The sequence below is a fragment of the uncultured Williamsia sp. genome, assembly GCF_947494875.1.
GTDB lineage: Bacteria > Actinomycetota > Actinomycetes > Mycobacteriales > Mycobacteriaceae > Williamsia_A.
The window spans coordinates 340,172-570,857 of the sequence record NZ_CANLWM010000002.1 but is presented as its reverse complement, the minus strand read 5'-3'; the positions used below and the strand labels follow the sequence as shown (position 1 = coordinate 570,857).

At 71.1% G+C, this 230,686-nt stretch carries 162 protein-coding genes (2 of these 162 cut by a window edge); 102 read left to right on the top strand and 60 right to left on the bottom strand.

The window, feature by feature from the left end:
* The 4 genes in view from Q1A98_RS07830 to Q1A98_RS07815 are tightly spaced (at most 55 nt apart) and all read left to right on the top strand, a layout consistent with a single transcriptional unit that may run on beyond the window.
* A protein-coding gene (locus Q1A98_RS07830) for a hypothetical protein (RefSeq protein ID WP_299571661.1) crosses the window boundary here: on the top strand, nucleotides 1-175 show its final stretch. It extends 446 nt beyond the left edge of the window; the window shows 175 of its 621 coding nt (coding positions 447-621); its start codon lies off the left edge, out of view; it ends in the stop codon at nucleotides 173-175.
* Complete coding sequence (locus tag Q1A98_RS07825) at nucleotides 172-810, top strand: hypothetical protein (RefSeq protein WP_299571659.1); 639 nt, start codon at nucleotides 172-174, stop codon at nucleotides 808-810. Before Q1A98_RS07830 ends, Q1A98_RS07825 begins: the two co-directional genes overlap by 4 nt.
* Nucleotides 807-1,466 carry a hypothetical protein gene (locus Q1A98_RS07820; protein ID WP_299571658.1) on the top strand — a complete coding sequence of 220 codons (660 nt, stop codon included), beginning with the start codon at nucleotides 807-809 and terminating at the stop codon, nucleotides 1,464-1,466. The genes Q1A98_RS07825 and Q1A98_RS07820 overlap by 4 nt, the downstream gene beginning before the upstream one ends.
* Before the next feature lie 55 nt (nucleotides 1,467-1,521).
* Nucleotides 1,522-2,751, top strand: a complete 1,230-nt coding sequence (locus Q1A98_RS07815; RefSeq protein WP_299571657.1) for an NAD(P)/FAD-dependent oxidoreductase — start codon at nucleotides 1,522-1,524, stop codon at nucleotides 2,749-2,751.
* Between the two features lie 10 nt (nucleotides 2,752-2,761).
* Here the strand turns inward: Q1A98_RS07815 and Q1A98_RS07810 are convergent, their stop codons facing one another.
* The 3 genes from Q1A98_RS07810 to mftR form a co-directional block, all read right to left on the bottom strand.
* The gene (locus Q1A98_RS07810; protein WP_299571656.1) at nucleotides 2,762-4,030 is read right to left on the bottom strand and encodes an HNH endonuclease; all 1,269 of its coding nucleotides are present in this window, start codon (nucleotides 4,028-4,030) and stop codon (nucleotides 2,762-2,764) included.
* A 132-nt stretch (nucleotides 4,031-4,162) separates the two neighbouring features.
* Entirely contained in the window at nucleotides 4,163-5,218 is a 1,056-nt protein-coding gene (locus Q1A98_RS07805) for a ferredoxin--NADP reductase (RefSeq protein ID WP_299571655.1), read from the bottom strand.
* Nucleotides 5,219-5,309: 91 nt separating this feature from the next.
* Nucleotides 5,310-5,882, bottom strand: a complete 573-nt coding sequence (gene mftR / locus Q1A98_RS07800) for a mycofactocin system transcriptional regulator (protein ID WP_299571652.1) — start codon at nucleotides 5,880-5,882, stop codon at nucleotides 5,310-5,312.
* A gap of 125 nt (nucleotides 5,883-6,007) precedes the next feature.
* Here mftR and mftA point away from each other — a divergent pair, with 125 nt between their 5' ends.
* Genes mftA through Q1A98_RS07775 form a run of 5 tightly spaced genes read left to right on the top strand, consistent with a single transcriptional unit; the run spans nucleotide 6,008 to nucleotide 9,658 of the window.
* Nucleotides 6,008-6,115 carry a mycofactocin precursor MftA gene (gene mftA, locus Q1A98_RS07795; protein ID WP_299571649.1) on the top strand — a complete coding sequence of 36 codons (108 nt, stop codon included), beginning with the start codon at nucleotides 6,008-6,010 and terminating at the stop codon, nucleotides 6,113-6,115.
* A complete protein-coding gene (mftB, locus tag Q1A98_RS07790) occupies nucleotides 6,100-6,405 on the top strand; it encodes a mycofactocin biosynthesis chaperone MftB (protein ID WP_299571647.1) in 306 nt (101 codons plus the stop codon). The genes mftA and mftB overlap by 16 nt, the downstream gene beginning before the upstream one ends.
* Nucleotides 6,402-7,610, top strand: coding sequence for a mycofactocin radical SAM maturase (gene mftC / locus Q1A98_RS07785; protein WP_299571644.1), 1,209 nt, complete (start codon nucleotides 6,402-6,404; stop codon nucleotides 7,608-7,610). Before mftB ends, mftC begins: the two co-directional genes overlap by 4 nt.
* Nucleotides 7,611-7,640: 30 nt before the next feature.
* A complete protein-coding gene (mftD, locus tag Q1A98_RS07780; RefSeq protein WP_299571643.1) occupies nucleotides 7,641-8,837 on the top strand; it encodes a pre-mycofactocin synthase MftD in 1,197 nt (398 codons plus the stop codon).
* Between the two features lie 5 nt (nucleotides 8,838-8,842).
* Entirely contained in the window at nucleotides 8,843-9,658 is an 816-nt protein-coding gene (locus Q1A98_RS07775; RefSeq protein WP_299571641.1) for a mycofactocin-coupled SDR family oxidoreductase, read from the top strand.
* 28 nt (nucleotides 9,659-9,686) lie between these two features.
* On the opposite strand, the gene Q1A98_RS07770 is transcribed toward Q1A98_RS07775, so the two are convergent.
* Entirely contained in the window at nucleotides 9,687-10,814 is a 1,128-nt protein-coding gene (locus Q1A98_RS07770; RefSeq protein ID WP_299571640.1) for a CaiB/BaiF CoA-transferase family protein, read from the bottom strand.
* Between the two features lie 200 nt (nucleotides 10,815-11,014).
* On the opposite strand from Q1A98_RS07770, the gene mftE reads away from it, so the two are divergent.
* From mftE to Q1A98_RS07750, 4 genes are read left to right on the top strand one after another with little or no spacing between them, the layout of a single operon-like run.
* Complete coding sequence (gene mftE, locus Q1A98_RS07765; protein WP_299571638.1) at nucleotides 11,015-11,731, top strand: mycofactocin biosynthesis peptidyl-dipeptidase MftE; 717 nt, start codon at nucleotides 11,015-11,017, stop codon at nucleotides 11,729-11,731.
* Complete coding sequence (gene mftF / locus Q1A98_RS07760; protein WP_299571636.1) at nucleotides 11,728-13,203, top strand: mycofactocin biosynthesis glycosyltransferase MftF; 1,476 nt, start codon at nucleotides 11,728-11,730, stop codon at nucleotides 13,201-13,203. Before mftE ends, mftF begins: the two co-directional genes overlap by 4 nt.
* Entirely contained in the window at nucleotides 13,101-14,525 is a 1,425-nt protein-coding gene (mftG, locus tag Q1A98_RS07755) for a mycofactocin system GMC family oxidoreductase MftG (protein ID WP_299571634.1), read from the top strand. The genes mftF and mftG overlap by 103 nt, the downstream gene beginning before the upstream one ends.
* 5 nt (nucleotides 14,526-14,530) lie before the next feature.
* Complete coding sequence (locus Q1A98_RS07750; protein ID WP_299571632.1) at nucleotides 14,531-14,956, top strand: PPOX class F420-dependent oxidoreductase; 426 nt, start codon at nucleotides 14,531-14,533, stop codon at nucleotides 14,954-14,956.
* On the opposite strand, the gene Q1A98_RS07745 is transcribed toward Q1A98_RS07750, so the two are convergent.
* Nucleotides 14,936-16,366, bottom strand: coding sequence for a wax ester/triacylglycerol synthase domain-containing protein (locus Q1A98_RS07745; protein ID WP_299571629.1), 1,431 nt, complete (start codon nucleotides 16,364-16,366; stop codon nucleotides 14,936-14,938). The genes Q1A98_RS07750 and Q1A98_RS07745 overlap by 21 nt on opposite strands.
* A 225-nt stretch (nucleotides 16,367-16,591) precedes the next feature.
* On the opposite strand from Q1A98_RS07745, the gene Q1A98_RS07740 reads away from it, so the two are divergent.
* Nucleotides 16,592-17,554: a PLP-dependent cysteine synthase family protein gene (locus Q1A98_RS07740; protein WP_299571627.1), complete on the top strand. Its 963-nt coding sequence runs from the start codon at nucleotides 16,592-16,594 to the stop codon at nucleotides 17,552-17,554.
* 1 nt (nucleotide 17,555) lies between these two features.
* Here the strand turns inward: Q1A98_RS07740 and Q1A98_RS07735 are convergent, their stop codons facing one another.
* The 3 genes from Q1A98_RS07735 to Q1A98_RS07725 all read right to left on the bottom strand — a co-directional run bounded on the left by Q1A98_RS07735 (nucleotide 17,556) and on the right by Q1A98_RS07725 (nucleotide 20,676).
* A complete protein-coding gene (locus tag Q1A98_RS07735; RefSeq protein WP_299571868.1) occupies nucleotides 17,556-18,377 on the bottom strand; it encodes an ABC transporter permease in 822 nt (273 codons plus the stop codon).
* Nucleotides 18,378-18,805: 428 nt separating this feature from the next.
* Complete coding sequence (locus Q1A98_RS07730; RefSeq protein ID WP_299571624.1) at nucleotides 18,806-19,636, bottom strand: ABC transporter permease; 831 nt, start codon at nucleotides 19,634-19,636, stop codon at nucleotides 18,806-18,808.
* Nucleotides 19,637-19,659: 23 nt separating this feature from the next.
* On the bottom strand, nucleotides 19,660-20,676 hold the full coding sequence (locus Q1A98_RS07725) for an ATP-binding cassette domain-containing protein (RefSeq protein ID WP_366943381.1): 1,017 nt from the start codon (nucleotides 20,674-20,676) through the stop codon (nucleotides 19,660-19,662).
* A gap of 289 nt (nucleotides 20,677-20,965) precedes the next feature.
* On the opposite strand from Q1A98_RS07725, the gene Q1A98_RS07720 reads away from it, so the two are divergent.
* The 4 genes from Q1A98_RS07720 to Q1A98_RS07705 all read left to right on the top strand — a co-directional run bounded on the left by Q1A98_RS07720 (nucleotide 20,966) and on the right by Q1A98_RS07705 (nucleotide 56,555).
* The gene (locus Q1A98_RS07720; protein ID WP_299571621.1) at nucleotides 20,966-21,307 is read left to right on the top strand and encodes a hypothetical protein; all 342 of its coding nucleotides are present in this window, start codon (nucleotides 20,966-20,968) and stop codon (nucleotides 21,305-21,307) included.
* Nucleotides 21,308-21,323: 16 nt separating this feature from the next.
* The gene (locus tag Q1A98_RS07715) at nucleotides 21,324-21,545 is read left to right on the top strand and encodes an MbtH family protein (protein WP_299571619.1); all 222 of its coding nucleotides are present in this window, start codon (nucleotides 21,324-21,326) and stop codon (nucleotides 21,543-21,545) included.
* Between the two features lie 229 nt (nucleotides 21,546-21,774).
* Nucleotides 21,775-22,206, top strand: coding sequence for a hypothetical protein (locus tag Q1A98_RS07710; RefSeq protein WP_299571617.1), 432 nt, complete (start codon nucleotides 21,775-21,777; stop codon nucleotides 22,204-22,206).
* 305 nt (nucleotides 22,207-22,511) lie between these two features.
* Nucleotides 22,512-56,555: a non-ribosomal peptide synthase/polyketide synthase gene (locus Q1A98_RS07705; protein WP_299571615.1), complete on the top strand. Its 34,044-nt coding sequence runs from the start codon at nucleotides 22,512-22,514 to the stop codon at nucleotides 56,553-56,555.
* Between the two features lie 313 nt (nucleotides 56,556-56,868).
* On the opposite strand, the gene Q1A98_RS07700 is transcribed toward Q1A98_RS07705, so the two are convergent.
* The 6 genes from Q1A98_RS07700 to Q1A98_RS07675 all read right to left on the bottom strand — a co-directional run bounded on the left by Q1A98_RS07700 (nucleotide 56,869) and on the right by Q1A98_RS07675 (nucleotide 62,786).
* Complete coding sequence (locus tag Q1A98_RS07700; protein WP_299571613.1) at nucleotides 56,869-57,381, bottom strand: alpha/beta fold hydrolase; 513 nt, start codon at nucleotides 57,379-57,381, stop codon at nucleotides 56,869-56,871.
* 210 nt (nucleotides 57,382-57,591) lie between these two features.
* Nucleotides 57,592-59,028 (bottom strand): DUF4153 domain-containing protein, encoded by a 1,437-nt coding sequence (locus Q1A98_RS07695; protein WP_299571610.1) that lies wholly within the window; start codon nucleotides 59,026-59,028, stop codon nucleotides 57,592-57,594.
* 164 nt (nucleotides 59,029-59,192) lie between these two features.
* A complete protein-coding gene (locus tag Q1A98_RS07690) occupies nucleotides 59,193-60,209 on the bottom strand; it encodes a HAMP domain-containing sensor histidine kinase (RefSeq protein ID WP_299571607.1) in 1,017 nt (338 codons plus the stop codon).
* Nucleotides 60,206-60,922 (bottom strand): response regulator transcription factor, encoded by a 717-nt coding sequence (locus Q1A98_RS07685; protein ID WP_299571604.1) that lies wholly within the window; start codon nucleotides 60,920-60,922, stop codon nucleotides 60,206-60,208. Before Q1A98_RS07685 ends, Q1A98_RS07690 begins: the two co-directional genes overlap by 4 nt.
* Nucleotides 60,923-60,997: 75 nt before the next feature.
* Nucleotides 60,998-62,200 (bottom strand): mannosyltransferase family protein, encoded by a 1,203-nt coding sequence (locus Q1A98_RS07680; protein ID WP_299571602.1) that lies wholly within the window; start codon nucleotides 62,198-62,200, stop codon nucleotides 60,998-61,000.
* 76 nt (nucleotides 62,201-62,276) lie between these two features.
* Nucleotides 62,277-62,786 carry a hotdog fold domain-containing protein gene (locus Q1A98_RS07675; RefSeq protein ID WP_299571599.1) on the bottom strand — a complete coding sequence of 170 codons (510 nt, stop codon included), beginning with the start codon at nucleotides 62,784-62,786 and terminating at the stop codon, nucleotides 62,277-62,279.
* Between the two features lie 526 nt (nucleotides 62,787-63,312).
* Between Q1A98_RS07675 and rpsJ the strand changes: the two genes are divergently transcribed.
* From rpsJ to Q1A98_RS07605, 14 genes are all read left to right on the top strand, one after another.
* Nucleotides 63,313-63,618, top strand: coding sequence for a 30S ribosomal protein S10 (rpsJ, locus tag Q1A98_RS07670; protein WP_003938093.1), 306 nt, complete (start codon nucleotides 63,313-63,315; stop codon nucleotides 63,616-63,618).
* A 93-nt stretch (nucleotides 63,619-63,711) separates the two neighbouring features.
* Complete coding sequence (gene rplC, locus Q1A98_RS07665) at nucleotides 63,712-64,368, top strand: 50S ribosomal protein L3 (protein WP_253647470.1); 657 nt, start codon at nucleotides 63,712-63,714, stop codon at nucleotides 64,366-64,368.
* Nucleotides 64,365-65,045 carry a 50S ribosomal protein L4 gene (gene rplD / locus Q1A98_RS07660; protein ID WP_299571596.1) on the top strand — a complete coding sequence of 227 codons (681 nt, stop codon included), beginning with the start codon at nucleotides 64,365-64,367 and terminating at the stop codon, nucleotides 65,043-65,045. Before rplC ends, rplD begins: the two co-directional genes overlap by 4 nt.
* 1 nt (nucleotide 65,046) lies before the next feature.
* A complete protein-coding gene (rplW, locus tag Q1A98_RS07655) occupies nucleotides 65,047-65,355 on the top strand; it encodes a 50S ribosomal protein L23 (RefSeq protein WP_253654958.1) in 309 nt (102 codons plus the stop codon).
* A 39-nt stretch (nucleotides 65,356-65,394) separates the two neighbouring features.
* The gene (rplB, locus tag Q1A98_RS07650) at nucleotides 65,395-66,228 is read left to right on the top strand and encodes a 50S ribosomal protein L2 (RefSeq protein ID WP_299571593.1); all 834 of its coding nucleotides are present in this window, start codon (nucleotides 65,395-65,397) and stop codon (nucleotides 66,226-66,228) included.
* Between the two features lie 17 nt (nucleotides 66,229-66,245).
* A complete protein-coding gene (rpsS, locus tag Q1A98_RS07645) occupies nucleotides 66,246-66,527 on the top strand; it encodes a 30S ribosomal protein S19 (protein WP_026917259.1) in 282 nt (93 codons plus the stop codon).
* The gene (gene rplV, locus Q1A98_RS07640; RefSeq protein WP_299571590.1) at nucleotides 66,524-66,946 is read left to right on the top strand and encodes a 50S ribosomal protein L22; all 423 of its coding nucleotides are present in this window, start codon (nucleotides 66,524-66,526) and stop codon (nucleotides 66,944-66,946) included. Before rpsS ends, rplV begins: the two co-directional genes overlap by 4 nt.
* 3 nt (nucleotides 66,947-66,949) lie before the next feature.
* Entirely contained in the window at nucleotides 66,950-67,768 is an 819-nt protein-coding gene (gene rpsC, locus Q1A98_RS07635) for a 30S ribosomal protein S3 (RefSeq protein ID WP_253654955.1), read from the top strand.
* A 3-nt stretch (nucleotides 67,769-67,771) separates the two neighbouring features.
* Entirely contained in the window at nucleotides 67,772-68,188 is a 417-nt protein-coding gene (gene rplP, locus Q1A98_RS07630; protein ID WP_253654954.1) for a 50S ribosomal protein L16, read from the top strand.
* Nucleotides 68,188-68,430, top strand: a complete 243-nt coding sequence (gene rpmC / locus Q1A98_RS07625) for a 50S ribosomal protein L29 (protein WP_299571588.1) — start codon at nucleotides 68,188-68,190, stop codon at nucleotides 68,428-68,430. The genes rplP and rpmC overlap by 1 nt, the downstream gene beginning before the upstream one ends.
* Nucleotides 68,427-68,717 carry a 30S ribosomal protein S17 gene (gene rpsQ, locus Q1A98_RS07620; protein ID WP_299571586.1) on the top strand — a complete coding sequence of 97 codons (291 nt, stop codon included), beginning with the start codon at nucleotides 68,427-68,429 and terminating at the stop codon, nucleotides 68,715-68,717. Before rpmC ends, rpsQ begins: the two co-directional genes overlap by 4 nt.
* A 386-nt stretch (nucleotides 68,718-69,103) precedes the next feature.
* Nucleotides 69,104-77,164, top strand: a complete 8,061-nt coding sequence (locus Q1A98_RS07615; protein WP_299571584.1) for a non-ribosomal peptide synthetase — start codon at nucleotides 69,104-69,106, stop codon at nucleotides 77,162-77,164.
* Entirely contained in the window at nucleotides 77,161-114,375 is a 37,215-nt protein-coding gene (locus Q1A98_RS07610) for a non-ribosomal peptide synthase/polyketide synthase (RefSeq protein WP_299571582.1), read from the top strand. The genes Q1A98_RS07615 and Q1A98_RS07610 overlap by 4 nt, the downstream gene beginning before the upstream one ends.
* 412 nt (nucleotides 114,376-114,787) lie before the next feature.
* Nucleotides 114,788-116,116 (top strand): condensation domain-containing protein, encoded by a 1,329-nt coding sequence (locus Q1A98_RS07605; protein WP_299571580.1) that lies wholly within the window; start codon nucleotides 114,788-114,790, stop codon nucleotides 116,114-116,116.
* On the opposite strand, the gene Q1A98_RS07600 is transcribed toward Q1A98_RS07605, so the two are convergent.
* From Q1A98_RS07600 to Q1A98_RS07565, 8 genes are all read right to left on the bottom strand, one after another.
* Nucleotides 116,106-117,380: a competence/damage-inducible protein A gene (locus Q1A98_RS07600; protein WP_299571578.1), complete on the bottom strand. Its 1,275-nt coding sequence runs from the start codon at nucleotides 117,378-117,380 to the stop codon at nucleotides 116,106-116,108. The two genes, Q1A98_RS07605 and Q1A98_RS07600, sit on opposite strands and share 11 nt — an antisense overlap.
* Before the next feature lie 24 nt (nucleotides 117,381-117,404).
* Complete coding sequence (locus tag Q1A98_RS07595) at nucleotides 117,405-118,859, bottom strand: ankyrin repeat domain-containing protein (RefSeq protein WP_299571575.1); 1,455 nt, start codon at nucleotides 118,857-118,859, stop codon at nucleotides 117,405-117,407.
* Nucleotides 118,860-119,039: 180 nt separating this feature from the next.
* Nucleotides 119,040-120,533, bottom strand: a complete 1,494-nt coding sequence (locus tag Q1A98_RS07590; RefSeq protein WP_299571573.1) for a sugar transferase — start codon at nucleotides 120,531-120,533, stop codon at nucleotides 119,040-119,042.
* 80 nt (nucleotides 120,534-120,613) lie between these two features.
* Nucleotides 120,614-121,375: a GAF domain-containing protein gene (locus Q1A98_RS07585; protein ID WP_299571570.1), complete on the bottom strand. Its 762-nt coding sequence runs from the start codon at nucleotides 121,373-121,375 to the stop codon at nucleotides 120,614-120,616.
* A 44-nt stretch (nucleotides 121,376-121,419) separates the two neighbouring features.
* Entirely contained in the window at nucleotides 121,420-122,694 is a 1,275-nt protein-coding gene (locus Q1A98_RS07580; RefSeq protein ID WP_299571568.1) for a lipase family protein, read from the bottom strand.
* Nucleotides 122,695-122,719: 25 nt separating this feature from the next.
* On the bottom strand, nucleotides 122,720-124,009 hold the full coding sequence (locus Q1A98_RS07575; protein ID WP_299571565.1) for a hypothetical protein: 1,290 nt from the start codon (nucleotides 124,007-124,009) through the stop codon (nucleotides 122,720-122,722).
* On the bottom strand, nucleotides 123,996-125,138 hold the full coding sequence (locus Q1A98_RS07570; protein ID WP_299571563.1) for a glycosyltransferase: 1,143 nt from the start codon (nucleotides 125,136-125,138) through the stop codon (nucleotides 123,996-123,998). Before Q1A98_RS07570 ends, Q1A98_RS07575 begins: the two co-directional genes overlap by 14 nt.
* A complete protein-coding gene (locus Q1A98_RS07565) occupies nucleotides 125,135-126,334 on the bottom strand; it encodes a hypothetical protein (protein WP_299571561.1) in 1,200 nt (399 codons plus the stop codon). Before Q1A98_RS07565 ends, Q1A98_RS07570 begins: the two co-directional genes overlap by 4 nt.
* 165 nt (nucleotides 126,335-126,499) lie before the next feature.
* On the opposite strand from Q1A98_RS07565, the gene Q1A98_RS07560 reads away from it, so the two are divergent.
* On the top strand, nucleotides 126,500-127,069 hold the full coding sequence (locus Q1A98_RS07560; protein ID WP_299571559.1) for a dihydrofolate reductase family protein: 570 nt from the start codon (nucleotides 126,500-126,502) through the stop codon (nucleotides 127,067-127,069).
* A 61-nt stretch (nucleotides 127,070-127,130) separates the two neighbouring features.
* On the opposite strand, the gene Q1A98_RS07555 is transcribed toward Q1A98_RS07560, so the two are convergent.
* From Q1A98_RS07555 to Q1A98_RS07515, 9 genes are all read right to left on the bottom strand, one after another.
* Entirely contained in the window at nucleotides 127,131-128,243 is a 1,113-nt protein-coding gene (locus Q1A98_RS07555; protein ID WP_299571556.1) for a beta-xylosidase, read from the bottom strand.
* Between the two features lie 48 nt (nucleotides 128,244-128,291).
* Entirely contained in the window at nucleotides 128,292-129,389 is a 1,098-nt protein-coding gene (locus Q1A98_RS07550; RefSeq protein ID WP_299571553.1) for a glycosyltransferase family 4 protein, read from the bottom strand.
* Nucleotides 129,386-130,936 carry an oligosaccharide flippase family protein gene (locus Q1A98_RS07545; protein WP_299571551.1) on the bottom strand — a complete coding sequence of 517 codons (1,551 nt, stop codon included), beginning with the start codon at nucleotides 130,934-130,936 and terminating at the stop codon, nucleotides 129,386-129,388. The genes Q1A98_RS07550 and Q1A98_RS07545 overlap by 4 nt, the downstream gene beginning before the upstream one ends.
* 16 nt (nucleotides 130,937-130,952) lie before the next feature.
* Nucleotides 130,953-131,909 (bottom strand): glycosyltransferase family 1 protein, encoded by a 957-nt coding sequence (locus Q1A98_RS07540; protein ID WP_299571548.1) that lies wholly within the window; start codon nucleotides 131,907-131,909, stop codon nucleotides 130,953-130,955.
* 5 nt (nucleotides 131,910-131,914) lie between these two features.
* Complete coding sequence (locus tag Q1A98_RS07535; RefSeq protein WP_299571545.1) at nucleotides 131,915-133,312, bottom strand: O-antigen ligase family protein; 1,398 nt, start codon at nucleotides 133,310-133,312, stop codon at nucleotides 131,915-131,917.
* Nucleotides 133,313-133,404: 92 nt separating this feature from the next.
* Nucleotides 133,405-134,187 carry a heme ABC transporter ATP-binding protein gene (locus tag Q1A98_RS07530; RefSeq protein WP_299571542.1) on the bottom strand — a complete coding sequence of 261 codons (783 nt, stop codon included), beginning with the start codon at nucleotides 134,185-134,187 and terminating at the stop codon, nucleotides 133,405-133,407.
* Nucleotides 134,184-135,269 (bottom strand): iron ABC transporter permease, encoded by a 1,086-nt coding sequence (locus Q1A98_RS07525; protein ID WP_299571539.1) that lies wholly within the window; start codon nucleotides 135,267-135,269, stop codon nucleotides 134,184-134,186. The genes Q1A98_RS07530 and Q1A98_RS07525 overlap by 4 nt, the downstream gene beginning before the upstream one ends.
* Nucleotides 135,266-136,363, bottom strand: coding sequence for an ABC transporter substrate-binding protein (locus tag Q1A98_RS07520; protein WP_299571536.1), 1,098 nt, complete (start codon nucleotides 136,361-136,363; stop codon nucleotides 135,266-135,268). Before Q1A98_RS07520 ends, Q1A98_RS07525 begins: the two co-directional genes overlap by 4 nt.
* Entirely contained in the window at nucleotides 136,303-136,827 is a 525-nt protein-coding gene (locus Q1A98_RS07515; RefSeq protein ID WP_299571533.1) for a DUF4878 domain-containing protein, read from the bottom strand. Before Q1A98_RS07515 ends, Q1A98_RS07520 begins: the two co-directional genes overlap by 61 nt.
* A gap of 194 nt (nucleotides 136,828-137,021) precedes the next feature.
* Between Q1A98_RS07515 and Q1A98_RS07510 the strand changes: the two genes are divergently transcribed.
* A complete protein-coding gene (locus Q1A98_RS07510; protein ID WP_299571532.1) occupies nucleotides 137,022-137,336 on the top strand; it encodes a hypothetical protein in 315 nt (104 codons plus the stop codon).
* A 48-nt stretch (nucleotides 137,337-137,384) separates the two neighbouring features.
* On the opposite strand, the gene Q1A98_RS07505 is transcribed toward Q1A98_RS07510, so the two are convergent.
* Nucleotides 137,385-138,722: an AIM24 family protein gene (locus Q1A98_RS07505; protein WP_299571530.1), complete on the bottom strand. Its 1,338-nt coding sequence runs from the start codon at nucleotides 138,720-138,722 to the stop codon at nucleotides 137,385-137,387.
* Between the two features lie 38 nt (nucleotides 138,723-138,760).
* Nucleotides 138,761-139,030, bottom strand: a complete 270-nt coding sequence (locus Q1A98_RS07500; RefSeq protein ID WP_299571528.1) for an excalibur calcium-binding domain-containing protein — start codon at nucleotides 139,028-139,030, stop codon at nucleotides 138,761-138,763.
* 379 nt (nucleotides 139,031-139,409) lie between these two features.
* Between Q1A98_RS07500 and rplN the strand changes: the two genes are divergently transcribed.
* Genes rplN through Q1A98_RS07480 form a run of 4 tightly spaced genes read left to right on the top strand, consistent with a single transcriptional unit; the run spans nucleotide 139,410 to nucleotide 140,864 of the window.
* Nucleotides 139,410-139,778 (top strand): 50S ribosomal protein L14, encoded by a 369-nt coding sequence (gene rplN, locus Q1A98_RS07495; protein WP_253654927.1) that lies wholly within the window; start codon nucleotides 139,410-139,412, stop codon nucleotides 139,776-139,778.
* A 1-nt stretch (nucleotide 139,779) separates the two neighbouring features.
* On the top strand, nucleotides 139,780-140,097 hold the full coding sequence (gene rplX, locus Q1A98_RS07490) for a 50S ribosomal protein L24 (protein WP_299571527.1): 318 nt from the start codon (nucleotides 139,780-139,782) through the stop codon (nucleotides 140,095-140,097).
* Nucleotide 140,098: 1 nt separating this feature from the next.
* On the top strand, nucleotides 140,099-140,677 hold the full coding sequence (gene rplE, locus Q1A98_RS07485) for a 50S ribosomal protein L5 (protein ID WP_299571525.1): 579 nt from the start codon (nucleotides 140,099-140,101) through the stop codon (nucleotides 140,675-140,677).
* Nucleotide 140,678: 1 nt separating this feature from the next.
* On the top strand, nucleotides 140,679-140,864 hold the full coding sequence (locus tag Q1A98_RS07480; RefSeq protein WP_299571523.1) for a type Z 30S ribosomal protein S14: 186 nt from the start codon (nucleotides 140,679-140,681) through the stop codon (nucleotides 140,862-140,864).
* Between the two features lie 70 nt (nucleotides 140,865-140,934).
* Here Q1A98_RS07480 and Q1A98_RS07475 read toward each other — a convergent pair whose 3' ends face one another.
* The 6 genes from Q1A98_RS07475 to Q1A98_RS07450 all read right to left on the bottom strand — a co-directional run bounded on the left by Q1A98_RS07475 (nucleotide 140,935) and on the right by Q1A98_RS07450 (nucleotide 148,095).
* A complete protein-coding gene (locus Q1A98_RS07475) occupies nucleotides 140,935-141,306 on the bottom strand; it encodes a nitroreductase family deazaflavin-dependent oxidoreductase (RefSeq protein ID WP_299571521.1) in 372 nt (123 codons plus the stop codon).
* Nucleotides 141,307-141,349: 43 nt separating this feature from the next.
* On the bottom strand, nucleotides 141,350-141,955 hold the full coding sequence (locus Q1A98_RS07470) for a DUF4262 domain-containing protein (protein ID WP_299571518.1): 606 nt from the start codon (nucleotides 141,953-141,955) through the stop codon (nucleotides 141,350-141,352).
* Nucleotides 141,956-142,036: 81 nt separating this feature from the next.
* Nucleotides 142,037-145,195 (bottom strand): DUF87 domain-containing protein, encoded by a 3,159-nt coding sequence (locus Q1A98_RS07465; RefSeq protein ID WP_299571516.1) that lies wholly within the window; start codon nucleotides 145,193-145,195, stop codon nucleotides 142,037-142,039.
* On the bottom strand, nucleotides 145,192-145,842 hold the full coding sequence (locus tag Q1A98_RS07460; protein WP_299571513.1) for a MarR family transcriptional regulator: 651 nt from the start codon (nucleotides 145,840-145,842) through the stop codon (nucleotides 145,192-145,194). Before Q1A98_RS07460 ends, Q1A98_RS07465 begins: the two co-directional genes overlap by 4 nt.
* Nucleotides 145,843-145,849: 7 nt before the next feature.
* Entirely contained in the window at nucleotides 145,850-146,875 is a 1,026-nt protein-coding gene (locus tag Q1A98_RS07455) for a DUF559 domain-containing protein (RefSeq protein WP_299571511.1), read from the bottom strand.
* Between the two features lie 44 nt (nucleotides 146,876-146,919).
* Nucleotides 146,920-148,095: a lipase family protein gene (locus Q1A98_RS07450; protein WP_299571865.1), complete on the bottom strand. Its 1,176-nt coding sequence runs from the start codon at nucleotides 148,093-148,095 to the stop codon at nucleotides 146,920-146,922.
* Between the two features lie 103 nt (nucleotides 148,096-148,198).
* Here Q1A98_RS07450 and Q1A98_RS07445 point away from each other — a divergent pair, with 103 nt between their 5' ends.
* The 15 genes from Q1A98_RS07445 to Q1A98_RS07375 all read left to right on the top strand — a co-directional run bounded on the left by Q1A98_RS07445 (nucleotide 148,199) and on the right by Q1A98_RS07375 (nucleotide 159,142).
* A complete protein-coding gene (locus Q1A98_RS07445; RefSeq protein ID WP_299571508.1) occupies nucleotides 148,199-148,873 on the top strand; it encodes an EthD domain-containing protein in 675 nt (224 codons plus the stop codon).
* Between the two features lie 9 nt (nucleotides 148,874-148,882).
* Complete coding sequence (locus Q1A98_RS07440) at nucleotides 148,883-149,014, top strand: hypothetical protein (RefSeq protein WP_299571506.1); 132 nt, start codon at nucleotides 148,883-148,885, stop codon at nucleotides 149,012-149,014.
* Nucleotides 149,015-149,358: 344 nt separating this feature from the next.
* Nucleotides 149,359-149,757 (top strand): 30S ribosomal protein S8, encoded by a 399-nt coding sequence (gene rpsH / locus Q1A98_RS07435; protein WP_299571504.1) that lies wholly within the window; start codon nucleotides 149,359-149,361, stop codon nucleotides 149,755-149,757.
* A 13-nt stretch (nucleotides 149,758-149,770) separates the two neighbouring features.
* Nucleotides 149,771-150,307 (top strand): 50S ribosomal protein L6, encoded by a 537-nt coding sequence (gene rplF / locus Q1A98_RS07430; RefSeq protein WP_299571500.1) that lies wholly within the window; start codon nucleotides 149,771-149,773, stop codon nucleotides 150,305-150,307.
* A gap of 1 nt (nucleotide 150,308) precedes the next feature.
* A complete protein-coding gene (gene rplR / locus Q1A98_RS07425) occupies nucleotides 150,309-150,710 on the top strand; it encodes a 50S ribosomal protein L18 (RefSeq protein ID WP_299571497.1) in 402 nt (133 codons plus the stop codon).
* Between the two features lie 49 nt (nucleotides 150,711-150,759).
* Nucleotides 150,760-151,422: a 30S ribosomal protein S5 gene (rpsE, locus tag Q1A98_RS07420; RefSeq protein WP_299571495.1), complete on the top strand. Its 663-nt coding sequence runs from the start codon at nucleotides 150,760-150,762 to the stop codon at nucleotides 151,420-151,422.
* Nucleotide 151,423: 1 nt separating this feature from the next.
* Nucleotides 151,424-151,612: a 50S ribosomal protein L30 gene (gene rpmD, locus Q1A98_RS07415; RefSeq protein WP_299571492.1), complete on the top strand. Its 189-nt coding sequence runs from the start codon at nucleotides 151,424-151,426 to the stop codon at nucleotides 151,610-151,612.
* Nucleotides 151,609-152,049 carry a 50S ribosomal protein L15 gene (rplO, locus tag Q1A98_RS07410; protein ID WP_299571490.1) on the top strand — a complete coding sequence of 147 codons (441 nt, stop codon included), beginning with the start codon at nucleotides 151,609-151,611 and terminating at the stop codon, nucleotides 152,047-152,049. Before rpmD ends, rplO begins: the two co-directional genes overlap by 4 nt.
* A 142-nt stretch (nucleotides 152,050-152,191) precedes the next feature.
* A complete protein-coding gene (secY, locus tag Q1A98_RS07405) occupies nucleotides 152,192-153,517 on the top strand; it encodes a preprotein translocase subunit SecY (RefSeq protein WP_299571488.1) in 1,326 nt (441 codons plus the stop codon).
* On the top strand, nucleotides 153,514-154,059 hold the full coding sequence (locus tag Q1A98_RS07400; protein ID WP_299571486.1) for an adenylate kinase: 546 nt from the start codon (nucleotides 153,514-153,516) through the stop codon (nucleotides 154,057-154,059). The genes secY and Q1A98_RS07400 overlap by 4 nt, the downstream gene beginning before the upstream one ends.
* Before the next feature lie 4 nt (nucleotides 154,060-154,063).
* Nucleotides 154,064-154,858 (top strand): type I methionyl aminopeptidase, encoded by a 795-nt coding sequence (gene map, locus Q1A98_RS07395; RefSeq protein WP_299571483.1) that lies wholly within the window; start codon nucleotides 154,064-154,066, stop codon nucleotides 154,856-154,858.
* Between the two features lie 78 nt (nucleotides 154,859-154,936).
* Nucleotides 154,937-155,869 carry a carbohydrate ABC transporter permease gene (locus Q1A98_RS07390; protein WP_299571481.1) on the top strand — a complete coding sequence of 311 codons (933 nt, stop codon included), beginning with the start codon at nucleotides 154,937-154,939 and terminating at the stop codon, nucleotides 155,867-155,869.
* Between the two features lie 38 nt (nucleotides 155,870-155,907).
* The gene (locus tag Q1A98_RS07385) at nucleotides 155,908-156,693 is read left to right on the top strand and encodes a carbohydrate ABC transporter permease (protein WP_299571863.1); all 786 of its coding nucleotides are present in this window, start codon (nucleotides 155,908-155,910) and stop codon (nucleotides 156,691-156,693) included.
* A 49-nt stretch (nucleotides 156,694-156,742) separates the two neighbouring features.
* Nucleotides 156,743-158,056, top strand: coding sequence for an ABC transporter substrate-binding protein (locus Q1A98_RS07380; protein WP_299571479.1), 1,314 nt, complete (start codon nucleotides 156,743-156,745; stop codon nucleotides 158,054-158,056).
* A gap of 3 nt (nucleotides 158,057-158,059) precedes the next feature.
* Complete coding sequence (locus Q1A98_RS07375) at nucleotides 158,060-159,142, top strand: ATP-binding cassette domain-containing protein (RefSeq protein ID WP_299571476.1); 1,083 nt, start codon at nucleotides 158,060-158,062, stop codon at nucleotides 159,140-159,142.
* Nucleotides 159,143-159,146: 4 nt separating this feature from the next.
* Here the strand turns inward: Q1A98_RS07375 and Q1A98_RS07370 are convergent, their stop codons facing one another.
* Together Q1A98_RS07370 and dtd are read right to left on the bottom strand one after the other, a co-directional pair.
* On the bottom strand, nucleotides 159,147-159,671 hold the full coding sequence (locus Q1A98_RS07370; RefSeq protein ID WP_299571474.1) for a dihydrofolate reductase family protein: 525 nt from the start codon (nucleotides 159,669-159,671) through the stop codon (nucleotides 159,147-159,149).
* Between the two features lie 10 nt (nucleotides 159,672-159,681).
* Nucleotides 159,682-160,119, bottom strand: coding sequence for a D-aminoacyl-tRNA deacylase (dtd, locus tag Q1A98_RS07365; protein WP_299571472.1), 438 nt, complete (start codon nucleotides 160,117-160,119; stop codon nucleotides 159,682-159,684).
* A gap of 162 nt (nucleotides 160,120-160,281) precedes the next feature.
* Between dtd and Q1A98_RS07360 the strand changes: the two genes are divergently transcribed.
* From Q1A98_RS07360 to truA, 10 genes are all read left to right on the top strand, one after another.
* Nucleotides 160,282-160,722 carry a hypothetical protein gene (locus Q1A98_RS07360; protein ID WP_299571470.1) on the top strand — a complete coding sequence of 147 codons (441 nt, stop codon included), beginning with the start codon at nucleotides 160,282-160,284 and terminating at the stop codon, nucleotides 160,720-160,722.
* A gap of 52 nt (nucleotides 160,723-160,774) precedes the next feature.
* Complete coding sequence (locus Q1A98_RS07355) at nucleotides 160,775-161,605, top strand: LLM class F420-dependent oxidoreductase (protein ID WP_299571468.1); 831 nt, start codon at nucleotides 160,775-160,777, stop codon at nucleotides 161,603-161,605.
* Between the two features lie 211 nt (nucleotides 161,606-161,816).
* Nucleotides 161,817-162,038: a translation initiation factor IF-1 gene (infA, locus tag Q1A98_RS07350; RefSeq protein WP_007616247.1), complete on the top strand. Its 222-nt coding sequence runs from the start codon at nucleotides 161,817-161,819 to the stop codon at nucleotides 162,036-162,038.
* 32 nt (nucleotides 162,039-162,070) lie between these two features.
* Complete coding sequence (gene rpmJ, locus Q1A98_RS07345; protein ID WP_013127970.1) at nucleotides 162,071-162,184, top strand: 50S ribosomal protein L36; 114 nt, start codon at nucleotides 162,071-162,073, stop codon at nucleotides 162,182-162,184.
* A gap of 182 nt (nucleotides 162,185-162,366) precedes the next feature.
* Nucleotides 162,367-162,735 (top strand): 30S ribosomal protein S13, encoded by a 369-nt coding sequence (rpsM, locus tag Q1A98_RS07340; RefSeq protein WP_299571466.1) that lies wholly within the window; start codon nucleotides 162,367-162,369, stop codon nucleotides 162,733-162,735.
* A 3-nt stretch (nucleotides 162,736-162,738) separates the two neighbouring features.
* Nucleotides 162,739-163,149, top strand: coding sequence for a 30S ribosomal protein S11 (rpsK, locus tag Q1A98_RS07335; RefSeq protein ID WP_253647524.1), 411 nt, complete (start codon nucleotides 162,739-162,741; stop codon nucleotides 163,147-163,149).
* Between the two features lie 23 nt (nucleotides 163,150-163,172).
* Complete coding sequence (gene rpsD / locus Q1A98_RS07330) at nucleotides 163,173-163,778, top strand: 30S ribosomal protein S4 (protein WP_299571464.1); 606 nt, start codon at nucleotides 163,173-163,175, stop codon at nucleotides 163,776-163,778.
* Nucleotides 163,779-163,895: 117 nt separating this feature from the next.
* A complete protein-coding gene (locus Q1A98_RS07325) occupies nucleotides 163,896-164,951 on the top strand; it encodes a DNA-directed RNA polymerase subunit alpha (protein WP_253654900.1) in 1,056 nt (351 codons plus the stop codon).
* A gap of 60 nt (nucleotides 164,952-165,011) precedes the next feature.
* Nucleotides 165,012-165,653, top strand: coding sequence for a 50S ribosomal protein L17 (gene rplQ / locus Q1A98_RS07320; RefSeq protein WP_299571462.1), 642 nt, complete (start codon nucleotides 165,012-165,014; stop codon nucleotides 165,651-165,653).
* A 13-nt stretch (nucleotides 165,654-165,666) separates the two neighbouring features.
* Nucleotides 165,667-166,551: a tRNA pseudouridine(38-40) synthase TruA gene (truA, locus tag Q1A98_RS07315; RefSeq protein WP_299571461.1), complete on the top strand. Its 885-nt coding sequence runs from the start codon at nucleotides 165,667-165,669 to the stop codon at nucleotides 166,549-166,551.
* A 5-nt stretch (nucleotides 166,552-166,556) separates the two neighbouring features.
* Here truA and Q1A98_RS07310 read toward each other — a convergent pair whose 3' ends face one another.
* Together Q1A98_RS07310 and Q1A98_RS07305 are read right to left on the bottom strand one after the other, a co-directional pair.
* On the bottom strand, nucleotides 166,557-167,120 hold the full coding sequence (locus Q1A98_RS07310; protein WP_299571460.1) for a hypothetical protein: 564 nt from the start codon (nucleotides 167,118-167,120) through the stop codon (nucleotides 166,557-166,559).
* A gap of 32 nt (nucleotides 167,121-167,152) precedes the next feature.
* Entirely contained in the window at nucleotides 167,153-168,181 is a 1,029-nt protein-coding gene (locus Q1A98_RS07305; protein WP_299571861.1) for an alpha/beta hydrolase, read from the bottom strand.
* 240 nt (nucleotides 168,182-168,421) lie between these two features.
* On the opposite strand from Q1A98_RS07305, the gene Q1A98_RS07300 reads away from it, so the two are divergent.
* The gene (locus Q1A98_RS07300; protein ID WP_299571458.1) at nucleotides 168,422-169,078 is read left to right on the top strand and encodes a DedA family protein; all 657 of its coding nucleotides are present in this window, start codon (nucleotides 168,422-168,424) and stop codon (nucleotides 169,076-169,078) included.
* 7 nt (nucleotides 169,079-169,085) lie between these two features.
* On the opposite strand, the gene Q1A98_RS07295 is transcribed toward Q1A98_RS07300, so the two are convergent.
* On the bottom strand, nucleotides 169,086-170,738 hold the full coding sequence (locus Q1A98_RS07295) for a MinD/ParA family protein (protein ID WP_299571456.1): 1,653 nt from the start codon (nucleotides 170,736-170,738) through the stop codon (nucleotides 169,086-169,088).
* 172 nt (nucleotides 170,739-170,910) lie between these two features.
* Here Q1A98_RS07295 and Q1A98_RS07290 point away from each other — a divergent pair, with 172 nt between their 5' ends.
* The 4 genes from Q1A98_RS07290 (at nucleotide 170,911) to ahcY (ending at nucleotide 175,912) form a co-directional block, all read left to right on the top strand.
* Entirely contained in the window at nucleotides 170,911-171,822 is a 912-nt protein-coding gene (locus Q1A98_RS07290) for a cation diffusion facilitator family transporter (protein ID WP_299571453.1), read from the top strand.
* Nucleotides 171,823-171,953: 131 nt separating this feature from the next.
* Nucleotides 171,954-173,492: an amino acid permease gene (locus Q1A98_RS07285; protein WP_299571451.1), complete on the top strand. Its 1,539-nt coding sequence runs from the start codon at nucleotides 171,954-171,956 to the stop codon at nucleotides 173,490-173,492.
* Between the two features lie 86 nt (nucleotides 173,493-173,578).
* Complete coding sequence (locus tag Q1A98_RS07280) at nucleotides 173,579-174,226, top strand: TetR family transcriptional regulator (protein ID WP_299571448.1); 648 nt, start codon at nucleotides 173,579-173,581, stop codon at nucleotides 174,224-174,226.
* Between the two features lie 216 nt (nucleotides 174,227-174,442).
* A complete protein-coding gene (ahcY, locus tag Q1A98_RS07275; RefSeq protein WP_299571446.1) occupies nucleotides 174,443-175,912 on the top strand; it encodes an adenosylhomocysteinase in 1,470 nt (489 codons plus the stop codon).
* Between the two features lie 111 nt (nucleotides 175,913-176,023).
* Here the strand turns inward: ahcY and Q1A98_RS07270 are convergent, their stop codons facing one another.
* A complete protein-coding gene (locus Q1A98_RS07270) occupies nucleotides 176,024-176,392 on the bottom strand; it encodes a MerR family transcriptional regulator (protein WP_299571444.1) in 369 nt (122 codons plus the stop codon).
* 74 nt (nucleotides 176,393-176,466) lie between these two features.
* On the opposite strand from Q1A98_RS07270, the gene Q1A98_RS07265 reads away from it, so the two are divergent.
* A complete protein-coding gene (locus Q1A98_RS07265; RefSeq protein WP_299571442.1) occupies nucleotides 176,467-177,219 on the top strand; it encodes an SDR family oxidoreductase in 753 nt (250 codons plus the stop codon).
* On the opposite strand, the gene Q1A98_RS07260 is transcribed toward Q1A98_RS07265, so the two are convergent.
* Entirely contained in the window at nucleotides 177,184-177,813 is a 630-nt protein-coding gene (locus tag Q1A98_RS07260; protein WP_299571440.1) for a dTMP kinase, read from the bottom strand. The two genes, Q1A98_RS07265 and Q1A98_RS07260, sit on opposite strands and share 36 nt — an antisense overlap.
* Nucleotides 177,814-177,880: 67 nt before the next feature.
* Between Q1A98_RS07260 and mtrA the strand changes: the two genes are divergently transcribed.
* The 7 genes from mtrA to Q1A98_RS07225 all read left to right on the top strand — a co-directional run bounded on the left by mtrA (nucleotide 177,881) and on the right by Q1A98_RS07225 (nucleotide 187,663).
* Complete coding sequence (gene mtrA, locus Q1A98_RS07255) at nucleotides 177,881-178,567, top strand: MtrAB system response regulator MtrA (RefSeq protein WP_253654892.1); 687 nt, start codon at nucleotides 177,881-177,883, stop codon at nucleotides 178,565-178,567.
* Nucleotides 178,564-180,192 carry an MtrAB system histidine kinase MtrB gene (gene mtrB, locus Q1A98_RS07250; RefSeq protein ID WP_299571438.1) on the top strand — a complete coding sequence of 543 codons (1,629 nt, stop codon included), beginning with the start codon at nucleotides 178,564-178,566 and terminating at the stop codon, nucleotides 180,190-180,192. The genes mtrA and mtrB overlap by 4 nt, the downstream gene beginning before the upstream one ends.
* Entirely contained in the window at nucleotides 180,185-181,927 is a 1,743-nt protein-coding gene (locus Q1A98_RS07245; protein WP_299571435.1) for an LpqB family beta-propeller domain-containing protein, read from the top strand. Before mtrB ends, Q1A98_RS07245 begins: the two co-directional genes overlap by 8 nt.
* Before the next feature lie 305 nt (nucleotides 181,928-182,232).
* A complete protein-coding gene (locus Q1A98_RS07240; RefSeq protein WP_299571432.1) occupies nucleotides 182,233-182,925 on the top strand; it encodes a ComF family protein in 693 nt (230 codons plus the stop codon).
* 359 nt (nucleotides 182,926-183,284) lie between these two features.
* Nucleotides 183,285-183,998 (top strand): ribosome-associated translation inhibitor RaiA, encoded by a 714-nt coding sequence (gene raiA, locus Q1A98_RS07235; protein ID WP_299571430.1) that lies wholly within the window; start codon nucleotides 183,285-183,287, stop codon nucleotides 183,996-183,998.
* A 161-nt stretch (nucleotides 183,999-184,159) separates the two neighbouring features.
* Complete coding sequence (gene secA, locus Q1A98_RS07230; protein WP_299571427.1) at nucleotides 184,160-186,988, top strand: preprotein translocase subunit SecA; 2,829 nt, start codon at nucleotides 184,160-184,162, stop codon at nucleotides 186,986-186,988.
* Between the two features lie 141 nt (nucleotides 186,989-187,129).
* On the top strand, nucleotides 187,130-187,663 hold the full coding sequence (locus Q1A98_RS07225; protein WP_299571424.1) for an Rv3235 family protein: 534 nt from the start codon (nucleotides 187,130-187,132) through the stop codon (nucleotides 187,661-187,663).
* Between the two features lie 6 nt (nucleotides 187,664-187,669).
* On the opposite strand, the gene Q1A98_RS07220 is transcribed toward Q1A98_RS07225, so the two are convergent.
* Nucleotides 187,670-188,278 (bottom strand): DUF4232 domain-containing protein, encoded by a 609-nt coding sequence (locus Q1A98_RS07220; RefSeq protein ID WP_299571422.1) that lies wholly within the window; start codon nucleotides 188,276-188,278, stop codon nucleotides 187,670-187,672.
* A 59-nt stretch (nucleotides 188,279-188,337) separates the two neighbouring features.
* Here Q1A98_RS07220 and Q1A98_RS07215 point away from each other — a divergent pair, with 59 nt between their 5' ends.
* From Q1A98_RS07215 to Q1A98_RS07200, 4 genes are all read left to right on the top strand, one after another.
* Entirely contained in the window at nucleotides 188,338-189,792 is a 1,455-nt protein-coding gene (locus tag Q1A98_RS07215) for a wax ester/triacylglycerol synthase family O-acyltransferase (RefSeq protein ID WP_299571419.1), read from the top strand.
* Between the two features lie 19 nt (nucleotides 189,793-189,811).
* Nucleotides 189,812-190,333, top strand: coding sequence for a hypothetical protein (locus Q1A98_RS07210; protein ID WP_299571415.1), 522 nt, complete (start codon nucleotides 189,812-189,814; stop codon nucleotides 190,331-190,333).
* 191 nt (nucleotides 190,334-190,524) lie between these two features.
* A complete protein-coding gene (locus Q1A98_RS07205; protein WP_299571412.1) occupies nucleotides 190,525-191,829 on the top strand; it encodes a fatty acid desaturase in 1,305 nt (434 codons plus the stop codon).
* Between the two features lie 41 nt (nucleotides 191,830-191,870).
* Nucleotides 191,871-193,103, top strand: a complete 1,233-nt coding sequence (locus tag Q1A98_RS07200) for a fatty acid desaturase (RefSeq protein ID WP_299571410.1) — start codon at nucleotides 191,871-191,873, stop codon at nucleotides 193,101-193,103.
* Between the two features lie 10 nt (nucleotides 193,104-193,113).
* Here Q1A98_RS07200 and rsgA read toward each other — a convergent pair whose 3' ends face one another.
* From rsgA to Q1A98_RS07185, 3 genes are all read right to left on the bottom strand, one after another.
* Nucleotides 193,114-194,163, bottom strand: a complete 1,050-nt coding sequence (rsgA, locus tag Q1A98_RS07195) for a ribosome small subunit-dependent GTPase A (RefSeq protein ID WP_299571408.1) — start codon at nucleotides 194,161-194,163, stop codon at nucleotides 193,114-193,116.
* Nucleotides 194,156-195,415 carry a 3-phosphoshikimate 1-carboxyvinyltransferase gene (aroA, locus tag Q1A98_RS07190; RefSeq protein WP_299571405.1) on the bottom strand — a complete coding sequence of 420 codons (1,260 nt, stop codon included), beginning with the start codon at nucleotides 195,413-195,415 and terminating at the stop codon, nucleotides 194,156-194,158. Before aroA ends, rsgA begins: the two co-directional genes overlap by 8 nt.
* A 62-nt stretch (nucleotides 195,416-195,477) precedes the next feature.
* On the bottom strand, nucleotides 195,478-196,044 hold the full coding sequence (locus Q1A98_RS07185; RefSeq protein WP_299571403.1) for a hypothetical protein: 567 nt from the start codon (nucleotides 196,042-196,044) through the stop codon (nucleotides 195,478-195,480).
* Between the two features lie 70 nt (nucleotides 196,045-196,114).
* Between Q1A98_RS07185 and Q1A98_RS07180 the strand changes: the two genes are divergently transcribed.
* The gene (locus tag Q1A98_RS07180; protein ID WP_299571400.1) at nucleotides 196,115-196,939 is read left to right on the top strand and encodes an SOS response-associated peptidase; all 825 of its coding nucleotides are present in this window, start codon (nucleotides 196,115-196,117) and stop codon (nucleotides 196,937-196,939) included.
* A 211-nt stretch (nucleotides 196,940-197,150) separates the two neighbouring features.
* Here the strand turns inward: Q1A98_RS07180 and Q1A98_RS07175 are convergent, their stop codons facing one another.
* Nucleotides 197,151-197,570, bottom strand: a complete 420-nt coding sequence (locus Q1A98_RS07175) for an aminoacyl-tRNA deacylase (RefSeq protein WP_299571397.1) — start codon at nucleotides 197,568-197,570, stop codon at nucleotides 197,151-197,153.
* A 330-nt stretch (nucleotides 197,571-197,900) separates the two neighbouring features.
* On the opposite strand from Q1A98_RS07175, the gene Q1A98_RS07170 reads away from it, so the two are divergent.
* From Q1A98_RS07170 to Q1A98_RS07155, 4 genes are all read left to right on the top strand, one after another.
* A complete protein-coding gene (locus Q1A98_RS07170) occupies nucleotides 197,901-198,626 on the top strand; it encodes a sigma-70 family RNA polymerase sigma factor (protein ID WP_299571859.1) in 726 nt (241 codons plus the stop codon).
* Nucleotides 198,623-198,949 (top strand): mycothiol system anti-sigma-R factor, encoded by a 327-nt coding sequence (gene rsrA, locus Q1A98_RS07165; RefSeq protein ID WP_299571395.1) that lies wholly within the window; start codon nucleotides 198,623-198,625, stop codon nucleotides 198,947-198,949. The genes Q1A98_RS07170 and rsrA overlap by 4 nt, the downstream gene beginning before the upstream one ends.
* Before the next feature lie 279 nt (nucleotides 198,950-199,228).
* Complete coding sequence (locus Q1A98_RS07160) at nucleotides 199,229-199,444, top strand: biotin/lipoyl-binding carrier protein (RefSeq protein ID WP_299571393.1); 216 nt, start codon at nucleotides 199,229-199,231, stop codon at nucleotides 199,442-199,444.
* Between the two features lie 19 nt (nucleotides 199,445-199,463).
* Nucleotides 199,464-200,954, top strand: coding sequence for a sensor histidine kinase (locus Q1A98_RS07155; protein ID WP_299571391.1), 1,491 nt, complete (start codon nucleotides 199,464-199,466; stop codon nucleotides 200,952-200,954).
* A 72-nt stretch (nucleotides 200,955-201,026) separates the two neighbouring features.
* On the opposite strand, the gene Q1A98_RS07150 is transcribed toward Q1A98_RS07155, so the two are convergent.
* The 3 genes from Q1A98_RS07150 to Q1A98_RS07140 all read right to left on the bottom strand — a co-directional run bounded on the left by Q1A98_RS07150 (nucleotide 201,027) and on the right by Q1A98_RS07140 (nucleotide 203,510).
* A complete protein-coding gene (locus Q1A98_RS07150; RefSeq protein ID WP_299571388.1) occupies nucleotides 201,027-201,281 on the bottom strand; it encodes a WhiB family transcriptional regulator in 255 nt (84 codons plus the stop codon).
* Nucleotides 201,282-201,534: 253 nt separating this feature from the next.
* The gene (locus tag Q1A98_RS07145; protein ID WP_299571385.1) at nucleotides 201,535-202,503 is read right to left on the bottom strand and encodes a diacylglycerol kinase family protein; all 969 of its coding nucleotides are present in this window, start codon (nucleotides 202,501-202,503) and stop codon (nucleotides 201,535-201,537) included.
* Between the two features lie 11 nt (nucleotides 202,504-202,514).
* Nucleotides 202,515-203,510 carry an alpha/beta fold hydrolase gene (locus Q1A98_RS07140; protein WP_299571382.1) on the bottom strand — a complete coding sequence of 332 codons (996 nt, stop codon included), beginning with the start codon at nucleotides 203,508-203,510 and terminating at the stop codon, nucleotides 202,515-202,517.
* Between the two features lie 87 nt (nucleotides 203,511-203,597).
* Between Q1A98_RS07140 and Q1A98_RS07135 the strand changes: the two genes are divergently transcribed.
* The gene (locus tag Q1A98_RS07135) at nucleotides 203,598-204,047 is read left to right on the top strand and encodes a hypothetical protein (RefSeq protein WP_299571380.1); all 450 of its coding nucleotides are present in this window, start codon (nucleotides 203,598-203,600) and stop codon (nucleotides 204,045-204,047) included.
* An 84-nt stretch (nucleotides 204,048-204,131) separates the two neighbouring features.
* On the opposite strand, the gene Q1A98_RS07130 is transcribed toward Q1A98_RS07135, so the two are convergent.
* A complete protein-coding gene (locus Q1A98_RS07130; protein ID WP_299571378.1) occupies nucleotides 204,132-204,812 on the bottom strand; it encodes an acid phosphatase in 681 nt (226 codons plus the stop codon).
* A gap of 130 nt (nucleotides 204,813-204,942) precedes the next feature.
* Here Q1A98_RS07130 and Q1A98_RS07125 point away from each other — a divergent pair, with 130 nt between their 5' ends.
* Complete coding sequence (locus Q1A98_RS07125) at nucleotides 204,943-205,731, top strand: ParA family protein (protein ID WP_299571375.1); 789 nt, start codon at nucleotides 204,943-204,945, stop codon at nucleotides 205,729-205,731.
* Between the two features lie 37 nt (nucleotides 205,732-205,768).
* Here the strand turns inward: Q1A98_RS07125 and Q1A98_RS07120 are convergent, their stop codons facing one another.
* Nucleotides 205,769-207,085, bottom strand: a complete 1,317-nt coding sequence (locus Q1A98_RS07120) for a PQQ-binding-like beta-propeller repeat protein (protein ID WP_299571373.1) — start codon at nucleotides 207,083-207,085, stop codon at nucleotides 205,769-205,771.
* A gap of 33 nt (nucleotides 207,086-207,118) precedes the next feature.
* Complete coding sequence (locus Q1A98_RS07115; protein ID WP_299571371.1) at nucleotides 207,119-208,963, bottom strand: DEAD/DEAH box helicase; 1,845 nt, start codon at nucleotides 208,961-208,963, stop codon at nucleotides 207,119-207,121.
* A 161-nt stretch (nucleotides 208,964-209,124) separates the two neighbouring features.
* On the opposite strand from Q1A98_RS07115, the gene Q1A98_RS07110 reads away from it, so the two are divergent.
* Both Q1A98_RS07110 and Q1A98_RS07105 read left to right on the top strand, forming a co-directional pair.
* Entirely contained in the window at nucleotides 209,125-209,880 is a 756-nt protein-coding gene (locus Q1A98_RS07110) for a ferritin-like fold-containing protein (protein WP_299571370.1), read from the top strand.
* Between the two features lie 124 nt (nucleotides 209,881-210,004).
* Nucleotides 210,005-210,238, top strand: a complete 234-nt coding sequence (locus Q1A98_RS07105; protein ID WP_299571369.1) for a DUF3107 domain-containing protein — start codon at nucleotides 210,005-210,007, stop codon at nucleotides 210,236-210,238.
* 27 nt (nucleotides 210,239-210,265) lie between these two features.
* On the opposite strand, the gene Q1A98_RS07100 is transcribed toward Q1A98_RS07105, so the two are convergent.
* A complete protein-coding gene (locus tag Q1A98_RS07100) occupies nucleotides 210,266-210,859 on the bottom strand; it encodes a TetR/AcrR family transcriptional regulator (RefSeq protein WP_299571856.1) in 594 nt (197 codons plus the stop codon).
* Between the two features lie 113 nt (nucleotides 210,860-210,972).
* Between Q1A98_RS07100 and Q1A98_RS07095 the strand changes: the two genes are divergently transcribed.
* The 6 genes from Q1A98_RS07095 (at nucleotide 210,973) to Q1A98_RS07070 (ending at nucleotide 217,433) form a co-directional block, all read left to right on the top strand.
* Complete coding sequence (locus tag Q1A98_RS07095) at nucleotides 210,973-211,959, top strand: alpha/beta fold hydrolase (RefSeq protein ID WP_299571366.1); 987 nt, start codon at nucleotides 210,973-210,975, stop codon at nucleotides 211,957-211,959.
* Between the two features lie 64 nt (nucleotides 211,960-212,023).
* Nucleotides 212,024-213,223: a DUF3152 domain-containing protein gene (locus Q1A98_RS07090; protein ID WP_299571364.1), complete on the top strand. Its 1,200-nt coding sequence runs from the start codon at nucleotides 212,024-212,026 to the stop codon at nucleotides 213,221-213,223.
* A gap of 33 nt (nucleotides 213,224-213,256) precedes the next feature.
* On the top strand, nucleotides 213,257-214,426 hold the full coding sequence (moeB, locus tag Q1A98_RS07085; protein ID WP_299571362.1) for a molybdopterin-synthase adenylyltransferase MoeB: 1,170 nt from the start codon (nucleotides 213,257-213,259) through the stop codon (nucleotides 214,424-214,426).
* Nucleotides 214,423-215,910: an MFS transporter gene (locus Q1A98_RS07080; RefSeq protein ID WP_299571360.1), complete on the top strand. Its 1,488-nt coding sequence runs from the start codon at nucleotides 214,423-214,425 to the stop codon at nucleotides 215,908-215,910. Before moeB ends, Q1A98_RS07080 begins: the two co-directional genes overlap by 4 nt.
* An 11-nt stretch (nucleotides 215,911-215,921) precedes the next feature.
* On the top strand, nucleotides 215,922-216,776 hold the full coding sequence (locus Q1A98_RS07075) for a TIGR02569 family protein (protein ID WP_299571358.1): 855 nt from the start codon (nucleotides 215,922-215,924) through the stop codon (nucleotides 216,774-216,776).
* Between the two features lie 3 nt (nucleotides 216,777-216,779).
* Nucleotides 216,780-217,433, top strand: a complete 654-nt coding sequence (locus Q1A98_RS07070; protein ID WP_299571356.1) for a pyridoxamine 5'-phosphate oxidase family protein — start codon at nucleotides 216,780-216,782, stop codon at nucleotides 217,431-217,433.
* Here the strand turns inward: Q1A98_RS07070 and Q1A98_RS07065 are convergent, their stop codons facing one another.
* Entirely contained in the window at nucleotides 217,434-218,273 is an 840-nt protein-coding gene (locus tag Q1A98_RS07065) for a glycine-rich protein (protein WP_299571353.1), read from the bottom strand. It abuts the gene before it with no gap.
* Between the two features lie 256 nt (nucleotides 218,274-218,529).
* Here Q1A98_RS07065 and Q1A98_RS07060 point away from each other — a divergent pair, with 256 nt between their 5' ends.
* The 5 genes from Q1A98_RS07060 to Q1A98_RS07040 all read left to right on the top strand — a co-directional run bounded on the left by Q1A98_RS07060 (nucleotide 218,530) and on the right by Q1A98_RS07040 (nucleotide 224,805).
* A complete protein-coding gene (locus Q1A98_RS07060; RefSeq protein ID WP_299571350.1) occupies nucleotides 218,530-219,945 on the top strand; it encodes a nitrate/nitrite transporter in 1,416 nt (471 codons plus the stop codon).
* Nucleotides 219,942-222,455 carry a nitrite reductase large subunit NirB gene (gene nirB, locus Q1A98_RS07055; protein ID WP_299571347.1) on the top strand — a complete coding sequence of 838 codons (2,514 nt, stop codon included), beginning with the start codon at nucleotides 219,942-219,944 and terminating at the stop codon, nucleotides 222,453-222,455. The genes Q1A98_RS07060 and nirB overlap by 4 nt, the downstream gene beginning before the upstream one ends.
* 120 nt (nucleotides 222,456-222,575) lie before the next feature.
* The gene (nirD, locus tag Q1A98_RS07050; protein ID WP_299571344.1) at nucleotides 222,576-222,947 is read left to right on the top strand and encodes a nitrite reductase small subunit NirD; all 372 of its coding nucleotides are present in this window, start codon (nucleotides 222,576-222,578) and stop codon (nucleotides 222,945-222,947) included.
* A complete protein-coding gene (locus Q1A98_RS07045; RefSeq protein WP_299571341.1) occupies nucleotides 222,941-224,116 on the top strand; it encodes a uroporphyrinogen-III synthase in 1,176 nt (391 codons plus the stop codon). The genes nirD and Q1A98_RS07045 overlap by 7 nt, the downstream gene beginning before the upstream one ends.
* Nucleotides 224,113-224,805: a sirohydrochlorin chelatase gene (locus Q1A98_RS07040; protein ID WP_299571339.1), complete on the top strand. Its 693-nt coding sequence runs from the start codon at nucleotides 224,113-224,115 to the stop codon at nucleotides 224,803-224,805. Before Q1A98_RS07045 ends, Q1A98_RS07040 begins: the two co-directional genes overlap by 4 nt.
* 153 nt (nucleotides 224,806-224,958) lie before the next feature.
* On the opposite strand, the gene Q1A98_RS07035 is transcribed toward Q1A98_RS07040, so the two are convergent.
* The gene (locus Q1A98_RS07035) at nucleotides 224,959-225,747 is read right to left on the bottom strand and encodes an alpha/beta hydrolase (protein ID WP_299571336.1); all 789 of its coding nucleotides are present in this window, start codon (nucleotides 225,745-225,747) and stop codon (nucleotides 224,959-224,961) included.
* A gap of 131 nt (nucleotides 225,748-225,878) precedes the next feature.
* Between Q1A98_RS07035 and Q1A98_RS07030 the strand changes: the two genes are divergently transcribed.
* Together Q1A98_RS07030 and Q1A98_RS07025 are read left to right on the top strand one after the other, a co-directional pair.
* On the top strand, nucleotides 225,879-229,247 hold the full coding sequence (locus tag Q1A98_RS07030; RefSeq protein WP_299571334.1) for an ATP-dependent DNA helicase: 3,369 nt from the start codon (nucleotides 225,879-225,881) through the stop codon (nucleotides 229,245-229,247).
* A protein-coding gene (locus Q1A98_RS07025) for an ATP-dependent helicase (protein WP_299571332.1) crosses the window boundary here: on the top strand, nucleotides 229,240-230,686 show its 5' end (the start). The gene runs 1,943 nt beyond the window's last position; the window shows 1,447 of its 3,390 coding nt (coding positions 1-1,447); its start codon is at nucleotides 229,240-229,242; the stop codon falls past the right edge of the window. Before Q1A98_RS07030 ends, Q1A98_RS07025 begins: the two co-directional genes overlap by 8 nt.

The window sequence follows — 230,686 nt, the reverse complement described above, 5'->3', positions numbered from 1 at the left end:
CGCCGTGTGCCGCCCGATCCAGACCGCTGTCGCGGACGCGACCGCGGACTCCGTCGGCGTGGTCGCCCTGATCGAGGTCACCGTCGACGGTGCGACGTCCACGCGCGCCGTGACGGCGGACCTGCGCCGCGTCGCGGGACGCTGGGCGGTCGCGACGCTGCAGGTGGTTCGGTGAGCGACGACGCGGCCACGGATCCGGGTGCCCGTGCCGACGGCGGGGAGGACAAGGAATCGCACCGGCTCGCAACGGCACGTGCCCGGGTGACAGCCGCAGAGGCTGCGGTGGACGCGGCGCGGGAACGACTGGCCAGCAACCGATCCCGTCCGAGGGGTGCCGGGCGGGTCGTCGTGGGCTCAGCGGCGCTCGGCGTGATCGGTGCGATCGGTGCCGCGGTGGCGGCTGTGGTCCTGCACGGGCAGAGCGGTGCCGGACCGGCGGACGAGGTGGTGCGGTCGGCATCGAACGCCGTCGCCACCATCCTCACCGCCGACCCCGCCCGCCCTCAGGCGTACCTCGATGCGGCGCGCGCGGTCAGCGGCGGCGACTACCGCCGGCGCATCGATGCCGCCGGTCCCGCGATCGAATCGGCGGTGGCGTCGCTCGGTGGAACGGGGACCGGTCAGGTCGCGGCGGCCGGTGTCGTCGGGGGTTCGGTGCCGACAGGCGGGCCGGTCGACGTGCTCGTCGTCGCGGAGACGACGGCGCCGCAGCTGGTCGGTGGAAGCGTGGGGGATCGACGGATCGTGCTGAGCGTGACCATGATCCGCGAGGGCGACGTCTGGGTCGTCGGACAGGTGGCCCTGCGATGACGGCGATCCGGTCGGTCGTCGCGGTCGCGGCGCTCGCGGGCCTGGCCGCGGTGGTCTGGGTCCTCGGAGCACCGGGATGGATCATCCCCCCGGCCGTCGCGCTCGTCGGCCTGGTGGTCGGGCTCGGTCTCGTCGCGACGCGATCGTCGGGTCCGGCTCGTCGGGTGGACGCCGCGCTGACCGGTGTGGCGGTGGTGGCGCTGGCCGGCGCGATCGCCGTCGCGGTGCTCGTTCCGCGTCCAGTCGGCAGGGACGACGACGGCGCACTGCGCGAGCGGACGGCCGCGGTGGTCACCGACTACCTGACCGTCGCCCCCGGCGCCGGCGCTGCGGAAGCGGTGGCGGCACGGCTGCGTGCGCTGACCCCCATGCTCACCGACACCGCACTGGCCGACCTCCGCAGTCAGGGCCCGGACGCGGCTCTGCCCGGTGCGGTGGCGACCTCCGCGACGCAGCAGGCCGCGGTCCAGGCGGTCGGTGTCGCCGCCGTGGACGGCGACACCGCGCGGGTGCTCGTCTACGGCGCACTGCGGGTGTCGATCCCGGGTGTGGCCCCGGACGGCTCCGTGGCCTCGATCGCCCGGTGGGCGGTCATGCGTAGAGTCGACGGCACGTGGCGACTCGCCGATCTCCACCCCGTGGGTGCGGGCGGATGACGCGGTCAGCGCCTCGACGAAGCGGTTGTGCCGAGACGAGAAGGAACGTGGGCCGATGGGCGCTGGTGTGGTGATCGTGGGTGCAGGTCTCGGCGGTGTGCGACTCGCCGAGAACCTGCGGCAGGCCGGGTACTCCGACCCCGTCACGCTCGTGGGGAAGGAACCCCATCTGCCCTACGATCGCCCGCCACTGTCGAAGGCGGTGCTGCGCGGCGAGCGCGGGCCGGTGGAGCTGAAGCCGCGGGAGTGGTACGACGACAACCACATCGCACTCCTCCTCGACACCGAGGTGACCGCCGTCGACCTCGACGGCCACACCGCCTCCGTCGGGTCGGGTGAGACGCTCGCGTTCGAGTCACTCGTCCTGGCCACCGGCCTCGACCCCCGTTTCCTCCCCGACGACGTCCTGGACGGCCAGGACGCCGACTCCGTCGCGGAGCTCTCCGGGGTCCACGTCGTCCGTACCGCCGACGACGTGTCGGCGTTGCGGGAGGAGCTCCGCGACGGTGTCCGGATCGTCGTGGTCGGTGCCGGGTTCATCGGGTGTGAGACGGCGGCGAGCCTGTCGTCCGTCGGTGCCCAGGTGACGATCGTGGAGCCGGCCCCGTCGGTGCTGCACGCTGCGCTCGGCCCGGAGATCGGTGCCCGCGTGGAGAAGATGCACACCGACCGCGGCGTCACGGTGCGGACCGGTGTCGGGGTCAGCGGCCTGACCGTCGACGACGGCGCGGTCCGCGGTGTCGTCCTCGACGACGACTCGACCCTCGACGCCGACCTCGTCGTACTCGGTATCGGGTCCATCCCGATCACGGGGCTCGCGGAGTCGGTGGGACTCACGCTGGCGGACCGGTCGGTCGGCGGCGGGATCTCCTGCGACAGCTCCGGTCGCACCTCCGCGGCGGACGTCTTCGCGCTGGGCGACGTGGCCAACTGGGCAGACGAGTCGGGTGAGTTCGGGCGTCGCGTGGAGCACTGGAACCACACCGTCGAGCAGGCGAAGATCCTCGCCGACGTCATCGTCGGCACCGACAAGGCGGCGAGTGCTCCCGCGGTGCACTACTTCTGGACCGACCAGTTCGACGTGAAGATCCAGTGCCTGGGCACGCCGACCGCCGACGACGACATCCACGTCGTCGACGAGGACGGCGAGAAGTTCCTCGCCTACTTCAGCCGCGACGGGAAGCTGACCGGCGTCGTCGGCGCCGGGCGGGCCGGCGCGGTGATGAAGATGCGCAAGACCGTTGCCGACGCCCCGCCGATCTCAGAACTCCTGCAACAGAGCTGATCGGGTCCCCTCACGCCGCGGTATTCCGTGGCGCGGGTGCGCGGGAGCGGTGTTCGTGTCCGGTGGGTGTTCGGATGAGGGCTTCGTGGGTGCCGTCGTGGTCGAGCGCGGTCGTGAACTGCCAGCCGGGGCTCTCTTTCTGCCGGTTGTGGGTGCGGCATTCGCCGAGCCCGTTGAGGGCGTCGGTGGGACCGCCGTCGTGGTGGGGGTGGGCGTGGTCGATCTCGGCGATCGGGGTGTCGCAGTAGGGGAAGCGACACGAGATGTCGCGGCGGGTGATGAAGCGACGCAGGCCGGACGGGAAGATCCTGGCCTTCGACTCCATCGCGACGAGCGCACCGGAGTCGGGTGCCGCGAACAGACGCCGTAGCGTGACCAGTGCGTCGGCGTCGAGGGCATTGGCGATCAGGTCCCGTGCCGTGTCGGCCGGGATCAGCCCGTAGCCCGGGACCTCCGCCGCGGCACTGGCATCTCCGACGAGAACATCGGCAGATACGACCACATCCACCGCGACCGGAAGGTCCTCGGCACGGGCCTTGCCCGTGAGTCGCTCGACGACGGTGTCGGCCATGATCTGGGCGTGGGTACGGTCACCGTCCCCGACGAGCCCGTCCGCGTGCTGCTTGATCGCGGCGAAGGCGGCGATGCCGGCTTTCATGGGCAGCAGCGCGGAGAGTTGCACCATGGCATCGGGTTTCGGCCGCATCGACACCCGACGATCCCTCGGCGCCGCGGCATTGCGATCCACCACCGCCTGCGGGTCACGCTGGTAGGCGATCTGCTTCGCCAGCGCCTCCAGCGCCCGGTCACCGACCCCGTCGAGCGTCGCGGCATCGGCACAGAGCGCGTGGTCGATGATCCGACGGTCCTCGACCTGCAGATAGCCGGTTTCCCGGACCAGGATCGTCGCCCGCCACTCCGACAACGAGCCGTCGCGGAGGCGGGCGAACGTGTTCGGCATCTCGCCCATCGCGCGGGCGAACCCGAGATACCGACCGCCGGCATTGCCTGACACCCGCCGCGCCAACGCGACCTCCGCCGACAAGCCTCGGCACCGTCGCTCGATCGGGATGCCCCGCTCGGCCTCCGCCGCCGACCGTAGCTGCAGCAGCCGCAAGGTCTGCTCGGCCTGAACAGCGGCACATGAAGACTTCACCGACTCCGCGAGCGAGATCAGGTCGATCGCCTCGGTCTCATCACCGGCAGCGGGAAGATCAGCGAGCACGGCCATCACGTCGCGGAGCGCGTCTCGCGCGTCGGTGATGCCCGTGCCCGTCATGCGTACATGTGTACACGAGGGGTCCGACAGAACGGGAGGCGGCAAAACGACCTGTGCACAACGTGTTTCGCCGTTGGTCCCAACCGCCCAACAGACGGTCCCGACCGCCCAACAGACGGGGGTCGGGTCGGTCTAGAACTCGATGGTCAGCTCGTCCGAGGTGGGGCGGGCCTGACAGCCGAGGATGTAGCCGTCGTCGATGTCCTCCTGGTCGAGGGCGCCGACGTTGTCCATCTGAACGGTGCCGTCGACGACGGTGCATGCGCAGGAGCCGCATTCGCCCTCGCGGCACGAGTAGGGCACGTCCAGTCCTGCGGCGAGCATGATGTCGACGAGGGTCTTCGAGCGTGGCCAGGTGAGTTCGTGGACGGTGCCGTCGAGTTCGACGGAGACGGTCGCCGCGTCGGCCGATTCCTCCTCCGAGGGGGCTTCGAGGTCGGGGTCGTCGAACGGGTCACCCGACAGGGACGTGAACACCTCGGCGTGGACGTGATCGTGGGGGAATCCGGCGTCGGCCAGCGCAGTGTGGACGGCGTCCATGAACGGCGCGGGGCCACACATGAACGCGCTGTGGGCGGAGAACGGCGCGACCAGGGCGCGCAACGCCGACGCCGTCGGCAGCCCCTGCACGCTCTCGAGCCAGTGGACGACGGTGAGCCGGTCGGGGTTCTCTGCGGCGAGCACCCGCAGTTCGTCGCGGAAGATGACGTCGTTCTCGGACCGGTTCGCGTACAGCAGGACGATCGGTGCGGTGCCCTTCTCCAGTGCAGCCTTGAGGATCGACATGACCGGCGTGATGCCGCTCCCGGCCGCGAGGAGCAGCAGCGGGGAGTCGAGGTCGTGGGGTGTGAACACGCCGGACGGGGGCAGCACCTCGATCTCGGTGCCGGCGGACACGTTGTCGCAGAGCCAGTTCGAGCCGTAGCCCGCCGCGGTGCGCTTGACCGTGACCTTGGGTCGCGAGTCGGTGAACGGTGAGGACGACAGCGAGTAGCAGCGCGCGACCGAGCCGGTCCGGTCGCTGGGGATCCGAACCGTCAGGAACTGTCCCGGCCGGTAGGCGGTGAACTTCTCGGAGCTCTCGCCGGGGACGTCGAAGACGATCGACCGGGCGTCGGCGGTCTCCTCGATCACCTCGGCGACGGTGAGCACAGCACTGCGCACGCTGTGCGGCGTCAGGGACGTCATGGATCATCCTCCGAAAACGAGAACACGTTCTAGTTCTGCACCACGCTACCGCGCGGTGGCCGGGCACCGCCAGATCGGCCCGGCGGGGGCTCTACAGGCCCCGATCGAGGATACGGCTGCCCGCGGTGAGGAGGGCTTCGAGGTCGGCGTCCTCGTCGTCCAACCACTGGCCGTACGCGGCAAGCGCCACGCCGAGCAGCAGCCAGGCGACCGTCTGAGGGTGGTGGTCCCCGGGTCGCTCGCCGGTCATGGTCGCGACGTGATCGGCCACCACCTCGCGCCAGCCGGCATACATGAGCATCGAGTGCGCCTGCAGGGCGGGCACGGTCAGCAGCAACGTCATCCGCCGCCGGTGCGCGACGATCTCCGAGGGGTCCAGGCGGTTGAACGCGACGAGCGACGACCGAAGCGCCTCGGCCAGCCCCATGCTCGGCGGGAGTCCGGCGAGATGCGCCCGCATACCGGCGAGGTGGGTGTCGAAATCACCCCACGCGATCGCGTTCTTCGAGGGGTAGTAGCGGAACAGCGTGCGGCGCGCGATGCCGGCGGCCGCGGCGACATCGTCGACGCTGGTCTCCTCGAACCCCCGCTCGGTGAACAGATCGATCGCGATGGTGCTGATCTGCGCCCGCGTGGTGGTCGGGCGTCGGCCGAGGGTGGACATCGGTCCTGGTCACCGCCTCTCTCCGACACACAGATGGAACAGGTTCTCGGTGACCCTGGATTTCTGACACCGAGTGCCACTATAGTCCGCTGTGACCCAGTTCACGTCGTCTCACGGAGGTTCCCATGTCCGACGCTCACAGCACTGCCGGCACCGATGTCACCGAGACCGAGCTCGTTGCGGAGAGTCTCGTCGAGGAGGTCTCGATCGACGGCATGTGCGGCGTGTACTGATCGTGTTCGACGCGAGCGGTGCGTGGGAGCTCGACCCGCGGGTTGCGGTGCGGCCGGAGCCGTTCGGGGCGTTGCTGTACCACTTCGGCACCCGCAAGCTCTCGTTCCTGAAGAACACGACGGTGGTCGAGGTGGTGCGGTCGCTGGCCGATCACCCGTCCGCCGACGCCGCGATCGCCGCGGTCGTGGCTGACCCCGCGGCGCGCGCGCCCTATGTGCAGGCCCTGTCGACCCTGGCGGGCTCGGCGATGATCCGACCCGCCGCCCACGATCTCCCGGAGACAGCATGACGAGCACCCTCGACCGGCCGGCGGCATCACCCGTCCCTCGCCTGGTGGACCAGTTCGAGCGCGGCCTGGACGCACCGATCTGCCTGACGTGGGAACTGACCTACGCCTGCAACCTGGCGTGTGTGCACTGCCTGTCGTCCTCAGGCAAGCGCGACCCGCGCGAACTGAGCACCGAGCAGTGCAAGGCGATCATCGACGAGCTGCAACGGATGCAGGTGTTCTACGTGAACATCGGCGGCGGGGAGCCGACGGTGCGGTCGGATTTCTGGGAGCTCGTCGACTACGCGACGGCCCACCAGGTGGGGGTCAAGTTCTCCACCAACGGGTTACGCATCACCCCGGAGATCGCGGCGCGGTTGGCGGCGTCGGATTACGTCGACGTCCAGATCTCGCTGGACGGCGCGACTGCGGAGGTCAACGACGCGGTGCGCGGTGCGGGATCGTTCGACATGGCGGTGCGTGCTCTGCAGAACCTGTCCGATGCCGGCTTCCGTGACGCGAAGATCAGCGTGGTGGTGACCCGCCACAACGTCGGACAACTCGACGCGTTCAAGGATCTCGCCGATCGGTTCGGCGCGACCCTGCGCATCACCCGGTTGCGCCCGTCGGGCCGGGGGGCGGACGTGTGGGACGACCTGCACCCGCTGCCCGAACAGCAACGCGCGCTGTACGACTGGCTCGTCGCCCGTGGCGACGGTGTGCTGACCGGGGATTCGTTCTTCCATCTGTCGGCGTTCGGCGACGGCTCGTCGGGATCGGCGTTGCCGGGTCTGAACCTGTGCGGTGCCGGGCGTGTGGTGTGTCTGATCGACCCGGTGGGTGACGTGTACGCGTGCCCGTTCGCGATCCACGAGAACTTCCTCGCCGGCAACGTCACCGATCCCGGTGGTTTCCGGGAGGTCTGGCAGCACTCGGAGCTGTTCACCGAGTTGCGGGAGCCGCAGAGCGCGGGGGCGTGCACCTCCTGCAACCACTACGACTCCTGCCGCGGTGGGTGCATGGCGGCGAAGTTCTTCACCGGACTGCCCCTGGACGGGCCCGACCCCGAATGCGTTCAGGGTTACGGCGAGTCGCTGCTCGCAGGCGAGCGCACGACCCCGTCGGCGAACAAGGACCATTCCCGGGGTGTGCCCTTGCAGCTCATGACCCGACCCCCGTCGCGCGACTGCGACGAGAACCCACTCGCGGGCTTCGCACCCGCCTGATCCCTCTCTTCACGAAAGTAGTTGTGCGTCATGGTCAACCCCTGGTTCGAAACCGTCCTCGAGGCGCAGCGGCGTGCGCAGAAGCGTCTGCCGAAGTCGGTGTACTCCGCGCTGGTCGCCGGCAGTGAGAAGGGGATCACCCTGCACGACAACGTGGAGGCGTTCGCCGAGATCGGTTTCGCCCCCCATGTCGTCGGCGCACACGCCGACCGGGAGCTGTCGACGACGATCATGGGCCAGGAGATCGCGCTGCCCGTGATCATCTCCCCGACCGGCGTGCAGGCGGTCGACAAGGACGGCGAGGTCGCCGTCGCCCGGGCGTCCGCGGCGCGGGGAACGGCCATGGGCCTGTCCAGCTTCGCCTCCAAACCGGTCGAGGACGTCGCGGCGGAGAACCCGAAGACCTTCTTCCAGATCTACTGGCTGAACTCGCGGGAGGAGATCCTGCGGCGCGCGGAACGGGCCCGGGCCGCCGGCGCCAAGGGTCTGATCGTCACCACCGACTGGTCGTTCTCGATGGGACGCGACTGGGGGAGCCCCGCGATCCCCGAGAAGGTCGACGTGAAGGCGCTGCTGAAACTGGCCCCCGAGATCGCGATGCGCCCCCGCTACGCGTGGTCGTGGTTCAACAAGGGCAAGCCGATCGTCCCGGACCTGACCGCCCCCAATCTCGCCGACCCCGGCCAGATCGCACCGACGTTCTTCGGTGCCTACGGGCAGTGGATGGCCACCGCCCCGCCGAGCTGGGAAGACCTGCAGTGGCTGCGGGAGCAGTGGGACGGGCCGTTCATGGTCAAGGGCATCACCCGCCTCGACGACGCCAAACGCGCCCGTGACATCGGCGCCTCGGCGTTGTCGGTGTCCAACCACGGCGGCAACAACCTCGACGGCACACCGGCCACCATCCGCATGCTCGGCCCCATCGCCGACGCCGTCGGCAGCGACATGCAGGTCCTCCTCGACGGTGGTGTCCGCCGCGGCAGCGACGTCGTCAAGGCCCTGGCCCTCGGTGCGGACGCGGTGATGATCGGTCGCGCCTACCTGTGGGGCCTCGCGGCCAACGGCCAGGCCGGCGTCGAGAACGTCCTCGACATCCTGCGCAGCGGCATCGACTCCGCCCTGATGGGACTGGGCCGCAAGAGCATCCACGAGCTCACCCGGGACGACCTCATCATCCCCGACGGCTTCGAGAAGCGGTTCGGCGAGACCACCGACGAGGAGAGCTGAGCGGCGTGCCGGGACGATTCGACGGCGCCGTCGTCTACATCACGGGCATCGCCCGCGGGCAGGGGCGCAACCACGCCCTGCGATTCGCGCAGGAGGGCGCTGCGGTCATCGGCATGGACATCGCCGGACCGATCGCCGACCACACCACCTACCCCGCGGCCACCCCCGAGGACCTCGCCGAGACCATCCGACTCGTGGAGGAGGCCGGCGGCCAGATCCTCGCGCGACAGGGCGACACCCGCGACCTCGCGTTCCAGGAGCAGCTCGTCGCCGACGGCGTGGAACGTTTCGGCCGGCTCGACCACGTGATCGCCAACGCCGGCGTGCTCACCTGGGGTCGCATCTGGGAACTCACCCCCGAACAGTTCGACGACATCATGGCCGTGAACGTGCGCGGCACCTGGAACACGTTGCGCGTCAGCATCCCGGTGATGATCTCCCAGGGGATCCGCGGCAGCATCACCGTCGTCAGCTCCAGCGCCGGGCTCAAGGCGATGCCGTTCCAGGCGTCGTACTCCGCGTCGAAGTTCGCCATCCGGGGGATGGCGCAGTCGGCGGCGAAAGAGCTGGGGGAGCAGGGCATCCGCGTGAACACCATCCACCCCTACGCGGTGAACACGCCGATGGCGTTCGAGGACACGAAGGCGTCCGAGGTCTTCGCGATGGAGCGCTACATGCCCAACTTCGTGCCCATCCTGGACAAGCCGTTCTTCTCGACCTGCGACGAGGTCACCGACATGGTGATGTTCCTCTGCTCGGACTCGGCGAAGACCATCACCGCATCCGAGTTCTCGATGGACCAGGGGTCCGTGAAGGTCTGACCGGGACGGGCGTGCGCCGCGCCCGGACTCAGTCGGCCCAGACCTCGGATGCCGGTGTCGCCGTACGCACGGGACCCACGGGTGTCTCGGGGACGGACCGGGAGAACCGCGGTGCGACCGACGCCTGTGTGACGCCGTCGATGTCGGCGATCGTGGTGCGTGCGGCGAGGTGCGGATGCTGCGGCGCCTCGGTGAAGTCGAGCACCGGCGTGGTGCACGCGTCGGTCCCGTCGAAGACCGCAGCCCACTCGTCGCGCGTGCGTGTCGCGAACGTCTCGGTGAAACGGGCACGCAGCTCCGGCCAGCGGGCGATGTCGTTCTGCTCGGGCAGGTCCGCGTCGGTCAGCCCGAGCCCCTGGATCAGCTGGGCGTAGAACTGCGGCTCGATGGCCCCGACCGCCATGTAGCGGCCGTCCGAGGTCTCGTACACCTCGTAGTAGGGGGCGCCGGTGTCGAGCAGGTTGACGCCGCGGCGGTCCTGCCACAGCCCGGTGCCGCGGAACGCCCACATCATCTGGCCCAGGACGGAGGCGCCATCGACCATCGCCGCGTCGACGACCTGGCCCCGTCCGGAGATGCCGCGCTCGACCAACGCCGCGAGGACGCCGACGACGAGGAACATCGACCCGCCGCCGAAGTCGCCGACGAGGTTCAGCGGCGGGACGGGGCGTTCGTCGGCGCGGCCGATCGCGTGCAGCATGCCGGTGAGCGAGATGTAGTTGATGTCGTGTCCGGCGCGGTCGGCGAGTGGGCCGTCCTGACCCCATCCCGTCATCCGCCCGTAGACCAGTCGGGGATTGCGCTCGAGCAGTTCGTCCGGGCCGAAGCCGAGACGCTCCATGACGCCGGGACGGAACCCCTCCACGATGACGTCGGCGCGGTCGACGAGGCGCAGGATCTCGTCGCGGTCGGCGGACGACTTGAGGTCGGCCTCGACGACGGCGGACCGTCCGCGGAGCAGCTGGTCGGCGGGGCGGTCCGCGGCGGGGAGCGATCCTGCCCGCTGGACGCGGACGACGTCGGCGCCGAGATCGGCCAGCAGCATCGACGCGTGCGGGCCTGGGCCGATGCCCGCGAACTCGACCACACGGACGCCGCCCAGGGGGCCGGGGCGGGTCGTGGGGGTGTGTCCCGGGGTGTTCGGGGCGCTGCTCATGGGCCACCTCGTCGTCGAACGTTCGCCTACGGACCGAGCACTCGCTCGCCTGGTCGCACAGCATCGCACGTGCGTCACCGTGCCCCCACGGCAGGGTGGAGGCCGGTCCGCGACCCGCCCACCGGTCACCGTCGCGAAACGGTCAATCACGTTCGCGGATCGGGTGTTCAGAATCCGTCGCGGTGACTAGCATCATCAGGATGACCCGCCCCGGTGGGCTCGGTGGGAAGACCTGGCCCGAGCTGGACGATCGCCGGTGCACTGTCGTGGTTCCGCTCGGCGCCCTCGAGCAGCACGGGCCCCATCTCCCGCTGGACACCGACACCCGCATCGCGGAGACGGTCGCGGGGTGGGCGGTCGAGCGTCTCGTCGCCGACGGTCACGAGGCGATGACCGCGCCGTCGCTCGCATACGGAGCGAGTGGGGAGCACGAGGGGTTCCCGGGAACGGTGTCGATCGGCCACGACGCCCTTCGGCTCCTCCTCGTCGAGTTCGGTCGCAGCGTGTGCCGCTGGGCAGCGCGTCTGCTGATCGTCAACGCGCACGGCGGGAACGCCCACACCGTGGTCGACGCTGTCGCACTGTTGCGATCCGAGGGACGCGATGTCGCGTGGTGGGCGTGCACGACGCCCGGCGCCGACGCGCACGCGGGGCTGACGGAAACCTCTGTCCTCCTGGCGATCTCCCCCGGGATGGTGATGCGTGACAAGGTTGCCGTCGGCGCGACGGCGCCGATCGGCGACCTGATGGACAGTCTCCGGGCCGGAGGGGTGCGCGCAGTCAGCGCGAACGGTGTCCTCGGCGACCCCCGCCCCGCCGACGACGACCAGGGCCGACGCATCGTCGAGGACATGGTGGACCGGCTGGCCGCTGCCACCCGTCGCTGGCTGCCGGACGAGCGGGGCGGGCTCGCATGACGGACGAGGTCTCGACGACCGGCGGGTCGCTCGTGCACGAGCGACCACAGACGACCCGCCTCCCCGACGGTTTCCAGGTCCAGATCGACTCGCGCGTCACGGTGTCGGACGACGGGCGACACCTCGTCGGCGGATCACCGACCCGTCTGCTCTCGCTCGCGCCCCGTGCGGTGGCGATGATCGACTGCGACGGTCGCCTGGCGGTGTCGGACGAGTCGACGGCGACCGTCGCCCGCCGGCTCCTCGACGCAGGGATCGCGCACCCGCGCCCCATGTTCGGGCCCTCAGTCGACGACGTCACGATCGTGATCCCCGTGCGCGACAACCAGATCGGACTGGACCGCCTGCTCGGCGCGCTCGGCTCCGCGGAGGTGATCGTCGTCGACGACGGCTCGCAGGAGCCGGTGCGGGCACGCGGGGCCGAGATCGTGCGCCTTGACCAGAGCGTGGGCCCGGCGGCGGCGCGGAACGTCGGTGCGGCGCGGGCACAGACCGAGTTCGTGGCCTTCGTCGACTCGGATGTCGTTCCCGAGACATCCTGGGTCTTCACGCTTCTCGCGCACTTCTCCGATCCCACGGTGGCCATGGTCGCCCCCCGGGTCGTCGCCCTGTCGCAGGACGGCGGCGTGACCGCGCGGTACGAGGCACTCTGCTCGTCGCTCGACATGGGCCGTCGGGAGGGTCCGGTGGTTCCCGGCACACGTCTGTCCTACGTGCCGAGTGCTGCGATCATCATGCGGCGCAGTGCTTTCCCGGGTTTCGACGAGCGCATGCACGTCGCCGAGGACGTCGACCTGTGCTGGCGCCTGACCGCAGCCGGGTGGACCGTCCGCTACGACCCGATCGCCACGGTCGCCCATGACCACCGCACGGCGCTGCGCGCGTCCCTGGCGCGGCGACGGTTCTACGGCACCGGCGCGGCACCGCTCTCGCATCGACACCCGGGGCACGCCGCCCCCGTCGTCGTGACCGTTCCGACCGCGATCGCTGCGCTCGCCGCACTCACCCGCTCGCGCTGGGGTGCCGGCGTCGTCCTCGCGATGATCGCGGTCATCGCCGGGCGGCTGTACCGCCGTGTGGAGACGGTGCCCGACGCGGCATCGGTCGCGGCGCGTCTCACGGCGGAGGCCGTCGGGTTCGGGTTCCTCCAGATGGCGGCCGCGCTGTGCCGGCACTACTGGCCGGTGTCTCTCGTGCTCGCACTGCTGTCGGCGCGATTCCGCAGTGTGCTCATGGCCGTCGCGATCGTGGACGGGGTCGTCGAATGGGTTCGGGCGGAGATGCTCAACCCCGATCCGATCGAGCCCCTCGGCGTGACCCGCTTCCTGGTCCTGCGTCGCCTCGGCGACCTCGCCTACGGGGCGGGTGTGTGGCAGGGCGTGATGACCGCGAGGACCGCCACCGCCCTGCGACCCACGATCGTGCGGGCCGACGCGTCGCGGGCTCCCGCGACGGCGTCGGCCGCACACTGACGCCCCAGGTCGTGTCCGCCCGGCGGCGCGTCGTGGTGGTCGGAGCGGGCAGCGCGGGATGCGCCGCCGCACTGAGAATCAGCGATTCGGGTTGCGACGATGTGCTGGTGCTCGAAGCCGGCGGTCAGGCCCCGGCCGTGGACATCGGTGTGCTGCCACTCTCCGACCCGTCCCGGGTGCGGGTGCACCGGGACCGGGAGGGGACGGACCTGCCGCGGGGGCGGGGGACGGGTGGTTCGTCCGCCGTGAACGGCGGATACTTCCTGCGCGCCCACGCCGAGGATCTCGACGGATGGGACCAGTCCGTGTGGGCACCCGACGTGGTCGAGCGCGCGTACACCGCACTCGACGGTGGCGGGCCCGGCGGTGGGGCGATGTCTGTCCGGCGGGTCGGCGACGCCGAGATGCACCCCCGCGCGACGGCGTTCGAGCGGGCGATGCGGGGAGCCGGGCACCTCACGGTCGAGGGGGTCTGGCCGAGCCCCGGGATCGTCCGGGTCCGGATGAACGTCGTCGGGGGGAGACGACGTACCGCGGCCGACGGGCTCCTGGCGCAAGCGCTCTCGCGTCCACACGTCGACCTGAGGACCCGCAGTGTCGTCGACAGGATCGAGATCGACTCGGCGACAGTGCGATCGGTCGTCCTCGACGACGGCACGGTGCTCCCGGCGGATGTGGTGGTGCTGTGTGCCGGCACCATCGGCTCGGCCACGATCGCCGCCCGATCGGGTCTGTCGGCCACCATGCCACTCGCCGAGCACCGCGAACTGCTCGTGCGCAGCCGCACCGCGTCGACCGATCCCGGTCCGATCGGGCCGGTGCTGCAGACCGTCGTGCACACCCATGATGGTTTCGAGATCCGCTGCTACGCGCACGATTTCGCCGATCACGTCGCAGGCGTCCCCCGCAGCGGTCCGGCCGTCGGGGTCGCGGCGATGCGTGCTGTCGGGGCGGGCTCGATCGCCGTTCCCGAGGACCGGGGCCCCGACATCGACCTCGGACGACCCGACGCTCCCGCCCTCGCCCGGATGCGCGAGCTCGCCGACGAGGTGGCCGCGATGCTCGAGGGGCCCGAGTTCACCGGACTCGTCGCGCCGGGATCGACGACCGTGGACGAGACACTCGGCACCTCCCACCATGCCTGGGGCGCACTGCCGATGGGCGGCGCTGCGGACTGGGAAGGCCGGGTCCGCGACGTCGACGGGTTGTGGGTCGCCGACGCGGCTGCACTGCCCACGCCGCTGTCGAGTGGGCCGCACGCGACGGTGACGATGGCCGCGTCGGTGATCGGAGAGCGGATCGCCGCGTCGGGACTACTCTGACGCGCATGGCCTCACTGGACGATCCGACGATCCGCGCATTCCTCGCAGAGGGGACGAAGACCGGGCACCTCGGGTGGACGGCGTCCGACGGGCGTCCTGTGGCGGCACCCGTCTGGTTCGTCCTGGACGGCGACCGGATCGCGTTCAACACGGGTGCCGCGACGGCGAAAGGCCGTGCCATCGCCCGGGATCCGCGAGTGGTCATGACCATCGACCTCCCGGAACCGCCGTACGCGTTCGTTCAGGTCCAGGGGATCGCGCACATCGGCGACGACCTCGACGAGGTCCGCCGGATCGCGACCGAGACCGGTGGTCGGTACATGGGGGCCGATCGTGCCGAGGAGTTCGGCGCACGCAACGGCGTGCCCGGCGAGCTCGTCGTCTGGATCGAGCCGACGAAGGTCATCGCCTCACTCGATGCCACTGCCTGACGCCGTCACCGCAGCGGCGCGATGGGCGTCGATCGATGCGCGCAGCAGTGCCATGTAGCGGTTCATGTCGGGCAGCACGATGTCGTCGGCGGTGACGCAGATCCGAACGCGACCGAGGCCGACCACCGCACAATGCGCGAGAGCCGTCTCGTTTCCCAGTGGTGACACGGCGAAGCCGGACACCACCGGCACACCCGAGACGGTCGCCACGGGAGTGGTGTTGATGATGGTGGAGAGCACCGTGTTGACCGCGGTGGTGGAGCCCGCCCGATGCCCACGACGCCGCGCCGCGGCACCGGAGACCCGCAATGCCAACGCGGGCGCGAGTTTCACCGCATGCCAGAACCGACTGGCCGCGACCGCTCCACCGCGTTCCTTCTCCGATCGCGTACTCGATGCCGTCGCCTGCAGTCGCGTGGCGAGATCTGCGATGTCTGTGTGCAGCGAGACCGAGAGCGGCAGGAAGCGATTCGCGGTGTCCGGGTCCGACTCGTCCGACTCCCACCGCCGGGTGCTCATCGGCACGAGGCACACGAGAGATCGCTCGGGCGACTCGCCGTGGAAATCGAGGTACCCGTGGACCGCACCGGCGACCATCGAGAGCAGGACGTCGTTCTTGGTGGCGTCTGGTGCGAGTCGGGCGGCGTGGTCGAGGTCGGCCTCCTCGACCTCCACGAAGTCGGTCCAGCGGCGCCCGCGGAGACCCCGGTTGAACCGTGTGACCGGTGCGGCGTGACGGTCGTAGACCGCGCGCTCGGTCCGCGATCGACCGGCCTGCCGGCGGGTCTCCCAGAGGGCTCGCGTGAGGGCGACGACGAAGACCGCCCAACGGGCAGGAGCGCGCAGCACGTCGCGGGCGACGGTCAGCCACCATGGCCCCTCCAGGGCGCCGATCGGTGTGGGTCGGGCGGGTTCGTCGGGATCGTCGGCGAGGAGCCGATGCAATCGCTGCTCCCATCCGATCCCGTCGAACGCCGCGTGATGGAACGACACGGCCAGGATCGTCACCGACCCTGATTGCGCGGGCACACCACCCACGTCCGACAGGATGTCCACCGACCACAGGGGCGCGGTCATGTCGAACGGCCGGGCAGCCTCGTCCGCGATGAGTTCTTGAGCCTGCGACCATCGCATCGGGTCAGGGTGCACACGGATGTGGTCCGCAGGATCGGTGTCGGGGTCGACGACCCAGTACGGCTCGCCCACATCGCCCGGTGTTCGTCTCAGCACCGCCGAGAACATGTCGTCAGCGGACAGTCGTCGGGAGAGGAGATCGACGACTGCCTGGTCGTCCAGGCCTGTCGGTTCTCCGTCTTCCCGGGCCAAGATCCAGCAGGAGATGACACGTGAGCTGATGAAGCCGTCCACCAGATAGACGTATCCGGCATCACGGGCACTGAGTCGACGCACTGATCCATTGCCTCCGCTGAACGCTCTCGTCGTCGGTCCGATCCGTCGCAGACGTCCGGGTTCGTGTCCCCCGCATGTACCACACCAAATTCTCACTTTTCGGTAATGAGTGCATAAGGATCATCGATCCCTTTAACATTGACGTACGGATCTTTACGAAACCTGACCCCGGTCCGCATGGTCGACAAGCGCTGACGACGCCACCGACCGTGCAGAGAGGCAGTGATGACCCGCTTCGATTCTCTCGCCGACTCACTCGGAGGCACACCCCTTGTCGGTCTGCCTCGGCTGTCGCCGAAGTGGCACGAGGACTCCTACGGGCCGTCGGTGCGCCTGTGGGCGAAACTCGAGGCGAACAACCCGACGGGATCGGTGAAGGACCGACCCGCCGCAGCGATGATCGAGTGCGCCGAGCGATCGGGTGTCCTCCGCCCCGGTGCCACCATCCTCGAGGCCACCAGCGGCAACACGGGGATCGCATTGGCCATGAACGCCAAGCTGAGAGGGTATCGGCTGATCTGCGTGATGCCCGAGAACTCCACGGAGGAACGTCGCGCCATGCTGCGCATGTACGGGGCGACGGTCGTGCTCACGCCGGCGTCCCAGGGTTCGAAGGGCGCGGTGGACGAGGCGCATCGGATGGCCGAGCGCGATTCCTCCCTCGTCTTGCTCGACCAGTACCGCAACCAGGCGAACGCGCTCGCGCACGCCCAGGGCACCGGGCCGGAACTCCTGGCGGATCTGCCCGAGATCACGCATTTCGTGGCCGGACTCGGCACGACGGGGACGTTGAACGGCGTCAGCCGCTTCATGCGCGCCCACAAGTCCGGTGTCCGTGTCGTGGCGGCAGAGCCGGTGGTGGGGGACAAGATCTGCGGACTGCGCAACCTGGACGAGGGATTCGTCCCCGAGCTCTACGATCCCTCTCTGCTGGACGAGCGCTTCCCCGTCCACGCCGACCGCTCCGCGGCGTTCGTGCGAGCTCTCCTCGCGATGGAGGGCATCTTCGCCGGGGCCAGCACCGGCGCGATCCTCGAGGCGGCCATGGGCGTCGGCGAACGGGAGCTCGCTGCGGGACGCCGGGCGGACATCGCCCTGATCGTCCCGGACGCGGGATGGAAGTACCTGTCGACGGGCGCGTACGAGGAGTCTGAGGCGGCCGTTCCCGCTCTCGTCAACCCGCGGTGAGTCAGCGCGCCGCCGCTGCGCGGCGGTAGCCGCGGATGGCGGGGTACGTGAAGACCAGCAGCGCGCCGACGGCCCAGGCCAGCGTCTTCCACAGGCTGGTCCCGAGTTCCCCGCCTGTCGCCAGTGCTCGCATGGCGTCGATCGCGCACGTCATCGGTTGGTTCGCGACGATGGGTTGCAGGACCTTCGGGTAGGCGCTGATCGGGGAGAAGCCCGAGTTGAAGAACATGAACAGGCTCGACACCAGCGAGATGATCGGGACGAGCGGCAGCCCCGAGGACGAGAGTGCGAGCGCCAGCACCATGGTGGAGAACGCGGCGCCGAAGAGAAGTGCCACCGCGAAGATGCCGAGCGAGGGCAGGATGCCCTGGTTGAACCGGAACCCGATGATGGTGCCGAAGGCGGTCAGGATGATCGTCCCGAGCAGGATGCGGGCCAGCTCGGTGATGATGCGGGCGGACAGGTCGGCGCCGCGGTGGACCGGCAGCGCGTAGAGGCGTGTCAGCAGGCCGGTCTTGCGTTCGCTCTGCAGCCGCACGCCGCCGGCGAGAGACCCGAACATCGCACCCACGAGCACGACGAGGGGCACGGTGCCGAACGCCGAGTTCTGCCCGGTGGCCTTGCCGATGGCGTCACCCAGCACGACCTTGAACATGATCATGCTCATCGCCGGGAAGAACAGTGTCTGCAGCAGGGTGGTCCGGTCACGTACCCACACGAGCAGCTGACGACCCGTGAGGATCGCTGTGTGCTCGCGATAGGCACGCCAGCCGGTCTCACCGGTCTGATGCGGTCGGGGGAAGACGGTCGCGAGGGCCCGGATGTCGGCCGGCGCCCCGGGAGCGATGGATTCCCCGCGGGCCAGGAGCGCGGTCAGTCGCACCGTCGAGGCGTCGTCGACACCGGGCTGCGGGTACTCCGGGTGAGGATGACGGGTCACACGGCCGTCGGCGTCGTCGGACAGCACCGTCCAGGTCCCGACCACCGAGCGGATCGACCCGGTCCCGGGGAACAGCACCTGTCGGCCCGTGCCGGGCTGCGGGGGCGGCGGCGGGGATCCCGCATCGCGGGGGCGTGCACCGGCGTGAGGGATCGCCTCGGTCTCCGCGGCCGCGATCACGTCGGGGTCGGGCGGGGCGGGCCGCCACCAGTGATCGGCGACCGAGTCCCGCGGCGAGCGATGTCGCGGGCGTCGCGCGCCGACGTCGGTGTCCGATGCCTGACCGGACGGCGTCCCCGTGATCTCCCAGCTCACTTGCGGTACCCCCGCGCGAAGACGACCGCGAAGCCGACGACGACGAGGACGAGGATCCCCAACGCCCAGGCGCCCGGCGCGACGAACTGGTCGAACGACACCGACCCGTTGTCGAAGGCCCGCATCAGCTCGGTGAACTGCGAGATCGGCTGATTGCGTGCGAACCCGCGGATCCACTCCGGGAACTGCGACTCCGGCACGAACCCTGTCGACAGCATCCCCAGGATGAGCTGGGGGAGAGCGAGAGCCTGGCTGGTCGCCTCGGGGTTGTTGGCCAGGATGCCGATGGCGTCGGCGCCGACCGCGAGGAGGATGCCCACGACGAGCGCGACGACCACGAATCCGAGGAAGTAGAAGATGCCGTGCTGCGGCCGCCATCCGATCGCCAGGCCCGCCAGCAGCGCCCACGCCAGCGAGACGACGAGGAGCGCGGCGTTCGCGAGCATCCGCGCGATCACCGGGATCATCGGGTTGACCGGCATGCTGCGAAGCCGCTCGGTGATGCCGACGGACGCGTCGGTCGCCGCGCGCATCGCCGCGGACGTGGCCACGAAACCGACCGACTGCAGGCAGATGACCGGCATGAGGAACTGGCCGTAGTTCACGCCGGGGATCGCGTCGAAGATGCTGCGCAGAGGGACGTAGAAGCAGATCGCGAGCATGATCGGCGCGAAGATGCCGAGGTAGAACTCGCCCTGACGGAACATCGACCGCAGCGAGCGCGCCGTCAGGGCGCCGATCTGTCCGAGTGGGTGGACCTGCGGTCGCACTCCGTCGCCGACCATGAGCAGCGCCACGGCGTCGGACCGCGCGACGTCGGAACCCACGGCGGGCCCCGATCCCGCCCGGGTCATCGGGAAGCCGGACCGGCCGGCGGGGTCGGTTCCGCGGGTGTCTCGGTGAGCTTGAGGAACACGTCGTCGAGGGAGGGCCGGCGGAGCCCCACGTCTGTCAGTTCGATGCCCGCGCTGTCGAGGCGACGAACGACTTCCACCAGGGTCGCGGTCCCGGTACGCGCGGGGACGGTGAGCGCGGTCTGCGTCGCGTTGCGGCGTGCGCCGCCCGGTGCGAGATCGGCGAGCAGGTCGGCGATGCGTCCGAGGTCGTCGGGATAGCTCGGGACCACCTCGCAGACGGTCCCGGCGACGCGGTCCTTCAGCTCGTCTGCCGTCCCCTCGGCGATGACACGTCCTGCGTCGATGACGACGATGTTGTCGCTGAGGAGGTCGGCTTCCTCGAGGTACTGGGTGGTCAGCAGCGTGGTGATGCCCATGTCGCGCAGTGAGGTGACGATGTTCCAGACGTCCTGACGGCTCCGCGGGTCCAGACCCGTCGTCGGCTCGTCGAGGAACACGACCTCCGGTCGCACCACCAGGCCGCATGCGATGTCGATGCGTCGGCGCATGCCGCCGGAGAACGTCCCCACCCGTCGGCCCGCCGCCTCGGTCAGGGCGAACGCCTCCAGGAGTTCCTCGGACCGGCGGCGCGCGGTCTTCTTGTCGAGGCCCATCAGGCGGCCGAACAGGATGAGATTCTCCCGTCCGGTCAGTGCCTCGTCGAGAGCGGCGAACTGACCGGTGAGCATGATCGACTGCCGCACACCGGCCCGCTGTGTGACGACGTCGTAGCCGGCGATCGTCGCCGAACCGCCGTCGGGCACGAGGAGCGTCGCGAGCATGTTGACGGTCGTGGTCTTGCCGGCGCCGTTGGGGCCGAGGAGACCCAGGACGGTACCGGTGGGCACCTGGAACGACACGCCGTCGACGGCCGTGAAGTCACCGAACCGCTTGACGAGACCGTCGGCGACGACGGCGGGACCCGTGGCGGACCGGGCTTCGTCGACCGGCCGCCCCTGCGTCACTGACATCGGTATGGCTTCCTGCTCGGATTCACGGTGCGCGCGGATCGGGATCGCGAAGTCACGATCGCGACTGTCACGACGAACATAGCCGACCAGCAGGGTGACACACCGAATGCTCGGACCGTTGTAACGCTCTCCAGGACGCCGTCGATATAGGGACGGAGTCGAACGGGAATTCGCGATGGCGTATTTCTGGTTACGACAACTCGGATATCATTTGGCCCGTCCGAAGAATTCCGGTGATCGGTAGTCCAGACCACCGTTCGTGAGGGGCACACGAGCTGGAGGAGGGACCGTGGCGACGACGCTCCGGACAGATGTCGAGAATCCCGTGCAGACGGCGACCACGCGCACCCTCGGCGATCTCGTGACGCGGGCCGCCGCGACGGCGCCCGACGCGATCGCCGTGTCGCGTCCGGACCTCGTTCTCTCGTTCGGTCAGATCGCCGCGGCCGCGCGCGCCGCCATGGTCTCGATGTCGTCGTCGTCCACGATCGACGACTCCACCCTCACGGTCGCCCTGATGATGACGGTGCCCGGGCTCGCCGCGTCGGGTCCGTCCGGCCTGGCCGCTACGCTGGCATCCCTGCGGGCAGCGGCGACCGTCGCCGTCGCCGCCGCGGAACGCATCCGCTGACGAGGAGGTCGACGCCATGAGCAACCCGTTCGACGACGAGAACGGCCGGTTCTTCGTGCTGGTCAACGACGAGAACCAGCACTCGCTCTGGCCGACGTTCGCCGACATCCCCGCCGGCTGGAACAAGGTGTTCGGCGAGGCGTCGCGGCAGGAGTGCCTCGACTACGTCAACGAGCACTGGACGGACCTTCGGCCGAAGAGCCTGATCGAGGCCATGGAGGCCGACGCGGGTCAGTGACCTGCATGTCCCGGCCACGGGCCGGTAACGCCTGTGACACGACTCACACACATGACGCCTGTGTTTCTGCTGTGAACACCGTGTCAAACCGCTGGTCAGAGACCCGTTTGTAGAAGTCCTCCAGAGGAAACCGTTCCAACCTGTAACGGAACGTACACACGTTTGAGTTCCCCCTCCGGTTACTGTGTCTCCACACACAGTCGAAGTCGGACACGTACAGGGGTGAGAGATGACTTCCACAGCAGTTCGGTCGGGGGGAACGGCCGCATCTGATCAGTCGCTCGGGGCGGATGCCCCGGACCTGGTCACCGCCGTGCGCCGGGTTGCTACCGCCACGCCGGGTCGCGTGGTGTGCCGGTACCACTACCGTGGGCTGTCCTACCGCGAGCTCGACGCCGCGCTCGACCTGATGGTGCCGGTCACGCGTGGACAGCAGATGGACGACCGCGCCGCGGTTGTGGCCGCGGTGTTCGCGGCGATCCCGTCCCTGTCGACGGAGCGTGACCCCGCGACGGTCGCGGCAGTCATCGACGGGACGTTCGCACGCGTCCTCGCCGACCTCGCCGAGGTCGATGTCGCCGCGGTCGCCGCTCCGCAGCGGGGAGTCGGCACCAGCGAGATCGATCTCCGCGGAATCGCCAGTCGCCTCACCGGCGCCTGACACACATCCCGCCCACGGGGTGGGTTCATTTCTTTTCTCGACACTCCATTCTCGACGCCGAGGCCGTCTCCCCGACGTGCCTCCCTCCCGTCATGTTCATGTAGCATCGACAGGCGTTTTGCCGATGTTTCATGACGGCATTGCGATCGCACAGTCTGTCCAGGCATCAGGGCAGACGGGAGGAACCGGGCGTGTCACCACGCCCGCTGGTCTGTTCATGACACGATCGATGAGCACTGCTTCAGAACAGTGCATCGCCGGTCGGTTCTCGACGGACCCTCGTTCGGGATGGGAGCACGAGAGACTTGGTAGTCGGAGGCTCCGACACACCGCAGGGTGACCCGACGTTCGACCTGTCCGCAGCCCAGCGAGGAATCTGGTTCGCCCAGCAGGCGCTCGGGTCGATCCCGATCACCATCGCGGAGTACGTCGAGTTGCGCGGACCGGTCGACCGCGACGCGTTGACGGCGGCGTGCAACCGGATCGGCCGTGAGGCCGGGTCGGGGTTCCTGCGGCTGGTCGACACCGGTGACGTGCCCCGGCAGTGGGTCGACGACGCTCGGGACGAGTCGATCGGCTTCCACGACGTCTCCGGCGAGCCCGATCCGCGGTCCGCGGCCCTGGCGTGGATGCGCGCCGACCACAGCCGCCCCCTCGACGTCCTCGCGGATCGACTGACGATCGCGGAACTGTTCCGACTCGGGCCCGACCACCACCTCTGGTACTGGCGGGCGCATCACATCGCGATGGACGGCTTCGGCGCGACCGCGATGCTGTCGCGTGCCGCAGAGATCTACCGCGCGCTGGTGGAGGACCGCGAGCCCCCGCCGTGGAAGGGCGCGACCCTGCAGGAGGTCGTCGACAGCGAGAGGACGTATCGGGAGTCGTCACGCTTCGAGAAGGATCGCGAGTACTGGGCCGAGCGCAACCTGGGTCTGCCGGCAGCGCTGTCGCTGGCCGCCCGCCGCGAGCCGCCGGGTGAGTACTCGCGGCTGGCGTCGGTCGAACTGACCGGTCGTGTCGCCGACCTCGTCGATGCGGCGGCGGCCGAGGCGGCGGGGAGTCCCGCGCCGGCGGTGATCGCCGCGTTCTCGGTGTACCTCTCGCGGATGCTCGACGTGGAGGACGTCGTGCTCTCGCTGCCCGTGTCGGCGCGCAACACCGCCAAGCTGCGGTCGGCGGCAGGCATGGTGTCGAACATCGTGCCGCTGCGTGTGCAGGTGCCGCCGAGCACGCCGATCGCGACCGTGCTGACCGACACGCAGACCGCCCTGACCGGTGCGTTGCGTCGGCAGCTCTACCGACACGAGGACATGCGACGTGACCTCGGGCAGGGAACGGGTGAACGGGGTCTGTTCGGCCCGTCGGTGAACCTCATGATGTTCCAGTCCGAACTGGACCTCGGCGCGGCGACAGGCGCCGTGCACGTCCTGACGACCGGGCCCGTCGAGGACCTCGCGGTGAACATCTACCCGGGTGCGGCCGGACGCCGGCTGCGGATCGACCTCGAGGCCAACCCGCGCCTCTACGACGACGTCGACCTGTCCGAGCACCTCGACCGCTTCGTCGGTCTGCTCGAGGCGTTCCTCGGCGCCGATCGGGATTCACCCGTGGGTTCGGTGCCGTTCGGGTCGGCCGAGGAGATCGACACCGTCGTCCGTGGATGGAACGAGACGGCGCACGACGTGCCCGACGATGTGCTGCCGGCACTGCGCCAGGCGCGTGCCGCCGCCGATCCGGACGCCGTCGCGCTCGTCGTGGGCGACGTCGAGCTGAGCCATCGCGAGTTCGGCGCCCGCGTCGCCCGCTTGGCGCGCCACCTCATCGACCGTGGCGTCGGACCCGACACCCACGTGGCCGTCGCGATCCGGCGCTCGGTCGAGATGATGGTCGCGATCCATGCCGTCGTCGACGCCGGCGGTGCCTACGTCCCGATCGATCTCGACAGTCCGGCCGACCGCGTCGCAGCGATCCTCGACGGTGCGCGACCTCGCGCCGTCCTCACCGCCTCGGCCGACGGGTTCGTCCTCCCTCAGGGCAGCGACACCGACGCCCCGGTCCTCGTGGTGGACGAGCTCGACGTGACCGACGAGTCGGACGCCCCCGTCACCGACGCCGATCGCCGCGCGGCGCTGCGGCCGGACGACACCGCCTACGTCATCTACACGTCCGGCTCCACGGGGAGGCCCAAGGGCGTCGCGGTCGCCCACCGCGCGATCGTCAACCGTCTGCAGTGGATGCAGGGGGAGTACCCGCTCGACGAGACCGACGCCGTCCTGCAGAAGACGCCGATCACGTTCGACGTGTCGGTGTGGGAGTTGTTCTGGCCCCTGCAGGTCGGCGCGCGACTGGTGGTCGCCGCCCCCGACGGACATCGCGACCCGGAGTACCTGGCCCGACTCATCGCCGACCACGACATCACGACGACACACTTCGTGCCCTCGATGCTGGCGCTCTTCGTGGAGTCGGCCCCGGCCGCGTCCCTGACCTCGCTGCGTCGCGTGTTCGCGAGCGGTGAGGCGCTGACCCCGACCGTGGCGTCGCGTCTCTCCGCCATCACCGACGCGGGCCTGCACAACCTGTACGGCCCCACCGAGGCCGCCGTCGATGTCACCTACCACCCGTTCGATCCGGCCGCCGACACGCTTGCCGTGCCGATCGGCCGCCCCGTGTGGAACACGACGGTGCATGTCCTCGACCGTCAGCTTCGTCCGACCGTCGTCGGCGCGGTGGGGGAGTTGTATCTCGGTGGCGTGCAGCTGGCGCGTGGCTATGTCGGCGATCCGGCTCAGACGGCCGGTCGTTTCGTCGCCGCCCCGTTCGGTGCTGCGGGCGAGCGGATGTACCGCACGGGCGATCTGGTGCGGTGGACCCGCGGCGGTGAGTTGGAGTACGTGGGGCGCAGCGATTTCCAGGTGAAGGTGCGTGGTCTGCGTATCGAGCTGGGTGAGATCGAGTCCGCGGTGCTGTCGGATGCGGCGGTGCGCGAGACGGTCGTGACGGTGCACGAGAGCCCGCAGGGTCAGCGACTGGTCGCCTACGTCGTGGCGTCGGCGGGTCGCACGGTCGACACGGCGTCGGTGGTGGCGGGTGTGCGGGCGCGGGTGCCGGGGTACATGGTGCCCGACGCGGTCGTCGTGCTGGATGCGATGCCGCTCGGCGGCAGTGGCAAGGTCGACCGCAAACTGCTTCCGGCGCCGGACTTCTCGGCGCACGCCGCGCCGTTCCGCGCGCCGGTCACCGAGACCGAGAAGACGTTGGTCGGTGTGATCGAGGACCTTCTCGGCCGTGACGGTGTGGGTCTGGACGATTCGTTCTTCGGCCTCGGCGGCGACAGCATCATGTCGATCCAGCTGGTGAGCCGCGCGCGGGCACTCGGTTTGCGCTTCACCTCACGGCAGGTGTTCGAGCACAAGACGATCGGTGAACTCGCCGCGGCGGTGCAGTCCGAGGTCGCGGTGGCCGAGGAGCTCCCGGGCGGCGGTGTCGGTGACGTCGACCCGACCCCGATCCTGTTGCGGCTGGCGGAGGACCCGACCGCGGTGGGCCCGGTCTCGCAGTCCATCGAGGTGACCGCTCCCGCCGACCTCGACCGCGACGCGCTGGCCGCGGCCGTGCGGACCGTCGCCGATCACCACGACGTCCTCCGTTCCCGTCTGACCGTCGAGGACGACGGCACTCTCCGTCACGTCGTCGGCGGGCCTGGTGACGGCGAGATCGCCCTGACCGACGTGTCGGTCCCGGCGCCTGTCGATTCGTCGGAGTGGGTCCACGGGGTCGACGCCGCGGTGCAGCGGGCCACCGACGCGCTCGATCCGGCGTCGGGTCGTGTCGGGTCGATCCTGCTGATCCGTCCGGGATCGAGTGACGACACCCCGGTCGCCCGTCTCGTGATCGTCCTGCATCACCTGGTGGTGGACGGGGTGTCGTGGCGGATCCTGTTGCCGGATCTGGCGGTGGCGTATGCGCAGCACGCCGCCGGCGCCGACGCCGTCGACCTGCCTGCGATCGGCACGTCGATGCGGCGCTGGGCGCGTGGGCTGACGGAGTTGGCGACGTCTGCCGGGGTGCGCGGGGAGCTGGACTCGTGGCGCGGGATCGTCGCCGACGGTGGGGGTCTGGGTCTGACGGTGGACCCGGAGCGTGACACGGTCGGCACGCTGCGCCGCCAGGAGTTGCGGCTGTCGCCGGAGCTGACCGAGACGTTGCTGACGCGGATCCCGCAGGCGTTCCACGGGGGTGTGAACGACGGACTGCTGGCTGCGCTGGCGTTGGCGGTGACGCGCTGGCGTGGTGAGGATGCCGCGCCGGGCGGTTCGCGGGTCGTGATCGAGCTGGAGGGTCACGGGCGCGAGGAGGAGCTGCTCGCGGGGTCGGACCTGTCGCGCACGGTGGGGTGGTTCACCACGGCGTATCCGGTGGCGCTGGACGTCTCCGGGGTCGACCTGGTTGGGGCGCTGTCGGGTGGGTCGGCTGCCGGCGACGCGGTGAAGGTCGTCAAGGAGCAGTTGGCGGGGATCCCGCGTCGGGGTGTGGGTTTCGGACTGTTGCGGTATCTGGATGTGCAGGGTCGGGAGGTGTTGGCCGGGCCGGCGCCGGCGATCGGGTTCAACTACCTGGGTCGCCTTGCGGGTGCGGGTGCCGGCGGTGCGTGGGTGCCTGCCGGGGACGCGGCGTTGCGGGGGACACGCGGTGCGGATGTCGCTGTGCGGCATGCGATCGACATCAACGCCACGGTGGTCGACACCGCCGACGGTCCGCAGTTGTCGGCGACGGTCGACCATCCCTCGGGCGCGGTGTCGGCCGAGTCGGTCGACGCGCTGGTGGATCTGTGGCAGCAGGCGCTGGAGAGCATCGCCCGGCATGCGGCGTCGGCGGATGCAGGCGGTTTCACCCCCTCGGACCTCGATCTGGTCCGGATCGCTCAGGCTGACATCGACGGCCTCGAACGCCGCTTCGATCCGCTGGTCGACGTGTGGCCGCTGACGCCGCTGCAGACCGGTCTGCTCTTCCACGCCGAACTCTCGGTCGGCTCGGTCGACCTGTACACCGCGCAACTCGTCCTCGACGTCACCGGCGTCGACGCCGACCGCATGCACCGTGCTGCCCAGGCGCTCGTCGACCGGCATGCGACCCTGCGGACCGCGTTCGTCGCCGCGGCCGACGGAGCGCCGCTGCAGGTCGTCACATCCGGTGTGACAGTGCCGTTCACGGTCCACGACGTCTCCGCCGCGGCCGACCCGGACGAGGCGCTGGCCACGATCGTCCGCGCCGAACGCGTCACCCCGTTCGACATGGCCACCCCGCCCCTGCTGCGCTTCGCGCTCGTCGCACTCGGTGACGACCGATGGCGCCTGCTGTCGACCAATCACCACATCCTCCTCGACGGCTGGTCGTTGCCGGTGTTCGCCGCCGACCTCTTCGCCCTCTACGCCGCCGACGGCAGCCAGGCGCTCACGCCGCCCGCGTCCTACCGGACCTACCTGTCGTGGCTGGCGAGCCGAGACCACGGAGCCTCGGTCGCGGCATGGGAGTCGGCGATGGCCGGACTCGACGAGCCGACCCTGCTCGCGGGAGAGGCATCCGGTGCGGACGACGGCGTCTCCGAGCAGGTCGAGATCACCGTCGACGACGACCTCCTCGAGGGACTGCACGCCTGCGCCCGGTCGGCAGGAATCACCTTCAACACGGTGTTGCAGGTGGCGTGGGCGCTGGTGCTCTCGCGCCTCACGGGTCGCTCCGACGTGGTGTTCGGGACGACGGTCTCGGGTCGTCCACCGGAGGTGTCCGGTGTGGAGGCGATGCTGGGGCTCTTCATCAACACGTTGCCGGTGCGGGTGACGACGCACGACGGCGACGATGTGGACGCGGTGCTCAAGCGGGTGGCCGACGAGCAGGCCGACCTGCTCGACCACCATCACGTCGGTCTGGCCGACATCACCGCCGCGACGGGGCTGGACGTCCTGTTCGACACGATGATGGTCTACGAGTCCTATCCCCTGGACCGGGACGCGTTGTCGCAGGCCACATCTGTGGCCGGTGTGACCGTCACCGACGCCGACGTGGTCGACGCGACGCACTACCCGCTGACGGTCATCGCGCTCACCGACCCGTCACTGCGCCTGTCGGTGAAATACCTGCCGTCGATGATCTCGTCCGAGCGAGCGAACGCTGTCCTCACCATGCTCGTGCGCGTGCTCGACCGCATCGCGCAGGCACCCCGGGCCCGCATCCTCGACGTCGACGTGCTGTCGGACGAGGATCGACAGGAACTGCTGTCCCGCAGTGGTTCCGGCGACGTCCCGGCCCCGCGACCCCTGGCCGACCTGCTGGCCGACGCGGCGCGGATGGGTGCGGGTCGCGTGGCGGTGGAGTCGCCGGAGGGGTCGATCACCTACGACGACCTCGACGCCCGCTCCAGCGCACTGGCCCGCGTGTTGATCGCGCGCGGCATCGGACCGGAACAGATCGTGGCCCTGGGCATGGGACGCTCGGTGGAGTTCATGGTCGGCCTGTGGGCGGTGGCGAAGACCGGCGCGGCCTATCTGCCCGTCGACATGCGGTACCCCCGCGAGCGGATCGAGCACATGCTCACCGATTCGGGTGCCGTGTACGGCATCTCGACCCGCCGCTGGGCCGATGCGCGGCCCGCGACGGTGCCGTGGCTGGACCTCGACGACGCGGCGACCGAGGAGCTGACGGCGGTGCAGTCGTCGTCACCGGTGTCGGATGCGGATCGTCTCGCGCCGGTGCGGGTGTCGAATCTGGCGTACATGATCTACACCTCGGGCACGACGGGTGTGCCGAAGGGTGTCGCGGTGACCCATGGTGGGTTGGCGGCCCTGATGGCCGAGCAGTCCGATCGCTTCGTCCTGCGGCCGGAGTCGCGGACACTGCATTTCGCGTCGCCGAGTTTCGACGCGTCGGTGCTGGAACTGTTGTTGGCACTCGCACACGGTTCGACGATGGTGATCGCACCGACCGAGGTGTACGGCGGGCAGGACCTGCACGACCTGTTGGCGCAGTTCCGGGTGACGCACGGCTTCGTCACCCCGGCGGCGTTGGCGTCGGTGGACCCGACCGGCCTCGATGCGTTCGAGTCGGTGGTGGTGGGTGGTGAGGCCTGCCCGCCGGAGTTGGTGGCGCGGTGGGGTGTCGGGCGTCGGATGTTCAACGGCTACGGCCCGACGGAGGCGACGTGTTTCGCCGACATCGCCGGGCCGATGGTGCCGGGTGAGCCGATCACGATCGGTCGCCCGGTCCGCGGCTTGACCTCCATGATCCTGGATCGTCGCCTGCAGCCGGTACCGCCGGGTGTGGATGGTGAGCTCTACCTGTCCGGTCCTGCGTTGGCGCGGGGCTATCACGCCCGCCCGGGCTTGAGCGCGGAGCGGTTCGTGGCGAACCCGCACGGCGACACCGGTTCCCGCATGTATCGCACCGGGGACGTGGTCCGCTGGGTGCGCGGTGGCGACGGCGGGTGGGAGGTCTTCTACGTCGGGCGCAGCGACTTCCAGGTGAAGGTGCGCGGGTTCCGCATCGAGCTCGGCGAAGTCGATGCGGCCGTGGCGTCCCATCCCGACGTGGCGTTCGTGACGACGATCGGCTCGCCGCTGCCCGCGGGAACGACCGCCCTCGTCTCCTACGTCGTGCCGACACCCGGCGCCACGGTCGACCCGACGGCGATCCGTGACCACGTAGGACGCACGCTGCCGTCGCACATGGTCCCGTCGCTGGTGATCGGCCTCGACGAGATCCCGCTGACCCGCACCGGCAAGCTCGACCGCGCGGCGCTTCCCGCCCCGGATCCGGCGCAGCTGGCCGGCACCGGCGATGCCGTGGCACCGCGGACCGCGGTCGAGTCGCAGCTCGCCGACATCCTGGCCGAGGTCCTCGGCCTGCCCGAGATCGGCGTCACCGACTCGTTCTTCGACCTCGGCGGCAACTCGTTGGTGGCCACCCGCGCCGCGGCCCGCCTCTCGACGGCGCTCGGGCGCCGCGTCGCCGTGCGGGAGATCTTCGACAACCCGACCGTCGAGGCCCTCGCCCGGGCGTCCGACACCGCGGGGGAGCCGACGTCCGACGGACCGGCGCTCGTCGCCGGTCGCGCGGGGGAGCGGCCGGTGCTCTCGTTGTCCCAGCAGGCCATGTGGTTGGTGAACCGGCTCGACCCCACCTCGCCCGCCTACAACGTGGTGCTGCCCCTGCGTTTGCGCGGCGAACTCGACGTCGCGGCGCTGACGGCGGCCCTGCGCGACGTGATGGGACGTCAGCAGTCGCTGCGGACCGTCTTCCCCGACTCGCCGGACGGGCCCTGGCAGCAGGTTGTCTCCGTGGACGACGCGGCCGTCGCACTCGACCTCGTCGACGTCGCGGCCGACGACCAGTTCGACGCCGCGGTGCGGTTCGCCGGCGACGGCTTCGACGTCACCGACGCGGTCCCGCTGCGCGCCCGGCTGTTCCGCGACGGGACCGAGCACCTGCTGGTGGTCGTGCTGCACCACATCCTCACCGACGGTGCGTCGCTCGCGCCGCTGGCACGCGACCTCGTCACGGCCTACCTGGCGCGCGCCGCCGGGGCGGAGCCGGAATTCACCCCGCTGCCCGTCCACTACGTCGACTTCGCCCGGTGGCAGCGCGACACGCTCGGCTCCCTCGACGACCCGACGTCGCCGGTCTCCCGGCACCTGACCTGGTGGCGCGAGACCCTGTCGGGCGCACCGGATGCCATCGAGCTCCCCTTCGACCGCCCCCGACCCACACAGCGGTCGACCGAGCCCGGCATCGTGCCGGTACGTCTCGGCCCAGACGTGGTGGAGGGGCTCGACGCGCTCGCACATCGCACCTCGACGTCGATGTTCATGGTGGTCCACGCGATCCTCGCGTCGTTGCTCGCGCGGCTGTCGGCGGCCGAGGACATCGTCGTCGGCACTCCGGTCGCGGGCCGTTCGCACCCCGACCTCGACGACCTCGTCGGGATGTTCGTCAACGCCGTCGCGCTGCGCACCCCGGTCGACCCCGGTGAGCCGTTCGAGGGGCTGCTGACCCGCGTCCGCGACATCGACCTCGCCGCCTTCGCCCACGACGACGTCCCCTTCGAGAACGTCGTCGGTGCGGTCGTGCCGCGGCGGGCGACATCGCACGCGCCGATCTACCAGGTGCAGCTGACCTATGAGAACAACGAGCCGGCCTCGGTGTCGCTGCCGGGCGTCGAGGTCTCCGTCGCGGCCGACGACACGATCCTGGGCGCCAAATTCGACCTGACGCTGGTCATCGGCGAGAAGCCCGAGGCCGACGGGACACGCACTCTCACAGGTCATCTCAACTTCCCGGTCGACGTCTTCGATGCCGCGTCGGTGCAGAACATCGCGGAGCGGCTGGTGGCCGTGGCCGCCGCGGTCGCGGCCGACCCCGGCGTGGCCGTCGGGGACATCGACATCCTCCTCGATTCCGAACGTCTCGACGCCGCACCGGATGCTGCCGAGACGCCCGCCGCCGCGCCGACCGCGGATGACCTGCCCGCCATGTTGGCCGCGGCCGTCGACGTGGCCGCCGACGACGCCGTCCTCGACCGCGACGGGTCGCGGGTGACGTTCGGAGAACTGCACGAACGGTTCGAGCAGTTGTACGGCCCGATGTCGCAGCGCGGCATGGACGCCGAGGCGATCGCCTCCATCGCGCTCACCGGTCTCGCACCGCTCGTGGCGGCCGCGCCGGAGGGCTTCACCGCGGTGCTGGACGACGTGATCGCGCGGACCGCCGCCGCGGTCTCCGGCGTCGACCTGACCGCCTACACCCGCCCCACCGGGACGGACACCCCTGCGGCCGCACCGCCCTCCTCGTCCGAGGAGCCGTGGACCGGGACACCGTTGTCGGCGTGGGTCGAGCGTGTCACCGAGGACCCCACTGCCCTGGCCGTGCGCGGACCCGAGGGTGAGCTGACCCGTGGCGAGCTCGACACGGCCGCAAACCGCCTCGCGCGCGAGCTGATCGCCCACGGCGTCGGCGCCGACGACGTCGTCGGTGTGCTCACCCCGCGGTCGGTGAACTGGGTCGTCGCGCTCCTCGCCTCGTGGAAGGCAGGAGCGTCGTACCTGCCGCTCGATCCGCACGCACCCGCGGAACGCGCACTGTCCGTACTGGCCGACACGGGGTCGCGGGTGGTGGTGTCCACGGCGTCGGAGACCGAGGACGAGTACCGCATCGGGCTGGCCGACGCCGGCATCGCCCTGATCCCACTCGGCGACCCCGACACCGACCGGCGTCTGCTGGCGCACGACGACGGTCCGCTGCCGGACCGGTGGACCGAACCGGGCGCCCTCGACCGCTTGGCCTATGTCATCACCACGTCGGGCTCGACGGGCAAGCCGAAGCCGACCCTCGTCAACGCCCGCGGCATCTTCAACATGTACGCGTGGTACCGGTCGGCGATCGTCCTGCGCCGCGGCGCGGGTGTTCTCATAGCGCAGTCGCCCCGCTTCGACTCGACGCAGAAGAACATCTGGAACACGTTGGCGTACGGGTGTTTCATCCGTGTCGTCTCCGAGGGGTTCGATCCCGAGGAGGTCGTCGCGGTGCTGCGCGACGAGGACATCTCGCTGCTCAACCTCGCGCCGAGTGCCTACGAGTTGCTGGTGGAGATGGACCCGGACGCGACCATCGCGTCCATCGACACCGCCGTCGCCGGCGGCGAGTACAGCCTCCCGGCCGTCTACCGGACCATGCTCGGCACGAGGACCCGACTGCTGTGCACCTACGGCCCGACGGAGACCGCCGCGACGTCGTCGGCGATCGCATACGACCTCGAGGCCTACGACCCTCCGCCGCCCGGCGAGGTGCGCGACATCGGCCCCATCCCGATGGGGCCGACCATCCCCAACGTGCGCCATGTCGTCCTCGACAACCGCCTCCGGCCCGTGCCGGTGGGCGTGGTGGGCGAGCTGTACATCGCCGGCGTCGCGCCCGCCCGCGGCTACGGCGGAATGTTCGGTCTCACCTCCACCCGGTTCGTCGCCGACCCGTGGGGACCGCCGGGCGCCCGCATGTACCGCTCGGGTGACCTCGTCCGTCGCCTGCCCGGCGGTGACACCCAGTTCATCGGCCGGTCCGACTTCCAGGTCAAGGTCCGCGGCCTGCGCATCGAGCTCGGCGAGATCGAGAGCGCTCTCACCGACATCGACGGCATCCGACAGTCGCTGGTCGTCGCGCACGGCGAGGCGTCCCGTGCCCGTCTGGCGGCCTACGTGGTCGGCGACAACGGCCGTGACCGCGTCGCGGTCGACGACGTCCGCCAGCGGTTGGCGGCCCGTCTGCCGGACTACATGGTCCCCGAGGCGATCATGGTCCTCGACGCGTTCCCGTTGAGCGTGTCGGGAAAGACCGATCGAAAGGCGTTGCCCGAGCCGGACTTCGGTGCGGTGGACGACGCGCTCGCCCACGTCGCACCCCGCACCCCACTGGAAGAGGTCGTCGCCGGCCTGTTCGCCGACGCGGTCGACGCCGAGCGCGTCGGTGTCACCACGTCGTTCTTCGAACTCGGCGGCAACTCGCTCAGCGCGGTGCGCCTGGCGTCGCGGCTCACCGAGACCCTCGGCGTCCCGATCCGACTGCGCACACTCTTCGAGGAGCCGACGGTCGAGCAGATCGCGCGGGTCGTCGAGCGGTCGCGCGGCGGTCCGACCGCAGAGGGTGGCGACGCCGAGCCCGCGGCGGACGACGCTGCGCCCGTGCGGTTCCCGGGGCCCGTGGTCGATCGCCCGGACCGGATCCCGCTGTCGCTGGCCCAGCAACGGCTGTGGTTCATCAACAGCTACGACACCCGCTCGGGTGCCTACAACATCCCGATGACGCTCCTGCTGACCGGCGAGCTCGACATCGACGCGCTCAGCGCGGCCCTGGTCGACCTGGTCGACCGGCAGCAGACCCTGCGCACCATCTACCCGGGCGGACCGCAGGGTCCACACCAGGTCGTCGTCCCCACCATCGACGCCCTCCCGCCTGTCCGCGTCGACGACGTCCGCGGCGACGAGGTGTGGGATCGACTGCGGGAGTTCGCGACCCCCGGCTTCGACGTGTCGACCACCGTCCCGATCCGCACCGCGCTCTGGCGGATGGCCGACGACGGCGACGGCTCGGGTCCGCTGCGTCACCTCCTCGTGTTCGTCGTGCACCACATCGCGTCCGACGGCCTGTCGATGCGTCCGTTGATGACCGACCTGCTGACCGCGTACCAGGCTCGGCTGCACGGGGGCTCGCCGCAGTGGGCCCCGCTCTCGGCGCACTACGTCGACTTCGCGATCTGGCAGTCCGAGACGTTCGGCGACGCCGCGGACGACGAGTCGCCGGCCCGTCGTCAGCTCGAGTTCTGGCGCCGCACGTTGGCGGGCTCGCCCGAACTGATCGGACTGGCCACCGACCGTCCGAGGGCCGGATCCCGCTCCGGGGTGGGCGCGACGCACCCGTTCTTCATCCCGCCGGAGCTGCACGCCCGCCTCGTCGCGCTGTCGAACGCGACCGGGGTGTCGCGGTTCATGTTGTTGCACACGGCGCTCGCGGTGTTGTTGGCCCGGCTGAGCAACGAGACCGACATCGTCATCGGGTCGCCCATCGACGGCCGTGGCAGCGAGCAACTCGACGGCATCGTCGGCATGTTCGTCAACACGCTGGCGTTGCGGACCGAGATCGGCGAGGGCGCCACCGTCCGCGAGCTCCTCACCGACATCCGTCGTCGTGACCTCGAGGCGTTCGCGCACAGCGACGTGCCCTTCGAGCAGGTCGTCGACACCATCGCGCCCACCCGGACCTCGCTCCACACGCCGCTGTTCCAGGTGGTGCTGAGCGTCAACGGGTCGAACCGCATGTCGGTCGACCTCGACGGCCTGACCGTCGACCCGGGTGCGATCGACACCAACTACAGCAAGTTCGACCTGACCTTCGACATGACCGAGAACCTCGACGGTTCGGGTGCCCCAGCCGGCATCGCGGGCTTCCTCGGGTACGCGGTCGACATCTTCGACACCACCACCGTCGAGGCACACGCCCGCCGGCTGGTACGCATCCTCGAGGGGATGGCGCAGGACCCCGACGCGGTCGCCTGGGAGATCCCGTTGCTCGACGCGGAGGAGAGCGTCGACCTCGTACCGGTCCGCGGACCGGCCACCGACGCGCAGGGCACCCTCGACTCCCTCCTGCGCGCCGCCGCCGCGGCCGAACCCGACAGGGTCGCGATCGTCGACGGTGACACGACCATCACCTACCGCGAACTGGACCGGCGGGCGAACCAGATCGCACGCGAGATCATCGCCCGGGGCCGCGGCGCGGAGGACGTCGTCGCCCTCGGCATCACCCGCGGCATCGCGTCGGTCCTCGCGGCCTGGGGCGTCACCCGTTCCGGCGCCGCCTTCGTCCCGGTCGACCCGACCTACCCCGCGGACCGCGTCGAGCACATGCTCACCGACTCCCGTGCGGTCCTGGGCATCACCACCGCCGACGACGCGGCCCGTCTCCCCGACGTGGTCGAGTGGCTCGTCCTCGACGGTCCCGAGATCGGTTCGCGCGCCGACACACCCGTCGAGTCGACGGAGCTCGTCCGCCCCGTGCACCTCGAGGGCTGCGCGTACATCATCTACACCTCCGGCACGACCGGTAAGCCGAAGGGCGTCGAGGTCACCCACGCGGGTCTGGCGCCGTTCAGCGCCGAGCAGATCGACCGGTACGACCTCACACCCGACGCCCGTGTCATGCACTTCGCGTCGCCGTCGTTCGACGCATCGATCCTCGAGCTGCTGATGGCGACCGGGGTCGGGTCGACGATGGTGATCATCCCGCCCGGCACGTACGGCGGCGACGACCTGCGTCAGGTGCTCGCGCGCCACCGCGTCTCGCACGGGTTCATCACCCCCGCAGCCCTGGCGTCGGTCGACCCGGAGGGTCTCGACGACTTCACGCACTTCTCGGTCGGCGGCGAGGCCGTGCCGAGCGACCTGATCGCGCGGTGGGCTCCCGGGCGGTCCGTGCTCATCGGCTACGGCCCCACCGAGACGACCATCATGGCCACGATCACCGACCCGCTCGTGGCCGGTGACCGCCACACCATCGGACCCCTGGTGCGCGGCGCGTCGGCCGTGGTGCTCGACGCGCGCCTGCGACCGACCCCGATCGGCGTCCCCGGCGACCTGTACGTCGCCGGACCCGGTGTCGCTCGGGGATACCGCGACCGGCCCGGGCTGACCGCGGAGCGCTTCGTCGCCGACCCGTACGGCCCTCCCGGCGGCGTCATGTACCGGACCGGCGACGTGGTGCGGTGGACCCGGGTGCAGCTCGAGGACGGGTCGACGCGGCTCGAGCCGATCTACGTCGGACGGTCGGACCACCAGGTGAAGGTGCGTGGGTTCCGCATCGAGCTCGGCGAGATCGAGTCGGTCCTGGGCGCCCACCCCGCCGTCGACTACGTGTACGTCCTCGGCGTCACCGGACCGACAGGCGACACCGCGCTCGCGGCCTACGTGCAGCCCTCACCCGGCTCGACGATCGACGCCCGCGACCTCGCCGATCACGCGTCACAGACCTTGCCGAGCCACATGGTGCCGTCGGCCATCACCATCGTCGACGCGTTGCCGCTGACCCCGGTGGGCAAGATCGACCGTCGAGCGCTCCCCGCACCCGAGTTCCTCGGGGCCGCACGGCAGTACACGCCGCCGCGCACGCCGATGGAGCGCATCGTCGCCGGTGCCTTCGCCGAGGTGCTCGGCGGTGAACAGATCGGTGCGGACGACTCGTTCTTCGACCTCGGTGGCAACTCGCTCGCCGCGACGCGCGCCATGGCGCGTGTCAACGAGTCGCTCGGTGTGCGCCTCGGGGTCCGGATGCTGTTCGAGACGCCCGGTGTCGCCGATCTCGCCGCCGCGATCGAGGCCTCACCCGACCTCGCCGGCGACGCCGTCGCACCGCTCACCGCCACCGACCGGCCCGAGCGGATCCCGCTCTCGCTGGCGCAGCAGCGGATGTGGTTCCTCAACCGTCTGGACCCGACCGCCGCCGACTACAACATCCCTCTCGGCCTGCGGCTCACCGGAGAACTCGACGTCGCGGCTCTCACCGCGTCGTTGACCGACCTCGTGGGCCGTCAGGAGATCCTGCGGACGATGTACCCGGACTCGGTGGACGGGCCGTTCCAGCAGATCCTCACCGTCGACGCGTCGTCGGTGGCACTCGAGCGGCACACCGCCTCGACGGAGGACCGGGTGCGCGAGATCTGTCTGGAGGCGGCGAGCACCGGGTTCGACGTGACCGTCGCCCCGCCGTTGCGTGCCCTGCTGATCGAGATCGCCCCGAATGACCACGTGCTGCTGTTGGTCATCCATCACATCGCCGCCGACGGATCGTCCCTGGTGCCGCTGGCGACGGACCTCATGACCGCCTACACCGCGCGTGTGGCGGGCGTGGAGCCCCGCTTCCGCCCGCTGTCCGTGCAGTACGCGGACTTCGCGATCTGGCAGCAGACCGTGATGGGGTCGCCGGAGGACCCCGACTCGGTGACCGGGCGGCAGCTGCAGTTCTGGCGGGAGCACCTGGCGGGTCTGCCGGACCTGCTGGAGATCCCCACCGACCGCCCCCGCACCGACCGTCGGTCCCTGGTCGGCGGCGAGGTCGGTTTCCGCATCGACGCCACGCTGCAGCAGAGCCTGCACCGGATCGCCACCGACACCGACTCGACGATGTTCATGGTCGTGCACACCGCATTCGCGGCGCTGCTCGCCCGCCTGGCCGGCACAGACGACCTCGCCGTCGGGACGCCGACCGCAGGGCGCACCGCCTCCGCGGTCGACGGCCTGGTCGGGATGTTCGTGAACACGCTCGTCATGCGGACCCGCGTCTCGGGGTCCGACACGTTCGTCGACGCATTGGCCCGTACCCGTGAGGCGGACCTCGCCGCGTTCAACAACTCCGACGTGCCCCTCGAGCAGGTGGTCGAGGCGGTCGCGCCGGTGCGCACCCGCAAGTACGCGCCGCTCGTGCAGGTCAACCTGACCATGCAGAACATCGAGATCCCGACCGTCGAACTCCCCGGTCTCAGCGTGACGCCGCTGGAGTGGGGCGTGCGGTTCGCGAAATCCGATGTCGGGATGACGATCTCCGAGACCTTCGGCGCCGACGGTCGCGGTCGCGGCATCGACGTGCTGCTCGACTACGCCGTCGACATCTTCGACGAGCAGACGGTCGCCGCGATGGGGGAGCGATTCGTCGCGGTGCTCGCCGCCGTCGCGGACGACCCCTCGGTCACGCTGGGGGACATCGACATCCTCACCGACGCCGAGCGCGACCAGCTCGAGCAGACCGGTGACGCCGACCCGCGGGGTGTCCGCGCCGACGCGGACGGGCTGCGAGGCCGCTCGCTCGACGAGTTGCTCGCGACCGCCGCACGGATCAACCCGGGCGGGGTCGCCCTGTCCCACGGCGGCGTGGACGTCACCTACGGTGAGCTGCAGGCGAAGTCGACGGAGCTGCTGGCCACGCTGGGTGCGGTCGGGATCGGGCCCGAGGCCGCGGTCACGATCGCGCTGTCGACGCTGTTGCCGGGACTCCTCGACGACGCCGGCGGTGCGTTCGCCGAACAGTTCTCGGGGATGCTCGCGTCGGTCATCGCCGAGTCCGGCGAGGCCCCGTCGACGGACTCGCTCACCCTGACCGACCTGTTCGTCGAGCAGGTCCGCCGCACGCCGACCGCCCCGGCACTGGTGTTCGAGGGGGAGACGCTCGGATACGCCGAGTTCGCCGAGCGCTCGCACCGTCTCGCCCGCCATCTCGTCGAGGCCGGTGTCGGACCGGACGTCCATGTCGCGCTGGCGATGCGCCGTTCCGTCGACCTGCTGGTCGGCATGTATGCGGTCGTCGCCGCCGGTGGCGCCTACGTCCCGGTCGATCTCGATCACCCCGCCGAGCGCATCGCCTACGTCCTCGACAGCGCGCGCCCGGCGGCGGTCCTCACGACCACGCGCGACGGCTTCACCCACGACGCCGCGCCGGTGCTCACCATCGACACCCTCGACGTCGCGGGCCGGTCTGGCGAACCTCTGACCGACGACGATCGCACCGCCCCGCTGCGTCCGGACAACACCGCGTACGTGATCTACACGTCGGGCTCCACCGGGCGACCCAAGGGCGTCGCGGTCACCCATCGCGCGATCGTGAACCGACTCCGGTGGATGCAGTCGGAGTACCCGATCGACGGCGCCGACGTCGTGATGCAGAAGACGCCCGCCACGTTCGACGTGTCGGTCTGGGAGTTCTTCTGGCCGCTGCAGACCGGTGCGACGCTGGCGATCGCAGCTCCCGACGGCCATCGGGACCCCGCGTATCTCGCGCGACTCGTCGCCGAGACCGGTGTCACGACACTGCATTTCGTGCCGTCGATGATGTCGGCGTTCACCACGACGCTCGACGCGGAGTCGGGACACGACGGACCCATGGGCGAGCTGGCGACCCTGCGTCAGGTGTTCGCCAGCGGCGAGGCGCTCCCGCCGCACGTCGCCGCCCGGATGGTCGCGGTGTCCGGCGCCGCGATCCACAACCTCTACGGCCCGACCGAGGCCGCGGTCGACGTCACCTATCACGCCTACTCCGCCGCCGACACCGACACCGTCCCGATCGGTCGTCCGGTCGCGAACACCGGGGTCCACGTGCTCGACGAGCGGTTGCGGCCCGTCCCACCGACGGTCTCCGGCGAGCTGTACCTGACCGGGGTGCAGTTGGCGCGTGCCTACGTGGGGCGCCCCGATCTCACCGCCGACCGTTTCGTCGCCGACATCACCTCGGCGACGGGCGAGAGGATGTACCGCACCGGAGACGTGGTACGCCGCCGGTCCGACGGCGAGCTGGAGTACATCGGTCGCTCGGACTTCCAGGTGAAGCTGCGCGGCCTGCGGATCGAGCTGCCCGAGATCGAGGCCGCACTGACCGAGGTGACCGGTGTCTCGGACGCGGTCGCCGTCGTCGTCGAGGCGGCGGGTGACGCCCAGCTGGTCGCCTACGTGGTCGGGTCGATCGCGGCCGAGGCGGTCCCGGAGGTGCCCGGCGAGATCCCGACGATCCACCCGCTGTTCGACCGTCTGCGGTCGCGGCTGCCCGCATACATGGTGCCCGCCGCGATCATGGCGCTCGACGCGTTCCCGCTCACCGCCAACGGCAAACTCGACCGGCGCGCCCTGCCTGAGCCCGAATTCGCGACCACCACGGTCGAATTCGTCGAACCCACGACGGAACTCGAGATCGCGATCGCCGGGATCTTCGGCGTCGTCGCCCGTCGCGACCGGGTCGGCGCCCGCGACTCGTTCTTCGACATCGGCGGCACCTCCCTCGGCGCGACGCGCGTCGCCGCCCGCATCCAGGCGGCGCTCGGGGTCGCCGTCGGCGTGCGCGACGTGTTCGACCACCCGACGGTGGCCGATCTGGCCGCACTGCTCGACGGCCGCGAGGAGACCTCCGACCGTCCGCAGCTCGTGCCGCGACCCCGTCCTGACCGGGTGCCGCTGTCACCGGCGCAGGCGCGCATGTGGTTCATCAACCGGTTCGACCCGTCGTCACCGGCGTACAACCTGCCGCTGCCGGTGCGTCTGTCCGGTGACCTCGACGTCGCGGCGCTGCGCGCGGCCATCGTCGACGTGGCCGATCGGCACGAGGCGCTGCGCACCACCTACCCCGATTCCGCCGACGGTCCGTACCAGGTCGTACACCCCGCGGACGAGGCTGTCGCGGCGATGTACCGCGAGGCGACCGTCCATGTCGACGAGGTCTCCTCGGAGATCGTGCGGTCCGCGATCTCCGGCTTCGACGTGACCACCGGCTACCCGGCACGCATCGTGCTCATGCGGTTGTCGGGTACCGCCGCCGCCGCGGACTCCCAGTACGTGCTGATGCTCGTCGTGCACCACATCTCCGCCGACGGTGCATCGCTCGCACCGCTCTTCCGCGACCTCGTGGTCGCCTACGAGGCACGGCGGACCGGGATCGCGTCGTCCCAGGCGCCCCTGCCCATCCAGTACGCCGACTTCGCTCTCTGGCAGCGGGATCTGCTCGGCGACGAGGACGACCCGACGTCGATCGCGGCGCAGCAGATCGACTACTGGCGGCGCACGCTCGCCGGGGTGCCCGAATCGCTGGACCTGCCCACCGACCGGCCGCGGCCGGCGGTCGCATCACTGCGCGGCGACGCCGTCCGGTTCTCGCTCGACCCCGGGTTGCGTCGTCGACTGACGGCGGTGGCGCGGGCGCATGACGTGAGTCAGTTCATGGTCGTCCACGCCGCCCTGGCGATCCTGGCCGGGCGACTGTCGGGTTCGGACGACATCGCCATCGGCACACCGATCGCCGGTCGTGGCGAGGAGGCCCTCGACGACCTGGTCGGCATGTTCGTCAACACCGTCGTGCTCCGTACCGAGGTCGACCCGGACCTCACGGTCGCCGAACTGCTCTCCACGGTGCGCTCCGGCGATGTCGACGCGATGGCGCACGCGGACGTGCCGTTCGAACGGCTCGTCGAGGTGCTCGACGTCCCCCGCTCCACGGCCCACCACCCGCTGTTCGGGATCGCGCTGTCCTTCGACAACAACGAGGCACCGACACTCGAGCTCCCGGGCCTGCGCGTCGAGGTCGCCGACGCCGACGTCGAGATGGCGAAGTTCGACCTGCAGCTCACCGTCGGGGACAACGCCCCCGACGACGAGCCCGCGCCCGCGACGTTCACCTACGCCACCGACCTGTTCGACCAGTTGACGGTGCAGTCGTTCGCCGATCGTCTGGTGCGCATCCTCGACGCGATCGCGACGGACCCGTCCGCCCGGGTCGGGTCGATCGACATCCTCGCGCCCGCAGAGCGTGCAGCCCTGCAGGCCGTCGACGGTCCGCGGTCGGTGACGCCCGCGACCCTGCCGGAACTGCTGCAGCGGGGCGTGCACATCTCCCCGGACGGCCCCGCTCTCGTCCACGGCGACACGTCGCTGTCCTACGCCGAACTGGACGCCGTGAGCAACCGCGTCGCCCGGTGGCTGATCGCGCAGGGCGCGGGACCGGGGGCCGTCGTCGCGCTGGGCATGCGACGATCGCTGCACTCCGTCGTCGGGATCTGGGCGGTCGCGAAGACCGGTGCCGCGTACCTGCCGATCAACCCCGAGTACCCCGACGAACGGATCAGCACGATGCTGACCGACTCGGGGGCACTCCTCGGTCTCACCGTCGCGACCGACCGCGACGACCTGCCCGCCGACGTCGAGTGGCACGACCTGGCCGCGATCATGGAGGCCGACGGTGACGACGGCCCCGTCTCCGACGCCGATCGCACCGCACCCCTGCGGATCTCCGATGCCGCGTACCTGATCTACACCTCTGGCTCGACCGGCACGCCGAAGGCGGTCGTGGTGACCCATGCGGGCCTGGCGAACCTCACCGCCGACGTCGTCGAGCACTACGCGGTGCGATCGGACTCGCGTGTCCTGCACGTGGCACAGCCCAGCTTCGACACCTCCGTCGGGGAGTTGCTCGCCGCGTTCGGAGCCGGTGCGGCGCTGGTGGTCTCGCCCCAGGACGTCTTCGGAGGCGACGAACTCGCGGCGTTGATCGCCCGTCAGCGGGTGTCGGTGGTCGTGATGACCCCGACCGCCCTGATGACCGTCGACCCGACCGGTCTCGACGGCGTCGAGTCCCTCGTCGTCGGCGGCGACGTCTGCACCCCCGAACTCGCGGCACGATGGGCGCCGCGACTGCGCAACGCGTACGGGCCCACCGAGACCACCGTCATCAACACCATCACCCCCGGCCTCGACCGCGGTGACCGCGTCACGATCGGGGCTCCGCTGCGTGGGGTGGGGGTCCGTGTCCTCGACTCCCGCCTGCGGGTGGTGCCTCGCGGCGTCGTCGGCGAGTTGTATCTCTCGGGACCGGGTCTGGCGCGCGGCTACCACGACCGTCCCGCGACCTCTGCCGAACGGTTCGTCGCCGATCCTTTCGGCCGGGACGGCGCACGGATGTACCGGACCGGCGACCTGGTCCGTCTCAGCCTCGACCCGACGGCGCCGACGAACGCGCTGGAGTACGTGGGGCGCAGCGACTTCCAGGTGAAGGTCCGCGGATTCCGCGTGGAACTCGGCGAGATCGACCGCGCGCTCGTCGATGCCGGTGACCTGGAGTACTCGGTGACCCTCGGTGTCGACGGGCCCGACGGCGCGACCGCGCTCGCCTCCTACGTGCTCCCGCGCTCGGGGCGGTCGGTCGACACCGACGCCCTCACCGCGGCGGTGGCGGACCGTCTGCCGGGTCACATGGTCCCCGCGGCGGTGATCGTCCTCGACGAGATCCCGTTGACGCCGATCGGCAAGCTCGACCGGCGCGCGCTCCCGGCGCCGGAGTTCTCGGTGGTCGAACGGGAGTACCGGGCACCCGAGACCGATCTCGAACACACCATCGCCGAGGTGTTCGCCGACGTCCTCGGGGTCGACCGCGTCGGCCGGGACGACTCCTTCTTCGACCTCGGCGGGAACTCGCTGAGCGCCACCAAGGTGGCCGGACGTGTCGGTGCCGCCCTGAACAGCTCCGTGGGGGTGCGCGAGTTGTTCGCCGCGCCGACCGTCGCCGGGCTGGCCGAGCGCATCGCGGGCGGGCAGACCACGCGTCCGCATCGCGCGCCGCTCGTGGCCCGACCGCGGCCCGACCGGATCCCGCTGTCGCTGGCACAGACCCGGATGTGGTTCCTGAACCGGTTCGACCCGGACTCGCCGGCCTACAACATCCCGGCGGCCGTGACCCTCGTCGGCGACCTCGACGTCGCCGCGCTGCGCCTCGCCGTCGCCGACGTGGTCGCCCGCCACGAGTCGCTGCGCACGGTGTACCCCGACTCGGCGAGCGGACCGCACCAGGTGATCCTGCCCGCGGCGCAGGCGATCCCGGACGTCGAGCTCGTCGACGCCTCCGCCGACGACCTCCCGGACGAGCTGCGCGCGTTCGTCTCCGCCGGCTTCCGTGTCGACGACGCCGTACCGATGCGGATCCGGTTGTGGCGCATCGACACCGACCGTCACGTCCTCGCGGCCGTCGTCCACCACGTCGTCGCGGACGGGGAATCGATGGTCCCGTTCGTCGCCGACCTCGCCGCGGCCTACGCGGCCCGTTCGGTCGGCTCGGAGCCGCAGTGGCGCGACCTGCCCGTCCAGTACGCCGACTACGCACTCTGGCAGCGAGAGGTCCTGGGCGACGAAGACGACCCGACCAGCCTGCTCTCGGCCCAGATCGGGTTCTGGCGCACCGCACTCGCGGCCCTGCCCGACCAACTCGAGCTGCCCACCGATCGCCCGCGACCGCCGGTGCAGTCGCTGCGCGGGAGCCAGCACCTGTTCCGGATCCCCGCATCCACCCACGCACGGGTCGCCGAGCTCGCGCGCTCACGCAACGCCTCGACCTTCATGGGTTTCCATGCCGCGTTCGCGGTTCTGCTGGCGCGTCTGTCGGGCAGTCCCGACATCGTGGTCGGCACACCCATGGCCGGACGTGGCGACCGCGAGCTCGAGGGCGTCATCGGCATGTTCGTCAACACGCTGGCCCTGCGACTGGATGTCGACGGCTCGATGGGCTTCGCCGCCCTGGTGGACGCCGCCCGCGACCGCGACTCGGAGGCGTTGAGTCACTCCGACGTCCCGTTCGAGCGGCTGGTCGAGGTCCTGAACCCCGTCCGGTCGACCGCGCGGCACCCGATCTTCCAGGTCGGACTGTCCTTCCAGAACATCGCCCGGCCGACGCTCGAACTCGCCGGCCTGCGGATGGAGCCGGTCGAGCTGCCCGAGGGTGTGGCGCAGTTCGACCTGCACCTGATCCTGTCGGACACCTACGACGAGTCCGGTGCACCGGCCGGGGTCGAGGCGGCGTTCACGTTCGCCGACGACCTGTTCGACCGGTCGACGGTCGACGACGTCGCCGCCCGGTTCGTCTCCCTGCTCGATCGTCTGACAGCCGAGCCCGAGCGCCCTGTCGGCGACGTCGACATGCTGACGGCGGCCGAGCGTGTCGAGGTGATCGAAGCGCGCAACAACACCACCGTGGTGCTCGCGCCGACGACACTCGCCGACATCCTCGCGTCCGCCTTCGTCGCGTACCCGTCGCGGGTGGCGATCGACGCCGATGGTGACGCCGCGTCGGGATCCGACGGCGGGACCTTCGACTACGCGACGCTGGGTGGGCGGGTCAACCGCCTGGCGCGTGCCCTCATCGACCGCGGCGTCGGTCCGGAGACCGTCGTCGGGCTCGCGATGCCCCGGTCGGTCGACCTCATCGTCGCGATGTACGCGGTGACCACCGCCGGTGGTGCGTACCTGCCCATCGACCCCGACCACCCGGCCGACCGCGTCGGATACATCGTCGACAACACCGAGCCCACGCTGGTCCTCGTGAGCGGAGCTGCACCTGAGGCGCTCTCGGCCTCGCAGACCCTCACCGCCGACCGCGTCGTCGACATCGCCGAGTTGGATTTTCACGAGTACTCCGGCGGCACGGTCGCCGACTCCGAGCGCCTGCGGACGCTGCGGCCCAACGACATCGCCTATGTCATCTACACGTCCGGGTCGACGGGTCGACCCAAGGGCGTCGCGGTCCCGCACTCGGCGATCGTCAACCAGCTGAACTGGCTCTCGGTGCAGTTCCGCCTGACCGCCGACGACGCCCTGCTGCTGCGCACGCAAGCCACGTTCGACCTGTCGGTGTGGGAGTACTGGTGGGCGGTCACCGCCGGTGTCCGCCTCGTCGTGGCCGCCCCGCAGGGGCACCGCGATCCCGCCTACCTCGCCGAGCTCATCGCGCGTCGACGGGTCACCGTCACGACGTTCGTGCCCTCGCTGCTGTCGGCGTTCCTGCTCGACACCCGGCCGGAGCAGATCGCGAGCCTCACCACCGTGCTGTGCATCGGTGAGGCGCTGACCGCCGACACGGTCACACGGTTCCGTGCCGTCAGCGGGGCCGCGATCCACAACCTGTACGGCCCGACCGAGGCGGCGGTCAGCGTGACGCACCAGCAGGTGCCGGCAGGCATCGACGACGGCGCCGTCCCGATCGGCCGGCCGGAGTGGAACACCGGCGTCTACGTCATGGACACTCGACTGCGGCCCGTCCCCGACGGTGTCACCGGCGAGCTCTACATCGCCGGCGCCCAGCTGGCCCGTGGCTACGTCAACCGCTCCGACCTCACCGCCGACCGCTTCGTCGCCGATCCGTTCGGCAGGGCCGGCGCGCGGATGTACCGCTCCGGCGACCTGGTCCGCTGGGCACGCGTCGGCGACGACTCCACGCCGACGCTGGTCTACGTCGGCCGCAGCGACTTCCAGGTGAAGGTGCGCGGTCTTCGGATCGAGCTCGAGGAGATCGAGCGTGTGCTCGCCGCCGTCGCGTCGGTCGACAGCGCGGTCGTCACCGTCCACTCCGATCCGAGCGCCGGCGAGCACATCGTGGCCTATCTCGTCCCGGTCCGCACCGCCGACGGCCCGGCGGAACTCGACACGCGGGCGGTGCTCGCCGAGGCCGCCGAGGACCTCCCGTCGTACATGTTGCCGACCGTCACCGTCGTCCTCGACGTGCTGCCGCTCACCATCAACGGCAAGCTGGACCGCAAGGGGCTTCCCCGGCCCGACTTCTCCACCGCCGCAGCGCATCAGGAGCCGCGTGGACCGGTGGAGGAGATCGTCGCCGCGGTCATCGCCGACATCGTCGGTGCCGAGCGGGTGGGAGCGTTCGACAGCTTCTTCGCCGTCGGCGGCAACTCGCTGTCGGCGACCCGGGTGGTCGCACGCATCAACGACGCCCTCGGGTCCTCGCTCACCGTCCGTGACCTCTTCACCGACCCGACCGTCGCCGGGATCGCCGCGGCCGCCGACCACAGCACGGGTACGGATCGTCCACGCCTGCAGGCGATGGCACGCCCGGCGCAGATCCCGCTGTCGCCCGCGCAGACCAGGATGTGGTTCATCAACCAGTTCGACACGTCGTCGGCTGCGTACAACATCCCCGCCGTGTTGCGCCTGACCGGCGAGGTCGACGTCGAGGCGCTGCGGTCCGCCGTCGCCGACGTCGTCGCCCGACACGAGGTCCTGCGCACCCGCTACCCGGCCGACGCGAGCATCGACGGCCGCGACCGCGCACCGCGGCAGGAGATCCTGTCGCCGGAACAGGTCCGCGCCGGACAGGTGCTGACGGTCCGGACGCTCGACGGCCTCGAGGCCGCCCACGCGGCCGTCGCCGAGGCGGTCACGACCGGCTTCGACGTGGCCGCGACGGTGCCGGTGCGGATGGTGTTGCTCCGATTCGCGCCGGACGAGGCCGTCCTCGTCGTGGTGGTCCACCACATCTCGGCCGACGGGGCGTCCGTCGCCCCGCTGGCACGCGACGTGATGGTCGCCTACGGCGCACGGCATTCCGGCCAGGAACCGACCTGGGGTGCACTGCCGGTGCAGTACGCCGACTACGCGCTCTGGCAGCGCGCGGTGCTCGGTGACGAGAGTGACCCGACATCGGTGGCGGCGCAGCAGCTCGACTTCTGGGCCACGACCCTCGACGGCATCCCCGAGGTCATCGACCTGCCGCTGGACCGGCCGCGGCCGCCGGTGCAGTCGGTGGCCGGTGCGCAGGTGCGGTTCGAGGTCGACGCGGCCACCCGCACGGGCCTGCAGCGGCTGGCCAACGCGCACGGCGCGACGATGTTCATGGCGGTCCACGCCGCGTTCGCGGTGGTGCTGTCGCGCTCGGGCGGCACCGACGACGTGGTCGTCGGCACCGCGGTGGCCGGTCGCGGTGACGCGGCACTCGACGATCTCGTCGGCATGTTCGTCAACACCCTCGCCCTGCGCACCCCCGTCGACCGCTCGGCCGGTTTCGCCGATCTGCTCGAGTCGGTCCGCGACGTCGACGTCGCCGCCTTCACCCATACCGAGATCCCCTTCGAGCGGCTCGTCGAGGACCTGGCGCCGGAGCGGTCGACCTCGTTCTCGCCGCTGTTCCAGGTGGTGCTCGCGTTCGGCAGCACCGATCAGCCGGACCTCGAGCTGCCGGGCCTGCGGGTGTCGGGACTCGAGGTCGACACCACGACCACCAAGTTCGACCTGCAGCTGACGGTCGCCCAGTCGTCGACCGACGACGGCAGCGGCTTCGAGTGCGTGATCACCTACGCGACAGCCCTGTTCGACGAGTCCACCGTCGACGAACTGGGTCGGCGGTTCGCCACGGTCCTCGCGGCCGTCGTAGCGGACCCGCAGACACCGGTCGGCGACATCGAGATCCTCGAGCCCGAGGTGTCGGATCGACTGCTGCACATGACGTCCCCGGCGGCGCCCGAGCGATGCGTCCTCGGTGACGTGTTCACGCGCGCCGCGGGCACGGCGCCCGACTCCCTGGCCGTCATCGGGGAGGACGAGCGCATCACGTGGTCCGATCTCGACCACCGTGCTCGTCGCGTCGCCCGGGCGCTGCGCGACCGTGGCGTCGAGAACGGGACGCCGGTGGGTCTCGCGATCGGCCGCTCGGTCGAGTCGATCACGGCGTTCTGGGGGATCGCCGCCGCCGGCGGCGCCGTCGTGCCGATCGACCCCAACTATCCGTCCGACCGCGTCGAGCACATGGTCGCCGACGCGGGCATGACCATCGGGCTCACCGTCGACGAGGTGGCCGGTGGACTCCCGCGTGCCGTCGACTGGATCGACATCCGGGCGATCGCCGCCGACGGCGACGCCGAGAGCGCCTGGGCGCAGCCGTCTCTCGACGACCTCGCCTACATCATCTTCACCTCCGGCTCGACGGGACGGCCCAAGGGTGTCGCGGTGACCCATCGCGGCATCGCCGACATCGTCACCGAGGCCCGCGAGCGGCTCGGTGTCACACCGGAGTCGCACGTCCTGCACTTCGCGTCGCCGAGCTTCGACGCGTCGGTGTTCGAGATCCTGCTCGTGACGAGCGGTGCCGGCGCCCAGGTGATCGCCCCGCCGCGCATGTTCGGCGGCGACGAACTCAGCCGCCTGATGCGCGCGGAGAAGGTGACCCACGCATTCGTGACCCCGGCTGCGCTGGCCACCGTGGATCCGTCCGACCTGCCCGACCTGCGCGTGGTGATGGTCGGCGGGGATGCGTGTCCGCCAGAACTGGTGCGACGCTGGGTGACCGCGTTGCCCGACGGGTCCACGCGGTCGATGTTCAACCTCTACGGGCCGTCCGAGGCGACCATCTGGTCCACAGCGACCGAACCGCTCGTCCCCGGGGTGCAGGTCACCATCGGTGGACCCGTCACGGGTGTGCGGATCACGGTTCTGGACGACCGTCTGAACCCTGTGCCCGTGGGGGTTCCCGGCGAGATGTACATCGCCGGGGACGTCTTGGCCCGCGGGTACGTCCAGCGCCCCGGCCAGACCGCGGAGCGGTTCGTCCCGGACCCGTTCGGCCCGCCCGGATCCCGCATGTACCGCACCGGCGACCTCGTGCGGTGGCGTCGCATCGGGGACCGTCTGGAGCTGGAGTTCAACGGCCGCACGGACTTCCAGGTCAAGGTGCGCGGGTTCCGGATCGAGCTCGGCGAGATCGACGCGGTGTTGGGGGCGCAGCCCGACGTCGAGTTCGCGACGACCCTCGGGCTGCCGCACCCGGTGTCCGGCGCGACGATGCTGGTGTCGTATGTACACGGACGGGTGACCGACGTCGCGGACCTCACCGCACGGGTCGGTCGGAACCTGCCCGCGCACATGGTCCCCTCCGTCGTCGTCGTGCTCGATGAGATCCCGCTGACCCCGGCGGGCAAGCTCGATCGCCGGGCTCTCCCCGCGCCCGAGTTCGGCGGGTCGACGACTTCGTCGCGGGCGCCGTCCGACCCCGTCGAGGAGAAGCTCTGTCGTCTGTTCGCCGAGACGCTCGGCGTCGACGAGATCGGTGTCGACGACTCGTTCTTCTCACTCGGCGGCGACAGCATCATGGCCATCGGTCTGGTCACCCGGGCTCGTGACGCCGGGCTCGTCTTCACCCCGCGCGACGTGTTCGACCGCCGGACGCCGGCCGAGCTCGCCGGTGTGGTGACCACATCCGCGCAGGCCGCCGAGACGGTCCTGCCCGAGCTCGACGGCGGTGGCGTCGGGACGCTGCCGTTGACGCCGATCATGCAGTGGCTCATCGGCACTCGTCGCGAGTACCGCACGTTCTCCCAGGCCAACTTCCTCACCCTGCCGCGCGAGCCCGGTGCCCGGCGTCTCGCGGTCGCGATCGACACGCTCCTGGCGACCCACGACGCGCTGCGGGCGCGGCTGGTGCCGGCGGACTCCGACGACGCGCAACCGCACCTCGATGTCCGGCCCGTCGGTGCGGTGACCGCTCGCGACGTGCTGCGGCGCGTCGAGATCGACGACGAGCCCGGCACACCCGGTTTCGTCGAGACGGTCCGTCGCGAGGCCGCCGCCGCCGACGACCGACTCGACCCGCAGGCCGGCGTCATGGTGCAGGCGGTCTGGTTCGACCCGTCGTCCCGCCTCGGCGGCGAGGCCACCGGGCGGCTCTACATCGTGATCCACCACCTCGTCGTCGACGGTGTCTCGTGGCGGATCCTGCTGCCGGATCTCGTCGTCGCATGGGCTCGGACGGACACCGACGAGGATTCGGTCGACGAGCCGATCGCCCTCGGTGAGGTCGGGACGTCCCTGCGGACATGGGCGCACGCACTGTCCGAGTCGGCCCCGTCGTTCGCCGACGAGGTCGACAGGTGGGCGCAGGTCGTCACGGTCGACGACCCGCCGCTGGGCAGCGGGCCGCTCGATCCCGTGCGGGACACCGTGTCCACGATGGGCCGGATCACCGTCGACATGCCTGTCGACGTGTCCGACGCTGTCCTGCGGGAGATCGGCCCCGCCTATCGGACCGGCGTCGACTCCGCCCTGCTCGCGTCGCTGGCGGTCGCCGTCCGCCGGTGGCGGCTGCGTCGGGGTGTCGACGCCCCGGGTCTGCTGGTCGAGCTCGAGGGCCACGGCCGCGAGGAGTTCGCGGTCGCACCGACGTCGGGTGGAGCGCGTGCCGACCTGCACCGCACCGTCGGGTGGTTCACCACGACGCGGCCGGTCCGGCTCGACCTCACCGGTGTCGACGTCGACGCCCTCGTCGAGTCGGATGACGCGACCGCGGCGGGCCGGGCGATCAAGGCCGTCAAGGAGGACCTGGCGGTCGTGCCGGGTGGCCACGGCGGCATCGGTTTCGGGGTGCTGACCAGTTTCGGCGGTCCCGAGGCCGACGTGCTGCGCGGTCGCGGCGAGCCGCAGATCGCCTTCAACTACCTCGGTCGCGTGTCGGCGGGGGAGAGCGAGACCGCCGAGTTCGGGTGGCAGCCTGCCACCGACGTCGACGGGTTGGGCGGATCGATGGATCCCGGCATGGTGGTGCCGGCCGCGCTGACGATCAACGCGATCGCCACCGACACCGCGGACGGGCCCGTGGTGTCTGCGTCGTTCGCCTTCGCCGGTGAACTCCTGCACGAGAGAGAGATGCGGGAACTGGCCGACGACTGGGTCGCCGCGGCGACCGCGCTCACCCGTCACGTCCGGTCGGGGGTGGTCGGTGGTCTCACCCCGTCCGACGTGCCGCTGGCACCGGTGACGCAGGACGACATCGACGTCATCGAGGCCGCGCACGGCCGTGTCGAGGACGTGTGGCCGCTCGCGCCGCTGCAGGCCGGTCTGCTCTACCACTCCGAGGTCGCCGGCGCGGACGCCGTCGACATCTACACCGCGCAGGTCGTGTTGGAGCTGCGCGGTCCGCTGGACGCCGATCGGATGCGCGCCGCGGCCGACGCGGTGATCCTGCGCAACCCCGTGCTGCGCAGCGCTTTCCACGCGACCCGCGACGGGATCCCGGTCGCGGCGGTCGTCGCCGACGCACACGTGGACTGGGACAGGGTCGACCTGTCCGGGCGCGACGACGCCCTCGACGAGGCGGACCGGCTGCTCCGCGCGCACCGACTGGACCGGTTCGACATGGCCTCCGCGCCACTGATGCGGTTCTTGATCCTGGATCTCGGCGCCGACGACTCGGGCGCACCCCTGAGCCGGATGTCGATGGTCAACCACCACATCCTGCTCGACGGGTGGTCGGGTCCGCTGCTGATGCAGCAGTTGCTCGGCCTCTACGCGATGGGCGGCGTCGACCATCTGCCGCCGGCCGAGCACAGCTACCGCGACTTCCTCGCGTGGCTGTCGCGCCAGGAGCCGGGGGCGGCACTGGGGGCGTGGCGCCGGGCTCTCGACGGTCTGGACCGACCGACCATGTTGGTCGACCGCGCCGCAATCGCTGCCGAGGACGGGCACGACGTCGAACTCGACTCCGTCGCAGACGATTCCGTCGTCCCGGTGGACCGTGTCCTCGAGCTGGACGAGCCGACCGCCGCCGGGCTGGCCGAGTTGTCCCGCGATCGCGGGATCACCGTGAACACCATGCTGCAAGCCGCCTGGGGCCTCGTGCTCGCCCGGTCGCTCGGTTCCGACGACGTCGTGTTCGGTGCGACGGTGTCCGGCCGTCCGCCCGAGGTCCCGGACGTGGGCAGCATCCTGGGCCTGTTCATCAACACCATCCCCGCCCGTGTCCGCCTCGACGAGCGCGAGACCGTCGTCGGGCTGCTCGAACGGGTGCAGTCCGAGCAGGCGGGTTTGCTCGACGCGCACCACGTCGGGCTCCCCGCGATCCAGCGGGAACTGGGCGTCGGTGCGCTCTTCGACACACTGGTCGTCTTCGAGTCGTATCCGATCGACCGGGACTCCCTGGAGCAGGGCGCGTCGATCGACGGACTGTCGGTGGACGGTGCCGCGGTCAACGACGCGTCGCACTACCCGCTGACCGTGCTGGGACAGGCCGATCCGCACCTCTCGGTGACCCTGCGATACGTGCCTGCTCTGGTGTCCGACGCCCGTGCGGCCGATCTCGCGGCGCGGTTGCAGCGGGTCCTGTCGGCCTTCGGCCGGGCGAGCGCCACACCGGTGCGCGACATCGACCTCGTCGACCCCGCGGAGGTCGCGGCGCAGCTGCGCGCCTGGAACGACACCGACCGTGTCGTCGAGGACACGACGGTCGCGCAGTTGTTCGCCCGACGGGTCGTGGCCACCCCGGATGCCGTCATGCTCGTGGACGGGGACACCCGGCTGACGTTCGCCGAGTTCGACGCCATGGCGAACCGGAGGGCCCGTGTCCTGATCGCACACGGCATCGGACCCGACGACGTCGTGGCGGTCGCCATGGCGCGCTCCGTCGAGCAGCTGGCGACGGTCCACGGCATCCTCAAGGCCGGCGCGGCCTACCTGCCGGTCGACGTCGACGCCCCGGCCGAGCGCGTGGCCGGGATCGTGGCCGAGGCGGGCGCGCGCTGTGCTGTCACCGACGCCGACAGGCTCGCCCGGCTGCGGTCGATCGTCCGACCGGTGGCGTGCCTCGACCTCGCGGCCCGCGGCCTGCGGCACATCGACGACGCGCCGATCGCGCCGTCGGAGCTGCGCGGGCGCGTGCACCCGACGTCGCTCGCCTACGTGCTGTTCACCTCGGGCTCGACGGGACGGCCGAAGGGTGTGCAGATCACGCAGCGCGCCCTGACCAACCAGGTGCTCTGGATCGCCGAGGAACACGGCATCGACGCCGACGACACCGTCCTGCTCAAGACCCCGTTCACGTTCGACGCCTCGGTGTGGGAGATGTTCACCCCCGGTCTCGTCGGGGCGACGACCGTCGTCGCGGGTCCCCGCGCCCACACCGAGCCCACCGAGATGGTGGACCTCGTCGCCCGGCACGCGGTGACCGTCGTCCAGTTCGTGCCGTCGGTGCTCGCCGTGTTCGTCGAGTCGGCCGGTGAGGCAGCGCTGTCCGGGCTGCGCATCGTGTTCAGTGGCGGCGAGGCGCTCCCTCGGTCGCTGGCCCGGCATGTCGCACAGCGCAGCGGTGCCCGCGTGGTCAACCTGTACGGGCCGACCGAGGTGACGGTCGACGCGACGTCCGCGGTCGTCGTCGGAGGCGACGGGCCGTCGGCGAACGGGACCGCTCCCACAGCGTCACCGGCAGCGGCGGGCACAGAGGTCGTCCCGATCGGCCGGCCGGTGTGGAACACACGTGGGTGGGTGCTCGACCGGTGGTTGCGCCCGTGCGTCGTGGGGGCGGTCGGCGAGTTGTACCTCGGTGGCGACCAGCTGGCGCGCGGATATCTGAACCGGCCGGGGCTCACTGCGGAACGGTTCGTGCCCAGCGTTCTCGGGACCTCCGGGTCACTGATGTACCGGACCGGCGACCTCGTCCGCCGGATGCCGGACGGATCACTGGACTACGTCGGCCGCGTCGACTTCCAGGTCAAGCTGCGTGGTCTGCGTATCGAGCTCGAGGAGGTCGAGGTCGTCCTCGCCCGGCACGAGTCGGTGTCGCAGGCCGCGGTCGCGATCCGTGAGATCGGCGGCCGTGAGCAACTGATCGCCTACGTCACAGGGGATCTCGGCGGCGAGGTCGACGCCTCGGCGCTGCGCGAGTTCGCGGGACGGGCGCTGCCGACGTACATGATCCCCGAGATGATCGTCGTGCTCGACGAGTTCCCGCGTGGGCGGTCGGGCAAGATCGACAGGTCGGCTCTGCCCGTCCCCGAGGTCGCGCGAGCGGAGCGGCGTGCGCCGTCGACCCCGGCGGAGGAGACGCTCGTCCGGATCGTCGGCGAGTTGCTCGGTACCGAGGTCGGCGCCGACGACTCGTTCTTCGAGGTCGGCGGCGACAGCATCGGGGCCATGCAGCTGGTGACCCGCGCCCGTGCGGCGGGACTGCAGTTCACCGCCCGCGACGTCATCGAACACCGGACTCTCGCCGCTCTCGCGCGCCGCTCGGAGACCACCGTCGACGCCGTCCCCGGCTCCGCCCGGCGCAGCGGTCGCGCGGAGGCGACACCCGTGATTCGCAAGATGATCGAGCGGGGCGGCGACATCAGCAGGTTCGTGATGCCGATGGCGTTCATCGTCCCCGGCGACGTCACCGCCGAGCAGATCGAGCGTGTCATCGGCGCTGTCGTCGACTCCCACGACGTCCTGCGGTCGCGGTTCGACCCCACCGGAGCGCTCGAGGTCGGTGTGCGAGGAACCGTCGACGTTGCCGCTGCGCTGACACGTGTCGATCTGGACGCCGAGACCGTGCCGGGGACCGACGGCTACACCGCGATCCTGCGGAGCGCGGTCGGCGACGCCATCGACCTGCTCGATCCGCAGTCGGGCGCCATGATGCGGCTGGTCTGGCTGGCGCCCTCGGCCGGATCGGAGCACACCGGTCGTCTCGTCGTCGTGCTGCACCACCTTGTCGTCGACGCCGTGTCGTGGCAGATCCTGCAGTCCGACATCGCGGTGGCGGGCAGCCAGGTGTCGGCCGGGGACGAGCCGACACTGCCCGACACGGGGACATCATGGGTCGACTGGAGCGAGGCCCTGCACGCCGCCGCGCCCACCCGCCGCGGCGAACTGGACCACTGGGTCGAGATGCTCGACGTGGAGGACCCGGACCTGGGGACACGCCGACTCGACCTCACCCGTGACAGCGTCGACCGTCTGGCGCGCCTCGAGGTGGAGCTCCCCGCGGACATCGTCGAACCCCTCACGGCGAGTGTGCGATCCGGTCCCCAGGCCGAGACGGTCGCCGACCTGCTCATCGCCGGGTTGGCCGCCGCCGTCGTCGGCTGGCGGGCCGATCGAGGGATCGAGGCATCCGGGACGTTGTTGACGCTCGAAGGTCATGGCCGCCAGGAGGCCGTCGCAGCACGCGACGTGGACCTCTCGCGCACCGTGGGTTGGTTCACCTCGATGTTCCCGACTCACGTCGACCTCGACGGCCGGTCGGCGGTCGACATGCTCGACGACCCGCAGGCCGCGGCCGCCGTGGTCTCGGCCACGCGACGGGCGATGGCCTCCCACCCCGACCGCGGCGTCGGGTACGGGATACTGCGCTACCTCGACCCCGAGGGCATCGAGCGGCTGGGCGGCTTCGCGGAACCGCAGATCGTCTTCAACTACATCGGCGCGATCCCGGGTGCCGACGCGGCCGCCGACATCGGGGAAGTCGCGTGGTTCCCGGACGTCGCGGGGCCCGCTCTGCTCGACACGTCCGATCCCGCCGCGCTGGCGCGGGGCAACCGGATGCCGGCTCAGGCCGAGATCGACATCCAGTCGATGTCGACGACCGGCGAGGACGGGCGCGTCGTCCGGGCCCAGATCACCTGGCTCGACGACGCGATCGACAAGGACGACCTGACCGAACTCGTCGACCACTGGAAGCTGGCTCTACGCGCCATCGTCGACCGCGCCCGCGACTGACCCGTTCGGGCACCTTCGGTTGCGGTACGCCACCGCGAACGGTTCCCAGATCAGCTACTCGATCCTGAGGGAGGACGCCGAGATCCCGCTGCCCGGGCAGCCGACGAGATCGACTCCCGGCGAGACCCGCGCGATGATCCCTTCGAGCGCAATCATCGAACCGGGGGCAGGGTTCCACCGGTCGGCCGAACTGGTGCAGAACATCCATCCGGTCGATTCGTGCCCGGCGGTTCCGGTGTGACGATCGCGAGACCACGCGCAGCGTGGTCGCGGTCCTCGGGCGCCGGCCGTCGATGGCCGTGCCGACAGAGTCTCAGGGGCAGGGCGTGCGGTGCGTGGTGGCGTAGGACGGGTCGAGGGCATCGAGAACCATCGCCACGGCGCGGGGATCCGAGGTCATGCCCATGTGGTCGCCCTGTGAGTGGCCGACGATGTCGACCTGACGGGCGCCGGTCTCCTTGCGCACCGTGTCGACGAACGAACCGAGGGTGCGCGCGGACTGACGGATGGAGTTGCCGCCGAACAGGTCGAGCAGGTTCTGCGGGCTCGCCGACTGACGCTTGCCGTAGGAGATGGTGTAGACGCAGAACCCCTGGTCACGCAGAGCGGGGGCGAGTTTCTCCCACGTCTTCGCGGGGTTGGCCCACGTCCCGTGGACGAGCACCACCGGCCGCGGATGCTCTGCGGACGGGCGACACGTGGGGGTGTTGATCCCCGACGACGGGTGAGGGGCTGCGGCGGCCTGCGCGGGTATCGCCAGCATCGCCACGAGGGCTGCTGCGTACACACACAACCGGCGCCGGGCACGAGTCGACAACCTCGACATGTTCCTCCTTCGCCCCCGACGACCCGCCAAGCATTTGCGATCTCAACGAGTCAATTCACTTCGACGTTACGTCACGGAAACCCGATCATAGAAACCCCCGTCACCCCGGGTCCGGGCGTGTCGGGGCCGTTCGAGCGAGTCGTCACCTGATCGAGGCCGCGACGAGATGTGGAGCCGTCCGCCCTCCACTGCCGAGCTCGGAGTCCGATCTCATCCGGCACAGGCCCCCGGGTCGACGGGCCGCAGGTCGCCCAGCGCATGCCGTGCTCGCTCCCGTGCCAGGTTCGTGTCGGCCCACCGGCGGTCCATCCGGACATCGCCGGCGAGAGCGGTGAGCACGCAGTCCCGAAGGTGCGGAGGCAGTCGCAGGAGTTGATCCGCCGCATCGGGCGAGAGGTCCGACAGCTGCCCGACGTCGACGCGGCCGGTCTTCTCGTAGCGGTCGACGTTGATCTCGGCGATGCGGGCGTCGGGGTCATACGCGGCGAACGCCAGCGCTCCGACGATGGTCACCCCTGCGATCGCCCGGGCGAACTGCCGGGTACCGAACCCCGCGCCTGCCGCCATCAGGGCGACCAAGACGACTGCGAACCACAGTTCGACGGCGGTCGCACCGACGCGCAGCCGGGTGGCGCCGAACGCGTCGACGTAGAGGTCCATCCGGTGCAGGGCTGATGCGACGACCGCCAGTGCAGCCAGGCACAACCCGCCGAGGATCACCCGGACGGCAGCACGATCGGCGGTGGTGTCCTGCGGTGACCGACGCCATGCGACGGCCACGACGGCGATCGTCAGCGCCGTCGCCACGAAGAGCTGCCAGAACCCCGATCGCGCGTACTCCGCGTACGTCAGGCCGACGGTCCGCTGCACGTGGTCGTCGCCGCCGAAGAGGGTCGAGGCCTGTGTGACGAGGAACGCGATCGAGACGAGCAGGACTGTCCCCGCCGGTAGTGCCCACATCCAGGTGGTGTGCAGGGTCTGCGGTGGCGAGGGCACGTACGGCGACCGCGGACGCGCCCAGCGCAGATGGATCCCGATGGTCGTGACGAGGGCGACCAGAACACCGACCGCGATCTGCGGGCCGAGGTCGAGGGAGCCGATGTCGGGTGTGAGCATCGCGAGCAGGTGCGCGAAGGCCGCATCCGCGCCCGCGAACAGAGCGCCGAAGACGACTGCGAGGGCGACGGTCACGACGGCGACCGCGGCGACGGCCCCCGGGTTGTCGAGCGAGCGGCCCCCACGGAGGCGAGCGACGGCACGGCCCGACCACGCCACCGCCCGCGGGGTGAGGACCACTGCTGCGAATCCACCGAACGCGGCCTGACGAAGCGTGCGCGCGTCGACGACGAGCCCGACCGCGGACACGGCGGCCAGCACGAGACACCCATCGACCACCCATTCGGCGCTGCGCCACGCCGCCACCGACACCAGTGCGGCCACGGCGAGCACGCCGAGCACGCCGAGCGGGGTGGGTCGACCTCGCCGAGCCCCGACGACCACGGCGGCGAGGATCCCGACCGTGATGATCACGACCCCGATCCCCGTCGTCCCGGACGGTGCGGCGATCGCTGCGACGAGCCCGGCCCCGGCCACCGCGACGGGTACCCGTGCGGGAGCGGCCGGCGGGATGTCGTCGACGGTGGTCATCAGCGGCGGTGGCGGAGGAGATGCGGGCGGGTTCGGTCCGGGAACTGGGGGGATCGTGTCGAACGGGGGTGATCCGGGCATGGGGTATCGCCTCTCGTCGTGCGGGTGTGTCGGATGCGCGGATGCGCGCGCGGGCGCCACGCGCCCGGAAGTCGGGGGTCGACTCAGGTGGGAGCCTGCGCGGGGAGTCGGACGCGGATGCGACAGCCGTCGGGGTCGTCGACGACGGCGATCTCCCCGTCGTGCAGTCGGACCACCCAGTGGGCGATCGCCAGGCCGAGGCCTGTCCCGCCGTCCCGGGAGCCGCCCCGGGTGAACCGTTCGAAGATGCGGCCGCGTTCGTCGGGGTCGATGCCGGGCCCCTGGTCGGCGATGTCGATGACGGCCCCGGTCCCGTCGGCGCGGGCTGTGATGTCGACGATCCCGTCTGTGGGTGAGTGCCGTGCCGCGTTGTCGAGCAGGTTCGCGAAGACCTGGTGCATGCGGGCCTCGTCCGCGCGCACCAACAGCCCGGTGGGCACGGCGTTGTGGAACGTCACGTGTGTGGCCGAATCCTGTCCGATGCCGTTGCGGAGCAGACACTCCGCGACGGCGTCCTCGGTGAGACCGTGCAGGTCGATCATCGCGCGGTCGAGCGCGATGGCACCTCCTTCCACCCGTGACAGGTCGAGGAGGTCGTCGACGAGTCGCCCGAGTCGGTCGGTCTGGCTCAGGGCCAGCGCGAGGGTGTCGTGGTCCGGGGTGCTGACACCGTCGACGAGGTTCTCCAGCACGGCATGCAGTGCGGCGACAGGCGTCCGGAGTTCGTGCGCGACGTTGCCGACGACCTCGCGTCGGTAGGTGTCGGTCGCCGACAGGTCGGCGGCCATCTGGTTGAACGCCGTTGCCAGGGTGCCGATCTCGTCGCGTGAGGTGGCCCGGACCCGACCCGAGTAGTCCCCATGGGACATCGCGCGGACCGCGCCGGTCATCTCGCGCAGCGGTGACGTCATCCCGTGGGCGAGAAACCAGGTGACGACAAGCGCGACCACCAGGGCCAGCAGGAGGGCATAGCGGAACTGCCACTGCGCGGTGACCCAGAACGACAGGCTGGAGCTGAACAGCGCGACCCCCACCACGACCGCCGTCTTCGTCTTGAAGGAACGGATCGCGTCGAGGGGGCGCGGTCGGGTCGGCGTCATGGATGTCCGACCTCGAGGGCGTACCCGACGCCGTGCACCGTCCGGATGCGATGCGCTCCGACCTTCTGCCGCAACGACCGGATGTGGGAGTCGACGGTGCGCGTCTCGCCGGCGTCGGTCCACTGCCACACCGTCTCGAGCAGTTGCCCGCGGCTGCGTACCGCGCCGGGGTGACGGGCGAGCGTCGCCAGCAGGTCGAATTCGGTACGCGTCAGGTGGACCGACGACCCGGCGACGGTCACCGACCGCGCATCGTGGTCGATGGCGAGCTCGTCGACGATCTGCGGCCCGGCAACGACAGTCGGCGCCGTCGTGGTGGCGTCGATGGGATAGCGCTCGGCCCGTCGCAGCAGCGCGCGAGTGCGAGCGACGAGCTCGCGCATCGAGAACGGCTTCGCCAGGTAGTCGTCGGCCCCGACGCCCAGACCGATCACGAGGTCCGTCTCCTCCGATCGCGCGGTGAGCATCAGAACCGGGGTGGGGGTGTGCGCCTGGATCCGTCGGCAGACCTCGAGACCGTCGAGCCCGGGCAGCATCACGTCGAGGATCACGACGTCGGGTCCGGTGTCGGCGTGCCACCTCAGGGCGTCGGGGCCGCTGGCCGCGGTCGTCACGGAGAAGCCCTCGGCGGTGAGGCGGTCGGCGATCGACGTACGGATCAGTGGCTCGTCGTCCACCACCAGGACGCTCGGGGAACGGTCGTCGGCGCTCATGGAGTCGACGCTAATGTCCGTTTGTGCAGTCGGGCCGCAGATGGTGTGCAGAGTCTGTGAAGGTTCGCGGGGTCGTCAGGCGATGGCCGGCACGACCAGGACGTACATCACGAGGAACACCGTGCAGAGGCCGGCGAAGACGGCGACGACCATCTGGTGCGCGGTCGACGCCCGTGATCGCGTGAGGGTGGCGAGCAGGACGAGCACGGTGACGATCGGCAGGGACTGTCGCCCGACCGCCTGCAGTTGGCCCGAGCAGATCGGCAGCGCGAGCATCGCCGCGGTGAAGACGGTGTGGGTCGGGGGGAACTGTCGGATCATGACGACCAGAGCGACGAGACAGACTGCGACGACTGCGAGGTTCAGCGGACCGAAGAGGTAGTCGCGCGGATCGCCCCATGATGCGTCGCGGATCGCATGGTCGATCGCGACCCACGGCCAGTCGAGTTCCCGGTGCCAGCGGTCCGCGTTGACGCGGAACGTGACGAACAGGTCGCCGGTGCGCACCCATCCGAACGCCAGGAACGCGACCAGCCCCATCGGTGCGAGGACGATGCCGACGAGTGGTCGCAGGAGGGAGAGTGCGGCGCCGGTCCGGCGAGCCGCGATGACCACGACGACCACCTCGGCGACGAGGACGAGCGTCAGCATGACCCCCGGCGGACGCGTCGCGGCCGCGAGAGCGGCGACGGCACCGGCCGCGACCCACCTGTGCCGTCGTGTCAACAGGAGGGTGGCCACCGCGAGCAGCACGAACAGGCTCTCCGCATAGACGGCCGACAGGTAGAACCCCAGAGGGGTCACCGCGAAATAGACCGCCGTGCGCCGCGCGACGCCGAGGCCCCAGTCGGCGCTCACCAACCTGTGTAGGACCACCGCCGCAGCCACGCCCGCGAGGTTCGACACGACGAGCCCGGCGACGATGTTCGCCGTGTGTCCCCCGCCGCCGATGTACCCGACCACGTGGACCAGCGCGGGGTAGAGGGGATAAAAGGCCCATTCGTCACCGGGACCGGCGCTGTACCCACCGTCGGCGATCCCGACGTAATAGGCGGCGTCGAAATGAGCCCAGATCGGCTCGGACCGACCCGCACCGTCGACGGTGGTGGCGATCGGCGCGAGATAGGCGCTCGCGAACGCTGCGAGCCCGAACAGCGCGGCGTGCCACACCGCGAACGGGACGCCGGCATCGGTGATGGCCTGACGCACGGGTGCATCCCGCAACGGGGTGAGTCGGTCGAGCGCCGACTGCCGGACCATGGGGCGAGAGCGAGTCACCGCCCATACATATGCGTCGCGTGCCCCGTCGGCCCGCGGGAGCGTGACTGTTCCTCCGTTCGGAGGACAGAAGCGATCAGCGGGGCGTCACCCAGCAGGTGATGTCGCAGTGCACCACCTCGACGCCGTGCTTGTCGGAGATGGCGATGGCGACCACGACCTCACTGCCGCCGCCGACCGACGCAGGGTCGATCGGTTCGACGAGCGTCGCCACCGCGCGCAGGCCCGTGGTCGCCTTGGTCAGGTACTGCGAGGTCATGCCCTTCGGGATCCAGCGCAGCTCGGTCGGCGTCGACGCCTCCATGAGCATGCCCATGGCCGTCTCGGCGAGGTTGCAGGCGGCGATCGCGTGGTAGGTGCCGATGTGGTTGTGCACGCCGAACCACTTCGGGGACGTGACCACGCACCGGCCCGGCTCGAGCTCGCGCACCAGGGGCAGGATGGTGCCGAAGTAGGGGACCCGCGCGACCATGCCGACGGAGAACACGGCGGCGCCGACGATGCCGCTGGGGAGCCGTCGCCACAGCGCGTAGGTGGGCGTGACGCCCGTGGGACGGGCCGGCGCGACGGTGTGCTGTTCACTCATGGGGCGAGACTAACGGCCATTTGGACCGGCACCGGGTCCTGGTGCATACTGTTCGGGTTGCCCAGAACGGGTGCCGTCTCGTGCGGCCTCGATCCGGGCGCCGATCGTCCCGGCGGAGCAAGCGGTTCCCGAACTGCTCCGAGCACCGGGGGTTCGATCACACGAGCTAGAACACAACGTCGTCGTCCGGCCCGATCCCTCGGATCGGAGCGGACTCGGTGGGACCGCCCGTCAGGGCGCGACCACAAGCGGTCGGAACAGGGTGACAGCGCACAGGTTTGTCCGGTGCGCGCGACACGCCCGACCGCGGGTGCCGGAGCAGCCCGGTGCGACAGAAGAGCTGTGGCGTCCGCCGACACCGTCGACGGACGCGAACGCACAACGACAGATGAACAGTGTCGATCACCCACCCGGACGTCCGGGTCGGACGGCGTGTGAGCCGCCCGGTGGTCTGTCCTGACCCGCACACGCGGGACCCGTTTCGCGGGCATCTGTCGCCGAGTCACCAGACGGAAGAGGACACAGCGTGGCGGGACAGAAGATCCGCATCAGGCTCAAGGCCTATGACCACGAGGCGATCGACGCGTCGGCGCGCAAGATCGTGGAGACCGTGACCCGCACCGGGGCACGCGTCGTGGGCCCGGTGCCGTTGCCGACCGAGAAGAACGTGTACTGCGTCATCCGCTCGCCGCACAAGTACAAGGATTCGCGCGAGCACTTCGAGATGCGGACGCACAAGCGTCTGATCGACATCCTCGACCCGACCCCCAAGACGGTCGACGCGCTCATGCGCATCGATCTGCCGGCCAGCGTCGACGTCAACATCCAGTAGTCGGCACCGGAGAGGGTCGCGACGCGTTGCGTCACGCGGACCCGCTCCGGAGGCCGCCTGTAGGGATCGAACACACAGGGACCAGATACAGACATGACTCAGAACAGTGGGAAGGGGATCCTGGGCACCAAGCTCGGGATGACCCAGGTCTTCGACGAGAACAACCGCGTCGTGCCGGTGACCGTCGTCAAGGCCGGTCCGAACGTCATCACGCAGATCCGCACCCAGGAGACCGACGGCTACACCGCCGTGCAGCTCGCCTACGGTGCGATCGACCCGCGCAAGGTGACCAAGCCCGTCGCCGGGCAGTTCACCAAGGCCGGTGTCACGCCGCGTCGTCACGTCGCGGAGCTCCGCGTCGACGACACCGCGGAGTACAGCGTCGGCCAGGAGCTGACCGCCGAGATCTTCGCCGACGGTGCCTACGTCGACGTGACCGGCACCTCCAAGGGCAAGGGCTTCGCCGGTGTCATGAAGCGTCACGGCTTCAAGGGCCTGGGCGCCAGCCACGGTGCTCACCGCGTGCACCGTGCACCCGGCTCGATCGGTGGCTGCGCCACCCCGGGTCGCGTGTTCAAGGGCATGCGGATGGCGGGACGCATGGGCAACGAGCGCGTCACCACCCAGAACCTGACCGTCCACAAGGTGGACGCCGAGGCCGGCCTGCTGCTGATCAAGGGAGCCATCCCCGGTCGCAAGGGCGGCGTCGTGATCGTCCGCGACGCAGTGAAAGGCGGTGTGAAGGCATGAGTGTCGACACCACGAAGTCGGCGACCAAGCTGACGCTGGACGTCCGGACCGCGGACGGGAAGACCGACGGCACCGTCGAGCTGCCCGCCTCGATCTTCGACGCGCCGGCCAACATCGCGCTGATGCACCAGGTGGTCACCGCGCAGCTCGCGGCGGCACGCCAGGGCACGCACTCCACCAAGACGCGTGGCGCCGTGAGCGGTGGCGGCGCGAAGCCGTACCGCCAGAAGGGCACCGGTCGCGCCCGTCAGGGTTCGACCCGCGCGCCGCAGTTCACCGGCGGTGGCACCGTCCACGGCCCGCAGCCGCGTGACTACAGCCAGCGCACGCCCAAGAAGATGAAGGCCGCCGCCCTGCGCGGTGCCCTCTCGGACCGGGCGCGCAACGAGCGCATCCACGTCGTGACCGAGCTCGTCGCGGGTCAGACCCCGTCGACGAAGTCGGCCCGGCAGTTCCTGGAGCTGCTCAGCGAGCGTCGCAAGTTCCTGGTGGTCATCGGCCGTGAGGACATCGCCGCGCAGAAGAGCGTCGCGAACCTGCCGAACGTGCTGCCGATCAGCCCGGACCAGCTCAACACCTACGACGTCCTCGACTCCGACGACATCGTGTTCAGCGTCGAGGCGCTCAACACCTTCGTCGCACGGGCCACGGGCGACGCAGCCGAGAAGGAGGCGTGACATGACCGTGCAGCACAGCGATCCGCGCGACATCATCCTCGCGCCGGTGATCTCCGAGAAGTCCTACGGACTGATCGAGGACAACGTCTACACGTTCATCGTCCACCCGGACTCGAACAAGACGCAGATCAAGATCGCCGTCGAGAAGATCTTCGACGTCAAGGTCTCGAACGTGAACACCGCCAACCGCCAGGGCAAGCGCAAGCGCACCCGCTTCGGCTACGGCAAGCGCAAGGACACCAAGCGCGCGATCGTCACCCTGACCGCCGACAGCAAGCCCATCGAGATCTTCGGGGGACCGATCGGCTGACGCCGGTCGGATCCGAGGAGAGGCAGAGGACGAAGAGTCATGGCCATTCGCAAGTACAAGCCGACGACACCGGGCCGCCGCGGCGCCAGTGGCGCCGACTTCGCCGAGGTCACGCGTGACCACCCGGAGAAGTCGCTGGTGCGTCCGTTGCACGGTCGCGGTGGACGCAACGCCCACGGGCGTATCACCACCCGACACAAGGGCGGCGGGCACAAGCGCGCCTACCGTCTGATCGACTTCCGTCGCAACGACAAGGACGGCGTCAACGCCAAGGTCGCGCACATCGAGTACGACCCCAACCGCACGGCGCGCATCGCGCTGCTGCACTACCTGGACGGCGAGAAGCGCTACATCATCGCGCCGCGCGGGCTGAACCAGGGCGACGTCGTCGAGTCGGGTGCCACCGCCGACATCAAGCCCGGCAACAACCTGCCGCTGCGCAACATCCCGACCGGTACCCAGGTCCACGCGGTGGAGCTGCGTCCCGGCGGCGGGGCCAAGATGGCCCGCAGCGCCGGTGCGTCGATCCAGCTGCTGGGCAAGGAGGGTGCGTACGCCACCCTGCGCATGCCCTCCGGTGAGATCCGCCGCGTCGACGTGCGCTGCCGCGCCACGGTCGGCGAGGTCGGCAACGCCGAGCAGTCGAACATCAACTGGGGCAAGGCCGGCCGCATGCGGTGGAAGGGCAAGCGCCCCACCGTCCGCGGTGTCGTGATGAACCCCGTCGACCACCCGCACGGTGGTGGCGAGGGCAAGACCTCGGGTGGTCGCCACCCGGTCAGCCCGTGGGGTCAGCCCGAGGGCCGCACCCGCAAGAACAAGGCCAGCGATCAGCTGATCGTTCGCCGTCGTCGCACCGGCAAGAAGCGCTGAGCAGGAGGGAGTAGAACATGCCACGCAGCCTCAAGAAGGGCCCGTTCGTCGACGACCACCTGCTCAAGAAGGTGGACGTCCAGAACGAGAAGGGCACCAAGCAGGTCATCAAGACCTGGTCGCGCCGTTCGACCATCATCCCCGACTTCATCGGTCACACGTTCGCCGTCCACGACGGTCGCAAGCACGTGCCGGTGTTCGTCTCGGAGTCGATGGTCGGGCACAAGCTCGGCGAGTTCGCGCCGACGCGCACGTTCAAGGGCCACATCAAGGACGACCGGAAGGCGAAGCGTCGATGACGAGCACCGAATCCGCCAACCCGACGGCCAAGGCCACCGCCAAGTTCGTCCGCGTCACGCCCATGAAGGCGCGTCGCGTGATCGACCTGGTGCGCGGCAAGAAGGTCGACGAGGCACTCGACATCCTGCTGTTCGCGCCGCAGGCGGCGAGCGAGCCGGTCGCGAAGGTCGTCGCCAGCGCGGCGGCCAACGCGGAGAACAACCTCGGACTCGACCGGCGCACGCTGGTCGTCTCGCAGGCGTTCGCCGACGAGGGCCCGACCATGAAGCGTTTCCGTCCGCGGGCCCAGGGCCGCGCGTTCCGGATCCGCAAGCGCACCAGCCACATCACCGTGGTCGTGGAGAGCGTGCCGGCAGGGCAGCAGGGTCGTTCGCGGTCCAAGCAGCCCAAGAAGCAGCAGACGAGCAAGGGAGCCTGACCAGTGGGCCAGAAGATCAACCCGCACGGCTTCCGTCTGGGTATCACCACCGACTGGAAGTCGCGGTGGTACGCCGACAAGCAGTACGCGGACTACGTGAAGGAAGACGTCGCCATCCGCAAGCTCCTGTCCACAGGACTCGAGCGCGCCGGCATCGCGAAGGTCGAGATCGAGCGCACCCGTGACCGGGTCCGCGTCGACATCCACACCGCCCGTCCGGGCATCGTCATCGGTCGCCGCGGCGCCGAGGCCGATCGCATCCGTGGCGAGCTGGAGAAGCTGACCGGCAAGCAGGTGCAGCTGAACATCCTCGAGGTGAAGAACGCCGAGAGCGAGGCGCAGCTGGTGGCGCAGGGCGTCGCCGAGCAGCTGAGCAACCGTGTCGCGTTCCGTCGCGCCATGCGCAAGGCGATCCAGTCGGCGATGCGTCAGCCCAACGTCAAGGGGATCCGGGTGCAGTGCTCGGGTCGTCTCGGCGGCGCGGAGATGAGCCGCAGCGAGTTCTACCGCGAGGGCCGGGTGCCCCTGCACACGCTGCGCGCCGACATCGACTACGGCCTCTACGAGGCGAAGACGACCTTCGGCCGCATCGGCGTGAAGGTGTGGATCTACAAGGGCGACATCGTCGGTGGCAAGCGTGAGCTCGCCGCCGCGGCCGCCCCCGCCGGTGATCGTCCGCGCCGTGAGCGCCCGCAGCGTCCGCGTCGCAGCGGCGCGTCGGGCACCACCGCGACGAGCACCGAGGCCGGCCGCGCAGCCGCCGACACCGCGACCGCGGTGGCGACGGAGGCCCCGGCCCCGACCGAGAACCAGGAGGGCTGACCCATGCTGATCCCTCGCCGGGTCAAGCACCGCAAGCAGCACCACCCCAGCCTCAAGGGGCAGGCCAAGGGCGGCACCCAGGTGACGTTCGGTGACTACGGCATCCAGGCACTGGAGAGCGCGTACATCACCAACCGTCAGATCGAGTCCGCGCGTATCGCGATCAACCGGCACATCAAGCGTGGCGGCAAGGTGTGGATCAACATCTTCCCGGACCGCCCGCTGACGAAGAAGCCCGCCGAGACCCGCATGGGTTCGGGCAAGGGCTCGCCGGAGTGGTGGGTGGCCCCGGTGAAGCCGGGCCGCGTGCTGTTCGAGATGAGCTTCCCCAACGAGCACACCGCTCGTGAGGCTCTGCGCCGCGCGCAGCACAAGCTGCCGATCAAGACCCGCATCGTGACCCGAGAGGAGCAGTTCTGATGGCACTGGGCATCGCAGCATCCGAGCTGCGCGCACTGGGGGACACCGAGCTCCTCGAGCGCCTCAAGGAGTCCAAGGAGGAGCTGTTCAACCTCCGGTTCCAGATGGCGACCGGTCAGCTCGACAACAACCGCCGGCTGCGGCTGGTGCGCCGCGAGATCGCCCGTGTCTACACGGTGCTGCGCGAGCGTGAGCTGGGCCTGGCCGCAGGTCCCGACGCCGACGGCGGTGACGACGCATGAGTGAGGACACGAACGTGAGCACACCCGCAACCCAGGAGCGCAACCAGCGCAAGGTGCGCGTGGGATACGTCGTCAGCGACAAGATGCAGAAGACGATCGTGGTCGAGCTCGAGGACCGCGTGAAGCATCCGCTGTACGGCAAGATCATCCGCACCACCTCCAAGGTGAAGGCCCATGACGAGCAGGAGATCGCCGGTATCGGTGACCGCGTTCGTCTGATGGAGACCCGGCCCCTGTCTGCCACCAAGCGGTGGCGTCTGGTCGAGGTCCTCGAGAAGGCCAAGTAAGCACCTGCACCTCCGGGACAGGCCCGTCACCCTCGCGGTGACGGGCCTTTCTCGTCTCCGGGCCACCTGACGGTCTGCTGTGAGTTGTCACGGAGTTCGTGCCACCGCTTGCCGTCGCCCGTCCGTCATCCGATGGACGGCGGATGGGGCGGATGGTGCTGATGAGATCCAGATGAACTGTTGCGCCACAATGTTTTTCACGATGCGAACAACATGTGGCGTGCCCCATCGTCGGGTGGTCCGACGTCGTTCGAGTCGGCTGGTTCAACGACAGTGATTCGTGAGATCGCACAGTTATGATCACTTCGGCTCACCGGCATACCGTCGGGGGATGTGCGCGCGGAGGGCCTCGGGTCGAGGGTCGTGGGAGAAATGACGAAGGAGCGATGGGTGATGCAGGTGCTGGGGGTGTGCTGTCGCGGCCTCGGGAGGCCGCCGGCCTAGACCCTCGCCTCGTCACGCTCACGGCCGCTCAACGGGGCATGTGGTTCGCCGAACACGCCGACCCCGACCGGTCGGTGACCGTCGCCCACCATCTCGATGTCGTGGACACCGACCGTCCCTTCGACCGTGACCTGTTCCGTCGCTGTGTCCTCGACGCAGCCCGTGACCTCCAGTCCGCGCACACCCGCTTCACCGTCGTCGACGACGTCCCGTACCAGTGGATCGATCCCGACCGTGTGTTCGCCGTCGACGAGGTCGATCTGCGCGGTGCCGACGATCCGGAGGCCGCCGCACAGGAGTGGATGGCCGCCGATCACACGGGCCCGATGGATCTCACGTCGGACCCGGTGGCCGTCTCGACCTTCCTGCGGATCGCCGACGACCGGACCTTCTGGTACCTCCGCGGTCACCACATCGCCTTCGACGGCTTCGGCGCGCTTGTGTGCCTGCACGAGGCGGTCGACCGCTACAACGCCGCCCTGCGCGGTGAGGACTTCACCCCACCCCGGCGCGCCGACGTCGCGGAGGTGGTCGCCGACGACGCCCGCTACGCGATGAGTTCGCGCCGCGAGAAGGACCGCGCCCACTGGGCGGAGCGTGCCGCGGACCTGCCCGAGCCGGTCACCCTCGCGCGGCGCGGCGCTCCGGCGGGCGACGACCGGCACCGCCACGTCGCTGCCGGTGAGCGGCTCGAGCCGCAGGCGCAGGCCCGCCTGACCGCGGCCGCGCGCCGGACCCAGGCGTCGGTGCCGGCTGTGCTGGGCGCGGCCTTCGCGGCGTTCCTCGCGCGGATGACCGCGAGCGACGAGGTCGTGCTGAGCCTGCCGGTGACCGCGCGGACGACGGCGCTGATCAAGCGCTCGGCGGGGATGGTCGCCAACCTGCTGCCGGTGCGCCTGCCCGTTGCCGCGGGTGCCACGGTCGACGGCCTCATCGGCGCCACCTCGATCGAACTCACCGGATGCCTGCGGCACCAGCGATTCCGTTTCGAGGACATCCGCGCACTCGCCGGCCTGACCGACACGGCGTCGATGTCGTTCGGGCCCATCGTGAACATGGTCCTGTTCGACCGGCCGCTGCAGATCGACGGCGCCCGCGTCGACTACCGGATCCTGTCGTCCGGGATCGCGGAGGACCTGCGCCTGAATGTCTACCAGGCCGGCAGCGACGCCCCGATCGAGATCGACCTCCATGGCAACGCGGCGCGCTACTCCGCCGCCGAGATCGACACCCACCTGCGCCGCTTCCTGACGTTCCTCGACCGTTTCGTCGCCGCGCCGGACGCGGCCGTCGCCGACGTCGACCTGCTGCTACCCGGCGAGGCCGCGGACATCGACACGTTCTCCAGGGGACCCGCGCTCGACCTCGCCGCCGACGACGGCGGTGTGCTCGCCGCGTTCGAGCGGCAGGTCGTCGCCACGCCCGACGCGGTCGCCGTCGACCACGGTTCCGGGACACTCACCTACGCCGAGTTCGACCGCGCCCGGCGCGGTCTCGCGGCTCTCCTCGCCGCCGAGGGTGTCGCGATGGGGGACCGCGTCGTCGTGTCGCTGCCGCGCGGCGTCGAACAGGTCTGCGGAATCTACGCGGCGCTGACCCTCGGAGCGGCCTGGGTCCCGGTCGACCCCGAGGACCCCGCCGCGCGGCGAGCGGCCATCACCTCCCGTGTCCGCCCCGCCGCGACCGTCGACGCCGACGCCGTCGCCCGCACGGGAGGCGTCGACGCCTGGACCGCGGTCGAAGCCCTCGATCGGACCGTTCGCGCCATCCCGGCGGACCTTCCTGCCTACGTGCTGTTCACGTCCGGCTCGACCGGGGAGCCGAAGGGCGTCGAGGTCGGTCACGCCGCGGTGCGCGCCCGCCTGACCTGGATGCAGGACGACCATGCCCTCACCCCCGCCGACGCAGTGCTCTACAAGACCCCCGCGACGTTCGACGTGTCGGTGTGGGAGCTGCTGTGGCCGTTGGCCACCGGTGCCCGCATGGTCGTCGCCGCACCCGACGGCCACCGCGACCCGGAGTACCTGCGGACGCGGATGGCGTCGGCCGGGGTGACGGTCGTGCACTTCGTGCCGTCCATGCTCGACACCTTTCTCGACGTCGCCTCGACCGATCACCCGTTCCCGGCCGCCGTGCGCCTCGTGGTCACGTCCGGTGAGACGCTGGACGCGACGACGGCCGCCCGTGTGCGTTCGGGCGACGGTCCGACGCTGGTCAACCTCTACGGGCCCACCGAGGCGACCGTCGACGTCACCCGGCATGTCGTCGCCGACGAGCGCCCTGTCCCGATCGGCCGTCCGGTGCCGGGGACCGTGACCCGTGTCCTCGACGCCCACCTGCGACCGGTGCCGGCCGGGGTCGTGGGGGAGCTCTACCTGGCGGGCCCGCAGCTCGCCGCCGGCTACGTCGGGGCGACCGGCCTCACCGCCGAGCGATTCGTCGCCGACCCGTCGGGCCACCGCGGGGCACGGATGTACCGGACCGGCGACCTGGTCCGGTGGGGCGACGACGGCCTGCTCGACTACCTCGGCCGTGCCGACGACCAGGTCAAGATCCGCGGCCGCCGTGTCGAACTCGGTGAGATCGGTGCCGTCGTCGCCGAGATGGACGGGGTGGACGGTGCGGTCGTCGTGGCCCGTCGCGACATGGGTCCGTCGCCGGTGTTGGTCGCCTACGTCCGCGGCGCGGCCGACCTCGACACCGTGCGAACGTCGTGTGCCGACCGTCTGCCCGCGCACATGGTCCCGTCCGCGGTCGTCGTGGTGACGGAGTTCCCGACGACACGATCGGGAAAGCTCGACCGCCGTGCGCTGCCAGCACCCGCCGCGCCGACGACCCCGACAGCCCTTGCCCCCGCGACACCAGCGGAACAGACCCTGGTCGCGCTCGTCGCCGACGCGCTGTCGGGTGCGACGATCTCGGTCACCGACAACCTCTTCCGGATCGGCGGTGACTCGCTGGTCGCGGCACGCCTCGTGTCCCGTGCGCGGGCCGCCGGCCTCGAGCTGGCCCTGGCCGACGTGTTCGAGGCCCGCGATCTGCGCGAGCTCGCGGCACGCGCCGTGCCGACCTCGCCGATCACCGCGGTGACCAGAACCGTTCGGCCCGAACGGATCCCGCTGGCCCCCGCCCAGACACGCCTGTGGTTCACCCACCGGATGGCCCCGGACGACCCGACCTACAACATGTCCGGTGCCCTCGCGCTCGCCGACGCCGCGGACGTCGACGCCTGGCGCGCCGCCGTCGCCGACGTGCTCGAGAGACACGAGATCCTGCGCACGGTGTTCCCCGCGGTCGACGGCGAACCCGTGCAACAGATCCTGTCCACGCCCGACGCCCTCGCGCGACTCGACGCGGCCTGCCCGACGGCGATCGAGGTCGACGAGGACGGGCGGTCGGCGACGATCGCGCGGCTGGCGGGCGTCGGTTTCGACCTGCAGACCCAGATCCCGCTGCGCGCCACGGTCGTCACGGGTGACCCGGCGGGCGACGCGGTGGTTGTCGTGGTCCACCACATCGCCGCCGACGGCTTCTCACTGCGGCCGCTGCTGGCCGACCTCACCCGTGCGTACGACGCCCGCCGTGCCGGACACGCACCGACGCTCACGCCTCTGCCCCTGCAGTACGCCGATGTCGCGGTGACGCAGGCGGAGTCGCTCGGCACCGTCGATGCGCCGTCGCCGCGGATGAGCGACGGTCTGGCGTTCTGGGAGGACGAGCTGCGCGGGGCGCCGCAGGTGCTCGAGCTGCCGACCGACCGCCGTCGGCCGCGGGTCGCCACCGGTGCGGGAGCGACCGTCGACCTCACCCTGCCCGGCGAGATCGCCGCGGGTGTCCGGGAGATGGCGCGCGTGTCGGGGACGACACCCTTCACCGTGTTCCACACCGCGCTGGCCATCCTGCTCGCGCGGCTCGCGGCGACCGACGACGTCACCATCGGCACCGCCGTCGCCGGACGCGACGACCCGGCCCTCGCCGACCTGGTCGGCATGTTCGTCACCACCGTCGTCCTCCGCACGCCGATGCGGGCCGAGGCCACCGTCGCCGACCTGCTGGCGGGCAATCATCGGATCCGCGCGGCCGCGCTCGCCCACGCCGACATCCCCTTCGAGCGGGTGGTCGACGCGATCGCACCACAGCGCACGCCGGCCCACACACCGCTCTTCCAGGTGGCGCTCACCGTCGGACCCGACCACCTCGCCGAACTCGCGTCGTGGGAGGGGGCGGCTGGGCTCCTCGACGCCCGTGTCCCCGCCGCGAAGTATGACCTCACCTGGACGATCGTCGACGCGCCGGAGTCCGTCGGCGTCGAGATCTCCTACGCCACAGATTTGTTCGACGAGGCACGGGTGGCCGGTTTCGGTGCCATGTTCACCCGCGTGCTCGCCGCGGTGGTCGCCGACCCGGGCCGGTCCGCCGGCACGATCGACGTCCTCGGCGGCGACGAGGTCGCCGCACTGACGGCACCTCGGCGTTCGTCGACGCCGCCCGCCGTGCTCGCCGATCTCCTCGACACCGGAGCGGCCCTCGCCGACCCGACCGCGCCGGCGATCTCGGGAGACATCGTCCTGTCCTGGGCCGACTTCCGCGCCGCGGTCGCCGCGTCCGCACACGACCTGATCGCCCGGGGCGTCGGGCCCGGTGACGTCGTCGCCGTCACGATGCCGCGGTCGGGTCACCTCGTCCTCGCGATCGCCGCCGTCGCGGCGACGGGTGCGGCCTTCGTGACCGTCGATCCGCGTCACCCGACGTCGCGGGTGGCGTCGATGATCGCCGACAGCGGGGCACGACTCGTGCTCGCGAGGCGGGACACGCTGCCCCGCGACGTGACGACGCCGGTCATCGTCGTCGACGACCCCGACGTCGAGTTGCGGTGCGCGGGCCATGAGTCGGACCCGGTCACCGCCGCCGAGCGACGCCGACCGATTCTCGTCGACGACCTGGCCTACCTGCTGTTCACGTCGGGGTCCACAGGCATGCCGAAGGCTGCTGGGGTGACCCACGCCGCGCTGGCCACCCTCGTCGCCGAACAGCGGCGGCTGTTGGGCATCTCGCCGTCGAGCCGGGTGTTGCAGGTCGCGTCGCCGGGCTTCGACGTCGCGGTCTTCGAGATCGTGCTCGGGCTGTGCACCGGGGCGGAACTGGTCGTGAGCCCGCAGGATGTCTTCGCCGGCACCGACCTCGCAGCGTTCGTCGACCGTCATGGCGTGACCCATGCGGTGCTCACACCGTCGGTCGCCGCGACGGTCGACCCCGCGGCGATGCCGTCGATCTCGACGATGATGGTCGCGGGCGAGGCGTGCCCGCCTGAGCTGGTCGCGCGGTGGTCGCGTACCGGCCGGGGCGTCATCAACCTCTACGGTCCCACCGAGGCGACCATCACCTCCACCGCGACCTGCCCTCTGCGCGAAGACGATCCGGTCACGATCGGCACGCCCGTCGACGGCGTCTGCGCAATGGTGTTGAGCCCCGGCCTGCGCCCGGTGCCCACCGACGTGGTGGGGGAGCTGTACCTGTCCGGCGCGGCGCTCGGTCGCGGCTACCACGCTCGCCCGGACCTCACCGCGCTGCGCTTCGTGGCGTCCCCGTTCGTCCCCGGCCGACGGCTCTACCGCACCGGCGACCTCGCGTCGCGCACCGCCTCCGGTGACCTGGTCTATCACGGCCGCAACGACTTCCAGGTGAAGATCCGCGGCATGCGGATCGAGCCGGGCGAGGTCGACGCGGTCCTGGCCGACGATCCCACGGTCGACGGCGCCGTCACCGTGGGTGCGACCGCCCCCTCCGGCGAGACCGTGCTCGTCTCCTACGTCACCGGTCGGGACGCGACGCCGCGACGTCTCATCGAGCGGGCACGTACCCGCCTGCCCGCGCATCTCGTCCCGCACACCGTCGTCGTGCTCGATGCGTTCCCCATGACGCGGACCCACAAGATCGACCGCGCAGCTCTGCCGCCCGTCGAGATCGCCGCCGCCACCGAGGGTGTCGCGCCCCGCACACAGATGGAGTCGGTGGTCGTCGCCGCGGTCGCCGAGGTGCTCGGGGCGCCGGGCGTGGGGGTGCACGACGACTTCTTCGCCCGGGGCGGCTCGTCGCTGTCGGCGGCGCGACTCGCAGCGCATCTCGAACGCGTCCTCGACCGCCGCGTCCCCGTGGCGACGGTGTTCGAGAACCCCACGCCCGCAGCCCTCGCCGCGGCGATGGCCGTCGCGCCCGCGAGTGCACGACCGGACCTCGTCCGCCGGCCGCGGCCCGAGGTCGTCGCGGTGTCCGAGCGCCAGCGCGGCCTGTGGGTGCTCAACCGCGCTGACACCGACTCCTCGGCGTACGTCGTCGCCCTCACCCTCGACCTCGTCGGACCGGCCGACGTCGACGCCCTCACGGCCGCGGTCCGCGACGTGATCGCGCGACACGAGACCCTGCGCACCGTCTACCCGCTGGTCGGGGACCGTCCCGTGCAGGTGATCCTCCCCGCCGAGCAGGCCCTGCCGGGCATCGAGATCGGCGTCCGCACCGTCGATCCCGCGACCGTCGACGCCGCGATCGCCGACATCACCGGACGCGGGTTCGACCTGGTGACCGAGCCCGGTGTCCGCGCCGGCGTCCTGCGCGTCGACGACGACCGGCACGTCCTCGCCGTCGCCATCCACCACATGAACGCCGACGGGTCGTCCTTGGCGCCCCTCACGCGGGACCTCGCCGCGGCATATGCGGCACGCGTGGCCGGGACGTCGCCGCGTCTGCTCGATCGGCCCGTCGACATCGACTACGCGGACTGGTCCCGGTGGCACGCCGCCCATCTGGCGACAGTCGGCCCGGACGGCGTCACCGAGGAACAGCGTCAGCTGGCCTACTGGGGCGATCGGTTGTCCGGTGTGCCGGACCGCAACGACCTGCCGACCGACCGGCCACGGCGGGGCGCACCCGGGGCCGGTGCGACCGTCGACGTCATCATCCCCGCAGGTGTTGTCACCGGGCTCGAGGACATCGCGCACTCGCACAGCGCGACACCCTTCATGGTCCTGCACGCGGCGTGGGCGGTGCTGCTCGCCCGCCTGTCCGGTCGCACCGACGTCGTCGTGGGGACACCCCATGCCGGTCGCGACGATCAACGGGTGGAGGACATCGTCGGTATGTTCGTCACGACGGTGCCGCTGCGGACCCATGTCTCGCCGCACGAGCCGTTCACGGACCTGCTCGCGCGGGTCCGCGTCGACGATCTCGCCGACCTCGCCCACACCGACGTGCCCTTCGACCGGATCGTCGACCACGTCCTCGGCCGGGCGCCCTCGACCGACCGGCACCCGCTGTACCAGGTCGCGTTCGCGTTCCAGGACCTGGACCTGCCCGCCGTGACCCTCGACGGACTGCGGGTGACGCCACGCCATGACGCCTCCGCGACGGCGAAGGTCGATCTCGAGATCGCCGTCTTCCCGGGTGACCGCGACGGCGTCGACCGTGGCGGTGCGCTCGGCGGTCGGATCACCTACGACACGGCGTTGTTCGACCGGTCGACGGTCGAGACACTGGTCCAGCGCTGGGTCCGCCTTCTCCGGGCGGTCGTCGCCGATCCGTCGACCGCGGTGGGCGACCTGCCGCTGGAGGACGCGCCGGACGCCGCGGATCCCCACGGCGACGGATTCCGAACCGGCGGTGGGGCTCTCGTCGGTGCGTCCGCGGCCGCCGGCCTCGTGTCGGCAGCGGCCGCGGTGCTCCCGGACGTCGTCGCCGTCGACCAGGACGGCGTGGAGGTGACGTTCCTGGACCTCGAGGCCTCCGCCGTCGCGATGGCCACGGCCATCCCGGACACCGACGCCGGCACGGCGCTGGTCCTCGCGCTCACGGGCCTCGTGCCCAATCTGGCGATGTCCGACGACCGCGACGCCGTCGAGATCGCCGTCGACGGCATTGCCCGTCGCGCAGCCGAACTCGTCGACGCGGTCGGCGGCGCGATCGGCGGGACGGACACCTCGTTCCTCTCGGACGGGGACGTGTCGGCGTGACCGTGACGGGTACCGGCACGCATCGCGTGCCGCCGCGCTCGCGGTCCGCCCCGGGTCTTCGCGAGCTCCTCGCGGTTGCCGCGCGCGTCGCCCCCGACGGCTTGGCGATCGACTCGGTGTCGTTCTCTGAGCTGCACAGTCGTGTCGCCGCCGCTGCTGCGGCTCTCGCCGCGCGGGGCGTCGATCCCGACGCCGCCGTCCGCGCGACGGTCACCGCGCTGATGCCGCGGGCGGGCCTCGCGCCGGCCGAGATCGCCGCTCAGGCGACGACGCGGACCGCCGCCGTCATCGACGCGGCGATCGCCGCGGTCGGGACCACGGACTGGCGCACCGTACCCGGCCTGGTGCGCGGTGCGGCCCGCCGTCGACCGGACGCGGTCGCGGTGAGCGACAACGGCGGTCGCGCTCTGACCTTCGCCGCACTCGACGCGGACTCCGAGGCCCTGGCCTGCGCGCTGGTCGCCGCCGGAGCCGGTCCCGGACGGTTCGTGGCCGTCGCGCTCGGGCGCGACGTCGACCTGGTCGTCACCCTTCTCGCCGTGATGCGTTCCGGCGCCGCCTATGTCCCGTTGGATCGCGCGCATCCGACGGCGCGTCTGCACACCGTCCTGGAGACGGCCCGCCCCGTTCTCGCGGTGGTCGCCGACGACGCCGACCCCGACGATCTCACCGGCGCGACGGGCGTACCCGTCCGCAGACTCGGCGACCTGCGTGCCGCAGCGGCCGCCGACGTGACTCTCGCCGACCCGGACCCGCGTGACGCGGCGTACGCGATCTTCACCTCCGGGTCGACCGGTGTCCCGAAGGGCGTCGTCGTCGAGCACCGTCAGGTCACCGCCCTGTTCGTCGCGGCGCAGCAGGTCATGCCGACGAGCGCCGACGACGTCTGGTCGGCACTGCACTCCCCGGCCTTCGACGTCTCGGTCGCCGAGATGTGGACGCCGCTCACCGTCGGCGGGCGGCTGGTCGTCGTCGACGCCGACACCGTGAGCGACCCCGTCGACCTCGTCGACGTCCTCGACCGCGAGGGCGTGACGGTGATGGGCGCGACGCCGTCGCTGTTCCACACCCTCGCCGACGTGATGCGGGCGCGGGGCATCCCGTCGGCGCTGCGTCGGATCGCGATGGGCGGGGAATCGCTGGACCCCGCCGCCGCCCGTCGCTGGTACGACGACCACCCCGAGACCCGAACAGCGCTGGAGAACGTCTACGGCCCGACCGAGGCCACGGTGTACCTGACCCACCGCGCCATGACGGCGGAGTTCTCCGCGACCGCGACCGAGCCCGACATCGGGATCGCGTTCCCGGGATCGAGCGCCAGGGTTCTCGACGCGCGGCTCGCCGGCGTGCCCGACGGTGTCCCGGGCGAGCTGTACCTGGCCGGGGGACAGCTCGCCCGGGGCTACCTGGGGCGCCCGGATCTGACGGCCCTGCGTTTCGTCGCCGATCCCGCCGGACCCCCCGGGTCGCGGATGTACCGGAGCGGGGACGTCGCACGAACCCGTGGCGGGTCCCTCACGTTCGTGGGCCGCGCCGACGACCAGATCAAGCTGCGCGGGCATCGCATCGAGATCGGGGAGGTGGAGTCCGCGGTGTACGCCGCTCCCGGGGTCTCGTCGGCCGCGGTGACGGTGCACCGGCCGCACGCCGACCTCGCCGACGGCTCGACCGACCGTCTCGTCGCCTACGTGACCGGCGAGGGTGCGGACGCACGGACGATCCGCGCGGCCGTGGCCACGGTGCTGCCCGACTACATGGTGCCGTCGGACGTGGTCGTCCTCGATCGGATGCCGACCACCGTGAACGGCAAGGTCGATCGGGCGGCGCTGCCGGCGCCGACACCGGTCGACGCCGACCTCGATGCGCCCCCGGAGACGCAGACGGAGGAGATCGTCGCGGCGGTGGCCGCCGAGATCCTCGGCAGGGAGTCGCTCTCGGCGACCGCGTCGCTCTTCGATCTCGGCGGCAACTCTCTCGCCGCGGCGCGCTGGGCGGTGCAGGCGTCGGATGCACTGGGCGTGGCGATCTCGGTGCGCGATGTGTTCGCCCACCCCAGCGTGCGCGACCTCGCCCGGGCGGTCGCGGGTCGCGCCGCCGAGACGACCCGCCCCGCGCTCGTACCGATCGCCCGCGACAGCACCCGACCGTTCACGAGTCCCTTGTCGCCGGCGCAGCAACGGATCTGGTTCCTCGACAGGCTCGATCCCGGCGGCCTCGGGTACCTCATCCCGTTCGCGCTGCGGTTCGCCGGCGATCTGCGGACCGACGTGTTGGCAGCCGCGCTCGACGACCTCGTCCGACGGCACGAGACCCTGCGCACCCGCTTCGTCGCCACCGACGGTGTGCCGACCGCGGTGGTCCACCCCGACACCCACGGCGTCGACGTCGTGGTGGATCCACCCGTCGACCTGCGGTCGGCGGCCGACGCGATCGGGCAGGCCGTCGCCGAGACGACCGGTGTCGGATTCGATCTCGCTGCGCGGCCGCCACTACGGATCCGGCTGTACCGCGTCGGAGACGCCGAATGGGTGATGGTCGTGGCGATCCACCACATCATCGGCGACGGCGCCTCCGTCGGCCCGATGGTGCGCGACCTCATGGCCTCCTACCGGTCACGCCTGTCCGGCGCACCGGCGGAACTCCCCGCCCTGGCCGTGCAGTACACAGACCACGCCGCGTGGCAGCAGGAGATGCTGGGTGATCCGTCGGATCCGGACTCCCTTGCGGCCGTTGAGCTCGACCACTGGCGCGCGCGTCTTGCCGGCGTCGAGGGCGTCACGGACCTGCCGCTCGACCGTCCGCGCCCACCGGTGTGGTCGGATGCCGGCGCACAGCACCATCTCTGCCTCGACGCCGGGCTGTGGGCCGCGCTGACCCATCTCGCGCACGAGCACGGCGCGACGCCGTTCATGGTGATGCACGCGCTGCTGGCGGTGACCGTCGCCCGGTCGGGTTCCGACGACGACATCGTCGTCGGCAGCCCGGTGGCCGGCCGCGAGACACCCGGCGTCGCCGACCTGATCGGCATGTTCGTCACCACCGTCGCGCTGCGGACCCAAGTCGACCGCGGCGCCGGATTCGTCGACCTGCTGCACCGCGTCCGCGACACCGACATCGAGGCGTTGGCCCACGCGGACATCCCCTTCGAGACCGTCGTCGCCGACCTCGCCCCCGAGCGCAGCACCGCCCACGCACCGTTCTTCGTGGTCGCGATGGCCTTCCAGAACCACGACCGGCCTGCACTGGACCTGCCGGGTGTCGACGTGTCGATGGTCGACGTCCCCGTCACGACGACGAAAGTGGACCTCCAGCTGACCGTCGACGCCCCGGACCCACACGGCGAGACCGCGGACGTCGCCGCGACGATCACCTACGCGACAGCGCTGTTCGACCCCGCGACCGTCGAGGAGTTCGGTGAGCGACTGCGCACACTCGCCGAGGCCGTGGTCGCCGACCCGCACGCCCCGGTCGGCGACCTGCCGCTGACGACCGCCGACCACGGCCCGGTCGCGGCGGCGGCGCCCACCGACACACTTCTCGTCGACGTCCTCGACACCGCGGTCGCCGCGCACCCCGACCGGCGGGCCGTCGACGACGGGACGACGACCCTGACCTACGCCGACCTGTCCGACCGCGCCGATGCCCTCGCCGCCGCGATCACCTCCTCGGGTGCCGGACGAGGCGACGTCGTCGCGGTCGTCCTGCCGCGGGAGGTCGACGCGACGGTCGCGTTCTGGGCGGTCGCGCGTACGGGAGCCGCGCCGGTGCTCGTCGACCCCGCGACACCCGCCGACCGTGTCGCCGACATCGTCATGCAGGCCGGCGTCCGGGTGGCGGTGGCCCGTGACGGCGTCGTGCTGCCGGACGCGGTCGTACGCCTCGACCCCGCGAGCGCGATCGTCGGCGGGATCGCCGGTGCCACAGATGCTCTCACCCCTGACGACGTGGCGTACGTGGTGTTCACCTCGGGCTCGACCGGGACGCCGAAGGGCGTGGAGGTCACCCACGCGGGGGTCGCCGCACTCACCGCCGAGGCCGTCCGACAGCTGCACCTCACCGCCGACTCCCGCGCCCTGCGCCTGGCCGCACCGGGTTTCGACGCGGCCGTGTTCGAGACCGTCATCGCCGCGGCCGCCGGCGCAACGCTCGTCGTCGCCCACCCGGGGATCGTCGCCGGCGAGGACCTGGCGACCGTCCTTCGTCGAGAGCGGGTCACCCACGCCGTCGTAACGCCCGCCGCGCTGGCGACCGTCCCCTCCGCCGGTCTCGAGCATCTCGCCGTGCTCTGCGTCGCCGGTGACGCCTGCGGTCCGGACCTCGTTCGCGCCTGGGCGCCCGGCCGCGTGATGCGCAATCTGTACGGGCCGTCGGAGGCCACCGTCTGGTCCACCGCGAGCGCACCCATGACGCCCGGGACGGTCCCCCACATCGGGACCCCGATCGCCGGTGTGGGCGTGGAGGTCCTCGACGCCCGCCTCCAGCCCGTGCCCGTCAACGCGACCGGCGAGCTGTATCTGTCGGGACCGGCGCTCGCCCGTGGCTACCGTGGCCGCGCCGACCTCACCGCCGACCGGTTCGTGGCCGGACCCGACGGGCGACGGCGCTACCGCACCGGCGATCTCGTCCGCCGCCGTCGGACCGGCGATCTGGAGTACCGGGGACGCAGCGACTTCCAACTCAAGATCCGGGGCGTGCGTGTCGAACCGGGCGAGGTCGACGCCGTCCTCGCCGACCGGGCCGACGTCGCCGCCGCCGTCACGGCAGCCATACCGCACCCGACGTCGGGGGAGCAGACGCTGGTCTCGTGGGTCGTGCCGGCGGGCGCATCGGTCGACACAGCCCGGCTCGTCGACCACGTGGCGCAGCGTCTCCCGGCGCCGATGGTCCCGTCGGCGATCGTCGTCCTCGACGCGCTGCCTCTCACCCCGATGGGCAAGATCGACCGCCGCGCGCTGCCCGCCCCCGTCATCGAGCGTGCGGCGTTCGTCCCGCCCGCCGACGAGCGGGAGCGTGCCGTCGCCGACGTCGTCGCCACCGTCCTGCAGCTCGACCGGGTCTCGGTCGTCGAGGACTTCTTCTCCCTCGGCGGGACGTCGCTGTCGGCGACCCGCGTCGTCGCCCGGGTCGCGGATGCCCTCGGGACCGAGGTCGGCGTCCGAGACCTGTTCACGCACAGCACGCCCCGAGCGCTCGCGGCGGCCCTCGCCCACCGGGGCGCGGCGCCGACGCCTGTCGTGACCGGACCCCGGCCGGACCGGCTCCCGCTGTCCCACGCGCAGCGGCGGATGTGGTTCGTGAACCAGCTCGACACGACGTCGGCGGCGTACACGATCCCGGTGGTCGTGGACCTCCGCGGTGACCTCGACGTCGACGCGATGCGGCGCGCGGTGCTCGACGTCATCGAGCGCCACGAGGTCCTGCGCACCGTCCACCCCGCGTCCGTCGACGGTGAACCGCACCAGGTGGTGCTCCCGACGGCTGTCGTGGCCGATCGGCTCGACTGGCGTGCCCTCGACGGCGCCGACGCCGAACGCCGTGCCCGCGAGGTCCTCACCCACGGATTCGACGTGACCGTCGACCTGCCGCTGCGCGGACGCCTCGCCACGACGGCCCCCGCGCGGCACCTGCTGGTGCTCGCGGTGCACCACATCGCCGCGGACGGGCAGTCGGCGCCGATCCTCGCCGCCGACATCGCCACCGCCTACGCCGCCCGCACGGACGGTCGGGCCCCCGAGTGGGAACCGCTGCCGGTCCAGTACGCCGACCACGCCCTCACCGAGCGCGCCCTCCTCGGCGACGCCGACGACCCCACCTCGGAGATGGCCCGCGCACTCGAGCACTGGCGCACCGTGCTCGACGGCACACCCGACCTGCTGCCCCTGCCCACCGATCGCCCGCGGCCCACCATCGCCGACGCGCGTGGGGACACCGTCACGTGGTCGCTCCCGGGTGACGTCCGAGACCGTCTGCACGCCAGAGCCTCCCGCCACGGGATGACCTTGTTCATGGCCGTGCACGCAGCGCTGGCCGTGGTGCTGACGCGCATCACCGGCACCGGCGACATCAGCATCGCCACCCCGGTCGCCGGTCGCGGACGCGCCGAGATCGACCCGCTCGTCGGCATGTTCGTCAACACCGTCGTACTGCGCACCCCGCTTGACCCCGCCGACGACCTCGACACCCTCATGCAGCGTGTCCGCGAGGTCGACCTCGACGCCTTCGCCCATGCCCACGTCCCGTTCGAGCGCGTCGTCGACACTCTGGACCCGGTGCGTTCGGAGTCGTTCGAGCCGCTCGCCCAAGCCATGCTCGTACTCGACGAGGGCTCGACGCGAGCCGCCGCGACGCTGACGGTCGGCGACCTCGCGGTGTCTGTCGCCGACCCGGGACCCGAGCCCGCCAAGGTCGACCTGACCGTCGGCGCCACCGACACGGGGGCGGGGCTCGACGGCGTCGTCACCGTGGCGCGCAGCCTGTTCGACACCGCCACCGCCGAGATGATCGCCGACGCGCTCGTCCGCACCCTCTGCGCGGTGGCCGACGCGCCCGCGTCGACCGCACTCGGAGACGTGGACCTGCTCGGGAGCGACGCGCTGGCGCGCGCCCTCGCCGCCGCCGATGGCCCGCCGGCACTCGTCGTCGGAGAGCACGACGAGACCCTCGTCGCTGCGACCACCGCCGCATGTGCGACCCACGCGACGGCCACGGCTGTCGTCGACGGCCCGACCGGGCGATCGCTCACCTTCGCCGAGTTCGGCTCGGCCGTCGCCCGTCTCGGCCGCACACTGCTCGCCGCCGGGGTGACCGCGGAGACGGCGGTCGTCGTGTGTCTGCCGCGGTCGGTCGACCTCGTCGTCGCGATCCACGCGATCCTCGCCGCCGGCGGGCGGTACGTTCCGGTCGACCCGACCACCCCGCCCGACCGCGTCGCCCACATCGTCGACACGGCAGGCGCGGCGCTCGCCGTCACCGGCGACGCCGTCCCGGACGCGCTGCGGGACAGCGGTCTCCGCACGGTCGCGGTGTCCGTCGACACCCGACCGGCGGCGCCGCTCACCGACCGGGACCGCGGCGTCCCGATCCATCCCGACGCCGCCGCGTACACGCTCTTCACCTCCGGCTCGACGGGACGACCGAAGGGCGTCACCGTGTCGCACCGCGCGGTGCTCAACCGGATCCGATGGGGCCTCGCGGCGTTCCCGCTCGGCCCCGACGACGCCGTGATGCTGAAGACCCCCGGGACCTTCGACGTCTCCGTCCCCGAACTGATCGCGCCGCTGATCGCCGGCGCGCGGATGGTTGTCGCGGGCGCCGACGGCCACACCGACCCCGAGCACATCGCCGATCTCGTCGCCGCACACCGGGTCACGTCGATCCACTTCGTGCCGTCGATGCTGTCGGTGTTCCTCGACGTCGTCGGCGGCCTCGGGCCGGTCGACCGCATGGCCGGGATGCAGGGGGTGCGGTACCTCTTCTGCTCGGGGGAGGCGTTGACGCCTGCGGTCGCGCGTGCCGCGCGGGAGGCGCTCCCCGGTGCCGCACTGCACGACCTGTTCGGGCCCACGGAGGCCGCGGTCGAGGTGCTGCACGCGCCGCTGCCGACCGTCGACGACATCGTGCCCATCGGGCGACCGGTACCGGGTGCCCAGGCGCACGTCCTCGATGCCCGACTGCATCCCGTCGCCGACGGGGTGGTCGGCGAGTTGTACCTCGGCGGCGTGCAACTCGCGCGCGGTTACGCGTCACGTCCCGACCTCACCGCCGAGCGGTTCGTCGCGCACCCCACGGACCCGGGTGCACGGCTCTACCGCACCGGTGACCTCGTGCGCCGCACCCGCGACGGCGACCTGCAGTTCCTGGGCCGCACCGACGCGCAGGTGAAGATCCGCGGGCAGCGCGTCGAACTCGGCGAGATCGAGGCGGTGCTGGCCGCGGCGCCCGGTGTCACCCATGCCGCCGTCACCGTGGTCCGCGGGCCCGGAGGCGTCGACCACCTCGCCGCCTACCTCGTCGGCCGTGACGACGCCGAGACCCTGAGTGCCGTGGCGGGTGATGCTGCGGCGCAAGCACTTCCCGCGTACATGCGCCCGACGGTGTGGACCGTGCTCGACGCCGCCCCGATCGGCGCGAGCGGCAAGCTCGACCGACGAGCGCTACCCGCACCCGACATCGCCGCGGTCGACCCCGACGTCGCGGTCGCGCCCGCGACCGGCGACGAACAGGTCGTCGCCGACGTCGTGGCCGGGGTGCTCGGAGTCGAGACCCTCTCCGTCACCACGTCGTTCTTCACCGCCGGCGGCGACTCGATCGCCGCGATCCGCCTCACCTCCCTGCTGCGCGCGGCCGGGTTCACCGTGTCGCCCCGCGACGTCTTCGCCGCACCCACCGTGCGGGAACTCGCGTTGCGCCTCCGCGACGCCACGGCGACGACGCTCGCGGAACCGTCCGACGGGCCCGCCGGACCCATGCCCGTCCCGCCGCCTGTCGCGTGGATGCGCGACCTGGCCTCCGGCGACGTCGATCGCATCCGCGACTTCTCGCAGGCCGTCGTGCTGGCGCTGCCCGACGACATCGAGGAGGACGCCCTACGGACCGTGGTGCATGCGGTGGTCGCCGCCCACCCGATGCTCACCGCGTCACTCACCGTCGAGGACGGGCAGTGGACCGTCCGGGCAGGGGCGGGCGACGCGGGTGACGCGCCCGTCGTGCTCCGCGCAGACGGCGACGTCGCCGCCGCCCATCGGGCCGCCTTGCGCGCCCTCGATCCCGCACGCGGCGTGGTCGTCTCGGCGGTCGGGATCCAGGGACCGTCGGGGGCTGGGCGACTCGTGGTCGCGATCCACCACCTCGCCGTCGACGCCATCTCCTGGCAGACGATCGTCACCGGGCTGGCGACGGCGTGGTGGCAGCACTCGACCGGCGCGGGCGTCGACGTACCGGTCCGGGGCACGTCGTACCGACGGTGGGCGCAGGTCCTCGCCGGACTGGACCGCCGGCACGAACTCGCGCTGTGGGAGGAGCGTCTGGCCGCACCCGCGCCCGTGATCGACGGTGTGCCCGTCGTTCTCGAACCCGCGCGCGACCGCCAGATCGACACCCGGACGGTCTCTGTCACCCTCGACCCCGAGTTCTCGGCGACCCTGCTCGACGACACCGCACCGGCGTTCGCGACCGGCGTCGACGTGCTGCTCCTCGCAGCCGTCCTCCGGTCCCTGGCGGGTGGCGCGAACCGCGTCGCGGTGGTGGTCGAGAACCACGGGCGCGAGGAGGGGGTCGCCCCCGGGGCGGACCTGTCCGGGACCGTCGGGTGGTTCACCGCGCTCGCGCCGGTCGCCGTCGAGGTGCCCTCCCTCGCCGACCCCGACGCGGCGGCCATCCGCCTCGTGCAGGCGACGAAGGATGCTGTCGCACGCACCCCCGACCACGGTGTGGGCTTCGGACCACTGCGCTGGGGGACACCGGATTCGCCGGTGCACGACCTGTCGCTACCGCCCGTCACCGTCAACCATCTCGGCACCCTGCGCGCCGGCGAGTCGGCTGCCTTCGGCCCCGTGGCGGACGCACCGTCGCTGGCCCCGGTCGTCGACGGGACGATGACCGCGCTCGCCGCCGTCACCGCCACGACCGCCGTGGTCCACGACGACGACGGTCGCCGCGTCCGCGCCGAGTTCACCGTCGCCCCAGAGGCGCTCGGGGGAGCGGACCGGTGGGAGCGGGCGACCCGGACCCTCGTCGACGGGTGGACCGCCGCGCTGCGCGCCATCTCCGAGGCCGCCACGGCACAGGCGCCGGGGCCCAGCGAGACCGACGTCGCCGCGACCGGACTCGTCCAGGACGAGATCGACGACCTGCTGCGCGCGCACCCGGGTGCGCGTCTGTGGCCGCTGACCCCGCTGCAGCGGGGGATGGCCTACGAGGTGGAGTTGTCGGGGGCGGGACTCGTCGGGGACGCGGTGACCGACCCGTACATCACGCAGTCGGTGCTCACGCTCGCCGGCGACCGCTCTCCCGACGACCTCCACCGCGCCGCGGCGCGCGCCCTGCGGCGTCACCCGGCGCTGCGGTCGACCTTCCACCGCCTGGCATCCGGACGCGTCGCCGTCCTGGTCGACCCCCGGATCGAACCGGCCTGGCGCACGGTCGATCTCACCGGCCGACTGGACTCAGCCGACGCCGTCCGCGCGCTCGCCACCGAGGAACGCACCCGCCGATTCGACCTCGCCGCGCCAGGACTCATCCGGTTCGTGGCGGCAACCCACCTCGACCCTGCCACGGGCGAGCGACTGCTGTCGCTGGTCGTCACGGCGCACCACCTCGTCGTCGACGGGTGGTCTGGCCCCGTGCTCCTCGCGGACCTGCTCGCGGGCGAGCCGGGTACGGATGTCGGGGAGGAACTCGATTTCGCGCGTCACCTGGACTGGCTGGCGCGACAGGACGTCGCTGCGGCGGAGGCCGCCTGGCGCGACGCTCTCGCCGGCGTCGACGGACCCACGCTGCTCGCACCCACCCTCGTCCGATCCACACCGTCCGATCGGGTGGACGCGTCACCGGGGCCCGAACACCGTACGGTGACGGCCCGTCTCGGGCAGGAGACCTCCGACGCGCTGACCGCCCGCGTCCGTTCGCTCGGCGCGACCACGAGCTCCGCGGTCCAGGCCGCGTGGGCCGCCGTGCTCGCGCGACGGACCGGTGAGGACACCGTCCTGTTCGCGGAGACCGTCGCCGGTCGGCCCGCCGAGGTCGCCGACGTCGAGCGCATGGTGGGCCTGTTCATCACGACCGTCCCGGTGGCGGTCCCCGCGGCACCCGGGCACACGGTGTCCGACGTCGTCCGCGCCGTCCACCGACACCGCACCGCGGTGGTTGACCACCAGCACGTCGGACTCGACGACATCGCACGCGCCGTCGGGCGGGACATCGCGGTCGACACGCTCGTCGTGGTCGAGAACTATCCGGTCGACACCGACGGTGTCGGCGCGGCGGCGACGTCCGCGGGTGTCAACATCCGCGGGATCGAGACCAGCGATGCCACGCACTACCCGGTCGCCCTCGTGGCCGCCGTCGGCGATGACGGTCTCACCCTGACGCTCAAGCATCGCGCGTCGGTGGTGACCGACGATGTGGCCGGGGAGTTGCTGGACGAGGTGGTCACGGTGCTGGCCGCACTCGTGGACCGACCGGATTGCGCGATCGGTGACCTGACCCGTCTCGACGATGCCACCGACGATCTCGTCGACGGGTGGTCGCGCGGGGAGTCCCTCACGGTCCCCGACCGGAGACTGCCCGACCTCGTCGCCGACAGGCTCGCGGCGGCATCCGACGCGATCGCGGTGCGGCACGGCGACCGGGCCCTGGACGCCCGGTCGTTCTCCGGGCACGTCGCCACCCTCGCGCGACACCTCATCGGTCTCGGTGTCGGGCCGGATGTGGCCGTCGCCGTGCGGATCCCGCGGTCGATCGAGATGGTCGTCGCCGTCCACGCGGTCGTAGCGGCGGGCGGTCACGCCGTCCCGATCGACCCCGAGGCCCCCGACGATCGGGTCCAGTACGTCTGCGCCACCGCTGTTGTCACCCACATGCTCGTCGGTGCCGCCGGGACGGATGCCCCTGTTCCGACGACGGTCGTCGACTGTTCGGGACCCACGCCCGACGCCGCCCGGGTCACCGACGCGGATCGCGTCGCCCCGCTGCGCGGCGACCACGCCGCCTACACGCTGTTCACCTCGGGATCGACCGGCCGCCCCAAGGGCGTCACCGTGAGCCACGACGCCGCGGTCAACCGGATCGCCTGGATGCAGCGCGATCTCGCGCTCGGCGCCGACGACGTGATCCTGCAGAAGACGCCGCTCACGTTCGACGTGTCGATGTGGGAGGTGTTCCTCCCGCCGATCGTCGGGGCCGCCATGGAGATCGCCGATCCCGACGGCCACCGCGACGCGGCCTACCTCGTCTCCCTCGTCGAACGACGCTGCGTCACCTGCCTGCACTTCGTGCCGTCGATGATGGCGGTGTTCGTCGAGACGGTGCGCGCAGCGGGCGCGGTCGGTCCCGACCCGCGACTGCGGTCGCTCCGTCACGTCGTCGCCTCGGGTGAGGCGCTGCCCGCGGCGACGGCCACCGCGCTGCTCACCGCGGTCCCGGACACGCGGCTGCACAACCTCTACGGCCCGACCGAGGCCGCCATCGACGTCACGGCCCACGAGGTCACACCCGACGCGACCACCGTGCCGATCGGGCGACCCGTCGCCAACACCACCGTCGCCGTGCTGGACCGCCGCCTGCATCCGGTCGGCCCCGGCGTGACCGGCGAGCTGTACCTCGCCGGTGTCCAGCTCGCCCGCGGCTACGCCGGGCGCCCCGATCTCACCGCCGAGCGGTTCGTGGCCGACCCGGCCGGCTCCGGCGGCCGCATGTACCGCACCGGTGACGTCGTTCGGTGGACCAAGGACGGGGAGCTGGAGTACCTCGGCCGCAGCGACTTCCAGGTCAAGCTGCGAGGGCAGCGCATCGAGCTCGGCGAGGTCGAGAACGTCGTGGCCTCGCTGGACGGGGTCGTCGCCGCGACCGCCGACGTCGCCGCCGATCGCCTCGTCGTGTGGGTGGCGGGCGAGACGTCCGCGGACGAGCTCGCCGACCACGCCGCGACCGTGCTGCCACCGGGACTCAGGCCCGACAGCTGGGTCGTCCTCGACCGACTACCGGTCACCCCGTCGGGCAAGGTCGACCGACGGGCGTTGCCCGAGCCGACACCACAGGCCGCACAGCGCACACCGGGGTCCGACGCCCCGCGCACCCACGTCGAGCGGCTGATCGTCGACGTCGTCGGCGAGGTACTCGGACTCGACGGCGTCGGCGCGACCGACGACTTCGTCGATCTGGGGGGGACGTCGCTGTTGGCCACACGGGTGACGGCGCGGATCTCCGCGGCGCTCGGACTGCGCGTCGGGGTGCGGGATCTGTTCGAGGCGCCCACCGCACGCGCTCTCGCTCGCCGGATCGGCGACGCGGCACCGTCTCTCGTCGAGCCGCCGCTGGTGGCCGGGCCTCGCCCGGACCACATCCCGGTGTCGCCGGCACAGCGCCGGATGTGGGTGCTCAACCGCCTCGACCCGACGTCGGCCGCCTACAACATCCCGTTCGTCCTGCGCCTGCACGGTCCGCTCGACGTCGACGCCCTCCGTGCCGCGCTCGGCGACGTCATCGCCCGCCACGAGAGCCTGCGCACCGTCTTCCGACAGGACGACGACGGTGGCGTCCACCAACACGTTCTCGGCGACGTGCCGGAGGCGTCGTGGTGGGTCACCGACGACGTCACCGCCCTCCCGACGCGACCGTTCGACGTGACCCAGGAGATCCCCGTCCGCGCAGGCGTGCACGCCGGCGCCGAGGACGTCACCGATCTGATCGTCGTGCTGCACCACATCGCCTCCGACGGCGAGTCCGTCGCGCCGTTCACGCGCGACCTCGTCGACGCGTTCCGAGCTCGCACGCGCGGGCAAGAGCCTGACCTCCCGCCGCTCGGCGTGCAGTACGCCGACGTCACCCTGTGGCAGGCCGAGACGCTGGGCGATCCGGACGACCATGGGTCCCCGATCTCGCACCAGATCGACTGGTGGATCGAGCGACTCGACGGCGTGACCGATCCGGTCGGCGTTCCCACCGACCGTCCGCGACCGGCACAGGCGACAGGTCTCGGCGCGGAGGTCCCCGTCCCCGTCGACGACCTCGCGGAGCGCCTCGACCGCTGGTGTCGTGACCGGGGGATCACCGTGTTCATGGCGGTCCATGCCGCCCTCGCCGTCCTGCTCGCCCGCCGCAGCGGACGCGTCGACACGACGGTCGCCACCCCTGTGTCCGGCCGTGGCCGCGGCGAACTCGACGACCTCGTCGGCATGTTCGTCAACACGCTGGTACTGCGGACTGCCGTCACACCGCACACCACGTTCGTTTCCCTGGTGGACGCGGTCCGCACCGACGACCTCGCCGCGTTCGATCACGCCGACGCACCGTTCGAGATCCTCGTCGAACGGCTCGCCCACCGCGACGCCGTCGGTCCGCCGCTCGCCTCGGTGATGCTGTCGGTCGCCGAATCCCGCGACGACACCATCGACGTCGGCGGGCTCACCGTCCGCCCCGTCGACGCAGGACCGCCCGCCGCACGGTTCGACCTCACCGTCGGTGTCACCCTGCGCCGTGACGACGCCGGGACACTCGTCGGGCTGCACGGTGCACTCGCGTACGCGACCGACCTCTACGACCCGGAGACCGCCACGTCCGTCGCGGACGAGGTCGCCGCGATCCTCCGCGACGGCGTCGCCGGCCCGGACCGGGCGGTCGGGGACCTCGGTGTCACGGCGGCCGTGGCGCACGGACTGTCATCGTCGCCGCCCGCACCCACCGTCGACCTCGCCGATCTCGTCGTCCAGCGAGGCGCGACGCGCGCCCGGGTCACCTCCCTCGTTGCGGATCTCGTCGAGCGCGGTGTCCGTCCGGGAACGCCGGTGGCCGTGCCCATCCCGATGTCGGATGTGCTGGCCGTGGGTGTCCTCGCCGTCCTGATGGCAGGCGGCCACGTCACGTCGGGCGACGCCGACCTGCGGATCGTGGCGGGCTCCGCAGACGCCGCCGACGAGCGAACGGTCGTCATCGATCCCGAGCACGCGACCGCGCGGACGATCGTCCCCGTGTCCGCGGACCCGCGGTCGCCGGCGCTCGTGGTCGGCGGGCACACGGTGACCCGGGCCGCGCTGGCAGGCCACCTCGCCTGGCGGGCCGAGCGACTGGTCGTCGACTCCCGCGACGATGTCCTCGTCACCCACGGCGTCGACAGTCCTGTCGGGATCACCACCGCCCTGTGGGCGGTCCTCGGTGGTGCACGGATCGTCGACGACCCCGCCGGTGCCTCCGTCGTGTGCGCTCCGGCCGACGCCCTGGCCGCGACGGTGACGACGACACCGGCCGCGCGGCTCGCCGTCGCCACCGGGGACGTCGCTGCGCTGTCCACGATCTCGGACGTCATGGACCGGTTCCCGCGGGTTCGGCTCCACGCTCTGCTCGCACCCCGGGGGATGCCGCTCGGCGTCCTCCACCGCGAGGTGTCGCCGGACGCGGCGCCGTCACTGGGTCGACCCGTCACGGGCATCACGGCCTGGGTGCTCGACGCCCGACTCCGGCAGGCTGCGCCCGGGGCGGTCGGGTCTCTGTTCCTCGGTGGGCACGCCGTCCCGTGGCCGTCGGGCGCCGCCACCGCGGCCACCTGTGTCGCCGCCCCGGCAGGAGATCCGGGGGACCGCTGTGTGGCAACGGGTCTGGTCGTGCGGAGGTCGCCGGCCGGCGACCTCGTGCCCGTCGAGGTCGACACCCCGGTGCAGCCCGCGCGTCAGGCCGACACGACACCCGTGGACGACTCACTGCTCACGACGGTGCGCCAGGTCGTCGCCGACGTCCTGCAGCTCGGCGACGACGCGGACGGACGATTCACCGACCTCGGCGGCACCTCGTTGAGCGCGGCCCGCGTCGCCGGGCGACTCTCCGCGGTGCTCGGCGGCGACGTCGGCGTCCGTGCGGTGTTCGAGGCGTCGACGATCGCCGACATCGCTCGTGCTGCACAGGATGTCGTCGCCATCGGACGGAACGACCTCCCGCCGCTGCGACCGGTCGACCGCGACCGGCGCCTGCCGCTCTCGCACGCGCAGCAGCGAATGTGGTTCCTGAACCGTCTCGACGAGGACCGCGTGACGGCGGGTTATGTCATCCCCCTCGCGGTGCGTCTCAGGGGCGAGATCGACCTGGCGGCGGTGCATTCCGCGATCGCGGATCTCCTCGAGCGCCACGAGGTGCTCCGGACCGTGTACCCGGAGGACCCCGACGGACCCCACCAGGTCGTCGTCGACGCGGTGCGCGCGGCGGAACGGCTCGACCTCGTCACGGTCGACGCCGAGGACGAGGCGCTCGCGGTGCTCGGTCGACCGTTCGACCTGCGCACCGACATGCCGCTGCGCGCCCGTGTCGCACCCGGCTCACCGACCACCGTGGTGCTCGCGGTGCACCACATCGCGGCCGACGGCGAGTCCGTCCCGATCCTGCTGCGGGACCTGCTCGCCCTCTACGCCGCCCGGGTCGGCGGCTCGACACCCGCCCTGCCGTCGTTGCCGATCCAGTACGCCGATCACGCCGTCTGGCACCGTGCGGTGGTCGAGGCCGACGAGGCAACAGACGCCGGTGATCTCGCTTTCTGGTCGGGCACGCTCGCCGGCGCGCCCGCCGTCCTGGACCTCCCGCTGGACCGCCCGCGTCCGCCGATCGCGTCGGGCCTCGGCGTCCCCGGTGAGGCCGCGATCGCCCGGGATGTCGCCGAGGCACTCGACGCACTCGCCCGACGGTGTGGCGCATCCCGGTTCATGGTCGTCCACGCCGCCGTGGCGGTGGTGCTCGCCCGCGTCGCGGCGACGGACGACGTCGTGCTCGGCACGCCCGTCGCGGGCCGCGGTCACGCCGAGATCGACGACCTGGTGGGCATGTTCGTCAACACGGTGGTGCTCCGGACAACGGTCGACGACGACATCACGCTCGCAGACCTCGTCGGAGAGATCCGCGGCCGCGACCTCGACGCATTCGCCCACCAGAGCACCCCCTTCGAGCACCTCGTCGAGCGCTTCGCCGCGGACACGGGGAGATCCGGTTCGGTGCCGCCGCTGACCCAGGTGCTGCTGACCGTCGCCGATGCAGTCCCGCCCGTCGACGGCACGATCGCCGGGATCACCGTCGAACCCGTCGACCTCGAGGCCACCGAGGCGAAGGTCGACCTCACGATCGGTGTCGTCGCAGGTGCCGACGGCTGGACGGTGCGGGCGATCGGCGCGGCCGACGTCCTGAACGGCCCCACCGTGCAGGCATTCGTCGAGCGAATCGTTCTGGTGCTCGGCACGATCGCGCGGGATCCGCAGCAGCGCGTCGCCGACGTCGACGTCGTCCTCGACGGTCCGGACACCCCTGTTCTCCTCGGCCCACCTGCCGCGCCGGCGCGCACCCTGCGCGACATCCTCGCCACGCCTGCCGATCCCGACGCGGCCGTGCTGATCGACTCCGACGGTGTGTGGACCCGGGGCGAGGTCGACGCTGCCGCAACCGCTCTGGCCGTCGACCTGCGCGCGCTGGGGGTCGGGCCGGAGACGGTCGTCGTCGGGCTGGTGCATCGGTCGGCCGCGGTCCATGTCGCGCTGCGTGCCGTCGCTCTCGCCGGTGGTGTCTGGTGTCCGGTGGATCCGCGGTACCCGGCCGACCGACGGGAGCGCGTCCTCGCCGAGGCCGGTGCCCGGGTCGTCCTCGTCGGTCCCGGTGTCGATCGCGGGGAGCTGAATCCCGGCTGCTCCCAGATCGTCCTGGACGCAGCGACGCTCGCCGATCTGCGGAGCAGACCGGTCGAGACCCCCGCCTGGCCGGCGGTCCCGGTCGACGCAGGCGCCTACCTGATCTTCACCTCGGGATCGACGGGGGTCCCGAAGGGTGTCCTCGTCACCCATCGCGGACTGGCCGGGGTCGCTGAGACCCTGCGCGATCGACTCGGGTCGGGTGCGGGGGCACGGTGGCTGGGCATCAGTTCCCCGTCGTTCGACGCCGCGATGCTCGAGGTGCTGGGCGCGGCGGACGCCGGTGCCCCGATCTCGGTGGTGCCCCCCGACGTCGTCGGCGGACGCGATCTCGCCGAGTGGATCACGCGACACGGTGTGACCCACGCGTTCCTCGTCCCATCGGTCGCCGCGTCCATCCCGGACCCGTCGTCCCTGCCGCTCATGCACCTGATGGCCGGCGGCGAGGCGGTCCCGCAGTCGGAGATCTCCCGATGGCCCGGGGCCGTCCACGACGGCTACGGCCCGACCGAGACGACGATCCTCGCGGTCACCAGCCCGGCGATGTCCGCGGATCGGCCGGTGCCGCTGGGTGTCCCGATGCCGGGCGTCACCGCCCTCGTCCTCGATGCCCGGCTCCGGCCGGTACCCGACGGCACGCTGGGGGAGCTGTACCTGATGGGCCCGGGCCTCGCCCGCGGCTACCACCGACGTCCCGACCGCACCGCCGAGCGATTCGTCGCCGCACCCGACGGTGCGCGGATGTATCGCACCGGCGATCTCGTGCGGAGGCGCGCCGGCGAGCTGTTCTACGCGGGCCGCCGCGACGGGCAGGTCAAGCTGCGAGGGCAGCGCCTGGAGACGGGGGAGATCGAGACGGTCCTGCTGCACCATCCGGCGGTGCGTCAGGCGGTTGTCGTCGTGGTGGGTGAGGGTGCGTCGGCAGCACTGGCCGGGTACGTGGAGATCGTCGAGACCGGCACGCCGACCGGTGATCTCGTCGCCACGCTGACCACGCACCTCGCGGCACGACTCCCCGGGTACATGGTCCCGTCGACCATCACCGTGCTCGACGCGATGCCGCTCACCCCGGTCGGCAAGATCGACCGCGCGGCGCTGCCCGATCCGGTCGTCGCGGCGCCCTCCGCGCAGGAGGCCGCCGACGACCACGAGCGCCTCGTCGCCGGCGTCCTCGCCGACGTGCTGTCCCTCGACGAGATCGACGTCACCGCCGACTTCTTCGCCATCGGTGGCAACTCGCTGTCCGCCACCAGGGTCGCCGCACGCCTCACCGACACGTTCGGGGTGCGAGTGGGTGTCCGCGACCTGTTCAAGGCGTCGACGGCCCGGGCGCTCGCCGCGCGCATCCGTACCGCGGACGCCGGCGTGACGCTGCCGCCGATAACGCCACAGACCCGCCCGGATCACATCCCCCTGACCATCGCGCAGCAGCGCATCTGGTTCCTGCACCGATTCGACCCCACCTCGACCGCGTACGTCGTCCCGCTGGTCCTGCGCGTGCCCGGACGGCTCGACCCATCGGTCGTCCGCGCGGCCGTGATCGACGTCCTCACCCGACACGAGGTGCTGCGGACGGTCTTCCCGGAGCACGCGGGTCACGCGACGCAGCGGGTGCTGCCCGCCGCCGACGCCGCGGCGGCCCTCACGGTCGAGGTCGCCGAGACCCCGGCAGCCGATGCGATCCCGGCCTTCCTCGCACGGCCCATGGACCTCCTGCGCGAGATGCCGGTGCGGGTGCTCGTCGTGCCGGGGCATCGACCGGACGACGGCGGGGTGCTCGCGCTCGCGCTGCACCACATCGCGGTGGACGGGGAGTCGATGCGGCCGCTCCTCACCGACCTCGCGACCGCCTGGGCCGCGCGGTCGACCGGCGCCGCGCCCGATCTGCCCCCGCTGCCGCTGCAGGTCGCCGACGTCGCGCTCTGGCAGCACACCGTGCTCGGGTCGGTCGACGATCCCACCAGCCCGCTCGGGTCCCAGGTCGCGCACCGGGTCGAGCGCCTGCGCGGGCTGCCGGACCTGCTGCCGCTCCCCACCGACCGGCCGCGACCGCTGCGCGCGTCGGGCGACGGCGACCGCGTCCGCTTCACCGTGCCCGCTTCGGTCGCGCAGCGGGTCCGCGCCGCAGCCCGTCGTCACGCCGCCACGGAGTTCATGGTCGTGCACGCCGCGCTCGCGGTGCTCCTCGCGCGCCTCTCCGCGACCGACGACATCGCGGTCGCCACCCCGACGGCGGGTCGCGGGCACGCCGGTCTCGACGACCTCGTCGGGATGTTCGTGAACACACTCGTCCTCCGCGTGGCCGTCACGCCGGACCTCACCGTGGACCGGCTCCTCGCCGCGGTCCGGGAGGCCGACCTCGACGCGGTCGCCCACGCCGACGCCCCGTTCGAGCACCTCGTCGACCAGCTCGCCCCGGGGCGGTCGGAGTCGCACGCGCCGCTGGCGCAGGTGATGCTGTCCCTCGACCAGTCGCCCGGCCCGTCCACCCCTGGCGCCCCGGGCGGCGCCCTCGGCATCGAGGTCCTCGATTCCGGCGCATCCGCCGCGCGGTACGACCTCGAGGTCACGGTGTCGACCGCGTCCACGCCGGACGGTGACTGGACCGGCGAGATCGTCTACGCCACCGACCTGTTCGACCCCGACACCGTCGAGACGGTCGGCGCGCGACTCGTCCGTGTGCTCGCCGCGATCACCGACGACGCGGATGGTCGTGCGGTCGGCGACGTCGACCTCCTCGACGGCGTCGACCGTGCTGCGATCGCCGCGGCCGACCACGGGCCGACGGTCCCGCGACCGTCGACGACGCTCGCCGACCTCCTCCTGGCGCGGTACGCCACCGACCCCGACGCCGTCGCCGTCGTCGACGACGACGGCCCGATCATGATGCGCGCGTTCGCCTCCCGCGTCCATCGCCTCACCCGTCGTCTCGTCGCCGAGGGCATCGGGCCCGAGGACGCTGTCGCGGTGGTGATGGCACGATCGGTCGACCTCGTCGTCGCGATCCACGCCGTCGTGGTCGCGGGCGGGCAGTACGTCCCCGTCGACCCGTCCGCGCCGCGCGATCGCATCGCCGACATCCTCACGACGGCGTCGGTGCGCCAGGTCCTGACCACCGCGTCCGACCGTCCCGACACCGCGCTGCCCGTGATCCTCGTCGATGCGGATCGGCACGGCGGGAACGAGACCGGGGTCGTGCCGGCGTTCACCGCTGCCGATCGCCGCGCACCGCTGCACCCTGACTCCGCTGTCTACACGATCTTCACCTCCGGCTCGACGGGGCGACCGAAGGGCGTCACCGTGTCCCACGCATCGGTCCTGAACCGACTCGCGTGGGGGCTGGAGACGTTCCCCCTCGCGGCCGGCGACGGTGTCGTCCTGAAGACGCCGACCACCTTCGACGTGTCCGTGCCCGAGCTGTTCGCCCCCACGCTCGCCGGCGCGCGGATCGTGGTCGCCCGCGCCGACGGGCACACCGACCCGGCGTACCTCGCTGAGCTCCTCGCCCGGACACGCGCCGCGACGGTGCATTTCGTGCCCTCCATGCTCGCCGTCTTCCTCGAGGTCGTCGACGACGCCACGCTGGCCCGACTCTCGTCGCTGCGGCACCTGTTCGTCTCGGGCGAGGCGCTGCCGCCTGCGCTCGCCGCGCAGGTCCGCACCCGACTCCCCGGGGCGGGCCTGCACGATCTGTTCGGTCCCACCGAGGCGGCCGTCGAGGTGACCCACGAGACGCTCGTCGACGTCGGTGACGTCGTCCCGATCGGACGCCCGGTGGACAACACCGTCACGCGGGTCCTCGACGCGCGGCTGCACCCGGTTCCGACCGGGGTGCCCAGCGAGCTGTACCTCGGCGGGGTCCAACTCGCCCGCGGCTACGCGGCGCGGGGCGACCTCACCGCCGACCGGTTCGTCGCCGACCCGCACGGTGCTCCGGGGGCGCGGCTGTACCGCACCGGCGACCTCGTCCGCCGCAACCGCGACGGCGCCCTCGAGTACCTGGGGCGCACCGACTTCCAGGTGAAGCTGCGGGGCCAGCGCATCGAGCTCGGCGAGGTCGAGTCGGTCCTCCTGCGGGCCACCGGTGTCGTCCACGCGGCGGTGACCGTGGCCGAGACCGCAGGCGGTGCCCAGCACCTCGTCGGCTACGTCGCCGGCACCGACATCGACCTCGACGCCGTCGGCGCCACAGCGCGGGATGCGCTGCCGGAGTACATGGTGCCGACCCGCTGGGTCGTGCTCGACGATGTCGTCCTCTCGACCGCCGGCAAGCTCGACCGCCGCGCACTCCCACCGCTGCGGGACGACACCGGGGGCGATGCGCTCGTGGCCCCGGCGACGTCGGACGAACGTGTCGTCGCGGAGATCGTCGCGGCGGTGCTCGGTCGCCCCGCGGTGTCGGTGACGGAATCCTTCTTCGCGATGGGCGGCGACTCGATCATGTCGATCCGCCTGGTCTCTCTCCTCCGCGCAGCCGGTGTCACCGTGACGCCGCGCATGGTGTTCGACCACCGCACGGTCCGCGCGATCGCGGCGGCCGCGCGGGCGCAGGCCGTGCCGCCGCTGGTCGAGTACCCCGGCGGCGCGATCGGTCCCGTCACGCCGACCCCGACGCTGCGGTGGATGGCCGACCTCGTCCCCGACGACGATCCCGACGCCATCCGCGACTTCTCCCAGGCCATGGTCCTGGCTCTGCCCGGGGACGACGGGGTCGACCCGACCGCAGTCCTGCGTGCCGTCGTCGCGCACCACCCGATGCTCACGGCCGCACTGGTCCCCGTGAGCGACGTCTGGCCAGGGGATGACCTGTCATGGGGGGTGGTCGCCGGTGCCGGGGATCCCGCCGCCGTGGTGATCCGCGAGCACGACCGTGTCGGCGAGGCATCCCTGCCGACCACGATCCCGAGCGCGCACGCCCGGGCGCTGGCCGACCTCGACCCCGCTCGCGGTGTGGTGGTCGGCGCGACGCTGGTCCCCGTCGAGGACGGTCCCGACCGGCTCGTGATCGCGATCCACCACATCGCCGTGGACGCCGTGTCCTGGCAGATTATCGGCACCGACCTCGCGGTCGCGTGGTCGGAGATCCGGGCGGGACGACCCGTCGCGCTCGCCGAGCCGGGCACGTCGGCCCGTCGCTGGGCGGGGGTGCTCGCCGAGATGGACCGCGACGACCCGGCGCCGTGGGCCGCGGCGACCGCGCCCGGGGCGATCGGGACCGGCGCCGGGCCCGAGCGGGCGATGGATCCCACGCGTGATCGTCAGTCCACGGTCACGACCACGCGGACGACGGTGCCCGCGGAGATCGCCGAGGCCGTCCTCACCGATGTCGCGACCGCCTACGGCACCGGCGTCGACACCGTCCTCATCGCAACCCTGGCGCACGCCCTCGTCGACGTCTTCGGCCGTCGTGACCCCGCGGACATCGGTGCGAACCGGGTCGCGCTCCTCACCGAGACGCACGGCCGCGAGGAATCCCTCGCCGCGGGTGCCGATCTCAGCGGCACCGTCGGGTGGTTCACGGGACTGGTCCCGGTGGCGGTGTCCGTCGGGCGGGACGTCACCGCGACGGTCAAGGCGGTCAAGGACACCCGCGCTCGGATGACGCAACGCGGACTGGGTTTCGGTGCCCTGCGATGGGCGCCGGGGTCGACGCTGACCACCCCGGCGATCGCGCTCAACTACTTCGGTGCGGCCGGCGGTGTCGGCGAGCGCGACGGGCGCGTCCCGGTGCCCGACGTGTCCGCTCCGGCTCTCCCGGCGACCGCGCGCGGCACCATGGTCGCGACGGCTGCCCTCACCGCCACGGTGACGACCGCCAGTGCACCGGGTGGGCGAGTCATGCATCTCGAGATGGCGTGGCCCGCAGCCCTGCTCGAGGTCGACGACGCGCCGGCCGTCGCCGACCGCTGGCGCCACCACCTCGCGACGGTCGTCTCGTACGTCGCGGCGGTCGGCGATCCCGGTCCGAGCGAGACCGACCTCGGCGGCACCGGACTCACGCAGTCCGAGATCGACCTCCTGCTCCGCGACCATCCCGGCGCCACGCTCTGGCCGACGACCCCGCTGCAGGCCGGGATGCTCGTCGAGTCCGAGGCGGCACTGACCGGCGTCGAGGATCCGCTCGACGTGTACGTCGTCCAGACCGTCCTCACCCTGGGACCCTCCGCCGACCCCGTCCGGATGCGCGCCGCGGCGGATGCGCTCGTCGCGCGGCATCGAGTACTGCGGTCGGGCTTCGTCCGGTCGGCGAGCGGCAGGCCCGTCGTTGTGGTCGCGGAGACGGCGCGGGCCGGGTGGGCACAGGACGACCTGACCGACCTGCCGGGCGATGCGGTGGGCGCGCGGGTCGCGGCTCTGGCAGACGTCGACCGCGTCACCCCCTTCGATCTCGGATCCCCTGCTCTGCTGCGTTTCCGGTGGATCATCCACGTCCTGGCCGACGGGGAGATCGGTGCGTCCCTGGTGATCACAGCGCACCACCTCGTCCTGGACGGGTGGTCCGCGCCCCTGGTCCTCGCCGAACTGCTCGCCGGCCACGACGACCTCCGCAGTCTTGATGGACCGCCCGAGAACGACTTCGGTGCCTACCTCGCGTTCCTCGCCGACGGCGACGCCGATGCCGCGCGGTCGGCATGGGCCGAGGAACTCGCGGTCGTCGAGGAACCCACGCTCGTCGCGCCCGACCTGCGGGTACCCCGCCCGTCGGCGCCACGGACCCGGGAGTGGATCGTCGACGCCGATCTCACGGCCGCGCTGACGGCCACCGGACGTCGCCTCGGGGCGACCACCAACACCCTCGTGCAGGCGGCATGGGCAATCGTGCTGTCGGGGATCACCGGGATCGAGCAGGTGGTGTTCGGCGAGACGGTGTCCGGGCGCCCACCCGAGCTCCCCGGCGCCGACACGATGGTCGGGCTCTTCATCAACACGATCCCCGCGACCGTCGCCGTCCGTGACGCGGCGACCGTCGCCGATGTCGCGACCGCGCTGCAGTGGTCGAAGACCCGCATGCTCGACCACCAGCACCTCGGACTCGCCGACATCGCCGCCGCGGGCGGGGGTGGGCCGCTCTTCGACACGGTCACGGTCTTCGAGTCCTTCCCCGTCGACACCGAGACCCTCGCCGCGACAGACGGTCTCGACATCCGCGGCGTGGTGTCCACCGACGCCACCCACTACCCGCTGACCCTCGTCACGGTCCCCGCCGCCGATCGCCTGGTCATCCGGCTGCGTCACCTTCCCGAACTAATCGACGACGGCCGTGCCGCAGCCGTCCTCGACACCCTGCGTCGGGTCCTCTCCGTGGTCGCGCACAGCCCGTCCACGGTGGTCTCCGCGGTTTCGACCGGCGGGACCGCGGCGCTCGACAGCGGACCGACGTCGCGGGCCCGCGCGTCCACCTCGTCGCCGGTGGGGCAACCCGTCGAGCACGCGGATGCGGTCGGTGGCCTGGAGAAGTTCGTGGCGGGCCTCGTGGCGGACGTCGTCGGGACCCCGAGGCCGTCGGTGCTGGCGACACTGGCCGACCTCGGAGGCAACTCGCTGTCGGCCGCCCGGATCGCCGCGCGGGTCACCGCGGGGACCACGCTGACCGTCGGCGTCCGCGACGTTCTCGGGGCAGGCACGATTCGCGCCCTCGTGGCGCTGATCGAGTCGCGCGGTGGGGATCTCGCCGCGAGCGTCGACTCGATCCCGGCCGGCGCCCGCCCCGAACGCGTCCCGTTGACCCCCGCCCAGACGCGGATGTGGTTCATCAACCGCTGGGATCCGCGATCGGCGGCCTACACGATCCCGTTCGCGATGCGACTCCACGGCCCGCTCGACGTCACGGCGCTGCGTGACGCGGTCGGCGACGTCATCGCACGCCACGAGACGCTGCGCACCGTCGTCGCCCAGGACGAGTCCGGTGAGCCCTGGCAGCACATCCTCGACGCCGACGAGGTCGTGACCAGCCGGTCGTGGTGGCTGGACGATCCCGACGCCGTGCGTTCCGCGCCCACACGGGGTTTCGACGTCGCGACAGAGGTCCCGATCCGGGTGGGCGTGGTCCGCGAGAGCCCCGACGATCACCTGCTGGTCCTCACGCTGCACCACATCGCGGCCGACGGCGAGTCGCTCGCGCCGCTGGTGGCGGATCTCGCCACCGCGTACGGCGCACGCCTGGACGGCCACGAGCCCGACTGGGAGCCGTTGTCCGTGCAGTACGCCGACGTCGCCGTGTGGCAGGCCGGTGAGCTCGGTGCGCTCGACGATCCGCGCTCGCCGATCGCGGCGCAGGAACGGTTCTGGCGAGATCGTCTGGATGCTCTCCCGGACCTGCTCGACCTGCCGACCGACCGCCCGCGTCCGGCAGAGGCGTCGCAGCGGGGCGGACTCGTCCGCGTCGACATCCCCGACGACATCCGTGACCGCCTCGACACCCTGGCCCGGGCGCATGGGGCGACGCCGTTCATGGTGCTGCACGCCGCACTCGGCGTGGCGCTCGCGCGCACGGCCGCCACCGACGACGTCGCCGTCGCGACCCCGGTCGCCGGTCGCGGACGCGCCGAACTCGACCCTCTCGTCGGCATGTTCGTCAACTCGCTGGTCCTGCGGACCAAGGTCGACCCCGCGCAGCCGTTCGGCACGTTCCTGCGCATGGTCGCCGCGGGCGACGCCGACGCCTTCGCCCACGCCGACCTGCCGTTCGAGCATCTGGTGGACGTGCTCGCCCCCACACGGTCGACGGCCTTCGCGCCGCTCGCCCAGGTGATGCTCACGCTCACCCAGCACCGCGGGATCGACCTCGATGCCATGCCAGGCCTCAGGGTGACCCCTGTCGACCCGGGTGTCCCGGCCGCGCGCTTCGACCTGTCGGTCGGCTTCTCCGCCGACCGCGCCGACGACGGCTCGTTGCGTGCGCTCGACGCCGAGATCGTCTACGCCACCGACCTGTTCGACGCGACCACCGTGACATCGTTCGGGCGCCGGATCGTCGCCGTGCTCGAGGCCGCCGTCGCGGACGCGCGGGTCCCGGTCGGTGCCATCGACCTGCTCGGCGACGCGGAGTCGCGCACGGTCCAGACACTCTCGACCGGCCCGACGGTCCACACGGATCCGATCGGTGACGGGGATGCCGGCATCGCCACCGAGTCCGATCTCGCCGCACTGGTGGCGCGTCAGATCGCGGCCACGCCGACCGCACCCGCCCTCGCCGGCCCGGACGGGTCCGTCCTCGACTACGCCGGCCTCGGGGCGCGGGTCGCCGCGGTGGTGGAGGACCTCCGTCGTCAGGGGGTCGGGCGGGGCGAGGCGGTCGGTGTGTGCATCGACCGCTCCGTCGCGCTCGTCGTCGCGATCCACGGGATCGTCGCTGCGGGAGCGCAGTACGTGCCCATCGCCGTGGACGCGCCGCCCGCCCGTGCCGGGTCGATGCTGTCGACCGCCGGGGTCCGTCTCGTGCTCGTCGAGGACGGTTCTCTCCCGGCCGCGCTGAGCGGCAACGACGTCGACCTGGTGCCCGTGACGTCGCGGACCGCGGGACGTTACGAGGTCGCGCGCGTCCACCCCGACGAGGCGGCGTACACGCTGTTCACATCGGGATCCACCGGGACGCCCAAGGGGGTCACCGTCTCCCACCGCGCGGTGATCAACCGACTCGGCTGGATGCAGGACGACCACCGGATCGACGCGACCGACACGATCGTGGGCAAGACCCCGGTCACGTTCGACGTCTCCGTGTGGGAGCTGTTCTGGCCGTTCGTCACCGGTGCTCGACTGGTCCTCGCCGAACCGGGGCGTCACGGCGATCCGCACCACCTGCTCGACCTCGTGAAGCGGTCGCGCGCGACGGTGATGCACTTCGTCCCGTCGATGCTCGGTGTGTTCGTCGACGAGATCGGTGACGGCGCCGCCGACCTCGCGAGCCTGCGCCTCGTCGTCACCTCCGGAGAGGCGCTCACCGCCGCGACCGCGCGGGCGCTGCTCGCCGCACTGCCCGGTCTCGCGCTGCACAACCTCTACGGCCCGACCGAGGCCGCGGTCGACGTCACCGCCCATCCCGTCGCGCCGGGCGACGATCCCGTGCCCATCGGGCGGCCCGTCGCGAACACCACGACGTGGGTGCTCGACGACCGCCTCGTCCCGGTGCCGACCGGTGTCGCCGGCGAGTTGTATCTCGGCGGCGTGCAGCTCGCGCGGGGGTACGCGTCGCGCCCGGATCTCACCGCCGACCGCTTCGTCGCCGACCCCCTGGGTCCTCCGGGATCACGGCTGTACCGGACCGGCGACCGCGTGCGGTGGACCGCCCGCGGCGTGCTGGAGTATTTGGGACGCATCGACTTTCAGGTCAAGATCCGTGGACAGCGCATCGAGCTCGGAGAGATCGAGGCCGTTCTCGTCGCGTCGCCGGCCGTGCGGTCGGCGGTCGTCACCGTCGCCGGGACCGGTGAGCGGGCACGAATCGTCGGCCACGTCGTGACCGCGCGGGACGACGCCACGGACGACGATCTGCGCGAGGCCGTGCGCGACCTGCCCGGCTACATGCGTCCCGACACCTGGGTCCGGCTCGACGCGATCCCGCTGACCCCGTCGGGGAAGGCCGATCGGCGCGCGCTGCCGAGCCCGGAGCCCGGACGCGACGTCGAGGACCATGTCGCCCCCGAGGGCACAGTCGAGACGACCATCGCGCGGATCATCGGCGACGTCCTCGGCGTCGAGAACCCCTCGGCGACGGCGGATTTCTTCGCCCTCGGCGGCACGTCGCTGTCGGCGACGCGGGTCGTGGCGCGGCTCTCGGCGGACTTCGGGGTCGACATCGGCGTGCGTGCGCTGTTCGACGCGCCGACGATCTCCCGCCTCGCCGGCGTCGTCGCCGACGCACCGCGCAGGGACGTCGCGGCCCTCGTCCCGCGCGAGCGGCCCGACCGTCCACCGCTGTCGTCGGCGCAGCGTCGGATGTGGTTCGTCGAACAGCTCGCACCCGGGACGCCGTCGTCGCTCATCCCGATCGCCCTGCGCCTGCGCGGTGCGATCGACGTCGACACCCTGCGGCTCGCCGTGATCGACGTGCTCGATCGCCACGAGATTCTGCGGACGGTCTACCCGACCGCGCCCGACGGGACGCCGTGGCAGCGGGTCCTCGCCCCCGCGACCGCGGCGGCGCGTCTGGACTGGGCGGTCGTGTCCGACGAGACCGCGGCGTTCGCCCTCCTCGACACCGGGATCGACCTCACCGCAGACCTCCCCATGCGGGTGCGGCTGGTCGCGGGTGAGCCGTCGCTGCTCGTGCTCGTCGTCCACCACATCGCCGCCGACGGAGAGTCCGGCCCGGTGCTGCTCCGCGACCTCCTCGCGGCCTACGTCGCGCGTGCCGCGGGCGGTGCTCCCGGCTGGGCGCCGCTGCCGGTGCAGTACGTCGACCACGCCCTGTGGCAGCACGAGACCCTCACCGCCGCCGGTGGTCTCGACCGCCAGTTCGCCTACTGGGAGACCGCCCTCGCCGGTGCGCCACCCGTGCTGGACCTCCCCGCCGACCGCCCCCGTCCGGCGGTCGCGAGCGGCCGTGCCGGTGCCGTCGAGACCGTGATCCCCGCCGACGTCGCGGCGGCGATCACCGCGCTGTCCCGGCGAACGGGCGCCACGCCGTTCATGGTGCTGCACGCCGCGCTCGCCGTCCTGCTGCACCGGCTGGCCGGGACCGACGACGTCGTCGTCGCCACAGCCGTCGCCGGACGCGGTGTGGCCGACCTCGACGACCTCGTGGGGATGTTCGCGAACACGATCGCCCTGCGCACCCCGGTGTCGGGGTCCGAGTCGTTCCTCGACCTCATGGACACGGTCCGTCACGCCGACCTCGACGCGTTCGCCCACGCCGACGCCCCGTTCGAGGACGTGATCGAGCGGGTCGATGCCGTGCGTTCCGATGCGTTCGCCCCGCTCGCGCAGATCCGCCTCACCGTCACCGACGACGTCGCGGTCGACGTCGCCGCGAACTCGACCGCGCCCCTCGACGCCGAGATCGTCAGTGCCCCGGTCACGACCACGGCCGTGGACCTCACCTTCGCCGTCGCGACGGCCGACGACGACGAGTGGCGTGTCGGTGTCGTCCACGCCCTCGACCTGTTCGACGGCGACACCGCCGCGCGGCTCGCCCGCCGATGGGTGCACGTGCTCCGCACGCTCACTGCCGACCCGGAGGAGGTCGTCGGCGACGTCGACCTACTGCTCGACGACGAGCGTGCACAGGCGATCCCGGCGCCGCTCGACCCGCCGGCGTCGCTACTCCTGCCCGACATGCTCGCCGCCGCGGCCGCGCGCGACCCCGATGCCCCGGCCGTCCTCGACGCGGGCGCCCTCTGGACCCATCGCGAACTCGACCTCGTCAGCTCGGTGCTCGCGCGCGACCTCATCGCCCGTGGAATCGGTACCGAGGACGTCGTCGTCAGCGCCCAGGCGCGGACCGCACTCGTCCAGGTCGCCGTCTGGGCGGTCGCCAAGGCCGGTGGCGTGTACTGCCCCGTCGACCCCCGCCACCCCGAGCAGCGGGTACGCGCGGTGATCGCCTCGAGCGGCGGCGTCCTCGCACTGCACGACGCCTCCACGACCGTCGACACCATCCCGTCGATCCGCCTCGACGCCGCCGCGATCGCCGACCTGCGGCGCCGCGCGGACGAGGACCCGGCGCTGGGCGCCCCGCTCACCGACCGCGACCGACTGCGTCCGGTGCGGCCCCACAACGGCGCCTACCTCATCCACACCTCCGGGTCGACGGGGACGCCGAAGGGTGTGCTGGTCAGCCACACCGGAGTCGCCGGGATGGTCGCGACCCTGCGGTCACGCCACCACGTCGGCCCCGACACCCGGTGGCTCGGGATCAGTTCCCCCGCCTTCGACGTCGCGATGCTCGAGGTCCTCGGGGCGTTCTGTGAGGGCGGGGCGATGGTCGTCACCCCTCCCGAGGTGATCGGTGGCGACGAGCTCGCGGCGTGGATCGCGGCCACGGCTCCGACGCACACGGCGATCGTGACCAGTGTGCTGGCGTCCCTGCGTGATCCGGCGCGGATCCCGATCAGGCACCTGCTGGTCGGCGGCGAGGCCGTCCCCGACGCGGAGATGCGCCGATGGGCGGGCGACCGCGCCTTCTACGACTCGTACGGACCGACCGAGACGACGATGGCGTGCCTCACCTCCACCCCCGTCGCCCCGGACGCCTCCGTGCCGCTGGGTCTCCCGATGCCGGGCTCGACGGCGGTCGTCCTCGACGCCCGCCTGCAGCCCGTGCCCGACGGAGTCCGCGGCGAGCTCTACCTCTCGGGGGACTGCCTGGCACGGGGGTACCACCACCGCCCCGACCTCACCGCCGACCGGTTCGTGCCGTGTCCCTTCGGCCCACCCGGTTCTCGTATGTACCGCACCGGCGACCTCGTCCGTCGCGCCGCGGATGGGCAGCTGTACTCCGACGGCCGGACCGACCACCAGGTCAAGATGCGCGGGCTGCGCATCGAACTCGGCGAGGTGGAATCCGCGCTGACCGCCCACCCGGCCGTCGTCGCGGCGGCCGTCGTCGGTGTGGGAGAACCGGTCACGGCACTCGCCGGCTTCGTCGAGACCTCCGCCGAGGTCACAACGGCCGACCTACGCGGGTTCCTCGCCGACGCCCTGCCGTCGCACCTCGTCCCCGCGACACTCACCGTGCTGCCCACGCTGCCGCGCACGCCGATCGGCAAGATCGACCGGCGCGCACTGGTGTCGGACACGTCGGCGCCATCCCGCCCCACCACCCCGGCGGGGACGATCGCCGACGACACCGACCGCGCCGTCGCCGTGCTGGTGGGTTCCGTCCTCGACATCGACCCCGAGCGACTCCGCCCCGACGACGACTTCGCCGCCCTGGGCGGGACCTCGCTGTCGGCGACGCGCCTGATCGCACGCGTCGCGGACGAGATGGGCGTCGCGATCACGGTGCGCGACGTGCTCGACGCCCCGACGATCGCGGGGCTGGCCGCACGGATCCGGTCCCTGCCCGCGATCGCGGGACCCCGCCCGACCGCGGGAACCAAACGGCCCGAACACATCCCGCTGTCCTTCGCGCAGCAGCGCATCTGGTTCCTGAACCAGGTCGACCCGACGTCGACGGCGTACACCGTGCCCATCGGGGTGCGTCTGCGCGGTCCCCTCGACGTCGAGGCGCTGCGCGGCGCCGTCGCGGACGTCGTCGGACGGCATGAGGTGCTGCGCACGGTCTTCCCGTCCGCAGCGGGGGAGCCGTACCAGCGGACCCTCGACCCCGCGGAGGCACACGTGGCGGTCGACGTCGTGCCGTCCACCGACGACGACCCCGGCGCGGACGTGCGCGCAGCGGTCGCCCCGGTCGCGACCTTCGACGTCACCACGGACCTGCCCCTACGGGTCCGCGTCGTCGCTCGCGCCGACGACGACTGGCTCGTCGCGCTCGTCGCCCACCACATCGCCGTCGACGGACAGTCGGCGCGGCCGCTCGTCGGCGACCTGATCGCCGCCTACAGCGCCCGGATCGCGGGTCGGGCACCCTTGTTCGTGCCGCTGCCAGTGCAGTTCGCCGACCACGCCCTGTGGCAGCGAGAGGCCTTCGGCGCGGCCGACGACGCCGGCTCGCGGCTGGGCCGCGACCTGCGGTGGTGGCTGGAGCGCCTGTCCGACGCGCCCTCGCTGATCCCGCTGCCGACCGACCGGCCACGGCCGCCGGTGGCGTCGGGCCGGACGGGCGTGGTGCGGGAGTCGGTCCCCCGCGACCTCGCTGCCGCGGTGGACGCACTCGCCCGCACGCAGGGCGCGAGCACATTCATGGTCGTCCACGCCGCGGTCGCCGCGCTGCTCGCGCGACTCACCGGGACACCCGACATCCTCGTCGCGACACCGGTGTCGGGACGCGGGGGCGCAGTCGTCGACGACGTCGTCGGCATGTTCGTCTCGACGCTCGCGCTCCGGTCCGCCGTGGACACGAGCGGGTCGTTCGAGAATCTGCTCGCTGTGGTCCGTGACGACGACATCGATGCGTTCGACCGCGCGGAGGTCCCGTTCGACCTGCTCGTCGACCGTCTCGTCCACGACCGGTCGGAGGCTTTCGCGCCGCTCGCGCAGGTGATGCTGGCGATGAACCACGCCGAGCCGGTCACGGCCGCCGCCGCTCCCGACGGTCTGGCCGTCGAGCCGCTCGCCGTGGGGATCCCCGCAGCGCGGTACGACCTCGGCATCACGGTGACCGTGACCGACATCGGCTCCTGGGATCTCGAGATCGTCCACGACGCAGGCCTGTTCGAGCGCACCACCATCCGGCGCTGGACCCGCATGCTCCTGTCGATCCTCGACACGGTCACGGCCACACCGCGTGTGCCCGTCGGCGACATCGCCCTCCTCGACGCGGAGGAGGCCGTGCAGGTGCGACGACTCGCCGACGGCGGCGCGGCGGTGCCGCCGCTCGGGGCGACACTCGCCGAGGCGCTGCGGGGCCTGCCTGCCGGCGATCCGGCCGCGACTGCGGTGATCGCCTACCGCGCCGACGGCGGTGCGGAGTCGATCACCTACGCCGACCTGGCAACCCGGACCGCCCGCCTGTCGGCGGAGCTCGTCGCGCTCGGTGTCGGCCCGGACGTGCCGGTCGGTGTCGCGATCGCGCGGTCGATCGAGATGATCGTGGCCGTGCACGCGGTCGTCGTCGCGGGTGGCCAGTACGTGCCCCTGGACCTCGACGCGCCGGTGCACCGGTCGGCGGAGATGCTGCGGGTCGCCGGCGCTCCGGTGATCCTGATCTCCCGCGACGCCCCGTGGGTCGGCACGGAGGACGTTCGCGGCGAGGTGACCGTGGTGGCCCTCGGCGACGAGAACGGGCCTGCCCCGGTCGCCTCGGCCGCCCCGCCGCGGGTCCGTCCCGATCACGCGGCCTACACGATCTTCACCTCCGGGTCGACCGGTGCGCCGAAGGGCGTGACCGTCAGTCACCGGGCGATCATGGCCCGCCTCGCGTGGGGTCAGCACGACCAGCCGCTCGGGCCCGACGACGTCGTGCTCCAGAAGACCCCGATCACCTTCGACGTGTCGGTGCCGGAACTGTTCTCGCCCTTCCTCGTCGGAGCGACCGTCGTCCTCGCGGAGCCGGGCCTGCACGGCGACCCGTTCCACATCCGCGACCTCGTCGCCACGCACGGCGTCACGAGCGTGCACTTCGTCCCGTCGCTGCTCTCCCTCTTCTGCGACGTCCTCGCCGGCGACCCGCGGACGCGGGAGATGCTCTCGAGCCTGCGACGCGTCTCGACGACCGGCGAGGCGCTCTCCGTCGCGGACACGCGCGCAGCACGTGCGCTGATGCCCGGTGCGCCGCTGTGGAACCTGTACGGCCCGACCGAGGCCGCGGTGGAGATCACCGCCCATCGCGTGGATCCCGACGCGATGTCCGTCCCGATCGGACGTCCCCTCCCGCAGAGCGTCACCCACGTGCTCGACGAGCGTTTGCAACCGGTTCCGCTCGGGGTCGTGGGGGAGCTGTACCTCGGCGGCCCCCAACTCGCACGGGGATACGCCGCGAGAACCGGTCTGACATCGGAACGCTTCGTCGCCGACCCGCTCGGTGAGCCGGGTGCCCGCCTCTACCGCACGGGCGATCTGGTGCGGTGGAACGCCGACGGCGACCTCGAATACCTCGGGCGACGGGATTCCCAGGTGAAGCTCCGCGGCCACCGCATCGAGCTCGGCGAGGTCGAGATCGCGATGTCGACCGCGCCGGGCGTGATGCAGGCCGCGGTGACGGTCGTGGCGGAGCCCGGCGGTGACCTGCTGGTCGGGTATCACACCGGTTCCGCCGAGAGTGACTCCGTGGCACAGCATGTCGCGAGAACACTGCCTGCGTACATGCGCCCGACCCGGTGGGTCCACCTGGAGTCGATGCCGCACAGCGTCGCCGGCAAGATCGATCGGAAGGCGTTGCCGCCGCCGTCCGCCGACGCGGCCCCGTCATCGGAGGCCCCACCGGGCGACCCGGTCGCGGCCCGCATCGCGCTGATCGTCGAGGACATCCTCGGCGTCTCCGACGCCACCACCGACTTCTTCGCCCTCGGCGGCACGTCGCTGTCCGCGGTGCGTGTCGCGGGCCGCGTCGGGGAGGCGTTCGGCGTCGACCTCGGTGTCCGCGAGTTCCTCGCCGCCCCGACCGTTCTCGGTCTCGCGGACGCCGTGCGCGATGCCCGCCGGGCGGCGCGGCCCCTGCGTCCCCGCGACCCGGAGTCGGTCGTGCCGCTGGGTCTGGCGCAGCGACGGATCTGGTTCCTCAACCAGCTCGACCCGTCGTCGACCACCTACCTCATGCCGGTCGCCCTCGACATCGACGGGCCTCTCGATCGCACGGCAATGCATGGCGCCGTCGGTGACGTCATCGCCCGACACACCGCTCTGCGCACGCTGTTCCCGACGGACGACGACGGCGTCCCGTACCAGCGAATCCTCGACACGGACGAGGCACTCGGGGGAGGCTGGTGGAGCGAGCCGGTAGCCATCGACGACGCGATGAGCCTGTGCAGCATAGGGTTCGACGTCACGCGCGACATGCCTATTCGGGCCGCCCTGGCCGGATCCGGCAACCGGCACCGCCTCGTCGTCGTCCTCCACCACATCGCAGGCGACGCCGCGTCCGCCGGGATCCTCGCCCGCGATCTCGCCGAGGCATACCGCCGACGGGTCGTCGGGGACCGGTTGCCGGCCCTGGAGATCGGTCACGCCGACCACACCCTGTGGGAGCACGCCGTTCTCGGCGATAGCGACGACCCCGCGTCAGTGCTCGGCGAGCAGTCGGCATGGTGGAGTGAGCGTCTTGCCGACCTGCCCGTGCGCACCGACATCCCGACGGACCGTCCGCGAGGGCCCGTCGCCGACAGCACGGGCGGCCGCGTCGAGCTCGACCTCGGTGTGGAACGCTCCGCCGCACTCCTCACCCTCGGCCGCCGACATGGACTGACGACGTTCATGACACTGCACGCCGCGCTCTCGATCACGGTGGCCGCGTTCACCGGCTGCGACGACGTGGTGATCGGCGCGCCGGTCAGCGGGCGACGCCATCCCGCGACCGCTGACATGGTCGGGATGTTCGTCAACACCGTCGTCCTCCGCACTGCGTCGCGGCCCGACGACACCGTCGACGATCTGCTCGCGCGTGTCCGCGACGACGACACCGCCGCGTTCTCCCACGCCGACCTGCCGTTCGACCTCCTCGTCGAGATGCTCGCGCCGGACCGTGCCGACCGTCGGCCGCCGATCCACCAGATCACCCTGAACCTGCTGGAGGAGGACGAGTTCGCCGCCGACGTCCTCGGCGATCTCGGGGTGACGGTCCGCGGGGTGGACCTCGGACCCGAGCCGGCGAAGGTCGACCTCGCCGTCGGCGTCGCCGACACCGCGGACGGGCTCCGGGGATCGATCACCTATGCCGCGGCCATCTACGACGCCGGCACGGTCGAACGGTTCCGCGACGTGTTCCTGCGTGTCGTCGACGCGCTCGTCGCGGGTGTCGCGCCGGGCGACGCGGTGCTCGACGACGAGCCCATCACCGTGACGAGCGACGCCCCCGTCGTCCTCGACCGGATGGTGCGACCGGTGCCGACCGGGCTCGTCGGCGACCTGTGGCTGCGCGGCGCCGCGGTCCCGCCGATGCATCCCGGGGCGAGTACCGCGACGCGCCTCGTCGCCGACCCCGTCGGGCCGCCGGGCGGACGCATGTACCGCACCGGCGACCGGGCGCGGATCCGTGACGGCGCGGTGGAGGTGATCGGTGGGCCCGCTGCGGCGACGGCGCCGACATCGCCACCGCAGCCACCTCGGGTGCCGGACGATCGCGCCGTCGAACCCGCCGCCGGGCTCCTCGTTGAGACGGAACGGTGGATCGCGTCCGTGTTCGCGGAGGTCGTGGGCGTGCCGTCGATCGCGCCGACCGACACCTTCTTCGACGTCGGCGGCACCTCGCTGTCGGCAGCGCGGGCGGTCACGAAGCTGCGGCGTCAGGGGATCGTGGTGGAGTTGCCATGGGTCTTCTCCGACCCCACCCCGCGGGCACTCGCGGCGCGAGTCGCGGGCGGTGGGGACGCGGGTCGGGTGCTGCTGACGCTGCGCGCTGAGGGCAGCGGACCACCGCTGTTCTGCGTCCATCCCGCGGGTGGACTGGCCTGGATGTACGGCGGACTCGCGCCGTTCCTGCCCGACCGACCGATCCATGCGCTGCAGGACCCGGCGGTCGTCGCCGGTGAGCCGGCACCGGCGTCCATCGATGCGTACGCGCGGCGGTACGTCGCCGAGGTCCGAGAAGTCCAGCCACACGGGCCGTATCACCTGCTCGGATGGTCGCTCGGTGGGCACATCGCGCACGCGATGACGCAGCAGCTCGAAGTGGCGGGGGAGCAGGTCGCGGTGCTCGGGTTGCTCGACACGTGGGTCGGTGACCTCGACGTGCGGACAGCCGACGCTGCACCGGTGGACCCGCTCGACGGGTGGCGCACCCTGTTCGACCTCGGAGACGACGTGCAGGCGACGACCCCCGACGAGGTCGCCGCGGTGGTCCGCGACCACATCGCGCGCAGCGGGCTGCTGCCGGCCGACCGTGTGGCCGCGATCATGGACAGCTTCGCCGACGCCGATGCCGTGGCCGCCGGGCACCGACCCGGGCGGGTCCGGGCGCCCGCCGTCGTGGTGGTCGCGACGGCCGACAAGTCCGACCCCGCAGCGGTCGCCGCGAGCTGGGAACCGTACTGCGGCAGCGTGACCCGCGTCGACGTCGACGCCGGTCATCTCCAGATGGGCGACGCCGACGTCCTCGCCGTCGTCGCGGTGCACCTCCGCGCGCCCTGACCCCCGCCGTTCGTTGGGCGCCCGGAACCGTTCGTTGGGCGGCCGGGACCGTTCGTTGGGCGGCCGGGACCGTTCGTCGGGCACGTGGAGCAACCCGGCGGCGAGAGGGACCGTCGACGAGCTGTGACACCGTGCCGCGGCCACCGCCACCACCCGTCGAGTGGGCGGTGGGAGACGTCGGTTGGGCAGTTGGAACAGTCGACTGGGCGGAAGACCGAAGTCGCCTGTCGCGGCCGCCCACTCGACGCCGCCAAGCGCCCACTCGACGCCGCCGAGCGCCCACTCGACGCCGCCAAGCGCCCACTCGACGTCTCCGGCCGCCCACTCGACGGGTGGCGCTCGGCCGGTGGAGACGGTGCGCTGCCGCTAGACTGCTGCGCGACATCGGGGACGTGATCGGGGGGTCGATCAGATGACGGCAGGGACACCGTTCGGGCTGACCGCGGCGCAGCGGAGCATGTGGGACGCCGAACACCTGCAGGACGACTACTCGGTGACCGTCGCCCACTATCTCGACATCCGTGACACCGATCGCAGCCTCGACCGCGACCTCTTCCGGGTCGGTGTCCGCGAGGGATCCCGACTGCTCGAGACCGCGTACTCGCGGTTCACCGTCGTCGACGGCGAGCCGCGACAGTACGTCGATCTCGATCTGTCGTTCGACGTCGTCGACATCGATCTGCGCGACGAACCCGATCCTCTCGCCGCCGCAGACGCCTGGATGGCCGCGGACCACCAGGGGCTGATGGACGTCACCCGCGACGCCGTCGCGATCTCGGCGTTCATCCGCGTCGCCGACGACCGCACGTATTGGTACCTGCGCGGACACCACATCGCGTTCGACGGGTTCTCTGCCCTCACCTGTCTCCACGAAGGGGTCGACCGCTACAACGCCGCGGTACGCGGCGAGGAGTACGTCGTCGCGCCCCGTGCCACCCTGGCCGAGGTGATCGCCGACGACGAGAAGTACCTCGCCGGCTCCCGTCGGGCGGTCGACGAGCAGCACTGGCGAGCCAAGGTCGCGGATCTGCCGGCGCCCGTGTCCCTCTCGCGTCGGGGGCCGACGCTGCGCTACACCGCCGACCACGTCGTGTGCTCACGGACCATGGATACCGCGCTGCAGGAGCGCACCTCGGCGGTGGCCGCAGACATGAACTCGTCGACGGCCGGGGTGCTCGCCGCCGCGTTCGCCGCCTACCTGTCGAACGCGGGGGGTCGCGACGACGTCGTCCTGACCCTGCCGGTGACAGGTCGGGCGACCGCGAAGATCAAGCGCGCCGGCGGGATGGTGGCGAACATGCTGCCGGTCCGGCTCGACGGCGTCGGTGGCCGCACCCTGACGTCGCTGGTGGAGGCGGTGACCCTCGAACTCACGGGATGTCTGCGCCACCAACGGTTCCCGTTCGCTGACATCGCCCGCGCTGCGGGCATCGACGATCCTCGCGTCACCGCGTTCGGGCCGATCGTCAATCTCGTCTTCTTCGACAAGCCGCTCGCACTCGAAGGCGCCGACGTCAGCTACCAGATCCTGTCCTCGGGGATCCTGCAGGACCTCCGCGTCAACCTCTATCAGGCGGGCGCGGGGCTGCCGATCGTCGTCGACCTGCACGGCAACTCGACGATGTACGGCCGTGAGGAGATCGACGCGCACCTCGAAGCGTTCCTCGCGCTGCTGTCGACGCTCCTCGACATGCCCGACGCCCCGATCGCCGAGGTCGCAGGCGCTCTCGTCAGTCGCTGAGCGCGCTCCGCAGCATGTGCATCGCGACGGTCACCGACCGTTCGCGGACGTCGGCACGCGTCCCCGCCAGGACGAGGCGGCGCGTGATGACGCTCCCTCCGGACCGGGCCAGACCGAAACACACCGTCCCGACCGGCTTCTCGGGTGTCCCACCGCCCGGACCCGCGACACCCGTGGTGGACACCGCGATGTCGGCGCCGAGACGGGACAGCGCGCCGGTCGCCATGGCCGACGCGACCTCCTCGCTGACCGCGCCGTGCTCGGCGATCATCGCGGCGGGCACGTCCAGCAGGCCGGTCTTGGCGGAGTTGTCGTACGACACGACCCCTCCCATGACGTACGCCGACGACCCGGCGCGATCGGTGAGGCGCGCAGCGATCATGCCGCCGGTGCAGGACTCCGCGGTCGCGATGCGGTGCCCGGCCAGGAGCGCCGCCACCTGGTCGTCGACGGTCGAGCCGTCGGTGGAGTAGACGGTGTCGCCGTGGCGCTCGACGACGAGACCGGCGACGGCACGGTAGGCGTCCATCGCGTCCGCGGGGAACCGGGTGACCATCTCCAGCTCGCTCACGCGGAGGCATGTCGTGATCTCGAGGTCGCCGAAGCGCGACACGGTCGACTCCGCGTCGCGCAGGGTCTCCGCCAGTTCCGACTCCGCGGTGCCGAACATCCGGATGGTCTCGGTCTCGAGCTCGATCCGCCCTCGGATCGCCTCGACCGCCGGCTGTGCGTCGACCGCGGCGGGCCACATCGCCTGGAGCTCACGCGGAGGGCCCGGGAGGACCATCACCACCGGGTGGTCCGACCCGGCCGGGACCACCACGCCGGGCGCAGTCCCGGCGGGGGAGACCACGGTCGCGCCACGCGGGACCATCGCCTGCTTGCGGATGGCGGCGCGCACGGACTCGCGGTCGGGGTCGTTGCCGCGCCGGATGCTCCACTCCCGCACGATGTCCCTGATCTGGTCCTCGACCTGCTGATCGTGGTCGACGCCGATCCCGCAGAAGTCGGCGACCGTCGCGACGGTGAGGTCGTCGGCGGTGGGGCCGAGGCCACCACTCGTCACGATGAGGTCGACGCCCTCGTCGGCGAGGAAACGCAGCGCGGAGCGGAGGTCGTCGGGCCGGTCACCGCAGACCGTGATGTGGGCGACGTCGACGCCGAGATCCAGCAACTGCGTCGCGATCCACGGCCCGTTGCGATCCGAGATCTGACCGGTGAGGACCTCGGTCCCCGTGACGACGATGCCCGCGCGCGCACTCACATCGCCGACACTACGCGGGCGGACTCATGCGTCCGAGCCGTACGCAGAGGCCAGGACGGCCTCGCACCGCGGACGTCCGAGATGGCGCGACCAGTCGAGTGGGGTCGCGTCGAACCGGGCGTCGCGGATCGAGGGGTCGGCACCGTGGTCGAGCAGCCACCCGACCAGCTCGACGTCGTCGCGCTCGACGGCAGTGTGCAGCGCGGTCTGCCACGGCGCGACGATGGGCGCGTCGGACCGGCCGAGACCGTCGAGATCGAACCCTGCCTCGACCGCCGCCGCGACGGCCGTGACACCTCGGGTCGCCGCCCAGGCCGTGAACCCCGGATGACGTCGACGCGCCGCGATCAAGGTCGTCAGGTCGGCCGTGCGGACCGTGTCCATCTCACCCGCGAGGATTGCGCCGAGCAGTCGGTCGACCGCGTCGACCTTCGGGTCGGGCGCGCCGAGGGAGCGCAGGTCGTCGGCGATCGCGGCGTGCCCGGACCGGATCGCGACGGCGACCGGTGTTCCCCCGGCTCGGACGGGCCCGGGACCGTCGGGCAGGGGATCGACGACGTCCACGCCGTGCTCGGCCAGGAGCGCGACGCGATCAGCCATCCCGTGGACGATCGCCCACGCCAGCTGCTGACGGACGAGCACACCGGGCGGGGCGATCAGGTCGGGCAGTCGGCGACGCCACGGGCCGCCGTCACCGGTGCCCAGTCCGAACTCGAACAGCAGGCGCAGGTGGGCGTCGTCGGTGCCGAACATCCGGTTGTAGAGCAGCTGGGCGTCCGTCGGTTCGGCGCCGGCGCGCAGCAGCGCGCGGCCGAGCGCATCGCGATGCGCGTGCGGCGACTCGTCGTGCTCGCCCCCTCCGAACAGCCCGGTGAGCACCGTGAAGGGCGTGGCGTGGCCGGCGAAGTGACGCCCCGTGTCCGGGTCGGCTCCGGCGTGCAGCAGTACCTCGACGAGTGCGATCGCCGTCTGCTGCGGCACCGGCCACCGCGCGAAGCCGACGTACATCAGCAGCGGCCATCCGAACGGCCCGCAGGGGTCGTCGGGATGGTGGCCGCGGAGACGTTCACGCACGGCGGGGATGTCGCCAGTGACGGCGGCCACGACGGGGTCGTCCCGTAGCTCGTCATGTGATGCCCAGATCTCCTGCGCCACAGCGAGATCGGGCGGTGTGCCGGTCCATGTCTCGCAGACGACTCGGACGAACCGGTGTGCCGGGGGTTCGTCGTCCGGGGCCGGCTTCGGGATCCACGTGCGTCCGGCGATGGCACGCACGTGCGACTGGAGCCTCGGCCAACTCGCGAAGCCGTGGGCCCGGGCGATGACGCGGTGTGCGTCGGCGAGCCGGAAGTCGCTGTCGGCAGCGGGAATCGACGCCTGCCGGAGTGCGTCGGGTTCGCCCGAGCGCACGCCACGCTGCAGGTCGCGGGCCCGTCGGCGGAGCCAGTCGATGTCGGGTCGTTCGGGAAGGGTCGCCACCGCGATCTCCTCTCGCGTCCCCGTGGTCCGCGTGACGGGGCGAGAAGAGGTGACGAGGGGCCAGGACGTCCATCACCGGTGCAGGTGGGCTCAGCCCTCTCCGCGGACCCGGTGGCGTCCTGCGCGCCGGGGACGAGGATACCCAGAAGCCGCGTCCTCGGCGAGAGCCGTGTGCCCCGACTACTCCGCGCGGTGGAACACCGTGAGGACGGTGAGGGCGAGGATCTTCAGGTCGAGGGCGATCGACCAGTTCTCGATGTAGTAGTTGTCCCACTCGGCACGGTCGGCGATCGACGTCTGGCCACGGAGGCCGTGGACCTGTGCCCAGCCGGTGACCCCCGCCTTCACCCGGTGCCGCTCGCCGTAGCGGCGGATCTGCATGTCGAAGAGCTCCACGAACTCCGGCCGTTCGGGACGCGGCCCGACGAGGCTCATCTCGCCGCGGACGACGTTGATCAGCTGGGGCAGTTCGTCCATCGACGTCGACCGCATGATCTTGCCGACCTTCGTGCGACGGTCCACTCCCTCGACGCCGCCGGGCGCGGCGCCCGCCTTCAGTTCGAACGCCTTGTCCGCCTCGGTCGGCGGACGCATCGACCGGAACTTGAGGCAGCCGAACACCTTCCCGTTCCGCCCGACGCGCTCCTGGGAGAAGAAGATCGGCCCGGGTGAGCTCAGCCGGACGAGGAGCATCAGCGTGAGGAAGATGGGGGAGATCAGGAGCAGTCCGACCGCCCCGGCCATCCGGTCGACGGAGTGCTTGACGGCGAACTGCCAACTGCGGGGGTTGATCCGGGGGAGGATCAGGAGGGGGACACCGCCGAGGTGGTCGATGCGTGCCCGCGCCCCGACGGCGTCGTGCGCGCGGGGCAGGACCCAGGCGCGGATGCCACGCCGGTGCGCAGCGCGGACCACCCGGGCGAGTTGGTCGTCGTCCATGTCCTCGGCGGCGACGACGATCTCCTCGGCCTCGGTCGCCGCGATGGCTTCCTTGATCGTCCTCGGTGGCCCGAGTCGCGGGACATCGGGCGAGAGAGGGTCACCGACGGGTACGTCACCGACCACTTGCAGCGGAGTGGTGGCGAGGATCCCGACCGGACGCAGACCGTACTCCGGCATGTCCTTCATCCGCGCGATGAGCTGGTGCGCGATGGGGCCGTCGCCGACGACGAGCGTCGGGGCGAGGGACCCCCGGCGGACACGCAGGTTGCGCTGGATCACGACGCGGACGAACCGTCCGACGGTGACGAGCACGACCGCGCAGATCCACACCTTGGTCGTGGTGACACCGGTCTGCGACGCCTGCGTGAGGAACGTGACGATGAACCCGAGCGTGAGGACGGCGGCGACGGCCAGCGCCGTCATGACGGGCGCCAGCTCGTCGAGGAAGTTGCGCCGCAACTGTCTGCGGTACATCTGCTGGAGGGCGAAAGTCATCACGACCGTGGGCACGAACAACCACAACGCCCACAGCGGTGGATGCTGATCCTGTGTGGCGTCGGCCCAGATCGACCCGATCGCCACGGCCGCCGAGGCGGCCACGACGTCGACGACGACGGTGACGATCGAATGACCGGGATCCCGCCGGATCCGACGGAGGAGGGCCGAGTCCGTCTCCTCGCCCCGTACGGGAGTCGAGGTCGGAGACGGCGCGGGGGCGGTCTGCAGGGCCATCGCAGCCAGCTCAGATCTCTGATCCGATCATGAATGCAGTTTAGTGAAGACCCCGATTAGATTTTGCGAATTCGGGTCAATCAGACCAGCGCGTCGTCGCCGAAGATGCGTTCGCGGACGATGGTCGCGAGGTCCTCGAGGATCTGGACGTGGCCGGTGGTCCACTGTCTCGGCTTCCCGTCCCAGGCACACAGGGTTCCGATCGTGTGGCCCTGTGAGTCGGTCAGCGGGATGCCCGCATAGGCGACGACGGTGCCGTCGGCGACGATCGGGTGGTCCGAGAGCGTGGGGTGGAGCCGCGCGTCCTCGATGATCAGCGGTGTCCCGGCGGAGACCGCGTGCTGGCACAGCGAGCGGTCGAGCGAGACGGTGCGTGTCTCGGCGAGTTCACCGGACAGGCCCGCGGCGCTGCAGAACCACTGCTTCTCGTCGGACACCAGCGAGACGCCGGCGCTCGGCACGTCCAATGCGTCCACCGCCATCTGGGCGATGCGGTCGTACGTGGCACCCGGCTGGGTGTCCATCAGCCCGGTCTCGAACAGCACGCGGAGACGGTCGGGATCCACGATCACCGGGTCGATCACACCGGGCGGCAGTGTCACCGCGTCCGTTCCCGCCGGCGCGGCGTCGTCCTGGTGCGCTGCGTCGCCCGCCAGCCCCGTGCGGCGCAGCGCGGTGATGGCCGCAGTGAGGTCGGGGTCGTCGGACCCGACGAGGTCCGCGGCGAGGCGCGATGCCACCGCGCGTCCGATGTAGACGTCGACGTCCTCGCCGGTGGACCGTGCGGCGCGCGTGAGGACCGCGGAGACCAGCGGGTCGACCGCGGGGGATGTGCCGGGCATGCGGTTCACGATAGCGAATCACCACTGGTGTTCGGGCACATGTGTCACAGGTTCGGACACGAGTTCGGAGCCCGACGTCCGGCCGCGCGGTCGTCGACCCAGTCCTGCGGGATCGGGCCGAGATCAAGCGTCCCGTGCGGCTGTCCCTGCACCACACGGAGGTCGACGGTGTCCCCGGCGCGGCAGGCGCGTCGGACCGCGTCGACGGTCCACCGCGGGTCGATGAGGGTGTCGTCGGTGCCGTACGCGACGAACATCGGTGCGGTCGCGCTCGTGGACGGGAGCGGCACGGCGAACTGGCCGAGCTGGTCGCGGAGGCGGTCGGCGGCGGCCTGTGACGACGGCCGGAAATCCGATGCCGGTGCCGCGGTGGCGATCTCGACCTTCGCCGCCTCCTGGTCGCCGGTGCAGGAGAGGAACACCGAGCGCGCCGACAACATCGACCCGCGGAGGAAATCCTGCATCCGGAAGCCGGGGAACGCCGCGCTGACGCCCTCGAGCACGACGGGGAGAGCGACCCGCTGCGCGATGCTGAGCGTGCCCTGCTGCATCTTGTCGACGAGCCCGCGTAGGTCCGCCGAGGGGGAGATGCTCAGCGACCCGAGCAGGCGCAACCCGCCGCCGTAGCTGCCGGCGAGGTCGTTGGCGGCCCACGAGGCCTGCCCACCCTGCGAGACGCCGTAGGCGATCCAGTCGGAGGAGGTGCGCGCGACCACCCGTCTCGCGGCCCGCACGCCGTCGATCATGGTGTGGGCACCGCTGTACGGCTCGAGGAACGGGTGCGGACGCGAGGTGGTGGTCGCGGTGCCGTCGCCGGTGTCGGCGAGGGTGCCGGCGTCGTCGACGGTGACGGGGTCCTCGGTGAACACGACGACGTATCCCGCGGCGAGGAAGTAGGCCACGGATCCGAGGCTGCCGAGCAGTCCCGGATACGAGGTCGGGGCGCAGTCGCTCGACGCGCCGGTGTTCGGATGAGCGACGGCGGCGACGCGGTAGCCGCCGCGCGGCGGGTCGTCGCGGGGGACGAAGACGACGCCGTTGGCCGTGCGTGGGGACCCGTCCCGGGCCGTGGTGGTGTAGCGGATCGCGGTGATGTCGCGGGTGACGTCGTCGAGGGCCGGGTAGCCGTCGTCACGCGCCGGTGTCCCGACCAGAGTCCCGGGTTCCGCCGAGGTCGACGGCGCCGCGACGTCGGCGGGCGTGCTCGTCGCGCATCCGACGAGCGCGACCGCGGTCAGCAGGAGGGCCCAGGTCGACAGGATGCCTCGGAGACCCCGGTGCAGGCCGTGACGCCCGGTCTCGACGTCGACTGCGGTCATCGGGGCATGCTGGATCGCTCGCGCCTCACTGGCTCGCCGCCTCCAGGACCGCGACCGGATCGCGACAGATGTCGGCCAGCGCGGAATGCACTGCGCGCGCGTCGATCACATCGGAGTGGAAGGTCGCCGAGAGCGTGCGGGCGCCACCGACCTCGCTGACGAGCAGGGTGAGCGCCTCGGGGCCGTCGGGGTCGATGCCGGCGCCGAGTTGGGGCGGCGAGTCCGTGCCGGGCGACACGACCCCGTCGTACAGGGGCAGTCGGCCGATGTCGCTGACCGACAGCCGCACATGCGGTGAGGTACGTACGGCAGGAACGGGTTTCACGGACTGGGTCGGCGCCCCGCGGCGAAGGCGCGCTCGTGTGGCGTTGATCCCCAGAACGGCCAGCGGCCATGCCGACTCGGTGGCGGCGCGTACCCGGTGTCGGACCGAGGCCGGGGTGACGGGCTCGGGCATCCGGATGGGCAGGGCGATCGCGAGGTTGCCCATCCCGGCGTCACCGCGCCGCAGGTATCGACGGCAGTCGACGAGGACCTGCACCACGTCGTCGGAGGCGATGCCGGCGCGGCACAGGGCGGCCACCCAGATGGCGACGGTCGACGAGGCGTCGGATGCGCCCTCCATCGTCGAGATGCGTTCGCGCAGCGCGGCGACGCCGTCGGGCGGGACGGTCGCCGACACGGTCCGCACCCGACTGCTGTCGACGGAGGCGGGTTCGGCGAAGGTCTCGGTCCGGGCGTTGTCGGCGCGCAGCCGTCGGACCTCGGCGAGTCGGCGGGGGTGGCGCAGGATCTGGTCGGCGAGGGCGCGCCGCACCGACCCCGCGGGAGCGTCGTGTGCGAGCGCCGCGTGTACGGCGGGCGGGGCGGAGTCGAGCAGGACCGCCTGCAGCGCCGGCGCCAGACGGCCGTCCCCGAGTCCGTGTGAGTGGTCGACGACGAGGTGGTCGTCGCAGACCGCCACGCGCAGCGGGATCGGGTCGAGCGCTCGCACGTGGGTGGCGATGACCCCCAACCGTGCGCCGGGTGTGTCGGGGAGGTCGTCGGGCGTCGCGGGTACCTCGATGTCCTCCACGAGCAGGGCGTCGGTCCGTCGCGTCCACGTGCCGTCGGCCGAGAACGGGTCGAGGCGGAGCCGCGGGACCTCGGCGGCGATGGACCGCAGGCGGACGGTCAGCAGGTCGCGGTCGAGGCCCGGCACGGGCCCGAAGACGGCAATGTTCCGCGAATGGGCGAGCGCGCGGTCGAGTGCGCTGGGTCGGTGCGCACCGATCTCGTCGTCGGAGCGGAAGGCGCGACGGTCAGAGCGCGGCATCGACGACCTCGCGCATCTGCCGCCGGAACTCGGCGCGCGAGAACCGTTGTGACCACTCTCGGATGGCGTGCCGGTCGAACGCCGACGGGTCGAAGTCGCGCATCGCCGCGGCGAAGCGATCGGTGATCTCGTCGTCGGTGCCGGGTTCCACCAGCAGGCCGGTCTCGCCGGGACGGACGGAGTCCAGCGCGCCACCCTCGCCGAGCGCGATGACCGGGGTGCCCGTGGCCATCGACTCGACCGGCACGATGCCGAAGTCCTCGATGCCCGGCATCAGCAGGGCGCGTGTCCGTCGGTGCAGGTCGAGGAGCTGGTCGTGGGGGACACGCCCCAGGAACGTCGTCCTCGGGCCGGCGATCGCACGGCAGGCCTCCATCGCGCGACCGTCTCCGGCGACGATCAGTGGGACGTCGGCCTGTGCCGCGGCGCGGATGGCGAGGTCGGGCCGTTTGTAGGGGACGAGCCGTCCGGCCAGCAGGAAGAAGTCCTCGCGGTCGACCGAGTCGTCGGGCGTGAAGCCTGCGGTGTCGACGGGCGGGTGCACGACGACGGCGTCGCGGCCCCACCAGTTCCGGATTCGTTCGGCGACGGCCGACGAGTTCGCGACGACGGTGTGCAGTCGCGGTGCGGCGGACACCTCGCAGCGTCGGGCGACCGCGGACAGGCCGGCCAGGATCCCCGCCCCGAGCGCGCCGCCGCCCTCGCCGGCGCGCAGGCTCGCGTCCCACGCCCACCGGGCCGGGCTGTGGACGTAGGCGATCACCGGTGCATCCGTCGCGAACACGACCTGGGTCGCGAACGCGTGATGGCTTGTCACCACCACCTCGGGGTCGCCCCCCGGACCGCGAAGATCCATGTGCCGGAACGCCAGCGGCATGAACGGCAGCGTCGGTGCGTAGGAGCGATTCCCGAGTGCGCGGTAGAGGCCGTTGAGCCAGGTCGTCTGCGGGGGGTGCGGGAGGTCGCGGGGGATGCCCTGCTCACGGACGATCGGGGCGTGCACGCTCCCGTCGGGCCATTCGAGGGCCAATTGCTCGACGACATGCTCGGATCCGGCGATCTCGGTGAGGCGTTCGTGGACGACGGCCACCCGACGGGCGGCGCCGCGGTTGTCGTGATCAGTGGTCACGTGCGCTTCCCCTTCGTCCCCCGGCGGGTCCGGCCTCCCCGCCGGGTCTGCAGGACGAGGTAGCGGGCCGCCCCGAGGTCGACGAGCTGCGCGAGGGTCGCCGCGGTGGCGGCGCGGTCGCGCCCGGTCACGGTGATCACGACGACCGCGGCGACGAGATCGCCGAGATCGACGTCACGCCACCACTCGTCGGCCACCGCGCCTCGCTCGACGCGCTGCCCCCATTCCTCGGTGGAGCCGCCCGGCACGACGACGTCGACGACGTCCACCGACTCGCCGGTGAGGATGACCGCCGACCGCCCGCGTCGATGACGGTGTGCCAGTTCGCCGTAGAGCAGCTTCGACGCGTCGTAGGGTCCGGGCCCGACGACGACCAGTCGCGCTCCGTGCTCGTGCGCGATGCGCCGCGCCCAGATCCGGTTGTTGCGTGTGCCGAGGCGCCCGCGCGCCAGCACGAGCAGTTCGGCGGCGACGATCACGGCGATGATCCCGGCGACCAGCGCCGTCGACACCGGTTTCGGTGACACCGGTGACGACGACGCCTCGGGGACCGAGAGCACCGTCAACTGGTTCCCGCCGGCGCCCGCGATCTGGTCGCGCTGGGCGCGGAGTTCGGCGAGCCGGGCGTCGGACTGGGTGCGGGCGTCGCTGTTCGCGGCGAGTCGCCCGTTGCGGGCCTGCTCGAACGCGATCGAGGCGTCGATCTGGTCGACCCGACGGGCGACGTCCCGGGCGGCGTTCGCCTCGTTGGCCTGCGCGACGGCCGCGACCATCGCCCGGGCGACCTGCTGGGCGGTGCGGGGGTCGTCGGCCGTGGCGGTGAACGTCAACAGCGATGGAGCCGTGCCGGGGGTGAGGGTGACATGGCTGCTCAGTTCGCTGGTGCTCCACCCGGTCGACACCTGGGTCAGGACCTGCGCCAGCACGCCGTCGTCGGTGGCCAGCTCCTGGAACGGGGCGCGGAGCTGCTCGACGAACGCGTCACCGGCGACGATCTCACCCGACGTGGTGACCTGTGTGACGACCGACGCGGAGTACTGCTTGGTCTGCGCGGAGAGGTAGGCGAACACCGCGCCGCCCACGATCACGCCGATGATCAGCGCGGGAAGCAGCATGCGCGCCAGGTCCCGGAAGTGTCCGGCGAGGTCGATGGGTGGGGGAGCGTCGCGATGGGACGTCGCGGCATCGACGGTCACCGGGGGCTCCTTCGCACGCGACGACTTGAGTATTGCGAACTTGGACTTTGCCGATCATAACTAGTTTCGATCGCGGGATCGGGTGAACCCGACACGCGTCGGCCGATGAGTTCTGTGGTCGACGACGGTCGAAGTGGTGGACAGCCCGCGACCGAGGAGAGCGTCATGACCGCCGAGTACACCGTCGACCTGTTCACGACCCTGGACGGGTTCGCCGCCCCGAAAGCCGGTACGTGGGGCGGCTACTGGGGGAAGGAGAGCGACGCCTGGCTCGAGCATCGGCGACGGCAGTTCCATGTCGACCAGCACATGGTGTTCGGCGCGGACACCTACCGACTCTTCCGTCACTTCCAGGACATCGGCATCGAGCCGGACCCGTGGGTCGCTCGGATGCTCGGATCGCCGATGACCGTGGTGTCCTCGACCCTGCAGCCGCCGCTCGACTGGCCTGACGCGACTGTCGCGAGTGGCGACGCCATCGAGGTCGTGAGACGGCTCAAGACCGAGACGGACCTGCCGCTGCGGTCGCACGGGAGCGTGTCGCTGAATCGCGCGCTGATGGCGGCCGGGGTCGTCGACCGCCTGTTGCTGACCGTTTTCCCCGTCATCACCGGGACGAACGGCGACGACCCGATCCACCGCGACGGCCCCGACTTCGACCTGGAACTGATCAGCAGCACATCCTTCGACGGCGGCATCGTCGAACTCGCCTACCGCCCGACGCTCCACACGTGAATCCGTAGTGCTTTTTCCCGCTCAGCGGGAAGAATCGCCACGGATTCGGTCGACCGTGCGGTCAGGTGTAGGCCGCCATCACCTGATAGGCGGGCTTCGGCGAGAAGTCGCGGTTGAGCAGACCGAAGTTCTGTTCGGGGTCGGTGGGATCGCCTCCGGCGTCGCGGATGCTGTAGACGTAGGCCGGTCCCAGCCAGGACGTCCCCTTCGCGGCGTCGAGGACGATGCGCACCGTGTCGGCTTGGGTCTGCGGTGTCACCGACACCGACGACGTCCCGGTCGGCGCGCCGAACTCGGTCATCCAGATGCGCTTCGCCCCGTCGCCGCGATTGACCATGATGTCGTGCATCGGCCACATCTGTTGCGCCGCACTGAAGGACCGCGTCGATGGGTCGTTCGGCAGATAGGGGTACGTGTACGGGTGCATCCCGACGGCGTCGAAGCTGCCACGGGCGCCGGCGTCGTACATCCCGGCGAGGAACGTCAGCGGCGCGATGTCCCGACCGTTGTCGGTGGCCGGTGCCATCCCCGCCGAGATGACCCCGAGCGACGAACTGACCCCCTTCACCGCGGAGTACCCGGCCTTGAGGAGCTGCGTGTAGTACGCGGCGTCCGTCGCCGGCTTGAAGAAGTTCAGGGTGTTCGGTTCGTTCCAGATCTCCCACGCCGACACCGTCGACCGGTACCGCAGTGCCGCGGTCCGCACGAACTGCCCGTACCGGGCCGGGTCCTTCGGCCGGAAATGGCTGTCGGTCGCGTTGTCGGCCGGGTTCGTCGCCCACCTCGGGCTGAAGCCGATCAGCCCCAGCGGGCACATCCCCGCGCTCGCGACCGCGGCCATCGCACGGTCCGTCGACGCCCAGTTGAAGACGCCCGGGCTGGTCTCGATCGCCGACCAGTCGACGTCGATGCGCACGGTGCGGATGCCGGCCTTCTTCGCGGCGTCGACCTCGGCGGTCTGATCGGAGTTCGACAGGTAGAGGAACCCTGCGCCCGGTGATGTGCCTTTCACGACGCCGCCGCCAATGAGGCCGGGGGCGGGGAAACACGACGCGGTCGCCGTCGGGACCGCGGCGGCCCACGGCAGGCCGACGGTCGCGCCGATGAGCAGCGTCATCGCGACGACGACCAGCGCGCGTGCGCTCCGGCGCGCTCCGAACAGGCGTGTCCGCATCGAACTCCTTCGCGACACCGATCGCGGCAGGAGGGTGTGTCTGTCCCCCTAGGTCAGCAGCGCGGTCAGCATGGCGGGCAACGTCCGCGACAGGTCGTGGTCGTCGGCCACCCGCTGTCGCGCTGCGGCGACCATCCTCGCACGCGCGTCCTCGTCGGACAGGACCTGTCGGATGCCGTCGGCGAGCGCCCCGGGGTCACCGGGAGGCACGAGCACCCCGGCGCCACCGGCGAGGAATTCTGTCGTGCCGCCGTGGTCCGTCCCGACGACCGGCTTGCCGTAGGACATCGCCTCCAGCACCGAGAGGGGGCCGGCCTCCGGCTCGACGCTCGCCGACACCACGACGTCCCAGCGCGCCAGCGCTGTCCGCAGATCGGTGTGACCGAGGAACCGGACTCGGCCGTCGAGGTCGATCGCGGCGGCGCGGGCATGGAGTTCCGCGACGTGATCGACGTCGCCGGGGAACGATCCGCCCGCGAACTCGACCTCGATGTCGGGGAGGTGCGCGGCCGCCTCCAGCAGGACCTTGTGGCCTTTCCACGGCGTGAGCAGCGCGAGCATCCCGACGACAGGCGGGGAGTGCAGATCGGACGACAGCTGCTCGACCGGCCAGCGGACGCCGTTGTGTGCGACCACGACCGGCACACCCATCGCCCGCAGGGGCGCCGCCGTCGCCGACGACACCGCGACCGCCCGCCGGATCCTCGACTTCGCCGCGCGGACCACGGCCCGTTGACGTCCGGACACCGCGGTGTCGTGGACGAGCCAGGAGACACCGTCGTCACCGGCAGCCCAGCGCATCGCGGGCAGGGCGTAGAGAGAGTTCACGACGGTCGCCGTTCCCGGCGCCGTCACGTGGGGTCGCAGGACGCGCCCCACCGCGCGCCAGCGCGCCACCAGTCGCGCACCGCCGAGCAGGCGGGCGGCCCCGCTCTCGCCGGTCAGCCCGAGGTGACCGATCTCGATGTGGTCGACGCCCGCCGGTAGACGGTCGACCAGTGGGCCCGCCGCGCAGGCGACCGCCACGCCGAGGCCGTCGCCGACGGCGTGGTGGACCAGGTCGAGCATGACCTTCTCCGCGCCCGACACCTGCCCGGAGTGGGCGACGAACAGCACCCGGTCCACGGGCCCACGTTCCGTCGTCATGTGCTGCTCACCTGCACCTTCGTGTGTCGACCGGGGATGCGTGCGGACGCTCGGAGCAGGGGCAGGGCCACCGCGGCCACGATCACGGCGGCCACCACCGACACGATCGGCCACGGCACCCACCGGGTGAGGACCGTCCCACCGACGCAGACCGCCGCGCAGACGACGGCGAGTCCGACCAGGGTGCCCAGCGGCAGCAACCCGATGATCGGCACGGTCCGGATGATCACGGCCCACAGCACCACGACCACCGCGCCGAGCGTCGCGACCGTGGCGATCGCCGCGCCGTCGTAGGACAGGCGCGGGATCAGCACGAGGTTCAGCACGATGTTGAGCGCCAGGCCGCCGAGTGCGACGAGGGGATAACTGCGGGCTCGCCCGGCGGACGCGAGGAGGTAGATGCCCAACACGATCAACGCAGTCAACGCCGCCCCGAGGACCAGCAGGCGGGCCGCGAACGCCCCCACCACGAACCGGTCGCCGTAGAGCAGACCGATCACCTGCGGCGCCGACGGCCAGAACGCCGCGACCGCCAGGGCTCCGCCGGTGCCGAGTGCGGCGGCCGCTGTGCGGCACTTCTGTCGGAACACCCCCGGTTCGTCGGGCCAGGCGGCCACCAGCAGCGTCGCGATGGGTCCGGCGGCGGCGAGGACGAAGGTGTCGAGGATGTCGGAGAACTTGTAGCCGATGCCGTAGATGCCGACCGCGTCGAAGGTGTCGAGGACGGACAGCAGCAGCATGTCGACCTTCTGCAGCGCGATCGTCAGCGCGAACCCGATGGCGAGTGGCGCCGCGTCGAGGAGCATCGACCGCCACCGCGCGATCTCGATGCGCCGTGATGGTCGCAGCCCGCCGTCGCGGCTCAGGATGCCGACGGTCTTCGTCGACAGCGCGAGCACCTCGTTCAGCACCGGGGCGAGCACGAAGATCAGCAGGTACGGCGCGACGATCGCGGCGGCGATGGTGATCGCGAGTTGCAGTGCCTGGCCGAGACTCTCGGCGATCGCCGACAACACGAGGCGATGGCGGCTCTGGTAGACGACGGTCAACGCGTGACCCGGTGTCGCGAACACGATCACCAGTCCGGCGAGGGCGGTCGCACGGATGACGTCGCCGGGATACTGCAGGATCACGACGTAGGCGAGCGCGATGACGTAGCCGCCCAGGCCCAGCAGCAGGCGCAGCGCGATGAACGCCGACGACGTCCGCGCGACCTCCTCGGGGTCGTCGACGATGAGTTGCGCCATCACCGCCCGACCCACGCCGAGGTCGGTGAAGATCGCCATGAGGCCCAGGAGCGCGAACACGAACGTGTAGTGGCCCCACGCCTCGGGCGACAGGATCCGCGCGATGATGACGCTGCCGGCCCAGCCGAGCGCGGCGATGACAAGCCTGCTCGCGAGCATCGCCGCCGTCGCGCGTGCGGCCGCGCGACCGTCGGACGCCTGTGCCGCGGCCTCGCCGGGACGTACCGCGGCGGGGTCGATCTCGGCGATCCGGGGATCCGGTGGTGGGGGAGCCGCCTGGGCCACCGACTCCAGACTCACGGCGGGGTCCGGCCGGTCACGGGGCGATCCCCTCGCGCCGATAGACGTCGACGGTGGCGCGCGCAGTCCGCTCCCAGGTGATCGGCTCCATGGTCGCGATCGCCGCCCGGGCCAGCTCGTCGCGTGCCGAGTGATCCCGCACGAGAGGCTCCATCGCGGCGACCCAGTCGTCGACGTCGTCGGCGGCAACCAACCGGGCACCGTCGCCGACGACCTCGGGCAGGGCGCCCACCGCGCTGGCGACGACCGCCCCGCCGCACGCCATCGCCTCCACCGGCGGCAGCCCGTACCCCTCGTAGTGGGACGCATAGGCGGTCACGGTTGCGGCGGCGTACAGCGCGGGCAGGTCCTCGACGTCGACGTAGCCCAGCCCGATCGCCGACGCGGGCGCGTCGGGACCCGTCGATCCGCCGCCGGCCAGGACGCAGGGGATCCCCAGCCGATCCGCCGCCGCGGCGACCAGCGCGACGTTCTTCCGTGGCTCCACGGTGCCGACCTGCAGCACGAACTTCTCAGGGAGGTGGTGGGCGACGCGGACGCGCTCGATGTCGGCCTCCGACGGGGGCGTCGCCCACACCGCGGGCGCGAGCTCGACCACGTGGGCGTCGCGGCCGGTGATGGCCTTGATGCGATCGGCGGTGAAGCGCGACACCGCGATCAACACGTCGGCCTTGCGGAGCGACCGTCGGACCAGGACGTTCTCGCCGGCGGCCCGAAACCGGCTGGAGGCCGACGGCATGTCGATCACCGACAGGTCGTGCACGGTCGCGACCGTCGTCGCCGGTCCGGTGAGCGGGAGGTCGACGTCGAGGCCGTGGAACACCGATGCCCGCAACGGCGCTGCGCCGTAGACCGCGCGCCGCGCCCCGTCGGCGACCGGTCGCGTGATGGCGTGCATCCCCGCCGGCAGGTCCGCGACGGCATCGGCCTGGACCAGGGCGGTGGTCGGTGCCGGGGCCAGCAGCTCGGGCATGTACCTCAGGAGCTCGCGGATGTATGTCTGGACACCGCTGCCGCCGGGTCGGAGTGCGAGCGCACCGAACGTGAATCCTGCTGTGCCGTAGCGCATCCCACCACTCCCAGGAGAAGCCAGAAATGAACATCCATCGGAAAGATCTCGAAGTAGGTCGCCACCAGGCTCGCCACCATCGCCGCGACGATCGACGCGCTCACGCCCAGTGACAACGCGCTGTCGCGGCCGTGGAGAGTCCGTGATGACCGCACACACCAGACGAGCGCGGTGACGATCAGGGCCAGGAACACCCACAGTCCGATCGGTCCGAGCTCGAGCAGCGTCTTGATGTAGTAGTTGTCGGGCTGGTAGTTCGCCGACCCCGACTGGATGGTGCCGCCCGCGCCCGCGGACACCGTCGTCGTCGACTGCCCCTGTGCGGTCGAGATACGGTCCGCCGCAGCGCCGCTCGACCCCAGTCCCCGCCCCAGCGGGTGCACCAGGATGCTGGAGATGATGTCGCTCCACCCCGCACCGCGCTGCCCCAGGCTGCTGGAGGAGAAGAACACCGACGTCGCCGACTTCGGCAGCAGCGGGAACGCGGCCATCGCGACGACGGCGATCGTCACCAGGGGTGCGATGAGGTACCGGAACCGCAGGGCGGCCAGCCAGATCACGCCGACGACGAGCCCGATGATCGCGGCGCGCACGACGGAGGTCGCCATCACCACGGCCATGATCGGCCACAGCCAGAGGAACACCCGGTTGCGGCGTCGACGCGGTTCGGCCAGTGCCACAGCGCCGCCGACGAGCAACGCCACCATCACGTACAGGCCGAAGCCGAACGGTTGGTTGAAGGTGCTGAAGGTGCGAAAGAGGGGGCCGCTGGTGCGCACCTGTTTGCCGAACTCGTAGCCGAGCTTGACCAGTTCCCCCGGACCGACGATCTGCTGCGCGATGCCGACGAGGCTCACGAGGATGCACATCCCCATGAGGATCGACATCAGGTGGTCGCGGTCGCGACCGTCGAACGGTGCGAACCACAGGATCAGCAGGACGAAGATCATGTAGAAGAACGTCACCTTCGCCCCGACGAGGCCGAAGGGCCCGTAGGTGACGACCGCGGAGACGAGACCGAAGGCCACGAACACGACGATCGCCGGCCAGTAGGGGATGTGGACGGGCGGCCACGACCGTCGCCGGGCGCGTTGGCCGAACGCGCAGACCAGCGTCAGCGCGACGAGGCCCTCTTTCCAGGCCGCCGCGACGTGCGGCACCGGCGCGATGTCGAGCAGACCGTGCAACGGGGTGAACGCGGCGAGCAGCAGCAACCCGCGCTGCGGACGGATCCAGATGAACCGGATCGCGGCGACCGCCACGACGAGGACGACGACACCGAGCGCACCCTCGACGAGGACCTGCACGATTCACCGCCTCTCACCGGGATGCATTCGGCCGTGAATTCATTTTGTCGAACTCTACGGTCGTTCGTGTGCATTCCCCGGTGTCGCGCGGGTCAGTTCGTCGGTCGGGGCGGGCGCACGGGCACGACGACGCGCTGGCCGGCGACGACCCCCGATGCCATCGGGACGCCGTAGACCTCGCCGAGGAGCTCCGCGGTCATCGTCTGCTCGGGTGGCCCGACCGCCACGACGCGACCGCCGGCCAGCACGGCCACCGTGTCGCTGTACGCGGCGGCGAGCCCGAGGTCGTGGACGACGGCGACCACGGCACACCCGTCGTCCCGGCGGGCGGTCACGATCGCCATGACGGCCTCGGCGAAGTGGGGGTCCATCGCGGCCGTCGGCTCGTCGAGGACGAGCACCGGTGTCCGTTGGGCGAGCACCCGGGCGAGGGCGACCCGGGCCCGTTCCCCACCCGACAACGTCGCGAACGGGCGGTCGGCGAACGCCTCGACGTCGCAGCGGGCCAGGGCCTCGGCCACCGCGTTGTCGTCCTCGGCGTTGTGCGCCGTGCGGTTCCACGGATAGCGCGCCATCTGCACGACCTCGCGGCAGGTGAACGCCCCGCCCACGACGTGGTCCTGCGGCAGTACCGCGCGGCGGCGAGCCTGGTCGACGGGGGACAGCTCGGTGATGTCGTCGCCCGCCAGCGACACCGTCCCGGTCGTCGGCGGCAACGATCCCGACAGGGCGCCGACGAGCGTCGACTTCCCCGCGCCGTTCGGCCCGACGACGCACAGCAGTTCGCCTGCTGCGACGGTGAGGTCGACATCGGAGAGCACGGGCCGCCCGTCGCGATGTACGGAGACCCCGGCGACGGACACGAGTGGTGTCATGCCCACCCCCCGCGTCGGGACCCGGTCCGTCGCAGCAGGATCAGGAAGACGGGACCGCCGACGAGGCTCGTGAGCATGCCCAGCGGCAGATCGGCGTAGTCGACGAGGGTGCGGGCGGCGAGGTCGGCGAGGACGAGGCCGACAGCCCCGGCGAGCGTCGCGGCGGGGACCAGCACGCGGTGCCCGGGCCCGACGACCAGTCGCATCAGGTGGGGGACGACGAGACCCACGAACAGGATGATCCCGCAGAAGGCGACCGCCGCCGCGGTGAGCACGGCGACGATGACGATGGCCACGCGACGCAGCGCCTCGACGTCGACCCCGAGATGTCGCGCCGAGTACTCGCCGAGCGCCAGCAGGTCCATCCGGCGGGCGATCACCATCGCGGCGACCACACCGACGACGACGAAACCGAGGACGAGGAACACCTGGTCCCAGGTGGCGCGGTTGAGCGATCCGAGCTGCCAGAAGACGATCTGGTCGCGGGCGGTCGGGGTGGCGCGGAACGTGAAGAAGGCGATGAGACCGCCCGCGAACGCGTTCACCGCGATACCGGTGAGGACGAGGGTGACGACCTCGGTCCGTCCGGCCGACCGCGACAGCAGATAGACCGCAGCCGCGGTGATCAGTCCGCCGACGAACGCCCCGCCCGCGACGGAATAGCCCGCGACACCGACACCGGCGAGCGCGATGACACCGGACGCACCGGCCGCGGCGCCCGACGAGACGCCGATGATGCCGGGCTCGGCGAGGGGGTTGGCGAAGACCCCCTGCAGCACCGCGCCCGCGCAGCCGAGTGCGGCCCCGACCAACAGGGCGAGCACGACGCGCGGCAGGCGCACGTTCCACAGCGTGTTCTCGCCGACCTGGTCGGGCAGCGGTCCGATCGGCAGGTGCAGGTGGTGCAGGATCGATCCGATCACCTCGTCGACGGGCACCGGGTTCTGCCCGATCGCGGCGGCCACCACGGCCGACAGGGCCACCGCGAGCAGTCCGACGACGAGCACCACGGCAAGCGCGGCGCGGCGCGCTCGCCCCGTCGGCGACGGCCGGAGCCGGGTCCGCACAGCCGATCGGGTCATCGCGGTCCGTACAGCGCGCGGGTGAGTGCGAGGACGACGTCGCCCGTGCGGGGGCCGAAGGACAGCAGTTCGCCGTCGTCCATGTCGATCACCGACCGCGTCCGGCCGGCAGGTGTCTCGCTGACACCGGGGACGCGCAGCAGGCCGTCGACGCCGCCGACGGATTGCAGCCCGTCGGTGAGCATGAGGATCACGTCGGGCCGGGCGCGGATGAGGCCTTCCGACGTCAGGGAGGTGAAGGCGTCCGTCAGGCCCGCCGCGGTACCGGCGTCGCGCGCGCCGACGACGTCGATCAGTGAATCGGCGCCCGACCCCGGCCCGCCGAGGATGAGCAGGCCGGTCCCGCGGGCGTAGAGGAACGCGATGCGGGGTCGGTCGGCGTCGGGGACGTCGGGACGCATCGCGCGGGCCTGCGACAACCCGACCTCGACACGACGGACCAGGGTCTCCCCGGCGTCGGGGACGCCCAGTGCGCGGGCGACGAATCGCAGCTGTGCGGGTGTGTCCGCGACGGCGCGCTTCTCGCTGCCCACGACGACGGCGATGCCCGCCGACGAGAGCTGCCGCACCACCGTCGCCGACGACGGGAGTGAGGCGTCGGTGAGGACGACCGTCGGTCGCAGCGCGATGATCGCCTCGACATTCGCGTCGGTGCCACCGAGGGTCAGCACCGGGATCGATTGCGCGGCGGGGAACTTCGTGGCGATGTCACGGCCGACGAGATTCCCGCCGAGACCGAGCGCGAACACGGTGGTGCCGTAGGTGCCGTACCGGTCAAGGGCGACGATCCGGCTGACGTCGGTGACCGTCACCCGTCGGCCGTCGGCGGTGTCGACCGAGGCGGGGAGCCGCGGCGCCGGCGTCGGCGCCACCGCGACGGGATCGGACTGTGCGATCGTCGCCGTCCGCGGACCGGTCGCCGCGATCGGCGTCGACGTCGCCGACCCGACGTCGAGCGGGGCCGTCGAGCACCCCGCCAGGACGAGCGCCGCGGCGACCGTCGAGGCGGCGAGGGCCGTGCGCGCGATGCGGATCAGCGGGGTCCGCTCGCCATCCCGAGCAGCGCGGTCACCGCGTCGGCCGAGAGCTTCCATGTGCCGGCGACCCGGACGTAGCCGTACTGCACCGACACCGGCGCGGGGGTGTGCGGGCTCGCGACGGCGACGGTGGCCTGCGCCTTGTCGGTGCCGTCGGCGCGGACGCCGGTGACGGTGAACTTGTCGGGGGTGTAGCCCGCCTGCCCGGCGCCGCGGGCGAAGGCGTTGAGTTGCTGTCCGATGCTCGCGTTCCCGGAGTCGACGAGGTCCGCGGTCACCTGCGGCGACGTCGTCGGGTCGAGGACCGTCCGCAGGATCTGTTGTGCCGCAGCGGAATCGAAGCCCGACGGCGCGTCGACGTCGCCGCTGGCGGGTCCGGCCGCGCTCGAGGAGGTGGTCGACGTCGCCGTCGACGACGAGTCGTCGGAGCAGGCGGCGACGGGCAGGGCCAGGAGAAGGCCGGCGGACACGATCGCGGCCATGCGCGCACGACGGCGAAGGGCGACGGAGGTGAGGTGCATGCGAACTCCTCGGATCGGGCGAGCGGTCGACCGCTGCTGACTTAGGTGATGCTAACGAACCTGTCTGGGAGGGCGGTCAGCGGTCTCGCAGGCGACGAGCAGCCCGCGTCGCAGTCTGTTGCCAGCGATGGGTCCCACGATCGTGGGCAGTCCGGTCGAGTGGCCGGTGGACGACACAAAGGTGGTTGTGGGACATGCGGATCAAGAAAGTCGTGAACGTGAAGAAGCTCGCCGTCGGGACGGTCGCGGCGGGGAGCATCGGCCTGGCGTCGCTGGGCGTCGGAGCGGGCGTCGCCTCGGCGGCGCCGGCCCATCAGGTCACGCAGCAACAGCACCAGCAGCAGTGGCAACAGCAGCAGCGGCCGACGGGTCAGCCCGGCGCGGTCAAGCGACCCGATCACCGCGCGTTCACCTACCGCGGTCAGCGGGTTCAGCCGCAGTACAACGCCGCCCATCACGGGTGGGGCTTCTGGTTCTTCGGGTTCTGGGTGCCGGTCGTCACCGGCTGACGCATCGAGAACCCCGGCCGGAGGAGTCCGGTGGACCGGCGGGGTGGCTCAGCGGCCGAGCAGGCCGCCGAGCGCCCCGCCGACACCGGACTGCTCGCCGGCGCCGGTGCCGCCGATCAGGCCGCCCGGCGGGAGCTCCGACGGCTGCACGATGACGAAGCCCTGCCCGGAGAACGACAGGGTGAACCGCTCGCCGGTGCTGCGGCCGATGAGGGTGCCGAGATTGAACGAGTCGTTCTGCTTCACCCCCGTGCGCAGACTCGACGACCACGCCACGGCGGCCTGCGGGTCGGCGTAGGTCGGCTGGTCGACGTTCAGCACCACCGGCGTCCCGTCGGTGGTGATGGCGATCCGGCCGCGTCCGGTGAAGACACAGTTGAACAGGCCGGCGTTGCTCGCCATGGCCGCGCCCTGCACGCGCGCGATCTGATACGACAGCGTCGACTCGAATGCGAGCACGTTGGCGCCGTTGATGGTGAGCCCGTCCGTGCCGTCGAGATCGATGAGGTGGACGTCGGTGGATGCGTTGGCCAGGAACAGGTCTCCGCGTCCGACGACCTTCATCAGCGGCACGCCCTCGCCGGAGAGTCGCTGGCGGATCATGTTGCCGATGCCGCCGGAACCCTGCGCCTCGAACCTGAGGTCGCCCTGGTAGGCGACCATCGATCCGGTCCGCGCCATCACCTCGCCGTTGAGCGCGACCTTGCACATCTTGCTGCCCTGCTTCTGGATCCCGGGCTCGGAGGCCTCGGCGTACTGCGGGGCGAACAGTTCACTGTGCATCGGGGGGCCTCCCTGGGCCGTTCGTTGGGCAGTAGGAGCCGTCGGTTGGGCGGCCGGAGCCGTTGGTTGGGCGGCCGGAGCCGTTGGTTGGGCGGCAGGAGCGGGCTCGTCGTCGATGTCGATCCCGTAGGCGACCGCGATCCCGGCCAGCCCGTCGTCGTAGCCCTGCCCGACGGCGCGCACCTTCCACGCGTCCCCGCGGCGGTAGATCTCGACGCACACGACGGCGGACTCGGTGGTCAGGCCGGTCATCTGGAAGGTGGTGGTCTCTCCGCCGGCGGAGACCGTCGCGACGAGCGTCGGCGCGGCACCGAACGTGGCCGGTCCCGATCCGTCCAGGCTCGCGGTGACCGCGACCGTGGTGACGTCGGCGGGGACGGCGGCGGTGTCGATCGCGACGACGTCGGGCGCGCCGGCGCCGTGCCGGTACTGCACACCGGGGCCGACCGGGTTGTTGAAGAAGACGAGGTCGGCGTCGCTGCGCACGCGGCCGCTGTCGGCCAGCAGCAGCGCCGACACGTCGACCGGGACCGCGCACGAGACGGACACCGACACGCTCGAACCGGCCAGTGGTCGGTTCTCGCCCGGGCGGAGATCGCTCACACCGTCAGTCTGTCAGGGAATCGGACAGACGGGGAGAGTCAGCGCTTCTCGCAGGCGATGCCGTCGCCGTCGCGGTCGCTCTTCCGGTTCTGCTCGTACAGGGTCGCGTCGACCTCGAATGTGGTCACCGGTCGTCCGGACGTCGAGTCGACGGCGCCGGGCGTACCGACCCCGTGCGGATGGTCGGCGTTGAGGGCCTTGCAGTTGGCGTAGGTCTGCGCCGACGCGGGCGCGGCGACTGCCACCGACGCGAGGGCTGCGCCGAACATCGCGAGGGCCACGACGACGCGGCGGATGGTGGTGGTCATGTGCAGCTCCCCGAGGCCATGATGATGGTGACGGCGAAGGCTAACCGCCCACCGCGTCGGTGTTGCCCGATTCGGTGCGATGTCGCGCGATCGGCTGACGTGCGGAGATCGGTGCCGGGAGGGGTGCCCGACGGCGCGGTGCCATCGGTCGGTGCTGTCGGGACAGATGTCAGCGGGCGCCGGATGCGCGAGTTTGCTTCCGACCTGCGGGTTCACCTACCCTGGGGCGGTTGCCTGCGGCGCGTCATGCGTCGCGACTCGGCACACGAACCCATCGCGGTCTCTCCGGAGGCTCGAGCAGGCGTGTGTCCGATGGTGACAGACCGTGCGCGTCGGGTCGGAAATCCGGCGGGCAGACAATCCAGGTCGAGGAGAGAAAGTGATCCAGCAGGAGTCACGCCTGCGGGTCGCCGACAACACCGGTGCCAAGGAGATCTTGTGCATCCGTGTGCTCGGTGGCTCGTCCCGCCGTTACGCGGGAATCGGCGACGTCATCGTCGCCACCGTCAAGGACGCGATCCCCGGCGGCAACGTCAAGCGCGGTGAGGTCGTCAAGGCCGTCATCGTCCGCACCACCAAGGAGCGCCGTCGTCCGGATGGCTCCTACATCCGCTTCGACGAGAACGCCGCGGTGATCCTCCGCAACGAGAGCGACCCGCGCGGTACCCGCATCTTCGGGCCCGTCGGTCGCGAGCTGCGCGACAAGCGCTTCATGAAGATCGTCTCGCTGGCTCCGGAGGTGTTGTGAGATGAAGGTCCACAAGGGCGACACCGTCATCGTCATCTCGGGCAAGGACAAGGGCGCCAAGGGCAAGGTCATCGAGTCCTACCCGCAGCGCAACCGCGTCCTCGTCGAGGGCGTCAACCGGATCAAGAAGCACACCTCTGCGGCGCAGACCGAGCGCGGTGCCTCCTCGGGCGGCATCGTCGTGACCGAGGCCCCCATCCACGTCTCGAACGTGATGGTCGTCGACTCCGACGGCACGCCGGCTCGCGTCGGCTACCGGATCGACGAGGAGACCGGCAAGAAGGTCCGCATCTCCCGCAAGACCGGGAAGGACATCTGACATGACCACCACCGAGAACGCACAGCCGCGCCTCAAGGCGCGCTACCGCGCGGAGATCAAGGACTCGCTGCAGCAGGAGTTCAGCTACGCGAACGTCATGCAGATCCCGGGCGTCGTGAAGGTCGTCGTCAACATGGGTGTCGGCGACGCCGCCCGCGACGGCAAGCTGATCAACGGGGCGGTCAACGACCTCGCCCTGATCACCGGCCAGAAGCCCGAGATCCGTCGGGCCCGCAAGTCGATCGCGCAGTTCAAGCTGCGTGAGGGCATGCCCATCGGCGCGCGCGTCACCCTCCGTGGCGACCGCATGTGGGAGTTCCTCGACCGCCTCGTGTCGATCGCCCTCCCGCGTATCCGCGACTTCCGCGGTCTGTCCGACCGCCAGTTCGACGGTCACGGCAACTACACGTTCGGCCTGAACGAGCAGTCGATGTTCCACGAGATCAACATCGACGACATCGACCGGCCGCGCGGTATGGACATCACCGTCGTGACGTCGGCGACCAACGACGACGAGGGCCGGGCGCTGCTGCGTCACCTCGGCTTCCCGTTCAAAGACAACAGCGTGAAGGACAACTGAGATGGCAAAGAAGGCTCTGGTCAACAAGGCCAACAAGAAGCCGAAGTTCGCCGTGCGCGGTTACACCCGCTGCCAGAAGTGCGGTCGTCCGCACTCGGTGTTCCGCAAGTTCGGCCTGTGCCGGATCTGCCTGCGCGAGATGGCCCACGCCGGCGAGCTGCCCGGTGTGCAGAAGTCCAGCTGGTGATCTGACGCTCGAAGCCACGACGACCCCCGACCACTCCGGTCGGGGGTCGTCGTGCGTCTGAGGCCTGCCGTCAGGGTCGGAGGGTGCCGATGAGCACCGACGGTGCGGCCCGGGTGTACCTCCCCGCGACGCCTGTCGCGGTGATCTCCGACGCCGGGACGACACGCGGTCCGATCAACGCCCGCCGCCTTCCGCCCTGCTGCACCTCACCGCCTCCGGCGGCGAGGAGGTTCTTCGCCCACTGGGTCTGCGGTCCGTAGAGCAGTGGGATCGCGAAGCCCTGCGGGGTGCTGAACCCCACGACCGGGGTCCGGTACGCGCGCCCGGACGTGCGACCGGTGTGATGCACGACGGCCCAGGGCGGGACGAGCCACGCCCAGAGACCCTGGATCCGGTTGGTGACGTGCTTGTTCACCGTCGCGACCCGACGCGGTACCTGCATGTCGGAAGACGCTACAGAACAGCTGACCGGGTCGCCTCTGCCGTCACCGCCGCCGACGCTTCCTCGCCCGCCGCTGCGCGCGATTCGGTCCGCCTGCCGAGCGGATGACGCGTGGCCCGACAGGCCGGTGAGACGACGCCGTGTCCGGTATGCCGTGAACCGGTTGCTGGTCGTCGAGCAGGGTGTATCCCTCTTCCCACGGGAAGAAGAGCTTCCCGTCGGTCCAGACGACCTGCAGTGCAGGGACATTCGGGAAGACCGCCCGGGCGTGGATGAGGTCGAGGGTGTCGACCATCTCGATGAGGCGCACCGGGACGTCGAGGGCGTCGAGCGTGATCTCCTCGTGGTCGTCGACGAGGTTCTTCCAGTACTCCACGGCGAGGAGGTCGGACATCTCGTTGAGCACCGCGCCCGCCGTGGTCGATGGCAGCCCGTACACGGCGAGTTCCGGCGCACCGCGGAGCGCGAGGCCCACGGTGTAGGCGAAGGAGCATTCCGGCGTCTCGCCTGCCGCCTCACACTGCTCGCAGATGTCGGAGACGGCGTTGACGGCCCATCCGAAGCGTCGGATGCGGTCGATCGTCTCGCGGACTCGCGGGTCCGGGTGCCAGCGCGGCAGTCCCGGAACGGTGATCCTGTGGTCGGTCATGGGCCCTCCTCCACGAAGACCGAACATGCGTTCGATCGGTTGCTGGGGAGGCAATCACACGCCACCGACAAGGGCTCAGTCCTAGCCGCGGGCGATGTGGAGAACCTCCTCCTCCGCGGGCGGGCTCGCCGGGTGGTGGCTCAGACACAGCGGTGTCTGCAGGTCGACGAACGGGGCGCCGTCGATCGACGCATAGAACCGACCTGCCGTGAGGCGTCCGACATCGCCGATCTCGCTGCCCTTCGAACTCGCGACCTCGCGGGCCGCCGCGATCTGCACGGGGGAGGTCAGCTTGCCGAAGAACTGTGTCGACGCGTTGCCGGGGATCTTGTTGTTCAGGCCCTTCGGTGCCTGCGTGGCGAACACCAGGCCGAGGCCGTACTTGCGCGCCTGCGAGGCCAGCGCGAGCGTGCTCTGTGTGCACGCCGTGAACCTCCCTGCGGGGGCGAAGTTCTGGGCCTCGTCCATGACGAAGAGGCCGCCGAGCGGGCGGTCGCCGGCCGGATGCCGTCGGATGTGGGCGAACAGAGCCATCTGCAGTTGGTTGACGAAGTTGTCGCGCTTCTCGTCGCTGCGCAACCCCGCCAGGTTGATCACCGACACCCGCGCGCGACGGCCGGGGGAGGGCGTCAACAACGTCGCGGGGTCCATCGCGTCGGCGTCGCCGCCGAGCATGGGGTCGTTCGCCATCGCAGCTCGCAGTCCATCTGCGATGTCGGATGCGAGCCTGCCCGGTTGACGGAGGTCGCTCACACCGGGCGGGAGTTCGGCGAGCAGGTCGATGAGGTCGCGGAGGGTGCCTCCACCGCGTCGACCGAACCACCGCACCGCCTGGTTCAGCATCGCCTGGCGCCGCTTCGCCGTGGCGGACGTGCCCTCCGCGTTGACGCGCGGTGCAAGAGACGCGACCGCGGAGTCCACGGCGGCCTCGAACTCGTCTTCGTCGAACTCTTCTGGGTTGTCGGTGAGGCCCCGGAAATCCGGCAGGGGTTGGAACGACAGCGGCCGTCCGGATGCACGACCCGGCGTGTAGACGACCACCTCGGTCCCCTCGAAGTATCGACGGGCCCGGTCGGCGTCGTCGGCACCCCACTCCCGCGACCCCTCGGGCCACGGCTCACCCATGCGCGCGAGGTCGTTGTTCACGTCGAGCACGATCGACGACACCCCGGCGATGGCGCACTCCTCGACGATGCGGCGTATGAGAACCGTCTTCCCCGAGCCGGATCCGGCGAACAAGGCCGTGTGCTTCCGCAGGGCCGGCAGGTCGACGGTGACAGGACGGCCGCGCGCGCTGCCGAGGGGGATCGCGTCGACGGGGGCGGTCGCCGGGATGTCGACCGCCGGGGCCCATGGCGGGTCGCGACGGTCACCGACCGGCTCCCGGATCGGCTCGGGCACGCTGTCGGCTGCGGGCGTCGACACGTCCGCGACGCGCGGAGCGGAGGAGAGGTCCGACGATGTGCCGTCGAGGACGTCGAGGAATGCGATGCCGTCGACGGGTCGTCGCGAGGCGAGCCAGGGGATGAGGTCGTCGGGACGCTCGTCGAGCAGGGCCGCCAACGCCATGAGTGTGCGGACGTCGTCGGCAGACCATGTCACGAGCACACCCCCGTTGTCGACGAGTTCGTCCAATGTCTGTCGGGTCTTCGGCCCCGACGGCCACGGCGTCGAGCGGAGCAGGACCAGAGCGTGATCCGGTGTGCGGGTGGTGACTCCGGCCGCCGTCGCGGCTTTGCGCACGCGACTCAGCGCGGCGACGGCGTTCAGGCTCTCGACTGATCGGAAACCCCACGAGAACTCGCGGTCGGTGTCCGCGTCGAGGGTGCGGCGGATGCGGCCGTGCAGCGCTGGCTTCGCGCTGGGTGGGGAGTCGATCCGGAACTCGCCGGCGCCGCCGCGTTGATCGAGCCACGCGGCGAACGCGACGCGGAGCAGGCCGGGGACGACGGTGTCCTCGGTGTCGGCGTGCAGCGCCGCGCTCGGGTCGGCCGCCGCGCTCAGGTCGGCGAACCGATCGTCGAGGTCGGTGAGCGCGTCACGGTCCTCCGTGGCTGCATCGGCGGCGGGAGCCTGGGGACTCAGCTCATGCAGTTCGCTGATCTCCCCGGATCGCAGGCAGGCGTTGACATGCCGATCCGCTGCCATGAGGAGTTCGCGCGGCGTGAACCTGGTGGACTCGCCGAACGCCTCCGGCGTGACCGGCCACGAGGGGTACGGCGGTTCGAAACCGATCGACGAGTATCCGGCGCGGAATCGTTTGGCGAGCATGCGAACACCGAAATCGGGGTCGTCGGGACGCTGCAGGGGCGGCGGGACGCGGAAGCGATCCGACACCGATCTGATGACGTGCTCCTCGAGGATGACCCACGACGCACTGATGCACGAGAGGACGGCGACCGTCCGTGCCATCGTCTCCCGCATCGCCATCAGCCCGTGCGCCAACTGCTCCACGGCGGCCCGGCCGTCCGGGTGGGCACCCAGCGCGACGAGGGTGTCGATCTGGTCGATGGCCATGACGGTCGGGCCACGCAGGGCGAGCAGGCGCGAGATGTTCTGCGCGATCTCCTCGTAGCCGAGGCGGACCTGTCGGATACCCCATTCCGCCAGCTCGTCCTCGAGTCCGGGATCGAGGTGCAGGAAGGTGTCGCCGAGGTCCTGCAGCGCGAAGTCGCTCGCGGCGCGGAGTACCAGGGCGCGCAAGACATGCTGAGACCGCCGGCGGTGGCGGGGGTGTCGCCGGTAGACGGCATCGACGAATTCCTCGAGCGTCTCGCGGGTCAGTGGCGCCTGACCCGTGAGGGCGGCGGTGACGTCCGCGTCGAGGGCGGCCTCGCGGGCAAGGGCGTCGATGAGGTCGACGAGCTGCGACGGGTGATGAGGTGTCGGCCGCGCGAGGTCCTCCAGCATCCCGACGACGACCGAGCGCCAGAAGTCGGTGCCGTCGAGCAGGCGGACGAGGAAGAAGTAGCCCCCGGACCGCTGGGCGTGCTCGCGGATCTGGCCGAGCAGGTGGGTCTTGCCCGACCCTGCGGGGCCCTGCACCACGACGCCCAGCGGACTGCCGCCGTCTGTGACGGCGTCGGCGAACGCCCTCCGGAGCTCGCCGAGCACGGCGTCATGGAGCCCTTCGACGTGCAGCTCCTCCTGCGGTTGCCAGACGTCGTCGGGTGTCGGTGCCCAGCTCAGTCGCACCGACTCCAGGGCCGTTCGGGCGAGGCTCGTGTGGAATGCCGTCATCGGGCGTCGATCGAGATGAGGTGGCACCGTTGCGACCCGATCACGACGGCGCTGTCGCGATCGGCCGGGGTGAGACGACCCTGGTCTTCCTGCGGGATGACCCCGACGCCCGCCTCGCGTTCGAGAGCACGAACCGCGTCGTCGAAGTCGGCGTGGTCGAGGTCGGTGAGGTCCGCGCGCAGGACTGCCAGCGACACCCACGACCCGGGTCGCGATGCGCGGCGACCGTACGCATCGCGGATGCGGTCGACGACACTCACGCCCATCGATGTCTGCGTCGTGGACGGCGCGGCGGCGGGATCCTCGGCGGTGAACACCTCGTAGATGCGACGGTCGCTGCTCGTCAGGTGACGGCCGAGTCCGGCGAGCACGGTGTAGAGCGCCTTGAGTTGCGGCGTCGCGCGGTCCGGCGGCTCGTGGCCGAGTTCCTCGGCGCACCATGCCCACCCGGCGTCCGTCAACGACACCGTCATGGCGCGCCCGTCGCGGCCGACCTCCACGAGTCCTGCCCCCACGAGCTTCTCGCGGTCGGGCTTCTTCAGTTCCGGTCCGAACCGGGCGAGGTCGGGATTGCGGACCTCCTCGGCGCGGGCCATCAACACGAACAACACGCTGCTCTGGGTCCCGGTGAGACGGGGGTGGGTCACTGCTCGATCATCCTCTCGGTGCCGGGATCGGCCCCGGTGGGAACTGTACGGGCGTGCCACGCGCGAAGAGCACCTGGTGCAACTCGGACACGACCGCGGCAACGCCGTCGGCCACCTGCTCGTTCGTGTAGCGGAGCACGAGCATTCCGATACGCTGCAACCGGTTGTCGCGAACCCGATCGGCCGCGTACTTCCCGGGCGTCCGGTGATCGGGGCCGTCGATCTCGACGACGACCATCGCGTCGGCCCAGAAGAGGTCGACACGCATCGGCGCGTCGAGCAGTGAACCGGTCTCGACGAGGGTGTTCCACCGGCGTCCCGACGCCCAGGTGAGCGAGGACAGGTGTCGCTCCAGCAACTGCTCGGCGGGACTGTTTGGAGCGGGCATGCCCGCCAGTGGCGGGATGGTGACCCGCTCCACGGGCACGGTGGACGCGACGGGGCCCTCCGTTGCTGTGGCCGAGTGCGTCAGGTCCACGAGCGGGAAGCGGCCGAGACCGTCGACGTCGGTGACATCAATCCACACGGCCGCACCCCCGTGGACGGCGATCCACTCGGCGGCATCGGAGAGCACTCCCGCTGGGGAGAGGGCACATGGGCGCAGCACCACGACGACCGACGCGCGTGAGTACGAGCGCGCGATGACACGGAGGGCCCCACGGAGCCGGAGCTCGGGGGCGATGTCGCCGCCGAGCTGCTGGCGGTGCAGCGCGGCGACGGCCAGTGCACGCACGTAGGGCGCGTAGTCCGGGGCCTCCGTGGCGAGTCGATCGGCCAGCTTCTGCGCCGCGGACCGGTCCAGTCCCGCCGCGCCGTCGAGGGCGTCGGCCCCGGGCAACCAGGACGGGAACAGCCCCCGCGCGACCGCCTCCAATGCCGCGTCGACTTCGGTGACGACCGATCGCGCGGACGACGTGCTCGTGAGGTCGATCCCGAGGAGCAACTGCTCCTCAGGCAGAGGATCCTCGCCCAGCAGCGCACGGACGCCCACGACCCGGGTGACCGATCCGGGAACGGTCGGAGCGGCGGTCACGCGACCACTGTCCCATCCACCCGGCTCGCAGGCGGCGCGACGGGTCAGCAGGTGGACGGCGCCGGCAGCCCGGCGAACCGGTCGGAGAGGTAGCGGACGGCGGAGGCCTCGAAGCGCGGGAACGCGGCGGTGTGGTCGGCGCCGGCGTAGCGCTCGTAGACGACGCGTGCGCCGCGACCGCAGTAGGTGTGCGCCAGTCCGGCGACGTCGGCGGTGAGCATGACGGTGTCGCCGTGCGCATTGCTCTGCCCGACGGCGAGGAGCATCGGCGCACGGGGTGTCCCCGCGGTCCCCATCGTGTTCCGCGCGACGGCCGCGCGGACCGCGGGCACGTCGAGCAGGGACCGGTAGGGCGGACGGACCATCTCGGCGTCGGTGAGCGCCCCGAACTCGCCGGCGAACACACCGATGCACTGGTCGCTCACCGCCCCGGTGGCCGCGAGCCCGCGTGGCGAGAGGAACGACGCGAGATCGAGGCCGTAGGCGCGCTGATAGGCGACGGCGAGGGCCGGGATCACCCCGGCCCAGCTCGGGTTGCCGCTGACGTAGGACAGATTGTTCGCGGGAGCGACCGGCAGCCCGCCGGCCGCGGAGCCCACGATCCGGAGCTCCGGCGCGTACCGCGGTGCGAGTTCGGCACCCCACTGCGTCGGCACCGACCCGCCCGAGTAGCCGAGGAGCCCGACGGGCGTCGCCGGGGACCGGCGCAGGTATCGTTCCGCAGCCCGGATCCCGTCGAGCGCGGCGTACCCGGATTCGCGTCCGACGGTCCACCGCAGGTCACGACCCTCGTAGTCGGGCACGACGACGGTGTATCCGGCCGCGAGCCAGCCCGCGATGACCGCCTGCTCCGCCGTCGCGACGCGGGTCGGGGCATAGCCGCGGAGGGTGTACGACGGGTCGCACTGCGAGCCCAGCGCGTCATAGGCGGTGTGATAGCTCAGGATCCGGGTGGGACCCGGCGTCGGCGGCCGCAGGACGGTGGTGACCGTCGTCGACGGGGAGCCGTCGTCAGCGGTCGTCCGATACAGCAGCTGCGTCGACGAGATCGGCGCGCTCACGCCCGCCTGCGCGAAGGCGACGGGCCGGGTGCGCAGCACCGTGCCGGGCACGACACCGGCGAGCGGCCCCGACCATGTGTAGAACGGGTCGGCCGACGGGATCGGCGCTGCCGCAGCAGGTGCGGCCCCGGCGGGGCCGGGCCCGGCGAGGGCGGCCATGACGACACTGCTGAGCACCGCGACGAGCACGCGCGCGATCCCGAATCGGCTCATGCGGTGAAGTGAACCAGCTCGGGCGACGTCGGAGAGCATGATCAGCCCCATGTCCGACTTCGTGTTCGCGGTGTGGTGCGACGACCCGCAGGCTGTTCTCGACCCCGCACTGCATCGACGCACGGGCGCCCGCACCGTGCAGACCAACGTCGCCGGCGATCCACGCTTCGCCGGTGCTCTGGCGCTGCAGGCCATGCCGGAGCCGATCGACGCGGTGGTCACCGTCGACGCCGACGACCCCGCTCCCGTCGAGGCGGCGCTGCACGAGGTCGCCCGGCGTGTGGTGGGCTGGGAGGTGCAGCGCCGCACACCGATTCGTCCGCCGACCACGCCCGACGGTGAGCCGGCGGACGCGATGGCGAACGTCGCGTTCCTGCGGCGGCCCCCGGACCTGACCCACGACGAGTGGCTCGCGCGGTGGATCGGCAGCCACACGCCGGTGGCCATCGCCACCCAGGGCACCTTCGGCTACGTGCAGAACATCGCGGTGCGGGCGGTCACCGACGACGTCGAGCACGTCGACGGCATCGTCGAGGAACTCTTCCCGGTTGCCGCAGCCCACGATCCCCATGCCTTCTACGGCAGCGCCGGCAACGACGAGGAGTTGAGCCGACGGATGGCGGCGATGCTCGACAGCGTCGTGTCGATCGGCGCCCATCGCGACATCGACGTCGTGCCGACCGTGCGGCGGGTCCACACGGTCGGGACCGGTGCAACGGGATAACTTCATGCCATGACGACCGACGCGCTGTTCGGGGTCCTGGTGGACTTCATGGCTCACCACCCGAGGGACCTGGTGACGACCGCGGTGCTGCAACCGATCGCCCTCGTGTTCGGCCTCCTCGTCCACCCGCTCGGCGCCTGAGGCGGCCCCGCGCGCCCCTGACCACGACTGATTTGGTCGCACGCGCGGCTTTCTCTACACTTGAGCGGTTGCCCGAACCGGGGCTCGTCGTGCCGTGCGCTCGTCGGGGTCTCCGGATCCGGGGGACGCTCTTCTTCTCGGCCTGACGGCCGCAGATGCCGGCGGCTGCGCGAGCACCGCTGGAGTACGGCCCCGCACCTGCACGCCTGTCGGTGCGGAACACGAATCCGACTTCGTGGAAGGCCCACCACGTCACGGGACAGGCCGCTGGTGTCACAGACACTGGCGGAACCGGCGCGAGCGTGCTGTATGGGAACCACTGCGAGAAAGGTTGACGGTCACTCATGACCATGACTGATCCGATCGCAGACTTCTTGACACGTCTGCGCAACGCCAACTCGGCGTTCCACGACGAGGTGACCCTGCCGTCGTCGAAGATCAAGGTGAACATCGCCGAGATCCTCAAGCGCGAGGGCTACATCACCGAGTACCGCACCGAGGACGCCGAGGTCGGCAAGAACCTCGTCGTCACCCTGAAGTACGGCCCCAGCCGTGAGCGGAGCATCGCCGGTCTGCGGCGCGTCTCCAAGCCCGGCCTGCGGGTGTACGCGAAGTCCACCAACCTGCCGAAGGTGCTCGGCGGCCTGGGCGTGGCGATCATCTCCACGTCCTCCGGCCTGCTGACCGACCGCCAGGCAGCCAACCAGGGCGTGGGCGGCGAAGTCCTCGCCTACGTCTGGTAAGGGGCACATAGACATGTCGCGTATCGGAAAGAACCCGGTCACCATCCCGGCCGGAGTGGACGTGAAGATCGAGGGCCGCGACGTCCTCGTCAAGGGCCCGAAGGGTGAGCTCGCGCTGACCGTCTCGGAGCCGATCGACGTGGCGACCGAGGACGGCTCCATCGTCGTCACCCGCCCCGACGACGAGCGTCGCAGCCGTGCCCTGCACGGTCTGAGTCGCTCGCTCATCAACAACCTGGTCGTCGGTGTGACGCAGGGCTACACGACGAAGATGGAGATCTTCGGCGTCGGCTACCGCGTGCAGCTGAAGGGCCGCGACCTCGAGTTCGCGCTCGGCTACAGCCACCCGGTTCCCATCACCGCCCCCGAGGGCATCACCTTCGCCGTCGAGTCGCCGACGAAGTTCTCGGTCTCGGGCATCGACAAGCAGCAGGTCGGCCAGATCGCCGCCAACATCCGCCGCCTCCGGCGCCCGGACCCCTACAAGGGCAAGGGCATCCGCTACGAGGGCGAGCAGATCCGGCGCAAGGTCGGAAAGACGGGTAAGTGACATGAGTGACACGACAACCAAGCAGCACACCCCGGTGGGCAAGGACGTCTCGACCCGCCGTCGGCGGTCCGTGGCGCGTCGCCACTTCCGGCTCCGCAAGAAGATCAGCGGCACGCCCCAGCGGCCCCGCCTGGTCGTGAAGCGGTCATCGCGGCACATCCACGTGCAGCTCGTCGACGACCTGGCCGGCAAGACCCTGGCGGCCGCCTCGACCATCGAGGCCGAGGTCCGTTCGGCAGGTGGCGACAAGTCGGCGCAGAGCAAGAAGGTCGGCGAGCTGATCGCCGCCCGCGCGAAGGCCGCCGGCGTCGACGCCGTGGTCTTCGACCGCGGTGGTCGCGACTACCACGGGCGTATCGCGGCTCTGGCCGACGCCGCCCGCGAGGGAGGGCTCGCGTTCTGATGAGCACCCACACGACCACCACCGCACGTACCCATGGAAGGACCATCTGATGCCGGGACGTCAACGGCGTGACGGCGGAACCGGACCCGCCACCAACGACCCCAACGCCCCCGCGGGCGCTGCCGGCGGTAACGACCGCCGTGGCGGCGGGCGCGGCGGCAACGACCGTCGCGACAACCGCGGCGGACGTGACAACGACCGCAACCAGCTCGAGCGCGTCGTCGCCATCAACCGTGTCTCGAAGGTCGTCAAGGGCGGCCGGCGGTTCTCCTTCACGGCGCTCGTCGTCGTCGGTGACGGCCAGGGCATGGTCGGCGTCGGCTACGGCAAGGCCAAAGAGGTCCCCGCCGCCATCCAGAAGGGCGTCGAGGAGGCCCGGAAGAACTTCTTCCGTGTGCCGCTGATCGGCAGCACCGTGACCCACCCCGTCCAGGGTGAGGCCGCGGCCGGTGTCGTCATGCTGCGCCCGGCATCGCCCGGTACCGGTGTGATCGCCGGTGGCGCGGTGCGCGCCGTGCTCGAGTGCGCGGGCGTCCACGACGTCCTCGCCAAGAGCCTCGGCTCCGACAACGCCATCAACGTCGTCCACGCGACCGTGGCGGCGCTGAAGATGCTGCAGCGTCCCGAGGAGGTCGCGGCCCGCCGCGGTCTGCCGATCGAGGACGTCGCCCCGGCAGGCATGCTGCGGGCCCGAGCCGGTCAGGGAGTGTGACATGGCCGACCTGAAGATCACCCAGATCAAGGGCACGATCGGAACCAAGAGCAACCAGCGCGACAGCCTGCGCACCCTCGGGCTGCGCAAGATCCGTCAGAGCGTCGTGCGCGAGGACACCCCGGCGAACCGCGGTCTCATCAACGTGGTCCGTCACCTCGTCACCGTCGAAGAGGTTGAGAAGTCATGACCATCAAGCTGCACCACCTCCGGCCCGCACCCGGGTCGAAGACCGACAAGACGCGCGTCGGCCGCGGTGAGGGCTCCAAGGGCAAGACCGCGGGTCGCGGCACCAAGGGCACCAAGGCGCGCAAGAACGTCCCGGCCGCCTTCGAGGGCGGGCAGATGCCCATCCACATGCGGCTGCCCAAGCTCAAGGGCTTCAACAACAAGTTCCGCACCGAGTACCAGGTGGTGAACGTCGGCGACATCGCTCGCCTGTTCCCCGAGGGCGGCACCATCGGCGTCGACGACCTTGTCGCCAAGGGTGCGGTGCGCAAGAACGAGCTGGTGAAGGTCCTCGGCGACGGTGACCTGTCGGTCGCCGTGCAGGTCTCGGCCAACAAGTTCTCGGGCTCGGCCACGGAGAAGATCACCGCCGCGGGCGGCAGCACCACACTGGTGTGACCCCGCAGGGGTCCGTCGGGGTCCTCGTCGGGCGCGGACAGCGCTCGGCGAGGCCCCGCGGCACCCGCTGTTAGAGTTCAGAACCATCCCGGACCGGTGACTCGACGCCGCAGGGGTCGTGTTCGTTGGGCAGGAGGAATTAGTGCGATCGTCCGTTGTCTCGGCCATCCGGACACAGGACCTGAGGCGGAAGATCCTCTTCGTCATCGGGATTCTCGTCCTCTACCGACTGGGCGCGACGATCCCGTCGCCGGGCGTCGACTACAAGGTCGTCCGAGGGTGCATCAGCGAGGTGTCGAGCGGTAACTCCGCCGGCATCTACTCGCTGATCAACCTGTTCTCCGGCGGCGCGCTCCTGCAGCTGTCGGTGTTCGCGATCGGCATCATGCCGTACATCACGGCGAGCATCATCGTGCAGCTCCTGACCGTGGTCATCCCGCGCTTCGAACAGCTCCGCAAGGAGGGCCAGTCCGGCCAGGCGAAGATGACGCAGTACACCCGCTACCTCACGGTGGCGCTGGCACTGCTGCAGTCGACCGGCATCGTCGCCCTCGCCGACCGCGGTGACCTGCTGCGCGACTGCTCGCGCGGCAGCGAGATCCTGCGCGACCAGTCCATCTTCGGACTCGTCATCATCGTGCTCGTCATGACCGCCGGCGCCTGCGTCGTCATGTGGTTCGGCGAGCTGATCACCGAGCGCGGCATCGGCAACGGCATGTCGCTGCTGATCTTCGCCGGCATCGCCGCCCGCATCCCCGCCGAGGGCAAGCAGATCCTCGACACCCGCGGCGGACTCGTCTTCGCCCTCGTCGTCGTCGCGGCGGTCATCATCGTCGCGGGCGTGGTCTTCATCGAGCAGGGGCAACGCCGTATACCGGTGCAGTACGCCAAACGCATGGTGGGCCGGAAGATGTACGGCGGCTCGTCGACCTACCTGCCGCTGAAGGTCAACCAGGCCGGCGTCATCCCGGTCATCTTCGCGTCGTCGCTGCTGTACCTGCCGAACCTGATCGTGCAGCTCACGCAGAGCAGCTCCGGTGACCAGCCGACGTGGCAGCGCTACATCCAGCAGTACCTGGTGGACCCCAGCAACGGTGTCTACATCGCCGTGTACTTCCTGATGATCATCTTCTTCACGTACTTCTACGTGGCGGTGACCTTCAACCCGGCCGAGCGCGCCGACGAGATGAAGAAGTACGGCGGCTTCATCCCGGGCATCCGTCCCGGACAGCCCACGGCCGATCACCTCGGCTACGTCCTGAGCCGCATCACCCTGCCCGGCTCGATCTACCTCGGCGTGATCGCGGTCCTGCCCAACCTGTTCCTCGAGATCGGCAACTCCGGCGGCGTGCAGAACCTGCCGTTCGGTGGCACCGCGGTGCTGATCATGGTGGGCGTCGGCCTGGACACCGTGAAGCAGATCAACAGCCAGCTCATGCAGCGCAAATACGAAGGGTTCCTGAAGTGAGACTCGTGATCCTCGGTCCGCCCGGCGCCGGCAAGGGCACACAGGCGGAGATGCTGTCCGAGAGCCTCGGCATCCCCCACGTCTCCACCGGCGACCTGTTCCGCGCCAACATCACCGAGGGCACGTCGATCGGCCTCGAGGCGAAGAAGTACCTCGACGCCGGCGACCTCGTGCCGTCCCAGATCACCATCGACATGGTGAAGGCCCGCGTGCAGGAGCCCGACGCCACCAACGGCTTCATCCTCGACGGCTTCCCTCGCTCGACCGAGCAGGCCGACGCGCTCACCGAGATCCTGTCCGAGCTGGGCACCTCGCTCGACGCGGTGCTGTCCTTCGTCGTCGACGAGGACGTCGTCGTCGAGCGCATGCTCGCCCGCGGTCGCGCCGACGACACCGAGGACGTCATCCGCAACCGGATGCAGGTCTACGTCAAGGAGACCTCGCCGCTGCTCGACTACTACGGCGACCAGGTCACCGTCATCGACGCCGTCGGAGACGTCGGCGAGGTGCACCAGCGGGTCCTGCGCGCCCTGAACGTCTGATCCGATGGGTCTGCGCCGCACGAAGACCGTGCCGTTCCGTTCCGCCGGTGAGCTCGACGCCATGGCGGCGGCGGGTGCGGTGGTCGGTGCGGCACTCGTCGCGGTGCGGGAGGCCGCCCGGGCGGGCGTCAGCACCCTGGAACTCGACGAGGTCGCCGAGTCGGTGATCCGCGACGCGGGTGCCGTGCCGTCGTTCAAGGGCTACCACGGGTTCCCGGGGTCGATCTGCAGCTCGGTGAACGACGTCGTCGTGCACGGGATCCCGTCGGCCGACGTCGTGCTGGCCGAGGGTGACCTCGTCTCGATCGACTGCGGTGCGATCCTCGACGGCTGGCACGGTGACTCCGCGTGGACGTTCGGGGTGGGTGACCTGTCCGACGCCGACGCCGATCTGTCCGAGGCCACCCGGGAGTCCATGGAGGCCGGCATCGCCTTGATGCATCCCGACAACCGCCTGACCGACGTGTCCCACGCGATCGAGGCGGAGACGCGGGCCGCGGAGCAGCGGTACGGGCGGTCGTTCGGCATCGTGTCCGGCTACGGCGGTCACGGGATCGGCCGTCAGATGCACATGGAGCCGTTCCTGCCGAACGAGGGGAAGCCCGGCCGCGGACCGCGGCTCGTCGTCGGCAGCACACTCGCCATCGAGCCGATGCTCACCCTCGGCACCACCGAGACCTCCGTCGAGGCCGACGACTGGACCATCACCACCGACGACGGCTCCCGCGCGGCGCACTGGGAGCACACCGTCGCGGTCACCGAGGACGGCCCTCGGATCCTCACCGTTCGTCCGTCCTGACCCTCGCGTCGGTCAGTGTTCACCTGACGGCGCATCCGTTGTCACCATCCGTTCCATCTCTGCGTCGACGCTGCCGAGGTGCCCGCAGACACCGAACGGACCCTGCCGCGGTCCGGAGGCGGGTCGCTGTGGAACCGCCCATGGCGTGACTGGGCGCTGTTCCTCGTCATCGTCGGCCCGAACCTCGTGCTGCTCGGCGTCTTCACCTACCGGCCGCTGATCGAGAACATCCGACTGTCGTTCTACGACTGGAACATCTCGTCGGACACCATCAGGTTCCTCGGACTCGCCAACTACATCGAGTGGTTCACCCGCGACGACACCCGCACGATCGTCGCGAACACGGTGATCTTCACCGTCGCAGCGGTTCTCGGGTCGATGGTCATCGGACTGGCTCTCGCGCTCCTGCTCGACCGGACGTTGCGCGGCCGGAACCTGGTGCGGTCTGTGGTGTTCGCGCCGTTCGTCATCTCCGGCGCCGCCATCGGCATCGCGTTCCAGTTCGTCTTCGACCCGAACTTCGGTCTCGTCCGCGACCTGATGCACCGCGTCGGTCTGGGGTCGCCGCCGGACTTCTACCAGGACCCGCACTGGGCGCTGTTCATGATCACGGTGACCTACCTGTGGAAGAACGTCGGCTACGCCTTCGTCATCTACCTCGCCGCCCTGCAGGGCCGGCGCGAGGACCTCTCCGAGGCCGCGGCGATCGACGGCGCGTCGTCGTGGACGTACTTCCGTCGGGTGCTGCTGCCGCAACTACGGCCCACGACGTACTTCCTGTCGATCACGGTGATGCTCAACTCGCTGCAGGTCTTCGACATCATCAACGTGATGACCCGTGGCGGTCCGCTGGGCACCGGCACGACGACGATGGTCTACCAGGTCTATGAGGAGTCGTTCGTCAACTTCCGGGCCGGATACGGCGCGACCGTCGCGACGGTGATGTTCGTCGTCCTGCTGGTGATCACGGTCGCGCAGGTGCGGATCATGGACCGGGGTCGGGTGTCGTGACCCGAACGCGCACAGCGCAGGTCGCCGGCTACGCGGCCATGGTGCTCGTCGTCCTCGCCATCGCCGTGCCCCTGGCGTGGGTGGTGCTCACCTCGTTCAAGGAACGCGGCGACATCTACGTGCAACCGGCGATCTGGTGGCCACGGGTGTTCGCCGCGTCCAACTACTCCGACGCCACCACGTCGGTCCCGTTCTGGCGGTTCCTCAGCAACTCGGTGATCGTCACCGCCGCACTGGCGGTCATCAAGTTCGTCCTCGGCATCGCGTCGGCCTACGGGCTGGTGTTCCTGCACTTCCCGTTCAAGCGGGTGATCTTCGTCGTCGTGATCGCCGCCCTGATGGTGCCCAACCAGATCACCGTCATCGTGAACTACTCGCTCGTCGCGCAGCTCGGCTATCGGAACACGTTGCTGGGCATCATCGTCCCGCTCGCCGGCGTCGCGTTCGGGACGTTCCTGATGCGCAACCACTTCCTGTCGATCCCGGCCGAGATCATCGAGGCTGCGCGGATGGACGGCGCCGGGCACCTGCGATTGCTGTGGCGGATCATCCTGCCGCTGTCGGGTCCGACGATGGTCGCGTTCGCGGTCATCACCATCGTCAACGAGTGGAACGAGTACCTCTGGCCGTTCCTCATGGCCGACGACTCCTCGGTCGCGACCCTCCCCGTCGGCCTGACCAAGCTCCAGAACAGCGACGGCCTCACCAACTGGGGGCCGGTGATGGCCGCGACGGTTCTCGCGATGCTCCCCGTCCTCGCCGTGTTCCTGGCGTTGCAGCGCCAGATGATCCGCGGTCTCACCTCCGGCGCGGTCAAGGGATGACCACACCGGCACGTCACCTCGCTCCGTCCACAGAGAAAGAGTCATCACCATGGTCGAACTGAGCCGTCGCGGCTTCCTCGCCGCGGGCGTCACCGCCGCAGCCGCGGGCGTCCTCACCGCGTGTGTGGGCTCCGGCAACTCCGGGAGTGGTTCCGGCGGAGGCGATTCGAACACGATCACCTGGTGGTCGAGCCATCCCGGCAAGTCGACCGACGTAGAGAACGAACTCATCACCCGCTTCCAGCAGGCGAACCCGTCGCTGAAGGTCCAGCTGGTCGACGGCGGCAAGAACTACGAGGAGGTGGCGCAGAAGTTCAACGCCGCGCTCTCCGGCGGCGCCGTCCCCGACGTCGTGATGCTCTCCGATGTGTGGTGGTTCAACTTCGCGCTGATCGGTGCGATCGCACCCCTCGACGACCTGTTCGGCAAGGCGTCGGTGAACACGTCCGACTACGTCGACTCGCTGTACGCCGATTACGCCTGGAACAACAAGCACTGGGCGCTGCCGTACGCCCGGTCGACGCCGCTGTTCTACTACAACAAGGCCGTGTGGCAGGAGGCCGGACTGCCCGATCGCGGACCGACCAGCTGGCAGGAGTTCGACGAATGGGGCCCGCGACTGCAGAACGTCGTCGGGTCGGGCAAACTCGCCCACGGCTGGGGCAACGCCACCGACTACCTCGGCTGGACGTTCCAGGGGCCCATGCGCACGTTCGGCGGCCGCTACTCCGACGGCTTCGACCTGACGTTCACCGAGCCGGGCTCGATCGCCGCCGCGAACTATCTCCGCAGCTCCATCCACGACAAGCGGTACGCCGCGATCTCCAACGACATCGCCAACGACTTCGGCGCCGGGATCATCGCGTCGACCATCGCGTCGACCGGTGACCTGTCGGGCATCGCGAAGAACGCGAAGTTCCCCGTCGGCACTGCTTTCCTGCCGGCACCGAACGGACCCGGATGCGTCACCGGCGGAACAGGTCTGGCGATCCCGGCGAAGATCAGCGACGAGCGCAAGGTCAACGCACTGAAGTTCATCGACTTCATCACGAACACCGACAACACCACGCTGTTCTCCCAGAAGGTCGGCTACATGCCGGTGCGGAAGTCGGCGCTCACCTCGGCGTCGACGGAGCAGTTCCTCGCCAAGAACCCGAACTTCGCGACCGCCGTGAACCAGTTGCCGAAGACCACCTCGCAGGACTACGCGCGGGTGTTCGTGCCCGGCGGCGACAAGATCATCGGCACCGGGTTCGAGCAGATCGGTCTGCGCAATGCCGACGTGAACTCGACGATGTCGTCGGTGCAGTCGCAGATCCAGCAGATCATCGACCGGCAGATCACGCCGAAGCTGCCGAAGTAAGCCGTGGCGTCCGTCGAATTCGACTCCGTCACCCGCGACTTCGGGTCCGGACGGCCCGCGGTCGACCACCTGTCACTGTCCATCGCCGACGGAGAGTTCCTCGTCCTCGTCGGTCCGTCGGGCTGTGGCAAGTCCACCAGCCTGCGCATGCTCGCCGGTCTCGAGCCCATCCAGGACGGTCGCGTCCTCATCGACGGCGCCGACGTGAGCGGGCGCGCGCCCAAGGCCCGTGATGTCGCGATGGTGTTCCAGAACTACGCGCTGTACCCGAACATGACCGTCGCGGAGAACATGGGTTTCGCGCTGCGCAACGCGGGGATGAGCAAGGCGCACACGGCCACCGCCGTCGACGAGGCCGCGTCGATGCTCGAGCTCACCGACGTCCTGGGCCGCAAGCCGTCGGCGCTGTCGGGTGGTCAGCGACAGCGCGTCGCGATGGGACGGGCGATCGTCCGGCGCCCGAAGGTGTTCTGCATGGACGAGCCTCTGAGCAACCTGGACGCGAAACTCCGGGTGAGCACCCGAGCGCAGATCGCCTCGCTTCAGCGGCGTCTGGGGACGACGACGGTCTACGTCACCCACGACCAGGTGGAGGCGATGACGATGGGGGACCGCGTCGCGGTGCTCCGCGACGGAGTCCTGCAACAGGTCGCGGCCCCGCGCACGCTCTACCTCGACCCCGACAACGCGTTCGTCGCCGGCTTCATGGGATCACCGGCGATGAACCTCGTCGACGACGTCGCGGTCGTCGGCGGCACGATTCGACTCGGTGGTCTGGCGCTGCGTGCCCCGTCGGCGGTGTCGGCGTCGACCGTGACCGTCGGGGTACGTCCGGAGTCGTGGGAACTGACGGCGGCGTCGAGCGACACCCTCGACTGCCGCATCGACCTGGTCGAGGAACTCGGCGCCGAACAGTTCGTGCACTGCACCCCGCTCGACGAGACGATCGGGTTGCGCGGCGGGAAGGTCGTGGTCCGGATCGACCATCGCCGCACCGTCGCGGTCGGCGACACGATCGGGCTGCGCGTGCCCGACGTCGACACCACCTACTGGTTCGACGCGGCCACGGGCGACCGCACCCGCTGAGCCGTCAGTCGTCGGCGCGGGCCCAACGGGCGCCGACGAAGTCGCGGTTGCGGCCGGTCTCGAGCAGTCGCCACCGCGAGGCGGTCGGGAGGACCGGTCGTCCGGCGCCGAGGGAACACGGCGCGTAGTGGATCCACATCTCGTCGACGAGACCCGCGGAGACGAACTGTGCGGCCAGGTCGCCACCACCGACCACCCACACGTCGCGACCCTGCGCGGCGTCGACGAGGCGCGGGTGCAACTCGGTGACGTCACCGGCATAGGTGCGCACCCCGTCCGCGGTGACGGTGTCGGGGTGGTTCGTGACGACCCAGGTCGGCTGCTCGTACGGCCACACGTCGGGCTCGTGCTCCATCAGCCAGCGATGTGTGGCGGCGCCCATGACGATCGCGCCGACATCCGCGATGAACCCGTCGTAGCCGCCGAACCCGGTGCCGTCGACGTCGTTGCGCATCAGCCAGTCGAGGCTGTCGTCGGTGTCGACGACGAAGCCGTCGAGACTGGACGCGGTGTAGTAGACGGTCGGCACGATCGGCCCCTCACATCTCGACGAGGATGGTCACTGGCCCGTCGTTGACGCTGTGGACGCGCATGTGCGCGCCGAACCGGCCGGTGGTGACCGTAGCCCCGAGGTCGGACAAAGCGGTCACGAATCGATCGACGAGCGGCTCCGCGACATCGCCGGGGGCGGCCGCGTTCCACGACGGACGACGCCCCTTCCGGACGTCGCCGTACAGCGTGAACTGGCTGACGACGAGCAGTGGAGCCTGCTTGTCGGCGGCCGACGTCTCGTCGTCGAGGATGCGGAGCGTCCAGATCTTGTCGGCCATCCGCCGCGCGGTGTCGGCGGTGTCGTCGTGCGTCGCCCCGATCAGGACGAGCAGCCCCTGTACGCCGTCGTCGAGGTCGAGTCGTCCGACCGTCTCACCGTCGACCTCCACGTGCGCCGCTGTCACCCGTGTCACCACTGCCCTCATGACGCGAACGCTAGCCAGCGCGACGGTCGACGCCCACTCGATGGGCAGAAACCCATCGCAGGGTGTGCGGCCGTGTCAGCGCGGCGTCAAGATCGCGCGGCGGGGTGTCGAGATCGCGTACAGATCGTCGTCGCGCGCGGGGGAGCGGGCGACGGTGGTCCGGTGACCACCGCACATCGCCTCCGGCCGACCTGCACCTCCGACATCGCGCTGTCGGCGCGGGGCGTCGTGATCCTGCCCGTCGACGACGTCACCGCGCCCTGCCACGAGGCGGTGGTGCGGGCACGGTGCTTCGGCCGGATGGTCCGTGCTGTCCACGTCTGCCCGCGCGGCGCCGATCACCAGGAACTGCGACGCCTGTGGCACACCGGCCACCCGCTCGTCGACCTCGTCGTCCTCGACGCCGAGCCCGGGGAGTCGCCGGCGGCCGTGCTGGCGGAATGGGTCGCGGTGATGGGGTCCGTCGACGACCTCCTCGTCGTCCTCGCCGACGGTTCGCGCGACAGCGAGACCCGCGCGATCTCGGTCGGTATGGCCGTCCGGCTGTCGCGGGCGTTCGCCGCGCACCCCGCCACCCTCGTGGCGCACATGCACACCGCCTGATCCCGACCGCCCGTCACGGAAGCAACTGCGCACCGTCGCCGTTGTCGTTGCCATGAGCACCGCGACGAAGCACGCCTTCGGAACCCACGGCATCTGGATCTGGCACGGCGGGCTGACCCCGCACCAGGCGGCAAGGGTCGAGCAGCTCGGCTACGGGACCATCTGGCTCGGCGGGTCGCCGGAGGACCTCGCGCCGGCGCGGAAGATCCTCGAGGCGACCGAGTCGGTCCGCGTGGCCACCGGCATCACCAACATCTGGAACACCGACCCGCTCGCGATCGCACGCGAGTTCGCCGACCTCGACAAGGACTTCCCCGGCCGCTTCTACCTGGGCGTCGGAGTCGGACACCGTGAGGCGACGCAGGAGTACGCCTCGCCGTACGACTCGATGGTGGAGTACCTCGACAAGCTCGACCAAGGTGGTCTGCCCGTGGACCGTCGGGTGCTCGCCGCGCTCGGACCGAAGATGCTGCGCCTGTCCGCCGACCGCGCGCTCGGGGCCCACCCGTATCTGACACCGCCGGAGCACACGCAATACGCCCGCGACATCCTCGGGCCCGACGCGTTCCTGGCGCCCGAGCACAAGATCGTCCTCGAGAGCGACCCGGAGACCGCCCGCTCGATCGGCCGCCCGCCGGTGGACACCCCCTACCTGCACCTGCGGAACTACGTCGCGAACCTCAAGCGCCTCGGATGGACCGACGAGGACATCGCCGACGGCGGCAGCGACGCACTGATCGACACGCTCGTCGCGCACGGCACGGGCGAGCAGATCCGCGACATCGTCGACAGGCACCTCGCGGCCGGCGCCGACCACGTCGCGATCCAGGTGCTGGGCGTGAAGGACGTGACCGACGTCCTGGAGCAGCTGCCCGCCGGGTAGGCCGTCGGCAGCTCGGCACACACCTGCGGCGATTTGGCCCATACCTGCGCAGACGCGTACAGTGGAGCGCTGGTGCGTGTCCACCGGTGTCGCCTGCCGTTCGCGGTCGGTGACGACCCGGGATTACACGTACCGACACGGTAGACGACGAGTCCGCTTCGCGGGCGATGCCGCACGGCACCGCTCGGGTCCGGACCGGATTGTGGAGGACATGGCAAAGAAGGACGGCGCCATCGAGGTGGAGGGTCGCGTGGTCGAGCCTCTGCCCAACGCGATGTTCCGCATCGAGCTGGAGAACGGGCACAAGGTGCTCGCTCACATCAGCGGCAAGATGCGTCAGCACTACATCCGCATCCTCCCCGAGGATCGCGTCGTCGTGGAGCTCTCGCCCTACGACCTCGCCCGCGGCCGCATCGTCTACCGCTACAAGTAAGCGCCACACACCCCATCCCGAGAGGCACCGACGTGAAGGTCAACCCGAGCGTCAAGCCGATCTGCGAGAAGTGCAAGGTGATCCGCCGCAACGGTCGGGTCATGGTGATCTGCGACAACCTGCGACACAAGCAGCGTCAGGGCTGATCAGCACCGGGCTCCTCGGGGCCCCGCGGTCGCTTGAGTGACACACAACTGAACACAGAACAGATGAGACTCCCAGCGCCACCGGGGACACACGCGTCCCCGGCCACCTCCGGACGAAGGCCGGAGCCCCACACGGGGGACGGACCGGGAGCAGACCTTCGGAACCGAAAAGGAACCACCACATGGCACGTGTTGCCGGTGTGGATCTCCCGCGCGAGAAGCGCCTGGAGATCGCACTGACCTACATCTACGGAGTGGGTCGCACCACCTCGAAGGAGATCCTCGCGGGTACCGGGCTCAGCCCCGACCTGCGTGCGAAGGATCTCACCGACTCCGACGTCGCGAAGCTCCGCGAGTACATCGAGTCGTCCGTCCAGGTCGAGGGTGACCTGCGTCGCGAGGTCCAGGGCGACATCCGTCGCAAGATCGAGATCGGCTGCTACCAGGGTCTGCGGCACCGTCGTGGTCTGCCCGTGCGCGGTCAGCGCACCAAGACCAACGCCCGCACCCGTAAGGGCCCCAAGAAGACCATCGCCGGGAAGAAGAAGTAACGCATGCCTCCGAAGTCACGCGCTGCCGGGCCCAAGAAGGGCACCTCGCGTCGTCGCGAGAAGAAGAACGTCCCGCACGGCCACGCGCACATCAAGTCCACGTTCAACAACACGATCGTCTCGATCACCGACCCCGCGGGCAACGTGATCTCCTGGGCGTCCTCGGGCCACGTCGGCTTCAAGGGTTCGCGCAAGAGCACCCCGTTCGCCGCGCAGCTCGCCGCCGAGAACGCTGCCCGCAAGGCGCAGGAGAACGGTGTCAAGAAGGTCGACGTGTTCGTCAAGGGCCCGGGTTCGGGCCGTGAGACCGCGATCCGCTCGCTGCAGGCCGCCGGCCTCGAGGTGGGCACCATCTCCGACGTCACCCCCGCCCCCCACAACGGCTGCCGCCCGCCCAAGCGGCGCCGGGTCTAGTCGGGAAGGGAAGGAACCCACTCATGGCTCGTTACACCGGACCCGCCACCAAGAAGTCTCGTCGCCTTCGCGTCGACCTCGTCGGTGGAGACCAGGCATTCGAACGTCGCCCCTACCCGCCCGGCCAGCACGGTCGCGCGCGGATCAAGGAGAGCGAGTACCTCATGCAGCTGCAGGAGAAGCAGAAGGCCCGCTTCACCTACGGCGTCATGGAGAAGCAGTTCCGTCGCTACTACGAGGAGGCGAACCGTCGTAACGGCAAGACCGGCGACGAGCTGCTCCGCATCCTCGAGACCCGTCTCGACAACGTCGTGTACCGCGCCGGTCTGGCCCGCACGCGTCGTCAGTCACGGCAGATGGTCAGCCACGGCCACTTCACCGTCAACGGTGTGAAGGTCGACGTGCCCAGCTACCGCGTCTCGCAGTACGACATCATCGACGTCCGTCCGAAGTCGCTGCAGACCGTGCCGTTCCAGATCGCCAAGGAGATCCAGGGCGAGCGGCCGATCCCGGGCTGGCTCCAGGTGGTCCCGTCGACGCTGCGGATCCTCGTGCACCAGGTGCCCGACCGCGGCCAGATCGACGTGCCGCTCACCGAGCAGCTGATCGTCGAGTTCTACTCGAAGTAACACGCGTGCCGTCCCCCGCCGGGTCACCGGTGGGGGACGACCTCGCCCGACGTCGTTCGTCGCCGGGCACCCGAGGGCGTCATATGGCGGATGCCCACACAGGAGGAATCACCACCCATGCTCATCTCACAGCGACCCACCCTGTCCGAGGAGACGCTGGCCGAGAACCGGTCGAAGTTCGTCATCGAACCGCTCGAGCCCGGCTTCGGCTACACCCTGGGCAACTCGCTGCGGCGCACCCTGCTGTCGTCCATCCCGGGCGCGGCGGTCACCAGCATCCGCATCGACGGCGTGCTCCACGAGTTCACCACCGTCCCGGGGGTGAAGGAGGACGTCACCGACATCATCCTGAACCTCAAGGGCCTCGTGGTGTCCTCCGAGGAGGACGAGCCGGTCACCATGTACGTCCGCAAGCAGGGCCCCGGCACCGTCACCGGTGCCGACATCGTCCCGCCGGCGGGTGTCACCGTGCACAACCCGGACCTGCACATCGCGACCCTGAACGACAAGGGCAAGCTCGAGATCGAGCTCGTCGTCGAGCGGGGCCGCGGTTACGTGCCGGCCGTGCAGAACAAGGCGTCGGGCGCCGAGATCGGCCGCATCCCGGTCGACTCGATCTACTCGCCCGTGCTCAAGGTGACCTACAAGGTGGAGGCCACCCGCGTCGAGCAGCGCACCGACTTCGACCGTCTCGTCCTCGACGTCGAGACCAAGAACTCGATCACCGCGCGGGACGCGCTGGCCTCGGCCGGCAAGACCCTCGTCGAGCTGTTCGGGCTGGCGCGTGAGCTCAACGTCGAGGCCGAGGGCATCGAGATCGGGCCGTCGCCGGCCGAGGCGGACCACATCGCCTCGTTCAGCCTGCCCATCGAGGACCTCGAGCTCACGGTGCGCTCGTACAACTGCCTCAAGCGCGAGGGCGTGCACACCGTCGGTGAGCTCGTCGCCCGCACGGAGTCGGATCTGCTCGACATCCGCAACTTCGGGCAGAAGTCGATCGACGAGGTGAAGGTCAAGCTGCACACGCTGGGCCTGTCGCTGAAGGACAGCCCCGCGAGCTTCGACCCGTCGCAGGTCGCCGGGTACGACGCGAGCACGGGTACGTGGTCCGACGACGCATCGTTCTCCGATGCCGACTCGGGCGAGGATTACGCAGAGACCGAGCAGCTCTGACGAGCTGCCCTACCTTCCCTCCCGGCCGAGAGGCCGTGAGCGTCTTACAAGGAGACAACGATGCCCAAGCCCACCAAGGGCGCCCGTCTCGGCGGGTCGGCCTCGCACCAGAAGGCGATGCTGGCGAATCTCGCCACCTCGCTGTTCGAGCACGAGCGGATCACGACCACCGAGGCCAAGGCCAAGCGCCTGCGGCCGTACGCGGAGAAGCTGATCACCCACGCCAAGGCGGGCACCCTCGCCCACCGTCGTGAGGTGCTCAAGGACATCCGTGACAAGGACGTCGTGCACAAGCTCTTCGCCGAGATCGGCCCCTCGTTCGCCGAGCGCGAGGGCGGGTACACCCGCATCGTGAAGACGCTGCCCCGCAAGGGTGACAACGCGCCGATGGCCGTCATCGAGCTGGTCAGTGGTCCGACCGCGTCCAGCGAGGCCAGCCGCGCCACCCGCGTCGCCGCGTCGAAGGCTGCAGCCCCGGCTGTTGCCGAGACCGCCGACAGCTCGGCCGCGGACACCGCCGCCGAGGCCGCCGAGGACGAGAACAACGTCGTCGCGCAGGTCGAGGCGGAGGCCTCCGACGAGGCCGTGGAGAACGCCGACGCCGTCGCCGAGGGCACCACCGAGGAGACCTGGGCCGAGAGCGCCGCGGAGATCCAAGACAAGGGTGCGGCTGACGACGAGAAGAAGTCCGACGACAAGTGACGTCGCGCTGAGCGTGAGCACACCGGACGAGCCCGCCCCCGACACCGTCGGCGGCGGGCTCGTCCGTCTCCGGTTCGACGTCGCCTACGACGGCACCGATTTCACCGGCTGGGCTCGTCAGCCCGGACATCGGACCGTGTGCGCCACCCTCGAGGAGACGCTGGGAACCGTGCTGCGGGCGCGGGTCTCGCTCACGGTCGCCGGCCGCACCGATGCGGGAGTGCACGCCACCGGCCAGGTGGCCCACGCCGACGTCCCGTCGGCGGTGTTGCAGACGCGATCGATCGACGGCGACCCGTCGCGGTTGGTCCGCAGGCTCGCGAAGATGCTGCCCGACGACGTGCGGGTGACCGCCGTGCAGGCCGTCGACCGCGCCTTCGACGCGCGGTTCGCCGCCCTGCGCCGCCACTATCGGTACCGCCTGACCGACGCGACGTTCGGCGCGGACCCGGTGCGGGCGCGGGACACCGCGACCTGGCCGCGATCGCTCGACGTCGCCACGATGAACGCCGCAGCGGCCGCGCTCTGCGGCCTGCACGACTTCGCCGCGTTCTGTCGACGGCGTGAGGGCTCGACCACCGTCCGCGACCTGCAACGCTTCACCTGGGAGCGCGACGCCGACGACGTGCTGATCGCACACGTCACCGCCGACGCGTTCTGCTGGTCGATGGTGCGATCGTTGGTCGGCGCGGTCGCGGCGGTCGGCGAGGGTCGTCGTGACCTGACCTGGTGCCGTGGTCTCCTCGAACAGACGCAGCGCACGCCGGACGTCCCGGTGGCGGCGGCCCGCGGGCTGACCCTCGTCGGGGTCGACTACCCGCCCGCCTCGGAGTGGGCGAGCCGCGCCGAGGTCACCCGCGACGTGCGGGTACGTCCGACGCCACCGCCCTGCTGCTGACTAACTCACCTCGCAGAGAGCATCCGCGCGTAACCGACTCGGTTCGACACGTCGATCATGGTCGCTTCGCTGGTAGCCGGGATGTTCGATACGTGTACGAAGCCGTTTGGTCCTGTCACGGTCACCTGGACATAGCCGGTCGTCTTCCGTTCCTTCATCAGCAAGAACAGCAGCGCCAGAAAGCAGATGACGAAGAACCCGATGATGGCCAGCACGATCCCGGTCTGCGACATTCGCTCACTGCTCGTCGACATGTCGGTGACAACCCACCGCGATTGCCTGATGGGAATCGTCCCGGAGGGAGTGATGACGTCACGCTCGGTGCAGGTGATGTCGCCGATGGTGACGAGGGGTTGCAGCGGATTCTGCCCGTACGGGTTCTGTCCTCCGTACGGCGCCTGCGGGGTCTGCTCGGTCTGACCCCACGGCGACGACGACGGGTACGGCTGTGTCGGCGGGGGATAGGCGGCCGGCGGCGGGTACGGCTCGGGTGCGGGGGTCCACGCCGACGGGTCGGGATCGCCCTTGCCCAACGAGACGCGGTCGTCCCCGGGGGTCTGTTCGCTCATGCGTGCAGTCTGGCAGATCGGACGGACACGCCTCAGGTGGCGCTGCGCTCGGACGCCAGTTCCTCGAGGACTTCTTCCTGGACGCTGCGCGGGCCGGTGAGGTCGTCGACACTCGGTCCCGCGGCGAGCAGGTCCGACCACTCGTCGGTGTCGTGCTCCATGGGCGCGGTGGCCGCGATGAACCGCTCCACCGCGGTCACGAAACGATCCGGATCGTCGTGGTGGGGGAAATGGCCGGCGCCCTCGAAACTCTCGAGCAGCGAGTGCGGCATCGCGGAGTGCGCCAGCAGGGCGTGGTGGTGCGGGATCACGGTGTCGCCCGTGCCCCACACGAGCATCACCGGCAGGCGTGCCGTCAGGTAGGAACGGTCGAGCATCGTGACCACCTGACCCCGCCAGTCGACCACCGCGCGCAGCGTCCGGGTGAAGGCCGCGTGCGCAGTGGCCTCGGCGAGGCCGTCGACGATGCGCATGACCTCCGGGGCGTCGTGGATCAGCTCGCGCAGACGCCGCGGGAGTGCCGGGGAGACGGGGTCGAGGACGCGGCCGGCCACCGTGCCGACCTGGTGGGACGCCGGTACCAGTCCGGGCAGGCGCAGCGCGGCGATGGTGGCGTTGATCCCCGGCAGCGCCAGCAGTCGCAGCATCGGGCTGACATCACGTGTCACGCCGCCCGTCGAGACGAGCACCAGGCGCTCGACGAACTCCGGGAACTGATAGCAGAACTGCATCGCCACGCCACCGCCCAGGGAGTGGCCGACGACCGTGACGCGTCGGATGCCCAACACCGACAACAGGTCTCGCATGGCGTTGGCGTAGGCCGCGACGGAGTAGTCGGCGCGGGGCTTGTCGGACAGCCCGTGGCCCAGCAGGTCCGGCGCGATGACCGTGTGGTTCGGCGCGAGCATGTCGATGACCTCCGACCACGCCGACGAGTTGTCGCCGATGCCGTGGATCAGCAGCACCGCCGGACCCCGACCGGCCATCCGGAACGCGCGACGGTACCCGTGGATGGTCCGGAACTCCAGGGACTGTGCGCCGTCGGGCACCGGGCGGAGCAGGGCGGTCTCGGTGCCCGCGGAGGTGCCGACGTGTGCCGGGGCACGGTCGGTGCGGCGTCGGATCACGGTCTGCTCATCTCGTCTCGGTCGGTCGTGCCAGTGAACCGCATCACGGCCCGCCGCGCGCGGCGAGCGGGTCCCCAACCGGCGGTGAACTCTGCGTCACGCCGCGGTGAACCCTCGGCGCACCGTCCGCTCGACGACCGAGATGCCTGGTCGCCGTGCGTATCGTCGGGTGGCGTGAACCCGTTCGACGCCTCCTCGTTCCTCGCGACGGGCGGGTTGATCGGGCTGTGTGTCCTGGTGTTCGTCGAGACAGGACTGCTGATCGGGTTCGTGTTCCCCGGCGACTCCCTGTTGTTCACCGCGGGCATCCTCGCCGCCGCCCCGGATCCCTATGCGCCGCTGTGGGTCCCGTGCGTGCTGGTCCCGCTCTCGGCGGCTCTCGGTGACCAGTGCGGGTACTTCATCGGCCGCCGGATGGGGGACAGCGTCCTGCGCGGCCGGACCATCCGCTTCATCGGCGACGCGCCGGTGCACCGCACCACGCGCTTCTTCGAGCGCTACGGCGCGGCCACGGTCTTCTTCGGCCGCTTCATCGGCATCGTCCGCACCCTGGTGCCGCTTCTTGCCGGTTTCACGGGGATGCGCCACCGCGACTTCACCGTCTTCAGCATCCTGGGCAGCATCGTGTGGGGTGCCGGCATCATCGTGCTCGGCTACCTCCTCGGGAACGTGCCGCTCGTCGCCGACAACATCGACTGGTTCATCCTCGCGTCGGCGTGCACGGTCGTGGTGCCGATCGCCGCACACCTCGTGCACCGCGCACTGCGGCGCCGTCACCGCGACGACGACGCCCCGGCGGAGAGAACCCCCGCCGAGGCGTCCGGCCGCTGACCTGGGACTAACCGAGATAGGGGTCCACGCGCCGCATCGTCGTCGACGAGAAGTCGTCGGCCACGACGGCGGCGAGCTCCACCAGCGAGCGGTGGGTGTGCTTGTTCAACAGTTCGAGGTCGACCTCGGCGCCCTCGGCGAGGTGGTCGTCGAACGGGATCATCTGCACCGCACGGCACCGGGTGAGGAAGTGCTGACTCAGCTGCTTGGTGTCGATGGTCGACGACCCCGACCGCGAGTGGCTGAGCACCACCACGGCCCGGCTCACGAGGTGGCCGTAACCGTGGGCCTGCAACCAGTCGAGGGTGGCGCCCGCGCTGCGGGCACCGTCGATGGCCGGCGAGCTGACCAGGATCAATGCGTTCGCGAGGTCGAGGACGCCGTTCATCGCCGAGTGGCTCAGGCCGGTGCCGCAGTCGGTGATGATGATGTTGTAGAAGCGCTGCAACACCTTCATCACACCGCGGTAGTCCTCCTCGCTGAACGCCTCGGCGACGGCGGGATCGCGCTCGGACGCGAGCACCTCCAGCCGGCTGGGCGACTGCGACGTGTGCGCGCGCACGTCGGAGTAGCGGTAGATCGAGTTGTCCGCCAACAGGTCCCGCACGGTGGACCGGGTCTGCTGGGGGACGCGCTGTCCGAGCGTCCCGAGATCCGGGTTGGCGTCGACGGCGATCACGCGGTCACCGCGCAGCGACGCGAAGATCGACCCGAGGCCGACGGTGGCCGTCGTCTTCCCGACGCCGCCCTTGAGCGACAGCACCGCGATGCGGTAATCGCCGCGGACGGGGCGGTTGACCCGTTCGACGAGTTCGGCGTAGTGCAGTGCGTCCGGCGACTCGCCCGGGTTGATCGATCCGCCCGACATGCGGTGCACCGCGCGTCGCCATCCGCTGTGCGGGGCGCGGCGGGCCTTGCGGAGCAACGCCACCTCGTCGAGCGCGCCGGGGGCGGACTGTCGGTAGCCCTGGCCCGGGGCCGACGGCATTCCCGGCGCCTGCGGGGCGCCGGGTCCGTACTGGTCGGGACCGGGTCCCTGCGGGATGCCGGGCGCGTACGGATCCGGCCCGGGCGGCGGACCACCCCATCCGGGCCCCTGCGGACCGGGAGCGGGTCCCGGCGACGGGGGCGTCGCGTCCCATCCCACGGGCTCGCGGGGAGCGGCGGCGGGTCGACCGTCGACCCCCGGGCCCTGCGGAGGTCCCGGCAGGAAGGGCGGCTGGTGGTCGGGTCCGAACGCCCACGGCGGCGGTCCGTCCGGACCGGCGCCCGGAGGTGGGAAGCCGCCGGGCGGGAAACCCGGGTCGAACGGCGGGTGCGGTGGGTACCCGTTCGCGTCGGGGCCGCCCGGGGGTGGGCCGTACGGGCCCGGGCCCTGCTGGGGGAACCACGGCTCGTCCGGACGCGGACCGTCGCCGCCGGCCGACTCCTCACCCGGCCAGGGCGCGTTCACCCAGCGCGGCGTCTCGACCTCCCACCCGTCGGATGCGGGCGCCCCTCCGTCGTCGAGATGGCGCCCGGTCGACGACTCGAGCGCGTCGTCGCGGCCGGTGTCGCCCTGCTCGTCGGTGGTGTCCTGTGGTCCGGACGTGGGCTGGGCGGGCGGATTCGACTGCAACCACGGCGGCGTCGCCGGGATGCCTCGGTGGTTCGAGCTCACGTGACATCATCCCCTGTACGAGTCGTCGCACCCAGGGCTGTGTTCGACCCTTCGGGCGCACCGTGTGAGCCCCTCCCCGGACCCACGCCTGGTCGGTGACCAGGCATACGGCACCACCAGTTTACTATCGCGCAGCAGTCCGGAAGGACCCGACGCCGAGAGAGGCCGACCGATGTCGTCAGAGGGTTCGACCAAGGCCATCCTCGCGGCCCTGACCGCGAACGCGGGGATCGCGGTCGCGAAGTTCGTGGGTTTCGCGGTCACCGGCTCCTCGTCGATGCTCGCCGAGGCCGTGCACTCCGTCGCCGACACCTCGAACCAGGGGCTCCTGCTGCTGGGGCAGCGGTCGGCACGGAAGAAGGCGGACCGCCTGCACCCCTTCGGATACGGCCGGAGTCGGTACTTCTACTCGTTCGTCGTCGCGCTGGTCATCTTCAGCCTCGGCTCGGTCTTCGCGATCTACGAGGGCGTCGAGAAGCTCCTGCACCCCCACGAACTCGAGTCCCCGATCGTGGCGGTGGTCATCCTGCTGGTTGCGATCGCCCTGGAGGGCTACAGCTTCACCACCGCGATGCGCGAGTCCCGTCCGCTGAAGGGGCGCGCGAGCTGGTGGCGGTTCATCCGGACGTCACGCAGCCCCGAGCTGCCGGTGGTGCTGCTGGAGGACACCGGCGCGCTGCTGGGGCTGCTGTTCGCGCTGATCGGGGTCGGCCTGGCCACGATCACCGGCGACGCTGTCTGGGACGGGGCCGGCACGCTGGCGATCGGGGTGCTGCTCGGTGCGATCGCGATCCTGCTCATCGTCGAGATGCAGAGCCTGCTCATCGGGGAGGGCGCCACCCCCGACCAGGAGGCCGCGATCGTCGCGGCGCTGTCGGGGCAGGACGGCGTCGAGCGCGTCATCCACTACAAGACGCAGTACCTGGGGCCGGAGGAGATGCTCCTGGCCGCCAAGATCGCGATCCCGCCCGGCGTGGACGCGGCCACGGTCGCGGCGACCATCGACGCCGCGGAGGCGCGGGTCCGAGAGGCGGTGCCTGTCGCCCGGGTCGTCTACCTCGAGCCGGACATCCTGCGCGGCTGAGGCGTCGCGGTCCGGTCACGACACGACGGACCGGGCACCGCGAACCACAGGGCGTGTCTAGAGTCGCATCTGCACCGAATCCGACATACCGAAGATCGGCATTCGCCTCGCACGCCGACAGGAGGTCGCGCATGACGCGGTCGCATGAGCCGTCACGGTCGTTCCGTGGCTCGCTGGCCCGGACGAAGTCCATCGAGCAGTCGATGGCCGACACCGACGAACCCGGTTCGCAGCTGAAGAAGAGCCTGTCGTGGTGGGACCTCACCGTCTTCGGCGTCTCGGTCGTCATCGGTGCGGGCATCTTCACGATCACCGCCTCGACCGCCGGTGACAAGGCAGGTCCGGCCATCTCGATCTCGTTCGTCATGGCGGCCATCGCCTGTGGCCTCGCCGCGCTCTGCTACGCGGAGTTCGCCTCGACCGTGCCGGTGGCCGGGTCGGCCTACACCTTCGGCTACGCGACCTTCGGTGAGTTCCTCGCATGGATCCTCGGGTGGGACCTCATCCTCGAGTTCGCCGTCGGTGCGGCGGTGGTGTCGAAGGGCTGGTCGAGTTACCTCGGCACGGTGTTCGGCTTCTCCGGGGGTACCGCCGAGGTCGCCGGGCTCGACGTCGACTGGGGTGCGCTGCTCATCGTCGTCGCCATCACCGCGTTGCTCGTGCTGGGCACGAAGCTGTCGTCGGGGGTCAGCGCGGTCATCACCGCCATCAAGGTCACCGTCGTGCTGTTGGTGATCGTCGTCGGGTTCTTCTACATCAAGACCTCGAACTACGGCCCGTTCATCCCGACGTCGGAGCCGACCGAGAGTGGCGGCAGCTCGGTGGAGTCGACGCTGTTCTCGCTCATGACCGGTGGCGGCGACTCGAGCTACGGCTGGTACGGCTTGTTGGCCGCGGCGTCGATCGTGTTCTTCGCGTTCATCGGGTTCGACGTGGTCGCGACCACCGCCGAGGAGACGAAGAACCCCAAGCGCGACGTACCGCGCGGCATCTTGTTCTCGCTGGGCATCGTGACCGTGCTGTACGTGCTGGTCACGATCGTCGTGACGGGGATGGTGAACTACAAGGAATTGGCCACCTCGGCCGGTGACGGCGAGGCCAAGAACCTGGCGTACGCATTCGGGCTCAACGGCATCACCTGGGCCGAGAAGGTGATCTCGATCGGTGCGCTCGCCGGCCTGACGACCGTGGTCATGGTGCTCATGCTCGGTCAGTCGCGGGTGCTGTTCGCGATGGCGCGCGACGGCCTGCTGCCGCGCGGACTGTCGAAGACCAGCAAGTTCGGCACCCCGGCGCGGATCCAGATCATCGTCGGTGCCGTGGTCGCGCTGGTGGCCGCGTTCTTCCCGATCAACAAGCTCGAAGAGATGGTCAACGTCGGCACGCTGTTCGCGTTCGTGGTCGTGGCAGCGGGCGTGCTGGTCCTGCGTCGCAAGCGGCCCGATCTCGAGCGCGGGTTCACCGTGCCGTGGATGCCCGTCATCCCGATCCTGGCGATCGTCTCGTGTGTCTGGCTGATGCTGAACCTCTCGGCGCTCACCTGGATCCGCTTCGTGATCTGGATGGCCATCGGCGTCGCCTTCTACTTCCTGTACAGCCGCAACCACTCGATGGTGGGCAGGCGCGAGCGGGGTGAGGTCCCGAGCGCGCCGGAGAAGTCCTTCACCTGACCACCGAAGTGGCACCGCGAAGACGGCCTTCGCCATGGTGAAGGGTTCGCGGCGCGACGATCGTTCGCCTCGCTAGGATCGGGCACGTGTCCGATCCGGAACGCACCACCAGACCCGTACCGGCCCGCCGGTCGCGGGGTGGCGCGTACCAGCAGGCGTCCAAGCAGCTGCTGCGCCGGGGACTGCTCGACGCGATGCGCGAGCACCTGCGCGACTCGGACTGGTCGTCGGTGACCATGACCGACATCGCCGAGGCCGCAGGTGTGTCGCGGCAGACCGTCTACAACGAGTTCGGCAGCCGGCAGGGACTGGCCACGGCCTACGCCCTGCGGCTCACCGACGAGTTCTGCGTCGCCGTCGACGTCGCGGTGGAGAAGAACGTGGGACGCGTCCGGGACGCCCTGCGCGAGGGCTACCGCAGCTTCTTCGCACTGGCCGCGGCCGACCCGCTGGTGCAGTCGTTGCTGTCGGGCCAGGCCAAGCCGGATCTGTTGCGGCTCATCACGACCGACGCCGCGCCGTTGATCCTGCACGCGACCGAGAGCATCGCCACCACACTGCACCGCTCCTGGATCGGTGCGCCGTACGACGAGGCGCGTCGGGTGGCGTCGTCGATCGGTCGGATGGCGCTGAGCTACATCGCCATCCCGCCCGAGGACGACAGCGACGTCGCCGACCATCTGGCCCGGTTGTTCGAGCCGGTGATCGCGTCGGTGGCGCGGTCCGTCGCCTGACCCGGACGGCCCGGCTCCTCCGGCGGTGTCGCTGTCATGGGTCACAACACCGCAGGTGCTGAACGGGTCGTTCATGATCCGCCTTTCGCCACCAGGGCAGGTGTTCGTTAGCCTGTTACCCGAGATCCGGCACGTCCGGGTCCTGTCATGCCATCCGGGACCACCCGGCCACATCGGGGGCCGTCCCCGCCGCAATCGCCAGACCAGGAGAGATCGATGACATCGGTGCAGACCACGTTGACCGCGGACAGCAAGGGAGGGATCGACTTCAAGGTCGCCGATCTCTCGCTGGCCGCGTACGGCCGACTCGAGATCGACCTCGCCGAGGCCGAGATGCCCGGCCTGATGGAGCTGCGTCGTGAGTACGCCGAGGTCCAGCCGCTCAAGGGCGCGCGCATCTCGGGCTCGCTGCACATGACGACGCAGACCGCCGTCCTCATCGAGACCCTCGTCTCGCTGGGCGCCGAGGTCCGCTGGGCGTCGTGCAACATCTTCTCCACCCAGGACCACGCCGCCGCGGCCGTCGTCGTCGGCCCGCACGGCACCCCCGAGGAGCCCAAGGGCGTCCCGGTGTTCGCGTGGAAGGGCGAGAGCCTGGAGGAGTACTGGTGGTGCGCCGAGCAGATGCTCACCTGGCCCGGCGAGCCCTGCAACATGATCCTCGACGACGGCGGCGACGCCACGATGATGGTGCTGCGCGGTGCGCAGTTCGAGAAGGCGGGCGTCGTCCCGCCGGTCGAGGACAACGACTCGGCCGAGTACACGATCTTCCTCAACCAGCTGCGTGAGCGGTTCGAGACCGACAAGACCAAGTGGTCGACCATCGCGGAGTCGGTCAAGGGCGTCACCGAGGAGACCACCACCGGCGTGCTGCGTCTCTACCAGTTCGCCGCTGCCGGTGAGCTGACCTTCCCGGCGATCAACGTCAACGACTCGGTCACCAAGAGCAAGTTCGACAACAAGTACGGCACCCGCCACTCGCTGATCGACGGCATCAACCGCGCCACCGACGTCCTCATCGGCGGCAAGAAGGTCCTCATCGCCGGCTACGGCGACGTGGGCAAGGGCTGCGCCGAGTCGCTCGCCGGCCAGGGCGCCCGCGTCCAGGTCACCGAGATCGACCCGATCAACGCGCTGCAGGCGCTCATGGACGGCTTCGACGTCGTCACCGTCGAGGACGCGATCTCCTCCGCCGACATCGTCATCACGTCGACCGGCAACAAGGACATCATCACCCTCGACCACATGAAGTCGATGAAGGACAAGGCGATCCTGGGCAACATCGGCCACTTCGACAACGAGATCGACATGGCCGGGCTCGAGAGCTCCGGCGCCAAGCGTGTCGTCGTCAAGCCGCAGGTGGACCAGTGGATCTTCGACTCCGGCAAGTCGATCATCGTCCTGTCCGAGGGTCGTCTGCTGAACCTGGGCAACGCCACCGGCCACCCGTCGTTCGTGATGAGCAACAGCTTCTCGAACCAGGTCATCGCGCAGATCGAGGTCTGGACCAAGAACGACGAGTACGACAACGAGGTCTACCGCCTCCCCAAGCACCTCGACGAGAAGGTCGCCAAGATCCACGTCGAGGCGCTCGGTGGCACGCTGACCAAGCTCACCAAGGACCAGGCCGAGTACATCAACGTCGACGTCGAGGGCCCGTACAAGCCGGACCACTACCGGTACTGAGCCACCCCGGCGCGGCCTGAACACCGCTCCCGCGACACGAATCCGCTCCCGCGACTGTGCTCACAGTCGCGGGAGCGTTTCGTTGTCGCGGGAGGCCGGCGGCGTCGTGGGTCAGGCCGGGGCCGCGGCCGCGGCGCACGTGTTGTCGCGCACGCCGGCGATGATGCGTTCCAGACGGTCCCGGGTCGCGAGACGTTCCTCCATCTCCGCCGACAGCCGCGCGTGTGCCTCGGTGAGCCGCGCCAGCGTGGTCGGGGTGGTGGTGCCCGAGTGGACACACGGCAGCATCGCGCCGATGTCCCGCGTGGGCACCCCGGCGTCGATCAGACAGCGGATCATCGCGACCCGATGTGTCGTGTCCTCGTCGAACACACGTTGCCCGCCCTCGGTGCGTCGCGAACAGATGAGCTGCTGTTCCTCGTAGTAGCGCAGCGAACGGACGGACGCGCCCGTCGTCGCCGACAGTTCGCCGATGCGCATGGCCGCCTCCTGTGACGCACGTCTCCCGGTGAGGACTTGAACCTCACACCGATGTCAGATCCTACGGTCGAGTCATGGAACTCACCAACGCCACCGTCCTCGTCACCGGATCCAACCGCGGCATCGGACTGTCCCTCGTCCACGCCTTCCTCGACGCGGGAGCCGCCCGTGTCTACGCGACCTCGCGATCGGGGGCGGTGTCCGTCGACGACGAGCGCGTCGTCCCCCTCACCCTCGACGTCACCGACCCGGATTCCATCGACGCCGCGGCCCGGGTGGCCGACGACGTCGACGTCGTCGTCAACAACGCCGGCATCACGGCGATGCAGTCGCTGCTGACCGGCGACGTCGACGCGATGCGGCGTGAGATGGACACCAACTTCTGGGCCCCGCTGTCCGTCACGCGCGCCTTCGCGCCGACACTCGCCCGCCGGGGCGGTGGAGTCGTCGTCACCGTCGCGTCGGCGTTGTCGATGATCACCGTCGCCCAGGCCGGGTCCTATTCGGCCTCGAAGGCGGCGGTGTGGTCGGCCTCGGACGGGCTGCGCCTCGAACTGGCGGAGCAGGGGACGCGGGTGATGACGGTGTTCCTGGCCGCGACCGACACGGACATGATGGCCGGTGCGGACATGCCGAAGAACGACCCGGCCGACGTGGCGGCGGCGATCGTGCGCGGCGTCCGCGACGGGACCCATGAGGTCTTAGTCGACGACGACAGTCGCGCTGCGAAGGCGTCGCTGTCGGCGTCGGTCGGCGAGCGGTACCCGGAGCTCGGGCAGACGGCCGCCGGGTCAGACCTGCGTCGCGAGGACGTCGGCGTCGTCTGAGCCGGTGATCGCCGTCCAGGGCGAGCGCCACGATCGCTCGGCGAGGCCGCGGTAGACAACGAACGTCGCGTGCTGCAGGGCGGTGTCGCGCTCGTAGGCGTCCATCGCGCGGGACGCGTCCCCGGCCGCCCGCGACGTGGCGCGACTGCGGGCGAGCTCGGGATCGGTGCCGAGGAGCACCTGCCGGTCGGGGACGGGCAGACCGAAGCGGTCGAACTCGAGAGCCTCGACCCACGCGACGGCGTCCCCGTCGGCGGACTCGCCCAGACGCGCGGCGGTGTATGCGGCGTTCGAGGCGACGTACCGGTCGAGCAGGACGACGTCGACGGTGGCGAGCAGATCCCGGATCTCGTCGGCGGCGTCCCTGCGGTCGAGGGCGAAGAGCATCGCCATCGCCGACGCGCTGGACCGAAGATCGCCGTGCTCGCCGTGCAGTGCCTCCGACGCGATGTCGGCGTGGACCGACTGCCCGTAGCGGGGGAACGCCATCGTCGCCACGCGGAGTCCGTCGGACTCCCATTGCGCCGTCACCCGTTCGACCAGCGTCCGCTTGCCCGCACCGTCGAGACCCTCGACGGTGATCAGTGTGCCCACGTCCCGGGATGCTAGTGGTCCCCGTCAGCGGCGCGTCACCGTGGACTGGGGGTGCACCAGTGTCACGATGGGACGCATGAAGCCCAGGATCCTTGTCGTCGACGACGACGCGGCGCTCGCCGAGATGCTCACCATCGTGTTGCGGGGTGAGGGCTTCGAACCGTTCGTGGTCGGCGACGGCACCCAGGCGCTGTCCGCGGTGCGCGACATCCGCCCCGACCTCGTCCTGCTCGACCTCATGCTCCCGGGCATGAACGGCATCGACGTGTGCCGGGTCCTGCGCGCCGACTCGGGCGTGCCGATCGTGATGCTGACCGCCAAGAGCGACACCGTCGACGTGGTGCTGGGTCTCGAGTCCGGCGCCGACGACTACATGGTGAAGCCGTTCAAGCCCAAGGAGCTCGTCGCCCGCGTCCGCGCCCGGCTGCGTCGTACCGACGAGGAGCCGGCCGAACTGCTGTCGATCGGTCCCGTCGAGATCGACGTGCCCGCCCACAAGGTGACCCGTGAGGGCACCCCGATCTCGTTGACACCGCTGGAGTTCGACCTCCTGGTGGCCCTGGCCCGCAAGCCGCGTCAGGTGTTCACCCGGGACGTCCTGCTCGAACAGGTGTGGGGATACCGTCACCCGGCCGATACTCGGTTGGTGAACGTCCATGTCCAGCGACTGCGCGCGAAGGTCGAGACCGACCCGGAGAACCCCGAGGTCGTGCTCACGGTGAGAGGGGTCGGCTACAAGGCCGGCCCGCCGTGATCCGTCGCGGACGCCGGCGGATCAACCCGGCGTTCGGGCGATACCTGCGCCGCACCGGGGCGCTCGGTCGATTCCTCGGCCGACGCTGGCGACGGTCGCTGCAGCTGCGCGTCGTCGTGTCGACGATGGTGCTGTCGCTGGCGATGCTGCTGATCCTGGGCTTCGTGCTGACCAGCCAGATCACCGATCGACTGCTCGAGTTGAAGCTCCGGGCGGCGACCGAGGAGATCGATCGCGCGCGGACGTCGGTGGAACGGGACCTCTCGGGTGGGGACTCGAACGCCTCCATCGCCAACCGGCTGCGCCAGACGCGGTCGATCCTCACCGACCGCGACGTCGACACGACGCCGTCGTCGGGTGTGGTCGGCACCTTCGACACCGTGCTGCTGGTACCCGGCGGCGGCCCGCGGGACACCGCGTCGGTCGGGCCGGTCGAGGAGATCCCGGACAACCTCCAGCGGATGGTGCGTGGCGGCCGGATCGCCTACCGCTACTCGTCGGTGGCGGGGTCGTCGGGCGATCGCATCCCCGTGCTCGTCGTCGGCACACCCACGTCGACCGGCATCTCCGGCCTCGAGCTGTACCTGGTGTTCCCGCTGACCAACGAGCAGAACACCGTGTCGCTGGTCCGCGGCACCCTCACCACCGGCGGCATCGTGCTGCTGATCCTTCTCGCCGCGATCGCCGGACTGGTGTCACGGCAGGTCGTCATCCCGGTGCGGTCGGCGTCGCGGATCGCCGTGCGGTTCGCCGACGGGCGGTTGAAGGAACGCATGCCGGTGCGCGGCGAGGACGACATGGCGCGTCTGGCGATGTCGTTCAACGACATGGCCGAGAGCCTGTCGAAGCAGATCAGCCACCTGGAGGAGTTCGGCGGGCTGCAACGCCAGTTCACCTCCGACGTCAGTCACGAACTGCGCACGCCGTTGACGACGGTCCGCATGGCCGCCGACGTCCTGTACGAGGACCGCGACGAGCTCGACCCGGTGCGCAAGCGGTCGGTGGAGCTGCTGAACAAGGAGCTCGACCGGTTCGAGACGCTGCTCAACGAGCTGCTCGAGATCTCCCGGCACGACGCGGGCGTCGCCGAACTCGCGGCCGAGAAGGTCAGCATGAGCGTGCCCATCGAGGGTGCGCTCGCGACGGTGCGCCACCTCGCCGAGGACACCGACACGCCGCTCGTCGTCGACCTGCCCGAGGAGCCGGTGATCGCCGAGATCGACCCCCGACGCGTCGAACGGATCCTGCGCAACCTGCTGGCGAACGCGATCGATCACGGCGAGCAACGGCCGGTGACGCTGACGATGCGCTCCGACGGCGACGCCGTCGCGGTCACGGTGCGCGACAGGGGGATCGGGTTGCGGCCGGGGGAGGAGAAGCTCGTGTTCAACCGGTTCTGGCGATCCGACCCGTCGCGCTTCCGGCGGTCCGGCGGCACCGGTCTGGGACTGGCCATCAGCATCGAGGACGCCCGGCTGCACAACGGTCGCCTGGAGGCGTGGGGTGAGCCCGGGCAGGGTGCGAACTTCCGTCTCACCCTCCCGCTGGTGCGTGGCCACAAGATCCTCGGCAGCCCGCTGGCGCTGAAGCCGATCGGCCCGCGGAAGGTGACGCCCCGTGAGTGAGTCCCGTCGGTCGCGTGGGCTCGCGCTGGTGATCCTCGCCGTGGCGACGGCCGTGCTCTCGGGATGCGTGTCGATCCCGACGAGCTCGAGTCCGAAGCCGATCGGCACGCTGCCGAGCCGCGGGCCCTCCGCTGCTGTCCCCATGCCCCGCTCGGGCATGACGCCCGAGGCGCTGGTGCGCGACTTCCTCAAGGCGACAGCCAATCCCGGCTCGAACCACCAGGCCGCGCGGCAGTACCTCACGGAGTCGGCGGCGTCGGCGTGGGACGACCGTGGCGACGCCCTGATCGTCGACCAGATCAGCGTGCTCACCGACGCCCGCAGCGACGACTCGTACGCCGTGCGCGTCATCGCCGACAACACCGGCACCCTCTCGTCCGACGGCCATCTCACGCCGGCCACCGGTCGGGTGGAGAGCAGCCTGCGGTTGACGAGCGTCGACGGGCAGTGGCGGATCGACGGCGCGCTGCCGCGCGGCGTGATGATCGACCGGACCCAGTTCACCTCCAGCTATCGCACCCACAACGTGTACTTCCCGTCCCCGTCGGGTGAGCGGCTCGTCGCCGATCCCCGGTGGGTCTACGCGACCGGCGGGTCCGTCGCCGACCAGGTGATCGACCTCGTCGTCGGCGGGCCGTCCGCCGAACTCGCGCCCGCCGTCGACCCCGTGCTCCCCGGGTCGGACTCGGTGCGCGCGAGCGTCGAGACCAACAGTGCCGGCGGTCGCACGGTGACGTTCGCCGGGCTGGGCAACGTCGACGCACGCGGGCGGGCGCTGTTCGCCGCCCAGGTCATCTGGACGCTGTCCGGCGCCGACGTGCCGGGGCCGTACGTCATCCAGGCCGACGGCGCGCCCCTCGACGATCGCTACGCCGACGGGTGGACGACCGCCGACGTCTCCTCGCTCGACCCGGCGGGCCCGTCGCGGTCGTCGACGGGGTTGCTGGTCGTCCGGTCGGGGTCGCTCGATCGCGTCACCGACACCGCGCTCGCGCCGGTCTCCGGAACGCTCGGGACCAGCGGGGCGGTGCTCTCGGCGGCGGTGTCGGACAACGGTCAGCGCGTGGCCGCGGTGACCCGCACGGCGACGGGGGAGGAGCTGGTTCTCGGGGATCTCGGCGGGCCGGTGACGTCGGTCGCGTCGGGTCAGGTGATCACCCGACCGTCGTTCGGGGCCGGCAACGACACCGTGTGGGCGGTCGTCGACGGTCGCGTCGAGCGATTCCGGCGGGACGCGACGGGCACCATCACGAACGCGGGCTCGGTCTCGTCGAACGCGATAGCCGCGGTCGCACCGGGTGCCATCAGCGAGCTGCAGGTCTCCCGCGACGGCGCGCGCGTGGCGGCGATCGTGGGGGGAGTGCCGGTGCTCGGGGTCGTCGCCGTCGCGTCGGACGGTTCGCTGTCGCTGACGGGTCTGCGCGTGGCCGCGTTCAACATCGGGTCGCAGGCGGCCTCGCTCGACTGGGTCTCCGGCGACACCGTCGTCATCGCGCGGCGCACGACGGACTCGCCCATCGTCCAGGTGACCGTCGACGGCACACCGGCCGTGGGGCTGCTCAGCGGCAACCTCACCCCGCCGGTCACCGCGGTCGTCGGGGATCGCACGACTCTCTACGCCGCCGACGCCCGCGGGATCCTGCGCCTCGGCAGCACCAACGGTGACCCCGACCAGTACTGGAACGAGGTCGGCCCCACCGTCGGCACCGGCGCCATCCCCGTCCTGGCCCAGTAGACCCCTGACCCGGCGCCGACCGCGCCGAGCGTGCACTCGATCCCGCCGAGCGGGCACACGATCTCGTCGATCGTGCACTCGATCCCGCCCGCGAGCACGCAGTGCACGGTCGGCGGAATCTGCCGCACGGTCGACGGGATTTGCTGCACGCTCGGCGGATCGTTGTGGCCCGGTCGGCGGTGGGTTTAGGAGCATCGGTCGGGGTGGTCGGCGGGGGTGGGGACCCGGGGTGATCTCGGGACAACCCGTGCCCGACGCCGGTCGGATCGCCGCACCGTCTGCGTCGGTTGGACAGGGTGGGGTGCGTGGGCTCAGGGCTGTGGTCCGTGGTGGTCGCCGGGGCCGATCTGGTCGTGCCCGTCCGCTGCGGCGGGTGCGGGGCGGCCGGTTCGTCGTGGTGTGCCCGGTGCGCGGAGGTCCTCGCCGACGACCCCGTCGAGCTGTCGCCCCGCGTCGACCCCGGCGTGCCGACATGGGCGATGGGCCGGTACCGCGGTGTCCATCGCGCCGCGGTCCTCGCGCTGAAGGAGCGCCGACGTCAGGACCTGGTGGCCCCTCTCGGCGACGCGCTAGCCCGCGGCGTCCTCGACCTCGCCCGGTGGTCGGAGATCCCGGTCGAGCCCCCACGGCTGGCGCTGATCCCCGCACCCACCCGCCTGCTGTCCGCGCGGCGCCGCGGGGGTGACCCCGTCACGGCCATCGCGCGACGGGCCGGCGCGCGACTGGGGCCGTCGGTGGGTGTCCACCCCGTCCTGCGGACGTCGATGTGGGCGCGCGACTCGGCGGGTCTGTCCGCCCGCGACCGCGTCGCCAACCTCGACGAGGCCGTCGTCGTCCGCGGGCCGTCCACCCGGCTCGACGGTCTCGGCGACGGACGCTGCGCGGTGCTCCTCGTCGACGACGTCATGACCACCGGGGCGACCGCAGCGGAGTCGGTCCGGGTGCTCGCGGCAGTGGGGGTGACGGTGCACGCGGTGCTGGTCATCGCGGCTGCGTGAGGCTCGCGCGACACGGGTTGATCCGAGATGACCCCGTGGTGAATCGGTGATGTCCAAACGATGGCGGTCGGCGGTGTCGGGGACTAGCGTCGAGCCCACGGTGAGCGCGTTCGACCGGCGACGGAAGTCGCGGTCGCTGCCCGCCGACACCACGGAGCGAACCGGCAACCCTTGGAGGTGAGGCCACTCCCATCAGAGGTGTCGTCGCGGTGCGCGCAACCAGGTTCCGGTGTCCCCACCGGATCCATGTGTGTGCACGGGTGGAGCGTCGTGGCTCGCCGCGCGCCGGCACTGATCCCACTCGTCGACGCCCGCCTGCCGTGGTGCGTCGACGTACCACCCACACAGGAGGTCATCGAGTGTCGACACCCACCCACGTCAAACCGTCCCCAGCATCGGACGCGTTCGATCGCCGCTCGGCGTTCGTCGCCGACGACGACGCCACACCCGCGCAGCCGACGGCCACGGTCACCGTGACCGGTCGCAACGTCGAGATCCCGGATCACTTCCGGGTGCACGTCGGCGACAAGCTCGCTCGCCTGGAACGGTTCGATCCCACGATCTTCGCCTTCGACGTCGAGTTGCACCACGAACGGAATCGACGGCAGGCGAAATCGTGTCAGCGGGTGGAGATCACGGCACGCGGTCGGGGGCCGGTGGTGCGTGCCGAGGCCTGCAAGGACAACTTCTACGCCGCGCTGGAGGAGGCCGTCGACCGCCTTCAGTCCCGGCTGCGGCGGACGAAGGACCGTCGCCGGGTGCATCACGGCCTGCGCACGCCCACATCCGTCGCCGAGGCCACCGCCGAGTTCCCGCCGCCCCTGCTGCAGCGGGAGTCCGAACCCGAGTGGGCGAAGGTGCCCGAGCCCGACGAACCGGGCCGGATCGTGCGGATCAAGGACCACCCGGCCGTCCCGATGACGACCGACGACGCCCTCTACGAGATGGAACTCGTCGGCCACGACTTCTTCCTCTTCCACGACTCCGAGACCGACCAGCCGTCGGTCGTCTACCGGCGCCACGCCTTCGACTACGGGCTGATCCGGCTGACACCGGCCGCCGGGAGGGGCTGACCCCGACGCCCACGGCGGGCGCGTCGACCCCGACACGCCCGCCGCGGCGCGGGAGATGACGCACGGATGATCTCCGGACGGGCCCGGTCAGTACCATGGACCCGACCTGTGCGCGCTTGGGGCTTTCACCTGCGCCGACACAACAGACAAAGGGATCACCAGTGCTCAACAGGATGCTGCGGATCGGCGAGGGCCGGATGGTCAAGCGCCTCGACGCCATCGCATCGGTCGTCGAAGAACTCTCCGACGACTTCGAGGCCCTCACCGACGACGAACTGCGCGCCAAGACCGGCGAGTTCCGCGATCGTCTGGCCGGGGGCGAGACGATCGACGACCTGCTGCCCGAGGCGTTCGCCGCGGCCCGCGAGGCCGCGTGGCGCGTGCTGCAGCAGAAGCACTTCCATGTCCAGATCATGGGTGGCGCGGCACTGCACTTCGGCAACATCGCCGAGATGAAGACCGGTGAGGGCAAGACCCTCACCTGTGTGCTGCCCGCCTACCTCAACGCCCTCGCGGGCGAGGGCGTGCACGTCGTCACCGTCAACGACTACCTCGCCAAGCGCGACGCCGAGTGGATGGGCCGTGTCCACCGTTTCCTCGGCCTCGACACCGCGGTGATCCTCACCGGCATGACGCCCGACCAGCGTCGCGAGGCCTACGCCGCCGACATCACCTACGGCACGAACAACGAGTTCGGCTTCGACTACCTGCGCGACAACATGGCGCACTCGCTCGGCGAACTCGTGCAGCGCGGTCACGCCTACGCCATCGTCGACGAGGTCGACTCGATCCTCATCGACGAGGCCCGTACGCCGCTCATCATCTCCGGCCCGGCCGACTCCTCGAGCAAGTGGTACGCCGAGTTCGCCCGCATCGCACCGCTTCTCAAGCGCGACGTGCACTACGAGGTGGACATCAAGAAGAAGACGATCGGTGTGCACGAGGCCGGTGTCGAGTTCGTCGAGGACCAACTCGGCATCGACAACCTCTACGACGCGCAGAACTCGCTGCTGGTCAGCTACCTGAACAACGCCATCAAGGTGAAGGAGCTGTTCGAGCGCGACAAGGACTACATCGTCCGCAACGGCGAGGTCCTCATCGTCGACGAGTTCACCGGCCGCGTGCTCGACGGTCGTCGGTTCAACGAGGGTCTGCACCAGGCGATCGAGGCCAAGGAGGGCGTCGAGATCAAGGCCGAGAACCAGACGCTGGCCACGATCACGCTGCAGAACTACTTCCGCATGTACGACAAGCTCTCGGGCATGACCGGCACGGCCCAGACCGAGGCCGCCGAGCTCGACCAGATCTACAAGCTGGGCGTGCTGCCGATCCCGACGAACAAGCCGATGGTCCGCGCCGACCGGACCGACCTCATCTACAAGACCGAAGAGGCCAAGTTCGACGCCGTCGTCGACGACATCACCGAGCGCCACGAGGCGGGCCAGCCGGTGCTGATCGGTACGACCAGCGTCGAGCGGTCGGAGTACCTGTCCCGTCAGCTGAAGAAGCGCGACATCCCCCACAACGTGCTGAACGCGAAGTTCCACGAGCAGGAGGCACAGATCATCGCCGAGGCCGGTCGGTCCGGCGCGGTCACCGTCGCCACCAACATGGCCGGTCGTGGCACCGACGTCGTGCTCGGCGGCAACCCCGACATCATCGCCGACACGCGCCTGCGCAAGCAGCGCCTCGACCCGGTGGAGACACCGGACGAGTACGAGGCCGCGTGGGACGAGGTCATCGAGACCGTCCGCGCCGAGGTCGCCGCCGACGCCGAGAAGGTCCGCGAGGCCGGTGGCCTGTACGTCCTGGGCACCGAGCGTCACGAGTCGCGTCGTATCGACAACCAGCTGCGCGGCCGGTCGGGTCGCCAGGGTGATCCCGGCGAGTCGCGCTTCTACCTGTCGCTCGGCGACGAGCTGATGCGCCGCTTCAACGGTGCCGCGCTCGAGACGATCATGAACCGCGTCAACCTGCCCGACGACGTGCCGATCGAGGCCAAGATGGTCACCCGCGCCATCCGCAGCGCGCAGACCCAGGTCGAGCAGCAGAACTTCGAGATCCGCAAGAACGTCCTCAAGTACGACGAGGTGATGAACGAGCAGCGCAAGGTGATCTACGCCGAGCGTCGCCACATCCTCGAGGGCGAGGACCACTCGGCACAGGTCAACCGCATGATCGACGAGGTCATCGCGGCCTACGTCGCTGGCGCGACCGCCGAGGGCTACGTCGAGGACTGGGATCTCGACCAGCTGTGGACCGCGATCCGCACGCTGTACCCGATCGACCTCGACCCGGCGCAGATCGTCCCCGAGAACGAGCTCGGCGAGCGGGAGGACATCTCCGCGCAGGAGCTCACCGAACTGCTGCAGGCCGACGCGCACAAGGCCTACGGCGAGCGTGAGAAGGAGATCGACGGCATCGCCGGCGACGGCGCCATGCGTCAGCTCGAGCGGACCGTGCTGCTGAGCGTCCTCGACCGCAAGTGGCGCGACCACCTCTACGAGATGGACTACCTCCGCGAGGGCATCCACCTGCGGTCGATGGCCCAGCGCGATCCGGTGGTCGAGTACCAGCGCGAGGGCTACGACATGTTCTCGGCCATGCTCGACGCGATCAAGGAGGAGTCCGTCGGGTTCCTCTTCAACGTCGCCGTCGAGGCCAACGCCGCGCCGGAGCAGGAGCCCCTCGCCGCACCGGTGCAGCCCGCCCCGACGCCGGCTCCCGCGCCGCGGCCGCTGCCGACCGAGGAGCCGGTGGCCGCACAGCACGGCCGCACCTCGGCGCCGACCGCACTGCGGGCGAAGGGCTTCGAGGACGAGCAGCGCGACCTCGTCTACACCGGTCCCGCCGAGGGCGGTGGCACCCGGGAGATCTCCGACGGCGCCGACACCGCCGGGGTCTCGGCGAGCCGTCGCGAGCGTCGGGCGGCCGCGCGGCAGTCCGGGCGGTCCACCACCAAGCCCCCGAAGGCGCGCCGGAAGCGGTGAGCCGACCCGCCGGCGTGCGCTGATCCCGCACCGTCTCCGGATTCCCCGCACATCGAGGGGAACCGACCGCGCACGCGCTGCGTCCAATCGTCGAGAAGGACGGCACCGATCGAGGGTGTCGCCGGGCGAGGGGAGCACCGCATGCACACGACGACCACCGACGATCGGGGACCGGCCACTTCCGCGACCTGCGGATTGACGTTCCGGGACATCCCCCGGTGCGTTCCCGACCCGTCGGACCACCCGACGCGGCCGCGCACCGGGTCGCCGGTGCCGCGTCGCGCCGCCGACGCCGTCGACCCGGCCGCCCGTGCGTTCGCCGTCTCGGCGGTGACGATGGTGCTCGAGGTCCTCGACCGACGCCGACCGCTGGCGCACCTCACCGGGGTGGCCGTCGGCCACATCGTCGACCAGGTCGCCGTCCTCACCGCCGCACGGGCCGCGCAGACCCGTCCGCCCGGCACCGTCCCGTCCACGGCCTCGCTGTCGAGGGTGCATCTGCAGTGGTCCGGGCCCGACGCCGCCGAGATCACGGCCAGCTACGCGCGCGGTCCCCGTGTCCACGCGCTCGCGGCGCGGATCCAGCGGATGCCGGTGCGCGTCCGGCCGGAGACGCCCGGTGGGCCGCGTCGCATCCGGATGCAGTGGATGCTCGTCAACGTGACGACGGTCTGAGGCGCCTCAGCGGAGGGGGCCGACGGTCAGCAGGACCGCCGACGACCGGCATGCCGTCAGACCGGCCGTCCGCACGAACAGCGAGTCGCGGTCGTCGGGCGGGTAGACCCGCAGCCCGTCGGCGGTCGCCGGTGAGCAGTCGGGGAAGTTCCCGGCCTCCGCCACGGTCAGTGTCGCCCTCGCACTGTCGGTGGGCTGCAGGGTGACGGTGCGCTCGGCAGTCCCCTCGCGCCGGGCAGCAGCGCCGAGCTGTGTCCCGTTCCCGTCGCCGACGAACGACACCCCGGGGAATCCGGCCAGGGTGCAGGCAGTCGAGCCCGCGTTCGTGAGGACGAGCACGCGGTGCGTCGCCCCTGCCGACATCGCGCCGGGTGGGGTGATGAGCGATCCCCGGAGTTGCGCCGCCGGGCAGCGCCCGGGCTCTTCAATCTCGGTGGAGGTGCTCGGGCGCGGCAGCGTCGAGGTGGCGCTCTCCGTCGAGGTGACGACGACGGTCCTCGGCGCTTGCGACGTCGCCGTCGATCCCTCCGAGCCGGACGAGCACCCCGCCGCGAACAGCGCGAGGGCGGTGGTGCCGAGGGCGAGTGCGAGGCTCCGGGTACGCATGGTCGACATGCCTCCGATGATGCCCCGCCGCCTACGATGAACGTGACCACGAGGAGGGCGGACGCGCAGTGGTGACACGACTGTCGACGCAGGACGCGCAGTTCTACTACCTCGACGACCAGAACGCGACGACCCACATCGGGTCGCTGCTCATCCTGGACCGGGCGACCGAGCAGCTCCAGTACGACCGTCTGCTCGCCACCGTGGAGAGCCGCCTCGGGTCGGTGCCGCGCTACCGGCAACGCATCCGGGAGGTGGCCCTGGGGTTGGGCCGACCGGTGTGGGTCGACGACCACGACTTCGACATCACCTACCACGTCCGCCGCTCGGCACTGCCGAGTCCGGGCGCCGAGGAACAACTGCACGACCTCGTCGCACGCCTCATGTCGCGGCCGTTGGACCGGTCGCGCCCGCTGTGGGAGATGTACCTCGTGGAGGGCCTCACCGACAACCGCATGGCAGTGCTCACCAAGACCCACCAGGCCCTGGTCGAGGGGCACGACGCGGTCGAGATCAACCAGGTCCTCGTCGACGACTCACCGCGCCCGCCGGACGCCCCGCAGGACATCTGGCTGCCGGCGCCCGAGCCGTCGGACGCCTCCCTCGTAGTCGGCGCCCTCACCGACGTGGCGAGCCGCCCGTGGGAGATCGTCGGGGCGGTCCGCGTCCTGTCGGCGCCCGTCGCGGGGGTCGGCTCGGCGCTCTCCGGGTCGCTGCGACGGGTGGGGTCGATGCTGCGGTTCGCCACCGACAGCGCCCCCGACAGCCCGTTGAACGGCCCGACCAGCGGCCGTCGACGGTTCACCGTGACGTCGGCGGACGCGCGGACGTGCGCGCGGATCGCCCGCCACCACGACTGCTCGATGACGGACGTGGTGCTCGCGGCGATCGCCGGCGCGCTGCGGCGCTGGATGCTCTCCCGAGACACCGCCGTCGACGCGACCGCGACCGTGCGCGCCCTGGTGCCGCTCGGTGCCTACAACGGGTACGGCGACGGTGGCCACGGCGACCCGGGGTCGTCGGGGGCGTCCTGGGACCAGATCGACGACGCAGAGTGGACCGCAGCCGGTGTGCGGGGCTTCGTCACCGACCTCCCCGTCGGGGAACCGAACCCGACCGTCCGCCTGTCCCAGGTCGCACACCTCACCGGTCGGCACTCGACGTCGGGACGACGGGTGGCGATGGGCACCCGCTCGTGGCTGCCGGAGGTCGGTCCCGCGACGTTCCACGCGATGACCTCCCGTGCGGCGGCGACCCTCTCGGGCCGGTCCTTCAACCTGCCGATCAGCATCGCCGGCGGGGGATCGGCACCGCAGTACCTCGCGGGCAACCGGATCGTCGCCGCCTACCCCGTCCCCGCCCTGGTCCCGCAGCGTGCGTTGGCCATCGGGTTGAATCACTACAACGGTCGGATCTTCGTCGCGTTCAACGCCGACCGGGACATCATGTGGGACCTGGCGTCGATGCCGGAGTACCTCGCCGAGGCCGTCGGCGAGCTCGCCGCGCGCGCGTCGGACCCCTGACACGCAGGAGGCGGTACCGGTGAGGGTCTACATCCCCGCGACGTTGCGGATGGTCAGCGGGCTCACCGAGTCCGGGACGTTCGAGTCGATCGGCGGGACAGCCTTCGCCCTGACGCCCGCACTGCGGGAGTCCTACACGTCCGGGGACGACGAGGAGCTGTCGGAGGCGGCGATGCGTGAGGCCGCCCGCGCGTCGCTGCGGCTGCTGTCCGCCGAGCACGACCCGGACGACGCCGACCCCGATGCGCCGCCGCTGCCACCGCGTCGTGTCGTCGTCGCCGCCGACGTCGAGCCGGTCACCCTTCGCCCCGATCTCGACACCGCGGTCGTGAAGATCCCGCTGTCGGTGCCCCTCGCGTCGATCGCCTCGGTCCACGTCGATGGGGCCGAGGCCGAACCGGCCGTCGTCGCCGCGATGGCCGCGGTCGACGCCGCCGACCTCGGTGACGAGGACTCCGAACTCGCCGTCGGCGACGTCGACGACCACGATCTCGGGTGGTACGCCACCCAGGAACTGCCGTTCCTCCTCGAACTGCTCTGACGGCCCCTGTCCGGACCTGAGGCCCGGGGCCGGTCCTCTTGGGTCGGCGCACCGTCGCCGGTGGTCAGGAGTGTGATCCAGCCCGCATCGTCGGGAGTCCGTGGACACCTACGCCTCCGTAACCTACGCTTTCGTAGGAACGGACCTACGGTTCCGTAGGTTCATCAGACCGGAGGGTTCAGGAGGACCGCGTGGCGATCACCAACATCCCCGAGTACGCACATCTCACCGACGCCGACATCGAGGCGTTGGGGCGTGAGCTCGACCAGATCCGCGCCGACATCGAGGCCTCGCGGGGCGAGCGCGACGCGCGGTACCTGCGCAACACCATCCGCTTCCAGCGCGGGCTCGAGGTCGCCGGCCGAGCGATGATCGTCGGGGCGCGCAACCGGAAGCTCTGGTGGGCCGGCGCGAGCGCGCTGGGTGTGGCGAAGATCGTCGAGAACATGGAGCTCGGCCACAACGTCATGCACGGCCAGTGGGACTGGATGAACGACCCCGAGGTCCACTCGACCAGCTGGGAGTGGGACAACGCCGGCACGTCCGAGTACTGGAAGCACACCCACAACTTCGTCCACCACAAGTACACGAACGTCCTCGGGATGGACGACGACGTCGGCTACGGGACGCTGCGCGTGACGCGCGACCAGCGGTGGCACCCCTACTTCCTGGGCAACGTCGTCTACATGACGCTGCTGCAGGTGCTCTTCGAGTACGCCGTCGCGATCCAGCACCTCGAGATCGGCCGCGCGGTGAAGGGGAAGATGCCGCGCGAGGAGTTCCGGTCCCGTGGCAAGGTCGTCGCGAACAAGATGGGCCGTCAGATCCTCAAGGACTACGTGCTGCACCCCGCGCTCGCCGGTGGCCTCACCCGGTCACGGTCGGGTGCGCGATCGGCGCTCACCGCGACGGCGATGGCCAACGTCATCCGCAACGTGTGGAGCAACGCGATCATCTTCTGCGGTCACTTCCCGGACGGAGCGGAGAAGTTCACCAGGCAGGATGTCGACACCGAGACCCGCGGCGAGTGGTACCTGCGCCAGATGCTCGGTAGCGCGAATTTCCACTGCGGGCCGGTGCTGGCGTTCATGAGCGGCAACCTGTCGTTCCAGATCGAGCACCACATCTTCCCGGACCTGCCCAGCAACCGTCTGCGCGAGATCTCGCTGCGCGTGCAGGCCCTGTGCGACGAGTACGATCTGCCGTACACGACGGGATCGTTCCCGCTGCAGTACGCCAAGGCCTGGCGCACCATCGCCAAGCTGTCGCTCCCGGACAAGTACCTGCGCGACACGCGGGACGACGCTCCGGAGACGGCATCGGAGAAGCGGTTCGCGGACCTGTCGTGGGACGGCACCCCGTCGGTCGATCCGCGCAGCGGACGTCGTCGCGGACTCGCCAGCGCCATCGCGGCGGTGCGGGAGCGTCGTCGCGCCAAGCGCGCCGGCATCGTCCCGATCGCCCGTCGAGCCGCGCAGCAGCGGTCCGCCGCCTGACGGACCACACCACGCCGATCGTCTGAGAGGGCTGATCCACCATGGCCATCACCGACATCAACACCTACGCCCATCTGTCCGACGAGGACGTCGCCGCGCTCGGCCGCGAGCTCGACGCGCTCCGTCGTGAGGTCGAGGCCGATCGGGGAACGCGCGACGCGAAGTACCTGCGGCGGACCATCACCGCCCAGCGGATTCTCGAGGCCGCGGGCCGACTCGTGTTGTGGAACAACCGCTCCCGGACCGGCTGGCTCGCCGGGACCGGCCTCCTCTCGGTGGCCAAGATCATCGAGAACATGGAGCTCGGCCACAACGTCATGCACGGCCAGTGGGACTGGATGAACGATCCCGAGGTGCACTCCTCGTCGTGGGAATGGGACATGGTGTGTGCCGCCCCGCACTGGAAGCACTCCCACAACGTGGTCCACCACAAGTACACGAACGTGTGGGGCATGGACGAGGACCTCGGCTACAAGGTGATGCGCGTGACCCGCGACGAGCCCTGGCAGCCGAAGCACCTCGGCGGGCCGTTCATCAACGTGTTCCTCGCCGCGACGTTCGAGTGGGGCATCGCCCTGCACGACCTCGACCTCAAGGAGGTCGTCTCCGGCGAGAGGCCGTGGGACGAGGCACGTCCCGAGGTCCTCACCTTCGTCCGCAAGGTCGCTCGGCAGTTGGCCAAGGACTACGTGCTGTTCCCGGCGCTGTCGGGTCGGCGGGCCCGCCGGACCATGACGGCGAACCTCACGGCCAACCTCGTCCGCAACCTGTGGGCCTACGTCGTCATCTTCTGCGGCCATTTCCCCGACGGCGCCGAGAAGTTCACCGTCGAGTCTTTGCAGGACGAGACCCCCGGACAGTGGTACCTGCGCCAGATGCTGGGGACGGCCAACTTCCGCGCCGGACCGGCGATGGCGTTCATGAGCGGCAACCTCTGCTACCAGATCGAGCACCACCTGTTCCCCGACCTGCCGAGCAACCGGTACGCCGAGATCGGCCTGCGGGTGCGACAGCTCTGTGCCGAGTACGACCTGCCGTACACGACGGGCTCGCTGGCACGGCAGTACGGACAGACCCTGCGCACGATCTGGAAGCTGTCGCTGCCCGACCGCTTCCTGAATGCCACGGCCGACGACGCCCCGGAGACCGCGTCCGAGCGGCGCTGGTCGTCGCTGCCCACCGGCGCCACCGACGACCCGTCTCGTCGCACACGTCGCATCCAGAGCGGGCTCAAGACCGCGATCGCCCGTCGGCGTCAGCGCGTCGCGGCCTGACCCGTCGGCGTCAGGGACGCTCGGGCTCTTCTGCGCGTCCGGGATCCTCGATCCGTCCGCGGGCCGGATCGGTGGCCTGCAGCAGGCGTCGGACGGCCATCGCGCGGCGACCGGCGGTCCCGGTCAGGTCGTCCAGCGCGCACTCGGGGTCCGACGGCGGCCCGAGGTGACGGCATCCGCGCGGACAGTTCTCGACGACCTCCGCCAGGTCGGCGAACGCCTTCACGACGTCGTCGGGCGAGACGTGGGCCAGTCCGAACGAGCGGATCCCGGGGGTGTCGATGACCCACCCGCCGCCGGGGAGGCGCAACGCCACCGACTGCGTCGAGGTGTGTCGTCCCTTGCCGACGCCGGACACGACGCCCACGGCGCGGTGGGCGTCGGGCACGAGGCGGTTCACCAGCGTCGACTTGCCGACGCCGGAGTGCCCGATGAGGCACGTGACCTTCCCGGTCAGCATGTCGGCGACGACGTCGGTCGGGTCGTCGCGACCGGCGACGACGATCGGCAGCTCGAGGTCCTCGAACGCTTCGCGGAACTCGGCGGGGTCGGCCAGGTCGGACTTCGTCAGACACAGGATCGGTTGCGGCCCACCGGCGTACGCCGCGACCAGTGCGCGTTCGACGAACCCGGTCCGCGGCGGGGGATCGGCCAGTGCGGTGACGATCAGCAGCTGCTCGGCGTTGGCGACGACGATCCGCTCGTAGGGGTCGGTGTCGTCGGCCGTACGCCGCAGCACCGTCGTGCGCTCGGCGACGCGCACGATCCGGGCCAGCGACCCCTCGTCGCCCGACAGGTCACCGACCACCGACACGTGATCGCCCACCACCACCGGAGTGCGGCCGAGTTCGCGGGCGCGCATGCAGACGACCTCGCGCTCGTCGGGGGTGTCGAGGACGCACCCCCACCGACCGCGGTCGCGGGAGACGACGAGTGCCTCGACCGCGTCGTCGTGCGCCGGTCGGGTCTTCGTCCGGGGGCGACTGCCCCGACCCGGCCGGACCCGGACGTCGCTCTCGTCGTACTGACGCGCGGACCGGCCCGCCCCGGAGTCAGCCACCCAGCATCGCCGACCACATCGCGGGGAAGTCCGGCAGCGTCTTCGACGTGCAGGCGATGTCGTCGACCTCGACGCCGTCGACGACGAGGCCGATCAGCGCGCCCGCGGTGGCCATGCGGTGGTCGGCGTAGCTGTGCCAGGTGCCGCCGCGCAGCGTCGCCGGCTCGATCCGCAGGCCGTCGGCGGTCTCGGTACAGCGCCCGCCGAGGCCGGTGATCTCGGCGGTGAGCGCGGCGAGGCGGTCGGTCTCGTGGCCGCGCAGGTGCGCGATGCCCGAGAGCGTCGAGGGTGAGCCCGCGAGCGCGCACACCGCGGCGATCGTCGGGGTCAGTTCGCCGATGTCGCCCAGATCGGCGGTGATGCCCTGCAATCGGTCGGGGCCGCGGACGGTGAGGGTCCCGTCGGCGAGCGACGTCGACGCGCCCATCTCCTCGAGGACGTCGACGATCTGCGCGCCCGGCTGCGTGGTGCGTGGCGGCCAGTACGGCACCGACACCGATCCTCCGGTGGCCGCGGCCGCCGCGAGGAACGCCGCCGCGTTGGACAGGTCGGGTTCGATCGTCCGGTCGACGGCGGCGATCGGGCCGGGAGCGACGCGCCACGTGTTCGCCTCGCCGTCGTCGACGGTGACGCCCGCGGTGCGCAGCATCTCCACGGTCATGTCGATGTGGGGTTGAGACGGAACGGGTTTCCCCACGTGGTGGATTTTGATCCCCGCGTCGAAGCGGGCGGCACCGAGCAGCAGGCCGGACACGAACTGCGACGACGACGACGCGTCCAGGGTGACCGTGCCGCCCGGAGCGGAACCCGTGCCGGTGATGCTGAAGGGCAGCGCGGTGCCTTCCACCGCGACGCCGAGATCGGCCAGAGCGCGGAGGATCACGTCGACCGGTCGGGCGCGCATCTGCTCGTCGCCGTCGACCGTCACCACCCCGTCGGCGAGCGCGGCCAGCGACGGGACGAACCGCATCACCGTGCCGGCCAGACCGCAGTCGACATGCCCGCCGTGCAACGGGCCGGGGGTGACGGTCACCGTCGTGGGATCCGCCTCCACCGACACCGCCACGCCGAGCGCGCGGAGCGCGTCGAGCATGAGGTCGGTGTCGCGGCTGCGCAGGACACCGCGCAGCGTGCTCGGTCCGTCGGCGAGCGCAGCGAGGACCAAGGCGCGGTTGGTGATCGACTTGGAGCCGGGCAGCGTCACCGTCGCCGACACCGGGGTGGTCGCGGTCGGTGCGGGCCAGGTGCTCATCGTCGCCGATTGTCCCACGCACGCCGGCCGGTCCCGGGGACACGGCATCGGCGTCGGCGGTCTCAGTGCGCGACGAGCACCTTGATCGCCACGATGGCCGTCGCGACCGCCGCGGTGACGAGCGCTCCGACGAGCACCCGCACCGTCATCGGGCGGTCCTGCAGACGTTGGATGGCGATCTCGGCCAGCGCGATCCGCACGATCGGCCCGGCGCCGGCCAGCGCATAGGCCCACGTCGTCGACAGGGCACCGAGCCAGCCGAGCGCGAGGAAGAACGCCGGGAACGCACCCGACGAGGCGATCGGCAGGGCGTCGCGCAGTTCGGCCGCCGCGGCGCGGGCACGGACCCGATCGGTGCGGTCGTCGGTGACGTCCCCGATCGCGCGGTACGCCACGACCTCGGCGAACACGTGCGCCAGGAACGTCGTCGCGGTGGTGCCCAGGACGATGAGCACCGCCGACCCGTCCTCGATCGCGTGCGGATCGACCACGACGACCGCCGCGAGGGCCAGCAGGGTGCCGTAGACGTACGCGGACATGCGAGCGCGGGCGCGGTGCGGTTCGAGGGGACCGTGCGGGCGATGGACGAGTCGTCGATACCGCCGGGCCAGGGCCGCACGAGTGCTCATCGTCGGATGCTCGCACGACGGCGGACCGTTCGGGACGCAGGACGTCGGTGCGGGGTGTCAGCATGGACCCATGTGCGGACGCTATGCGGTGACGACCGACCCGGCGACGCTCGCCGCCGAGCTGGACGCGCTCGACGAGGTGAGCGCACCGGCGTCGCAGGAGACGGAGAAGGACGTGCAGGAGTCCGCGGACACCGGTGACTCCGCGACCACCGGCAGGCGCGGACCCGGTGTCAACTACAACGTGGCCCCGACGACGACGATCATGACCGTCGTCGCCCGCCACGACCACGACGACCCGGACTCGGCGGCGCGGATGCGTGTCCGTGCCATGCGCTGGGGGCTGGTCCCGCCGTGGACGAAGGACCTCGCGAAGGCGCCGTTGCTGTTCAACGCCCGCGCCGAGAGCGTCGCGGAGAAGGCGTCTTTCAAGACGTCGCTGAAGGGTCGTCGGGCGTTGATCCCGATGGACGGCTGGTACGAGTGGCGCAAGGACACCGGCGCGGACGGCAAGCCCGCGAAGACACCGTTCTTCATGTCGCCGGTCGACGGGACCCGGCTGTTCATGGCCGGCCTGTGGACCACATGGCGGCCCAAGGACGCCGACGCCGACACCCCGCCCCTGATGAGCTGCACGATCATCACGACCGACGCGGTCGGCGAGTTGCGCAACATCCACGACCGGATGCCGCTGATCATGCCGTCGGAGAACTGGGACGCCTGGCTCGATCCGGACTCACCCCCGGCGCAGTCGCTGCTCGCCCCGCCGTCGGACGAGGTCGTCGCGGCGATCGAGCGGCGCGAGGTGGCACCCCTGGTGAATCGCGTCGCCAACAACGGTCCCGACCTCCTCGCACCCGTGGGGGAGAAGCCGGAGCAGCAGACCCTCCTCTGAGCCACCGAGTGGGCCGAAACACCCCGCCGAGCGGCAGTCTCGCCGCACGCGTCGACCGTGCGAACGGCTCGGCGGCGATTGTCTGCACGGTCGAGGGGATCTACCGCACGGTCGACGACGACTATGTGCCCGCTTGGCGGTTGGTTTCGGCACGCTCGGCGGAGGTTTTCGGCACGCTCGACGGGTGACGCCGGGGCGGATTCTGGGCTGCTCAGGCGCAGATGTCGGCGACGGCGGCGTCGGTGACGGCGACGAGGTCGGCGGGGGAGAGTTCGATCTCGAGCCCACGCCGACCGCCGCTGCAGAAGATCGTCGCGTAGCCCGTCGCCGACGCGTCGACGACCGTCGGCAATGCACGACGTTGGCCGACGGGGGAGACCCCTCCGAGGACGTAGCCCGTCACCCGTGTCACCGCGGCGGCCTCGGCCATGTCGACCCGCGGTACGCCCAGTGCCGCCGCCACCGCCTTCGGGGCCATCCGCCGGGGGACGGGCACGACGGCGACCGCGAGCCCGGCCCGACCGGCCCCGGGTGCCGCGACCACCAGCGTCTTGAAGACCCGCTCGGCAGCGACGTCCATTGCCGCACCGAGGTGATCGACCGCCTCCTCACCGAACGATCCGTTCACCATCACAGAACGGTAACGGTGAACGGTGTAGGGCACCCTTGCTCGGGTCAGGGCGGCGGTCGCCGGAGTGCTCACGCCCACGTCAGACGCCTTTCGGACGGATCACGAGATTCGAGCCACATGCTGCGGAACATTCTCCCCCGTGCCACTGTTGTGCGATTCGAAGACAGGATCCGACCCGCAGATCCGACGAGTGTTCACCGTCTCGTTACCGATTTGCGATCACGGATCAACCGGTCTGCCCGACCGGGACAGCACGAGGACGAGGAGGTCGACATGCTGGGCACTGTCCTGGACGCACCGACCGGCGTCCGACCCGTGTTCGTCCACCACATGCCCTCGGTAGGCTCATCGGATGGCCGTGATCATGGCCGGTCACGTGTGAGCACAGCCGAGAGGGTGTTGGTGAGCGATCCCGAAGCGACGGCAGCGGCCGAGCCGGAGGCGATCGACCAGGAGGTCGAGACGCAGGCTGAACGCGATGCGCGGTTCGAGCGCGATGCGTTGCCCCTGCTCGACCAGATGTACGGCGCCGCGTTGCGCATGACGCGTAACCCGGCCGACGCCGAGGACCTGGTGCAGGAGACGTTCGTGAAGGCGTTCTCGGCCTTCCACTCGTTCAAGGCCGGCACCAACCTCAAGGCCTGGCTGTACCGCATCCTGACGAACACCTACATCAACGGGTACCGGAAGCGGCAGCGACAGCCCGCGCAGTACCCGACGGACGAGATCACCGACTGGCAGCTGGCCGCCACGGCCGAGCACACGTCGACCGGTCTGCGGTCGGCCGAGATCGAGGCGCTCGACGCCCTCCCGGACGACGACATCAAGAACGCACTGCAAGAGCTCCCGGAAGATTTCCGGATGGCCGTCTACTACGCCGATGTGGAAGGCCTGCCCTACAAGGAGATCGCCCAGATCATGGACACTCCCATCGGAACCGTCATGTCCCGATTGCACCGTGGCCGCAAGCAGCTCCGTTCGCTGCTCGCCGACGTCGCCGCGGAGCGTGGTTTTGCCCGTCGATCCGGTGGCGACACCGCGGAGGTGACCCGATGACCGCCGAGCACACCGACCGGACGCAGGTCCGTCAGGACGGGTTGAGCGCGGAGGAGAACGCCGAGTTCGAGCAGCTCGACTGTTCGGCCGTGATCGCCGACGTGTGGCTCCTGCTGGACAACGAGTGCGACGACGACGTGCGCGAGCGTCTGCAGTCGCACATCGACGAGTGCTCGAGCTGCCTCGCGCACTACGGCATCGAGTCGCAGCTGAAGAACCTGGTGAACCGCAAGTGCGGCGGCGACCGCGCTCCGGACTCCCTGCGCGACCGGCTGACCACCGAGATCCGCAAGACGGTCATCACCCGCGCGACCGAAGGCTGACACAACCCCTGCACACGACGAGGGCCGGACCTGTGATCAGGTCCGGCCCTCGTCGTGTGCGCTCACCACGTCAGGCGTTGGGGCGCTTGCCGTGGTTGGCGGCGTTCTTCTTGCGACTGCGCTTCTTGCGTCCTCGCTTGCCCATTCCGGACTCCCTTCGTCGGGCGCCATTCTCCCACGACCTGCGCACCGCATCCCAATCCGTCGCGATAGGTTGTCTCACGACAGTCGGCGTCGCGGCGACCCCGCGGCGTCGCAGCACCGGTGTGGAGGATGGCTGTGGCAGAACCAGTGGTGGCCGAGATCGTTGCGAGCGTCCTCGAGGTGGTCGTGTCCCCGGGACAGGAGATCGCCGTCGGCGACACCGTCGTCCTGCTGGAGTCGATGAAGATGGAGATCCCCGTCCTCGCCGAGGAGGCGGGCACCGTCGGTGAGGTGAAGGTCGCCGTGGGCGACGTCATCCAGGCCGGCGACGTCATCGCCACCATCGACTGAGCTCCTCGGTCACCCGAGCATGTCGACCCTCACCGATCTGCTCGCCGAGCACACCGATCTCTCCGGGGCCGTCGCCGGCCACCTCCAGCAGGTCGTCGCCGAGTGGCAACTCCTCGCCGACCTGTCCTTCGCCGACCTCCTCATGCTCGTCGAGGCCGACGGCGACGGGCTGATCTGTGTGGCCCAGTGCCGTCCCAACACCGCGTCGACGGTGTACCCGGTCGACCAGGTCGGGCAGTTCACCCCACTCGCCGACGACCCGTTGATCGCCGAGGCGATCCCGGCGGGTCGCATCGCGCGGGCAGCGCACCCGGTGGCCCTCGAGCTCGAGGTGCGGGGTGAGTCGGGCTCGATCCAGGTGCAGCGGGAGGCCGTCCCGGTGAAGTTCGACGGGCAGGTCGTGGCCGTCGTGATGCGCGCCGCGAACCTCGCGCAGCTGCGCCTGCCGTCGTCCCTGGAAACGTCCTACCGGGACTGCGCCGACGACCTCTCGCAGATGCTGGCCGACGGGGCGTTCCCACAGAACGAGGGCAACCCGCGCGGGCTGTCCACGCCGCGTGCCGGCGACGGGTTCATCCGCGTCGACGCCGACGGGATGGTCGCCTTCGCCAGCCCCAACGCGCTGTCGGCGGTGCACCGCATGGGATGGACCGCCGACCTCACCGGCAACCGCCTCGTCGACGTGATGTCGGAGCTGCTCACCGACCGCTTCGAGGCGGAGGAGGTCGTCGAGATGATCACGGACGCCGTCGCTGGGCGGTCGGGGATGCGGACCGAGGCCGACGCCCGCCGCGCGACGGTGCTGCTGCGCGCGGTGCCGCTGCACCCGGGTGGCCGGCCCGCGGGGGCGGCGGTGCTGCTGCGCGACGTCACCGAGCTCAAACGACGCGATCGGGCGCTCATCAGCAAGGACGCGACGATCCGCGAGATCCACCACCGGGTGAAGAACAACCTGCAGAGCGTCTCGGCGCTGCTGCGGTTGCAGGCGCGCCGCACCGACAACCCCGAGGCGCGGGGCGCGCTCAACGAGGCGGTCCGTCGCGTCGCGGCGATCGCTCTGGTGCACGAACTGCTGTCCGGATCGGTCGACGAGGCCGTCGACATCGACGTCGTCGTCGACCAGCTGGTGCCGGTGCTCGCCGATGTCGCGGTCGGTGACGGTCAGGCCGTCGTGCGCCGTGCGGGCAGTCTCGGTGTGCTGCCGTCGGACCTCGCGATGCCGATGGTGATGGTGCTGACCGAGCTCATCCAGAACGCCGTCGAACACGGTTTCTCCGACGGTGACGAGGGGGAGGTGGTCATCGACGCCGACCGCAACACCCGCCGACTCGTCGTCACCGTGCGCGACGACGGTGTCGGGCTGCCGGAGGGCTTCGACCTGCGGGCCGCCGAACGTCTCGGGCTACAGATCGTGCACACGCTGGTGCGGATCGAACTCGGCGGCACTCTGGAACTCACCACGCGCCCGGAAGGCGGCACCCAGGCGGTCCTGACCGTCCCGCTGCGCTGAGCGGTCCGGCCGACCCCGGACATGCGACGAGCCCGGCGGGATCCGCCGGGCTCGTCGTCGAGGTCCGAGTGATCAGACGACGCTGCGGCTCCGGGTGCGCGCGTTGCGACGCTTCAGCGCGCGACGCTCGTCCTCGCTCATGCCGCCCCACACACCCGCATCCTGGCCGGACTCGAGCGCCCACGAGAGGCACTCGGCGGTCACGGGGCAGCGGTTGCAGACGAGCTTCGCGTCGGCGATCTGTGCGATGGCCGGGCCGCTGGTCCCCACGGGGAAGAACAGCTCCGGATCCTCGTCACGACAGATCGCCTTGTGCCGCCAGTCCATTCCTGCTCCTTCGCATGCGCGTTCCACACGCGCGCCGATGTCATGTCTCGTTCATCTGTGCGTACTCAATGTTTCCGCACTGTTGCTTGTGAATGCTTTCACGAATCACGAACAAGTCAATGGTGTCGCCCCTACACGTGGGCAACGTCACTGACTCGACCGGGGTACCCCGTCGTGTCCTCGAACCGTTGTACTACGGTCGGAGGATCTGTGCCGAGAATTTCCTGATCAGGCCAGTGATCCCCGTCACGCGTCAGCGGCGTGGTCCGGCCCCGATCGGAGGGGCCACGACCTCGATCCGGTCCCGCACGCAGCCGAACTCCGCGACCGTCCGTTCCCCGATGTAGTCGCCGTCCATCTGCAGGTCCGTCGGCTCGGACGCGTCGATCCGCACACCGGCGACGTCGTCGTCGCGGTCGAGGTGACCGATGCGCGGTGGCTTGCCGAGCAGCAGCTGTGCCGACAGCGCCAGGATGCGCAGCACCCGCATCGACCGCACCGCGAACAGTCCGAGGCCGGTGGAGTAGTCGGTCCCCGGGTTGGTCCAGACCGGACGGTCACCGATGTAGGTCCAGGGGTTGGCGTTGCTGACGAAGGCGAAGTGCACACCCTCGATCACGCGCGAGCCGCCGTCGGGTTCGGGGACGGTCACCGTGAGCTTCGGCGACCGCCGCGAGCCGCGCAGGAAATGAGTGACCGTGGTGGCGATGTAGCGGGCGTCGCTGGCCGCTTTGCCCGCGCGGCGCTGGTCCTCGATCGAGTGCACCACCTCGGCGTCCACGCCCACCCCCGCGTTGAACAGGAACCAGCGGTCGTCGACGTGACCCAGGCTGATCCGCCGACGCGACCCGACCGACAGCAGCGTGACCAGCTGGCCCGTCGCCTGGAGCGGCTCCGCGAGCACCCCCAGGGATCGGGCGAAGACGTTGGCGCTGCCCCCGGGGACCACGGCGAGCGCGGGGACGGGCCCGGACTCGGCGGGTGCGCCCGGCGGGGCGATGAGCCCGTTGACGACCTCGTTCACGGTGCCGTCGCCGCCGTGGACGATGACGACCTCGAAACCGCGCGCCCCGGCGCCGGCGGCGATCTCACCCGCGTGCCCCCGATGCGTGGTGAGTTCGACGGTCAGGTCGCATCGTGCCGACAGCGTGTGCGCCAGCGCGTCCCGTCCTGCGTCGGTCGTCGACGTCGCGAACGGGTTGACGATCAGCAGGGCGCGCACGATGTCCGAGCCTAGAGGGTCACGCCTCCGGCAGAGCCCGGCCCGTCGCGCCGCTCGTCCCGGGCCGCGATCTGCGCGTCGACGTGGTCGAGTGCGCGGGCGGTGAGATCCGCGTAGCGCGCGGGGTCGGCGACGGGCAGGTCGTGGTCCGCGTCGGCCTCGACGACGTGTGCGCCGAGCAGGTCCGCGGCCTCCCGCTGCAGGCGCGGGGGACAGACGCGGTCGGATCGGAGCAGGGTGACGACCGTCGGACAGGTCGGTCGCAGGTGCCGGTGGTCGGTGCGCCCGACGGCCGCGAACACCGTCGCGAGGCGCGGACGTCCGGACACCGTCATCTGCCGGGAGATCCACTCCCATCGCGCCGCGGCGTGGGGGCTGCGACGCGCGGCGATGCGCCAGTACCGCGCCGGCAGCGACCGCGTCGCCTGGTCGAGACCCAGGCGGTGCACCGTGGAGACGCCCTGGAGGAACACCCGCTCGCGCACGTCGACGGCGTAGCGCATGGCCGCGGCCTGGACGACGATCCCCGCCACCCGGGACGGGTGTCGGTCCGCCGTCACCATCGCGGTGATGCCACCGAGGGAGTACCCGCACAGGACGGCCGCGGGGACACCGAGATGGTCGAGGACGGCGACGATGTCGTCGGCGACGTCGGTGAACGCGAAGCGCCGCACCCGGATCCCCGAGCCGTGGTTCGGCAGGTCGAACACGATGGCCGGGCGACGACCCCCGACCACGTCGGCCAGAGCGAAGAAGTTCAGGTCGGCGGTGAGCGTGACCCCGTGCAGCACCACGACGGGTGGCCGGTCGGTGTCGTGCAGGCCCGGCGTGTGGTGCACCGTCAGCCGCCCGCGGTCACCGAGGTCGACGACGGTCGTCTCGGTCCACGGGAGGACGGGCTCGGCGAGCTGCGGCACCCCGCGTACCGGGGCGAGCATCGCGGTCACCGACCGCAGATCGGACACCACCGGCGCCACCGCGCGCACCGCCGTCATCGTCCGGGTCACACGACGGACGCTGGCACACCGTGTCCCGGGCGTCAACGACCGCCTCGACGGCGAGGCGTGCAGCGCAGCGGAACTAGGCTGGCCCCCGTGACATCCGATCCGTCCGGCCCGGACCCGCAGGACACCCGTCAGGGCGACCCGCCGCCGACCGCGGTGCGTCGTGCCGGCCTCGTCGTCGCGCTCGAGGGTGCGGTCGGGGTCGTCGCCGGCATCGTGTTCCTCGTCCGCGGACTCACCGGGGCCGAGGACTCCGGGTTCATCAACGACTACGGGACCGCGGCCTGGTTCGCGATCCTCGGTGCCGGTGTGATGGCCGGTGGCGTCGCGCTCATCCGCGGGCGACGGTGGGGCCGCGCGATCGCCGTCGTCGCCCAGATCCTGCTGATCCCTGTCGCGTTCGCGCTTCTCACCGACAGCGGGCGCCCCTACTTCGGGGCGCCCCTGCTCGTTGTCGTCGTCATCGTCCTCGGGATGCTGTTCTCACCGAAGTCCGTGCGATGGCTCTCGGGCGAGGCCGCCCCCGACGCCGACGACTGACGCCGGCGCTCAGATCATCCGACGGCTCGGCCAATCAGCTCATCCGACGGCTCGGCCAATCAGCTCATCCGACGGCTCGGCCACTCAGCTCATCCGACGGCTCGGCCGTCCTGCATCGACGTAGTCGGCGCTCCGATACCCCGTGATCCCCAGCGCGGTCAGGTTCTGCGATCGCCCGTCGAACCCCAGTACGGCGATCGACGCGGGCAGCATCGACAGGTGCTGTCCGAGTCCGATCGGCGCGCCGACCCACCGCGCCAGCAGGCTGCGCGAGAAATGGCCGTGCGTCACGACGACGACGTCCCCGATGTCGAGTCGCGGCTGGATGCTGTCGATCACCCCGTCGACCCGACGTGTCATGTCGTCGGGTGACTCGCCGCCGGGTCCACCGTCGGCGAAGACGGTCCACCCCGGATCGTCGCGGTGGATGTCGGGGCTGGTCCGTCCCTCGTAGTCGCCGTAGTCCCACTCCGTCACCGACTCGTCGAGGGCGTCGACCCGCAACCCCGCGAGCTCCGCGGTGCGCTGCGCGCGCTTCCGCGGCGAGCTGATCACCCACGGCGACGTCAGCGACAACTCGCCGACCGGTCCGGCCAGCGATCGCGCCTGCTGCACCCCGAGTTCGGTGAGGTCGATGTCGGTGGTCCCGGTGTGCCGCCCCGTCTTCGACCACTCCGTCTCACCGTGTCGGATGACGACGAGTCGGTGGGTCGGGGAGCCTCCGGAGGTGGTTGCTGCGGCCTCCGGCCGTGTCGTCTCGACCATGTGCCCATCGTGGCACCCGCACGCCTATCCTCGACAGGCACGGTGCCCGCACAGCAGGACGCGGCCCGCCGACGTCCCAGTGCTGGAGAGGGAGCCGCCCGATGACCGTCCCCGTGTCCGCCGACCGCCGATGACCCGCATCCTCGCCGTCGCCAACCAGAAGGGCGGCGTCGCCAAGACGACGACCGTCGCGTCCGTCGGCGCCGCGCTCACCGAGATGGACCTCAACGTCCTCGTGGTCGACCTCGATCCGCAGGGATCGCTCACGTTCTCCCTCGGCCACGACCCCGACCAGCTCGAGGTGTCGGTGCACGAGGTGATGCTCGGCGAGGCGGAGATCGTCGACGCCCTGCTGAACACCGAGGACGGCATGACGCTGCTCCCCGCCACCATCGACCTCGCCGGTGCCGAGGCGCTGCTCCTGATGCGTCCCGGTCGCGAGTACGCGCTCAAGCGTGCCCTGGCGCAGGTCGCCCAGGACTACGACGTCATCCTCATCGACTGCCCGCCGTCCCTCGGCGTCCTGACGCTCAACGGCCTGACCGCGGCGTCGGAGGTCGTGGTCCCGCTGCAGTGCGAGACGCTCGCGCACCGCGGCGTCGGCCAGCTCCTGCGCACGGTCACCGAGATCCAACAGATCACCAACCCCGACCTCACCCTGCTCGGGGTCGTCCCCACGCTCTACGACTCCCGGACCACCCACAGCCGTGACGTCCTCGCCGACGTCTCCGACCGGTACGACATGCCCGTCCTCCACCCGCCGATCCCGCGGACCGTCCGCTTCGCCGAGGCGTCGGCGTCGGGGACGAGCGTCATGACGGGTCGCAAGCACAAGGGGTCTCAGGCGTATCGCGAACTCGCGGAGAACCTCTGGGGCCACTGGGACGCGGGCAAGCCGCTGACGGTGGTCGAGGCCTGAACCGACCTCACCGGCACGCGTCGAGGGGCCGCGCGACTCAGTTCGAGCCGCGGAGCATGTGCACGACGCCGTCGTACTCGGCGGCGATGTTCGTGCCGATCGGTGTCAGGCCGACCGTCCCGCCGGTGTAGCCCGGGCGGGACACGGTGATCGTCCGCCGTTGCTCGCCGGTGGCCGGGTCGACGACGGTGATCCCCGACGGGCCCGGCACGACGAGGTCGGAGCCCATGAGGACAGCGGGGCCGAGGGTGCCCGGGATCTGATAGCGCGGCGTCAGGGCGGTCGGGTCCAGGACCACGGTCGCGCTGCCGGTGAACACGGTCAGCGCGACCTGCCCGTCACTGCTCGTCGAGCGCACCGGGATCGAGTTGGGCGGGATGTCCGTCGCGCCGAGCACCTCGTGGGTGCTGCGCAGCGTGGCGTCGGTGCCGTAGACGCGGATCTCCGGGCCGGTCGCCGGTGGCCCGCCGGTCGTCGCGGTGGGAGAGCCGCCGCGGTAGACGGCGACGGCCCCCGAGGACACGGCGACCACCCGTGGGACAGGCCCGGCGGTGCCGTCGGTGATGAGGCGCGAGCCGAGCTGGGTGACCTTGCCGTCCTTGTCCTGCGACGCGGCGATCACGGTGAGGCGGTAGCCGCTCTCGTCCGGGCACTGCTCGACGACCGCGATGTCGTCGGCGCCGGTGGCGCTCGACTGGAGGCGGCACCCGGATCGCGGCTGCGTGTTCGGCTGCACCGGCGCGGACACCCGCCCGTACTCGACGCCGCGGACAAGCGACGATCCCCACGACTCGAGGCGACTGTCGCCCTGCGCGACGACGTAGTCCGACGCTGTGGACAGCGAGATCTGCTCGTCGGCGTCGCTGCTGCGGCTCGCCGAGCGTCGGCCGTCGTCGGCGCGCAACGCGGTCACCTCACCGCAGCCGCGGCTGTTGCGGTAGGCCGCGACCACCCGCGGTGCCGACGGGTACGCCGCGATCACGCCGCACAGCGGCAGGTTCCGGCGGTAGCTCCACAGAACAGACCCGTCGTCGGGGTCGTGCGCGACGACGGACCCGCCGTCGGCGGTGACGACGGCGGACTCGGTCACGACGGGCATCGGCGTGACGGGCGACGGCGCCGTCCACCCGGGGACCAGGGTCGCGGGCGCCGCGGTGGCCTCGGCGAGGGGCTGCAGCGCGACCGGCGCCGAGTCCACCTCGGTGTGCCGGGACGGGCTGACCCACCAGACGACCGCCCCGATGACGACCACGACGACGACGACGACCGCCGAGACGATCAGGTCCGTGCGAGTCCGGCGTTCCGGACGGATCCGGCGCTTCGACCCCGACGGCCGGGTCATCGTCGGGCTCATCGGTGAGCGGTCCCCCTGAGGTGGGTCAGCGGATCACTGGTCGGACGAGGCGGTGGCCTGCGACGACGTCGAGCCCTCCGCCGACGCGCCGCGTCCACGGCCGCGACGACGCCGCCGCCGCGGACGGGACGACCCGTCGCCGTCGCTCTGTGCGGAGTCGGGACCCGAGCTGTCCGACGACGTCTCCGACGTGGGGGCCTTCGGGGCCTTCGCGGCGGGCGCGCCGTCGTCCGCGGAGCGTGCGCCGCGGGTGCGTCGACGCTCACGGTTGGCGCGCGGCGCGCGCTGCTCGCGACGGCCGCCGTCGGAGGTGCCCTCCCGCTCCTTCGGCGCGGGCGGGGCGATGCGACCGGTGGCCGACTCCGGGATGGACAGGTCCGAGCGGAGGTGCTCCGACGAGGAGTAGGTCTCCACCGGCTCCGGGATGCCGAGGTCGAGGGCGTCGTTGATGAGCTTCCACTTGTGCAGCTCGTCCCAGTCGACGAGGGTCACGGCGATGCCGGTGCGACCCGCACGGCCGGTACGACCGATCCGGTGCACGTACGCCTTGTCGTCCTCGGGGCACTGGTAGTTGATGACGTGGGTGACGTCGTCGATGTCGATGCCGCGGGCGGCGACGTCGGTGGCGACGATGACGTCGATCGACCCGTCGCGGAAGCGTCCGAGGGCCTTCTCGCGAGCGACCTGACCGAGGTCGCCGTGCACGGCACCCACCTTGAACCCGCGCTCGGCGAGGTCGTCGGCGACCTTCTGCGCGGTCCGCTTGGTGCGGGTGAAGATCATGGTCGCGCCACGGCCCTCGGCCTGCAGGACCCGCGCCACCAGCTCGGCCTTGTCCAGCGCGTGCGCGCGGTAGGCGTGCTGCTTGGTGCGGTCGTGCACGGCGGAGTCACCCGCGTGCTCGGCCCGGATGTGGGTGGGCCGGTTCAGGAAGGTCCGCGCCAGCGTGACGATCGGGCCGGGCATGGTGGCCGAGAACAGCATCGTCTGACGCTGGTCGGGCAGGGCCCGCATGATGCGCTCGATGTCGGGCAGGAAGCCGAGGTCGAGCATCTCGTCGGCCTCGTCGAGGACGAGGATCTGGACCTTGCCCAGGATCAGATGGCCCTGCTGGGCGAGGTCGAGGAGTCGGCCGGGCGTGCCGACGACGACGTCGGCGCCGGCCTGCAGCTCGGCGATCTGCGACTCGTAGGGACGTCCGCCGTAGATCGAGACGATCGAGAGCTTGCGCTTCGGGTTGGGCTGCGGGTCGACCTCGATGCCTTTGCCCGCGACCTGCAGGTCGCCGGTGACCTGCAGGCACAGCTCGCGGGTCGGGACGATGACGAGGGCACGCGGGGTGCCGTCGAGCGGACGCAGCGGGCCGTCGCTGCCGGGCTTCACCTGCGTGATGCGGTGCAGCAGCGGGACGCCGAACCCGAAGGTCTTGCCCATGCCGGTGCGGGCCTGGCCGATGAGGTCGTCGCCGGCGAGGGCGAGCGGGAGGGTGAGCTCCTGGATCGCGAAGGTGTGGGTCTTGCCGTCGGCCTCGAGCGCGGCGACGATCTCGTCGCTGACGCCCAGCTCGGCGAAGGTCGGGGCGACGTGGGTGTCGGTGTCGACGATCGTCGTCTGGGGGACGTCCGGGTCGATCGGGGACTCGCCGGTGACGATGGTGGTGCCGTCGGTGTCCGTGGTCTCGTCGGCGGTGCTGATGTTGTCGGTACTGATGTCGGTGCCTTCCGGTGTCGCGTCTGCGCGTACCCGGGTTCGGTGGCGTTCTCGAGGGGGCGGGAGCCGCCCGCGGAAGCTTCGGCGTCGGCGTCTCGCCTGCGACGGGCCGGTCGATCGCGGCTGCCGCGGAGGCGTCGACGGACGCGGTACGCGCGCATCTGTCATGACGATCGGGTTCCGCCGCGGCGACGCGGACGCGGGTCTCGTGTCGCCGGTCGCAGCGGCGACCGTCCCCGCGAGTGTACGTCCTGGCTGCGGGGACGCCGCATCGACGCAGCGTGGACGGGTCCGGCGCGCCCCCTCGGGGGGTCGCCTACGATCGCCGCATGCCCGCCTCGAGCCACGGACAGGACCCGCAGTCGCCACCCGCCGAGGTGCTCCCCGGATCGTCGGCCTCCATCGCCCCGCACGTCCGTCCGCGCGGGGAGACGCGGCCCCTGCCCGACGACCACCCCGGCGTCAGCGCGCTCTTCGGGGTGCTGCTCGCGGGTGAGATCGCGGCGTTCTACCGGCTGACCGCGGAGGCCGAGATGGCCCCGGACCTGCGCGGACGGGTCGCGATGGCGCAGATGGCCGGCGCGGAGATGGTCCACTTCGAGATCCTGGCCGAGGAACTGACCCGCCGCGGCCACGACATCGGCGACACGGTCGCGCACTACGCGCCCGTGCTCGACCGCTACCACGGGTCGACCACGCCCAACACGTGGCTCGAGTCGATGGTGAAGGCCTACATCGGCGACGGGCTGGCCGCCGACTTCTACCTCGAGGTCGCCCACACCCTGCCCGCCGAGGCCGAGGCGATCGTGCAGAAGGTGATGTCCGAGACCGGGCACTCCGAGTTCGCGTGCGATCAGGTGCGTGCGGCGGTCGCGGCCGACCCGGACCTCACCTCACCGCTGCGGTTGTGGGGTCGACGCCTGCTGGGCGAGGCGATCACCCAGGCGCAACACGTGCTGGCCTCCGAGGAGGCGCTCACCGACGTCCTCTTCAGCGAGGCCGCCGACCTCGGGCGCGTCTCGGCGTTCTTCGAGTCCATCCAGGAGCGTCACGCCGCGCGCATGCGCGACCTCGACCTCGGCTGACGCCGCGCGCGGCGGTACGCCCACAGCGGAAGCCCGTGGGTCCGGGCCGTCCTGCTCCACTAGCCTTGGGCTGACAGCCCTGAGGGATCGAACCCAATCGGGTGACGCATGGAGGAGGACGACCGTGGCGGTGGACGTGAAGATCGGTATCTCGGACAGCTCGCGAGAGGTGCTCGTGCAGACCGATCAGACGAGCGACGACGTGCACGCCGCCGTCGAGGCCGCCCTCTCCGGCAAGGAGCAACTTCTGCGTCTCACCGACGACAAGGGCGCCCGGTTCCTCATCCCGGTCACGAAGATCGCCTACGTCGAGGTCGGTTCGGCCGAGCGTCCGCGCGTCGGCTTCGGCGCCGCCTGACCGACGCCCGGCCCCTCCTGACGGGGGTCAGCCCTGCGGCGCGTAGCCCTGCAGCGGCACCCGCGACAGCCCGCCCCACAGCAGGGCGACGGTGGTCTCGACCGCGTCGGCCTTGCTGATGGGGCGGCGTGCGTCGAGCCAGTAGCGGGCGTTGACCTGGCTGGCGCCGACGAGTCCGGCGGCCAGCATCCGGGAGCGGTAGGGGTCCAGTCCGGAGTCGTGCATGACGAGTCCGTAGACGGCGTCGACGCACGCTTCGGTGGCGCTCTCCACGCGGCGGATCGCGGCCGGGTCCAGTGCGTCGGACTCGAAGATGAGCCGGTAGCCCTGGTGGTCCTGGTCGATGAAGTCGAAGAACGCCTGCACCGCGGCGCGCACGCGCAGACGGTTGTCGGTGGTGGTCTCCAATGCCTTGCGCACCTGCGAGACCATCGCCTCGGCATGCTCCTCGAGCACCGCGAGGTAGAGGTCGAGCTTGCCCGGGAAATGTTGGTACAGAACGGGTTTGCTCACCCCGGCGTGGATGGCGATCTCGTCCATCCCCGCGGAGTGGTACCCGCGTTCGACGAAGATCTCGCTGGCCGCGTCGAGCAGTTGCACGCGACGCGCGCTGCGGGGCATACGCGTGTTGCGACGCGTCGTCTCGTCGGCCACCCCGACGGAGTCGCGCTGGGGGGCTCCGGGCATGCGACGACCCTACTCGGACCTGCGCGGGGGTGAGGCATGCTGGACCGGTGTCGACACCCCGGGCCGAAGCGACGGCCTCGACGACGTCTCCCGCCGACCGCCTCGCCCCGCTCGACCGCACCAGTCCGCTGTGGCCGGGTAGCCGTGTCGAGATCGACGGTCGCGGTGTCTTCCTCCGTCGCGTGCCCCGGGCGGCAGGAGTCGAACCGCCGCCGCAGCGGGCGTTGTACGTCCACGGTCTGGGTGGCTCGTCGCTGAACTGGACCGATCTCGGTGAGGTCCTCGCGCCCATCCTCGACGGCCACGCGATGGACCTGCCGGGGTTCGGGTTCTCCGATCCACCCGCCCGCGACGACTACTCACTCACGGCGATGGTCGAGTCGGTGATCGCCGTCCTCGACCACCTCGGCGGCGCGCACCTCGTCGGCAACTCCCTGGGCGGCGCGATCGTCGCGCGGGTCGCCGCGGCACGCCCGGACCTCGTGACGACGCTGACGCTGATCTCGCCGGCCTTCCCCGACCTGCGCCCGCGCATCCGACGACTCAGCTTCGTGCCGCTGACGCTCGCGCAGGTCCCGCGGGTCGGCCCGGCGGTGTTCGGCTACCTCGGACGCTCGCACCCGGAGCGTCAGGTCGCGCAGACACTGCGCGAGATCATGGTCGACCCGTCACGCCTCGGACCGGTCCGTACCGCGCAGGCCGTCGAGCACGCGATCGCCCGCGCCGGTCTGCCGTGGGCGCCGGTGGCCCTGTCGCGGACGCTGACGTCGCTGGTCACCAGCTGGGTGTGGATGTCGGGCCGAACCCACTGGCAGGCCGCCACCGCGATCGCGTCGCCGACGCTGGTGATCTGGGGCGGCCGCGACAAGCTCGTCAGCTCCGCGATCGCACCGCGGCTGGTCCGCGCGATCCCGGACTCCCGACTCGTGATGTTCGGTGCGGTCGGCCACGTCTGTCAGATGGAGATCCCGGTGGAGACGGCCCGCGAGATCGCGCGTCACGTCGGGGCCGCGGCCGGGTCGACCACCCGCTGACGTCGTCCGACGCCCCCGGCGAGGGTCCCCGAGCGCCCACCGCACGTGTGAGATGGTGGCCGACGTGAGCACCGGCGGCGGTGGACGTCCCCGCACCCCGACGGCGCCCGGTCCGCAGGGTCCGTCGGCGCCCCGCGGTGGCTACCCCACGCCCGGCGGCCCGCCCGGTCCCGGCGGACCCCCACCCGGTGTCGGGCCGGGCCACCCGTCGGGTCCCATGCCCTCCGGTCGACCGCCGCGCCCCGAGGGCCCGGCGTTTCCCCCGCCGCAGGCACTGCCGTCCGGTGCGACGCCGCCGCGCCCCGATCGTCCCCGCGACGACCAGCCGCTGCGCGCGCACTGGGACCCCACCGGGGTGGACACCCGCGGTCGCCGCGGGCCCCGACCGCCGCGCAAGAAGCAGAGCGCGCTGGGCCGGTTCGTCAGCACCTACGGGTGGCGGGCGTACGCGATCCCCGTGTTGGTCGTCCTCACCGTGGTGCTGCTCGTCGTGACGATCACCGACGACGGGTCGTCGAGTTCCGCGCAGCCGGCGACGACCCCGTCGGAGACGCGCAACACCGCGGTCAACTCCGAGACCACGGCGATCGGCGCGCCGAGCGGGTCGATCGCCGCGTCGAGCCTGCCCGCGGGTCAGCTCCCCGACGGTGGCCCGTTCACCACCGACGGCGCGAAGTCGTGGCGGACGGTGCAGGGGACCACCGGCGTCGTCGGCAATCCCCGCGCGAGCCGAACGTACACCTACTCCGTCGAGGTCGAGAACGGCCTGAACCCCGCGGACTACGGCAGCGACAGCGCGTTCGGGAAGCTCGTCGACGCGACCCTGTCCAACCCGCGCAGCTGGATCGGCGGGGGAGCGGTGGCGTTCCGCCGCGTCGACGGCGGCAACCCCGACTTCCGTGTGTCCCTGACGTCGACGAACACCACCCGTGAACTGTGCGGCTACCAGATCAAGCTCGAATCGTCCTGCTACTACCCACCCGAGGGCCGCGTCACCGTGAACGAGGCGCGGTGGGTCCGGGGTGCGGTGTCCTACCAGGGCGACGACCTGCTCTACCGGCAGTACCTGATCAACCACGAGGTCGGCCACGCCATCGGCTACGAGCAGCACGAGCCGTGTGGCAGGCAGGGCGCGTTGGCGCCGATCATGATGCAGCAGACGTTCGGTGTCTCGAACAGCCAGATCATGGCCCTCGACCCCGACATGCGCGCCGACCGTGACCTCACCTGCCGCGCCAATCCCTGGCCGTTCCCCCAGGCCTGAGGTTCAGCGACGTCACAGGCCTACCCTGGACCGGTGACAGCCCTCCCACCGCTCGTGGACCCGGCGCCGCCGCTCGCGCGCGACGAGGTCGCCCGGTACAGCCGCCATCTCGTCCTGCCGGACATCGGACCGGAGGGGCAGCGTCGGCTGAAGGCGGCGCGGGTCCTGGTGATCGGCGCGGGTGGTCTCGGGTCGCCGGTGTTGCTGTACCTGGCCGCGGCAGGCGTCGGGACCCTGGGCATCGTCGAGTTCGACGTCGTCGAGGAGTCGAACCTGCAGCGCCAGATCATCCACGGCCAGTCGGACATCGGACGGTCCAAGGGGGCCAGCGCCCGCGACGCGATCGCGGAGACCAACCCGTACGTCACCGTCGACCTCCACGACCACGCCCTCACCGTCGACAACGCCGTCGACCTGTTCCGGCGCTACGACCTCGTCGTCGACGGCACCGACAACTTCGCCACGCGCTACCTCGTCAACGACGCCGCCGTGCTGGCGGGTGTGCCCTACGTCTGGGGGTCCATCTACCGGTTCGAAGGCCAGGTCTCGGTGTTCTGGGACGACGCGCCCGACGGGCGTGGACTGAACTACCGCGACCTGTACCCGCAGGCCCCGCCCGCGGGATCGGTGCCGTCGTGCGCCGAGGGTGGGGTGCTCGGGATGCTGTGCGGGACAGTCGGTTCGGTGATGGCGACCGAGGCGGTCAAGCTCGTCACCGGGACCGGTGACCCGCTGCTCGGCCGGGTGCTGCTCTTCGACGCCCTGCGGATGTCGTTCCGCAGCGTCGAGGTCCGCAAGGACCCGTCCGCGGCACCGATCACCGCACTGGTCGATTACGAGGCGTTCTGCGGGACCACCCCGCCGGAGCCGACGGCCGAGCCGGACACGCTGTCGCCGTCCGCCCTGCGTGACCGACTCGCCGCGCCCGAGCCGCCCGTCCTGGTGGATGTCCGTGAGCCGATCGAGTGGGACATCGCGCACATCGACGGTGCCACGCTGATCCCGTTGGGCGACATCGAGTCCGGCCCCGGGATCGAGCGCGTCCCGCGGAACCGCCCCACGGTCCTCTACTGCAAGACCGGCATCCGGTCGGCGCGGGCGCTGCGCGCACTGCGCGAGGCGGGCTTCACCGACGTCCGCCACCTCGACGGCGGCATCGCCGCGTGGACCCGTCAGGTCGACCCGTCGCTGCCCGTCTATTGAGCACCGCACCGCCGTCGCAGCCGGCCGGCCCCGGCGTGGCCCTCGCATCGGCGCAAGGGCGATGGGTCGTCGCCGCGGCCGTGCTGGGGTCGGCCATCGTCATGCTGGACTCGACGGTCGTCAACGTCGCCCTGCCACGCATCGCCGACGACTTCGACGCCGGTCTCGCATCGCTGCAGTGGACCGTCACCGCCTACATGACGACGCTGTCGGCGCTCGTCCTGTTGGGTGGTTCGCTCGGCGACCGCTTCGGACGTCGTCGTGTGTTCATCGCCGGGATCGTGGTGTTCGCACTCGCGTCGTTGGCCTGCGGTCTGGCGCCCGGCATCGGGGTGCTGATCGCCGCGCGGGCGGTCCAGGGCATCGGCGGGGCCATGCTGACACCGGGATCTCTGGCGATGATCCAGTCGTCGCTGCGACCCGCCGACCGTGCGCGGGCGATCGGACTGTGGTCGGGACTCGGGGGAGTCGCGTCGGCCGTCGGACCGTTCGTCGGCGGTGCGCTCGCCGACGGGCCCGGGTGGCGGTGGGTGTTCCTCGTCAACATCCCGGTGGCGGTCGCGTGCATCGCCGTCGCGGTGCGTCACGTGCCCGAGACGCGGGACACGCAGCAGCACCACGGTTTCGACACCCTCGGCGCGGGCGCGGCGATCGTCGCCCTCGCCGCGACCACGGTGGCGCTCATCCGCGCAGCCGACGGTGGCACGGGTCTCGAGGTGGGCCTGGAGGCGGCCGTCGGTCTCTTCGCCGGCCTCGTGTTCGTGCGCGCCGAGCGGCGCGCGCCCGAACCGATGGTGCCACCGCACCTGTTCGCCTCCCGCGTCTTCACCGTGGTGAACGTCATGACCTTCGCGATCTACGCCGCGATCGGGGGCACCCTGTTCCTCACCGCACTGCAACTCCAGGTCGTCGCCGGCTATCCCGCGGTGTGGGCGGGGGCGGCGCTGCTCCCGGTCACGGTCCTGATGCTGCTGCTGTCGGCACGGTCGGCGGCGCTGGCCGCGCGGATCGGGCCCCGCATCCCGCTCACCGTCGGGGCGTGCGCCCTGGCCGCGGGACTCTTCCTGTTCCTGCGCATCGATCCCGACGCGAACTACCTCACCGACGTCCTGCCGGGCGCGCTGGTGATGGGTGTCGGGTTGGTGACGCTGGTCGCGCCCCTCACGTCCACGGTGCTCGCCGCCGTCGACGACGCACACTCCGGTCTGGCGAGCGGTGTGAACAACGCCGTCGCGCGGGCCGCCGGGCTGTTGGCCGTCGCGGCGATCCCCCTCCTGGCGGGCACGTCGGCCGCGGGAACACTCGACGCCTCCTTCGACACCACCTTCCGCCGTGCGGTGCCGATCCTCGCCGCCGTCGCCCTCGTGGGTGGCGTCATCGCGTGGTTCGGGCTGCGCGGCCGGGAACCCGATGTGGCGGGCGACGCGACGACGGCACCGGACACCGCCGGGCGCCTCCCCAGGAACGACGCCACCGATCGGTAACGTGACCTCCCGTGAACGCACCGGAGCCGCCCGATCACGTCGTCGCGACGTTCGGGCTGTCCGGGACGGAACCGATCGCGTTGACCCGCGAGTGGGAGGGCGGCTGGCGCATCGGTGAGGTGGTCCTCTCCCTCGTCCCGGACCACGCCCGCGCAGCCTGGTCGGCGAAGGTCCGCGAGGACCTGTTCGTCGACGGGCTCCGCATCGCACGACCGCTGCGCGGCACCGACGGCCGCTACGTCGTGTCGGGGTGGCGCGCGGACACCTACATCGCCGGGTCGCCCGAGCCGCGCCACGACGAGGTCGTGTCGGTGGCCGACCGGCTCCACCAGGTCACCGCGGCGATCGAGCGCCCACGGTTCCTGCTGCAGCCACCCGCACCGCCGTACACCGACGTCGACGTGTTCACCGCAGCCGATCGGGCCGCGTGGGAGGACGCACCGTTGCGGTCCGCGCGCGCAGCGGGTTTCGGTGAACCGACGTCTCCGGACGGTGTACGCAGCATCGAGATGCTCAAGACGCTCGCCACCCTGCGCACGCCGGTGTCGTCACCGTCGCAGCTCGTCCACGGGGACCTGTTCGGCACCGTTCTGTTCGCCGGGGCCGCCGCGCCCGGCATCACCGACATCGTCCCCTACTGGCGTCCCCCGGCCTGGGCCGCGGCGGTCGTCGTGGTGGACGCGCTGGCGTGGGGCGGCGCCGACGACGACCTCGTCACCCGATGGTCCGACCTGCCCGAGTGGCCTCAGATGATGTTGCGCGCATTGCTGTTCCGGCTCGCGGTGCACGCACTGCACCCCCGCTCGTCGGCGGGCGCGCTGGCGGGGCTCTCGCGGGTGGTGGACATCGTCCGACTCATGGTCTGAGCCGTGGGACGCCGCTACTCGCACATCGTCTTCGGTCCGCAGGCACTGGCCCGGCAGGACCGCGCGGGCAGCGTCGTGGCCTACGGCGCGGATCTCGAGAGTCCGGACGACGGACCGCAGGAGATCACCGACCGCGAGGTCCGGCTCCTCACCGCGGTGTTCCAGTTCCACCTCGCCTCGATGACGCCGCAGGGGTGGCCCTACATCCAGTACCGCAGCGGGCCACCGGGTTTCCTGCACCACCTCGGTGGGAACCGGTTCGGCTTCCCCGACTTCCCGGGCAACCAGCAGTTCGTGTCGGTGGGCAACATCGAGGCCGACGACCGCGTCGCGCTGTTCGTGGCCGACCTGCCGCGCCGCACCCGCATCAAGGTCTTCGCCCGCGCCCGGGTGGTCGACGCCGCCGACGACCCCGACCTGGCGACCACGCTGCGGCACATCGACGGTCGCGAGATCGCCACGCGCGTCGAACGCTGCGTGACCCTCGCGGTGGAGGCCTTCGACTGGAACTGCTCGCGCAGCCTGATCCCGCAGTACACCACCGAGATGATCGCCGACCGGACCGCGCCCTACGTCGCGCGCATCACCGAGCTGCAGGACGAGAACGAGCGTCTGCGAGCCGAACTCGCCGCGCTCCGGGGCGAGCCCGGTCGCTGATCAGCTGCCGAAGCAGAACGGTGTGCACGGCCCGTCGTAGACGAGCGTGACGCGCGCACCCTCGCCGTTCTTGGCGACCTGGGTGGTCGACGAGAAGAACGGCAGCGGGCCACCGCCACCGCCGCCACCGCCGGCGTAACCACCACCGCCGCCGAAACCGCCACCACCACCGCCGCCGCCACCGGTCGGCGATGCGTCGCCGCCCACGCCGAGGCGACCGGGCTGCGAGTCGCCGGCGCTGGTGCCGCCGTTGGCCGGGCCGCCGGCTCCGCCGCCGAGCTTGAGACCGTTGCTGTCACCGGGGCGGCCACCGTCGCCGCCGCGGGTCCCGGCCGAGCCGCCGCCACCGGGCGCCGAGACCAGCCGCGACGCGATGGACGCGGGGTTCAGCGCGTCACCACCGACGGTGCGCACGTCGCTGGCACCGCCACCGCCGTTCGGGTACCCCGCGCCGCCGCCGTTGTAGCCGCCGACGCCCCGGGGGCTGCCGGGGGCGTTGTGCTGCCCGGCGCCACCGACGTAGACGAACAGGCGCTGTCCGCCGACGACGGGGGCGTAGGCGTAGGTCTTGCCGGCCTTGGTGGAGGGGAACCCGGAACCGCGGGTGTCCGCGCCGTTCGCGCCGACGGCCAGGATGAGGATCTGCCGCAGTCCCTGCGGCACCGTGAACACCTGCGGGCCGCCGGTGTAGGTGAACGTGCAGCGGATGTCGCTCTGGAAGAGAGCCTGCGTGCAGTTGCGCGGCAGGGGCGCGGCCGACGCGACCGGGGCCGTGACGACCGCGGCGGTGGTCGCCGCGAACAGTGCGGCGACGACGGACAGTCGCCTACGACGAAGCATCGGATGGTCCTCCTCGGGAGCCCCCGACCCGGTGTCCCGACGTCGGCGCGGACTGCGTGATGGACCGAACTCTACGAGGTGCACCCCGGCGAGCGGACAGCAATCCGTCCGAAACATCGCAGACGTGTCTCACACGGCCCTCGTCGCACGGGTGAGAACACCGTGACGACGAGGTCATCGCGCGACGCACCGCGGCAACACCCGCTCCCTACCGTGACCCGCAACCACCCGCACGCAGGCCCTTCGAGAGGACACCGTGACCACCGCGACGCGACGCAAGCACCACATCACCGACTGGGATCCCGAGGATCGGGAGGCCTGGGACGCCGGGAACGCCGCCATCGCTCGGCGGAACCTCCTCTGGTCGGTGATCTGCGAGCACGTCGGCTTCTCGGTGTGGTCGTTGTTCTCGGTGCTGGCGCTGTTCATGGGCCCGCAGTACGGGATCTCGCTCGACCAGAAGTTCGTCATCGCGGCGACCGCCACGTTCGTCGGCGCCTGCCTGCGCATTCCCTACACCCAGGCCACGGCCCGGTTCGGTGGGCGCAACTGGGCGATCTTCAGCGCCGTCGTCCTGCTGCTGCCCACGTCGCTGACGCTGATGCTGATGCTCAACCCCGGCGACTTCGGGTTCGGGTGGTTCCTCTTCGTCGCGGCGCTCACCGGTTTCGGTGGCGGCAACTTCGCGTCGTCGATGACCAACATCAATGCCTTCTACCCGCAGCGCCTCAAGGGTTGGGCGCTGGGCCTGAACGCCGGCGGCGGCAACATCGGCGTGCCCGTCGTGCAGCTGATCGGTCTGCTCGTCATCTCGGTCGCCTCCGACCGGCCGGAGATCGTCTGCTCGATCTACCTGGTGCTGCTCGCGCTCGCCGGTGTCGGCGCGGCCCTCTACATGGACAACCTCGACCACCAGACGTCGTCGGGCAAGGCCATGGTCGACTGCCTGAAGTACCGCGACACCTGGCTCATCTCGCTGCTGTACGTCGGCACGTTCGGCTCGTTCATCGGTTTCGGGTTCGCGTTCAGCCAGGTCCTCAACATCAGCTTCACCGCATCGGGTGACCCGAAGCCGGCGTTGGCCGCGGCGCAGATCGCCTGGATCGGTCCGCTGCTCGGGTCGCTGTCGCGGCCGTACGGCGGCAAGCTGGCCGACCGCGTCGGCGGCGGGCGGGTGACGATGTGGTGCTTCGCGGCGATGGTCGCGTCGTCGGCGGTCCTCGTCGCCGCCGGCACCGTCTCGGACTCGAACGGCCACCGCATCACCGGCGGGGTCCTCGCCGCGTTCATCGTCGGCTTCATCCTGCTGTTCCTGATCTCCGGCGTCGCCAACGGCTCGGTCTACAAGATCATCCCGGCCGTCTTCGAGGCCAAGGCGCAGGCCAACCGGGGACTCAACGCCTTCGGCAAGATCACCTGGTCCCGGTCCATGTCCGGGGCACTCATCGGGATCGCAGGTGCGTTCGGTGGCCTCGGTGGCGTCGCGATCAACCTGGTCCTGCGGGCGAGCTACAAGTCCCACAAGTCCGCGACGACGGCGTTCTGGGTGTTCCTCGCGTTCTACGTCATCGCCGGCGTCGTCACCTGGTGGTTCTACGCCCGCGGTGAGAAGTCGGCGACCACGTCGGAGGAGGCCCCCGCGTCCGCGTCCACCGCGGCGGGTGTCGCATGAGCACGAAGACCGCCGTCGTCGTCGGCCACGGGATGGTCGGCCACCGCTTCGTCGCCGACCTCCGTCGCGCCGACATCACCGGGCAGTGGAGGGTCGTCGTCATCGGGGAGGAGGCCGACGCCGCGTACGACCGCGTCGGGCTCTCGTCCTACGTGGAGTCGTGGGATCGCGGCGCACTGGCCCTCGCAGGCAACGACTACGCCGGCGACGACGGCGTCGAGGTGCGTCTCGGGGTCCGCGCCGAGTCGATCGATCGGGACGGGCGCCGCGTCGTCACGTCCGACGGCACCGAGATCGGCTACGACGCACTGGTTCTGGCGACCGGGTCCTATGCGTTCGTACCGCCGGTGCCGGGAAAGAATCACCCACGGTGTTTCGTGTACCGCACGCTCGACGACCTCGACGCCATCCGGGCCGCCGCGGAGTCGAACGACCCGGGTGCGGTGGGCGTCGTCGTCGGTGGCGGGCTGCTCGGGCTCGAGGCCGCGAACGCCCTGCGGTCGCTGGGCATGTCGCCGCACGTCGTCGAGTTCGCCCCGCGCCTGATGCCGCTCCAGGTCGACGACGGGGGAGGTGCGCTGCTGGCAAAGATCGTCGGTGAGCTCGGTGTCACCGTCCACACCGGCGTCTCGACGACCGGCGTCGAGGGTCGCACCGACGGCGGTGTCACCGTCACGCTGTCCGACGACACCGCGATCGACGCGGCGCTGCTGGTGTTCGCCGCCGGTGTCCGACCCCGTGACGAGCTCGCCCGCGACGCCGGACTCGACGTCGGCGAGCGTGGTGGCGTCCTGGTCGACAGCACCTGCCGCAGCGTCGATCCCGACATCTACGCCATCGGCGAGGTGGCGGCGGTCGACGGCCGGTGCTACGGACTCGTCGCACCCGGATACTCGACCGCGGAGATCGTCGCCGACCGCCTCGTCGGCGGTGACCGCTCCTTCGCCGGAGCGGACATGTCGACCAAGCTCAAGCTGCTCGGCGTCGACGTCGCCAGTTTCGGCGACGCGATGGGCACCTCCGACGGTGCGCTGGAGATCGTGCACAGCGACCCCGTCGCCGGCACCTACGCGAAGGTCGTCGTCTCCGACGACGCGACCACCCTCCTCGGCGGCATCCTCGTCGGCGACGCAACGGCCTACGCGACCCTGAAACCGATGGTGGGACGGGCGATCCCCGGGGACCCGGCGGCGCTCATCACACCGGCCGGCACCGGCGGCGGGATCGGCGTCGGGGCACTGCCCGGCGACGCCGAGATCTGCTCGTGCAACGGTGTCACGAAGGGCGCCATCTGCTCGGCCATCGCCGACGGGTCGTGTGATGTGGCCTCCATCAAGGGCTGCACCGGCGCAGGCACCACCTGTGGTGGCTGCGTCCCGAGCATCACGACCCTGCTCGCCGAATCGGGCGTCGAGCTCTCGAAGTCCCTGTGCGCGCACTTCTCCCAGTCGCGCGCCGAGCTGTTCGAGGTCGTCGCGTCCACCGGCATCCGCACCTTCTCCGAGCTCATCGCGCGGTTCGGGACCGGCGCCGGCTGCGAGGTGTGCAAACCGACGGTGGCGTCCATCCTGGCGTCGACGTCGTCGGACCACATCCTCGACGGCGAGCAGGCCGCGCTCCAGGACACCAACGACCATTTCCTGGCGAACCTGCAGAAGAACGGGTCCTACTCGGTGGTCCCGCGGATGCCGGGCGGAGAGGTCACCGCCGAACAGCTCATCGTGATCGGCGAGATCGCCCGGGACTTCGGGCTGTACACCAAGATCACCGGCGGCCAACGCATCGACATGTTCGGTGCCCGGGTCGACCAGTTGCCCCGGATCTGGCGACGACTCGTCGACGCCGGCATGGAGTCGGGTCAGGCCTACGGCAAGAGTCTGCGCACGGTGAAGAGCTGCGTCGGCTCGAGTTGGTGCCGCTACGGCGTGCAGGACTCCGTCGGCATGGCGGTGCGCCTCGAGATGCGTTACCGCGGACTGCGATCGCCGCACAAGATCAAGTTCGGCGTCTCGGGGTGTGCACGCGAGTGCGCGGAGGCGCGGGGCAAGGACGTCGGGATCATCGCGACCGAGAACGGGTGGAACCTCTACGTCGCCGGCAACGGCGGCCAGCGGCCCGCGCACGCACAACTGCTCGCGCAGGGCCTCGACGACGAGACGTTGGTCGCCTACATCGACCGCTACCTCATGTTCTACATCCGCACCGCCGACCGCCTGCAGCGCACGGCACCGTGGCTCGAGTTGCTCGAGGGCGGCCTGGATCATCTCCGCGACGTCGTCTGCTCCGACAGTCTCGGCATCGCCGCGCAGCTGGAGGCGGACATGGACCGTCACGTCGCCGGCTATCGCGACGAGTGGGCGGCCGTGCTGGAGGACGAGGAGAAGCTCTCGCGCTTTGTCTCGTTCGTCAACGCCCCCGACGAGCCCGACCCGACCATCGGTTTCACCGAGTCCGACGGGCGGCGGGTCCCGGTCCTGCTCGGGTCACCCGCGATCCCGTCCCGGGACTGATCGGAACGGCGTCGACACGCCGTCTGGCCTGCGTGTTCACGCCACGCCGACATCGGGGAAACGTCGCCGTCACACGACGCCGACACACTGGAGATGCACACGAGTTCGAGGAGAACCGCGATGACGCTCACCCACCACGACCGCGCCCACGGTGTCGTCGGGGACACCGACTGGGTCCCCGCCTGCCGACTCGACGCACTGGTCGCCGGGCGTGGCGTCGCCGTACTCATGCCGGACGGCATGCAGGCTGCGCTGTTCCTGCTGCCGACCGGGGAGCTGTACGCGGTCGGCAACATCGACCCGTTCGGTCGGGCCGCGGTGATGTCGCGGGGTCTCGTCGGCGACCGGGACGGTGAGCCGACGGTCGCGTCGCCGCTGCTGAAGCAGGTCTTCTCGCTCCGCACCGGTCGCTGTCTCGACGACGACACAGTCGGCCTCGGCGCCTTCGCCACGCGGGTGGTCGGCGGCCGGGTCGACGTAGCCGCGTGGTGAGCCCCGCCCCGCCGGCGGAGGCGGTCGGCGACCCGCCCGTCGCACCGCCCCTGGCGGGGTTCACGATCGGGATCACCGCGGCCCGCCGCGCCGACGAGTTCGAGGCGCTGCTCGCCCGACGCGGTGCACAGGTGGTGCACGCCCCGGCCATCCGCATCATCCCGCTCGCCGACGACGCCGAACTCGAACGTGTGACCCGCGAGATCACCTCCGACCCGCCGGACATCGTCATCGCGACCACCGGTATCGGGTTCCGCGGGTGGATGGAGGCCGCGGACGGGTGGGGTACGGCCGAGCAGCTCGTCGACGCGCTGGGACGGTCGACGGTCGTCGCGCGCGGCCCGAAGGCCAAGGGCGCCATCCGCGCCGCCGGTCTGCGGGAGGAGTGGTCGCCGCCGAACGAGTCGTCCAGCGAGGTCATCGACCATCTCCTCGCCCAGGGCGTCGAGGGGTCGCGGATCGGCGTGCAACTGCACGGCGCGACCACCGAGTGGGAGCCCCTGCCGGACCTGTGCGCCGTGCTGCGGGAGGCCGGCGCGATCGTCGTCCCGATCCCCGTCTACCGGTGGACACCGCCCGCCGACACCACCGCGATGGACCAGATGATCCGCGCGACCATCTGCCACGACATCGACGGGATCACCTTCACGAGTGCGCCCGCGGTCGCGTCGATGCTCGGGCGCGCACGGGATCTCGGCGCTCTCGACGATTTCCTGCACGCGCTGCGCACCACGGTGCCCGCTCTGTGCGTCGGTGCGGTCACCGCGGCGCCGCTGCAGGCCCTGCAGGTGCCGACCATCCAGCCCGCCCGGTTCCGGCTCGGAGCTCTCGCCCGCACCATCGCCGACGAGTTGCCCCGGCGTACACAGACATTGCGCGTCGCCGGTCACGACGTGACGGTGCTCGCCCGCGGCGTCACCGTCGACGGGACGGCCCGGCCGCTCACCGCCGCCGGCCTCGCCCTGATGCGCGCCCTGACCCGGGTGCCGGGTCGCGTCGTCGACCGGCACACGCTGCTCGCCGCGTTGCCCGGCGGCGGAGGGGACACCCACGCCGTCGAGATGGCGATGGCCCGATTGCGTACGGCGTTGGGCGATCCCACGATGGTGCAGACCGTCGTCAAGCGGGGCTACCGTCTCGCCGTCGACCTCGAATGGGAGGACGAATGACCGACCCGACCCTCGTGCTCGTCGCCCACGGCACCCGGTCGACCGTCGGCGTCGGGACCGTCGCGCGTCTCGCCGAGAAGGTGTCCGAGCGTGTCGGCCCGGTCCGCGTGGCGTTCGTCGACGTCCTCGGTCCGACACCGTCGGAGGTCCTCGACGAGATCGACGGTCCGGCCGTGCTGATGCCGGCGTTCCTCGCCTCCGGCTACCACGTCCGCGTCGACATCCCCGAGCACGTGGCGCGGATTGGACGGTCGGACGTGAGGGTCACGCGGGCGCTCGGCCCCGATCCCGCGATCGCACACGTCCTGCTGGCGCGGCTGTACGCAGCCGGGTGGCGCCCGGGTGACGACGTCGTGCTCGCGGCGGCGGGATCGTCGGATCCCGACGCGCTCGCCGATGTGCGCACTGCCGCCGACCAGCTCTCGGTCCTCGTCGATGCGCCCGTCGAGATCGGCTACGTCGCAACGGCATCGCCCACCGTCGCCGAGGCGGTCGAGGCCGCGCGGGGACGCGGCGCGCGGCGTGTCGTCGTCGCGGCGTACCTGTTGGCGCCGGGTCTGTTCCACACGAGGCTGTCGGGGGCGGGCGCGGATGCCGTCGCCGAGCCGCTCGGCGCCGACGACGCGATGGCCGACCTGATCGCCGCCCACTTCCGCGCGGACGCCGAGGCCCTCACCGCCCATCCTTGACACGCCCCGCCGTCACCCCCACGTCCGTTTCCCCCGTCACCCCCACGTCGAGTGGGCGGCAGGAGACGTCGAGTGGGCGGCAGGAGCGTTCGAGTGGGCGCCTGGTGCCCACTCGACGCGTCCGAGCGCCCACTCGACGGGTGGGGCGTGTCCTCAGGCGGTGCGGGCGAGGACATCCCGGATCGTCGCGGCGGTCAGCTCGGGCCGGGACAACGGGACCATGTGGTCGCAGTCCTCGTGGTGGATCGTCAGCCGGTCACCGAGACGCTCGGTGAGTGCGGCGACGAAATCGGCCGAGGAATACGGCGGTTGGACCTTGTCCGCGACGATCATCGCGGTCTCCACGCCCGCCTCGGGGAGCGCGAACGGCCGCGCGAGTTCGCTCCACGTCGTCATGATGGCCCCGGGATGCAGCCGCCATGTCCATCGTCCGTCGCCGGTCGGGAGCAGATGCGTCTCGATCTCCTCGGCGAGGACGGCGTCGTCGACCTCCCACCACGACTCCGCACGCTTGCGGTCCCAGGCGTCCTGACGGTCGCGGACGTACCAGGAGTCGAGGGTCGACGCGGCGGCGTCGGCCATGCGGTCCCCGTCGAGGTCGACGGCGGGGTCCAGCAACACCAGGCCGCGGACGCGCCCGGGCGCGGTGGCCGCCAGCGCCAGCGCCAGCGCTCCACCGTAGGAATGCCCGACGACCACGACCGGTCCCGACGTGTGCTCGTCGAGCACCTCGACGAGACCCGCGACCTGCCGCTCGATCGTCCACGGCGCCGCCCACGACGAGTGCCCGTGTCCGAGCAGATCGGGCGCGACGATCCGCACCTCGGGCAGATGATCCTCCGCGAGGGGCCGCCACCGACGACCGTGCCCGGTCACCCCGTGCACCACCAGCACGGTCTCTCCGTCGGCCGGTCCGAAGGTGGTCACCGCCATCGTCGTCATGGGGCCCGATCATGCCGGGCGGCCGTCGCGCGCGGGGAGAGGGATCGTGTGGAACGGTTCTGGCACCGGCTGCGGCGGCTGTCGGTGGCGGGTGATCTGATCGGTGTCGACCGCACGGGAGGAGGTCTGCCATGTACGACGGGTCGCCGCAGGACACTCGCTCGCGACGGCGGGTCGAGGTCCCCGCGACACTGGTCGCCGCAGCCCACGCCGAGCCGACCGCTCGCACCTGGGACGGCGCCGCCGCGCGACTCGTCGCTGCGCCGCTGCCCGGGGAGGGTCGCGGCTGGCAGCCCATCCGCATCACCGGCGGGCCCGGCACGGGCAAGACGGCGCTCGTCGTCGACGTCGCCGTGTCCCGACTGACCGCGGCCGGCGCGGACCCGGAATCCGTGGTGCTCCTGGCCTCCGATCGCCGCGCTGCGGTCCGGCTGCGCGAGGAGATCACCCGACGCGTCCTCGCCCGTCCCGATCGGGACGCCGCGCGCTCCTCCACCCGCGAACCCCTCGTCCGGACCGTGCACTCCTACGCGTTCGCCGTCCTGCGCCTGCAGGCCTCGGCGAACGGCAACCCCCCACCGCGGCTCATCACGGGATCCGAACAGGACGCCGTCCTGCGTGAGCTCCTCGCCGGTGACATCGCCGACGGCGCACGCGACTGGCCCGAACGGTTGCGGCCCGCCCTGCACACCGACGGCTTCGCGCAGGCGCTACGCGACCTGATCATGCGCGCGGCCGAACGAGGCGTCGGGCCGGAGCGACTCATCACCCTCGGTCGCGCCCACGGCCGCGACGAATGGGTCGCCGCGGGCATCGCCTACCGCCAGTACGAGCAGACCACGCTGCTGCGCGCCGCCGTCGGATCGGCGTCACCGCAGGCCACCTCGCCCGCGGTCGACGCCGCCGAACTCATCGGGTCGGCCCTCACCGCGTTGTCCACCGACGACGCCCTGCTGGCCGGCGAACGCGCGCGCATCCGACACCTCCTCGTCGACGACGCGCACCACCTCGACCCGCAGGCGGCGGACCTCGTCCGCCTCATCGGGATCGGGGCTGCCGAGACCGTCGTCGCCGGCGACCGCGACCAGACGGTGTTCGCGTTCCGCGGCGCCACGCCCCGCTTCCTCGACGACCTCGTCGACGCCGGCTCCTCACAGGACATCGTCCTGTCCACCGACCGCCGCGCGAGCCCGGAGATCACCGCCGTCATCGACGCCATCGCCGCGCGACTGCCCGGGGCGCATCGCCCTGCACGTCGCCCCGGGGACCACCCGGACGACGAGCGGCCCGCGATGAGCGTCCTCGGGGCCGGCGCGCCGGTGCGTGTGGAGTCCTACGCGTCGGCGGCGAAGGAGGCCACCGCGATCGCCGACGCGCTCCGCCGTGCGCACGTCTTCGAGGGCGTGCCCTGGTCGCAGATGGCGATCGTGACGCGGTCCGTGGCGCGATCGGCCGCGGCCCTGCGCCGGGCGCTGCGGGCGACCGGGGTGCCCGTGGTCACGCCGGCCTCCGAACTGCCGCTGCACAAGCAGCGGTCCGTCGCGGCGTTGCTGTCGGTGCTGCGCGCCGTCGACGGGTCGATAGACGGGGACGAGGCGCTGGCCCTGCTGTCCGGACCGATCGGCGGTGCCGACCCGACGTCCGTGCGTCGCCTCCGCCGCGGACTGCGGCGCAGCCTCGACGCGGAACCGGCGGTGTCCGTGACGGATTCGGTGGACGTCATCGTCGCGGTCCTCGCCGACGACCTCGACACGCCGACCGGAGCCGACGCCGCGGCGCGTCTCGACGCGCTGACCGCGCCCGAACGCGCACCCCTGGTCCGCGTCCGCGACGTCGTCCGTGCCGCGCGGCGCGAACACCGCCGCGGGGGCGGGGTGGAGGACGTGCTGTGGGCCGCCTGGGACGCGACCGGGCTGGCCCGCCGGTGGTCGGCGACCGCCCTGCGGGGTGGTCCCGCCGCCGATCAGGCCGACCGTGACCTCGACGCGGTGGTCGCCCTGTTCGACGTCGCCGCCGGTTTCACCGACAACCTGCCCGCCGCCGGGGTCGACGCCTTCGTCGACCACGTGTGCGCGCTGCGGATCGCCGGCGACGCCCCGCGGCGGACGGGTGGCGCCGACGCGGTCACCATCGTGTCCGCGCACAGTGCGGCGGGGCGGGAGTGGGACGTCGTCGCCGTGGCCGGCGTCCAGGACGGCCTGTGGCCCTCGCTGCGCAGTCGCGGCGGCATCCTCGGTACATCCGCTCTCGTCGACCTCCTCGACGGTGTGGCGGTCGACGGCCTCGACACCATCTCGCGCACCGCTGTCGCCGTCGCCGACGAACGCCGGCTGTTCCTCGTGGCCTGCTCCCGGGCCCGCCGACGACTGCTCGTGACCGCCGTGGACGACGGCAGCGGTGACGCGGCCCCGTCGCGGTTCCTCGTCGAGCTCGCGGCGGTCCTCGCCGGCGACGAGCCCGAGACCGACACGCCCGTCGTCTCCGCCGACGGCCTCCTGGAGGTGGCGCCGGCGGTGCGCCGCACGTTGTCGTTGCCGTCGATCGTGGCGGCGTTGCGGGCGCGGGTGAGCGCCGACGACCCCGACCCCCGCGTCGCCGAGATGCTCGCGCGCCTCGCCGACGCCGGTGTCCCCGGCGCCCACCCCGACGACTGGTTCGGCATCGCCGAGCCGAGTACCGATGCGCCGCTGTGGGATCCGTCCCGCGGACCGATCACGGTCTCACCGTCGAGCGTCGAGGCCGTGCACCGGTGCTCGCTGCGGTGGATGTTCGAACGGGCCGGGGGCCGCGACGGGGACTCCGCGCCCGCGGTGGCCGGCACCGTCGTGCACACCCTGGTGCAGGCCCTTGCAGGTCGGATCCCGCCGGACGAGGTGACGGCGTCGCTGCGTCGCATCTGGGATCAGGTCGACGTCGGCGCACAGTGGTACTCCACGCACGAACTCACCCGCGTCGAGTCCATGCTCGACCACTTCGGCACGTGGCTCGAACGGTCCCGCGGGGATCTCGAGGAGATCGGCGTCGAGGTCGACGTCGACGTCGTCCTGCCCCCCGACCCCGACGACCCCTCCGACGCCGCCGTGCGGATCAGGGGACGTATCGACCGTCTCGAGCGGGACGCCCAGGGGCGGCCCGTCATCGTCGACGTCAAGACCGGGAAGACGCCGATCAGCAAGGACGACGCCGCCGAACACCCCCAGCTCGCGACCTACCAGCTCGCGGTGCACCTCGGCGGCGTCGAGGGCGTGCCGCGGACGGAACCCGGTGGGGGACGGCTCGTGTACGTCTCGTCCTCGAACAGGACGACCGGCGCCGCCGAGCGCGTGCAACCGCCGCTGACCGCCGACCACATCGCCGAGTGGACCCGGCTGGTGCGGGACGCGGCGCGCCGCAGCGCCGGCCCGACGTTCCTCGCCACCGTCAACCCCGGCTGCGTGCGCTGCCCGCTCACCGCGTCGTGCCCGGCGTCGTCGGCCGGGAAGGCGGTGACCGATGACTGACGTCCTGACCTCGGGAGCGTTCAGCCGACGGTCGACGATCTCGGCCCGCAGCCTCTCGGCCGCACTGGGTCTCCCGCCACCGACCGACGAACAGGTCGCGGTGATCGAGGCGCCGATGGAGCCGCTGCTCGTCGTGGCCGGCGCCGGGGCGGGCAAGACAGAGACCATGGCGGCGCGCGTCGTGTGGCTCGTCGCCAACCGCATGGTGTCGCCCGACGAGATCACCGGACTCACCTTCACCCGCAAGGCCGCGGCCGAACTCGCCGCGCGCATCCGCCGCCGCCTGGCGATGCTCGCCGCGTCGTCGGCGATGCTGCACTGGGACCCCGACGGGACGACACGGGCCGTGCTGCGGGCGGCCGATCCCGAGGTCAGCACCTATCACGCCTACGCAGGGCGCCTCATCGCCGACCACGGGCTGCTACTGCCGGTGGAGCCGGCGTCGACGCTGCTGTCGGAGACCGAGCTGTGGCAGGTCGCCTTCGAGGTGGTCGGCGGCTGGACCGACGACCTCGAGACCACGAAGACACCGCAGGGCGTCACGGAATCGGTGCTGTCGCTGTACTCCGACGCCGCCGAGCATCTCGTCGACCTCACCGCGATCGCGGCGAGCGGGACGGAACTGCACCGTCTCATCGACACGCTCCCACCCGGCCCGCGACAACGCGCCGAGCCGGCGAAGGCGCTGCGCGACATGCAGGAGGTCGTCGCCGAACGGCATCGGCTCGTGCCGCTGGTGCAACGCCTCGCCGACACCATGCGCAGCCAGAACGTCCTGGACTTCGGCAGCCAGATGTCCCTCGCGGCGCGCCTGGTGCGCGACCACCCCGAGGTCGCCGAGGCCGAACGGGCCACCGTCCGCGCGGTCCTCCTCGACGAGTACCAGGACACCGGCCACTCCCAGCGGATCCTGTTGTCCCGGTTGTTCGGTGGGCCGGCCGGACCCGATCGCCCGCTCGTCGCGGTGACGGCCGTCGGTGACCCGATCCAGTCGATCTACGGCTGGCGTGGCGCGTCGGCCGCAAACCTCCCGCGTTTCGCCACCGACTTCCCGACGGCGTCCGGTGCGCCGGCACCGCGTCGGGAGCTGTTGACGAGCTGGCGCAACCCGAGAACCGCGCTGCGGCTGGCGAACCGCGTGTCCGGGGACCTGCGGGCGGCGGGGATCCCCGTCAGCGTGCTGCGGTCGCGTGACGACGCCCCCGAGGGGACCGTCGACGTCGCGCTGCACGAGACGGTCGAGGACGAACGCGTCTGGATCGCCGACGCGGTCGTCGGCGAGTACGACGCCGCGGAGAAGGCCGGCGCCTCACCTCCCACCACCGCGATCCTCGTGCGCCGCAACGAGGACTCGGCGCCGCTGGCGGCGAAGCTGGAGGCGCGGGGTGTCCCCGTGGAGGTGGTCGGGATCGGCGGACTGCTGTTCGTCCCCGAGATCC

Coding starts and splice junctions, on each gene's coding strand:
- Q1A98_RS07540 (WP_299571548.1), bottom strand. CDS start 131,909: ATGCCCGAGCTGCTGGCCCCGGCACCGACCACCGCCCTGGTCCAGGCC.
- Q1A98_RS07530 (WP_299571542.1), bottom strand. CDS start 134,187: ATGACACCACTCGTGTCCGTCGCCGGGGTCTCCGTACATCGCGACGGG.
- Q1A98_RS07550 (WP_299571553.1), bottom strand. CDS start 129,389: ATGACGACGGAACGTGGGCCCGTGGACCGGGTGCTGTTCGTCGCCCAC.
- Q1A98_RS07355 (WP_299571468.1), top strand. CDS start 160,775: ATGAGCACCGCGACGAAGCACGCCTTCGGAACCCACGGCATCTGGATC.
- Q1A98_RS07120 (WP_299571373.1), bottom strand. CDS start 207,085: ATGAGCCCGACGATGACCCGGCCGTCGGGGTCGAAGCGCCGGATCCGT.
- rpsM (WP_299571466.1), top strand. CDS start 162,367: ATGGCACGTGTTGCCGGTGTGGATCTCCCGCGCGAGAAGCGCCTGGAG.
- Q1A98_RS07450 (WP_299571865.1), bottom strand. CDS start 148,095: ATGGCCGCCCTCGCCGGGCCCGGCCCCGCCGGGGCCGCACCTGCTGCG.
- Q1A98_RS07110 (WP_299571370.1), top strand. CDS start 209,125: ATGCCCGCCTCGAGCCACGGACAGGACCCGCAGTCGCCACCCGCCGAG.
- rplO (WP_299571490.1), top strand. CDS start 151,609: ATGACCATCAAGCTGCACCACCTCCGGCCCGCACCCGGGTCGAAGACC.
- Q1A98_RS07740 (WP_299571627.1), top strand. CDS start 16,592: ATGACCCGCTTCGATTCTCTCGCCGACTCACTCGGAGGCACACCCCTT.
- map (WP_299571483.1), top strand. CDS start 154,064: ATGGGTCTGCGCCGCACGAAGACCGTGCCGTTCCGTTCCGCCGGTGAG.
- Q1A98_RS07200 (WP_299571410.1), top strand. CDS start 191,871: ATGGCCATCACCGACATCAACACCTACGCCCATCTGTCCGACGAGGAC.
- Q1A98_RS07155 (WP_299571391.1), top strand. CDS start 199,464: ATGTCGACCCTCACCGATCTGCTCGCCGAGCACACCGATCTCTCCGGG.
- nirB (WP_299571347.1), top strand. CDS start 219,942: ATGAGCACGAAGACCGCCGTCGTCGTCGGCCACGGGATGGTCGGCCAC.
- rplC (WP_253647470.1), top strand. CDS start 63,712: ATGACTCAGAACAGTGGGAAGGGGATCCTGGGCACCAAGCTCGGGATG.
- Q1A98_RS07480 (WP_299571523.1), top strand. CDS start 140,679: ATGGCAAAGAAGGCTCTGGTCAACAAGGCCAACAAGAAGCCGAAGTTC.
- Q1A98_RS07470 (WP_299571518.1), bottom strand. CDS start 141,955: ATGACCGACCACAGGATCACCGTTCCGGGACTGCCGCGCTGGCACCCG.
- Q1A98_RS07225 (WP_299571424.1), top strand. CDS start 187,130: ATGCACACGACGACCACCGACGATCGGGGACCGGCCACTTCCGCGACC.
- Q1A98_RS07510 (WP_299571532.1), top strand. CDS start 137,022: ATGCGGATCAAGAAAGTCGTGAACGTGAAGAAGCTCGCCGTCGGGACG.
- Q1A98_RS07560 (WP_299571559.1), top strand. CDS start 126,500: ATGACCGCCGAGTACACCGTCGACCTGTTCACGACCCTGGACGGGTTC.
- rpsK (WP_253647524.1), top strand. CDS start 162,739: ATGCCTCCGAAGTCACGCGCTGCCGGGCCCAAGAAGGGCACCTCGCGT.
- Q1A98_RS07150 (WP_299571388.1), bottom strand. CDS start 201,281: ATGGACTGGCGGCACAAGGCGATCTGTCGTGACGAGGATCCGGAGCTG.
- Q1A98_RS07285 (WP_299571451.1), top strand. CDS start 171,954: ATGACGCGGTCGCATGAGCCGTCACGGTCGTTCCGTGGCTCGCTGGCC.
- rplF (WP_299571500.1), top strand. CDS start 149,771: ATGTCGCGTATCGGAAAGAACCCGGTCACCATCCCGGCCGGAGTGGAC.
- mftF (WP_299571636.1), top strand. CDS start 11,728: ATGACGGACGAGGTCTCGACGACCGGCGGGTCGCTCGTGCACGAGCGA.
- rpsE (WP_299571495.1), top strand. CDS start 150,760: ATGCCGGGACGTCAACGGCGTGACGGCGGAACCGGACCCGCCACCAAC.
- Q1A98_RS07290 (WP_299571453.1), top strand. CDS start 170,911: ATGTCGTCAGAGGGTTCGACCAAGGCCATCCTCGCGGCCCTGACCGCG.
- Q1A98_RS07810 (WP_299571656.1), bottom strand. CDS start 4,030: ATGACGGGCACGGGCATCACCGACGCGCGAGACGCGCTCCGCGACGTG.
- Q1A98_RS07805 (WP_299571655.1), bottom strand. CDS start 5,218: ATGACGTCCCTGACGCCGCACAGCGTGCGCAGTGCTGTGCTCACCGTC.
- mftR (WP_299571652.1), bottom strand. CDS start 5,882: ATGTCCACCCTCGGCCGACGCCCGACCACCACGCGGGCGCAGATCAGC.
- rplW (WP_253654958.1), top strand. CDS start 65,047: ATGACCGTGCAGCACAGCGATCCGCGCGACATCATCCTCGCGCCGGTG.
- Q1A98_RS07035 (WP_299571336.1), bottom strand. CDS start 225,747: ATGACGACGATGGCGGTGACCACCTTCGGACCGGCCGACGGAGAGACC.
- aroA (WP_299571405.1), bottom strand. CDS start 195,415: ATGAGCACCTGGCCCGCACCGACCGCGACCACCCCGGTGTCGGCGACG.
- rplE (WP_299571525.1), top strand. CDS start 140,099: ATGACCACCACCGAGAACGCACAGCCGCGCCTCAAGGCGCGCTACCGC.
- Q1A98_RS07125 (WP_299571375.1), top strand. CDS start 204,943: ATGACCCGCATCCTCGCCGTCGCCAACCAGAAGGGCGGCGTCGCCAAG.
- Q1A98_RS07605 (WP_299571580.1), top strand. CDS start 114,788: ATGACGGCAGGGACACCGTTCGGGCTGACCGCGGCGCAGCGGAGCATG.
- Q1A98_RS07580 (WP_299571568.1), bottom strand. CDS start 122,694: ATGACCGCAGTCGACGTCGAGACCGGGCGTCACGGCCTGCACCGGGGT.
- Q1A98_RS07180 (WP_299571400.1), top strand. CDS start 196,115: ATGTGCGGACGCTATGCGGTGACGACCGACCCGGCGACGCTCGCCGCC.
- Q1A98_RS07770 (WP_299571640.1), bottom strand. CDS start 10,814: ATGAGCAGCGCCCCGAACACCCCGGGACACACCCCCACGACCCGCCCC.
- infA (WP_007616247.1), top strand. CDS start 161,817: ATGGCAAAGAAGGACGGCGCCATCGAGGTGGAGGGTCGCGTGGTCGAG.
- Q1A98_RS07185 (WP_299571403.1), bottom strand. CDS start 196,044: ATGAGCACTCGTGCGGCCCTGGCCCGGCGGTATCGACGACTCGTCCAT.
- Q1A98_RS07475 (WP_299571521.1), bottom strand. CDS start 141,306: ATGCAGGTACCGCGTCGGGTCGCGACGGTGAACAAGCACGTCACCAAC.
- Q1A98_RS07385 (WP_299571863.1), top strand. CDS start 155,908: ATGGTGCTCGTCGTCCTCGCCATCGCCGTGCCCCTGGCGTGGGTGGTG.
- nirD (WP_299571344.1), top strand. CDS start 222,576: ATGACGCTCACCCACCACGACCGCGCCCACGGTGTCGTCGGGGACACC.
- rpsH (WP_299571504.1), top strand. CDS start 149,359: ATGACCATGACTGATCCGATCGCAGACTTCTTGACACGTCTGCGCAAC.
- Q1A98_RS07445 (WP_299571508.1), top strand. CDS start 148,199: ATGTCCGACTTCGTGTTCGCGGTGTGGTGCGACGACCCGCAGGCTGTT.
- Q1A98_RS07030 (WP_299571334.1), top strand. CDS start 225,879: ATGTACGACGGGTCGCCGCAGGACACTCGCTCGCGACGGCGGGTCGAG.
- rplX (WP_299571527.1), top strand. CDS start 139,780: ATGAAGGTCCACAAGGGCGACACCGTCATCGTCATCTCGGGCAAGGAC.
- mftE (WP_299571638.1), top strand. CDS start 11,015: ATGACCCGCCCCGGTGGGCTCGGTGGGAAGACCTGGCCCGAGCTGGAC.
- rsrA (WP_299571395.1), top strand. CDS start 198,623: ATGACCGCCGAGCACACCGACCGGACGCAGGTCCGTCAGGACGGGTTG.
- Q1A98_RS07585 (WP_299571570.1), bottom strand. CDS start 121,375: ATGCCCGGCACATCCCCCGCGGTCGACCCGCTGGTCTCCGCGGTCCTC.
- Q1A98_RS07715 (WP_299571619.1), top strand. CDS start 21,324: ATGAGCAACCCGTTCGACGACGAGAACGGCCGGTTCTTCGTGCTGGTC.
- Q1A98_RS07750 (WP_299571632.1), top strand. CDS start 14,531: ATGGCCTCACTGGACGATCCGACGATCCGCGCATTCCTCGCAGAGGGG.
- dtd (WP_299571472.1), bottom strand. CDS start 160,119: ATGAGGGCAGTGGTGACACGGGTGACAGCGGCGCACGTGGAGGTCGAC.
- rpsQ (WP_299571586.1), top strand. CDS start 68,427: ATGAGTGAGGACACGAACGTGAGCACACCCGCAACCCAGGAGCGCAAC.
- Q1A98_RS07310 (WP_299571460.1), bottom strand. CDS start 167,120: ATGAGCGAACAGACCCCCGGGGACGACCGCGTCTCGTTGGGCAAGGGC.
- rpsD (WP_299571464.1), top strand. CDS start 163,173: ATGGCTCGTTACACCGGACCCGCCACCAAGAAGTCTCGTCGCCTTCGC.
- Q1A98_RS07325 (WP_253654900.1), top strand. CDS start 163,896: ATGCTCATCTCACAGCGACCCACCCTGTCCGAGGAGACGCTGGCCGAG.
- Q1A98_RS07465 (WP_299571516.1), bottom strand. CDS start 145,195: ATGACGGCATTCCACACGAGCCTCGCCCGAACGGCCCTGGAGTCGGTG.
- Q1A98_RS07615 (WP_299571584.1), top strand. CDS start 69,104: ATGGGTGATGCAGGTGCTGGGGGTGTGCTGTCGCGGCCTCGGGAGGCC.
- rplQ (WP_299571462.1), top strand. CDS start 165,012: ATGCCCAAGCCCACCAAGGGCGCCCGTCTCGGCGGGTCGGCCTCGCAC.
- Q1A98_RS07100 (WP_299571856.1), bottom strand. CDS start 210,859: ATGCCCCGCAGCGCGCGTCGCGTGCAACTGCTCGACGCGGCCAGCGAG.
- rplD (WP_299571596.1), top strand. CDS start 64,365: ATGAGTGTCGACACCACGAAGTCGGCGACCAAGCTGACGCTGGACGTC.
- Q1A98_RS07590 (WP_299571573.1), bottom strand. CDS start 120,533: ATGGCCCTGCAGACCGCCCCCGCGCCGTCTCCGACCTCGACTCCCGTA.
- Q1A98_RS07115 (WP_299571371.1), bottom strand. CDS start 208,963: ATGACAGATGCGCGCGTACCGCGTCCGTCGACGCCTCCGCGGCAGCCG.
- Q1A98_RS07220 (WP_299571422.1), bottom strand. CDS start 188,278: ATGTCGACCATGCGTACCCGGAGCCTCGCACTCGCCCTCGGCACCACC.
- Q1A98_RS07695 (WP_299571610.1), bottom strand. CDS start 59,028: ATGACCACCGTCGACGACATCCCGCCGGCCGCTCCCGCACGGGTACCC.
- Q1A98_RS07520 (WP_299571536.1), bottom strand. CDS start 136,363: ATGGAAGCTCTCGGCCGACGCGGTGACCGCGCTGCTCGGGATGGCGAG.
- rplP (WP_253654954.1), top strand. CDS start 67,772: ATGCTGATCCCTCGCCGGGTCAAGCACCGCAAGCAGCACCACCCCAGC.
- Q1A98_RS07270 (WP_299571444.1), bottom strand. CDS start 176,392: ATGCGCATCGGCGAACTGTCGGCGACGACGGGCGCGTCCGTCCGTTCG.
- Q1A98_RS07040 (WP_299571339.1), top strand. CDS start 224,113: ATGACCGACCCGACCCTCGTGCTCGTCGCCCACGGCACCCGGTCGACC.
- rplV (WP_299571590.1), top strand. CDS start 66,524: ATGACGAGCACCGAATCCGCCAACCCGACGGCCAAGGCCACCGCCAAG.
- mtrA (WP_253654892.1), top strand. CDS start 177,881: ATGGGACGCATGAAGCCCAGGATCCTTGTCGTCGACGACGACGCGGCG.
- Q1A98_RS07555 (WP_299571556.1), bottom strand. CDS start 128,243: ATGCGGACACGCCTGTTCGGAGCGCGCCGGAGCGCACGCGCGCTGGTC.
- Q1A98_RS07700 (WP_299571613.1), bottom strand. CDS start 57,381: ATGTCGAGGTTGTCGACTCGTGCCCGGCGCCGGTTGTGTGTGTACGCA.
- Q1A98_RS07685 (WP_299571604.1), bottom strand. CDS start 60,922: ATGAGCGCCGACGACCGTTCCCCGAGCGTCCTGGTGGTGGACGACGAG.
- Q1A98_RS07725 (WP_366943381.1), bottom strand. CDS start 20,676: ATGTCAGTGACGCAGGGGCGGCCGGTCGACGAAGCCCGGTCCGCCACG.
- rplB (WP_299571593.1), top strand. CDS start 65,395: ATGGCCATTCGCAAGTACAAGCCGACGACACCGGGCCGCCGCGGCGCC.
- rplR (WP_299571497.1), top strand. CDS start 150,309: ATGAGTGACACGACAACCAAGCAGCACACCCCGGTGGGCAAGGACGTC.
- Q1A98_RS07690 (WP_299571607.1), bottom strand. CDS start 60,209: ATGACGCCGACCCGACCGCGCCCCCTCGACGCGATCCGTTCCTTCAAG.
- mftD (WP_299571643.1), top strand. CDS start 7,641: ATGGTCAACCCCTGGTTCGAAACCGTCCTCGAGGCGCAGCGGCGTGCG.
- mftA (WP_299571649.1), top strand. CDS start 6,008: ATGTCCGACGCTCACAGCACTGCCGGCACCGATGTCACCGAGACCGAG.
- Q1A98_RS07710 (WP_299571617.1), top strand. CDS start 21,775: ATGACTTCCACAGCAGTTCGGTCGGGGGGAACGGCCGCATCTGATCAG.
- Q1A98_RS07170 (WP_299571859.1), top strand. CDS start 197,901: ATGCCCTCGGTAGGCTCATCGGATGGCCGTGATCATGGCCGGTCACGT.
- Q1A98_RS07130 (WP_299571378.1), bottom strand. CDS start 204,812: ATGGTCGAGACGACACGGCCGGAGGCCGCAGCAACCACCTCCGGAGGC.
- Q1A98_RS07815 (WP_299571657.1), top strand. CDS start 1,522: ATGGGCGCTGGTGTGGTGATCGTGGGTGCAGGTCTCGGCGGTGTGCGA.
- Q1A98_RS07500 (WP_299571528.1), bottom strand. CDS start 139,030: ATGACCACCACCATCCGCCGCGTCGTCGTGGCCCTCGCGATGTTCGGC.
- Q1A98_RS07675 (WP_299571599.1), bottom strand. CDS start 62,786: ATGAGTGAACAGCACACCGTCGCGCCGGCCCGTCCCACGGGCGTCACG.
- Q1A98_RS07440 (WP_299571506.1), top strand. CDS start 148,883: ATGACGACCGACGCGCTGTTCGGGGTCCTGGTGGACTTCATGGCTCAC.
- mftC (WP_299571644.1), top strand. CDS start 6,402: ATGACGAGCACCCTCGACCGGCCGGCGGCATCACCCGTCCCTCGCCTG.
- Q1A98_RS07380 (WP_299571479.1), top strand. CDS start 156,743: ATGGTCGAACTGAGCCGTCGCGGCTTCCTCGCCGCGGGCGTCACCGCC.
- rpsS (WP_026917259.1), top strand. CDS start 66,246: ATGCCACGCAGCCTCAAGAAGGGCCCGTTCGTCGACGACCACCTGCTC.
- Q1A98_RS07515 (WP_299571533.1), bottom strand. CDS start 136,827: ATGCACCTCACCTCCGTCGCCCTTCGCCGTCGTGCGCGCATGGCCGCG.
- ahcY (WP_299571446.1), top strand. CDS start 174,443: ATGACATCGGTGCAGACCACGTTGACCGCGGACAGCAAGGGAGGGATC.
- Q1A98_RS07065 (WP_299571353.1), bottom strand. CDS start 218,273: ATGCTTCGTCGTAGGCGACTGTCCGTCGTCGCCGCACTGTTCGCGGCG.
- Q1A98_RS07265 (WP_299571442.1), top strand. CDS start 176,467: ATGGAACTCACCAACGCCACCGTCCTCGTCACCGGATCCAACCGCGGC.
- Q1A98_RS07175 (WP_299571397.1), bottom strand. CDS start 197,570: ATGGTGAACGGATCGTTCGGTGAGGAGGCGGTCGATCACCTCGGTGCG.
- Q1A98_RS07575 (WP_299571565.1), bottom strand. CDS start 124,009: ATGCCGCGCTCTGACCGTCGCGCCTTCCGCTCCGACGACGAGATCGGT.
- Q1A98_RS07820 (WP_299571658.1), top strand. CDS start 807: ATGACGGCGATCCGGTCGGTCGTCGCGGTCGCGGCGCTCGCGGGCCTG.
- rpmC (WP_299571588.1), top strand. CDS start 68,188: ATGGCACTGGGCATCGCAGCATCCGAGCTGCGCGCACTGGGGGACACC.
- Q1A98_RS07525 (WP_299571539.1), bottom strand. CDS start 135,269: ATGACCCGATCGGCTGTGCGGACCCGGCTCCGGCCGTCGCCGACGGGG.
- rpmD (WP_299571492.1), top strand. CDS start 151,424: ATGGCCGACCTGAAGATCACCCAGATCAAGGGCACGATCGGAACCAAG.